At 52.0% G+C, this 230,686-nt stretch carries 213 protein-coding genes, 1 tRNA gene, 1 pseudogene, 2 riboswitches and 1 other annotated feature (2 of these 218 cut by a window edge); of the genes and pseudogenes, 89 read left to right on the forward strand and 126 right to left on the reverse strand.

Annotated features, from left to right (window positions below):
- The 20 genes from pduB to WB371_RS05925 form a co-directional block, all read left to right on the forward strand.
- Nucleotides 1-543, forward strand: the 3' portion of a protein-coding gene (gene pduB / locus WB371_RS05830; protein ID WP_336219158.1) for a propanediol utilization microcompartment protein PduB. Its footprint begins 270 nt before the window's first position; only the last 543 of its 813 coding nucleotides appear in the window; its start codon lies beyond the left edge, outside the window; it ends in the stop codon at nt 541-543.
- An 18-nt stretch (nt 544-561) separates the two neighbouring features.
- The gene (pduC, locus tag WB371_RS05835; RefSeq protein WP_336219159.1) at nt 562-2,226 is read left to right on the forward strand and encodes a propanediol dehydratase large subunit PduC; all 1,665 of its coding nucleotides are present in this window, start codon (nt 562-564) and stop codon (nt 2,224-2,226) included.
- A 10-nt stretch (nt 2,227-2,236) separates the two neighbouring features.
- Entirely contained in the window at nt 2,237-2,905 is a 669-nt protein-coding gene (gene pduD, locus WB371_RS05840) for a propanediol dehydratase medium subunit PduD (RefSeq protein WP_336219160.1), read from the forward strand.
- Nucleotides 2,906-2,918: 13 nt separating this feature from the next.
- Nucleotides 2,919-3,440, forward strand: a complete 522-nt coding sequence (gene pduE / locus WB371_RS05845) for a propanediol dehydratase small subunit PduE (protein ID WP_336219161.1) — start codon at nt 2,919-2,921, stop codon at nt 3,438-3,440.
- Between the two features lie 134 nt (nt 3,441-3,574).
- The gene (locus WB371_RS05850) at nt 3,575-5,407 is read left to right on the forward strand and encodes a diol dehydratase reactivase subunit alpha (protein ID WP_336219162.1); all 1,833 of its coding nucleotides are present in this window, start codon (nt 3,575-3,577) and stop codon (nt 5,405-5,407) included.
- Nucleotides 5,397-5,747, forward strand: coding sequence for a glycerol dehydratase reactivase beta/small subunit family protein (locus tag WB371_RS05855; protein ID WP_336219163.1), 351 nt, complete (start codon nt 5,397-5,399; stop codon nt 5,745-5,747). Before WB371_RS05850 ends, WB371_RS05855 begins: the two co-directional genes overlap by 11 nt.
- Before the next feature lie 19 nt (nt 5,748-5,766).
- Nucleotides 5,767-6,042 carry a propanediol utilization microcompartment protein PduJ gene (pduJ, locus tag WB371_RS05860; RefSeq protein ID WP_004853788.1) on the forward strand — a complete coding sequence of 92 codons (276 nt, stop codon included), beginning with the start codon at nt 5,767-5,769 and terminating at the stop codon, nt 6,040-6,042.
- A gap of 23 nt (nt 6,043-6,065) precedes the next feature.
- Nucleotides 6,066-6,527, forward strand: coding sequence for a BMC domain-containing protein (locus WB371_RS05865; protein WP_336219164.1), 462 nt, complete (start codon nt 6,066-6,068; stop codon nt 6,525-6,527).
- Between the two features lie 5 nt (nt 6,528-6,532).
- Complete coding sequence (locus WB371_RS05870; RefSeq protein ID WP_336219165.1) at nt 6,533-7,165, forward strand: phosphate propanoyltransferase; 633 nt, start codon at nt 6,533-6,535, stop codon at nt 7,163-7,165.
- A complete protein-coding gene (gene pduM / locus WB371_RS05875; protein ID WP_336219166.1) occupies nt 7,162-7,653 on the forward strand; it encodes a microcompartment protein PduM in 492 nt (163 codons plus the stop codon). Before WB371_RS05870 ends, pduM begins: the two co-directional genes overlap by 4 nt.
- 3 nt (nt 7,654-7,656) lie before the next feature.
- Nucleotides 7,657-7,932 (forward strand): propanediol utilization microcompartment protein PduN, encoded by a 276-nt coding sequence (gene pduN / locus WB371_RS05880; protein WP_336219167.1) that lies wholly within the window; start codon nt 7,657-7,659, stop codon nt 7,930-7,932.
- A gap of 9 nt (nt 7,933-7,941) precedes the next feature.
- The gene (gene pduO / locus WB371_RS05885; protein ID WP_336219168.1) at nt 7,942-8,949 is read left to right on the forward strand and encodes a two-domain cob(I)yrinic acid a,c-diamide adenosyltransferase PduO; all 1,008 of its coding nucleotides are present in this window, start codon (nt 7,942-7,944) and stop codon (nt 8,947-8,949) included.
- Nucleotides 8,946-10,331 (forward strand): CoA-acylating propionaldehyde dehydrogenase PduP, encoded by a 1,386-nt coding sequence (gene pduP / locus WB371_RS05890; RefSeq protein ID WP_336219169.1) that lies wholly within the window; start codon nt 8,946-8,948, stop codon nt 10,329-10,331. The genes pduO and pduP overlap by 4 nt, the downstream gene beginning before the upstream one ends.
- Nucleotides 10,332-10,341: 10 nt before the next feature.
- The gene (locus WB371_RS05895) at nt 10,342-11,454 is read left to right on the forward strand and encodes a 1-propanol dehydrogenase PduQ (RefSeq protein WP_336219170.1); all 1,113 of its coding nucleotides are present in this window, start codon (nt 10,342-10,344) and stop codon (nt 11,452-11,454) included.
- Complete coding sequence (locus WB371_RS05900; RefSeq protein WP_336219171.1) at nt 11,451-12,806, forward strand: 4Fe-4S dicluster domain-containing protein; 1,356 nt, start codon at nt 11,451-11,453, stop codon at nt 12,804-12,806. The genes WB371_RS05895 and WB371_RS05900 overlap by 4 nt, the downstream gene beginning before the upstream one ends.
- A gap of 2 nt (nt 12,807-12,808) precedes the next feature.
- Nucleotides 12,809-13,363: a propanediol utilization microcompartment protein PduT gene (gene pduT, locus WB371_RS05905; protein WP_336219172.1), complete on the forward strand. Its 555-nt coding sequence runs from the start codon at nt 12,809-12,811 to the stop codon at nt 13,361-13,363.
- A complete protein-coding gene (gene pduU / locus WB371_RS05910) occupies nt 13,363-13,713 on the forward strand; it encodes a propanediol utilization microcompartment protein PduU (RefSeq protein WP_336219492.1) in 351 nt (116 codons plus the stop codon). Before pduT ends, pduU begins: the two co-directional genes overlap by 1 nt.
- A gap of 4 nt (nt 13,714-13,717) precedes the next feature.
- On the forward strand, nt 13,718-14,170 hold the full coding sequence (gene pduV, locus WB371_RS05915; RefSeq protein WP_336219173.1) for a propanediol utilization protein PduV: 453 nt from the start codon (nt 13,718-13,720) through the stop codon (nt 14,168-14,170).
- Complete coding sequence (locus tag WB371_RS05920; protein ID WP_336219174.1) at nt 14,155-15,369, forward strand: acetate/propionate family kinase; 1,215 nt, start codon at nt 14,155-14,157, stop codon at nt 15,367-15,369. The genes pduV and WB371_RS05920 overlap by 16 nt, the downstream gene beginning before the upstream one ends.
- Nucleotides 15,370-15,460: 91 nt before the next feature.
- Nucleotides 15,461-16,327 (forward strand): L-threonine kinase, encoded by an 867-nt coding sequence (locus WB371_RS05925; protein ID WP_336219175.1) that lies wholly within the window; start codon nt 15,461-15,463, stop codon nt 16,325-16,327.
- 33 nt (nt 16,328-16,360) lie between these two features.
- Here WB371_RS05925 and WB371_RS05930 read toward each other — a convergent pair whose 3' ends face one another.
- From WB371_RS05930 to dacD, 4 genes are all read right to left on the reverse strand, one after another.
- Entirely contained in the window at nt 16,361-16,696 is a 336-nt protein-coding gene (locus WB371_RS05930; protein WP_024130204.1) for a DUF496 family protein, read from the reverse strand.
- Between the two features lie 160 nt (nt 16,697-16,856).
- On the reverse strand, nt 16,857-17,915 hold the full coding sequence (locus tag WB371_RS05935) for an FUSC family protein (protein WP_336219176.1): 1,059 nt from the start codon (nt 17,913-17,915) through the stop codon (nt 16,857-16,859).
- Between the two features lie 124 nt (nt 17,916-18,039).
- Entirely contained in the window at nt 18,040-18,513 is a 474-nt protein-coding gene (sbmC, locus tag WB371_RS05940; RefSeq protein ID WP_336219177.1) for a DNA gyrase inhibitor SbmC, read from the reverse strand.
- 122 nt (nt 18,514-18,635) lie between these two features.
- The gene (gene dacD / locus WB371_RS05945) at nt 18,636-19,808 is read right to left on the reverse strand and encodes a serine-type D-Ala-D-Ala carboxypeptidase DacD (RefSeq protein WP_336219178.1); all 1,173 of its coding nucleotides are present in this window, start codon (nt 19,806-19,808) and stop codon (nt 18,636-18,638) included.
- A gap of 240 nt (nt 19,809-20,048) precedes the next feature.
- Between dacD and sbcB the strand changes: the two genes are divergently transcribed.
- Nucleotides 20,049-21,473 (forward strand): exodeoxyribonuclease I, encoded by a 1,425-nt coding sequence (gene sbcB, locus WB371_RS05950; RefSeq protein WP_336219179.1) that lies wholly within the window; start codon nt 20,049-20,051, stop codon nt 21,471-21,473.
- A gap of 175 nt (nt 21,474-21,648) precedes the next feature.
- Here the strand turns inward: sbcB and WB371_RS05955 are convergent, their stop codons facing one another.
- The 4 genes from WB371_RS05955 to WB371_RS05970 form a co-directional block, all read right to left on the reverse strand.
- On the reverse strand, nt 21,649-23,010 hold the full coding sequence (locus tag WB371_RS05955; RefSeq protein ID WP_336219180.1) for an APC family permease: 1,362 nt from the start codon (nt 23,008-23,010) through the stop codon (nt 21,649-21,651).
- Nucleotides 23,000-23,062 (reverse strand): membrane protein YoeI, encoded by a 63-nt coding sequence (gene yoeI, locus WB371_RS05960; protein WP_099433339.1) that lies wholly within the window; start codon nt 23,060-23,062, stop codon nt 23,000-23,002. The genes WB371_RS05955 and yoeI overlap by 11 nt, the downstream gene beginning before the upstream one ends.
- A gap of 215 nt (nt 23,063-23,277) precedes the next feature.
- On the reverse strand, nt 23,278-24,207 hold the full coding sequence (locus tag WB371_RS05965) for a LysR substrate-binding domain-containing protein (protein ID WP_336219181.1): 930 nt from the start codon (nt 24,205-24,207) through the stop codon (nt 23,278-23,280).
- Nucleotides 24,208-24,252: 45 nt separating this feature from the next.
- A complete protein-coding gene (locus WB371_RS05970) occupies nt 24,253-25,077 on the reverse strand; it encodes an SDR family oxidoreductase (protein WP_336219182.1) in 825 nt (274 codons plus the stop codon).
- A 162-nt stretch (nt 25,078-25,239) separates the two neighbouring features.
- Between WB371_RS05970 and hisL the strand changes: the two genes are divergently transcribed.
- The 9 genes from hisL to hisIE all read left to right on the forward strand — a co-directional run bounded on the left by hisL (nt 25,240) and on the right by hisIE (nt 32,566).
- Complete coding sequence (gene hisL, locus WB371_RS05975) at nt 25,240-25,290, forward strand: his operon leader peptide (protein WP_001364200.1); 51 nt, start codon at nt 25,240-25,242, stop codon at nt 25,288-25,290.
- Nucleotides 25,266-25,388 (forward strand) — a sequence feature (His leader region). (Overlaps the previous gene by 25 nt.)
- 46 nt (nt 25,389-25,434) lie before the next feature.
- Complete coding sequence (gene hisG, locus WB371_RS05980) at nt 25,435-26,334, forward strand: ATP phosphoribosyltransferase (protein ID WP_336219183.1); 900 nt, start codon at nt 25,435-25,437, stop codon at nt 26,332-26,334.
- A 97-nt stretch (nt 26,335-26,431) separates the two neighbouring features.
- Nucleotides 26,432-27,736, forward strand: a complete 1,305-nt coding sequence (gene hisD / locus WB371_RS05985) for a histidinol dehydrogenase (protein ID WP_336219184.1) — start codon at nt 26,432-26,434, stop codon at nt 27,734-27,736.
- Nucleotides 27,733-28,812 (forward strand): histidinol-phosphate transaminase, encoded by a 1,080-nt coding sequence (gene hisC, locus WB371_RS05990; protein WP_336219185.1) that lies wholly within the window; start codon nt 27,733-27,735, stop codon nt 28,810-28,812. Before hisD ends, hisC begins: the two co-directional genes overlap by 4 nt.
- A complete protein-coding gene (hisB, locus tag WB371_RS05995; RefSeq protein WP_336219186.1) occupies nt 28,809-29,876 on the forward strand; it encodes a bifunctional histidinol-phosphatase/imidazoleglycerol-phosphate dehydratase HisB in 1,068 nt (355 codons plus the stop codon). Before hisC ends, hisB begins: the two co-directional genes overlap by 4 nt.
- Nucleotides 29,876-30,466, forward strand: coding sequence for an imidazole glycerol phosphate synthase subunit HisH (gene hisH, locus WB371_RS06000; RefSeq protein WP_336219187.1), 591 nt, complete (start codon nt 29,876-29,878; stop codon nt 30,464-30,466). The genes hisB and hisH overlap by 1 nt, the downstream gene beginning before the upstream one ends.
- Nucleotides 30,466-31,203 carry a 1-(5-phosphoribosyl)-5-[(5-phosphoribosylamino)methylideneamino]imidazole-4-carboxamide isomerase gene (gene hisA, locus WB371_RS06005; RefSeq protein ID WP_336219188.1) on the forward strand — a complete coding sequence of 246 codons (738 nt, stop codon included), beginning with the start codon at nt 30,466-30,468 and terminating at the stop codon, nt 31,201-31,203. The genes hisH and hisA overlap by 1 nt, the downstream gene beginning before the upstream one ends.
- Entirely contained in the window at nt 31,185-31,961 is a 777-nt protein-coding gene (gene hisF / locus WB371_RS06010; RefSeq protein ID WP_336219189.1) for an imidazole glycerol phosphate synthase subunit HisF, read from the forward strand. The genes hisA and hisF overlap by 19 nt, the downstream gene beginning before the upstream one ends.
- Nucleotides 31,955-32,566 carry a bifunctional phosphoribosyl-AMP cyclohydrolase/phosphoribosyl-ATP diphosphatase HisIE gene (hisIE, locus tag WB371_RS06015; RefSeq protein ID WP_336219190.1) on the forward strand — a complete coding sequence of 204 codons (612 nt, stop codon included), beginning with the start codon at nt 31,955-31,957 and terminating at the stop codon, nt 32,564-32,566. The genes hisF and hisIE overlap by 7 nt, the downstream gene beginning before the upstream one ends.
- Nucleotides 32,567-32,628: 62 nt before the next feature.
- Here the strand turns inward: hisIE and wzzB are convergent, their stop codons facing one another.
- From wzzB to WB371_RS06200, 37 genes are all read right to left on the reverse strand, one after another.
- Nucleotides 32,629-33,612: an LPS O-antigen chain length determinant protein WzzB gene (wzzB, locus tag WB371_RS06020; protein ID WP_336219191.1), complete on the reverse strand. Its 984-nt coding sequence runs from the start codon at nt 33,610-33,612 to the stop codon at nt 32,629-32,631.
- 144 nt (nt 33,613-33,756) lie between these two features.
- Entirely contained in the window at nt 33,757-34,923 is a 1,167-nt protein-coding gene (gene ugd, locus WB371_RS06025; RefSeq protein ID WP_336219192.1) for a UDP-glucose 6-dehydrogenase, read from the reverse strand.
- A gap of 236 nt (nt 34,924-35,159) precedes the next feature.
- A complete protein-coding gene (gene gndA, locus WB371_RS06030; protein ID WP_336219193.1) occupies nt 35,160-36,566 on the reverse strand; it encodes an NADP-dependent phosphogluconate dehydrogenase in 1,407 nt (468 codons plus the stop codon).
- Nucleotides 36,567-36,729: 163 nt separating this feature from the next.
- The gene (locus WB371_RS06035; RefSeq protein ID WP_336219194.1) at nt 36,730-37,227 is read right to left on the reverse strand and encodes a WbuC family cupin fold metalloprotein; all 498 of its coding nucleotides are present in this window, start codon (nt 37,225-37,227) and stop codon (nt 36,730-36,732) included.
- An 18-nt stretch (nt 37,228-37,245) separates the two neighbouring features.
- Nucleotides 37,246-38,439, reverse strand: coding sequence for a glycosyltransferase family 4 protein (locus WB371_RS06040; protein WP_336219195.1), 1,194 nt, complete (start codon nt 38,437-38,439; stop codon nt 37,246-37,248).
- Nucleotides 38,439-39,593, reverse strand: coding sequence for a non-hydrolyzing UDP-N-acetylglucosamine 2-epimerase (gene wecB / locus WB371_RS06045; protein ID WP_336219196.1), 1,155 nt, complete (start codon nt 39,591-39,593; stop codon nt 38,439-38,441). Before wecB ends, WB371_RS06040 begins: the two co-directional genes overlap by 1 nt.
- The gene (locus tag WB371_RS06050; RefSeq protein ID WP_336219197.1) at nt 39,571-40,440 is read right to left on the reverse strand and encodes an SDR family oxidoreductase; all 870 of its coding nucleotides are present in this window, start codon (nt 40,438-40,440) and stop codon (nt 39,571-39,573) included. Before WB371_RS06050 ends, wecB begins: the two co-directional genes overlap by 23 nt.
- Nucleotides 40,433-41,464: a polysaccharide biosynthesis protein gene (locus tag WB371_RS06055; RefSeq protein WP_336219198.1), complete on the reverse strand. Its 1,032-nt coding sequence runs from the start codon at nt 41,462-41,464 to the stop codon at nt 40,433-40,435. The genes WB371_RS06050 and WB371_RS06055 overlap by 8 nt, the downstream gene beginning before the upstream one ends.
- A 10-nt stretch (nt 41,465-41,474) precedes the next feature.
- Entirely contained in the window at nt 41,475-42,548 is a 1,074-nt protein-coding gene (locus WB371_RS06060) for a glycosyltransferase (RefSeq protein ID WP_336219199.1), read from the reverse strand.
- 24 nt (nt 42,549-42,572) lie between these two features.
- Nucleotides 42,573-43,763, reverse strand: coding sequence for an EpsG family protein (locus tag WB371_RS06065; protein WP_336219200.1), 1,191 nt, complete (start codon nt 43,761-43,763; stop codon nt 42,573-42,575).
- Complete coding sequence (locus tag WB371_RS06070) at nt 43,751-44,632, reverse strand: glycosyltransferase family 2 protein (RefSeq protein WP_336219201.1); 882 nt, start codon at nt 44,630-44,632, stop codon at nt 43,751-43,753. Before WB371_RS06070 ends, WB371_RS06065 begins: the two co-directional genes overlap by 13 nt.
- 3 nt (nt 44,633-44,635) lie before the next feature.
- The gene (locus WB371_RS06075; RefSeq protein WP_336219202.1) at nt 44,636-45,871 is read right to left on the reverse strand and encodes a flippase; all 1,236 of its coding nucleotides are present in this window, start codon (nt 45,869-45,871) and stop codon (nt 44,636-44,638) included.
- Nucleotides 45,872-45,886: 15 nt separating this feature from the next.
- Entirely contained in the window at nt 45,887-46,438 is a 552-nt protein-coding gene (rfbC, locus tag WB371_RS06080) for a dTDP-4-dehydrorhamnose 3,5-epimerase (protein ID WP_336219203.1), read from the reverse strand.
- Between the two features lie 4 nt (nt 46,439-46,442).
- Nucleotides 46,443-47,321: a glucose-1-phosphate thymidylyltransferase RfbA gene (gene rfbA / locus WB371_RS06085; RefSeq protein ID WP_336219204.1), complete on the reverse strand. Its 879-nt coding sequence runs from the start codon at nt 47,319-47,321 to the stop codon at nt 46,443-46,445.
- Between the two features lie 51 nt (nt 47,322-47,372).
- Nucleotides 47,373-48,272 (reverse strand): dTDP-4-dehydrorhamnose reductase, encoded by a 900-nt coding sequence (rfbD, locus tag WB371_RS06090; RefSeq protein WP_336219205.1) that lies wholly within the window; start codon nt 48,270-48,272, stop codon nt 47,373-47,375.
- On the reverse strand, nt 48,272-49,357 hold the full coding sequence (rfbB, locus tag WB371_RS06095) for a dTDP-glucose 4,6-dehydratase (RefSeq protein ID WP_336219206.1): 1,086 nt from the start codon (nt 49,355-49,357) through the stop codon (nt 48,272-48,274). Before rfbB ends, rfbD begins: the two co-directional genes overlap by 1 nt.
- Before the next feature lie 376 nt (nt 49,358-49,733).
- Nucleotides 49,734-50,627, reverse strand: a complete 894-nt coding sequence (gene galF / locus WB371_RS06100; protein WP_336219207.1) for a UTP--glucose-1-phosphate uridylyltransferase GalF — start codon at nt 50,625-50,627, stop codon at nt 49,734-49,736.
- Nucleotides 50,628-50,803: 176 nt separating this feature from the next.
- Nucleotides 50,804-52,207, reverse strand: coding sequence for a colanic acid biosynthesis protein WcaM (gene wcaM / locus WB371_RS06105; RefSeq protein ID WP_336219208.1), 1,404 nt, complete (start codon nt 52,205-52,207; stop codon nt 50,804-50,806).
- An 11-nt stretch (nt 52,208-52,218) separates the two neighbouring features.
- Nucleotides 52,219-53,439: a colanic acid biosynthesis glycosyltransferase WcaL gene (gene wcaL / locus WB371_RS06110; RefSeq protein WP_336219209.1), complete on the reverse strand. Its 1,221-nt coding sequence runs from the start codon at nt 53,437-53,439 to the stop codon at nt 52,219-52,221.
- Nucleotides 53,436-54,716, reverse strand: coding sequence for a colanic acid biosynthesis pyruvyl transferase WcaK (gene wcaK, locus WB371_RS06115; RefSeq protein WP_336219211.1), 1,281 nt, complete (start codon nt 54,714-54,716; stop codon nt 53,436-53,438). Before wcaK ends, wcaL begins: the two co-directional genes overlap by 4 nt.
- Before the next feature lie 382 nt (nt 54,717-55,098).
- Nucleotides 55,099-56,577, reverse strand: coding sequence for a colanic acid undecaprenyl disphosphate flippase WzxC (gene wzxC / locus WB371_RS06120; protein ID WP_336219212.1), 1,479 nt, complete (start codon nt 56,575-56,577; stop codon nt 55,099-55,101).
- A gap of 9 nt (nt 56,578-56,586) precedes the next feature.
- The gene (wcaJ, locus tag WB371_RS06125) at nt 56,587-57,981 is read right to left on the reverse strand and encodes an undecaprenyl-phosphate glucose phosphotransferase (protein ID WP_336219213.1); all 1,395 of its coding nucleotides are present in this window, start codon (nt 57,979-57,981) and stop codon (nt 56,587-56,589) included.
- A 53-nt stretch (nt 57,982-58,034) separates the two neighbouring features.
- The gene (cpsG, locus tag WB371_RS06130; protein WP_336219214.1) at nt 58,035-59,405 is read right to left on the reverse strand and encodes a colanic acid biosynthesis phosphomannomutase CpsG; all 1,371 of its coding nucleotides are present in this window, start codon (nt 59,403-59,405) and stop codon (nt 58,035-58,037) included.
- A gap of 152 nt (nt 59,406-59,557) precedes the next feature.
- The gene (cpsB, locus tag WB371_RS06135; RefSeq protein WP_336219215.1) at nt 59,558-60,994 is read right to left on the reverse strand and encodes a mannose-1-phosphate guanyltransferase; all 1,437 of its coding nucleotides are present in this window, start codon (nt 60,992-60,994) and stop codon (nt 59,558-59,560) included.
- 3 nt (nt 60,995-60,997) lie between these two features.
- Nucleotides 60,998-62,221: a colanic acid biosynthesis fucosyltransferase WcaI gene (gene wcaI / locus WB371_RS06140; RefSeq protein ID WP_336219216.1), complete on the reverse strand. Its 1,224-nt coding sequence runs from the start codon at nt 62,219-62,221 to the stop codon at nt 60,998-61,000.
- Nucleotides 62,218-62,697, reverse strand: a complete 480-nt coding sequence (locus tag WB371_RS06145) for a GDP-mannose mannosyl hydrolase (RefSeq protein ID WP_336219217.1) — start codon at nt 62,695-62,697, stop codon at nt 62,218-62,220. Before WB371_RS06145 ends, wcaI begins: the two co-directional genes overlap by 4 nt.
- 2 nt (nt 62,698-62,699) lie before the next feature.
- A complete protein-coding gene (gene fcl, locus WB371_RS06150) occupies nt 62,700-63,665 on the reverse strand; it encodes a GDP-L-fucose synthase (protein WP_336219218.1) in 966 nt (321 codons plus the stop codon).
- Nucleotides 63,666-63,667: 2 nt separating this feature from the next.
- Entirely contained in the window at nt 63,668-64,789 is a 1,122-nt protein-coding gene (gene gmd / locus WB371_RS06155; protein ID WP_336219219.1) for a GDP-mannose 4,6-dehydratase, read from the reverse strand.
- Nucleotides 64,790-64,800: 11 nt separating this feature from the next.
- Nucleotides 64,801-65,367, reverse strand: coding sequence for a colanic acid biosynthesis acetyltransferase WcaF (gene wcaF, locus WB371_RS06160; RefSeq protein ID WP_336219220.1), 567 nt, complete (start codon nt 65,365-65,367; stop codon nt 64,801-64,803).
- Nucleotides 65,368-65,383: 16 nt separating this feature from the next.
- On the reverse strand, nt 65,384-66,130 hold the full coding sequence (gene wcaE, locus WB371_RS06165) for a colanic acid biosynthesis glycosyltransferase WcaE (RefSeq protein ID WP_336219221.1): 747 nt from the start codon (nt 66,128-66,130) through the stop codon (nt 65,384-65,386).
- Nucleotides 66,131-66,143: 13 nt separating this feature from the next.
- Nucleotides 66,144-67,364 (reverse strand): colanic acid polymerase WcaD, encoded by a 1,221-nt coding sequence (gene wcaD, locus WB371_RS06170; protein WP_336219222.1) that lies wholly within the window; start codon nt 67,362-67,364, stop codon nt 66,144-66,146.
- Nucleotides 67,339-68,556 (reverse strand): colanic acid biosynthesis glycosyltransferase WcaC, encoded by a 1,218-nt coding sequence (gene wcaC / locus WB371_RS06175; protein ID WP_336219223.1) that lies wholly within the window; start codon nt 68,554-68,556, stop codon nt 67,339-67,341. Before wcaC ends, wcaD begins: the two co-directional genes overlap by 26 nt.
- On the reverse strand, nt 68,553-69,041 hold the full coding sequence (wcaB, locus tag WB371_RS06180; RefSeq protein ID WP_336219224.1) for a colanic acid biosynthesis acetyltransferase WcaB: 489 nt from the start codon (nt 69,039-69,041) through the stop codon (nt 68,553-68,555). The genes wcaC and wcaB overlap by 4 nt, the downstream gene beginning before the upstream one ends.
- Nucleotides 69,042-69,043: 2 nt before the next feature.
- Nucleotides 69,044-69,886: a colanic acid biosynthesis glycosyltransferase WcaA gene (wcaA, locus tag WB371_RS06185; RefSeq protein WP_336219225.1), complete on the reverse strand. Its 843-nt coding sequence runs from the start codon at nt 69,884-69,886 to the stop codon at nt 69,044-69,046.
- A 134-nt stretch (nt 69,887-70,020) separates the two neighbouring features.
- On the reverse strand, nt 70,021-72,183 hold the full coding sequence (gene wzc / locus WB371_RS06190; protein WP_336219226.1) for a tyrosine-protein kinase Wzc: 2,163 nt from the start codon (nt 72,181-72,183) through the stop codon (nt 70,021-70,023).
- Nucleotides 72,183-72,629 (reverse strand): low molecular weight protein-tyrosine-phosphatase Wzb, encoded by a 447-nt coding sequence (gene wzb / locus WB371_RS06195; RefSeq protein WP_336219227.1) that lies wholly within the window; start codon nt 72,627-72,629, stop codon nt 72,183-72,185. The genes wzc and wzb overlap by 1 nt, the downstream gene beginning before the upstream one ends.
- 5 nt (nt 72,630-72,634) lie before the next feature.
- Nucleotides 72,635-73,771: a polysaccharide export protein gene (locus tag WB371_RS06200; RefSeq protein WP_336219228.1), complete on the reverse strand. Its 1,137-nt coding sequence runs from the start codon at nt 73,769-73,771 to the stop codon at nt 72,635-72,637.
- A gap of 674 nt (nt 73,772-74,445) precedes the next feature.
- On the opposite strand from WB371_RS06200, the gene WB371_RS06205 reads away from it, so the two are divergent.
- Nucleotides 74,446-76,029, forward strand: coding sequence for a TerC family protein (locus WB371_RS06205; RefSeq protein ID WP_336219229.1), 1,584 nt, complete (start codon nt 74,446-74,448; stop codon nt 76,027-76,029).
- Between the two features lie 56 nt (nt 76,030-76,085).
- On the opposite strand, the gene asmA is transcribed toward WB371_RS06205, so the two are convergent.
- From asmA to udk, 3 genes are all read right to left on the reverse strand, one after another.
- Entirely contained in the window at nt 76,086-77,939 is a 1,854-nt protein-coding gene (gene asmA, locus WB371_RS06210; RefSeq protein ID WP_336219230.1) for an outer membrane assembly protein AsmA, read from the reverse strand.
- Between the two features lie 20 nt (nt 77,940-77,959).
- Nucleotides 77,960-78,541, reverse strand: a complete 582-nt coding sequence (dcd, locus tag WB371_RS06215; protein WP_336219231.1) for a dCTP deaminase — start codon at nt 78,539-78,541, stop codon at nt 77,960-77,962.
- Between the two features lie 91 nt (nt 78,542-78,632).
- On the reverse strand, nt 78,633-79,274 hold the full coding sequence (udk, locus tag WB371_RS06220) for a uridine kinase (protein ID WP_336219232.1): 642 nt from the start codon (nt 79,272-79,274) through the stop codon (nt 78,633-78,635).
- Nucleotides 79,275-79,601: 327 nt separating this feature from the next.
- On the opposite strand from udk, the gene WB371_RS06225 reads away from it, so the two are divergent.
- Nucleotides 79,602-82,931 (forward strand): diguanylate cyclase, encoded by a 3,330-nt coding sequence (locus WB371_RS06225; RefSeq protein WP_336219233.1) that lies wholly within the window; start codon nt 79,602-79,604, stop codon nt 82,929-82,931.
- Here WB371_RS06225 and alkA read toward each other — a convergent pair.
- Nucleotides 82,896-83,768 carry a DNA-3-methyladenine glycosylase 2 gene (alkA, locus tag WB371_RS06230; RefSeq protein ID WP_336219234.1) on the reverse strand — a complete coding sequence of 291 codons (873 nt, stop codon included), beginning with the start codon at nt 83,766-83,768 and terminating at the stop codon, nt 82,896-82,898. The genes WB371_RS06225 and alkA overlap by 36 nt on opposite strands.
- 136 nt (nt 83,769-83,904) lie before the next feature.
- Between alkA and yegD the strand changes: the two genes are divergently transcribed.
- The gene (gene yegD, locus WB371_RS06235) at nt 83,905-85,257 is read left to right on the forward strand and encodes a molecular chaperone (RefSeq protein ID WP_336219235.1); all 1,353 of its coding nucleotides are present in this window, start codon (nt 83,905-83,907) and stop codon (nt 85,255-85,257) included.
- 98 nt (nt 85,258-85,355) lie between these two features.
- On the opposite strand, the gene WB371_RS06240 is transcribed toward yegD, so the two are convergent.
- Complete coding sequence (locus WB371_RS06240) at nt 85,356-85,415, reverse strand: type I toxin-antitoxin system Ibs family toxin (protein WP_108418456.1); 60 nt, start codon at nt 85,413-85,415, stop codon at nt 85,356-85,358.
- Nucleotides 85,416-85,693: 278 nt separating this feature from the next.
- Here WB371_RS06240 and WB371_RS06245 point away from each other — a divergent pair, with 278 nt between their 5' ends.
- The 8 genes from WB371_RS06245 (at nt 85,694) to yegS (ending at nt 99,386) form a co-directional block, all read left to right on the forward strand.
- Nucleotides 85,694-86,941 carry an MdtA/MuxA family multidrug efflux RND transporter periplasmic adaptor subunit gene (locus WB371_RS06245; protein WP_336219236.1) on the forward strand — a complete coding sequence of 416 codons (1,248 nt, stop codon included), beginning with the start codon at nt 85,694-85,696 and terminating at the stop codon, nt 86,939-86,941.
- On the forward strand, nt 86,941-90,063 hold the full coding sequence (locus tag WB371_RS06250) for an MdtB/MuxB family multidrug efflux RND transporter permease subunit (protein WP_336219237.1): 3,123 nt from the start codon (nt 86,941-86,943) through the stop codon (nt 90,061-90,063). Before WB371_RS06245 ends, WB371_RS06250 begins: the two co-directional genes overlap by 1 nt.
- Nucleotides 90,064-93,144, forward strand: a complete 3,081-nt coding sequence (gene mdtC / locus WB371_RS06255; protein WP_336219238.1) for a multidrug efflux RND transporter permease subunit MdtC — start codon at nt 90,064-90,066, stop codon at nt 93,142-93,144.
- A complete protein-coding gene (locus WB371_RS06260) occupies nt 93,141-94,553 on the forward strand; it encodes an MFS transporter (protein ID WP_336219239.1) in 1,413 nt (470 codons plus the stop codon). Before mdtC ends, WB371_RS06260 begins: the two co-directional genes overlap by 4 nt.
- Nucleotides 94,553-95,956 (forward strand): two-component system sensor histidine kinase BaeS, encoded by a 1,404-nt coding sequence (baeS, locus tag WB371_RS06265; protein ID WP_336219240.1) that lies wholly within the window; start codon nt 94,553-94,555, stop codon nt 95,954-95,956. Before WB371_RS06260 ends, baeS begins: the two co-directional genes overlap by 1 nt.
- Nucleotides 95,953-96,675: a two-component system response regulator BaeR gene (gene baeR, locus WB371_RS06270; RefSeq protein WP_336219241.1), complete on the forward strand. Its 723-nt coding sequence runs from the start codon at nt 95,953-95,955 to the stop codon at nt 96,673-96,675. The genes baeS and baeR overlap by 4 nt, the downstream gene beginning before the upstream one ends.
- Nucleotides 96,676-96,841: 166 nt before the next feature.
- Nucleotides 96,842-98,203 (forward strand): tRNA 5-hydroxyuridine modification protein YegQ, encoded by a 1,362-nt coding sequence (yegQ, locus tag WB371_RS06275; protein WP_336219242.1) that lies wholly within the window; start codon nt 96,842-96,844, stop codon nt 98,201-98,203.
- Nucleotides 98,204-98,486: 283 nt separating this feature from the next.
- The gene (yegS, locus tag WB371_RS06280) at nt 98,487-99,386 is read left to right on the forward strand and encodes a lipid kinase YegS (protein ID WP_336219243.1); all 900 of its coding nucleotides are present in this window, start codon (nt 98,487-98,489) and stop codon (nt 99,384-99,386) included.
- Here the strand turns inward: yegS and fbaB are convergent.
- Nucleotides 99,383-100,435, reverse strand: coding sequence for a class I fructose-bisphosphate aldolase (gene fbaB, locus WB371_RS06285; RefSeq protein WP_336219244.1), 1,053 nt, complete (start codon nt 100,433-100,435; stop codon nt 99,383-99,385). The genes yegS and fbaB overlap by 4 nt on opposite strands.
- Before the next feature lie 268 nt (nt 100,436-100,703).
- Here fbaB and WB371_RS06290 point away from each other — a divergent pair, with 268 nt between their 5' ends.
- Genes WB371_RS06290 through WB371_RS06300 form a run of 3 tightly spaced genes read left to right on the forward strand, consistent with a single transcriptional unit; the run spans nt 100,704 to nt 103,938 of the window.
- Entirely contained in the window at nt 100,704-101,975 is a 1,272-nt protein-coding gene (locus WB371_RS06290; RefSeq protein ID WP_336219245.1) for a nucleoside permease, read from the forward strand.
- Nucleotides 101,972-102,976, forward strand: coding sequence for an ADP-ribosylglycohydrolase family protein (locus WB371_RS06295; RefSeq protein WP_336219246.1), 1,005 nt, complete (start codon nt 101,972-101,974; stop codon nt 102,974-102,976). Before WB371_RS06290 ends, WB371_RS06295 begins: the two co-directional genes overlap by 4 nt.
- The gene (locus tag WB371_RS06300; RefSeq protein ID WP_336219247.1) at nt 102,973-103,938 is read left to right on the forward strand and encodes a PfkB family carbohydrate kinase; all 966 of its coding nucleotides are present in this window, start codon (nt 102,973-102,975) and stop codon (nt 103,936-103,938) included. The genes WB371_RS06295 and WB371_RS06300 overlap by 4 nt, the downstream gene beginning before the upstream one ends.
- On the opposite strand, the gene WB371_RS06305 is transcribed toward WB371_RS06300, so the two are convergent.
- From WB371_RS06305 to thiM, 3 genes are read right to left on the reverse strand one after another with little or no spacing between them, the layout of a single operon-like run.
- Entirely contained in the window at nt 103,912-104,658 is a 747-nt protein-coding gene (locus WB371_RS06305) for a GntR family transcriptional regulator (protein ID WP_336219248.1), read from the reverse strand. The genes WB371_RS06300 and WB371_RS06305 overlap by 27 nt on opposite strands.
- A gap of 41 nt (nt 104,659-104,699) precedes the next feature.
- Complete coding sequence (gene thiD, locus WB371_RS06310) at nt 104,700-105,500, reverse strand: bifunctional hydroxymethylpyrimidine kinase/phosphomethylpyrimidine kinase (RefSeq protein WP_336219249.1); 801 nt, start codon at nt 105,498-105,500, stop codon at nt 104,700-104,702.
- Entirely contained in the window at nt 105,497-106,285 is a 789-nt protein-coding gene (thiM, locus tag WB371_RS06315) for a hydroxyethylthiazole kinase (RefSeq protein ID WP_336219250.1), read from the reverse strand. The genes thiD and thiM overlap by 4 nt, the downstream gene beginning before the upstream one ends.
- Nucleotides 106,286-106,316: 31 nt before the next feature.
- A riboswitch (TPP riboswitch) is annotated at nt 106,317-106,413 on the reverse strand.
- Nucleotides 106,414-106,805: 392 nt separating this feature from the next.
- Between thiM and WB371_RS06320 the strand changes: the two genes are divergently transcribed.
- Nucleotides 106,806-107,477 (forward strand): EAL domain-containing protein, encoded by a 672-nt coding sequence (locus WB371_RS06320; protein WP_058841485.1) that lies wholly within the window; start codon nt 106,806-106,808, stop codon nt 107,475-107,477.
- Between the two features lie 23 nt (nt 107,478-107,500).
- On the opposite strand, the gene WB371_RS06325 is transcribed toward WB371_RS06320, so the two are convergent.
- From WB371_RS06325 to WB371_RS06340, 4 genes are all read right to left on the reverse strand, one after another.
- Nucleotides 107,501-107,701 carry a hypothetical protein gene (locus WB371_RS06325; RefSeq protein ID WP_058841486.1) on the reverse strand — a complete coding sequence of 67 codons (201 nt, stop codon included), beginning with the start codon at nt 107,699-107,701 and terminating at the stop codon, nt 107,501-107,503.
- A gap of 81 nt (nt 107,702-107,782) precedes the next feature.
- Nucleotides 107,783-108,817 carry a major capsid protein gene (locus tag WB371_RS06330; RefSeq protein WP_058841487.1) on the reverse strand — a complete coding sequence of 345 codons (1,035 nt, stop codon included), beginning with the start codon at nt 108,815-108,817 and terminating at the stop codon, nt 107,783-107,785.
- A gap of 18 nt (nt 108,818-108,835) precedes the next feature.
- A complete protein-coding gene (locus WB371_RS06335; protein WP_058841488.1) occupies nt 108,836-109,177 on the reverse strand; it encodes a hypothetical protein in 342 nt (113 codons plus the stop codon).
- 590 nt (nt 109,178-109,767) lie between these two features.
- Nucleotides 109,768-110,769: a hypothetical protein gene (locus WB371_RS06340; protein WP_336219251.1), complete on the reverse strand. Its 1,002-nt coding sequence runs from the start codon at nt 110,767-110,769 to the stop codon at nt 109,768-109,770.
- Between the two features lie 101 nt (nt 110,770-110,870).
- On the opposite strand from WB371_RS06340, the gene WB371_RS06345 reads away from it, so the two are divergent.
- A complete protein-coding gene (locus WB371_RS06345) occupies nt 110,871-112,130 on the forward strand; it encodes a hypothetical protein (protein WP_336219252.1) in 1,260 nt (419 codons plus the stop codon).
- Between the two features lie 252 nt (nt 112,131-112,382).
- Here WB371_RS06345 and WB371_RS06350 read toward each other — a convergent pair whose 3' ends face one another.
- The 4 genes from WB371_RS06350 to WB371_RS06365 form a co-directional block, all read right to left on the reverse strand.
- On the reverse strand, nt 112,383-112,856 hold the full coding sequence (locus WB371_RS06350) for a hypothetical protein (protein ID WP_233423239.1): 474 nt from the start codon (nt 112,854-112,856) through the stop codon (nt 112,383-112,385).
- 14 nt (nt 112,857-112,870) lie between these two features.
- Nucleotides 112,871-113,980 (reverse strand): DUF6945 domain-containing protein, encoded by a 1,110-nt coding sequence (locus WB371_RS06355; protein WP_179154126.1) that lies wholly within the window; start codon nt 113,978-113,980, stop codon nt 112,871-112,873.
- Entirely contained in the window at nt 113,958-114,158 is a 201-nt protein-coding gene (locus tag WB371_RS06360; RefSeq protein ID WP_058841493.1) for a hypothetical protein, read from the reverse strand. The genes WB371_RS06355 and WB371_RS06360 overlap by 23 nt, the downstream gene beginning before the upstream one ends.
- An 87-nt stretch (nt 114,159-114,245) precedes the next feature.
- Nucleotides 114,246-114,692, reverse strand: a complete 447-nt coding sequence (locus tag WB371_RS06365; RefSeq protein ID WP_058841494.1) for a hypothetical protein — start codon at nt 114,690-114,692, stop codon at nt 114,246-114,248.
- Nucleotides 114,693-117,335: 2,643 nt separating this feature from the next.
- On the opposite strand from WB371_RS06365, the gene WB371_RS06370 reads away from it, so the two are divergent.
- Nucleotides 117,336-117,602, forward strand: a complete 267-nt coding sequence (locus WB371_RS06370) for a hypothetical protein (RefSeq protein WP_061354404.1) — start codon at nt 117,336-117,338, stop codon at nt 117,600-117,602.
- 46 nt (nt 117,603-117,648) lie between these two features.
- Nucleotides 117,649-118,644, forward strand: coding sequence for a DUF4062 domain-containing protein (locus WB371_RS06375; RefSeq protein WP_058841495.1), 996 nt, complete (start codon nt 117,649-117,651; stop codon nt 118,642-118,644).
- A 126-nt stretch (nt 118,645-118,770) separates the two neighbouring features.
- Here the strand turns inward: WB371_RS06375 and WB371_RS06380 are convergent.
- The 10 genes and pseudogenes from WB371_RS06380 to WB371_RS06425 form a co-directional block, all read right to left on the reverse strand.
- A pseudogene (locus WB371_RS06380) lies at nt 118,771-120,124 on the reverse strand (integrase).
- Nucleotides 120,125-120,187: 63 nt separating this feature from the next.
- A riboswitch (TPP riboswitch) is annotated at nt 120,188-120,287 on the reverse strand.
- Nucleotides 120,288-120,599: 312 nt separating this feature from the next.
- The gene (locus tag WB371_RS06385) at nt 120,600-121,382 is read right to left on the reverse strand and encodes a PapG chaperone-binding domain-containing protein (RefSeq protein ID WP_336219253.1); all 783 of its coding nucleotides are present in this window, start codon (nt 121,380-121,382) and stop codon (nt 120,600-120,602) included.
- Between the two features lie 15 nt (nt 121,383-121,397).
- A complete protein-coding gene (locus WB371_RS06390) occupies nt 121,398-121,925 on the reverse strand; it encodes a fimbrial protein (protein ID WP_336219254.1) in 528 nt (175 codons plus the stop codon).
- Between the two features lie 10 nt (nt 121,926-121,935).
- Entirely contained in the window at nt 121,936-122,418 is a 483-nt protein-coding gene (locus WB371_RS06395; RefSeq protein ID WP_336219255.1) for a fimbrial protein, read from the reverse strand.
- Nucleotides 122,415-122,906, reverse strand: coding sequence for a fimbrial protein (locus WB371_RS06400; protein WP_336219256.1), 492 nt, complete (start codon nt 122,904-122,906; stop codon nt 122,415-122,417). The genes WB371_RS06395 and WB371_RS06400 overlap by 4 nt, the downstream gene beginning before the upstream one ends.
- 8 nt (nt 122,907-122,914) lie before the next feature.
- Nucleotides 122,915-123,487, reverse strand: coding sequence for a fimbrial protein (locus WB371_RS06405; protein ID WP_336219493.1), 573 nt, complete (start codon nt 123,485-123,487; stop codon nt 122,915-122,917).
- A gap of 32 nt (nt 123,488-123,519) precedes the next feature.
- Nucleotides 123,520-124,275 (reverse strand): fimbria/pilus periplasmic chaperone, encoded by a 756-nt coding sequence (locus WB371_RS06410; protein ID WP_336219494.1) that lies wholly within the window; start codon nt 124,273-124,275, stop codon nt 123,520-123,522.
- 41 nt (nt 124,276-124,316) lie between these two features.
- On the reverse strand, nt 124,317-126,785 hold the full coding sequence (locus WB371_RS06415; RefSeq protein ID WP_336219257.1) for an outer membrane usher protein: 2,469 nt from the start codon (nt 126,783-126,785) through the stop codon (nt 124,317-124,319).
- A 99-nt stretch (nt 126,786-126,884) separates the two neighbouring features.
- Nucleotides 126,885-127,445 (reverse strand): fimbrial protein, encoded by a 561-nt coding sequence (locus WB371_RS06420; protein ID WP_336219258.1) that lies wholly within the window; start codon nt 127,443-127,445, stop codon nt 126,885-126,887.
- 64 nt (nt 127,446-127,509) lie between these two features.
- Nucleotides 127,510-128,046 (reverse strand): fimbrial protein, encoded by a 537-nt coding sequence (locus WB371_RS06425; RefSeq protein WP_336219259.1) that lies wholly within the window; start codon nt 128,044-128,046, stop codon nt 127,510-127,512.
- An 834-nt stretch (nt 128,047-128,880) separates the two neighbouring features.
- Here WB371_RS06425 and WB371_RS06430 point away from each other — a divergent pair.
- On the forward strand, nt 128,881-129,462 hold the full coding sequence (locus WB371_RS06430) for a helix-turn-helix domain-containing protein (protein WP_336219260.1): 582 nt from the start codon (nt 128,881-128,883) through the stop codon (nt 129,460-129,462).
- Nucleotides 129,463-129,772: 310 nt separating this feature from the next.
- Nucleotides 129,773-130,102 carry a Ni(II)/Co(II) efflux transporter accessory subunit RcnB gene (gene rcnB, locus WB371_RS06435; protein WP_336219261.1) on the forward strand — a complete coding sequence of 110 codons (330 nt, stop codon included), beginning with the start codon at nt 129,773-129,775 and terminating at the stop codon, nt 130,100-130,102.
- A gap of 106 nt (nt 130,103-130,208) precedes the next feature.
- Here the strand turns inward: rcnB and apbC are convergent, their stop codons facing one another.
- Entirely contained in the window at nt 130,209-131,318 is a 1,110-nt protein-coding gene (apbC, locus tag WB371_RS06440) for an iron-sulfur cluster carrier protein ApbC (RefSeq protein WP_336219262.1), read from the reverse strand.
- 165 nt (nt 131,319-131,483) lie between these two features.
- On the opposite strand from apbC, the gene metG reads away from it, so the two are divergent.
- Complete coding sequence (metG, locus tag WB371_RS06445; RefSeq protein WP_336219263.1) at nt 131,484-133,517, forward strand: methionine--tRNA ligase; 2,034 nt, start codon at nt 131,484-131,486, stop codon at nt 133,515-133,517.
- 31 nt (nt 133,518-133,548) lie between these two features.
- Here metG and WB371_RS06450 read toward each other — a convergent pair whose 3' ends face one another.
- Genes WB371_RS06450 through WB371_RS06460 form a run of 3 tightly spaced genes read right to left on the reverse strand, consistent with a single transcriptional unit; the run spans nt 133,549 to nt 136,467 of the window.
- Entirely contained in the window at nt 133,549-134,019 is a 471-nt protein-coding gene (locus WB371_RS06450; protein WP_336219264.1) for a DUF1456 family protein, read from the reverse strand.
- 46 nt (nt 134,020-134,065) lie between these two features.
- The gene (gene btsR, locus WB371_RS06455) at nt 134,066-134,785 is read right to left on the reverse strand and encodes a two-component system response regulator BtsR (protein WP_336219265.1); all 720 of its coding nucleotides are present in this window, start codon (nt 134,783-134,785) and stop codon (nt 134,066-134,068) included.
- Nucleotides 134,782-136,467, reverse strand: a complete 1,686-nt coding sequence (locus tag WB371_RS06460) for a sensor histidine kinase (RefSeq protein ID WP_336219266.1) — start codon at nt 136,465-136,467, stop codon at nt 134,782-134,784. The genes btsR and WB371_RS06460 overlap by 4 nt, the downstream gene beginning before the upstream one ends.
- 222 nt (nt 136,468-136,689) lie before the next feature.
- Between WB371_RS06460 and mlrA the strand changes: the two genes are divergently transcribed.
- Both mlrA and WB371_RS06470 read left to right on the forward strand, forming a co-directional pair.
- Nucleotides 136,690-137,421: an HTH-type transcriptional regulator MlrA gene (mlrA, locus tag WB371_RS06465; RefSeq protein ID WP_336219495.1), complete on the forward strand. Its 732-nt coding sequence runs from the start codon at nt 136,690-136,692 to the stop codon at nt 137,419-137,421.
- 59 nt (nt 137,422-137,480) lie between these two features.
- Nucleotides 137,481-137,588, forward strand: a complete 108-nt coding sequence (locus tag WB371_RS06470; protein WP_151219811.1) for a protein YohO — start codon at nt 137,481-137,483, stop codon at nt 137,586-137,588.
- Here the strand turns inward: WB371_RS06470 and WB371_RS06475 are convergent.
- From WB371_RS06475 to bglX, 5 genes are all read right to left on the reverse strand, one after another.
- Nucleotides 137,569-138,300: an ABC transporter permease gene (locus WB371_RS06475; RefSeq protein WP_336219267.1), complete on the reverse strand. Its 732-nt coding sequence runs from the start codon at nt 138,298-138,300 to the stop codon at nt 137,569-137,571. The genes WB371_RS06470 and WB371_RS06475 overlap by 20 nt on opposite strands.
- Nucleotides 138,284-139,231 carry an ABC transporter ATP-binding protein gene (locus tag WB371_RS06480; RefSeq protein ID WP_336219268.1) on the reverse strand — a complete coding sequence of 316 codons (948 nt, stop codon included), beginning with the start codon at nt 139,229-139,231 and terminating at the stop codon, nt 138,284-138,286. Before WB371_RS06480 ends, WB371_RS06475 begins: the two co-directional genes overlap by 17 nt.
- Nucleotides 139,224-140,339 (reverse strand): ABC transporter permease, encoded by a 1,116-nt coding sequence (locus tag WB371_RS06485; protein ID WP_336219496.1) that lies wholly within the window; start codon nt 140,337-140,339, stop codon nt 139,224-139,226. The genes WB371_RS06480 and WB371_RS06485 overlap by 8 nt, the downstream gene beginning before the upstream one ends.
- 66 nt (nt 140,340-140,405) lie before the next feature.
- A complete protein-coding gene (locus WB371_RS06490) occupies nt 140,406-141,323 on the reverse strand; it encodes an ABC transporter substrate-binding protein (RefSeq protein WP_336219269.1) in 918 nt (305 codons plus the stop codon).
- A gap of 796 nt (nt 141,324-142,119) precedes the next feature.
- Nucleotides 142,120-144,417, reverse strand: coding sequence for a beta-glucosidase BglX (gene bglX, locus WB371_RS06495; protein WP_336219270.1), 2,298 nt, complete (start codon nt 144,415-144,417; stop codon nt 142,120-142,122).
- A gap of 216 nt (nt 144,418-144,633) precedes the next feature.
- Here bglX and dld point away from each other — a divergent pair, with 216 nt between their 5' ends.
- Complete coding sequence (gene dld, locus WB371_RS06500) at nt 144,634-146,364, forward strand: D-lactate dehydrogenase (RefSeq protein ID WP_336219271.1); 1,731 nt, start codon at nt 144,634-144,636, stop codon at nt 146,362-146,364.
- A 101-nt stretch (nt 146,365-146,465) separates the two neighbouring features.
- Nucleotides 146,466-147,020: an N-acetyltransferase family protein gene (locus WB371_RS06505; RefSeq protein ID WP_336219272.1), complete on the forward strand. Its 555-nt coding sequence runs from the start codon at nt 146,466-146,468 to the stop codon at nt 147,018-147,020.
- A gap of 154 nt (nt 147,021-147,174) precedes the next feature.
- On the opposite strand, the gene pbpG is transcribed toward WB371_RS06505, so the two are convergent.
- Nucleotides 147,175-148,101, reverse strand: coding sequence for a D-alanyl-D-alanine endopeptidase (pbpG, locus tag WB371_RS06510; RefSeq protein WP_336219273.1), 927 nt, complete (start codon nt 148,099-148,101; stop codon nt 147,175-147,177).
- Between the two features lie 164 nt (nt 148,102-148,265).
- Nucleotides 148,266-148,853, reverse strand: coding sequence for a Yip1 family protein (locus tag WB371_RS06515; RefSeq protein ID WP_336219274.1), 588 nt, complete (start codon nt 148,851-148,853; stop codon nt 148,266-148,268).
- Nucleotides 148,854-149,016: 163 nt separating this feature from the next.
- On the opposite strand from WB371_RS06515, the gene WB371_RS06520 reads away from it, so the two are divergent.
- The gene (locus tag WB371_RS06520; protein ID WP_336219275.1) at nt 149,017-149,595 is read left to right on the forward strand and encodes a DedA family protein; all 579 of its coding nucleotides are present in this window, start codon (nt 149,017-149,019) and stop codon (nt 149,593-149,595) included.
- Here the strand turns inward: WB371_RS06520 and mdtQ are convergent.
- The 7 genes from mdtQ to WB371_RS06555 form a co-directional block, all read right to left on the reverse strand.
- Nucleotides 149,583-151,022, reverse strand: coding sequence for a multidrug resistance outer membrane protein MdtQ (mdtQ, locus tag WB371_RS06525; protein ID WP_336219276.1), 1,440 nt, complete (start codon nt 151,020-151,022; stop codon nt 149,583-149,585). The genes WB371_RS06520 and mdtQ overlap by 13 nt on opposite strands.
- A gap of 228 nt (nt 151,023-151,250) precedes the next feature.
- Entirely contained in the window at nt 151,251-152,189 is a 939-nt protein-coding gene (gene dusC / locus WB371_RS06530; protein WP_336219277.1) for a tRNA dihydrouridine(16) synthase DusC, read from the reverse strand.
- A 61-nt stretch (nt 152,190-152,250) separates the two neighbouring features.
- A complete protein-coding gene (locus WB371_RS06535) occupies nt 152,251-153,444 on the reverse strand; it encodes a 3-hydroxybenzoate 6-monooxygenase (protein ID WP_336219278.1) in 1,194 nt (397 codons plus the stop codon).
- A 14-nt stretch (nt 153,445-153,458) separates the two neighbouring features.
- Nucleotides 153,459-154,103, reverse strand: a complete 645-nt coding sequence (gene maiA / locus WB371_RS06540; protein ID WP_336219279.1) for a maleylacetoacetate isomerase — start codon at nt 154,101-154,103, stop codon at nt 153,459-153,461.
- 8 nt (nt 154,104-154,111) lie between these two features.
- Nucleotides 154,112-154,813 (reverse strand): fumarylacetoacetate hydrolase family protein, encoded by a 702-nt coding sequence (locus WB371_RS06545; protein ID WP_336219280.1) that lies wholly within the window; start codon nt 154,811-154,813, stop codon nt 154,112-154,114.
- A 14-nt stretch (nt 154,814-154,827) separates the two neighbouring features.
- Entirely contained in the window at nt 154,828-155,865 is a 1,038-nt protein-coding gene (gene gtdA / locus WB371_RS06550) for a gentisate 1,2-dioxygenase (protein WP_336219281.1), read from the reverse strand.
- An 11-nt stretch (nt 155,866-155,876) separates the two neighbouring features.
- Complete coding sequence (locus WB371_RS06555; protein WP_336219282.1) at nt 155,877-157,235, reverse strand: aromatic acid/H+ symport family MFS transporter; 1,359 nt, start codon at nt 157,233-157,235, stop codon at nt 155,877-155,879.
- A gap of 125 nt (nt 157,236-157,360) precedes the next feature.
- On the opposite strand from WB371_RS06555, the gene WB371_RS06560 reads away from it, so the two are divergent.
- The 6 genes from WB371_RS06560 to WB371_RS06585 all read left to right on the forward strand — a co-directional run bounded on the left by WB371_RS06560 (nt 157,361) and on the right by WB371_RS06585 (nt 161,682).
- On the forward strand, nt 157,361-158,269 hold the full coding sequence (locus tag WB371_RS06560) for a LysR substrate-binding domain-containing protein (RefSeq protein ID WP_336219283.1): 909 nt from the start codon (nt 157,361-157,363) through the stop codon (nt 158,267-158,269).
- 131 nt (nt 158,270-158,400) lie between these two features.
- Nucleotides 158,401-158,799, forward strand: a complete 399-nt coding sequence (locus WB371_RS06565; RefSeq protein WP_336219284.1) for a CidA/LrgA family protein — start codon at nt 158,401-158,403, stop codon at nt 158,797-158,799.
- On the forward strand, nt 158,796-159,491 hold the full coding sequence (locus WB371_RS06570) for a CidB/LrgB family autolysis modulator (protein WP_336219285.1): 696 nt from the start codon (nt 158,796-158,798) through the stop codon (nt 159,489-159,491). Before WB371_RS06565 ends, WB371_RS06570 begins: the two co-directional genes overlap by 4 nt.
- Before the next feature lie 129 nt (nt 159,492-159,620).
- Nucleotides 159,621-160,505 carry a cytidine deaminase gene (cdd, locus tag WB371_RS06575; RefSeq protein ID WP_336219286.1) on the forward strand — a complete coding sequence of 295 codons (885 nt, stop codon included), beginning with the start codon at nt 159,621-159,623 and terminating at the stop codon, nt 160,503-160,505.
- 215 nt (nt 160,506-160,720) lie between these two features.
- The gene (gene sanA / locus WB371_RS06580; RefSeq protein WP_336219287.1) at nt 160,721-161,440 is read left to right on the forward strand and encodes an outer membrane permeability protein SanA; all 720 of its coding nucleotides are present in this window, start codon (nt 160,721-160,723) and stop codon (nt 161,438-161,440) included.
- Nucleotides 161,441-161,442: 2 nt separating this feature from the next.
- Complete coding sequence (locus WB371_RS06585) at nt 161,443-161,682, forward strand: DUF2542 family protein (protein ID WP_336219288.1); 240 nt, start codon at nt 161,443-161,445, stop codon at nt 161,680-161,682.
- A 47-nt stretch (nt 161,683-161,729) separates the two neighbouring features.
- Here WB371_RS06585 and mglC read toward each other — a convergent pair whose 3' ends face one another.
- The 6 genes from mglC to folE form a co-directional block, all read right to left on the reverse strand.
- Complete coding sequence (gene mglC / locus WB371_RS06590) at nt 161,730-162,740, reverse strand: galactose/methyl galactoside ABC transporter permease MglC (protein WP_336219289.1); 1,011 nt, start codon at nt 162,738-162,740, stop codon at nt 161,730-161,732.
- Nucleotides 162,741-162,755: 15 nt separating this feature from the next.
- Nucleotides 162,756-164,276 carry a galactose/methyl galactoside ABC transporter ATP-binding protein MglA gene (gene mglA, locus WB371_RS06595; RefSeq protein ID WP_336219290.1) on the reverse strand — a complete coding sequence of 507 codons (1,521 nt, stop codon included), beginning with the start codon at nt 164,274-164,276 and terminating at the stop codon, nt 162,756-162,758.
- Between the two features lie 67 nt (nt 164,277-164,343).
- Nucleotides 164,344-165,342: a galactose/glucose ABC transporter substrate-binding protein MglB gene (mglB, locus tag WB371_RS06600; RefSeq protein ID WP_336219291.1), complete on the reverse strand. Its 999-nt coding sequence runs from the start codon at nt 165,340-165,342 to the stop codon at nt 164,344-164,346.
- Nucleotides 165,343-165,635: 293 nt separating this feature from the next.
- On the reverse strand, nt 165,636-166,661 hold the full coding sequence (gene galS / locus WB371_RS06605) for an HTH-type transcriptional regulator GalS (RefSeq protein ID WP_336219292.1): 1,026 nt from the start codon (nt 166,659-166,661) through the stop codon (nt 165,636-165,638).
- Between the two features lie 142 nt (nt 166,662-166,803).
- Nucleotides 166,804-167,961, reverse strand: coding sequence for a DUF418 domain-containing protein YeiB (gene yeiB, locus WB371_RS06610; protein WP_336219293.1), 1,158 nt, complete (start codon nt 167,959-167,961; stop codon nt 166,804-166,806).
- A 14-nt stretch (nt 167,962-167,975) separates the two neighbouring features.
- Complete coding sequence (gene folE / locus WB371_RS06615; RefSeq protein WP_336219294.1) at nt 167,976-168,644, reverse strand: GTP cyclohydrolase I FolE; 669 nt, start codon at nt 168,642-168,644, stop codon at nt 167,976-167,978.
- 308 nt (nt 168,645-168,952) lie between these two features.
- On the opposite strand from folE, the gene fghA reads away from it, so the two are divergent.
- Together fghA and WB371_RS06625 are read left to right on the forward strand one after the other, a co-directional pair.
- Nucleotides 168,953-169,789, forward strand: coding sequence for an S-formylglutathione hydrolase (gene fghA, locus WB371_RS06620; RefSeq protein WP_336219295.1), 837 nt, complete (start codon nt 168,953-168,955; stop codon nt 169,787-169,789).
- A gap of 283 nt (nt 169,790-170,072) precedes the next feature.
- Nucleotides 170,073-172,058 (forward strand): ligand-gated channel protein, encoded by a 1,986-nt coding sequence (locus tag WB371_RS06625; RefSeq protein WP_336219296.1) that lies wholly within the window; start codon nt 170,073-170,075, stop codon nt 172,056-172,058.
- 62 nt (nt 172,059-172,120) lie between these two features.
- Here WB371_RS06625 and lysP read toward each other — a convergent pair whose 3' ends face one another.
- Together lysP and yieE are read right to left on the reverse strand one after the other, a co-directional pair.
- Nucleotides 172,121-173,596, reverse strand: a complete 1,476-nt coding sequence (lysP, locus tag WB371_RS06630) for a lysine-specific permease (protein ID WP_336219297.1) — start codon at nt 173,594-173,596, stop codon at nt 172,121-172,123.
- Nucleotides 173,597-173,780: 184 nt separating this feature from the next.
- Nucleotides 173,781-174,644, reverse strand: coding sequence for a DNA-binding transcriptional regulator YeiE (gene yieE / locus WB371_RS06635; RefSeq protein WP_336219298.1), 864 nt, complete (start codon nt 174,642-174,644; stop codon nt 173,781-173,783).
- Between the two features lie 99 nt (nt 174,645-174,743).
- On the opposite strand from yieE, the gene WB371_RS06640 reads away from it, so the two are divergent.
- The 3 genes from WB371_RS06640 to WB371_RS06650 all read left to right on the forward strand — a co-directional run bounded on the left by WB371_RS06640 (nt 174,744) and on the right by WB371_RS06650 (nt 177,856).
- Nucleotides 174,744-175,793 carry a YeiH family protein gene (locus WB371_RS06640; RefSeq protein WP_336219299.1) on the forward strand — a complete coding sequence of 350 codons (1,050 nt, stop codon included), beginning with the start codon at nt 174,744-174,746 and terminating at the stop codon, nt 175,791-175,793.
- 108 nt (nt 175,794-175,901) lie between these two features.
- Nucleotides 175,902-176,759, forward strand: a complete 858-nt coding sequence (nfo, locus tag WB371_RS06645) for a deoxyribonuclease IV (protein WP_336219300.1) — start codon at nt 175,902-175,904, stop codon at nt 176,757-176,759.
- Nucleotides 176,760-176,761: 2 nt separating this feature from the next.
- A complete protein-coding gene (locus tag WB371_RS06650; RefSeq protein ID WP_336219301.1) occupies nt 176,762-177,856 on the forward strand; it encodes a sugar kinase in 1,095 nt (364 codons plus the stop codon).
- A 62-nt stretch (nt 177,857-177,918) separates the two neighbouring features.
- Here the strand turns inward: WB371_RS06650 and WB371_RS06655 are convergent, their stop codons facing one another.
- The 6 genes from WB371_RS06655 to fruB form a co-directional block, all read right to left on the reverse strand.
- Entirely contained in the window at nt 177,919-179,169 is a 1,251-nt protein-coding gene (locus WB371_RS06655; RefSeq protein ID WP_336219302.1) for a NupC/NupG family nucleoside CNT transporter, read from the reverse strand.
- An 85-nt stretch (nt 179,170-179,254) separates the two neighbouring features.
- The gene (locus WB371_RS06660) at nt 179,255-180,190 is read right to left on the reverse strand and encodes a pseudouridine-5'-phosphate glycosidase (RefSeq protein ID WP_336219303.1); all 936 of its coding nucleotides are present in this window, start codon (nt 180,188-180,190) and stop codon (nt 179,255-179,257) included.
- The gene (locus WB371_RS06665) at nt 180,178-181,119 is read right to left on the reverse strand and encodes a pseudouridine kinase (protein ID WP_336219304.1); all 942 of its coding nucleotides are present in this window, start codon (nt 181,117-181,119) and stop codon (nt 180,178-180,180) included. The genes WB371_RS06660 and WB371_RS06665 overlap by 13 nt, the downstream gene beginning before the upstream one ends.
- A gap of 284 nt (nt 181,120-181,403) precedes the next feature.
- Complete coding sequence (gene fruA, locus WB371_RS06670) at nt 181,404-183,095, reverse strand: PTS fructose transporter subunit IIBC (RefSeq protein WP_336219305.1); 1,692 nt, start codon at nt 183,093-183,095, stop codon at nt 181,404-181,406.
- A 16-nt stretch (nt 183,096-183,111) separates the two neighbouring features.
- Nucleotides 183,112-184,050, reverse strand: coding sequence for a 1-phosphofructokinase (fruK, locus tag WB371_RS06675; RefSeq protein ID WP_336219306.1), 939 nt, complete (start codon nt 184,048-184,050; stop codon nt 183,112-183,114).
- Complete coding sequence (fruB, locus tag WB371_RS06680) at nt 184,050-185,180, reverse strand: fused PTS fructose transporter subunit IIA/HPr protein (protein ID WP_336219307.1); 1,131 nt, start codon at nt 185,178-185,180, stop codon at nt 184,050-184,052. Before fruB ends, fruK begins: the two co-directional genes overlap by 1 nt.
- Nucleotides 185,181-185,549: 369 nt before the next feature.
- On the opposite strand from fruB, the gene setB reads away from it, so the two are divergent.
- Nucleotides 185,550-186,731, forward strand: coding sequence for a sugar efflux transporter SetB (setB, locus tag WB371_RS06685; protein ID WP_336219308.1), 1,182 nt, complete (start codon nt 185,550-185,552; stop codon nt 186,729-186,731).
- Here the strand turns inward: setB and WB371_RS06690 are convergent.
- Nucleotides 186,728-186,982: a YkgJ family cysteine cluster protein gene (locus tag WB371_RS06690; RefSeq protein WP_336219309.1), complete on the reverse strand. Its 255-nt coding sequence runs from the start codon at nt 186,980-186,982 to the stop codon at nt 186,728-186,730. The genes setB and WB371_RS06690 overlap by 4 nt on opposite strands.
- 151 nt (nt 186,983-187,133) lie before the next feature.
- Here WB371_RS06690 and yeiP point away from each other — a divergent pair, with 151 nt between their 5' ends.
- Nucleotides 187,134-187,706 (forward strand): elongation factor P-like protein YeiP, encoded by a 573-nt coding sequence (gene yeiP / locus WB371_RS06695; RefSeq protein ID WP_336219310.1) that lies wholly within the window; start codon nt 187,134-187,136, stop codon nt 187,704-187,706.
- A 646-nt stretch (nt 187,707-188,352) separates the two neighbouring features.
- Here the strand turns inward: yeiP and uxuA are convergent.
- A complete protein-coding gene (gene uxuA, locus WB371_RS06700) occupies nt 188,353-189,543 on the reverse strand; it encodes a mannonate dehydratase (RefSeq protein WP_336219311.1) in 1,191 nt (396 codons plus the stop codon).
- 204 nt (nt 189,544-189,747) lie between these two features.
- Here uxuA and WB371_RS06705 point away from each other — a divergent pair, with 204 nt between their 5' ends.
- The 9 genes from WB371_RS06705 (at nt 189,748) to yejF (ending at nt 201,419) form a co-directional block, all read left to right on the forward strand.
- Complete coding sequence (locus tag WB371_RS06705) at nt 189,748-191,214, forward strand: fructuronate reductase (protein ID WP_336219313.1); 1,467 nt, start codon at nt 189,748-189,750, stop codon at nt 191,212-191,214.
- A gap of 116 nt (nt 191,215-191,330) precedes the next feature.
- The gene (locus tag WB371_RS06710; RefSeq protein WP_336219314.1) at nt 191,331-192,317 is read left to right on the forward strand and encodes a GTP-binding protein; all 987 of its coding nucleotides are present in this window, start codon (nt 191,331-191,333) and stop codon (nt 192,315-192,317) included.
- A gap of 32 nt (nt 192,318-192,349) precedes the next feature.
- Complete coding sequence (locus WB371_RS06715; RefSeq protein WP_336219315.1) at nt 192,350-193,069, forward strand: phosphatase PAP2 family protein; 720 nt, start codon at nt 192,350-192,352, stop codon at nt 193,067-193,069.
- A gap of 411 nt (nt 193,070-193,480) precedes the next feature.
- On the forward strand, nt 193,481-194,047 hold the full coding sequence (gene mepS / locus WB371_RS06720; protein ID WP_336219316.1) for a bifunctional murein DD-endopeptidase/murein LD-carboxypeptidase: 567 nt from the start codon (nt 193,481-193,483) through the stop codon (nt 194,045-194,047).
- 187 nt (nt 194,048-194,234) lie between these two features.
- The gene (locus WB371_RS06725) at nt 194,235-195,791 is read left to right on the forward strand and encodes a cyclic di-GMP phosphodiesterase (RefSeq protein ID WP_336219317.1); all 1,557 of its coding nucleotides are present in this window, start codon (nt 194,235-194,237) and stop codon (nt 195,789-195,791) included.
- A gap of 102 nt (nt 195,792-195,893) precedes the next feature.
- Nucleotides 195,894-197,708, forward strand: coding sequence for an extracellular solute-binding protein (locus tag WB371_RS06730; RefSeq protein WP_336219318.1), 1,815 nt, complete (start codon nt 195,894-195,896; stop codon nt 197,706-197,708).
- A complete protein-coding gene (locus tag WB371_RS06735) occupies nt 197,709-198,803 on the forward strand; it encodes a microcin C ABC transporter permease YejB (protein ID WP_336219319.1) in 1,095 nt (364 codons plus the stop codon).
- Nucleotides 198,803-199,828, forward strand: a complete 1,026-nt coding sequence (locus tag WB371_RS06740) for an ABC transporter permease (protein ID WP_336219320.1) — start codon at nt 198,803-198,805, stop codon at nt 199,826-199,828. The genes WB371_RS06735 and WB371_RS06740 overlap by 1 nt, the downstream gene beginning before the upstream one ends.
- Nucleotide 199,829: 1 nt before the next feature.
- On the forward strand, nt 199,830-201,419 hold the full coding sequence (yejF, locus tag WB371_RS06745; RefSeq protein WP_336219321.1) for a microcin C ABC transporter ATP-binding protein YejF: 1,590 nt from the start codon (nt 199,830-199,832) through the stop codon (nt 201,417-201,419).
- A 3-nt stretch (nt 201,420-201,422) separates the two neighbouring features.
- On the opposite strand, the gene WB371_RS06750 is transcribed toward yejF, so the two are convergent.
- The 3 genes from WB371_RS06750 to rsuA all read right to left on the reverse strand — a co-directional run bounded on the left by WB371_RS06750 (nt 201,423) and on the right by rsuA (nt 204,018).
- The gene (locus tag WB371_RS06750; RefSeq protein ID WP_336219322.1) at nt 201,423-201,767 is read right to left on the reverse strand and encodes a YejG family protein; all 345 of its coding nucleotides are present in this window, start codon (nt 201,765-201,767) and stop codon (nt 201,423-201,425) included.
- Nucleotides 201,768-202,101: 334 nt separating this feature from the next.
- On the reverse strand, nt 202,102-203,295 hold the full coding sequence (locus WB371_RS06755; RefSeq protein ID WP_420704030.1) for a Bcr/CflA family multidrug efflux MFS transporter: 1,194 nt from the start codon (nt 203,293-203,295) through the stop codon (nt 202,102-202,104).
- A gap of 15 nt (nt 203,296-203,310) precedes the next feature.
- Nucleotides 203,311-204,018: a 16S rRNA pseudouridine(516) synthase RsuA gene (gene rsuA / locus WB371_RS06760; RefSeq protein WP_336219323.1), complete on the reverse strand. Its 708-nt coding sequence runs from the start codon at nt 204,016-204,018 to the stop codon at nt 203,311-203,313.
- Nucleotides 204,019-204,169: 151 nt separating this feature from the next.
- Here rsuA and WB371_RS06765 point away from each other — a divergent pair, with 151 nt between their 5' ends.
- Both WB371_RS06765 and rplY read left to right on the forward strand, forming a co-directional pair.
- The gene (locus WB371_RS06765; RefSeq protein ID WP_336219324.1) at nt 204,170-205,930 is read left to right on the forward strand and encodes a DEAD/DEAH box helicase; all 1,761 of its coding nucleotides are present in this window, start codon (nt 204,170-204,172) and stop codon (nt 205,928-205,930) included.
- Between the two features lie 124 nt (nt 205,931-206,054).
- The gene (gene rplY / locus WB371_RS06770; RefSeq protein WP_336219325.1) at nt 206,055-206,339 is read left to right on the forward strand and encodes a 50S ribosomal protein L25; all 285 of its coding nucleotides are present in this window, start codon (nt 206,055-206,057) and stop codon (nt 206,337-206,339) included.
- 154 nt (nt 206,340-206,493) lie between these two features.
- On the opposite strand, the gene yejK is transcribed toward rplY, so the two are convergent.
- Nucleotides 206,494-207,501 (reverse strand): nucleoid-associated protein YejK, encoded by a 1,008-nt coding sequence (gene yejK, locus WB371_RS06775; RefSeq protein ID WP_336219326.1) that lies wholly within the window; start codon nt 207,499-207,501, stop codon nt 206,494-206,496.
- A gap of 180 nt (nt 207,502-207,681) precedes the next feature.
- On the opposite strand from yejK, the gene WB371_RS06780 reads away from it, so the two are divergent.
- The 3 genes from WB371_RS06780 (at nt 207,682) to WB371_RS06790 (ending at nt 209,851) form a co-directional block, all read left to right on the forward strand.
- Nucleotides 207,682-207,909 carry a YejL family protein gene (locus WB371_RS06780; RefSeq protein ID WP_042317936.1) on the forward strand — a complete coding sequence of 76 codons (228 nt, stop codon included), beginning with the start codon at nt 207,682-207,684 and terminating at the stop codon, nt 207,907-207,909.
- A 31-nt stretch (nt 207,910-207,940) separates the two neighbouring features.
- Nucleotides 207,941-209,701: an LPS biosynthesis-modulating metalloenzyme YejM gene (yejM, locus tag WB371_RS06785; protein WP_336219327.1), complete on the forward strand. Its 1,761-nt coding sequence runs from the start codon at nt 207,941-207,943 to the stop codon at nt 209,699-209,701.
- Nucleotides 209,702-209,774: 73 nt separating this feature from the next.
- Nucleotides 209,775-209,851, forward strand: a tRNA-Pro gene (locus tag WB371_RS06790).
- Nucleotides 209,852-210,242: 391 nt separating this feature from the next.
- Here the strand turns inward: WB371_RS06790 and WB371_RS06795 are convergent.
- The 4 genes from WB371_RS06795 to WB371_RS06810 form a co-directional block, all read right to left on the reverse strand.
- Nucleotides 210,243-210,824 carry a hypothetical protein gene (locus WB371_RS06795; protein ID WP_336219328.1) on the reverse strand — a complete coding sequence of 194 codons (582 nt, stop codon included), beginning with the start codon at nt 210,822-210,824 and terminating at the stop codon, nt 210,243-210,245.
- Nucleotides 210,825-211,255: 431 nt separating this feature from the next.
- On the reverse strand, nt 211,256-211,642 hold the full coding sequence (locus tag WB371_RS06800) for a hypothetical protein (RefSeq protein WP_336219329.1): 387 nt from the start codon (nt 211,640-211,642) through the stop codon (nt 211,256-211,258).
- Nucleotides 211,643-211,673: 31 nt separating this feature from the next.
- Nucleotides 211,674-212,462: a YadA-like family protein gene (locus WB371_RS06805; protein WP_336219330.1), complete on the reverse strand. Its 789-nt coding sequence runs from the start codon at nt 212,460-212,462 to the stop codon at nt 211,674-211,676.
- Nucleotides 212,463-212,793: 331 nt separating this feature from the next.
- Entirely contained in the window at nt 212,794-213,057 is a 264-nt protein-coding gene (locus tag WB371_RS06810) for a hypothetical protein (protein ID WP_336219331.1), read from the reverse strand.
- Between the two features lie 973 nt (nt 213,058-214,030).
- Between WB371_RS06810 and WB371_RS06815 the strand changes: the two genes are divergently transcribed.
- A complete protein-coding gene (locus WB371_RS06815) occupies nt 214,031-214,207 on the forward strand; it encodes a plasmid partition protein ParG (RefSeq protein WP_336219332.1) in 177 nt (58 codons plus the stop codon).
- Between the two features lie 44 nt (nt 214,208-214,251).
- On the opposite strand, the gene WB371_RS06820 is transcribed toward WB371_RS06815, so the two are convergent.
- Together WB371_RS06820 and WB371_RS06825 are read right to left on the reverse strand one after the other, a co-directional pair.
- Complete coding sequence (locus WB371_RS06820) at nt 214,252-215,217, reverse strand: site-specific integrase (RefSeq protein WP_336219333.1); 966 nt, start codon at nt 215,215-215,217, stop codon at nt 214,252-214,254.
- Between the two features lie 301 nt (nt 215,218-215,518).
- Nucleotides 215,519-217,867, reverse strand: a complete 2,349-nt coding sequence (locus WB371_RS06825; RefSeq protein ID WP_336219334.1) for an Ig-like domain-containing protein — start codon at nt 217,865-217,867, stop codon at nt 215,519-215,521.
- A gap of 858 nt (nt 217,868-218,725) precedes the next feature.
- On the opposite strand from WB371_RS06825, the gene WB371_RS06830 reads away from it, so the two are divergent.
- The 5 genes from WB371_RS06830 to narP all read left to right on the forward strand — a co-directional run bounded on the left by WB371_RS06830 (nt 218,726) and on the right by narP (nt 223,366).
- The gene (locus tag WB371_RS06830; protein ID WP_336219335.1) at nt 218,726-219,070 is read left to right on the forward strand and encodes a hypothetical protein; all 345 of its coding nucleotides are present in this window, start codon (nt 218,726-218,728) and stop codon (nt 219,068-219,070) included.
- A 520-nt stretch (nt 219,071-219,590) separates the two neighbouring features.
- On the forward strand, nt 219,591-219,953 hold the full coding sequence (locus WB371_RS06835) for a GtrA family protein (RefSeq protein WP_336219336.1): 363 nt from the start codon (nt 219,591-219,593) through the stop codon (nt 219,951-219,953).
- Entirely contained in the window at nt 219,950-220,897 is a 948-nt protein-coding gene (locus WB371_RS06840; RefSeq protein WP_336219337.1) for a glycosyltransferase family 2 protein, read from the forward strand. Before WB371_RS06835 ends, WB371_RS06840 begins: the two co-directional genes overlap by 4 nt.
- On the forward strand, nt 220,897-222,441 hold the full coding sequence (locus WB371_RS06845; protein WP_336219338.1) for a DUF6056 family protein: 1,545 nt from the start codon (nt 220,897-220,899) through the stop codon (nt 222,439-222,441). The genes WB371_RS06840 and WB371_RS06845 overlap by 1 nt, the downstream gene beginning before the upstream one ends.
- A 277-nt stretch (nt 222,442-222,718) precedes the next feature.
- Nucleotides 222,719-223,366, forward strand: coding sequence for a nitrate/nitrite response regulator protein NarP (gene narP / locus WB371_RS06850; RefSeq protein ID WP_336219339.1), 648 nt, complete (start codon nt 222,719-222,721; stop codon nt 223,364-223,366).
- A 54-nt stretch (nt 223,367-223,420) separates the two neighbouring features.
- On the opposite strand, the gene WB371_RS06855 is transcribed toward narP, so the two are convergent.
- The 10 genes from WB371_RS06855 to napB form a co-directional block, all read right to left on the reverse strand.
- Nucleotides 223,421-224,473, reverse strand: coding sequence for a cytochrome c-type biogenesis protein CcmH (locus WB371_RS06855; protein ID WP_336219340.1), 1,053 nt, complete (start codon nt 224,471-224,473; stop codon nt 223,421-223,423).
- Nucleotides 224,470-225,027 carry a thiol:disulfide interchange protein DsbE gene (gene dsbE, locus WB371_RS06860; RefSeq protein WP_336219341.1) on the reverse strand — a complete coding sequence of 186 codons (558 nt, stop codon included), beginning with the start codon at nt 225,025-225,027 and terminating at the stop codon, nt 224,470-224,472. Before dsbE ends, WB371_RS06855 begins: the two co-directional genes overlap by 4 nt.
- Entirely contained in the window at nt 225,024-226,967 is a 1,944-nt protein-coding gene (locus tag WB371_RS06865; RefSeq protein WP_336219342.1) for a heme lyase CcmF/NrfE family subunit, read from the reverse strand. The genes dsbE and WB371_RS06865 overlap by 4 nt, the downstream gene beginning before the upstream one ends.
- Nucleotides 226,964-227,443, reverse strand: a complete 480-nt coding sequence (gene ccmE / locus WB371_RS06870; RefSeq protein WP_336219343.1) for a cytochrome c maturation protein CcmE — start codon at nt 227,441-227,443, stop codon at nt 226,964-226,966. The genes WB371_RS06865 and ccmE overlap by 4 nt, the downstream gene beginning before the upstream one ends.
- On the reverse strand, nt 227,440-227,652 hold the full coding sequence (gene ccmD / locus WB371_RS06875) for a heme exporter protein CcmD (protein ID WP_336219344.1): 213 nt from the start codon (nt 227,650-227,652) through the stop codon (nt 227,440-227,442). Before ccmD ends, ccmE begins: the two co-directional genes overlap by 4 nt.
- Nucleotides 227,649-228,386, reverse strand: a complete 738-nt coding sequence (locus WB371_RS06880) for a heme ABC transporter permease (RefSeq protein WP_336219345.1) — start codon at nt 228,384-228,386, stop codon at nt 227,649-227,651. Before WB371_RS06880 ends, ccmD begins: the two co-directional genes overlap by 4 nt.
- 287 nt (nt 228,387-228,673) lie before the next feature.
- Nucleotides 228,674-229,333: a heme exporter protein CcmB gene (gene ccmB, locus WB371_RS06885; protein ID WP_336219346.1), complete on the reverse strand. Its 660-nt coding sequence runs from the start codon at nt 229,331-229,333 to the stop codon at nt 228,674-228,676.
- Nucleotides 229,330-229,950 carry a cytochrome c biogenesis heme-transporting ATPase CcmA gene (ccmA, locus tag WB371_RS06890; protein ID WP_336219347.1) on the reverse strand — a complete coding sequence of 207 codons (621 nt, stop codon included), beginning with the start codon at nt 229,948-229,950 and terminating at the stop codon, nt 229,330-229,332. The genes ccmB and ccmA overlap by 4 nt, the downstream gene beginning before the upstream one ends.
- Before the next feature lie 23 nt (nt 229,951-229,973).
- Nucleotides 229,974-230,576 (reverse strand): cytochrome c-type protein NapC, encoded by a 603-nt coding sequence (napC, locus tag WB371_RS06895; protein ID WP_336219348.1) that lies wholly within the window; start codon nt 230,574-230,576, stop codon nt 229,974-229,976.
- A 9-nt stretch (nt 230,577-230,585) separates the two neighbouring features.
- Nucleotides 230,586-230,686, reverse strand: partial view of a nitrate reductase cytochrome c-type subunit gene (gene napB / locus WB371_RS06900; RefSeq protein ID WP_336219349.1) — the 3' portion only. 349 nt of this gene lie beyond the right edge of the window; only the last 101 of its 450 coding nucleotides appear in the window; its start codon lies off the right edge, out of view — the gene reads right to left on this strand; the stop codon is at nt 230,586-230,588.

The raw sequence follows: 230,686 nt of genomic DNA on the forward strand, positions 1-230,686 counted from the left end.
GGTCCGCACATCATGGCGGCTGACGAAGCGGTCAAAGCGACCAATACCGAAGTGGTGAGCATTGAATTACCCCGTGACACCAAAGGCGGCGCGGGCCACGGTTCACTGATCATTTTAGGCGGCAACGACGTTTCCGACGTCAAGCGCGGGATCGAAGTCGCGCTCAAAGAACTCGACCGCACCTTTGGCGATGTGTATGGCAACGAAGCCGGACACATTGAGTTGCAATACACCGCGCGCGCCAGCTACGCGCTGGAAAAAGCCTTCGGCGCGCCAGTTGGCCGTGCCTGTGGCGTGATCGTCGGCGCGCCCGCTTCCGTCGGCGTTCTGATGGCAGATACCGCGCTGAAATCCGCCAATGTGGACGTGGTGGCTTACAGCTCTCCGGCCCACGGCACCAGCTTCAGTAACGAAGCCATTCTGGTGATCTCCGGTGATTCCGGCGCTGTCCGTCAGGCGGTTATCTCCGCACGTGAAATCGGTAAAACCGTTCTTGCGACCCTCGGTGCAGAACCGAAAAACGATCGCCCGTCCTATATCTGAACTCCGTGAGGCTCTTTCATGAGATCGAAAAGATTTGAAGCACTGGCGAAACGACCTGTTAACCAGGACGGTTTCGTTAAGGAGTGGATCGAAGAAGGCTTCATTGCAATGGAAAGCCCGAACGATCCTAAGCCGTCGATTAAAATCGTTAACGGCGCAGTGACCGAACTGGATGGCAAAAATGTCAGCCAGTTTGACCTGATTGACCACTTTATCGCCCGCTACGGCATCAACCTGGCGCGTGCAGAAGAAGTGATGGCGATGGACTCCGTGAAACTCGCCAACATGCTGTGCGATCCCAACGTGAAGCGCCGCGACATTGTGCCGCTCACCACCGCGATGACACCGGCAAAAATCGTCGAAGTGGTTTCACACATGAACGTGGTTGAGATGATGATGGCGATGCAAAAAATGCGCGCACGTCGTACTCCCTCCCAACAGGCGCACGTCACTAACGTCAAAGATAACCCGGTGCAGATTGCGGCTGACGCTGCGGAAGGCGCATGGCGCGGATTTGATGAGCAAGAGACAACGGTTGCCGTGGCGCGCTATGCGCCGTTCAACGCCATTGCCCTGCTCGTGGGTTCTCAGGTAGGCCGTCCGGGCGTACTCACCCAGTGTTCGCTGGAAGAAGCTACCGAACTGAAACTCGGTATGCTGGGGCACACCTGCTACGCCGAAACCATCTCTGTTTATGGTACCGAGCCAGTCTTCACGGATGGTGATGACACGCCGTGGTCAAAAGGCTTCCTCGCCTCTTCTTACGCCTCGCGCGGACTGAAAATGCGCTTCACCTCGGGTTCAGGCTCTGAAGTGCAGATGGGTTATGCCGAAGGCAAATCCATGCTCTATCTGGAAGCACGCTGCATTTACATCACCAAAGCGGCAGGTGTACAGGGACTGCAAAACGGTTCTGTAAGCTGCATCGGCGTCCCGTCCGCCGTGCCGTCGGGCATTCGCGCAGTCCTGGCGGAAAACCTGATTTGCTCATCACTGGATCTGGAATGCGCTTCCAGTAATGACCAGACCTTCACCCACTCCGATATGCGTCGTACCGCGCGTCTGCTGATGCAGTTCCTGCCGGGTACCGACTTTATCTCTTCCGGTTATTCCGCCGTGCCGAACTACGACAACATGTTCGCGGGCTCCAACGAAGATGCGGAAGACTTCGATGACTACAACGTTATCCAGCGCGACCTGAAAGTCGATGGCGGTCTGCGTCCGGTGCGTGAAGAAGATGTCATCGCCATTCGTAACAAAGCCGCACGCGCGCTGCAGGCCGTTTTCGCCGGGATGGGCTTGCCGCCAATCACCGATGAGGAAGTTGAAGCGGCCACCTATGCGCACGGTTCAAAAGATATGCCTGAACGTAACATCGTTGAGGACATCAAGTTCGCACAGGAGGTCATCAACAAGAACCGGAACGGTCTGGAAGTTGTGAAAGCGCTGGCGCAGGGCGGCTTTACCGATGTCGCACAGGACATGCTTAACATCCAGAAAGCCAAGTTAACCGGGGACTATCTGCATACCTCCGCCATTATCGTCGGCGACGGACAAGTACTCTCTGCGGTCAATGACGTCAACGATTATGCCGGTCCGGCAACAGGTTATCGCCTGCAAGGCGAACGCTGGGAAGAAATTAAGAACATCCCTGGCGCACTTGATCCCAACGAGCTTGGCTAAGGGGTGAACAATGGAAATTAATGAAAAACTGCTGCGCCAGATTATTGAAGATGTTCTGTCTGAAATGCAGGGCAGCGATAAGCCCGTCTCCTTTCGTGCGCCGGGAAGCGCCACGCCCTCCCCTGCACCAGCGGGTGACAGTTTCCTGACGGAAATTGGCGAAGCGAAACAAGGCACACAGCAGGATGAAGTCATCATTGCCGTCGGGCCGGCATTCGGCCTTTCTCAGACCACCAACATCGTCGGTTTACCGCATAAGAGCATTCTGCGTGAACTGATTGCTGGCATCGAAGAAGAAGGCATCAAAGCGCGCGTGATTCGCTGCTTTAAATCCTCCGATGTGGCCTTCGTTGCCGTTGAAGGCAACCGTCTGAGCGGCTCTGGCATCTCGATCGGCATCCAGTCAAAAGGCACCACGGTTATCCACCAGCAAGGGTTACCGCCGCTCTCTAACCTGGAGCTATTCCCACAGGCACCGTTACTGACGCTGGCCACCTATCGCCAGATTGGTAAAAACGCTGCGCGCTACGCCAAGCGTGAATCACCGCAGCCGGTTCCGACGCTGAACGATCAGATGGCACGGCCGAAATATCAGGCTAAATCCGCCATTTTGCACATTAAAGAGACGAAGTATGTCGTGACGGGTAAACACCCGCAGGAACTGCGCGTGGCGCTTTGATAAGGATCCCTTTATGAATACCGATGCAATTGAATCGATGGTTCGGGACGTGTTGAGCCGCATGAACAGCCTGCAGGGCGACACGCCTGCTCCGGCGGCAAGTGCAAACAGCTCAATGCATTCCGCCAAAGTGACCGACTACCCGCTGGCGAATAAACATCCTGAGTGGGTTAAAACGGCCACCAATAAAACGCTGGATGAGCTCACCCTCGAAAACGTCCTGAGCAATAAAGTCACCGCGCAGGATATGCGTATCACACCGGAGACGTTACGCATTCAGGCCGCTATTGCCAGGGATGCCGGCCGTGACCGCCTGGCGATGAACTTTGAGCGAGCGGCAGAACTGACCGCGGTTCCGGATGATCGCATCCTGGAGATCTACAACGCCCTGCGTCCTTACCGTTCGACGAAAGAAGAACTGATGGCTATCGCGGACGATCTCGAAAACCGCTATCAGGCCAAAATCTGCGCCGCATTTGTTCGCGAAGCAGCAGTGTTGTACGTCGAACGTAAGAAACTGAAAGGCGACGACTAAGGAGCTGCTATGCGATATATATCCGCAAAATCATTCATGCTGCATCAAGGCAGCAAGGGGGCGAATTCCCGGGAGCTTACTCAAGTAAGTGACCGGGATGAGCGCGTGAAGCTAACGCAGAGGCAGCTTGAAGGATGAAGTGGATAGCTGGCATTGACATCGGCAACTCATCCACCGAAGTTGCACTGGCGACGCTGGATGGTACGGGCACGCTGAACATTATTGGCAGCGCGCTGGCGGAAACCACCGGGATAAAAGGCACATTACGTAATGTGTTTGGCATCCAGGAGGCACTGACGCTGGCGGCCAGTAATGCCGGCATCAATGTCAGCGATATCTCACTTATCCGCATCAACGAAGCCACGCCAGTTATTGGCGACGTGGCGATGGAAACCATTACGGAGACCATCATCACGGAATCGACCATGATCGGTCATAACCCGAAAACACCGGGGGGAGTCGGTCTTGGCGTAGGTATCACTATCACGCCGGAAGAGTTGTTAACCCGACCGGCAGATAGCCCCTTCATCCTCGTGGTGTCATCGGCGTTCGATTTCGCCGATGTCGCCACCATGATTAATGCCTCTGTCCGCGCTGGTTATCATTTAACCGGGGTGATCCTGCAACAGGACGACGGTGTACTGGTCAGTAACCGGCTGGAAAAACCGCTGCCCATCGTGGACGAAGTACTCCACATCGACCGAATTCCGTTGGGCATGTTAGCCGCTATCGAAGTGGCCGTACCAGGCAAAGTGATTGAAACCCTCTCTAACCCGTATGGCATTGCCACCGTTTTCAACCTTAATGCCGATGAGACAAAAAATATTGTCCCGATGGCGCGTGCGCTGATTGGCAACCGTTCAGCGGTGGTGGTGAAAACCCCGTCGGGGGACGTGAAAGCTCGGGCTATTCCTGCCGGCAATATTGAGTTGCAGTCACAGGGGCGCACGTTACGTGTTGATGTCGCCGCAGGGGCTGACGCCATTATGAAAGCGGTTGGCGAATGCCCGAAACTGGACAACGTCACCGGTGAAGCGGGTACCAATATCGGCGGCATGCTGGAGCACGTTCGCCAGACGATGGCCGAACTGACTAACAAACCGAGTAACGAAATTTTTATCCAGGATCTGCTGGCCGTCGACACTTCCGTTCCCGTCAGCGTGACCGGCGGGCTGGCCGGTGAGTTTTCACTGGAACAGGCTGTCGGTATTGCGTCGATGGTGAAATCAGACCGTCTGCAGATGGCGATGATCGCCAGCGAAATCAAAGAAAAACTGAACGTCGACGTGCAGGTGGGTGGCGCGGAAGCCGAAGCCGCCATTCTGGGGGCGCTCACCACGCCGGGAACCACACGACCGCTGGCGATTCTGGATTTAGGGGCCGGCTCTACCGACGCATCCATCATTAACCCTAAAGGGGAGATCATTGCCACCCACCTTGCGGGCGCCGGCGACATGGTCACGATGATTATTGCCCGAGAACTGGGGCTGGAAGACCGCTACCTGGCCGAAGAGATCAAAAAGTATCCATTAGCCAAAGTAGAAAGTTTGTTCCACCTGCGCCACGAAGACGGCAGCGTGCAGTTCTTCCCTTCCCCATTGCCTCCTGCGGTTTTTGCCCGCGTCTGCGTGGTGAAACCGGATGAACTGGTGCCGCTGCCTGGCGATCTGGCGCTGGAAAAAGTCCGCGCGATTCGCCGTAGCGCCAAAGAGCGGGTATTTGTCACCAACGCCCTGCGCGCGCTGCGTCAGGTTAGCCCGACGGGGAATATCCGCGATATTCCGTTCGTCGTACTGGTGGGCGGTTCTTCACTGGACTTTGAAGTACCACAACTGGTCACGGATGCGCTGGCCCATTATCGGCTGGTTGCCGGCCGCGGAAATATTCGCGGCAGCGAAGGCCCGCGCAATGCGGTGGCGACCGGGTTGATCCTCTCCTGGCATAAGGAGTTTTCCCGTGGACAGTGATATGAACGCACCCGCCATTGTCATTTCAACCCTTGGCGACTGCCTCTCTGTCTGGCGCGAGGTGCTGCTGGGCATTGAGGAGGAAGGTATCCCGTTTGTGATTCAGCGCCACGAACCGGGAGACATTATTCAGTGTGCATGGCAGGCGGCACGACAATCTCCGCTGCTCGTTGGCATCGCCTGCGACACAGAAACACTGGTCGTACACTACAAAAATTTACCCACATCAGCGCCGCTTTTTACGCTGACGTATCACCAAAACAGCCTTGACCGGCGAAGTACTGGAAACAACGCGGCAAGGTTAGTCAAAGGGATCCCCTTCCGGGATCTGAACAGTTGAGCAACAGGAGAATCGCAGTATGAATAACGCACTGGGACTGGTTGAAACAAAAGGGTTGGTCGGCGCGATTGAAGCCGCAGATGCCATGGTGAAATCCGCCAACGTGCAGCTTGTCGGTTACGAAAAAATCGGCTCCGGCCTGGTGACCGTCATGGTTCGTGGTGACGTCGGCGCGGTAAAAGCCGCCGTTGATGCGGGTAGCGCTGCTGCAAGTGCGGTGGGCGAGGTGAAATCTTGCCACGTTATCCCGCGTCCGCATAGCGACGTTGAGGCCATTTTACCGAAATCTGCCTGAGTATTTTCGAAAAGGAGCACAGCGTGAAGCAATCACTGGGATTACTCGAAGTTAGTGGTCTGGCATTAGCCATCAGTTGCGCGGATGCCATGGCGAAAGCGGCTTCCATCACGCTGGTTGGCCTTGAAAAAACCAACGGTTCAGGCTGGACGGTGATCAAAATTACCGGTGATGTGGCGTCTGTACAGTCCGCCATCATCACCGGCGCACATTTCGCCGAACAGCAGACGGGACTGGTCGCATACAAAGTGATTGCCAGACCTGGCGAGGGCATTCTTTCCCGTGCGACGGTTGCCGCACCTGCGCCCATGCCAGCCCCTGTCGAAGAGACTGAGCCAGAAACTGAAGTCGTTGTAGAAGAGTCAGTCACGGAAACACCCTCTGATGACGGGATCATTAGCTGCAATTTATGCCTGGATCCGGCCTGTAAGCGTCAGAAAGGTGAAGCCCGCTCACTCTGTCTGCATTCAGGTAAACGAGGTTAAGCGTAATGGATAAACACCTTCTGGAGACGACGGTCAGCAAAGTACTCGATGAGATGCGCGAACGCCCTATTCCTCTGGGGGTTTCCAACCGTCATATTCATCTTAGCGCTGAGGATTATGCCCGTCTTTTTCCAGGACATCCGATTACCGAGAAAAAAGGACTCCTCCAGCCAGGACAATATGCGGCGGAGCAGACCGTCACGTTGGTGGGACCAAAAGGCCAACTGAAAAATGTCCGTCTGTTGGGCCCTCTTCGCGGGGCCAGCCAGGTGGAAATTTCACGGACAGATGCCCGCACGCTGGGTATTGCTGCACCGTTACGGATGTCCGGGAATCTCAAAGGAACCCCGGGTATACGCCTTGTGAGCCCCTTTGCCGAAGTGGAGCTTACAGCAGGTGTGATTGTCGCCCAACGCCACATTCACATGTCGCCGCTGGATGCGCTGATTCTGCGCGTTGCGCATGGCGACAGCGTTTGTGTCGCCATTGAGGGGACGGAACGGCGACTCATCTTCGACAACGTTGCCGTGCGCGTGTCGCCGGATATGCGTCTGGAAATGCATATCGATACTGACGAAGCCAATGCTGCCGGGGCCGATAGCCCAGACGCCTTTGTCAAACTGGTGATGCCGCGATGAACAACGAACAGTTGCAGCGAATCGTCGAGGAGGTCGTCTCCCGCCTGCAGCGGCGCGCGCAGAGCGCGGTCACGCTGAGTATCGAGCAACTGCGGGAAATGTCTTCCCGTACGCTGTTTTGTCAATATTCCTCTCTGCGTATTTTGCAGGTTGATCTGCCTCTGCTGGAGCAGATTGCTGAGCACGATTCGTCAGATGCCACCGCCGTCATGATCCATGAAGCGCTGGCATCGGGTATTCGGGTTGAGCTTTCACTGCAACATCGCTTCCTGCCCGCCTTGCCGGTGAAAAGGCTGGCCCGGCTGCCGCTGGATTTCAGTGATGAAAAGGGACAGCGCGTGATGTTGCACCCAACCCGATTGTTAAGTTATGCCGATGTCGCCCGGTTACCCAATGGGCTGCTGGTGCTGCAACGCAAATGTGTTGTCACCGCGCTGGCTCGCGATACCGCGGGTTCGCGCAACATCCAATTAATTAAGCAGGAGTGAACCATGCATCTGGCACGTGTTACAGGCGCGGTGGTATCCACGCAAAAATCGCCCTCGTTGGTCGGAAAAAAACTTCTGCTGGTTCGCCGGGTCAGTGCTGACGGGGAACTGCCGTCCAGTCCCACCGTGGGTGATGAAGTCGCCGTTGATTCCGTCGGTGCGGGCGTGGGCGAACTGGTGCTTCTGAGCAGTGGCTCCAGCGCCAGACATGTTTTTTCCGGGCCGAATGAGGCCATCGACCTGGCCGTTGTCGGCATTGTCGACACGCTTTCTCGTTAAGGGGGCCTTATGGCGATTTACACCCGTACGGGCGACGCAGGCACCACAGCGCTTTTTACCGGTCAGCGAGTCAGTAAAACGCATCCACGCGTTGAAGCCTACGGCACGCTGGATGAGCTGAATGCCGCCCTGAGTCTGTGCGTTTGCGCCACCCGCAACGCGCAACATCGCGCCCTGCTGGAAGCAATTCAACTGCAAATTTTCTGGTTCAGCGCTGAGCTGGCCAGTGAGACTGAACAGCCTTCCCCCGACCAGCGTTATATCAGTTCCGAAGAAATTGCCGCGCTGGAAGCGGCTATCGACACCGCGATGGGACGCGTCGCGCCGTTGCGCAGTTTCATTCTGCCCGGTCGCTGTGAGGCTGCAAGCCGTCTGCATTTTGCCCGCACGCTGGCTCGCCGGGCGGAACGGCGTCTGGTCGAACTGGCTGGCGATGTCGCCGTCAGGCATGTGCTGATGCGTTACATCAACCGCCTGTCGGACTGCTTGTATGCGCTGGCTCGCGCGGAAGACCATGACGCCCATCAGGACACCATTATCCGGGAAGTCACGAAGCGCTATCTGGCTGCCAGTCACGCCCCCGTCAAAAAGGACTCTGTGATGTCGCTCTCGTTTGCGGATCTCCATCAGTTAACCCGCGCCGCCATTGAACGCGCGCAGACTCTAAACGTCCCGGTGGTCGTCAGCATTGTCGATGCCAACGGCACAGAAACCGTCACCTGGCGCATGCCGGACGCCCTGCTGGTCAGCAGCGAACTGGCACCGAAAAAAGCCTGGACCGCCGTCGCCATGAAAACAGCGACCCATGAACTTGCGTCGGCCGTTCAACCGGGCGCGCCGCTGTACGGATTAGAAAGTCATATGCAGGGGAAAGTGGTCACCTTTGGCGGTGGCTACGCGCTATGGCGTGACGGATTGCTTATTGGGGGTCTTGGTATCAGCGGTGGAAGCGTTGAACAGGACATGGACATTGCACAGGCTGCCATTGCGGCAATAAACGTGAGAACACATCAATGAATACTTCTGAACTGGAAACCCTCATCCGTAACATTTTGACTGAACAACTGGCTCCGGCAAAAACAGAAATTAAAGGAAACGGCATCTTTCAGTCGGTGGGAGAAGCGATTGATGCCGCGCACCAGGCTTTCTTGCGTTATCAGCAGTCACCGCTTAAAACACGCAGCGCCATTATTAGCGCGATTCGTGAAGAGCTGACGCCGCAACTGGCGACGCTGGCGGCAGAAAGCGCGGCGGAAACGGGAATGGGTAACAAAGAGGACAAATTCCTCAAAAACAAAGCGGCGCTGGACAACACCCCAGGTATCGAAGACCTGACCACCACCGCGCTCACCGGCGACGGCGGTATGGTGCTGTTTGAGTACTCACCGTTTGGCGTCATCGGTTCGGTCGCCCCCAGCACCAACCCGACAGAGACCATTATTAACAACAGCATCAGCATGCTGGCGGCAGGTAACAGCGTCTATTTTAGCCCGCATCCTGGCGCCAAAGCGGTGTCACTGAAACTCATCGCCATGATTGAAGATATCGCGTTTCGCAGTTGCGGCATTCGGAATCTGGTTGTGACGGTGGCTGAACCGACTTTTGAAGCCACTCAGCAAATGATGGCGCATCCGAAAATTGCCGTACTGGCGATAACCGGCGGCCCCGGCATTGTCGCGATGGGGATGAAAAGCGGGAAAAAAGTGATTGGCGCAGGCGCAGGGAATCCTCCCTGCATCGTTGATGAGACGGCGGATCTCGTGAAGGCCGCAGAAGATATTATCAACGGCGCGTCGTTCGACTATAACCTGCCCTGTATCGCGGAAAAAAGTCTGATCGTGGTGGAGTCCGTCGCCGAATCGCTGATTCAGCAGATGCAAAGTTTTGGCGCGTTGTTGCTGGGTAGCCAGGAGATAGAAAAATTACGCGCCGCGTGTCTGCCTGACAGGGTCGCCAACAAAAAGTTGGTGGGTAAAAGCCCTTCCGCCCTGCTTGAAGCGGCGGGCATTCCGGTCCCTACTAAAACGCCACGCCTGCTGATTGGCGTGGTGAGCGCGGATGACAGTTGGGTCACCTCCGAGCAGTTAATGCCGATGCTTCCCATCGTGAAGGTCAAGGATTTCGACGCGGCCCTGTCGCTGGCGTTGAAAGTGGAAGAAGGCTTGCATCATACCGCCATCATGCACTCACAGAATGTGTCACGCCTGAACCTTGCGGCGCGCACGCTGCAAACCTCTATTTTCGTTAAAAACGGGCCATCCTATGCCGGAATTGGCGTCGGCGGCGAAGGATTTACCACCTTCACCATCGCCACGCCGACCGGTGAAGGCACCACCTCGGCGCGCACGTTTGCCCGTTCTCGCCGCTGCGTGCTGACTAACGGTTTCTCTATCCGCTAATGAGGTTGTGATGAAGACATTTTCACTGCAAACCCGACTGTACAGCGGCCCCGGAAGCCTGAAAGTACTCGGCCGTTTTACGAACAAGCACATCTGGATTATCTGCGATGGCTTTCTCGCGCGTTCGCCGCTGATTGAAACATTGCGCGCGGCAATCCCCGCCGACAACCGCATCAGCGTGTTCAGTGAAATCACGCCGGATCCCACTATCGGCACCGTCGTACAGGGGATTGCACAAATGCAGGCCCTGCGTCCCGACGTGGTCATTGGGTTTGGCGGCGGTTCCGCGCTGGACGCGGCGAAAGCAATAGTCTGGTTCAGCCGCCAGTTTGATATCGAAATTGAAACCTGTGTTGCCATCCCGACCACCAGTGGTACGGGGTCTGAAGTGACCAGCGCCTGCGTGATAGGCGATCCGGTCAAAGGTATTAAATACCCGCTGTTCGATAATGCGCTGTATCCCGATATGGCCATCCTTGATCCGATGCTGGTCGTGAGCGTTCCACCTGCCATTACCGCCAACACAGGAATGGATGTGCTCACTCATGCGCTGGAGGCCTGTGTGTCTACCCATGCCAGTGATTTTACCGATGCACTGGCCGAAAAAGCGGCGCAACTCGTCTTCCGGTATCTTCCTGTCGCAGTACGGAAAGGCGATTGCCTCGCCACGCGGGGCAAAATGCACAACGCCTCCACGCTGGCAGGCATGGCCTTCAGCCAGGCGGGGCTTGGACTCAACCACGCTATCGCCCATCAGCTAGGCGGTCAGTTCCACTTACCGCATGGTCTGGCAAACGCGCTCCTGTTGGCGCCAGTGATCCGCTTTAATGCTCACGACCCACGGGCCGCAAAACGTTATGCCCGTTTTGCGAAAGCCTGTCATCTGTGCGCAGACAGCGCCAATGAGATAACCAGCGTCAATGCGCTGATTCAGCATATTGAACAACTGAAGAAAGCCTGTGATATCCCCACGCTTGCCGACGCCCTTAAAGACGGCAAAGCGCTCTGGTCACAGCGTATTCCGGCGATGGTTGATGCCGCGCTGGCGGATGTGACGCTGAAAACCAATCCCAGAGCGGCGGATGCGAATGCCATTCAGGAACTGCTTGAGGATCTGTTATGAATACCGCCCTGCATGAGGACGTATCGTTACTGGACGCGCAAACAATCGTGGAACGCGTCCGCGCGGCAGGTATCGTCGGCGCTGGCGGCGCTGGCTTTCCGACCTGGGTCAAACTCCAGGCGCAGGTGGAGATTTTCCTGGTCAATGCCGCGGAATGCGAACCGATGCTTAAAGTGGATCAGCAACTCATGGCACAGCAGGCAGCGCGTCTGCTTCGTGGTGTGCAGTATGCGATGAAGGCCACCGGTGCGCGCGAAGGCATTATCGCCCTGAAAGAAAAGTATCAACCGGCTATTGCCGCATTAACCCCGCTACTGCCTGCAACAATCCGGCTGCACATTCTGCCCGACGTCTATCCGGCAGGCGATGAAGTGCTGACCATCTGGATGGCGACGGGTCGCCGCGTACCGCCAGCCGCACTACCGGTCAGCGTAGGGGTGGTGGTTAACAACGTACAGACCGTATTGAACATCGCCCGTGCGGTCGAACAACAGTATCCCGTGACGCGCCGTACGCTCACCATCAACGGCGCTGTAGCTCAGCCGCAAACCGTGACCGTTCCCATTGGACTGTCATTACGCGAAGTGCTTGCGCTGGCAGGCGGCGCAACGCTGGACGATCCGGGATTTATTAACGGTGGGCCGATGATGGGCAGCCTGCTGACCTCGCTGGACGCCCCCGTCACCAAAACAACGGGGGGTCTGCTGGTACTCCCCAAAACACACCCGCTAATTCAGCGTCGGATGCAGGATGAGCGCACCGTGCTGTCAGTGGCGAGGACCGTTTGCGAGCAGTGCCGCCTGTGTACCGATCTCTGCCCACGGCATCTCATCGGACACGAGCTTTCTCCGCACCTGCTGGTGCGCGCAGTCAATTTCCATCAGGCCGCCACGCCGCAGTTACTGCTTAGCGCCCTGACCTGTTCAGAATGTAACGTCTGCGAAAGCGTGGCCTGTCCGGTAGGGATTTCGCCGATGCGCATTAACCGCCTGCTCAAACGTGAGTTGCGCGCACAGAACCAGCGCTATGAAGGCCCGCTTAACCCGGCCGATGAGATGGCGAAATATCGTCTGGTACCGGTTAAACGGCTGATAGCCAAACTGGGATTAACCCCGTGGTATCAGGAAGCGCCTCTCGTCACAGTCGAACCCGACGTTGCAAAAACGACGCTGCTGCTTCGTCAGCATATTGGCGCCAGCGCAGTGCCTTGCGTGCAAAAAGGCGAACGCGTTGCGCGCGGCCAATGCGTTGCCGATATCCCACAAGGTGCGCTCGGTGCCCCCGTTCACGCCAGTATTGACGGCATTGTCTGTGACATCACAGAGCAGGCCATTACCGTTGTAAGAGGTTAACCATGTCTCAGGCCATAGGTATTTTAGAACTCACCAGCATCGCCAAAGGGATGGAAACGGGTGATGCCATGCTGAAAAGCGCCAATGTGGAACTGCTGGTCAGCAAGACCCTTTGTCCGGGGAAATTTATGCTGATGCTGGGCGGCGATGTGGGTGCGGTACAGCAAGCCATCGAAACAGGCACGTCTCTTGCCGGAGAAATGCTGGTGGACAGCCTGGTGCTGCCCAACATTCATGCCAGCGTACTTCCGGCCATTAGCGGTCTGAACAGCGTGGATAAGCGTCAGGCAGTCGGCATTGTTGAAACCTGGAGCGTCGCCGCCTGCATCAGTGCGGCAGACCGCGCAGTTAAAGCCTCTAACGTCACGCTGGTACGCGTTCATATGGCGTTTGGCATTGGCGGCAAATGCTACATGGTGGTCGCCGGTGAGGTCTCCGACGTCAACAATGCAGTGACGGTCGCCAGTGAAAGCGCTGGAGAGAAAGGGCTGTTGGTCTGGCGTTCGGTGATTCCCCGTCCGCACGAGGCCATGTGGCGTCAGATGGTGGAGGGATGATGGAAAGAGAACCCACCACGGATCGCATGATCCAGGAGTATGTACCGGGCAAACAGGTGACGCTGGCGCATCTGATTGCCAATCCTGGCAAGGATTTGTTCAAAAAACTGGGGTTGCAGGACAGCGTTTCAGCGATTGGTATTCTCACGATTACCCCAAGCGAAGCGTCGATTATTGCCTGTGATATTGCCACCAAATCCGGCGCAGTCGAAATCGGTTTTCTCGACCGCTTTACCGGCGCGGTGGTGATAACCGGCGATGTGTCAGCAGTGGAATACGCGCTGAAACAGGTTACGCGCACGCTGGGTGAAATGATGCGTTTCACGGCGTGCCCGATCACGCGGACATAATGCAATGAAACGCATGATGTTGATTGGTCCCAGTCAGTGTGGCAAGACATCGCTGACGCAGAGTCTGCGCGGTGAAGCACTCCAGTATCAAAAAACCCAGGCGATTGTCTGGTCCGCCGGGACAATCGACACCCCCGGCGAATATCTGGAAAACCGCTGTTTGTACAGCGCTCTGCTGACAAGCGCCTGTGAAGCAGACGTTATTGCCCTGGTACTCAATGGCGATGCGCAGTGGTCGCCCTTTTCTCCAGGCTTCACCGCGCCGATGAACCGGCCCGCCATCGGCATACTCACTAAGGCGGATTTAGCCGCCCCGCAGCAAATAGCACGCGTCACACAATGGCTGGAACAGGCTGGCGCGCAACGTATTTTTGTTACCAGCGCGGTAAACCACTCCGGGCTTGATGAACTGTTTGCCTTTTTGAATCACAAGGAATCCTCATGTCTCACAAAATAATGGCGATTAACGCTGGGAGCTCATCGCTTAAATTTCAGTTGTTGGATATGCCGCAGGGCGACCTGTTGTGCCAGGGGCTCATTGAACGAATTGGCATGGCGAATGCGCAAGTCACGCTAAAAGCGCAAGATCAAAAATGGCAATTAACCACCCCGGTTTCCGATCATCGCGAGGCCGTGACGATTCTTCTCGAAATGTTGATGAGTCATCGCATTATCAACAAGATAGAAGATATCGACGGGGTCGGGCATCGGGTTGCGCATGGCGGAGAATCGTTTAAAGATTCGGTTCGCGTCACGGATGCATCACTGGCGGAAATTGAACGACTTGCCGAACTGGCTCCTTTACACAATCCGGTTAATTTGCTCGGTATCAACGTCTTTCGCCAGTTGCTGCCAGATACACCCGCGGTGGCCGTGTTCGATACCGCCTTTCATCAGACGCTGGACGAGCCAGCCTATATCTACCCGCTTCCGTGGCGCTATTACGAAGAATATGGCATCCGCCGCTACGGTTTCCACGGAACCAGCCATAAGTATGTCAGCGCGACCTTAGCCGAAAAGCTTGGCGTGCCGCTCAGCGCGCTGCGGGTCATCTGTTGCCACCTGGGCAACGGCAGCAGTGTTTGTGCCATTAAAGGCGGTCAGTCGGTGAATACCTCTATGGGCTTTACGCCACAATCCGGTGTGATGATGGGTACCCGCAGCGGGGATATCGACCCGTCCATTTTACCGTGGGTAGCGCAGCGGGAAGGCAGGACGCCACAACAGCTCAATCAATTGCTGAATAATGAATCCGGGCTGCTTGGGGTATCAGGCGTTTCGCATGATTATCGCGACGTCGAGCAGGCCGCTGATGCGGGCAATCCCCGCGCTGCGCTTGCCTTAAGGCTGTTTGCTGAACGTATTCGCGCCACTATTGGTAGTTACATTATGCAAATGGGTGGACTTGATGCGCTGGTCTTTACCGGCGGGATTGGGGAGAACGCCGCGCGTGCCCGAGCGGCGATTTGCCAGAATCTGCATTTTCTCGGACTGAGTATTGATGATGAGAAAAACCAGCGAAATGCAACCTTCATTCAGACTGAAAACGCGATGGTCAAAGTGGCGGTGATCAACACCAACGAAGAGTTGATGATTGCTCAGGATGTGATGCGGATTGCCCTCGCAGAAACGGAAACATTCGCGGTTTCAGCTTAAGTTCGCGCTGTGCAAATTGCGGCAAATCATGGTAATAGCGTAATCACCGTGACACTATTCGCCGAGGATTTCAGACCAGACAGGTGATAACGTGGCTGTTGCACAGTGCCCCGCATCATGCGGAGAACTTATTCAGGGCTGGATTATGGGCAGCGAGAAACTGGTCTCCTGCCCTGTTGACTGGTACAGCACCGTCGAAGTCAGCGACGGTTCCCCTTTACCCGACGAGCGCCCTCTTTCTCGCGCCATGGTTAATCGCCTGCTTGAGCACTGGAACTATCCCGCCAGTCTGAGTCAGGGTATCCGCCTGGAAGTCCACTCAACGATTCCTGTCGCTAAAGGAATGGCCAGTAGCACCGCGGATATCGCTGCAACGGCCGTCGCCACCGCACGCCATCTCGGTCATCATCTTGATGAAACCACCCTTGCGCAGCTTTGTGTCTCGCTCGAACCAACGGACAGTACCGTTTTTCACAAGCTGACTCTGTTCGATCACAATGACGCGTCCACGCAAATCCCCTGCGACTCACCACCAGAACTGGATCTCCTCGTGCTGGAAAGTCCGCAAACCTTACGCACCGCGGACTATCACCGCATTCCACGACTGGCGGGGTTACAGGCAGGCGCGCCCGCGCTGAAACGGGCATGGGAAAAAGTACAGGAAGCGTGCGCAGAGCGGAATCCGTGGCGGATGGGAGAAGCAGCAACGCTGAGCGCTATCGCCAGCCAGATGCTGTTACCCAAACCGGATTTCGATGCGCTATTGTCTCTGGCAGAAGAGTGCGAGTTATACGGTGTGAACGTGGCACACAGCGGTAGCGTCGTCGGGCTGATGCTCGACAGGCAGAAACACGATGTGGAAAAGGTTACGTGGTTACTGGCAAAACAAAGACTCACTGAACACTGGCCGGAGAGACACCTACTGCGGATGGTCAGCGGCGGCGTGAAATGTCAGTGAGGATCGCATTCTGATCCTCACTGCGCAGAGACGTCATTCGGCTTTCGCGTCGCCGTTTTTCATCTCGCCCATCGCTTTCAGCTTTTTAGAGATGTCGCGACGTTCTTTGGAAATTTCAGCATTTTTGATGATGTAGTCATCAACGCGATCTTCATAGTCGCTTTTCATGCTGGCGATAATGCCCTGAATAGCTTCAACGCTCATACCAGGCTTGATGTAGTCGCTCAGGTTGTCCAGCAGCAGAACACGTTTCTGGTTGTCACGGATCTTTTTCTCAACGTCCTGGATTTCACGCTGCAGTTTGTTTTTACGACGGAACAGACGAACAAATTCCAGCACGTCCTGGAAAGATGGCTTGTTAGTTTCCATTTTTACACCCCTGATAATGTGAGATTCGGATTCGTTTAAACGTTAGGGCTAACATTACTTTTAGCAGCCACAAATGACAATGGCTTCATTCTTGCCTTCATCATACCCCGATTCCTTGCTGAATCGAAGCAGCAGCAACCGTATTCCCCTTGTCTGCTTGTTATTTGCGCAGTGCGCGGCAGATCAGATGGGACAAAAGCTCCAGTTGACGGGCGGTTTCGAGACTCAGCCACACGTAACCATGAATCGGTGTTTCGGTAACATTACTCTTTTCATGTTGACGAATCAGCGCGCGCAGCTCGTTGACGCTCTCATTGAGTTTTTCGGTGTTGGCAAGGATCGGCTGTGGATTCCCCTCAAACAGCGCATGCGCAATGGTCAACAGCGCCTGCTGCGTTATCTGTTGGTTTTCTCGTAAAGTGTGGGCGTTAAGCATAACAAAATGGCTGGCGCGTGTGGCCCACAGCGCGTTAATTTGCAGCTCAAGCATACAGACCAGATTACGGTTAACGGTTTGAATGGCTTCGAAAACCGATTTCTGGATATGGCTTTCTTTGCTGGCTGGCGGGATAAGCCCCCGCATTTTCACCACGTCACCCAGCAGTTGTTGCAGATGCTTATCCAGACGAGGACGTTCCAGTAAATTGGGCGACAGCGCGGCCTGGTAGACACGATTGTATGCCGTTACGCAGTGCGCTAACTGGATACGCCAGTGTATAAAGGCCCGTTGCGCCCAGATGCCGGTAAACAGCATGGCGAGAAGCGACCCCAGAATGACATCGCCACCGCGCCAGAGCGCCGTTTCCATATCGCCTGGGGGCGCCCCCACCACAACGGCGAGGGTAATGCCGATCAACAGCGCCTGATACGGCCTTTTGCCCAGCGCAAGCCAGCCGCATAAGAACATTGCCGCCGCACACCAGAGCAACATCAATGGCAGGGAGAACAGCTCCAGGCGCAGCGCGACCAGCCCCAGCACCGAGCCGAGAATAGTGCCGCCAATACGCTCCCACGCGCGGGGCACGACGTTACCCCAGAACGAGATCGGTCCCATAATCACCACCAGCGTGATCAAGGGCCACGTGCCTTCCGGAATATGAAACAGTCGAACGAACAAAAAGGTCAGGATAAACGCCAGGGCAATGCGAATACCATGCACAATGCGGTAATGGCGATAAAGGCGAATCTCAAAGGGGCTCAGCGACTTGTCGGCACGCACTCAGGCACTCCGTCAGACAAAGAGAAAAAAGGATTGTACCTGCTTTTGACGGAAAAGATCACCGCAACGAACAGAACATCACGCTAAGCGTAGTCGCTCCGCGCCTGTCCGCCGCGTTTTAGGCTTATTTGGCAGTCGGTTGTACTGCGATATACATTTCGATATCCCAGTAACCGTCTTTGCAACCATCATTCAGATAGACTTCAAAGCAGGGTTTGCTCGCCATTTCATACGCACTGTCCTGCAGCAGACTATTGAAAAACTGATACCACGGTGTCGCAAAGTCGTCATTATCGACCCGCGCGACTGCGGTTGCATACAGGCCGCCCTCTATTTCACTGAGCGTCACGCCTTCGCTGTTATCCGGAATAACAAAATCGGCAGGTACAGAAACAACCGTGCTGCAACGCAGTTTCTCGGCAGGCACTTCATCCGGGTTGTCGAAGTAAACGGCGATCCACTCCAGAGGGACCACCTGCTTGTCGTTTACCCACATCATCAACTGTTCAAATCCTTGCTTTACCGTCTTCTCCCACGGCCCCACCAGATGGAAACCTGCAACGGTGCGCTTATCAGCCTGTCTGATCTCGTAGTTCATGTTGCCTCCATAGTTACACTGTATTTATATACAGCATAACTAAGCCAGATTAACAGTCTCAAGAAATTTGTGATTATTATGTGAGCAGAGCCGAACTCCTGCCACTCTCCTGCCAGAAATCATCAGACTTTGTGGTGGAAATAATCGCTTAATCGGGAGAACACGCCCCCTTTGCCGACCGCTTCCAGTGTGACCAGCGGCCAATGAGCGACCACTTTATCACGGTCGTAGAGCTCGATTTCTCCTACCTGCTGATGCGCGGCGAGCGGTGCTTCAAGCGCCTTTTTATTCAGGATGTATTTCGCTTTGATATTCGGGATTTCCGCTTTCGGTATTGCCATCCAGAAATCCTGCTCTGTGCCTAAAGCGATATTCTCTTTGTCACCGTACCAGATGCGCTCTGTGCCCACCTGCTTGCCACGTCTGAGGATCTGCACCGTATCGAAATTCTGTTGTCCCCAGTGCAACAGTTTACGCGCCTGTTCCTCACGCCCTTTCGGGCTGGACGCCCCCATCACCACCGCAATCAGACGGCGCTGACCATCCACCGCCGACGCAATCAGGTTAAAGCCCGCGCCGGACGTGTGCCCGGTTTTCAGACCATCGACGTTCATGGTTTTATCCCATAGCAGCCCGTTGCGGTTTTGCTGGGTGATGCCGTTCCAGGTAAGGCTTTTCTCGCTGTACATATGGTAAAACGCAGGTTCACCGTGAATGATGGCCCGGGAAAGCACGGCGAGATCGTAAGCAGAACTGTGTTGACCGGGCGCATCCAGGCCATGAACCGTCTCAAAATGGGTATCCCACAAGTTGAGCGTCTTAACAGCGTTGTTCATCATGGCGACAAACTGCGGTTGCCCACCGGCAATGTAGTCTGCCAGCGCCACGCAGGCATCGTTGCCGGAATCGACAATCAGCCCACGGCTTAAATCACGCACCGATACCCGGTCGCCTTCTTTAAGAAACATTAATGAGGAGCCGACGAAAACCGGATTGTTTTTCGCCCACGCATCGCGCCCCACTGTCACGATGTCATCCGGCGTGATGCGATGGCTGTCGATGGCGCGATCGACCACATATCCGGTCATCAGTTTGGTCAGGCTGGCGGGATCACGCTGCTGGTGCTCATTACCGGCGGTAAGAACTTGTCCCGTAGTGTAATCCATCAGTACCCAGGAACCGGCTTCAATATCCGGCGGGGGCGGCGCAAAATCAGCCGTACTGGTAGCACGAGCAGAAGAGAGATTCATCAGGAGTAAAGAAGTGGCAATAAACAGACGGCATTTCAACAGCATGTCCTCAGGCGTTCCCAAATAGCCGTTCTTTTTACGGAAAATTTGCAAAACAAACAGGGATTAATTGCAAGAAAATGTGACTTAAAGCACATTTTTAACCATCTGGTTGAACGCTCGCCTCTCAGGACACGCCTGTTTCTTCATCTCTTCCCGGCAGGTTGGGCTGAATACCGCGCCGAACTTTGATACTCTGTTGCGTTCAGACAGCGCGTAAACAGATGTCACGGAACCCACTTATTTATGAATGACGGCAAGCATCAACCCACCTTTCTCTTTCACGATTACGAAACCTTCGGCACGCATCCCGCCCTCGACAGGCCTGCGCAGTTTGCCGCCATTCGTACGGACAGCGAATTCAACATCATTGGCGATCCCGAGGTCTTCTACTGCAAGCCTGCGGACGACTATTTGCCCCAGCCTGGCGCCGTGATGGTCACCGGGATCACGCCGCAGGAAGCGCGAGAAAAAGGCGAGAACGAAGCCGCATTTGCCGCGCGGATCCACGCCCTGTTTACCGTTCCGAAAACCTGCATTATTGGCTACAACAACGTGCGCTTCGATGACGAAGTGACGCGCAACGTTCTGTACCGTAACTTCTACGACCCCTACGCCTGGAGCTGGCAGCATGACAATTCCCGCTGGGATCTGCTGGATGTTATGCGTGCCTGTTACGCCCTGCGACCAGAAGGCATTAACTGGCCGGAAAATGACGACGGTTTGCCAAGCTTTCGCCTGGAACATCTGACAAAAGCGAACGGTATTGAACACAGTAACGCGCATGACGCTATGGCTGATGTGTACGCCACCATTGCGATGGCGCAACGGGTGAAATCACACCAGCCGCGCCTGTTTGATTATCTCTATACCCACCGGAGCAAACACAAGCTCGCCGCGCTGATTGACGTGCCGCAAATGAAACCGCTGGTCCATGTTTCCGGTATGTTTGGCGCCTGGCGCGGCAACACCAGTTGGGTCGCGCCGCTGGCATGGCATCCGGATAACCGTAATGCCGTGATCATGGTGGATCTGGCGGGCGACATTTCCCCGTTACTTGAGCTGGACAGCGACACCCTGCGTGAGCGCCTGTACACCGCCAAAGCAGATTTGGGCGATAACGCCGCCGTGCCGCTGAAGCTGGTGCATATCAACAAATGCCCGGTACTCGCGCAGGCGAATACGCTGCGTCCGGAAGATGCGGACCGCCTGGGTATCAACCGCCAGCGCTGCCTCGATAATCTGAAGGTTCTGCGCGACAATCCCCAGGTGCGTGACAAGGTCGTCGCCATTTTTGCCGAGGCGGAACCGTTCACCCCGTCTGATAACGTCGATGCGCAACTCTATAACGGTTTTTTCAGCGACGCTGATCGTGCGGCAATGAAGATTGTGCTGGAAACCGACCCGCAAAATCTGCCGGCGCTGGATATCACGTTTGTCGATCCGCGTATTGAAAAGCTACTGTTTAACTATCGGGCGCGTAACTTCCCCGGCACGCTGGACGAAGCGGAGCAACAGCGCTGGCTGGAGCATCGCCGTCAGGTCTTTACGCCCGATTATTTACAGCGTTACGCCGATGAAATACAGGGGCTGTACCAGGAGTATGCGGATGATAAAGAGAAGCAGGGCTTGCTGAAAGCACTCTGGCAGTACGCGCAAGAGATTGTCTGAAATTCGCCTTCCACCCCGGATTTTGCCTCGATCAGTGAGAACGGAAAACCTGCTTAGCAACGAATGGTTATGAATGTTGGCTGAAATAAATCGCAGGCATAAAAAAAGCCGAAGTGGTTAACTCCGGCTTTCTGCCCATTAGCGCTTCGCTTACCGGGCCTGCAGACGTTATGAATTACTGCGCAATATCTTCATACTGCGGTACCGGGTTGCGGAAGCTTTTGGTTACGCAAGCCAGATATACCAGACCGATACCGGCCCAGATCAGACCCAGAACCATAGAGCTCTCTTCCAGGTTGATCCACAGTGCGCCAACAGTCAGCGCGCCGCAGGTCGGCAGAATCAGGTAGTTGAAGTGGTCTTTCAGCGTCTTGTTACGTTTTTCGCGGATCCAGAACTGTGAAATCACAGACAGGTTCACGAAGGTAAACGCCACCAGCGCACCGAAGTTGATCAGCGCCGTCGCCGTCACCAGGTCAAAGTTGATCGCCAGTAGCGCGATCGCACCGACCAGCAGCACGTTCCATGCCGGGGTACGCCACTTCGGATGAATGTAACCGAAGAAACGGGTCGGGAACACGCCATCACGTCCCATGACGTACATCAGACGTGAAACGCCCGCATGCGCCGCCATACCGGATGCCAGTACGGTCACGCTGGAGAAAATCAGCACGCCCCACTGGAAGGTTTTACCCGCCACGTACAGCATGATTTCTGGCTGAGACGCATCCGGATCCTTAAAGCGAGAGATATCCGGGAAGTACAATTGCAGGAAGTAGGATGCGCCGATAAACACCAGCCCGCCAATCAGCGCGGTCAGGAAGATGGCTTTAGGGATCACGCGCTCTGCGTCTTTAGTCTCTTCAGACAGAGAAGAGATACCGTCAAAGCCGAGGAATGAGAAGCACAGAATCGTTGCACCAGTAATCATCGGCACGACATGCGCGCCTTCAGACCAGAACGGACGCGTGCTGGTCAGCGTACCTGCGCCTTCACCGTGCGAGACACCGTAGATGATCAGGCCGACAATCACCGCCACAATACCCATCTGCAAAATCACAATCAGGGTGTTGAAGTTCGCCACGGTCTTGATGCTACGCAGGTTAGAGATGGTCATAAAGGCCACCAGCGCGACAACAAAGATCCACGACGGCACCGACGGCACCAGCGCTTCAAAGTAAATTTTAGCCAGCAGGATGTTGATCATCGGCATGAACAGGTAGTCAAGCAGAGATGACCAACCCACCATAAAGCCAACGGTCGGGCTAATGGATTTCTGGGCGTAGGTATACGCAGAGCCAGCAGACGGGAAACGGCGAACCAGTTTACCGTAGCTCAACGCAGTAAAAAGAATCGCGATCAGCGCAAAGGCATACGCCGTTGCAACATGACCGTCAGTGAGGCCCGAAACGATACCGAATGTATCGAACAGCGTCATCGGCTGCATATAGGCAAGACCCATCATTACAACCGGAATCAGCGTAAGGGTTTTACGCAATTCCACGCGAGAGGTTTTTGGAGTAACGTTATGCGACATGGTCATTCCCCTTTACGGCGAATGCCGTCGCGTAAGCAAAAAATTGCCCCATTTTCTGGATTCCTCAGCGACAACAACTGTCGGTTTTTAGTAAATATCTATCCGGTACGGAGCCCGGCCTCTTTGTTTGAATGATTGGTTTGATGCAAAAAAATAACCGACGCGTATGAAAACGTCGGTTAATCTCATTTTTTGCAAGCGGCGCATTGTGCCCTAAATTGAGGCAAAATGACAAGAGAATGAGAGCCTTGTCATGAAATTTTTTTCTTAACGGGTTGATTTGTCTGCATCGCCTTTTGTATAGACTCCCGCAATAGCACTATTTGCTAAAATCGCTTCCCGCCACCAGGCGCTGGCAAGGCCTGCGGTCTGTTCATTCCAGCCAATCCATACCGGTTCGAAGAGAATGTGCTCCACGACTTTTTTCTCAACCAGCGCACCAATTTCCAGAAATCGTTGCGCCAGATAACGTGGCAAATAGCCGCAGCCCAGCCCACTGATTTGCAGCTCAAGTTTGGTCTTAAAATCGAAAACGGTAATGGCTTCCTGGTCGTCAAGTAACTGTGTCGCCGTGAAGGAAGATTGCGGGGAGCTGTCGCCGACCACAATCGCACGGCAGCGCTTAATGGTGCTTCGGCTCAGCGGTTCCGCCTCCTGCGCGAGAGGATGATGCGGCGCAACCGCAAAAACCTGCTCCAGCTCGCCCAGACGCGCAAAGCCATAGTCGCTGGATGCCGGCGGTTCATGCATCGCCCCCACAATGATATCCGCCCGCCCCTGAGTCAGCGCCTCCCACGATCCGCCTAACACGCCGTTGATGAATTTCAGGCGCGTCACGTTGTGGTGCTGATAAAAGGATTCAATAAGCGGTGCGAGCAGGGAAAAAGGAAAAGTATCGTCCACACCGATGACCAGTTCATTCTCCCAGCCCTCGTGTAGTTTTATCGCCTGCTTCTCCAGTTCCCGCACGGTGTGAAGCACTTCACGCCCTTTTTCCAGCAGCATTTGACCGGTACGTGTGAACCGCGCGCGATGGCCGCTGCGATCCAGAATCTGGATATTGAGGTCGCTTTCAAGTCGATGAACGGTATAACTGAGGGCCGACGGCGTCTTATACAGTTTGGCCGACGCCGCCGCGAAACTGCCCTCTTTTTCCAGGGCATCGAGAATGATGAGCACATCCAGCAGTGGTTTCATACACACCTCCTTGAGGTGTATGGCGGCTAACTGCTGGCTTATGCATTATTCCAGTGGCATCACCAGCGGATCGGGGTACTGGTACTCAAACCCAAGCTCATTGCAGATCCGGCTGCCATCGATAATTTTACCATTACCGTTGCCTGCACAATCCAGGAACTGTGGCGGCGCCATCCCCAACAGACGCGCCATCTGCGGATAGAACACATTACGTGCAGGATGCGAAGGCGCACATATATTATAGATGTGTCCCCCCTTCGGTGCCTGTAACAACAGGGTAATGGCGGCAATTACATCTTCCAGATGAACCAGATTGACGCCATGCTCGCCATTTGGCGCGGTTTTCCCGGCAAAGAAACGCCCCGGATGACGCCCCGGTCCCACAAGTCCCGCCAGACGCAGAATATCAACTGACGTTCCTGGCAGGTTGTGCAGCCAGTCTTCCAGCTCTTTTAATGCTCGTCCACTGGCGGTCACCGGATGACGCTCGGTCCCCTCTTTCACCGTTCCCTGAATATCGCCATAAACAGAGGTCGAACTGGTAAAAATAATGCGCGGAATACGATAAGCCAGCGCGCTGTCCACCAGTTCCTGCATCGCCTGTAAATAGAACGCTTCACCAGGGCCACTACGACGAGCCGGTAACGTGATCACCAGCGCATCAACATCCATTAGCGCATCAAGGTCATCCGTTTCGCAGACCAGTTCAGGCTCAAGACGCAGAGGATACCCTTCTATTCCACTCATTCTGGCCGCTTCCACGCCGTCTTCGGTGGTTTTGCTCCCCTTCACCTGCCAGCCTCTGGCAGTAAGCGACATGGCCAGAGGCATACCTAACCATCCTAAACCGACAATTGCGACCTTTTTCATCCGTTCTCTCCTGACTCTGGCACTATTGGTATAAGGCTACGCCCGCGATCAATGACTGACAATTCATACTATAAATATGAATTAAAAAAAGCGCTTGCTTTATGCCGTTAAAGTGGTTTAGGTTAAAAGGCATCAAATGAATAAGCATTCATCGAGAATTTTATGACACGCGTTCAATTTAAACACCACCATCATCACCATCATCCTGACTAGTCTTTCAGGCGATGTGTGCTGGGAGACATTCAGATCTTCCAGTGGTGCATGAACGCATGAGAAAGCCCCCGGAAGATTTCTTCCGGGGGCTTTTTTTTGGTGCGCGATTCAGACCGGTTCAGACAGGATAAAGAGGAAAAGAGAATGTTAGATAACACCCGTTTACGCATAGCTATTCAGAAATCAGGCCGTTTAAGCGATGACTCACGCGAATTGCTGGCCCGCTGTGGGATAAAAATTAACTTACACACCCAACGTCTCATCGCGATGGCGGAAAATATGCCGATTGATATTCTGCGCGTGCGTGACGACGATATTCCGGGCCTGGTGATGGATGGCGTCGTTGATCTGGGTATCATCGGGGAAAACGTGCTGGAAGAGGAACTGCTGAACCGTCGCGCCCAGGGTGAAGATCCGCGCTACTTTACGCTGCGTCGCCTCGACTTTGGCGGTTGTCGCCTTTCTCTCGCCACGCCGGTAGACGAAGCCTGGGATGGCCCTTCCGCCCTCGACGGTAAACGTATCGCCACCTCTTATCCACACCTGTTAAAGCGTTATCTCGACCAGAAAGGCGTCTCTTTTAAATCCTGTCTGTTGAACGGTTCTGTTGAAGTCGCCCCTCGCGCCGGGCTGGCGGATGCGATCTGCGATCTGGTGTCCACCGGTGCGACGCTGGAAGCCAACGGCCTGCGTGAAGTGGAAGTGATTTATCGTTCTAAAGCCTGTCTGATCCAGAGAGATGGCGAGATGGCCGACGCGAAACAGCAGCTTATCGACAAACTGCTGACCCGTATTCAGGGGGTTATCCAGGCACGCGAATCGAAATACATCATGATGCACGCGCCGAGCGAACGTCTGGAAGAGGTGATTGCCCTGCTTCCGGGGGCCGAACGCCCGACCATTCTGCCGCTGGCTGGCGATCAACAGCGCGTGGCGATGCACATGGTGAGTAGCGAAACGCTGTTCTGGGAAACAATGGAAAAACTGAAAGCGCTCGGTGCCAGCTCGATTCTGGTCCTGCCGATTGAGAAGATGATGGAATAATTGCATGCGACGGCGTCCGGTGGCGCATTCGCTTACCGGTCCTGCGGGTCAGTAGGCCGGATAAGCAAGGCGTCATCCGGCATAAAAGGAAAGTGACATGAGCTTTAACACAATCATTAACTGGAATACCTGTTCCCCCAAACAGCAGAGTGAACTGCTGATGCGCCCGGCAATTTCGGCTTCTGACAGCATCAGCCGCACCGTGAGCGAGATTCTGGATAACGTGAAAGCGCGCGGTGACGCAGCTCTGCGCGAATACAGCGCAAAGTTTGATAAAACCGAGGTTGCTGCGCTGAAGGTCAGCGCAGAAGAAATCGCTGCCGCTGGCGCTCGGTTGAGTGACGATCTCAAACGCGCCATGGCCGTCGCGGTGCAAAACATCGAAACCTTCCACACTGCGCAACAATTACCGACCGTTGATGTGGAAACCCAGCCAGGCGTGCGCTGCCAGCAGGTTACGCGCCCTGTCGCCTCCGTCGGTCTGTACATTCCCGGCGGCTCCGCCCCGCTCTTTTCCACCGTTCTGATGCTCGCTACCCCCGCACGCATCGCAGGCTGCAAAAAGGTGGTGCTGTGTTCTCCACCGCCGATCGCCGATGAAATTCTCTATGCGGCGCAGCTGTGCGGTGTGCAGGAGGTCTTCAATGTGGGCGGTGCGCAGGCCATCGCCGCCCTGGCGTTTGGCAGTGAGTCGGTACCAAAAGTCGACAAAATTTTTGGTCCTGGCAACGCGTTTGTCACCGAAGCGAAACGTCAGGTCAGCCAGCGTCTCGATGGCGCAGCCATTGACATGCCTGCCGGTCCTTCCGAAGTGCTGGTGATTGCTGACAGCGGCGCAACGCCGGAATTTGTCGCCTCTGACCTGCTTTCACAGGCAGAGCACGGCCCGGATTCGCAGGTTATCCTGTTGACCCCGGATGCCGATATCGCGCGCCGCGTTGCCGACGCCGTGGAACGCCAGTTGGCTGAACTTCCACGCGCGGAAACGGCACGTCAGGCGCTCAGCGCCAGCCGGCTGATTGTGACAAAAGACTTGTCGCAGTGTATCGCCATTTCGAATCAGTATGGCCCCGAACACCTCATCATTCAGTCGCGTAACGCACGCGATCTGGTGGATGCAATCACCAGCGCCGGTTCGGTATTCCTTGGCGACTGGTCGCCGGAATCGGCGGGGGATTACGCCTCCGGCACCAATCACGTGCTGCCAACCTATGGGTACACCGCCACCTGTTCCAGCCTCGGACTGGCGGATTTCCAGAAGCGCATGACGGTTCAGGAACTGTCGAAAGAAGGTTTTTCCGCCCTGGCGTCAACCATTGAAACACTGGCGGCGGCAGAACGCCTGACCGCGCACAAAAATGCCGTTACCCTGCGTGTTAACGCCCTGAAGGAGCAAGCATGAGCACAGACAACACACTCAGCGTCACCGACTTAGCCCGAGAAAACGTCCGCACTCTGACGCCGTATCAGTCAGCTCGTCGTTTAGGCGGTAATGGCGACGTCTGGTTAAATGCCAATGAATTCCCGACCGCGGTGGAATTTCAACTGACGCAGCAAACGCTCAACCGCTACCCGGAGTGCCAGCCGAAAGCGGTGATTGAAAACTATGCCCAATACGCGGGAGTCAAACCGGAACAGGTACTGGTCAGCCGTGGCGCGGATGAAGGCATTGAACTGCTTGTTCGTGCCTTCTGCGAACCAGGGAAAGACGCGGTGCTCTACTGCCCGCCAACCTATGGCATGTACAGCGTCAGCGCCGAAACGATTGGCGTCGAATGCCGCACTGTACCGACACGAGCCGACTGGCAACTGGATTTGCAGGGTATCTCTGACAATCTGGAAGGCGTGAAAGTGGTCTACATCTGTAGTCCCAATAACCCAACCGGGCAACTGATTAATGCGCGGGATCTGCGCACGCTGCTGGAACTGACCCGTGGCAAAGCCATTGTCGTCGCCGATGAAGCCTATATTGAGTTCTGCCCCCAGGCAACGCTGGCAGGTTGGCTTCCCGAGTATCCTCACCTCGTCGTTCTGCGTACGCTCTCTAAAGCCTTTGCGCTGGCTGGACTGCGCTGTGGCTTTACGCTGGCGAATGAAGAGGTCATTAACCTGTTACTGAAGGTTATCGCGCCTTACCCGCTTTCCACTCCCGTGGCAGATATCGCTGCACAGGCGCTTAGTCCGCAGGGGATTACTGCCATGCGTGATCGCGTCGCGCAGATTCTGCTTGAACGTCAGTATCTGGTGAAGGCACTTAACGAGACAGCCTGTGTGGAACAGGTATTTGACTCCGAAACTAACTACATACTGGCACGCTTCACGGCATCGAGTAGCGTATTTAAATCGCTGTGGGATCAGGGCATTATCTTACGTGATCAAAACAAACAACCTTCTTTAAGCGGCTGTCTGCGTATTACTGTTGGTACCCGTGAAGAAAGCCAGCGCGTCATTGACGCATTACGTGCGGAGCAAGTATGAGCCAGAAGTATCTCTTTATCGATCGAGATGGAACCCTGATTTCCGAGCCGCCTGCCGATTACCAGGTGGATCGTTTTGACAAACTCGCCTTTGAAGCCGACGTTATACCGGTGCTGCTGAAGTTACAGAAAGCGGGCTTTAAGCTGGTGATGATCACCAACCAGGACGGGCTGGGAACGCAAAGTTTCCCACAGGCCGATTTCGACGGGCCGCACAATCTGATGATGCAGATCTTTACCTCCCAGGGCGTGCTGTTTGACGAGGTGCTGATCTGCCCGCATCTGCCAGCGGATGAGTGCGATTGCCGTAAGCCGAAAATCAAACTGGTTGAGCGCTACCTTGCCGAACAGGCGATGGACAGGAGCAATAGCTACGTCATTGGCGATCGTGCCACTGATATCCAGTTGGCGGAGAACATGGGCATTACGGGACTACGATATCACCCTGAAACGCTGAACTGGACGGCAATTGGCGACCTGCTAACCAAACGCGACCGCTACGCGCACGTTGAGCGCATGACCAAAGAGACGCAGATTGACGTTAAAGTCTGGCTGGACCGTGAAGGGAGCAGCAAAATCAACACTGGCGTCGGCTTCTTCGATCACATGCTTGACCAGATTGCGACGCATGGCGGGTTCCGCATGGAAATCACCGTCAAGGGCGATCTCTATATCGACGACCATCACACCGTTGAGGATACAGGTCTGGCGCTGGGTGAAGCATTAAAACTGGCGCTCGGTGATAAGCGCGGCATTAACCGGTTTGGTTTCGTGCTGCCGATGGATGAATGCCTGGCGCGCTGCGCGCTGGATATCTCCGGACGTCCACACCTTGAGTACCGCGCCGAGTTTACCTATCAGCGCGTGGGCGATCTGAGTACGGAGATGATCGAACACTTCTTCCGCTCGCTCTCGTACACCATGGGCGTGACATTACATCTGAAAACCAAAGGCAAAAACGATCATCACCGCGTGGAGAGCTTGTTTAAGGCGTTTGGCCGTACCCTGCGCCAGGCCATCCGCGTTGAGGGCGATACCCTTCCCTCCTCGAAAGGAGTGCTGTAATGAACGTGGTGATTCTCGACACCGGCTGCGCCAACCTGAACTCGGTGAAATCTGCCGTCGCACGCCATGGTTATTCTCCTGTCGTCAGTCGCGACCCGGATGTGGTGTTGATGGCTGACAAGCTTTTCCTGCCGGGCGTTGGCACCGCGCAGGCGGCGATGGATCAGTTACGCGAGCGTGAACTGATTGAGCTTATCAAAGCCTGCACTCAGCCCGTCCTCGGGATTTGCCTGGGAATGCAGATCCTGGGACGTCGCAGCGAAGAGACGCGCGGCGTCGAGCTGCTGGGCATTATCGACGAGGATGTGCCGAAGATGATCGATGTCGGCCTGCCGTTACCGCACATGGGCTGGAACCGGGTTTATCCGCAGGCGGGAAATCGTCTGTTTCAGGGCATCGAGGATGGGGCTTATTTCTATTTTGTACACAGCTATGCCATGCCGGTGAATCCGTGGACCATCGCCCAATGCCACTATGGCGAACCGTTCACCGCTGCCGTGCAAAAAGATAACTTCTTTGGCGTGCAGTTCCACCCGGAGCGTTCAGGTGCCGCGGGAGCCCAATTGCTGAAAAACTTTCTGGAGATGTAATGATCATTCCGGCTTTAGATTTAATTGATGGCACCGTCGTCCGCCTCCATCAGGGCGATTATGCTCAACAGCGCGATTACGGTACCGATCCGCTACCGCGCTTGCAGGATTACGCGACGCAGGGCGCGGAGGTGTTACACCTGGTTGACTTAACGGGCGCGAAAGATCCGGCAAAACGTCAGATCCCGCTGATTAAAAATCTGGTGGCAGGCGTGAACGTTCCGGTTCAGGTCGGCGGCGGGGTGCGAACAGAAGACGACGTCGCAGCCCTGCTGACCGCGGGCGTCGCCCGCGTTGTGGTCGGTTCCACGGCGGTAAAATCGCCTGACGTGGTGAAAGGCTGGTTCAGGCGTTTTGGTCCCGACGCGCTGGTGCTGGCGCTGGATGTGCGCATTGATGAGCAGGGAAACAAGCTGGTTGCCGTCAGCGGCTGGCAGGAGAACTCCGGCGTTTCGCTGGAAGCACTGGTTGAGACCTATCTGCCGGTGGGCCTGAAGCATGTTCTTTGTACCGATATCTCTCGCGACGGCACACTGGCAGGGTCAAACGTCTCGTTGTATGAAGAGATCTGCGCAATGTATCCGCAGGTCGCCTTTCAGTCCTCTGGCGGCATTGGCGATATTGATGACGTTGCCGCGCTGCGCGGAACCGGCGTGCGCGGCGTGATCGTAGGACGCGCGCTGCTGGAAGGTAAATTCACCGTTAAGGAGGCCATCCAATGCTGGCAAAACGTATAATCCCTTGCCTTGATGTTCGCGATGGTCAGGTCGTCAAAGGCGTACAGTTCCGCAATCATGAAATCATCGGTGACATTGTCCCGCTGGCTAAACGCTACGCCGATGAAGGCGCTGATGAGCTGGTGTTTTATGATATCACCGCCTCCAGCGACGGCCGGGTTGTGGATAAAAGCTGGGTCTCGCGCGTCGCCGAAGTGATCGATATTCCTTTCTGCGTGGCTGGCGGAATAAAGTCACTTGAGGAGGCGGCTCAAATTCTCTCCTTTGGGGCTGACAAAATCTCCATCAACTCGCCAGCGCTGGCGGATCCGACGCTGATTACCCGTCTTGCGGAGCGTTTTGGTGTGCAGTGCATCGTGGTAGGCATTGATACCTGGTATGACGCTGAAAGCGGTAAATACCATGTGAACCAGTATACCGGCGATGAAAACCGTACGCGTGTCACTACCTGGGAAACACTCGACTGGGTGCAGGAAGTGCAAAAGCGCGGCGCCGGTGAAATTGTTCTTAATATGATGAATCAGGACGGCGTGCGTAACGGTTACGACCTGGTGCAATTGAAAAAGGTCCGCGAGGTTTGCCACGTACCGCTGATTGCCTCCGGCGGCGCGGGAACCATGGAACACTTTCTGGAAGCGTTCCGTGATGCCGATGTCGACGGAGCGCTGGCGGCCTCCGTCTTCCACAAACAGATAATCAATATTGGTGAATTAAAAGCGTACCTGGCAACACAGGGCGTGGAGATCAGGTTATGTTAACAGAGCAACAACGCAGTGAACTGGACTGGGAAAAAACCGACGGACTGATGCCTGCCGTCGTACAGCACGCGGTGTCTGGTGAAGTGTTGATGCTGGGGTATATGAACCCGGACGCGCTGGAGAAAACTCTTGAAACGGGCAAAGTCACTTTTTTCTCGCGTACCAAACAGCGTTTATGGACCAAAGGCGAAACCTCCGGAAACTTTCTTAACCTCGTCAGTATAGCGCCCGACTGTGATAACGATACCCTGCTGGTGCTGGTTCACCCAATCGGGCCGACTTGTCATAAGGGCACCAGCAGTTGCTTTGGAAATACCAGTCACCAATGGTTGTTTCTGTATCAACTGGAGCAACTGCTCGCTGAGCGAAAAACGGCTGACCCGGCAAGTTCCTATACCGCAAAACTGTACGCCAGCGGCACCAAGCGTATCGCGCAAAAAGTGGGTGAAGAAGGTGTCGAAACGGCGCTGGCAGCGACGGTACGTGACCGCTTCGAATTAACTAACGAAGCGTCGGACCTGATGTATCACCTGCTGGTGCTGCTGCAGGATCAGGATCTCGACTTAACAACCGTGATTGAGAACCTGCGCAAGCGCCATCAATGATTTTCAGACGTAAAAAAAACCGGGCGAATTTTCATGCCCGGTTTCTTAATCAGCCTGTTGGCTTAGTTTGCTTTTGGTTTATAGCTACGCAACGCGTTACGTCCCAGAACCACACCCGCGCCAATCATCGCGCCAAGCAAGGCGGCAAGCACCAGCGTAATGGCCTTTTTCGGGCTGTCACGATGGATTGGCAAAGTCGGCTTCATGACGTAACGATAGGCATGAATACTATCCGGATCGATTTTCAGTGCTTTGACCGCTAACAGATTCTGACGTGTCTGATAGTAATAATCAGAGAAGGTTAACGGACGCGTCGCTTCGTTCTCAATCATTGAAGAAAGTGCGTCACTCCCTAACATAAACATCGTGTCCTGGGAAACCTGATCGGCTTGTTGAACCTGAGGCAGCTTGATATTAGCCTGTCTGGCAACGGATAACGCCTGGCTGATTTGCGCAATACGCAGAGATTTCTGCTCTTTCGCTACCTTTTCCTGCGCTATCAATGATTGTTCTAAATCAGATGTTCGCGACGTGATGCTCATTGCCAGGTCAGCATTGATTTCTTTAGCCACCAACTCATCAATTTGCTGGATATATTTTGCCAGTGTTTTCCGGGCATCTTCCGCCGTTGGAGCCTGATAAGTGACCTTCAAGGGTAGCGGCTGACCTTTGACGGATGAATCGATAGTCAATTTTTCTGGTTTAGCCTGGTTGTCAAGCGTCTCACTCAGTGCAGAAAACGCAGAATTGAAACGGCCTATAAAACTTGTCTGTGCATCACTAATTTTTTGGGCATCTGCGCCATAGAGAACGCCCATTGCATTAGTATATTCCGCTAATTGCCCTGCGTCGGGTTGAGTGATTATCGCCGTTGAGGTCCATTTCTCTTTCGCCACGGTCAGATAGCCCACAGCAAACAGAATCGCGATAATAACACACACAATGAGGGTTATTTTTCCACGCCAAAGCTGAACCAATAAATCAATTAAATCAATCTGTTCCGGCTCATTGTTGCGACCAGAAAGGATGTTATTTTCCACTGTCATCAATATCCTGAATATGAATAGGCTTAAGCTCGAAACAGTGTATCTGGAAACTTAATTTTTTCCATAGGAAAATTGACAGGATGGCAAAAATTAGTGACGCTTTTTTAAGCGGTTAACAGGGAGTCCGTTCCCCAAGGTTGGCACTTAATCACTCCCGAAGAGATCGCGAGTATAAACCTTATCAGTGACGTCTTTCAGATCCGGGGCCATACGATTTGAGATAATGACATCAGAAAGTGCTTTAAAGTGAGTTAATTCACGTTCCACACGGGAATTGAAAAATGTTTCTTCCTGCATAACCGGTTCGTAAATCACTACTTCAACACCTTTAGCTTTTATACGTTTCATGATGCCCTGAATTGAAGAGGCACGGAAATTATCTGATCCACTTTTCATTATTAAGCGATATATACCAACCACTTTAGGCTTACGCGCAAGAATGGCATCAGCGATAAAATCTTTACGGGTACGATTAGCATCCACAATCGCCGAAATAATATTATTCGGAACAGACTGATAATTTGCCAGAAGCTGTTTGGTATCTTTAGGCAAACAGTAACCGCCATAACCAAAAGACGGATTGTTATAATGATTGCCAATTCGCGGATCCAGACAGACACCTTCAATGATTTGCCGCGTATTCAGTCCCAGCGTTTCAGCGTAGCTGTCCAGTTCGTTAAAATAAGCGACCCGCATTGCCAGATAGGTATTCGCAAAAAGTTTAATCGCCTCGGCTTCAGTGGAATCGGTAAACAGTGTCGGAATATCTTGCTTGATAGCCCCTTCCTGAAGCAGTGCTGCAAAACGCTCTGCCCGCGCTGAACGTTCGCCGATGACGATCCGGGAAGGATGAAGGTTATCATACAGCGCCTTCCCTTCGCGTAAAAATTCTGGAGAGAAAATGATGTTTTGCGTATTGAATTTTTTCCCCATTGCCGCAGTGAAACCAACGGGCACAGTAGATTTAATAATCATCACCGCATTCGGATTAATATTGAGTACGTCCTGAATAACAGACTCTACGCTGGAAGTGTTAAAATAATTCGTTTTCGGATCGTAATCAGTCGGCGTCGCAATAATGACATAATCGGCATTTGTATATGCTTCAATCTTATCCAGCGTTGCCTTAAAGTTAATTTCCTCTGAACTTAAAAACTGCTGGATTTCCTTATCAACAATCGGAGATATCCGATCATTTAACATTGCAACGCGAGCGGGAATGATGTCTAACGCAACCACCTCATGATGCTGCGCGATTAACAAACCATTAGACAAGCCCACATACCCGGTACCGGAAACGGTAATTTTCATTTCATGCTCTCAGAATTAACTTAACCAGACATCATGATGTATTTGCACCCTGACACGTTATAAACGTTTTAGCGTCAGAGCGAGCAGAGTGTCAACGAAGCCAATTACAATTAGGATTATCTTTATCATCCTAAATGCAGAATATTAAGTTAATATTAAGCAATGAAAAATATGCAATAAGAATCAGGATAAAAAAAAGCCCGGTATAAACCGGGCAATAGAGAATTACAAAGCGGTTATTCCAGCCATTCGGTATGGAAAACACCTTCTTTGTCAGTACGTTTGTAGGTATGGGCGCCAAAGTAGTCGCGCTGCGCCTGGATCAGGTTGGCCGGTAACACTGCGGCACGGTAGCTGTCATAGTAGGCAACAGCAGCAGAGAACGTAGGAACCGGGATACCGTTCTGAACAGCATAGGCAACCACATCACGCAGTGCCTGCTGGTATTCATCAGCGATGTTCTTGAAGTACGGATCCAGCAACAGGTTTGCAATTCCTGCATTCTTCGCGTAAGCGTCAGTAATCTTTTGCAGGAACTGGGCGCGGATGATACAGCCGGCACGGAAAATCTTCGCGATTTCACCGTAGTTCAGATCCCAGTTGTACTCATCAGACGCAGCGCGCAACTGCGAAAAGCCCTGAGCATAGGAAACAATTTTACCGAGGTACAGCGCACGACGCACCTTCTCGATAAATTCAACTTTGTCACCTGCAGGCTGCGCTTTCGGCCCCGTGAGCACTTTAGATGCAGCAACACGCTGATCTTTCAGAGAGGAGATGTAACGTGCAAATACCGACTCGGTGATTAAAGACAGTGGCTCTCCGAGATCCAAAGAACTCTGGCTGGTCCACTTCCCTGTACCTTTGTTAGCCGCTTCGTCCAGGATGACATCGACAAGGTATTTACCTTCTTCATCTTTTTTCGTGAAGATGTCTTTGGTGATGTCGATCAGGTAGCTGCTAAGCTCACCGTTGTTCCACTCCGTAAAGGTGCTTGCCAGCTCTTCATTAGAGAGGTTCAAACCACCTTTCAGTAGAGAATAAGCTTCAGCTATCAATTGCATATCGCCATATTCAATGCCGTTATGAACCATCTTCACATAGTGACCTGCGCCATCGGCACCAATATAGGTGACGCATGGTTCGCCATCTTCCGCCACAGCTGCAATTTTCGTCAGGATCGGCGCTACCAGTTCATACGCTTCTTTCTGTCCGCCAGGCATGATAGAAGGCCCTTTCAGCGCCCCCTCTTCACCACCAGAGACGCCAGTACCGATGAAGTTAAAGCCTTCAGCAGAGAGCTCACGGTTACGACGGATCGTGTCCTGGAAGAACGTATTACCACCATCAACGATGATATCGCCCTTATCCAGAAAAGGTTTCAGGGAATCAATGGCCGCATCGGTCCCTGCCCCTGCTTTCACCATTAACAGGATACGACGAGGCGTTTCGAGAGATTCAACGAATTCTTTCACCGTGTAGTAAGGCACCAGTTTCTTGCCTGGATTTTCGGCAATTACTTCTTCGGTCTTTTCACGGGAGCGGTTGAACACGGAGACGGTATAACCACGGCTCTCGATGTTGAGCGCCAGGTTGCGCCCCATCACTGCCATACCGACGACGCCGATCTGTTGCTTGGACATTACATACTCCTGTCAGGTGTGGTCACCACGCGACGTATGCGCGGCTTGAATGTATTGAAGATGTTAACTCAGGATTTGGAAGTAAGATAGCCTAATCTTAGTTTGAATAAAAACCTAAGAATAAAATGAAAAATATTAAGCAATAATATGAAACCCAAGAGAATTAAGTACAAAAATTTTTCCCAATCACCAGATTTGACATCATTTTCATAATAGATTGTCGAGCTATCATCGAAACATCTTCAGAACTTGACCATTTTGGAACTGACTTAGCAAAATGCTCATCAAAAGGTCCCTCCTTCACTTCCATAATAACAGCCGAAGCAGAACGGCATATCAAGGTATGATAGGTTAATGGTGGAATGAGTGCTAAGAAATTATCTTGTCTTTCACCGAGAGCAATAATATCGACTATGTATCCAGCATCATCAAATATGAGTAAGTCAACATCACCTCTTATTATTTGAAATTGCTCCCATTGATTTGGCAGCTCATGACAATGAGGCGGGATATATGTCCCCTCTGCTAAAGCAATAATAACTCGCTGCACAATATCGTGATGGCTTTCATGAAGAACAGAATGAACTCTCAATCGAGGTGAATTTATTGCTTCCTGTACAAGCGTGTCAATTTGTTCATGAGTAAAAATAGATACATTCATTATAACCACCTCAACATTCTAACCAAAAAGTTTTTCAAGTATTTTAACAGCAGCTACCTCAACGGAAAATTTATCCTGTAAAAGCGCAAATGCATTCTCACCATAATTTTTACGTAACTGAGAATCTTCCACTAATTTTTTTGCGGATGCAATTAACGCTTCGTCGTCACCATTCACATGAACTATTCCTGCGCTGGCATCGTTAATAACTAACATAAGATCATTGTTTTCATTAACACTACCCAAGATTGGTATTTTATTTGCCATATATCCCAGCAATTTTCCAGGAAAATTATGAACTGAATGTTTTTTTGCTAAACTAAATAAACCAACATCAACAACCTTCAAAACTGATTTAAACTCATCTTGGCTAATTGAGGGAAGGTAAGTACAATTTGTCAAAGCATTTTGCTCAATAAAACTTTGGACAAGAGAAACTTCATCCCCTTGACCAATAAACAAAAAGTGAGCTTCTGGATGACAAGACATAGCTTTGGCAAGTCGGAGCAAATTGTGCATATCTTGAGCATGCCCGATATTGCCACCATAAAAAAAAATGACTTTACATTCTAGTGCTAATTGTTTTCTCAGCGAACTGGCACAAATATCTTTTGTGCCTTTGAAATCAGCCCAATTATATAAAGTCTGAATGAAATAATTGTCGCCATAATTATGCTTAAATATTTCCTTGTTTTTGTCAGACATTAAACCTATGCAATCAGCTGCGTTATAGTTTAATTTTTCGAAATAGCGAAAATATTTTTCAATTACTCCATTTTTTCTTATAATATTTTGATCAACAAGCCATTGAGGGAAAGAGTCTCGAAGAATTAAATATGATTTACAATTCCAATATGTTTTTAACTTTCGAACGAATGGGCCAAAGAATATTGATGGTGAATAGTAGATTATTCCGTCAATTTTCTCTTGGCAAAGTCTCTTCCTTAATATTCGCCAAGCATTAAATGATAGACAACTTTCGTTAATAGCTCTTCTAAATTTAGCTACATCTTTCAAGGTTCCATTAGGGAATTTGTAAACAGTAATGCCGTCCAATTCGATAATCTCGAGTTCCTTACTCATATCTGTTGGACAAATCACAATTGGACTATGACCGAGCTGTAACAATTCACAAGCCAACTCATGCATCATTTTGGCACTTACGCGTGTACTATCAGGCAAATAGTCATCACATATTAACGCAATACGCATTAAAATTTCTTCCAAACCTTTTGATTAACATAATTAGTATAACTCATAATAATTCTTAATACTTTGACTGAAACATTGTCTATCTGATAATCAGATACCATATGTAAATCGCGCTCGTTTTCACCGCGTTTCTGATTCTGTAAAATTTCAATACCCTGAATAATTCGATTTGTATCCAGGCCTACAAACATGACAGCAGCCTCTTCAAACCCTTCAGGACGCTCGTGCACTTCACGTAGGTTTAAGGCAGGAAAATTAAGAATAGATGATTCTTCAGTTATAGTTCCACTATCAGAAAGAACTACTCTAGCATTTTGCTGCAAATGGACATAATCAATAAAACCAAATGGCTTTAAGAAATTAATATTTCTGCTTACAGGAATATTAAGCTGATCAATTCTATTTCTTGTCCTTGGATGAGTTGAAACAACAACCGGGATGCCATATTTATCAGACAAAATATTTAACGTCTTGATAAGGGATACTAATTTCTGTGGAGAGTCAACATTTTCCTCACGATGAGTACTTACAAGAAAATAATTCTCCGCTTCCAAATTAAGCGTATTTAAAATATTCGATTCAGAAATTTTATCCTTGTAAAAATTTAAAACCTCAAACATTGGGCTACCGGTTTTAATGATTTGATCAGCTGGTAATCCCTCCCGAAGAAGATATTCCCTTGCAATTTCACTATAAGTTAAATTGATATCAGAGATATGATCGACAATCTTTCGATTGATCTCTTCGGGAACCCTGAAATCGTAACACCTGTTGCCAGCCTCCATATGAAAGATAGGGATTTTTCGACGCTTGGCAGCAATAGAGACGAGAGCACTATTTGTATCCCCAAGAATTAAAAGTGCCTCTGGTTGTAATTTCTCTAAAATTTTATCAATTTCAATGATTACATTACCTATAGTTTCTGCTGCATTTCTCCCTGCTGCATTCAAAAAATAATCAGGTTTACGAATTTCTAGTTCATTAAAAAAAACTTCATTTAATTCGTAATCATAATTTTGACCAGTATGAATCAGACAATGCTCAGTGAAATCATCAAGAATTGCAATAACACGGGATAGACGAATGATTTCAGGTCTAGTACCAACAACTGTCATAACCTTCAATTTTGATCTAGAAATATCTTTTGTATTCATCGTACATTTTCTCGATTAAGTTTTCCCATGGGAGTGGATTAAAATTTGTAAAATTACGAAGAGCTCTTGAATCGAGACTACGATCTATTTTAAGCTCTCCAGACGGTTGAATCTCTAATTTTTTTTCATAAATTTTATTAACAATACCGAGCAATTCATATTTGCTTATAGGATCTACGCTTAGATGGTATAGCCCAGATAAGTCGTTAGGAAAAATATAATGCTCCAATACTTCTGCAACATAGCAGGTAGGTAATCCAGAAAAAATGGCATTTGTATAGCCAGTTACAGTGTCCTGCTGTGACAGAAACCAATTAATCAAGCTATGATGAGTATTGAGTTCATGACCAATAATTGATGTCCGTAATGTTAGATGCCCATCATAACTGACTTCGCCTAAATGCTTAGATCTTCCATACAAGTCTATAGCATCCGGTTCATCATCCTCAGCATAATTTCCTCTATCTCCTTTATAAACACAATCAGTAGAGAAATGGATAAGTTTGGCATTGTTATAAGAACAAATTTCTGCCAATCTATGAGGAAGTAACGAATTTATTTCAATTGAGGCAATGTTATTTTTAGCAGCATCTAGTTGCTTGATAATTCCAACACAATTTAAAACTATTCCAGGCTGTTTTTCTTTAATTAGAGATTGCAATTGGAATATATTTTTTACATCTATACCGCTAATGATTTTGGCATTATGCTTCGCTTGCAGAAATCCAGCTATCGCGACATCTCTTGTCGTTCCTAAAACTTCAAATGAATTCCTCGATGAAAAGTATCGTAGCAAACTGCTGCCTAACATACCATTCGCGCCAAGAATCAGAATCTTATTACACATCAGGATCAGCCCTCTCACCTGACTCAATTTTATTAATGTAATCCAATTGGCGTAGGAGTGCAATCATCTCTTCAACACTCAAACGATGAGTATTATGCGAATTGTAATCATCAATTGCTTTGATTTCCCTGGTTCCCTCTTCAAAAAATTTCTCATAGTTAAGATCACGATTATCACATGGGATCCGATAGTAATTGCCTTGATCTTCAGCTACGAGCATCTCCTCACGGCTGCATAAGACCTCAAATAATTTCTCTCCATGTCTAGTTCCAATGACATTGATTGGATGATCCTTTGCTTTAGTCACTTCAAGTATCGCAGCGGTAAGTGTATCAATAGTAGCAGCAGGAGCTTTTTGTACAAAAATATCACCATTCGTACCGTGCTCAAATGCATGTAAGACTAAATCAACGGCATCATCCAAAGTCATCATGAAGCGAGTCATCTCTGGATCAGTTATTGTGATAGGCCGATTCTCAAGGATTTGATTGATAAATAATGGAATTACTGAGCCACGTGATGCCATTACATTACCATAACGAGTAGCACAAATAGTTATGTCTTTAGGCAAATTGCGCGACTTAGCTACGATTACCTTCTCCATCATAGCCTTGGATGTACCCATCGCATTAATAGGGTATACAGCTTTATCAGTACTTAAGCAAACAATGCGGCTAACTTTGTTGGTGATCGCTGCCTCTAATACATTGTCTGTACCGATAACGTTGGTCTTAACCGCTTCCATCGGATAGAACTCACATGATGGTACTTGCTTTAATGCCGCTGCGTGATAAATATAATCAACGCCACGAGTCGCAGCTAAAACACTGTTATAATCTCTTACATCACCAATGTAGAATTTCAATTTATCACTTGCGTATTTTTTGCGCATATCATCTTGTTTCTTTTCATCACGACTAAAAATACGGATTTCACCAATGTCTGACTCAAGAAATCGACGCAATACTGCGTTACCGAATGAACCTGTTCCACCAGTAATTAATAAAGTTTTATTTTTAAACATTTATACCCCCTCAAAAAAAATTTTCTAACACGTTCCAGCCATCTGATGAAATGTCAGTTAATGGTGGATATTTTTCTGGTACTTCGCCCTTACGGTATTTTATAATAAATTCAGCCCATATATTTTCATCTTCATGGCTAAAGAAAAAGGCTCCTTCATAATCTTGTAGTGCTTCATGAGCATAGGGAAGATCACTAACGAGTATTAACTTACCCAAGTATGCAGCTTCAATTAGAGGCAAACCAACTGTCTCTAATCGACTTGGAAATAGGATAAAATCAACAGAGCTATACAACTCGTATAATTTTTGTTGCGATAATACACCATGAAAAACAAAATTATCGATAAGTCCTTGACTTGATATATATCTAATTAAATCCACATCCATTTCAGGCTTAAACGTAAAATGCACTCGTATTTCTTTTAAATGTTCTGGAGCTATTTTTTTTAAAATATCTATAAAAAACCTATGATTTTTATAATAAAAAGGTGTTGCTGGATATAAAATATTTGTTAAATTTTTATCAGCGCTATTTTCAATTCTCTCAACATAATCTAGCCTAAATTTTGGTTTTACAACCTGTATTTGATGTGGAGATATATTTTTTTTCTTAATTACAGCTTGGCGCATCCATTCAGTTTGGACCAACCAAGTATCCACTTTGGATGAGAAAAGGAAAATAAAATGAGAATAGAATATTTTATAAAGCCAAATTTTTATCCCAATTTTCGTAAACGGTGTATCAATATCTGAAAAAGGTATTGATTGCTGAATATAGACAAGTTGTTTTCCATCAACATTAACACTTGTATTTTGCAATGATACTACAGAACTATATTCAATATTTAACGCTTTAATTGCTTGTCTTAATCCAAAAACATCCCAATAAATCCTTTGCAGCCAATTTTTAGATGGGATTTCAATCCTAACAACATTTTTAGGGATTTTTAGCTCAACATTTCCTGGAGTGAATATATAAAAAGTAATATCTATTTGAGTGGATGCAAACGCAAGAAACTGTTTAAGAATGCTTAAACCCCCACTACTTGCCAGAGCAGTTGCTGAAACAATAACATTCTTCATAATTATCCTATATGCCAATCTAAACTAGAGTGAGCAGAGAAAACCTGCATCGAGACTGTATAATACATCACATTTTTTCTTTGCTTCTAACCTAAGTTGACTATCAGTAAGATCATCAATTCTTTGTACAATAGTTTTCTGAGTTACTAAATTATATCTGCTAATATCATACATAAATGGACGCAAGGTTTGAATTGCCATAAATAAAAATATCAGATATTTTATAAAAATATTTTTAGTGGGAATATAAGGAAATATAATTGAGCGTCCCAAATTAACATAAATACAGAAAACGATAAATGGGAAAAAATACCATCCAACTCTAGTCATTACGGGCATAACTTTCCCTATAAGAATGGCAAAAGTAATAAATAATACTACACCAAATGAAGTAACAGCATTCATATAGTAATATTTATCATTTGTATGATAGTTTAGAGAATATATTAATCTCCTTGAGAAAACGATTACATATATGAGTACTAAATCAAATAATGCGCCTATGCCAATAGAAAGTTGAGGTTTATACTGTTCAGTATTTAAATAAAAATAGAGTTTTAATGCTACGGGGGAGTTTGATGGCATGCACGAGATGAGAAAACTTATCAGCTGTTCCGGTATAAGAATAAAACAACAAGCAAAAATTAACACTAGCGTCTCTAATTTTTTACTCAGCCTACAATTTAGCATTGGTATTAACATGACAACAAAAATAAATGCAGAGGTATGAAATAAACTTGCAGCTAATACAAACAAGATAAATCTCATTTTTCGCTGCCGATATACTTCAATTATTGCTGATAAAATAAATGTTAGTGCCAGGGCTTGTCTAATCGCTTCGAAATATAAGACCCATATAAACATAGCCATGAAAAAAGAAAACACCAAGGCTGGTTTATCGAATTTACAGCAAAAATAGTAGAGTCGAATTAAAACAAGCCCTGATAATATTATACTAAATAGATAATACCCCGCAAAACCTAATGCGTAAACTAAAAATGTATAACCGGGTTCAAAATAAACGCTATCAGGTTGACAAACATCATTCCATATACAATCATAATTGCTAAAATAACCTAACCAATCATTGCCACTGGGATAAGCCAAGATAAGATAAGCAATTGACAAAACCAATGCAATAACACCACATTGTCTGGTATTTGTAAGGAAAATAAGAACATAACCTAATAGAAGAAAGAAAATTATATAGAGCATTTAATGTAATACCATATAAATATTAGAGTATAAATTTTCTTACTACCATGTTTGACGTAAGGGACTAAGTTTTGAAATAAGAATATTTTTTTATCAAAGCCAATTGAAAAACGTTCATCTAAAGCTTGCTGCATGATGAGAGTTTTAATTACAGCAACTTTGATTTTTTCCAGATATTTTTTGATATTACTCATTTTCCCAAGAATTGTATTTTTGCGTCCACCAACCACATTTGAAGAATGCTGTCTATAACTTACCGATTTGTAATCAAAATATCTTAACTGCCCACTAACATGCGCGACTATGCTTAACCAATGATCATGCATTGTAATATTTTTGGGGAAAGGCATTGCTAATTGGAGCAATCTTCTATTTATTAATGTTGAGCAACCATAAATACTGGATTTCCACCGCAATCTATCAAAGTCTAGGTTTTCTTGAGGCAGAATATTATTAGCCTCATAGTAACTACTATTTAGAGTTTTATTTTTTTCGTCTATGAGTTTAAGATCTGTAAATAACATTAATGGTACATCGCTTTCAATTGATAAAAATTCAGAGAGCATAACATCCAGTCTTTCAGGTGGCCATATATCATCCTGATCACAAAAAAAAATATGGTCTGCTTCTACAAATTCTAAGGCTTTAGCAAAATTTTCTATGACCCCCCCCTGTCGCTCACAATTTACTAATACTATCCTTTTATCCAATGATGACATTTCATTTATTATTCCTACAGTATTATCGGAGGATGAATCATCACTGATAAGCAATCGCCAGTTCTTATATGTTTGATTTTGTATGGAGATAATTTGCTCTCGTATAAAAGAAGCACCATTGTATGATGCCATAACTATATCAACAAACATATTTTACCTTTTTGAAAAAAAATACAACAAGATTAAATCACATAAAGTACGAAGAGACCACGCGACAGATGTACCAATTAAACCAAAATGCTCAGTTAGTACAAAGAGAATTATTAAATAAGGAATCACTTCAAACGCATGAATAAATGCTGTAATTTTTGACCTACCCTTTGCTTGAATAATTGCAAATGGTATCTGTGCTAATGAGTTAAAATAAAATCCAAGTAGCAAAATGCATAATATAGTCGAGCTATTGCCTGCATATTGAGGCCCCAGCCAAGTAGATAGAATGAATGATGAGAATATGCACCCTAAAATAACTATTGGCAGACATACTAATGAAATAATAAAATAACTCTTTGTTTCAAGTTGATACTGTTCTTTTTTTGTTTGAATATTACTTAATTTAGGAAACAGTGCTCGCGATAAAGCCGTTGGGATATTCAAAAGTCTAGCAACGCCCTCAGCTGGTGCAGTATAGAAAGCTATCTTATTTGCGCCCAATAGGCTTGAAATAACAAATCGGTCAAAGTAGACCATAATTGGACTAATTATATTACTAATAGTCATCCAACCTCCAAAGCTAACCAATCGAATTAGAGTTAACTTGTGAATTTTGAAAGTCACATCAAAAAGCAAATGTCTTATGGAAACAGCTACCATGATGAATGTAATTATTCTACCCAGCATCAAGCCTACTACAGCATAAATTAGTGAATGCTCATAGCTTGTTAATATTGCTGGAAGGAAAGCTAATATAGAACTACTAATAACTCTCTGTATATTAATACTACCGAAATTTTCCATCCCTTCTAAATATGCCAACCAAATTTGACCAACTAAATAAATTGGAATTATTACTGAAAGAATTCTAAATGATACAACAGTATCATTATAATGCACATTTGAAACTTTAAGTAGTACTGCTAATTGACTGGCAAAACTGTATAGCATAAGACTTGCAAACATTCCTAGCATAAGCACAATAACTGTTGCTGTACCTATTACTTTCTTCTGTTCAGCGTCTTCCCCCCTTAAAATTGATATTTCACGAATAACAGCCCTGGTTATTCCTCCATCAAAAATGCTAGCATAGCCTACAATTGCAAAAGTAAGGGTAAATAGCCCAAACAATTCTGGCCCTAATGCTCTGGCTAACACTCCCAAACATGGAATCGCGATTATGGTGGGTATCGCAAATCCAGCTAAATTATATATACTATGCTTGATAAGACTCATTTTTATATCATCATTTTAAAAGGAAATGTTATTTTCTAACAAATCACCGTTGAGATCTTTTTCCGAAATGATTGGTGATAATTTATCAATTACTGGCCAAGTGATATTTAAAACTGGATCATTCCAAAGTAATGCTTGTTCAAATGATGGTTTATAAAAATTAGTACATTTATAAACAAATTCTGTGTTATCCTGTAGCACATAGAACCCATGTGCAAATCCTTCAGGAATCCATAGCTGGCGTTTATTTTCGGCTGAAAGGTTAACACCTACCCATTTCCCAAAGGTCGGGGATGATTTGCGAATATCAACTGCCACATCAAATACTTCACCTACGACACATCTCACTAGTTTTCCTTGAGCAAACGGGGCTAGCTGATAGTGAAGACCGCGTAAAACGCCTTTTTTTGACTTTGAATGATTGTCCTGGACAAATTCAACCTTCCGACCTACAGCTTCTTCAAATACTTTTTGGTTAAAACTCTCAAAGAAAAAGCCGCGATCATCGCCAAAAACTTTTGGTTCGAAAATGAGTACATCAGGGATTTCTGTTTTGATTACATTCATTTTATTAATAGCCCTTAATCATCTTCAGGAGATACTGCCCATAGGCATTTTTTGATAACGGTGCCGCAAGTTTTTTGACCTGCTCAGCATCAATAAACCCCTTGCGAAAGGCTATCTCTTCAGGACAAGAAACCTTCAGCCCCTGGCGCTCTTCGATAGTCGCAATAAAGTTACTCGCTTCAATCAGGCTTTGATGTGTGCCGGTATCCAGCCATGCATAGCCTCGTCCCATCATAGCGACAGAAAGCCTTCCTTGTTCCATATAAATACGGTTGATATCAGTTATTTCCAGTTCCCCACGCGCGGAAGGCTTTAGATTTTTAGCCATTTCAACCACGCTATTGTCATAGAAATAAAGCCCGGTTACCGCATAATTACTTTTAGGCTCAAGAGGCTTCTCTTCTAAAGATATCGCTGTGCCATCTTTGTCAAACTCAACAACGCCATAACGTTCCGGATCATTAACGTGATATGCAAAAACAGTTGCGCCACTTTCTTTATTTACCGCGGTATCCATCAGTTTTGGCAAATCATGACCGTAGAAAATATTGTCGCCCAATACTAAGGCACAATCATCTTTACCAATGAACTCTTCACCAATGATAAAAGCTTGCGCCAGACCATCCGGACTCGGCTGTACTTTATATTGAAGATTCAGTCCCCATTGACTTCCATCTCCGAGCAATTGTTCAAACCGTGGTGTATCCTGTGGGGTGCTGATAATGAGGATATCCCGAATTCCCGCCAGCATCAGCGTTGACAGCGGATAATAAATCATCGGCTTATCGTAAATTGGCAATAACTGTTTGCTGACTGCCATAGTCACCGGATACAGACGAGTACCTGAACCACCGGCCAGAATAATCCCTTTACGCGTTTTCATGTCAATTTCTCTTAAATACAAAATGCCCGCAAGCGGGCATTTAAATTAGAATCAGATAGTCGTTGATGTAAAAAGCTCAGCCAACATACGTTTGACACCTGCTTCCCAGGTTGGCAATACTAATCCAAATTCATTTTGAAATTTATCCGTATTCAACCGGGAATTATTCGGACGTCGGGCTGGCGTAGGATAAGCGCTGGTTGGCACAGCATTAACATGCGTGACGGCCAATTCGACACCGGCTTTACGTGCTTCTTCAAAGACCAGGGAAGCGTATTCATGCCAGGTTGTCGTTCCACTCGCAACCAGATGATAAAGACCTGCAACCTCAGGCTTATTCATTGCAACACGAATAGCATGTGCCGTGCAGTCTGCCAGCAATTCTGCGCCAGTTGGCGCGCCAAACTGATCGTTGATAACGGACAGCGTTTGGCGTTCTTTTGCAAGGCGCAGCATTGTTTTCGCGAAATTATTCCCTTTACCTGCATAGACCCAACTGGTACGGAAAATAAGATGCTTGCCGCAATTTTCCTGCAGCGCCTTTTCGCCCGCGAGTTTGGTTTCACCATAAACATTCAGCGGGGCCGTCTCGTCAGTTTCTCGCCATGCCGTTTCTCCCGTGCCAGGGAAAACGTAATCTGTCGAATAATGTATCACCCATGCGCCAATTTCATCGGCAGCTTTGGCGATCGCTTCAACGCTGGTTGCATTAAGTAATTGCGCAAATTCAACTTCAGATTCTGCTTTATCAACGGCCGTATGGGCTGCGGCGTTGACAATCACATCCGGGCGAATACGACGGACGGTTTCAGCCACACCTTGCGGATTACTGAAATCACCGCAGTAATCGGTCGAATGAACATCCAGCGCAATAAGATTTCCAAGGGGAGCGAGCGAACGCTGTAGTTCCCATCCCACCTGTCCTGTTTTACCAAACAGCAGAATATTCATTACAGTCGTTCCCCGTAATTCTTTTCGATCCAGCTTTGATAGGCACCGCTTTTGATATTTTCAACCCACCGGGTATTTGCCAGATACCATTGAACGGTTTTACGAATCCCGCTTTCAAAAGTCTCTTGCGGTTTCCATCCTAACTCACGACTAATTTTTTCTGCATCAATGGCGTAGCGACGATCATGACCCGGCCGGTCAGCAACATACGTAATCTGATCGCGATAAGTCCCCTCTTTAGGTGCAATCTCATCAAGCAGATCGCAAATCGTATGCACCACGTCCAGGTTCTGCTTCTCGTTATGGCCGCCAATGTTGTACGTTTCACCCGGTTTCCCTTGAGTAACAACGGTGTAGAGTGCACGCGCATGATCTTCTACATACAACCAGTCACGGATTTGGTCACCCTTGCCGTAAACAGGCAAAGCTCGCCCCTCCAGCGCATTAAGTATCACTAACGGAATCAGTTTTTCAGGGAAGTGATAAGGACCGTAATTGTTTGAGCAGTTGGTTACGATGGTTGGTAAACCATAGGTGCGCAGCCATGCGCGAACCAGATGATCGCTGGATGCTTTAGAGGCTGAATAGGGGCTGCTCGGCGCATATGCGGTTTGTTCTGTGAATAGTGGGAGGGGACTCCCCTGCCCGACTTCATCCGGATGAGGGAGATCGCCATAAACTTCGTCAGTCGAAATATGATGAAAACGGAACTTTGCTTTTTTCACATCGTCCAGGATGGACCAATACTGGCGTGCGGCCTCCAGAAGGACATAAGTCCCCACAATGTTCGTTTCAATAAAGGCAGCGGGGCCGGAAATGGAACGATCCACATGGCTCTCAGCCGCGAGATGCATCACGGCATCCGGTTGATGTTCATTGAAGATTCGCACCATGGCTTCTGAGTCACATATATCTGCATGCTCAAAAGAATAGCGTTCGTTATTAGCGATATCAGTTAGTGATTCGAGGTTACCCGCATACGTTAATTTATCAACGTTGACGACACTGTCCTGCGTATTATTTATAATATGACGAACAACAGCAGATCCTATAAAACCCGCCCCACCAGTAACAAGTATTTTCACTTTTATTAATCCAGATATTGATAATATCAGCACTAAAATGCAGATTTATGCTTCAATGAAACGGAATTTAGGGCACGCTACCGCCCCTGGCTTAACAGCTACCAGAGCACTACGTACTTCCATAGGCATGTTGAACTCTGCACACCGCGCAAAGCCCCGAAACTCAAACACTAATTGTCTTACCAATTGAAGTCAGAAACAAGAAGAAATCTAATAAAATGCAGATCTCCCCTGAATATACAACCCTCTGAAATTTAATAGGTTTCTGCAAAAATAAAAAAACGGCAGCAACATTCTCAGAGTATTGACATAACCACTTTGAATGTTTACTACCGTTGTCTATTTTATGGTCGTTAAGACCATAGGTTTTTAAAGCTTACTCGCTAAGCAACTTCTCAATGCCTTTGCGGAATTTTGGCCCTTCTTTCAGATTACGCAGACCATACTTCACAAACGCCTGCATATAACCCAACTTTTTCCCGCAATCGTAGCTTTCGCCCGTCATCAGCATCGCATCAACTGACTGTTTTTTCGCCAACGCTGCAATAGCATCCGTTAGCTGGATACGGCCCCAGGCACCCGGCTCCGTCCTTTCCAGTTCAGCCCAGATATCCGCTGAAAGGACGTAACGCCCTACCGCCATGAGATCGGAATCCAGTGTTTGTGGTTGATCCGGCTTCTCAATGAATTCAATGATGCGGCTGACTTTACCTTCGTTATCCAGCGGCTCTTTTGTCTGAATAACAGAGTATTCAGAAAGATCGCCCGGCATACGTTTTGCCAGCACCTGGCTGCGTCCGGTTTCTTCGAAGCGCGCGACCATTGCCGCGAGGTTATAGCGCAGCGGGTCAGCACTCGCGGAATCGATAATGATATCCGGTAAAACAACCACAAACGGGTTATCGCCGATTGCCGGGCGTGCGCAAAGAATGGAATGGCCTAACCCAAGCGGTTGTGCCTGGCGCACGTTCATGATCGTTACACCCGGAGGGCAAATAGACTGCACTTCTGCCAGCAGTTGACGCTTTACACGCTGCTCCAGAAGAGACTCTAATTCATAAGAGGTGTCGAAATGGTTCTCAACGGCGTTTTTAGACGCGTGAGTCACCAGCAGAATTTCTTTGATCCCTGCAGCCACAATTTCGTCAACGATGTATTGAATCATGGGTTTGTCGACGATCGGCAGCATCTCTTTGGGAATTGCCTTAGTGGCTGGCAACATGTGCATCCCAAGGCCCGCTACCGGAATAACTGCTTTCAAATTACTCATTATTTCATCCACCTGTAAATGGTTGCTGAATTATAGTCTTTTGACTCGTTTTAGCCAGCATGAATTAGTCAGAGGAAATCATCGCTGCTTTGATACCGATGCTACGCCAGTCGATACGCAATTGCAGTAGCCATAATCTTAAGTATGGATCGATTTCGCCAGGAATGGTCGCAAATCTACCCCCGCCCCTCCGGCAAGCGGAAGTTAATTGCATCAATATTGACCACCTGGTGATTTATGCGGTCAATGTCCACCGAGCTTTGCCCTTTTTCGTTGACGACATGAACGTTCGCCAACGACAGCAGCGTATCGTCTTTCGCCATAAATTTACCACGCACATCCTTACGCAGATCAAAGTGCATTTTCAGCGCAGGGCCGGTGGATGACTTCTGCATCACATTGATATTGCGTAAAAAAAGATGCTGCGGTTGGTTGTGTAGCTCAAGCGTCGCCCGCTTCATCTCAATGTTGGTCAAGGCAACAAATGAGGTCGCATTGCCGGAAGAAATTTGAATGCCGCGCAATTTATATTCAAGCTGAGTGTTATCGAGTGAAATATTATTCAGTTTAAAATTTTGTGGGATCGACAGATATTTCCCTTTCACCACACCATACCCAATCAGCATTCCGGCGCTGTTGACCATACTGATATTATCAATAATGAAATTATCACAGCCATAAATTGCTATCGTCGCATTGTCGATTCCCGCCTTTTTGCTGAAATCCGGAGTGATATTTTTTGCCTTCACATTACGAATGACGAAATGTTTGCCATTCTCCACATGTACCAGTTGCCGGCAGTCTGAGCCGGTAATATTGGCGACAACAAAGTTTTTTACCGTTTGCTGCTCGGGATAGCTGTTGTCATAAGTACTCCCGGCAAGACCAATTCCAATTCCCCAGTTGATCTTGCCGTTCGTGCAATTGATACGTTCAATAACGTGATCCGAAATCAGGATATTGCGATCGTTAATCGCCACATTCCACTCGATGGCATCGCCCTGTAAATCGCTGAAATGACAATGCGTGATCCGCGCGCCATCGACCTGATTGTGGAACCCCTGTCGCAATATCGCATAGTTGGCCTGACTCACCGTCAGCCGGTCGATGGTCAGGTTGCACATCACCCGTGGCTGTTTCCCACCAATATAGATTTGCGTCACCGGCCCGAAACCACTCATAGCAAGACCTTTGATCGTGCAGTCAGAACCACGGACGTCAAGGGTAATGTTATGCAGACTACCGCCTCCATCGCCTGTCACCTGGCATCCTTCCTGAAGCACAAACCGGCCTCGCCCATTGCCGCTCAGACGCCCCTTTACCTGCAGCGTTCTGCCATCAGGAATAAAAATTCCGGTATTGATGTTTTCGCATACCAGTCCCGCCGGAACGATGACGGTTTGCGCCTCGTTAAACGCCTGTCGGAACGAGGCAATCCAGTCCTTCGGGTTGTAGTCCTGAATGTTAACGGTTTTGCCCGATGTCACCGCACGGGCAAAAGGAGAATGCAACACGGGAAGCGCGGCAAGCGCGGAGCCTGCCGCCAGAAAGGTACGTCGGGAGAGCGTCTTCTTGGCCATACAACCTCGGTTTACATCGTCTGGAGCAGGCTGGCCAACTGACGATTGATCACCTGCTGATTAAAATCATGTTCAACTTTTTCACGCGCGCGATGAACGACAGGGGCCAGCGTTTCAGCGTCAAACTGGCTGAATGAGGCAAGTTGCTGCGCCAGCGCGCGGGCATCGTTTTCCGGGACCAGCCAGCCTGATTTCCCGGCATCCACCAGTTCGGGAATACCGCTGTGAACGGTAGAAACCACCGGGATCCCCACGGCCATTGCCTCCATCAACGCCACCGGAATCCCTTCCATATCGCCATCCGCGCCAGTGACTGATGGCAGCAGAAAGACATCCGCTTCATCCAGCATCACTTTCACTTCGTGGCTGGGCTTAAACCCTGGCATCTCAATCACTTCATCGAGCTGATACTGTTCGATAAGTGTGCGTAATCGCCGTTCCCAGGGACCGATGCCCAGAATGCGATAACGAAACGCCACGCCCTGTTCTTTTAACTGGCGACAGGCCTCGATCGCTACATGCAGCCCTTTTTTCTCGGTGAGCCGCGCGACGGAGATTATCTCCAGCGGCGTCCCAGGCGCTTTGACCGGGCGGTGCGTGAAGCGCGTCATATCGACGCCCATTCGTGAAACCGCTATTTTCTCGGGCGGGCAGCCCATGTTTTTCAGGCGTCTCGCCCAAAGATCGCTGACGGGCAGCATCAAATCACCACGGCGGAACAGTTGTTGATATTCCGGCGTGTAATGATTCAAAACCCCCCGGCTGGAGATATCGATACCGTGGAAAATGGTAGCGATCTTGCCCTGAATTATCCCCAGTTCACGTAATTTCGCCGCCGTCACGCCCGCCGGACCAAAATGGGCGATAAACACGTCGGCGCACAGCGGTTGACGCACCTGGGCACAAATTGAAGAAAGGATCAGGTTGCGGGATTCCTCGCCATAGCGAGAAACATTGAGTGATTTCCAGGTTGCGGCGCGTACCAGGCCTGGCAGCGTTTTAAACGCCCGGTGGCGCAGTTTTGCCAGACGCCCCTGCGGTTCAACCTGCAACCAGCGCGTTTTGCCTGCCAGACCGTATTTCTCCCAGGCGGCATGGGTATTTTGCGTATCGCCTTTCTGCAGAGCGACGATCTCAACGTCGAACCCCATATCAATAAACGCGGTAATCTGATTAAGAACGAAGGTCTCCGATGAGAGCGGAAATTTCAGTAAAAAGAAGCTGACCTTCATTTCCCCTCCCCAATACGCGTTAACACGGATTCCACCATGCGCAGCCCCTGTTCACGTTCGCGGCGCACGGCCGATGCCAGACGGTCGTTGATCTGCGGTAGCTGCCCTAACGTATCCGCCACCATCGCCTCCAGGCTGCCATCCAGCAGGTGGCGAATATCAATCGCCATCTCCGGCATCCCCAGTTGTTGCATGATGCCCGCCGACTTGTGTTCATAGTTGATGGCAATGGCAGGCGTGGCAAAGTTCATGGAGATTATCGCCGAATGCAGACGTGTCCCCACCGTCAGTTCGCATGCACCGAGGATTTTGCCCATTTCCAGATCGTTCAGCTCGTCCATCACCACGTGATAGCGCACCGGATCGCTGATATGCTGACGCAGATTCAGCGCCACCATACGGTCGTCTTTGTTGTAACTGTCGATCCCGGTGCAGGTTGAGAGCGCGATCACCTGATAGCCCTCATCGAGAATACGATTCACCACACCGGCGAAAGCTTTCTCATAGGCCTCTTGCGTCGTCCCCAACCGCGTATCAAACGGCGCCAGTTCACGTAGGGTAATGGCGACCGTTTTCTGCTGCGCCGCGATATCCAGCCAGTGTCGAACCGCATACCCTGGCTCAAAGTCAGCATCGTGATGATCCACCAGCCAGGCGGTATCTACGCCGTGCTCCACTTTTGCCGTGGTGATTTCACTGCGTTTCATCAAATCGAGACTGACCGATTCACGCAGAATCAGCGCGTCACAGTGACCAAAGACATAGTTTGCCAGTTGGTTAAACTGCGGATCCTGGAAGGGACCGACGCTGTGACCAATCATGTACAGCGGTTTTTTCGCCATAAAAGTACACAGTGCATGTTCAAACTGCGGAACGCCGTACAGATCGACAAAGAACGAGCCGCCAACCTGGATAACGGCGTCATATCCTGAAAGCAGTCGGACAAAATCGGTGAACCCTTGAGCAATCGCGATATTGCGCAGCTTGCCGGTATCGGTGACGCGGGAAAGCAGCACCTGGTGCTGGTAGCGACGACGGAGGACTTTTTTCACCCGACCTACCACGCCTGCCGCGCTGTTATGCTGTTTCATCTGTAAAAAGAGCGGATCGCCCATCACCGGACGATTCAAAAGCCAGGAGGAGCTCACCGGGTAGCGGCTCATGACATCCACCTGCGCATCCGGTTCAAGGCGGTTAATGGCATCCAGCAGACCGCGTAAAATCGCGCTATCACCGCGGTTGCCGCAGGTATGGTTGCCCAGAATCAGTAATTTCATTTCATCCTCTTAAAATCGTTGCCGGATGGCGGCTGCCGCCTTATCCGGCCTACGGCTCAGTGTGATTTGTAGGTCTGATAAGCGAAGCGTCATCAGGCATGGTTTGCCGGATGGCGGCTACCGCCTTATCCGGCCTACGGCTCAGTGTGATTTGCAGGCCTGATAAGCGAAGCGTCATCAGGCATGGTTTGCCGGATGGCGGCTGCCGCCTTATCCGGCCTACAGCTCAGCGTGATTTGTAGGCCTGATAAGCAAAGCGTCATCAGGCATGGTTTGCCGGATGGCGGCTGCCGCCTTATCCGGCCTACAGCTCAGCGTTATTTGCAGGCCTGATAAGCGAAGCGTCATCAGGCATGGTTTGCCGGATAATTAACTGCAAGATTCAGCCTGCACGAAGCAGGGTTTTCATTTTTTCGCTGCGACAGAACTGGCGTTTCATCTCCACCACCAGCGGGTGGCGCGAAAATACGATCATCACCGCAAATGCCAGCGCGCCCGCGATAATCTGCGTTGCCAACAGCGCCCCCAGAGAGAGATGCTCCTGTAACGCAATACCCAGGCCGTAGCTCACGGCCAGCGTAGGAAGCGAGAGATAAAACGGCAGCCACAGACTCAGAACGTACTGACGGTAGCTGGACCCCAGCACCGGTTTGATCATGACGAAGTAGCTCAGAATGGTGTTGATGATTTGCACCAGCAGAAAGCCCAGCGTCACGCCAATCGCGCCCGCCAGATGTCCACCAACGATAATCGCCGGGATAAACAGGAATGTTTTAAAGACGTTGAATTTAAAGCTGATATCCACGCGCGCTTTTGCCATCAACAGCGAGCCAATCGGGTTACCGATCGCGCGCAACAGCCCCACCACGCACAGCAGTTGCAGCACAGGAATGATGCTGTTCCACTTCTCGCCAAACACCAGCGGCACAAAATTATTGCAAACCACCATCAGGCCGAGCAGCGCCGGAAAGTTGATAATTCCCACCACGGAGAGCAGCTTGTAAAAGTTCACGCGCAGCTTTTCCGTGTCGTCCTGAATTTTGGCAAACGCCGGAAACAGCACGCGGGTGATAATCGGGTTGAGCTTCATCGGCGGCACCACCGCCACGTTGTATGCAAGGTTATAGCCCCCTGCGACACCAGCCCCGAGAATACGCGCCAGTACCAGCGTGGAGAGGTTGGTGTTGACGTAATTGATGATACTGTCCGCCGTCAGCCACGCGCCAAAGCGCAGATTCGACGCAACCGACGCCAGCGAAAAGTGCAGGCCAGGATGATAAATTTTGCGGCCAAAGTAGCCAAACAGCAGCGTACGGACCGCGCTATTCACCAGGTAACCGAGAATGGCGGTCATGGCCAGCGGCCAGAAATGGGCGCTCACCACGGTAAAGGTAAAGCCCGCCAGCACCGAGCTGGTTTCAATCATCCCAATCTTGTTGAACTCCAGCTCTTTTTGCATCAGCGCGCGGAACTGCTGGCCGTGAGGGATCACCACAAACGCCAGCGACAGCGCTTTAATCAGCGGGGCCAGATCCGGGTTATGCAGTACATTGCCTATCACATCACTCAGCAGGAAGACCACCACGCAGACGATCATTCCCAGCCCGACGTTCAGCCAGTAGAGCGTGGTCAGCTCAAGATGGCTTATCTCCTTGCGCTGAATAATGGAGTTGGCAATACCGAAGTCAGACAGCGTGTCCGCCAGCGCAATGATCACCAGCGACACGGTCAGCAGGCCAAACTGCTGGTTATCAATAATCCGCGCCAGCACCGTCATCTGGATCAGCCCCAGACCGATGATAATCACCGTGGCGATGGCCGACCACTTGGCGCCGCTGATAGTTTTTTCACGTAAACTCATGAGAGTTCCTCAGTACGCCGCTTTGTTGACAAAGCCCTTAAACACCGTCAGAAAGACGATCTTGATGTCGAACCACAGGCTCCACTCCCGGATGTACTCCAGATCGAACTCCACCCGCTTTTCCATCTTCTCCAGCGTGTCGGTCTCACCGCGCCAGCCGTTAATTTGCGCCCAGCCGGTAATGCCCGGCTTCACCTTATGACGCAGCATGTAGCCTTCGATTAACTGGCGATACTGTTCGTTATGGGCCACGGCGTGCGGGCGTGGTCCGACGATGGACATCCCACCAGTCAGGACATTGATAAACTGCGGCAGTTCATCCAGCGAAGTGCGGCGCAGGAAGCTCCCGACTTTGGTGACGCGCGGATCGTTCTGCGTCGCCTGGGTGACCACCTTGTCGTTTTCCATCACCTTCATGGAACGAAACTTCCAGACTTTGATCGGCTTGCCGTCCATTCCGTAACGGGTCTGGCGAAAGATAACCGGCCCCGGCGAAGTGAGCTTGACCGCCAGCGCGATGCAGCACAGCACTGGCGAAATCAACAGCAGGATCAGAGAGGCGAGCACAATATCTTCAGCCCGTTTGAGCAGACGATTAATTCCCGACAGCGGCGTGTCATACAGCGGCACCACCGGTACGCCGCTCACCTCTTCGATGCGGGAATGGAGAATGTTAAAGGTAAAGACATCGGGAATGAGGAGCACCGAGCAGGTGGTATCGGCCAGTTCACGGACCAGCTTTTTCACCCGCTCGCCATCAGACATCGGCATGGCGATATAGACGTTATGAATGCGCGACGCTTTGGCATCGTCAATCAACTGTTCGAAATTCCCGGCCCAGTCTGAGGTCACGCCCCCTGGTTTCGGATCGTGATAAACACCGACCACGTCAAAGCCCAGCCACGGCTCATTGCGGAAGCTGTCGAGCAACGCCTGTCCGGCGGGCAGATCGCCGGCCACCGCGACACGCCGCGTGTTATAGCCACGATGACGCAGCCACCCTGCTCCATAGCGGATAAACGAACGGCAAAAGACCAGTCCGACGCTGGTCAGCAGATACCACATAATCCAGGTCATCAGGCGATTATCGAAATCCTGATTAAACGCCACCAGACCGGCGCTGAAAATGAGACTCAGCGTCCAGTTTTGTAACAACAGCGTCAGCTCAGTAGAAATTTTGACGCCGCGCCAGGAGCGATAAAAATCGGTTATGCCGCCCAGCATCTGAAAAACGACCAGCGTGATCAGCGCCACCAACAGGTGCATGTACAGGAAAGGCAATCCGCTGACTTTGCAGACCACCCACAGCCCGCCAAACATGATGGTGATATCTGAAAAGCGTTGCACCATTGAGATTAACGATGCATTGGTTTTGGCCCGTTCGCGCTTTTTTAGATTTGTCATCGTTGTTCCTGTGATTAGCCCCTTACCCACGAGCGGGTAAGGGAAGTCTGACCTTACTGATTCAGCAGTGTCAGCAGAGTGCGCGTTCGCGCTTCCATCAGTGGAATGTCACCGCGTGACTCGACGTTCAGGCGCACGACCGGCTCGGTATTGGATGAGCGCAGATTGAAGCGCCAGTCGCCAAACGACATGCTGATGCCGTCCGTTCTGTCCACCGCCAGCGCGTCGCGGGCGAAATGCTGCTCCACGCGTGAAATCGCCGCTGCCGGTTCGTCCAGCAGACTGTTGATTTCGCCACTCGCCGGAAACGCTGCCATCCGGTCGCGCACCAGTTCCCCCAGCGACTGCTCTTTCAGACACACCAGCTCCGCCACCAGCAGCCACGGGATCATTCCGCTGTCGCAGTACGCAAAATCACGGAAATAATGGTGCGCGCTCATCTCACCGCCGTAGATAGCGTCTTCGGCACGCATACGCTCTTTAATGAACGCATGACCGGTTTTCGACATGACCGGCGTGCCGCCCGCCGCGGTCACCACATCCACGGTGTTCCACGAAAGACGCGGGTCGTGGATGATTTTCGCCCCCGGGTGTTTTTCGAGAAAAGCTTCCGCCAGCAGGCCAACAATGTAGTAGCCCTCGATAAACTGGCCTGTCTCGTCAAACAGGAAGCAGCGGTCAAAATCGCCGTCAAAGGCGATCCCCATATCCGCGCCGTGTTCGATCACTGCATTACGGGTATCGGCGCGACACTCCGGCAACAGTGGATTGGGAATACCGTTCGGGAAGTTACCGTCCGGGGTATTGTGGATTTTGATGAATTCCACCGGCACGCCCAGCGCCTGGAATCGCGCTTCGACGGCATCCACCACCGGGCCCGCAGCGCCATTGCCGGAGTTAATCACCAGCTTCAGGGGCGTGAGGTTTTTGACGTTGATGTAACTGAACAGATGGTCGATGTAGGCATCACGCAGGGAAATCTGTTGGTAGTTGCCGCGTTTCGCCGCATTCACCGGCGGAAAATCGTTGGCTTCCGCCAGACGCTGAACGTCACGCAGACCGGTATCACCGCTGATCGGGCGCGCGCCTTCACGCACCAGCTTCATGCCGTTGTAGTCCATCGGGTTGTGGCTGGCAGTGACTTCGATTCCGCCGTCTACCCCCAGGTGGAAGGTGGCGAAATAGATCTCTTCGGTGCCCGACAGCCCGATATCCAGCACGTCAACGCCCGCATCCTGCAACCCTTTTGCCAGCGCCAGTTTCAGCGCCTCGCTGGTCAGACGTACGTCGCCGCCCAGGACAATAGTTTTCGGCTTCAGAAACTCGCCATACGCGCGGCCAATCCGCCACGCAATCTCTTCGTTCAGCTCTTCGCCCAGCCTGCCGCGAATGTCGTAGGCTTTAAAACAGGTTAATTTCGTCATGTTTTTACCCTTCTTCAGGCAACAGTAAGCCCTCTCCGGACTGGAGATATTTTTTGTAAAGTAAATAACCATTAGCGCGATCCGTAGGCCGGATAAGCAACGCGCCATCCGGCATTCTTCGCCTGATGGCGACGCTGCGCGCCTTATCAGGCCTACACCCGGCCGTAGCGATCCGCAAACCGCACAACGTCATCCTCTTCGAGGTAAGAACCCGAGCGCACTTCAATCAGATCGAGGGGAATTTTTCCCGGGTTTTCCAGACAGTGGGTCGCCCCCAGCGGAATGTAGACAGACTCGTTTTCACCGAGCAGTTTGATATCACCGTTAATGGTGACTTTGGCCGTACCGGCCACCACCACCCAGTGTTCGGCGCGGTGGTGGTGCATCTGCACCGACAGCCCTTCTCCCGGCTTCACGGTGATGCGTTTGACCTGATAGCGATCGCCAGCGTCAATGGAGTCATATTTCCCCCACGGGCGGTACACTTCGCGGTGAATATGGTGCTCATGGCGGCCATCGGCTTTGATTTGTTCAACCACTTTTTTCACGTCCTGCACCGCGTTACGGTCAGCAATCAGCACCGCATCTTTGGTCTGCACCACCACCAGATCTTTCACCCCGACGGTGGTCACCAGACCCGATTCCGCATAGACGTAGCTGTTCTCGGTTTTATGGCTGATGACGTCGCCATGATGCACGTTTCCCTCGGCGGTATGGGCGCTGATCTCCCACAGCGACGACCAGGAGCCGACATCGCTCCAGCCTGCGTCCATTGGCATGACGACAGCGTCTGCGGTGCGTTCCATCACCGCGTAATCCACGGATTCTTCCGGACAGGCGAGGAATGCGACTTCATCCACGCGAATGAAATCCAGGTCCGGATCGACCACACTCATCGCCTTTTCACAGGCTTCAAGGATATCGGGACGGTATTTTTTAAGCTCTTCGAGATAACGTCCCGCCCGGAACAGGAACATCCCGCTGTTCCAGTAATAATCCCCACTGGCCACATACGCCTGCGCCGTTTCCAGATTCGGTTTTTCGACGAACTGCGCGACATCAAAGGCCACGGCGTCGTTGTCGCCGGGCGTCACATCACCGCGACGAATGTAGCCATAGCCGGTTTCCGGCAGATCCGGAACGATGCCAAACGTCACCAGCTTTCCGGCTTCGGCGTAAGGCATAGCGTTGCGAACCGCGTCGCGGAAAGCCTCTTCGTTGGCGATCACATGATCGGCTGCCAGCACCAGCATCAGCGGATCGCACTGTGGACTGTGACGTTTCGCCGCCAGCGCAGCCAGGGCAATTGCCGGCGCGGTATTACGTCCCGCCGGTTCGAGAATGATGTTCTCCGTCAGTTTATTCAGTTGACGAAGCTGCTCGGCGACAATGAAGCGGTGTTGCTCATTACAAATCACCACCGGACTTTCACACTCCACGCCGTTCAGACGACAAATGGTCGTTTGCAGCATGGTGAGATCGCCTTTCAGACACAGAAACTGCTTAGGATAAAGTACGCGGGAAAGCGGCCATAAGCGGCTACCGGAGCCACCCGCCATCACAACCGGATACAACGTGGTTTGACTCATGATTTATCCCCGTATATCTGCAATAAATTGACTCAGCACGTTCTCTTTATCGAGCGTGCGTTCGGCATATTCACGTGCCACCGTGTTCACTTTTGGCATGACAAGCGCCTGTTCAATGCCACAGACCAGCGCCGGGACCGATTCCGGCTCCACGCAAACCGCGATCCCCGGATAGCTGTCGCACAACTGGCCTAATTCAGTTTCGGCTTCTGCCGTAATCACCGCGTTACCACCCACGGCCAGAATATTGGTCAGCTTGGATGGCAGGACCGCATCCGCCGCGCCGCGCTTTTGCACCACCAAATGGCAGTCGCCCATTTTCAGTAGCGCAGGCAAGGCGTCGTAAGACTGAAGTGGGAAAAATCTCACGTTGGTCAGGCCGCGTTCGCTTGCCATCTTCTCCAGCCGGGCTTTGCCACCGCCTTGTCCGACGATGGCGAAAATCAGCGGCTGCGCCTGCAGTTGTTCCGCTGCGACAATCACATTTTCCAGCCCCTGCTTCTCACCAATATTGCCGGAGTAAAGAATGATTTTTTTGTCGTCCGGCAGGCCAAGCTGTTGGCGTAATGCGGTGACATCGTCATCGTTAACCTGCTGAAAACGCGCCACTTCCGACCAGTTCGGGAAGAAGATCACCTTCTCTGCCGGAACGCCTTTCTCCTGCGCTTTGTTCATCATTGAGCGCGAGATGGTGGAGACATAATCCACGTTATGCAGACCGCTGCGTTCAAAGGCGCTGGCAAGCTTCGCGACCTTACCGCCTTTACTTTTGCCCGCCATTCCGAGCCCCAGCATGGCGTCAACTTCATAATCCTGGATGTGCAGCAACGTGCGGGCACCGGAGAGTTTTGCCAGCATTCGCATCCCCGGCGTGCAAAACAGCGTTGGCACCACGCCAATAATGCGATCCGGCTTCCAGCGACGCTGCGCCATCAGCGGGAAAAAGCTGCTCAGGGCAAAGCTGCCCAGATGCAGTAAGCGCTTCAGGGTGGATGGCTGCTTCGGCACATACAGCGGGCAGCGCCAGACGGTGGCGTTCCCCTCTTCCCGACGGTAGCGCCAGGCGGAGTAACGCTCGCCCACTTTCCACTGCGGGTAGTACGGCGGCGCGGTGATAACCCGCACGTCATGTCCCTGGCGCGCCATCCACTCCACCATTTCGCCAGTGTATTTGCCGATACCAGTAAGCTCTGGCGAGTAGTTGATGCCATAAACGAGGATCTTCATAGCCCCGGCACCTTAGCCTGCTGTTGTGGCAAAAAATACGCGCGCGTGTTGTCGTGAACGTTGTCGCTCGCCAGCAGCGCCGCAGGCGTCAGCCAGCGATACGCATCGTGCTGCGCGTCAGGCAATTGCAGTTCGCTTTCCTGCACGCGCAGGCGAAAACCAAGCACGATGTAGTGGGTAGAGAAATCCTCACCGGAAAAGTTGTCGTCATAGAAGTGCTGCCAGACACCATAAAATTCCCCGGCAGAGAGCGGTAAACGGATACCCAGTTCGGCCTGGGTCAGGCGTTCGAAGGCCGCATGCAGCGCCTCATCTTTTTGCACCCGACCGCCAGGCACAAACCAGTAGCCCTGCGCCGGGCGGTTTAGCCGTTTACCGAGCAGAAATTCCTCCTGCGCGTTTTCCACCAACAAATCAATGGAAATCAGCGGCGTCGAGCGAACGACGGTGGCGAAATCTTCCTGACGTAAAAACATGCTTACCCCCGGAACCGATGCTGATTCTCAAGGAACCACTGGTAAGTGCTGGCAAGGCCCGCCTCCAGGGTTATCTCGTGATACCAGCCCAACTGGTGCAAACGCGTCACATCCAGCAGCTTGCGCGGCGCTCCATCCGGCTTTGTGGCATCGAACACCACGCGACCTTTGTAGCCCACCACCTGGGCGAGGGTTTGTGCCAGTTCGCGAATGGTGCAATCCACGCCCGTTCCGACGTTAATATGTGACAGCATAGGCTGGGTGTTTTCCCGCCAGACTTCACTGTCCATTTCCATTACATGAATGCTGGCCGCCGCCATGTCGTCGACGTGCAGGAATTCACGCATCGGCGTTCCACTGCCCCACACCACCACATCCGGCGCATTCTGCACGGTGGCTTCGTGAAAACGTCGCAGCAGCGCAGGGATCACGTGCGAGTTGCTGGGGTGAAAGTTATCGTGCGGTCCGTACAGGTTGGTCGGCATCACGGAGCGGTAGTCGCGACCATACTGGCGGTTATAGGACTCGCACAGTTTGATGCCGGCAATTTTGGCAATGGCGTACGGTTCGTTGGTCGGCTCAAGCGACCCCTGTAACAGTTCGCTTTCCGCCATCGGCTGTTTCGCCAGCTTCGGATAAATGCAGGAGGAGCCGAGGAACAGCAGCTTATTCACGTCGTGCAGATGCGCGGCGTGAATGATATTGCTCTCCATCATCATGTTTTCAAAGATGAAGTCTGCCGGGTACGTATTGTTGGCGATAATGCCGCCCACCTTCGCCGCCGCCAGATAAACCTGGTCGATGCGTTCCGTGGCAAAGAAATCCCGTACCGCTTTACTGTCCAGCAGGTTCAGCTCATCGCGGGTGCGCACGACCAGTTCCACATCACCGCGCTGTTCGAGCTGGCGGAGGATCGCGGAACCCACCATTCCGCGATGACCGGCAATAAAAATTCGTTGTTTGCTCATTCTCAGGACTCCAGCGCGATGGCGACCTCGTAGCCATGAGATTTCAGCAAGGAGTGTTTCTTCGCCGCTTCCAGATCTTTTGCCACCATCTCACAGACCATCTCCTGCAACGTAATTTCTGGTTTCCAGCCCAGCTTCTCATGCGCTTTGCTCGGGTCACCCAGCAGGGTTTCCACTTCCGCCGGACGGAAATAACGCGGGTCAACGGCGACAATAACGTCACCCGGTTTCACGCCCGGCGCATCATGACCGGTCACAGAAACCACAATGCCTTTCTCTTCCACACCTTCACCTTCAAAGCGCAGTTTGATCCCTAGTTGCGCGGCGGCCATTTCAACAAACTGGCGCACGGAGTACTGCACACCGGTGGCGATAACGAAATCTTCCGGCTGTTCCTGTTGCAGCATCATCCACTGCATTTTGACGTAATCTTTTGCATGGCCCCAGTCACGCAAAGAGTCCATGTTGCCGAGATACAGGCAGGATTCCAGGCCCTGTGCGATGTTGGCGATCGCGCGGGTGATTTTACGGGTGACGAAGGTTTCGCCTCGGCGCGGGGACTCGTGGTTGAACAGAATGCCGTTACAGGCATAGATGCCATAGGATTCGCGATAGTTGACGGTTATCCAGTACGCGTACAGCTTAGCGACAGCATATGGCGAGCGCGGGTAAAACGGCGTGGTCTCTTTCTGCGGGATTTCCTGCACCAGACCGTACAGTTCAGAGGTCGATGCCTGATAGAAGCGGGTTTTCTTCTCCAGCCCGAGGAAGCGAATCGCTTCCAGCAGGCGCAGTGTCCCCATGGCATCGACATCGGCGGTGTATTCCGGCGATTCGAAGGAAACGGCGACGTGGCTCATCGCGCCCAGGTTGTAGACCTCATCCGGCTGCACTTCCTGCAAAATACGGGTCAGGTTGGAGGAATCCGTCAGATCACCATAATGCAGATGGAATTTCGGGTTGCTTGCGTGCGGATCCTGATAGATGTGATCGACACGCTCGGTGTTAAATGATGATGCACGACGCTTGATACCATGAACTTCATACCCTTTTTCCAGCAGAAGTTCCGCCAGGTAAGAACCGTCTTGCCCGGTTACACCGGTGATGAGCGCGACTTTTGACATTGTATTACCTCTTAATTGATCCCATGAGGGTGTAACGTTGTAACGCGTTCACGCGTTGCCACTGCGGGATTGCCCCGGCAAATCGCGTTTGCCGGTAGCGACTTAAAAACACTGCTACGCGCACCGACCACGGTGCCATCGCCTATCGTGACGCCTGGCGCCACAAACACATCCGTTGCCAGCCAGCATTTCTCGCCAATCACAATCGGGCTGGCGTTAATATCGAAATGGGGACTGGTATGATCGTGACTACCGGTACACAAATAACTCTTTTGTGAAACCACCGCATGGGCGCCAATCGTAATATCGCCCAGCGTATATAAATTGACGTCATCGCCGACCCACGCATAATCCCCAATGGTTAATTTCCAGGGATAAGTAATTTTGACGGAAGGACGAATGACTACGTTTTTTCCTATTTTTGCGCCGAACAGACGGAGCAAAAAAGCGCGCCAGCGATATAACACCTGTGGCGACCAGGCAAATAATGTGGCCTGCACCGCCCACCACAATTGCACTTTAATTGCATTGCCGCCCCGGAACCCTTTCGGCACAGAGAAACCACTGAGATCCTGCATAATGAACTCTTATATTTCAGGCTTTGTTATATAAGGCTTTCGTTTTACCGGTTGTACGCAACCGTAATCGCTTCGATAATTCAGCTAAAAAACCTGGCATACGTAATATCTGACGCTGCACTTTTTTGGCGTCTTCGCATAATTCCAGATTATTCGTCGTTGACACGCCGCCCATGGAAAATTCAGAGACCAGACCGTCGAGTTTTTTGAAGTTATAACCTTCTTTATATAATCTGGCGGCCAGCGCATAATCGGATGAAACTTTATATTGCAGGTCATAGCGCCAGACTTTCAGACCCGCTACCGGGAAAAATATCGCCTGATGGCTGGCGGGCAGGCTGTGATAAATATACCAACCCGGCTTCGCGCGACGTTTTGTTTTATGACCATCGCCAAAATCAAGCAACGCATCGCCGGTAATCATAACGTCATCTTTTTGTGTCTGGAGTTGACGCACAAAGTGGGCTACATCCGGGTGGAACGTATCGCCGGAATTCAGAAACAGCGCGAACTTACCCTGGGCCAGAGCAATACCTTTATTCATCGCATCATAGATACCGTTATCCGGCTCGCTGATAAAGCGTAAGTTGTAGTTGCCACAAAGGTTTTCCAGAAATTCCCGCGTCCCGTCATGAGAGCCGCCATCCACGACGATCCATTCAAACTGGATATCGCTGGCTTTTGCCAGATGCACCAGCGACGCATGGGTTTTGACGATGCCGTCCAGGTTGCGAAACGCGACGGTAATAATACTGAGCAGCATAGGATTAACCTCATCATACTTTTGTAATATTCAGCGCCTTGCGCAAAATAAACGGACAAACGATTAAAAAGGCATATTCCGGGCTAAATATCGAACCGGTAAAAAACAATGATACCGGTGTAAAAAGATAGAGCTGCACCCGGAAATTCCGATTATCGCCAAACGCATTGAGCGTCATTTTTAAAACTTTCCCCATGTACCACAGTGTCATTAACACAGCGAACCAGGAAAAATAAATAATCAGCAGATACAAACCATTGTCTATTGTTTTCCCGACATCTGCACCGTTAAAGATTCCGAATGATGCAACATATTCATAAAGTGAGCCGAATCTGACTACGCCATCAATATGGGTCAAAGAATAACCGACCATCACTAACGGACCGACAATGCGATAATAAGAAGACGACCCTTCCGTCCCCAAATCTCCCAGACGCGTAGAAATATACGGAAAGGCAAATATCACCCCCACTAAAAACACGGCTAATGAGATTATCGCCAGAGGCAGTTTTTTCTTTATCGCATCCTTATTCAGATACTGAAAAGCCCATTCCAGCAGGTAAAACAAGATAAATGTCATTACCCCTGAAAACGATCCTGATAATATTATTCCTGCCAGAATCATAGCATCGGTTTTAGGCGTTTTGATACCAAACTGTTTGATACTGAGCCAAATTGAGATTAACGCCAGAGCAAAAAATGCCGGTTCAAAATAGAGCGCGGTGGTTCGCTTTCCGCCAAACTTAATAAAGTTCAGAACATAGCTGTTACTGTAAATAAGATACTTCGAAATTGCTTCCATCAGGCTACTGCCGCCGGTCAGGATAATTTGCGCCATTTCCACCGCCGCCAGCATGACGACCAGCGCGACCACCAGATAGAAAAAACGCAGAATTTTACGGTAGTTATGCGGCGAAATGGTTTTAAAGCGAATGCTCCAGACCATACCAATGATGATCACGATATAGACAAACAGCATCGTCGATGTGACGTACTTGCTGGCATCCAGCGACTGGCCGAACAGCCAGTTAAATGCCGTTAATCCCGCCCCAATTCCTAAGGCAATCATCAGTTTTTTAATGCTGATGCGCTCGACATACAGCAACAGCAGCACCGGCAGAAAAGTGACAATGGTAATGGGGAAGCTTTCGCCCAGTTGGGCAATTTTAACGTTGACCAGCAGATAAATAAGCGGCAGCAGCAGATAGCTACAGATTCTGATAGAACGAGACATATTCCTCCAGCATCTGTTGACCACTGTATGCCGCACGGCTGCGGGCGTGAAATTCGCTGAGCGACGTGCCAAAAACGGCCTGTGCGATCCCGGCTTTGCGCATTTGCACCAGTTGCAGCACCTCGTGCGCCGCGAATGTTTTTCCGCCTGACTTGCGCAGCACTTCCTGCGCCGCCTCGCTGTGGGTGGCAATGACGGGCACGCCGATCGACAACGCTTCGCATAAGATCAGCGGGTAGTTGTCGACGCGGGAACTGAACACCAGCGCGTCCATCTCATTGAGCGCGCTCATCAGCCTGGCTTTGTCGGTTTCGAAGCCGTGATTCACTACATTGGCCCCGTTAAACGGCGAAAACTTGCCGAAGGTATGCAACTCAATCCTGTCGCCCAGCGCCATCATGTCGTGAACCAGATGCTGGTTGGTTTTCCCGTCGTAACGCAGATCGTGCGCAACAATCGCTATTTTCGGTTTACCCTGGGTTTCACTGACAGGCGACAACGCCGAGAGAATCGCTTCGGTCGCCATGTCGATACCGTTATTAATAATGTGACAGCGTCCTGGCCCGTAAAGGCTGTTGAACGCATCGGCGACATGTTGACTTGGCGAGATAAACTGGCAGCCCAGCGCCAGCATCTGGCGAAATAACTGCCGCTTACCGCTCACCAGTTGATGCGCACGGTCGATTTTGACTGGCGGGTAATTCTCCAGCGTCGGGCATTTCTGGCAGCCGGATTTCCACCCCTCGCAGCCATCGGTAAACGCACAGCGCCCGGTGACGCTCCAGTGATCGTGCAGCGTCCATACCAGCGTCACATCCGGTTTGTGATTTTTCACTTTTTCACAAAACGCCACCACATCAGCCAGATTGAGCCAATAGCTGTGCAGGACATGAAAGTGCAGCACCAGCGGGCCAGGCGTGCGCGTAACCGTCCGGTACAGATTATTCAGGTTGCCAAACAGGTCGCGGTTAAACAGGCGGAACAGCGCGATGTTCGCCACCGACATCAGGCGCGGTGTCTGTTTGTAAACGTGCGGATACTGGCTATGGCTGACGCTTTTCTTTCCTCCCTTGCCGTAGCCGTAAATGAATTGCGAAGAGAGCCCTTTTTGCAGTGCGCGCTGATGCAGATCCAATGCCACTCCAGCCGCGCCGCCTTCCGCCAGTCGCACATTAAATTGCAGAATGTTCATTTGATTACCTTAACCCGGGCCTTCTCGCCCACCACCAGCGCGTTGTCCGGAACGCTGTCCAGAACCACGCTCCCCGCGCCAATGGTGACGTTATTTCCGATGGTGATATCACCGAGAACCACCACGTTGCAGCCCAGCGCTACGCCATTGCCAATGACCGGGCAGGCCAGACTGTCCGTTCCGCGATTCCCTAGCGTGACGCCGTGACGAATGGTGAAATCGTCACCCGCCACTACGTTTTTGTTAATCACCACGGCATAACCGTGATGAATGGTGAAGCGTCGGCCAATGGTCGCCGCCGCCTGAATTTCATAACCAAACAGGCATTCCGTGATAACGCGATACAGCACCAGCACCGGCGCGGCCCAGAGATTATTGAGCACGTTTTTTTTACGCCATACCGAGCAAAAATGGGCCACCCGATAGGCCAGCACCATGCAGCAGGGACGCAGGCTCCAGCTATTCGCGCGAATATCTTCCAGCATCCTTAACGTCCCCGCAGCCCGTCCGCCAGACGTTTGCCGTTGCGTAACGAAAAGAGCGTCAGCAAAGTGCGCCAGGTCATGCGTTTATTGCGGATCTGGTAGAGCGTGAACAACTGATACTTCTTGCTCGCGCGATCGAATTTGTCCTTGTGTTTGCGGTAGAAGTGGAAGTAACCGGAGAATTTTTTCGGTGACGAGGTGATCTGCATTTCGCCATGATTGATGTGCAGGATTTGTGTAGCCTCTTCCACCTTCCACGGTTCACCGTACTCCACCACCATCCGCAGGAAGATGTCGTAATCCTGTGCGGCTTTCAGTTCGGTATCGAACAGGCACTCTTTGAAACGCCAGGCCCAGGTAAACACCTGATTACCAATGATGTTGCGTTTATAGAACAGACGGCGCGAGTAAGGCGATTTGGGATACAGCGGCAGACTGGCAGGCTGTGAATACACTTCCCCTTCGCAGACATAGTCATTGGCGTACAAAAACGCATGGGTGAACAGTTGATGCTTATGGGCCAGAAACACGCTCAGGCGGTTTGGCGTCCACTCATCGTCATCATCAATCCCGGTGATGTACTGCCCTTTCGCCTGCACAATCGCCTGGTTACGCACCGCACAAGCGCCAGCGTTGATTGCATTGTGCGTGTAGCGCACGCGTGGATCGTTCAGCCCCTCCACAAACTGCTGTAGCTGCTCATAAGAGGAGGAACAATCATCGACGATGATCATCTCCCAGTGAGGGTAATCCTGGCGCAGCACCGATTTAATCGCCCGAATGGCGAGCTGCTGCCGGTTCCAGGTTGGCATATAAATGGAAATCAATGGTTTGTCTGTTTTCATCTTCATTTCCCAGGAAGTCTTGCCAGTGGCCCAACGTGTAGGCCGGATAAGGCGTTTACGCCGTCATCCGGCAGCTATGCCTGATGACGCTTTGCTTATCAGGCCTACTCAATGAGCAGGCCACTCACGGTTTATTATTTTGTGTCTGACTTATATTCGTACTCGTAGTACCCGTAATCCTGGTAACCGGTCGCACGACGGAAGATGGAGTTGAGGATCACCCCTTTCACATGAATGCCGTTTTGCTCAAAGCGGCCAAGGCTGGTTTCCACCTCTTTCAGGGTGTTGACAGCATAGCGAGCAACCATCAGCGTGGTTCCCGCATGACGCCCGACAATCGCGGCATCGGTCACCGCCAGAATCGGCGGCGTATCGATCAGTACCAGATCGTAGTGGCTGCTCGCCCAACGCATCAGTTCGCCAAAACGCTCGCTCATTAACAGTTCAGAGGGATTCGGCGGCACCTGACCGCGCGGGACGAGATCAAAGTTTGCAATCGACGTCGGTTTCGCGCAGGTTTCGATGTCCCCTTTGCCGCTCAGAATCTCAGAAAGGCCGTTGACGTTATTGGTGCCGAGGAGTTCATGGGTGTAGCCTTTGCGCATATCACAGTCGATCAGCAGTACACGTTTGTTAGTCTGGCTGATGACCGCCGCCAGGTTGGCGCAGACAAACGTTTTACCGATCGACGGGCTGACCCCGGTAAGCATCAGTACGTTGTTTTGCGCCTGCATCATGGCGAAGTGGAGACTAGTACGCAGGCTGCGCACCGCTTCAATCGCCAGATCGGTCGGGTTCCCCACCGCCAGCAGTTGGCTCTGCTTGTAACGTTTAACGCCTTTAATGGTCTTGACGCTATCCCGCGACTTCTGCCATTCCGACAACGGAATGCTGGCGTAGACGCTGATGCCATTCTCTTCCAGTACCTGCGGGCTTTCGATCCCACGGTTGAGCAGTGAACGCAGCAGCACGCCAACGATGGAGACCATCAGGCCGAGAATGATGCTGCCGAGAATAATCAGCGCTTTTTTCGGCTTCAGCACGCCGGGCTGGGCAATAGCCGGGTCGACGATACGGACGTCACCCACGGTGCTGGCCTCGGTGATCTTCAGCTCCTGCTGTTTGTTCAACAACTGCATGTAAACCTGCTGGCCGGATTCAACGTCACGCGTCAGGCGCACGATCTCCTGCTGCGTTTTCGGCATTGCCGTCACGCGTCCGTTCAGTTTGGCCTTTTCATCTTCCAGCGCCTGACGCTTTTCCAGCAGCGTGCGGTACGCCGGGTGCGCTTTGGTGAAGAGTTTCGAGATTTCCGCTTCTTTAAAGGTCAACTCATTAAGCTGCGCGTCGATGTTTACCATTGAGTCCAGCACCGCTTTGGCTTCCAGCGGCAGATCAACGGAGTCTTTATCCTGGCGAAACGCGTTCAGTTTGTTCTCCGCCACGTCCAGGCGGTTTCGCACCTCTGGCAGTTGCTTTGCGAGGAAGGCCAGGCTTTTCGCCGCCTCTTCCGATTTACGCTCAACGTTCTGCTCCAGATAGTTGCGGGTGATGCTGTTGAGAATGTCACGGATTTGATCGCGGTCTTCACCGGTAAAGCTCAGGCTCAGTACGCCGGTATCTTTCCCGTTTTCCGTCACCGTCAGGTTGTTCTGCAGGTTGTTGATCATCCCCAGCGTGGAGAATTTGGTGACGGTAAATTCGGTCTCCGGACGTGCGTGAATCGCGCTAACCACCATGGTGATCCCGTCTTTATTCAGCGTCTGCCCCACCTGCCCACGCGCGCTAAAACCGCCGTCGCTGTTCAGTTCATAGCGTTTATCGCTCAGTACCTTTAGCGTGAAGGTTTGTTCGTTCATGCCCTTTGGCAACGTAAAGGTGGTGACTTTCACCGATTCGTTCTGACGGCCCATCAGCCGCTCCCAGCCGGCACCGAACAGCGGAAAGGTGTTTTTGCTGACCGAGATATCCAGGTCGAGATCGTCCACCGTTTTGCCTAACACCAGACGGGACTGAATCAACTGAATTTCCGCTTCTGAGGCGGGCGGTTTGTTGGATAACGCGGAGCCGATATCCTGCACCAGCGAGTTGCCGGAGTTTTGCTCAATCTGCACCAGCGCATCGGCACTGTAGATGGGGGTCGCGAAGAACGTATAAATCACCGCGCAAAGTGCAAAGACTGCGGTAATGCCCAGCACCCACCAGCGTGCCTCAATAACGGTTCCCACCAGACGGCCGATATCGATTTCATCGTTGCCGGTTACCGGAGCGGCAGACTGTTTTACTTTTTCTGTCATTATTTTACCTGCTCTGCGTTCAATGCCTGCGCCCACTGGCGAGCAGACCGTTCAAGTAATGCGTACACCGCTTCAAACGCCTCGCGACTTTTACGATACGGATCGGGAATTTCGCGCTCATTGTCCCAGTGACCGAACAGCATGACTTTGCCGCGCATCTCCGGGGCCAGTTCGTGCAGCGAGGCAATGTGCCTTTTTTCCATCGCCAGAATCAGGTCATAGCCACGACACAGGCGTCCGGTAACCTGACGCGCGCTGTGCCCTTCCAGAGAGAGCTGATGGTCCGCCGCGACGCTCATCGCCGCCACATCAGCGCCTTTTCCGACCAGCGCCCCCAGACCTGCGGATTCCACGGTCAGTTGCGGGTGATACTGTCTGAGCAGACGCTCAGCCGTTGGGGAACGGCAAATGTTCCCCACGCAAACCACTAATATTTTGTTAAACATGACGGTTACCAGTTATGAATGTCGCTGGCCGTATCCGTCATGTAACGGACACCGCTGATGGTCGGCAGCAACTGATTGATCAGACGGTTCCAGCGCGCAACCGGTGCGGTGGTGACATACACCACGTCATACGGTTGCAGGCGGAATTCCGTCGCCATGACCAGCGAGGTCGCATCGGACATATCGAGCTGATAAATGTTGGCAATTTTGCCCCCCGGACCTTTGCCTTTCAGCGGACGGATAACAAAGATGCCGCTGGCGTTGGAGGTGGTCAGGTCGATACCTTCGGCGTTGCCAAGCGCTTCGGTCAGCGTCATGCCGCTGAAGTCCATCTTGAGGGTGCTCTGTTTTTTCACTTCACCCATCACAAAGACTTTCAGATCGTCATTACGCGGCACATAGAGAATGTCGCCCGGATAGAGCAGACGGTTCTGGCTCAGATCGCCATTTTGCATCAGCGCCTGTAGGGAAATGCGTTGTTCTTTGCCGTTGTGAGTCAACACGACGTTGCGCCAGTCCGCCATTTCCGTCAGGCCGCCCGCGGCGTTAATCGCATCGAGAACGGTCAGCGGAACGTTGGTGATCGCCTGCTGGCCCGATTTATTCACCTGCCCGGAGATATAGGCTTTTTGCGATCGGAAAGCGGCGATATTAACGTCCACCTGCGGGTCAGCGATGTACTTCGCTAAGCGCCCGGTAATATCACTGCGGATTTCTGCCAGCGTTTTGCCAACCACGCTGACCTTGCCAATGTAGGGGTAGAACATGGTGCCGTCCGGCTGCACCCAGTTGCCGGTATCGCTGGAGCTACGGTATTGCCCCGCAGGGGTGGTGAGTTCAGGGTGATCCCAGACGGTGACGTTGAGCACATCGCCGGGTCCCACACGGTATTGGTAGCTGGCGAGTTCCTGATCCAGCGACATATTCGGCTGGGCGACGTTCGGACGGGGACGTAATTGCTCAACCAGTCGTGGTGTAAGGGGATACACATTCACCATCCGGTCAAGATCAAAATCGGCGTCCTGCTGTTTAATCACGTCTTTACCCATCGTCGACATATTGCTGCCCGGAAGTACTGTGCAACCGCTTATCAGGGTCACTGACACCAATAATGGCATCAATTTCATTTTGGATTTCATCATTGATTATTTATCACTTTGGCAGAGTAATTATCCTGTGCAATTTAAATAGCAACTTCACCGTACACATTTACATTGCAGCTAATTGAAAAGAAATTTAACTGGCATCAGTCCTAAAAAATTTGAATTCATCCGTAAGCTATTGACAGAATATTGCAAACTCATCCTCAGGCGTCAGGCACGCTACCGCCCCTGGCTTTTTAGCTACCAATACACTGATTAGATTAGATTTTATAAACTTCCCCTTTCTCTTATTAACATAAAAGAGAAACAGGCAAAGTATTATGAGTGTCGGTCATTAATGAATTCAGATACCACGCGATAATATTTTCTCGCCTATCATTAACGCTGGAAGAATTGTTACAGCTAACGTAATAGCAGGCAAGGTAACATACCTGCTATTCGCTGTTTTTAAGATTAATATTAAGCGAAATAAACACCTGATTTTCGGAATTGCTTGATGTTGACAATATCTATTTATTTGTCCCACCCTGCGATATTTCTTAAATATATTCCGCAGAATGAAATCATTCCCTGTAGTAACTTTATGGTCATTATCAGTGCAATTACCCGGGATTAATACGTGATAAATCTCTTCTCGCCATTGCAATTTACGCCAGCTTTATCCATGATCGAATTGTGACAATTGTCATATAACGAAAGGTATTACGTTTACTATGGAATGGATTGCCGATCCGTCAATCTGGGCCGGACTCATCACGCTGGTGGTGATCGAACTGGTCCTCGGCATTGATAACCTGGTCTTTATTGCCATCCTCGCCGAAAAACTCCCCCCTGCGCAACGCGACCGCGCACGCGTAACCGGGCTGATTCTGGCAATGTTGATGCGTCTGCTGCTGCTGGCGTCTATCTCGTGGCTGGTCACCCTGACGAAGCCGCTGTTTAGCGTGCAGAGCCTGAGCTTCAGCGCCCGCGATTTGATTATGCTGTTTGGTGGTTTCTTCTTACTCTTCAAAGCCACCATGGAGCTAAACGAACGGCTCGAAGGGAAAGACAGCGACAACCCCACTCAGCGTAAAGGTGCCAAATTCTGGGGCGTGGTGGCGCAGATTGTGGTACTGGACGCCATATTCTCGCTCGACTCGGTGATCACCGCTGTCGGTATGGTTGACCACCTGGCGGTGATGATGGCGGCGGTAATTATTGCCATCAGTCTGATGCTGCTGGCGAGCAAATCGCTCACCCGCTTTGTGAACAGCCACCCGACGATTGTGATCCTCTGCCTCAGCTTCCTGTTAATGATCGGGTTCAGTCTGGTGGCGGAAGGGTTTGGCTTCCATATCCCGAAAGGGTATCTGTATGCCGCGATTGGCTTCTCGGTGATGATCGAGGCGCTGAACCAGTTGGCTATCTTCAATCGTCGCCGCTTCCTGTCGGCTAACCACACGCTGCGTCAGCGCACAACTGAAGCGGTAATGCGCCTGTTGAGCGGGCAAAAAGAGGACGCGGAGCTGGATGCGGAGACGGCCTCTATGTTGGTTGACCACGACGACAGCCAGATCTTCAACCCGCAAGAGCGTCGAATGATTGAGCGCGTGCTCAACCTCAACCAGCGCACCGTCAGCAGTATTATGACCTCGCGCCATGATATTGAGCATATCGATCTCACCGCGCCGGAAGAGGAGATCCGCGCGCTGCTGGAGAAAAACCAGCATACGCGTCTGGTCGTGACCGGTGGGCACGATGAAGAAGATCTGCTGGGCGTCGTTCACGTCATTGATTTGCTACAGCAGTCGCTGCGCGGAGAACCGCTTGACCTGCGCGTGTTGATTCGCCAGCCGCTGGTGTTCCCGGAGACGCTGCCGCTGCTGCCGGCGCTGGAGCAGTTCCGCAACGCGAGAACGCACTTTGCCTTTGTGGTCGATGAGTTTGGCTCTGTCGAAGGGATTGTGACACTCAGTGATGTCACCGAAACCATCGCCGGTAATTTGCCCAATGAGGCGGAGGAGATCGACGCCCGTCATGATATTCAGAAAAATGCGGACGGCTCCTGGACGGCAAACGGTCATATGCCGCTGGAGGATCTGGTGCAGTATGTCCCGCTGCCGCTTGATGAAAAACGGGAGTATCACACCATTGCTGGTCTGCTGATGGAATATCTACAACGTATCCCGAAACAGGGTGAGGAAGTTCAGGTGGGGGATTTCCTGCTGAAAACATTGCAGGTAGAAAGCCATCGCGTACAAAAAGTGCAAATTATCCCTTTGCATAACGACGACGAGATGGATTACGAAGTATAAAGAAAGAATGCCGGATAAGACGCTATCGCGTCTTATCCGGCAGGTATATCACCGTCTCAAAGTTTATCGAGCAACTTCTTCACGTCCTTGCCATCGCGAGAGTCTTTATTTCTTTCAGCCCAGTCGTTCAGGCGACGTTTTGCTTCATCCTGGACATGCTTACGCAGCAACTGATCGACCTGCAGGTTGTAATTCAGCGCCTGCCAGTTGCCATAGACCCGAAGCGGAACCGGCGTATTTTTCAGGAAATCAATTAACTTGCTTTCGCCCTTCCAGCCGTCCAGCACTCGTACGTTAAACTGGGTATCACAGGTCTGCCCCACCAGATCAAGCGTTCCTTTTCCGCTCAGTGCCAGCACCGGGGACTGCCCTTCCATGTTATCAAGCGTCAGCTTACCCTGATCCAGCGTCAGGTCGGTGACGAACCTGTCCAGACGCGTGGCGTTGTCGAAACTTTGCATCGCCTGGACATCGCCGCCGCTGCGTTCAACAGCCTGCTGAACCATCTGCTGGAAGTTCAAGCCGTCCATACGCGTATTACGCATGTCGACATGCGCCTGGCCCTGCCAGCTATGGCGAAAGGCTTTGGCGTCAATATCCGCACCGGAAAAATCGCCTGTCAGGGTCATTTTCCCGGTCAACGCAATGGGATAGTTGAAGGCCTTCAGGATCGTACCGATTTCGACATCATCCAGACGCGGCTGGAACGCCACGTTTGGGGTCTTCCCACTGGCATCCAGCGTACCCGGCAGCGATATTGCGCCGCCGTCGAGCTTCCCTTGTAATTGGGCAATCTCCAGTACACCGGACTGATTTGTCATGCGGGCCGTCACATCAGAAAAATTCATTCCACGCCAGGCCACATTATTCGCTTTCAGAGCGATGTCCGCGCTAAAGGCTTTCAGCCCCTGATAGGCGGGTTCATCAACACGGGTAGAAATAACCGGACGCGCCAACGGTAGCTGACTCGCACTTTGCTCCTGTGAACCGGCCGTGGTGCTTGCACTTTCAGGCGGCGGTAACAGCGTGTCCAGATTCAGCGGGGCGAATTGTAAATTGATTAACCATGCCGGTTTTTCGCTCAGCGTAACCTGCACGTTGCCGTTCAAAGAACTGTCATTCGCAGTGAGGCTAAGCTGGCTAAAGGTGAGCGTTTTTTTCTCTTCCTGCCACTGCGCCTGGAGTTGCCCCTGCCCCTGAATCCCCTGTTTTGGCAGATCCGCGCCCTGTAACTGCCAGCTTAGCTGCGAAATGTTGGCGGTTAAATTATGCGGGTAGTCGGAAGCGTCAACCGTTCCGTTGAACGCCAGGGCGAGATCGCGCTGATCGCGGTTAACCCGTCCGGAGAATTCGAAAGAGCCACGATGCTGCGCATCCTGTTCCATTTGCAGACGAATATCCCGCACGGTGACCTGTTCGTCGCCCTCATGCTGAAATACCAGAAGGCTGTCCGCTACGCGAAGACTGGCGATGTCGAACGACCAGCCGCGATCTTCTGCCACATCCGGCAAGGTATTATCTTTCGGCGCGACCGGCGCGTTTTGACTGCGGACGGCTTCGGTTTGCGGCGTCAGTTGGATAACCGCCCCTTTGAGCATCACCTGTTTGACGCTGAGTTGATGACTCAGCAATGGCCACAATGCAACATCGAGGCGCATGTTATCCGCACGAACCAGCGGCTCACTGGCCCCTTCCGCAGTTAACACCATCCGTCCGGAGAGAATGCTGAGCTGTGGCCAGACGTGCCAGCGCAGCGGACCATCCAATTGCAGTTGATAGCCGCTCCGCGCGGCCACCTGCTGCACCATATACGCGCGGAAATCGTTCGGATTGACTAACAATACTAACGCGGAGAAACCGGCCACCAGCACGACCAGCAAAATCATCAGCGTCGTCAGAAATCGTCTCATGCTACCTCGATGGATTAGACTCAGTCTTTATCAATCCGGCTGGCAACAGCGCCCTGTTGATCGCGATACTTCGCGTCTTCACGACGGTTGTAGGGGCGAAGCGCAGGCCCCGAAAGCGGCTCGAAGCTCAACGCGCCAATCAGCATCCCGGGACGCAGGGCCAGCGGTAATTTACCGGAATTATAGAACTCCAGGACGATACAGCCAGACCAGCCCGGATCGATACGGTGCGCGGTCACGTGAACCATCAGCCCAAGGCGCGCCAGCGAAGAGCGCCCATCCAGCCAGCCTACCAGATCCGCAGGCAGCGTGACCGACTCATAAGTCACCGCCAGCGCCAGTTCGCCCGGATGAAGGTAAAAAGCATCCCCTTCTTCCAGCACAATCTCGTCGCTCATCACGCGGTCAAGGGCGGCGCTGACTTCATCTTTCGGACCACTTAAATCGATAAACGCAGCGGTATGGCCACTAAAGGTACGAAATTTATTGCCCAGGCGCACATCCACCGTCGCACCATTGATGCGCTCAACGGGCGGACGCGGGTTGATCGACAAACGGCCTTCATCAAGCCAGGCTTCAATATCTCGGTCACACAGACGCATGGCACTTTCTCCTTTCGCGCATCGGGCACTTAACGCACTGTGCATTAAGGGCAAACCAGGTTATCACTGAACGGTACACAATTCGCAAGGCTTATTCAAAGAACTGACTGATTTTCGCCTTCAGAATATCGATAGCGATGCGGTTCTTGCCGCCGCGCGGCACGATAATATCCGCATACTGTTTGGACGGTTCAATAAATTGCAGAAACATAGGACGTACCGTTTTCTGATACTGCGCCATCACAGAATCCATCGAACGACCACGTTCGTTCACATCGCGTTTTATACGGCGCATCAGACAGATATCCAGCGGGGTATCAACAAAAATAGAGAAGTTCATCTCTTCCCGCAAACGGGCGTCAGTCAGCAATAAAATCCCTTCAAGAATAATGACTTTCTTCGGCTCAACGCGGACCGTCTCTTTCATGCGGGTGTGTTCAACGTAGCTGTAGACCGGAAGCTCAATTGAAGAACCCCGTTTGAGGGCTTGCAGGTGCTGAAAAAGCAGGCTGTGATCCATCGCATTCGGATGGTCATAGTTGGTTTTGACACGCTCTTCCATCGACAGATGGCTTTGATCTTTGTAATAGCTGTCTTCCGGAATAACGCCGATATGCTCGTCACCAACTTGTTCACGCAATTCGCGATAAAGGGTACTGGCAATAAGACTCTTGCCTGAAGCCGATGCGCCAGCAATACCGATAATGACGCACTGATGAGACTGCTCAGTCATAAATTTAGCGACCTGATTAACCTGGATGTGAAGGAAGGACGACGCCGGAGCGTCAAACGCGGCAATTATAGGGATTTCAGGCCCGCGATACCAGTCAAGATAGCAGTAAGCGACGTTGGCTCTCGTTTATGCCCTGTCGCAAATTTATTTGTTCAGATTTAGAGCAGATAACTAAATAAACCCAATTTTGCCGAAATTAATCGCCTCGTCATCTCAAATAATGAGCAATCAGGATATAAATTGTAAATTGTTTGTACTAGCATAAACAAAGACCAACACAGATTCGTCCGGCCTTCCGTGACGTTCCGGCCACTCGGATACAGGGTAATGAGTAAACCAACCCAACATGTTTTAGTTACCTTGCCCCATCCTCTGCTGCGTTTCGTCAGTTTGGGACTGGCGGCTTTTGTTTTTACTCTCTTCTCACTGGAATTATCGCAGTTTGGTAGCCAGTTAGCGCCGCTCTGGTTTCCCACCTCTATTATGATGGTGGCTTTTTATCGCCACGCGGGTCGGATGTGGCCAGGCATTGCCCTCGCCTGCTCGTTGGGGAGCGTCGGCGCATCGCTGGTCCTGTTTCCCCCCAGCACCCTGAATTTTACCTACACGGCTATCAATATTATTGAAGCCGCGGTCGGTGCGATGTTGTTGCGTAAATTGTTGCCCTGGTATAACCCCTTACAGAATCTCAATGACTGGATTCGCCTGGCTTTCGGCAGCGCGGTGATCCCGCCCCTGTTAGGCGGAATTCTGGTCTGGTTACTGGCACCGAATGAAACCCCCTTGAAAGCATTTCTCATCTGGGTGCTGTCAGAATCCATTGGCGCACTGGCGCTGGTCCCGCTAGGCTTGCTGTTTAAGCCGCACTATCTGCTGCGCCACCGCAATCCACGGCTGCTTCTTGAAACGCTGCTGACGCTGGTTGTGACGCTCGTGCTCAGTTGGCTGGTGATGAAATACGTGCCGTGGCCATTCACCTTTATCATCGTCTTATTGATGTGGAGCGCAGTGCGTTTACCGCGCATGGAAGCCTTTCTCATCTTCCTCGCCACTGTCATGATGGTGTCACTGATGATGGCGTCCGATCCGTCACTTCTGGTCACCCCCAAAGCACACGTCATGAACAACCTGCCGTGGCTGCCCTTTTTGCTGATTTTGCTGCCGGCAAACGTCATGACGATGGTGATGTACGCGTTTCGGGCCGAGCGTAAACATATTACCGAAAGCGAGGAGCGTTTTCGTAACGCGATGGAATACTCGGCGATCGGCATGGCGCTGGTCGGCACTGAAGGGCAATGGCTGCAAACCAACAAAGCCCTGTGTCAGTTTCTGGGCTATCAACAGGATGAATTCCGTTCGCTGACTTTTCAGCAACTCACCTGGCCTGAGGATCTGAATAAAGATTTAGAACAGCTCACAATGCTGGTGAATGGCGATATTAATAGCTATTCCATGGAGAAACGCTATTACACGCGCAGTGGAGAAGTGGTCTGGGCGCTGCTGGCCGTTTCTCTGGTACGCCACCCAGATGGTACGCCGCTGTACTTTATTGCCCAGATTGAAGATATCAACGATCTTAAGCATACCGAATGGGTCAATAAGCGCCTGATGGAGCGGATCACGCTGGCGAACGAAGCCGGTGGGATTGGGATCTGGGAGTGGGAACTGCAACCTGACATCATCAGTTGGGACAAACGCATGTTCGAACTCTATGAAATCCCTGCCCACGTCAAACCGACCTGGTCGGTCTGGTATGAGCGCTTACTCCCGGAAGATCGCGACTATGCAGAGAAGGTGATTCGTGATGCGTTAGCTGCCCGCCTTCCTTTTAAGCTTGAGTTTCGTATTGCCGTTAAAGACGGTGTACGCCATATCCGCTCACTGGCAAACCGGGTATTAAATAAAGAGGGCGAGGTTGAACGTCTGCTCGGCATTAATATTGACATGACCGAAGTGAAACAGCTAAACGAAGCGCTGTTTCAGGAAAAAGAGCGTCTGCACATTACGCTGGACTCCATCGGCGAAGCCGTGGTCTGTATTAATGTTGACATGAAGGTCACCTTTATGAACCCGGTGGCGGAGAAAATGAGCGGCTGGCAGCAGGAAAGCGCGATAGGCGTACCGCTGTTGACGGTGCTGCGCATCACTTTTGGTGATAACGGACCGGTGATGGAGAACATCTATAGCGCGGATATGTCCCGTTCCGCCATCGAACAGGATGTGGTTCTCCACTGTCGTAACGGCGGTAGCTACGATATTCATTACAGCATCACTCCGCTCAGTACGCTGGATGGCGGAAATATCGGATCGGTGCTGGTCATTCAGGATGTCACCGAGTCGCGTAAAATGCTACGTCAGTTAAGCTACAGCGCCACGCATGACGCCCTCACTCATCTGACGAATCGCGCAAGTTTTGAAAGCAAACTCAAGCAGTTGCTGCAAACGGTGCGAAATTCGCATCAGTGCCACGCGCTGGTCTTTATCGATCTCGATCGCTTCAAAGCGGTAAATGACAGCGCGGGTCATGCGGCGGGAGATGCGCTACTGCGTGAACTGGCACAACTGATGCTCAGAATGCTGCGTTCCAGTGATGTACTGGCGCGACTGGGCGGCGATGAATTTGGCCTGCTACTCCCGGATTGTAATGTTGAAAGCGCGCGCTTTATTGCCTCGCGGATAATCAACGCAATCAATGATTACCACTTTATGTGGGAAGGTCGCCTGCATCGCATTGGTGCCAGCGCGGGGCTCACACTGATTGACGAAAACAACTGTCAGGCGATTGAGGTGATGTCACAGGCGGATATTGCCTGCTATGCCTCTAAAAATAGCGGGCGCGGCCAGGTCACGGTGTATGAACCACAGCAGGAAATCGCCCATAATGAACGCGCCATGATGTCAGTGGATGAGCAGTGGCGCATGATTAAGGACAACCACCTGTTAATGCTCGCCCGCGGCGTGGCGTCACCACGTATTCCTGAAGCACGTAATTTCTGGCTTATTTCGCTGCGACTGTGGACCAGCGAAGGTGAAGTCATGGAAGAACAGGCATTTCGGGCGAGCCTCGCTGACCCGGCGCTCAACCAGGCGCTGGACAGACGGCTGTTCCATGAATTTTTCCATCATGCCGCCTCCGCGGTAGCCCGCAAAGGACTTAGTATCGCCCTGCCTCTTTCAGCGGCCGGGTTAACCAGTTCCACGCTTATCGGCGAACTTCTGAATCAACTGGAGCAAAGTGCATTGTCCGAACGTCTGCTGCACCTGATTGTGCCGGCTGACGCGCTGTTAATCAGCCCACAGGAGAGCGTCGCGGCGATTCGTCAGTTACGCGAAGCAGGATGCCAAATCATCGTGAGCCAGATTGGCCGCGACCTGCAGATTTTCAACACAATGACCAAAGGTATGGCGGACTACCTGCTGCTGGATAGCGACCTGAGCGCCATTATTCACGGCAATATGATGGATGAGATGCTGGTATCAATTATTCAGGGACACGCCCAACGTCTGGGTATCAAGACCATCGCCGGGCCAGTACAAACGCCAATTGTGATGGATACGCTGTCAGGCATTGGTGTCGATCAGATCTATGGCGACATCATTGCGGAGGCGCAGCCGCTGGATTTACTCCTTAACACCAGTTATTTCGCCATCAACTGACGGCTGCCATCCTTCGGTATACCAGATGTGCAGCAATGCGTAGGAGCGCCAGGGTTTCCAGCGCTCCGCGTAGCGACGGATCTGCGCAGGCGTCATTCCCGGAAAGCGCTGCTTGATAAGATAATCGTCAGGTAAAAACACGTCCTTCGCCTGCCAGCCACGCAGGGCAAAGTAGTTGGCCGTCCAGCGTCCGATCCCCGGAAATCCCTGTAATGTTTTCACTCCCTGCTCAATGTCTTCCGGCGCCTGTGTGATAAAGGTTCCGTCCAGCGCGGCCCTGGCCAGATGGATGAGCGCCCCGGCGCGCATCAGCGGCATACCCAATGCTTTCAGTTCAAGCGGATCGGCTGACACGAGCTGTTCAGGCGTCGGGAAACAGACATACTCCGGCGCGTCAGGCAACGCATCGCCATATCGTTGGGCGACTTTCGACGTGAGCTTCGCCGCCATTGAGACACTCACCAACTGGCCCAGAATGGCGCGAACCCCTTGTTCAAACGCATCCACCGACCCCGGCAGCCGCAATCCCGGACGCGCCGCCCCCAGCGTTCCCAGCGCCTGGGTAATCTGTTGCGGTTTGCAGCGCAAATCAAACAGCCGCTCAATTTTTTCAAGACAGATATCCGCAACCGGTAATAGCCCTTCACTCATTGTCACCTGAAGCGTGTCGTGATCCCTGTCCGGAACGACAGAGACAATCCCCCGGTTTTGCCCGATAGCCAGGCTTCGCGTATAGCGTAATGCCTCTACGGTTTCAACACCGCTCGCCGCACGCGCGGCGAGAAAACCGAGTATCCATGACCAGTCATACGGCGGCTGCCAGTTCAGGGTAAACATCACGCTCTCCTTTTTCTGCGAACCTTCAGCATAAACGTTATTCAGAGGTTATGCTTTGCTTTCATATTCCAGTTGTCGCAGAGGCGACATTTCGCTACAGTCACGCCCCTTCTTCACTGGCATGGGGATTTTTAAGGTGTTTATTGGTTTTGATTACGGTACGGCCAACTGCTCTGTTGCCGTTATGCGCGATGGCACGCCGCATCTGCTGAAAATGGAAAATGACAGCACGCTGCTGCCTTCTATGCTTTGTGCGCCAACACGCGAGTCCGTGAGCGAATGGCTCTACCGCCATCATCATGTTCCCACGCCGGACGATGAAACACAGGCGCTGTTGCGCCGGGCAATGCGCTTCAACCGCGACGAGGACATCGATGTTCACGCCACCAGCGTACAGTTTGGTCTGTCATCGCTTGGCCATTACATTGACGACCCGGAAGAGGTTTACTTCGTCAAATCGCCGAAGTCTTTCCTGGGGGCCAGTGGGCTCAAGCCGCAGCAGGTGGCGCTGTTCGAAGATTTGGTCTGCGCAATGATGCTGCATATCCGCCAGCAAGCGCAAAACCAGTTGCCGGAAAACATCACCCAGGCGGTGATTGGACGCCCCATCAACTTTCAGGGATTAGGTGGCGATGAGGCTAACCGTCAGGCACAAGGGATTCTCGAACGCGCAGCAAAACGAGCCGGTTTCCAGGATGTGATTTTCCAGTATGAGCCGGTGGCGGCAGGGCTGGATTTCGAAGCGACATTACAAGAAGAGAAACGCGTGCTGGTGGTCGACATTGGCGGCGGAACAACCGACTGTTCATTACTGCTGATGGGGCCGCAGTGGCATCATCGCGCCGACCGTGAATCCAGCCTGCTGGGCCACAGCGGCTGTCGCGTTGGCGGGAACGATCTGGACATCGCGCTGGCGTTTAAACACCTGATGCCGCTGCTGGGGATGGGGGGCGAAACCGAAAAAGGGATCGCGCTGCCGGTACTGCCATGGTGGAACGCGGTAGCTATCAACGATGTCCCGGCGCAAAGTGATTTCTACAGCAGCGCCACGGGTCGTCTGCTGAACGACCTGGTACACGATGCCCGCGAACCGGAACAGGTGGCGCTGCTGCTGAAAGTCTGGCGTCAACGTCTCGGTTATCGACTGGTCCGCAGCGCCGAAGAGAGCAAAATTGCACTATCATCGCAGCCTGAGATTAACGCGACGCTCCCGTTTATCCGTGACGATCTGGCCACCATTGTGAGTCAGCAGGCGCTGGAGGGGGCGCTGGACCAGCCGCTTTCCCGGATACTGGAACAGGTACAACTGGCGCTGGATAACGCTCAGGAAAAGCCGGAGGTCATCTACCTGACCGGCGGCAGCGCACGCTCGCCGCTGATCAAAAAAGCGCTGGCCGCCAAACTGCCGGGAATTCCCATTGCCGGTGGCGATGACTTCGGTTCCGTCACCGCGGGTCTTGCCCGCTGGGCTGAGGTGGTATTCCGCTAAACGCCTCGCAAGCTGAACGCGGATGGATTGACATTCCTGTTTGTGTGGCTTAACGTCAGGAGTGAGGGTAAGGGAGGGTTTCCCCTCCCCCTGGTGTCTTAGTAAGCCGGTAAGCTAATGACTAAGAGTATCACCAGTATGATGACTAACTTCATCATAACCCTTTCCTTATTTTGGCCCCTTCCTCGGGAGGGGCTTTCCCGTTCCAGCGTCCCGCTGAAATCCGTGGCTTACCTCCTTTTTGCCGTGCCCCCACTCTGGCACACAATTTCTCACCCGTCGTTTTTGGCAAGAGTTAATGCGTAACGCCTCGCAATCCACACCGCCAATCGGATGAATCCTGACAGTGTTTCATAATTCCTCCATTTTTCTCCCGTGATGGCTGACTAAACTAGTATCATTCCGCGAAACGTTTCAGGATGAGAAACTTATAACGATGAAAGGCAGTAACCAATCCCGCTGGATGATAGCTATCGTGGTGATCATTGCGGCCATCGCCGCATTCTGGTTCTGGCAGAACCGTAGCGAACCGCAGGGCGCTGCGCCCGGCGCAACCGGACAAGCGAAGCCCGCTGCGGGCACCGGCCGTCGCGGTATGCGCTCAGGTCCACTGGCCCCGGTTCAGGCGGCGACAGCGACGGAACAGGCGGTACCCCGCTATCTCACCGGTCTGGGCACTATTACCGCAGCCAACACCGTCACGGTACGCAGCCGCGTGGATGGGCAACTTTTGGCGCTGCACTTTCAGGAAGGTCAACAGGTTAAAGCTGGCGATCTGCTGGCAGAGATCGACCCCAGCCAGTTTAAGGTGGCGCTGGCCCAGGCACAGGGACAACTCGCTAAAGACAAAGCGACACTGGCCAATGCCCGTCGTGATTTGGCGCGCTATCAGCAACTGGTCAAAACGAACTTAGTCTCGCGCCAGGAGCTGGATGCCCAGCAGGCGCTGGTGAGCGAAGCCGAAGGCACCCTCAAAGCTGATGAGGCAAGCGTAGCCAGCGCGCAACTGCAGCTCGACTGGACCCAAATTACCGCCCCCGTTGATGGGCGCGTCGGGTTGAAACAGGTGGATGTCGGCAACCAGATTTCCAGCGGCGATACCACCGGTATTGTGGTCCTCACCCAGACACATCCTATCGACCTGGTTTTCACCTTGCCGGAAAGCGATATCGCCACGGTAGTGCAGGCACAAAAAAGCGGGCAACCGTTGGTGGTTGAAGCCTGGGACCGCACCAATTCGAAGAAACTCAGCGCCGGTGTACTCCTCAGTCTGGACAACCAGATTGATGTCACCACCGGGACAATCAAGGTCAAAGCCCGCTTTAATAATCAGGATGATGCGCTGTTCCCGAACCAGTTTGTGAATGCCCGAATGCTGGTCGACACCGAGCACAACGCGGTGGTCATTCCGGCCGCGGCTCTGCAAATGGGCAACGAAGGCCACTTTGTCTGGGTGCTGAATGATGAGAACAAAGTCAGTAAGCACCTGGTTAAAACGGGGATTCAGGACAGTCAGAAAGTGGTGATCAGCGCCGGGATCTCCGCAGGCGATCGCGTTGTTACTGATGGTATTGACCGACTGACGGAAGGAGCGAAAGTAGACGTTGTGCAGGCACAAACCGCTCCCACAACCGACGCGAAAGCGACCAGCCGTGAATATGGTCAGAAAGGAGCGCGCCCCTGATGCAGGTGTTACCTCCTGGCAGCACGGGCGGTCCATCACGCCTGTTTATTTTGCGCCCCGTCGCCACTACGCTGTTGATGGTGGCGATTTTACTCGCCGGGATCATCGGTTATCGTTTCCTGCCCGTCTCCGCGTTGCCGGAAGTGGACTACCCGACGATTCAGGTCGTGACGCTTTATCCGGGCGCCAGCCCGGATGTGATGACCTCTGCCGTTACCGCACCGCTGGAGCGTCAGTTTGGTCAGATGTCTGGCCTCAAGCAGATGTCGTCACAAAGTTCCGGCGGCGCCTCGGTCGTCACCCTCCAGTTCCAGCTTACCCTGCCACTGGATGTCGCCGAACAGGAAGTGCAGGCCGCTATTAACGCCGCCACAAATCTGCTGCCAAACGATTTACCGAACCCGCCGGTGTACAGCAAAGTTAATCCCGCCGATCCGCCCATCATGACGCTGGCGGTGACCTCTACCGCCATGCCGATGACGCAGGTGGAAGATATGGTGGAAACCCGCGTGGCGCAGAAAATCTCGCAGGTTTCCGGTGTCGGTCTGGTCACCTTGTCTGGTGGTCAGCGCCCGGCAGTACGGGTAAAACTGAACGCGCAGGCCATCGCCGCGCTGGGGCTGACCAGCGAAACTGTCCGTAGCGCAATAACCGGGGCGAACGTTAACTCCGCCAAAGGCAGTCTCGATGGCCCCAGCCGGGCGGTCACGCTCTCGGCGAACGATCAGATGCAATCGGCTGATGAATATCGCCAGCTCATTATCGCCTACCAGAACGGTGCCCCGGTGCGTCTGGGGGATGTCGCTACCGTCGAACAAGGGGCGGAAAATAGCTGGCTTGGCGCATGGGCAAATAAAGAGCAAGCCATTGTGATGAACGTCCAGCGCCAGCCGGGTGCGAACATCATTGCCACCGCCGACCGCATTCATCAGATGCTGCCGCAGCTCAAAGAGAGTCTGCCGAAATCGGTAAACGTCACGGTGCTTTCCGATCGCACCACCAATATTCGCGCCTCGGTGAGCGATACGCAGTTCGAACTGATGCTGGCTATCGGGCTGGTGGTGATGATTATCTATCTGTTCCTGCGCAATATCCCCGCCACGATCATTCCGGGCGTCGCCGTTCCTCTGTCGCTGGTGGGCACTTTCGCCGTAATGGTCTTTCTCGATTTCTCGATCAATAACCTGACGCTGATGGCGCTGACCATCGCCACCGGCTTTGTGGTGGACGACGCGATAGTGGTGATTGAGAACATTTCTCGTTACATCGAGAAAGGCGAAAAACCGCTGGCGGCGGCGCTAAAAGGGGCCGGAGAGATCGGTTTTACCATTATCTCACTGACCTTCTCGTTGATTGCGGTTCTCATCCCGCTGCTGTTCATGGGCGATATTGTGGGGCGCCTGTTCCGTGAATTTGCCGTGACGCTGGCGGTGGCGATCCTCATTTCCGCCGTGGTGTCATTGACCCTGACGCCGATGATGTGCGCGAGAATGCTGAGCCAGGAATCACTGCGTAAACAAAATCGCTTCTCCCAGGCCTGCGAGAAGATGTTCGACCGAGTGATTGCCGGTTATGGTCGCTGGCTGGCGAAAGTGCTGAACCATCCGTGGCTGACGCTGAGCGTGGCGCTGGGCACTCTGTTGCTCAGTATCATGCTGTGGGTATTTATTCCAAAAGGCTTCTTCCCGACCCAGGATAACGGCATCATCCAGGGCACGCTGCAGGCGCCGCAGTCCAGCTCCTTCGCCAGCATGGCACAGCGTCAGCGCCAGGTCGCCGATGTGATTTTGCAGGATCCGGCGGTCGAGAGTCTGACGTCATTCATTGGCGTCGATGGCACCAACCCGTCGCTGAACAGCGCGCGTCTGCAAATCAACCTGAAGCCTCTCGACGACCGTGACGATCGGGTACAAAAGGTGATACCCCGTTTACAGAATGCGGTAGCGAGAGTGCCAGGGGTTAACCTCTATCTTCAGCCGACGCAGGATCTGACGATTGATACCCAGGTGAGCCGCACGCAGTATCAGTTCACGTTGCAAGCCACCTCGCTGGATGCGCTCAGCACCTGGGTGCCGCAACTGATGGAAAAATTACAGCAACTGCCACAGCTCTCTGACGTCAGCAGCGACTGGCAGGACAAAGATCTGGTGGCCTACGTGAAGGTCGATCGTGACAGCGCCAGCCGTCTGGGCATCAGTATGGCGGATGTCGATAACGCGCTGTATAACGCCTTCGGGCAGCGACTCATTTCCACCATCTATACCCAGGCAAACCAGTATCGCGTGGTGTTAGAACACAATACTGAAAACACGCCCGGACTGGCGGCGCTGGACGCCATCCGGCTGACCAGCAGTGAGGGCGGAATTGTGCCGCTTAGCGCAATCGCCAGCGTGGAACAGAGGTTTGCGCCGCTCTCCATCAATCACCTGGATCAGTTCCCGGTCACCACCATTTCGTTCAACGTTGCGGACGGTTATTCGCTGGGTGACGCGGTAGAGTCGATTCTGGATACGGAAAAAGCGTTAAATCTGCCGGTTGATATCACCACGCAATTCCAGGGCAGTACCCTCGCCTTCCAGGCGGCGCTGGGCAACACCATCTGGCTGATTGTCGCTGCGGTGGTGGCGATGTACATCGTACTCGGCGTGCTGTATGAAAGCTTTATTCATCCCATCACGATTCTTTCCACGCTGCCTACCGCCGGTGTGGGCGCATTGCTGGCGTTGATGATTGCCGGAAGCGAACTGGATGTCATCGCTATCATCGGCATTATTTTGCTAATCGGTATCGTGAAGAAAAACGCCATCATGATGATCGACTTTGCCCTTGCCGCTGAGCGTGAACACGGTATGCCGCCACGCGAAGCGATATTCCAGGCCTGTCTGCTGCGTTTTCGCCCGATCCTGATGACCACGCTGGCGGCGCTGTTAGGCGCACTGCCGCTGATGCTCAGCACCGGCGTGGGCGCGGAACTGCGACGTCCGCTGGGGATCGGCATGGTCGGCGGTCTGCTGGTCAGCCAGGTGTTAACGCTGTTCACCACGCCGGTCATCTACCTGTTGTTTGATCGCCTGTCGCTGTACATGAAAAAACGCTTTTCTCAGCGGGAAGAGGAGGCGTAAATGAAGTTCTTCGCCCTCTTCATTTACCGCCCGGTGGCGACGATTTTAATCTCGCTCGCCATTACGCTGTGCGGCGTGCTGGGCTTTCGGCTGCTGCCTGTCGCCCCACTGCCGCAGGTCGATTTTCCGGTAATTATGGTCAGCGCGTCGTTACCGGGCGCGTCACCGGAAACGATGGCCTCCTCGGTAGCGACGCCGCTGGAACGTTCGCTGGGACGCATCGCCGGGGTCAGTGAAATGACCTCAAGCAGTTCCCTTGGCAGCACACGTATCATCCTGCAATTTAACTTTGACCGCGATATCAACGGCGCAGCGCGAGATGTGCAGGCGGCGATAAATGCGGCGCAAAGCCTGCTGCCGAGTGGGATGCCAAGCCGCCCCACGTACCGTAAGGCCAATCCGTCCGATGCGCCGATCATGATTTTGACGCTGACCTCGGAGACTTACTCACAGGGGGAATTGTATGATTTCGCCTCCACGCAACTGGCACAGATCATCGCGCAAATTGATGGTGTGGGCGATGTGGACGTCGGCGGCAGCTCACTTCCCGCCGTGCGGGTGGGGCTGAATCCGCAGGCGCTGTTTCATCAGGGCGTCTCGCTGGACGATGTCCGTACCGCCATCAGCAATGCTAACGTGCGCAGACCACAAGGCGCACTGGAAGATATAACCCACCGCTGGCAGATTCAGACCAACGACGAGCTGAAAACGGCGGCTGACTATCAACCGCTTATTATTCACTACAATAATGGCGCAGCCGTGCGTCTGGGCGATGTCGCCACGGTGACAGACTCGGTACAGGATGTGCGCAACGCCGGGATGACCAACGCGAAACCGGCGATTTTGCTGATGATTCGCAAGCTCCCGGAAGCCAACATTATCCAGACCGTCGACAGTATTCGGGCCAAACTGCCGGAGTTGCAGTCCACCATTCCGGCATCAATCGATCTGCAAATTGCCCAGGATCGTTCGCCGACGATTCGCGCTTCGCTGGAGGAAGTCGAGCAAACGCTGGTGATCTCCGTCGCGCTGGTTATTCTGGTGGTCTTTTTATTCCTGCGTTCCGGGCGCGCCACGCTGATCCCCGCCGTGGCGGTTCCCGTCTCCCTGATCGGGACGTTTGCCGCCATGTACCTGTGCGGCTTCAGCCTCAACAATCTGTCGTTGATGGCGCTGACCATCGCCACCGGGTTTGTGGTCGATGACGCCATCGTGGTGCTGGAAAATATCTCTCGTCACCTGGAAGCGGGAATAAAGCCCTTACAGGCTGCGCTACAAGGAACACGTGAAGTGGGCTTCACGGTACTGTCAATGAGTCTTTCGCTGGTGGCCGTATTCCTGCCGCTGCTGCTGATGGGCGGACTACCGGGTCGGTTATTGCGTGAATTTGCCGTAACGCTGTCGGTGGCTATTGGTATCTCGCTGCTGGTATCGCTGACGCTGACGCCGATGATGTGCGGCTGGATGCTGAAATCCAGCCAGCCGCGGGAACAAAAGCGCCTGCGCGGATTTGGTCGTCTGCTGATGGCGCTGCAACAGGGATACGGTAAATCGCTGAAATGGGTGCTCAACCATACGCGTCTGGTCGGCGTAGTGTTGCTTGGCACCATTGCGCTTAACGTCTGGCTCTATATTTCCATCCCGAAAACTTTCTTCCCCGAACAGGACACCGGTGTGCTGATGGGCGGCATTCAGGCCGATCAGAGCATTTCATTCCAGGCGATGCGCGGCAAGCTTCAGGACTTTATGAAGATCATTCGCGACGATCCGGCAGTGGATAATGTCACCGGGTTTACCGGCGGTTCGCGGGTTAACAGCGGTATGATGTTCATTACGCTAAAACCCCGGGCCGAACGTCAAGAGAGCGCACAACGCATCATCGACCGCCTGCGGGTGAAACTGGCAAAAGAACCGGGGGCCAATCTGTTCCTGATGGCGGTACAGGATATTCGCGTCGGCGGCCGTCAGTCCAACGCCAACTATCAGTACACGCTCTTGTCGGACGATCTGGCAGCACTTCGCGAATGGGAACCGAAGATACGTAAAGCCCTGGCTGCCCTACCGCAACTGGCAGACGTGAACTCCGATCAGCAGGATAACGGCGCAGAGATGAATCTGGTTTACGATCGTGAAACCATGTCGCGGCTTGGCATTGACGTTCAGGCCGCCAACAGCCTGTTGAACAACGCTTTTGGTCAGCGGCAGATTTCCACCATTTATCAGCCCATGAACCAGTACAAAGTGGTGATGGAAGTCGATCCGCGCTACACCCAGGACATCAGCGCGCTGGAGAAAATGTTTGTCATTAATCGCGATGGCAAAGCGATACCGCTCTCCGCAATCGCCAAATGGCAGCCAGCCAATGCGCCGCTGTCGGTGAATCATCAGGGATTGTCGGCTGCCTCGACGGTGTCCTTTAACCTGCCAACCGGCTCCTCGCTGTCAGAAGCCAGCGAAGCGATTGACCGGGCGATGACGCAACTTGGCGTGCCGTCCACTGTGCGCGGCAGCTTCGCGGGGACGGCACAGGTTTTCCAGGAGACGATGAACGCTCAGGTGATCCTGATTATCGCCGCCATCGCCACGGTCTATATCGTGCTCGGAATACTGTATGAAAGTTATGTTCATCCGCTGACTATCCTTTCCACCCTTCCCTCAGCGGGGGTCGGTGCGCTTCTGGCACTGGAAATTTTCGATGCCCCATTTAGCCTAATCGCCCTGATAGGGATCATGCTACTTATTGGCATCGTTAAGAAAAACGCCATCATGATGGTCGATTTCGCCCTGGATGCGCAAAGGCATGGCGACCTTACGCCGGAGCAAGCCATTTTTCAGGCCTGCCTGCTGCGCTTTCGCCCCATTATGATGACCACGCTGGCGGCGCTGTTTGGCGCGCTACCCCTGGTGCTTTCAGGAGGCGATGGCTCCGAATTACGCCAGCCGCTGGGTGTCACCATTGTGGGCGGTCTGGTGATGAGCCAGTTGTTAACGCTCTACACCACGCCGGTGGTGTATCTCTTTTTTGACCGTTTGCGCCTGCGTTTTTCGCGCAAACACCGTAAACCGATAACTGAGTCATGACAGAACTCCCTGGCAGCACTCGCTGGCAATTATGGATAGTGGCATTCGGCTTTTTTATGCAGTCGCTGGATACCACTATCGTCAATACCGCGCTTCCCTCGATGGCGAAAAGTCTCGGGGAAAGTCCGCTGCATATGCACATGGTCATTGTCTCTTATGTGCTGACCGTGGCGGTAATGCTGCCCGCCAGCGGTTGGCTGGCAGACCGTGTCGGCGTGCGTAATGTCTTCTTCACCGCCATTGTGTTGTTTACCCTGGGCTCACTGTTTTGCGCGTGGTCCGGCTCGTTGAACGAACTGGTGATGGCTCGCGTCCTGCAAGGCGTTGGAGGCGCAATGATGGTGCCCGTTGGCAGGCTGACGGTGATGAAAATCGTTCCACGCGAGCAATACATGGCGGCAATGACGTTTGTCACGCTGCCGGGGCAGGTTGGCCCTTTGCTTGGCCCGGCGCTGGGCGGGATCCTGGTGGAATATGCCTCATGGCACTGGATTTTCCTGATCAATCTGCCGGTCGGTATTGTCGGGGCGATTGCCACCCTGATGCTAATGCCAAACTACACCCTGCAAACCCGGCGCTTTGATCTTTCGGGGTTTCTGCTCCTGGCCGCGGGCATGGCAGTACTGACTATTGCGCTGGATGGCAGTAAAGGGATGGGGATTTCGCCGCTGACGCTGGGTGGACTGGCGGTCGTCGGCGTCGCCGCCATTCTGTTGTACCTGAAGCACGCGCGCAATAACCCACGGGCCCTCTTTAGCCTCAGGCTGTTTGATACGCGAACCTTCTCGCTGGGGCTGTTCGGCAGCTTCGCCGGACGCATCGGCAGCGGCATGTTGCCCTTTATGACGCCCGTCTTTTTACAGATTGGCCTTGGCTTCTCGCCGTTTCACGCCGGGTTGATGATGATTCCGATGGTGCTTGGCAGCATGGGGATGAAGCGGATTGTCGTGCAGGTCGTCAACCGCTTTGGCTACCGGCGGGTGCTGGTTGCCACCACGCTTGGGCTGTCGCTGGTGACGCTATTGTTTATGTTCACCGCTCTGGCGGGCGGATATTACGTCCTGCCGCTGATCCTGTTTGTGCAGGGAATGGTGAACTCAACCCGCTTTTCCTCAATGAACACGCTGACCCTGAAAGATCTCCCGGACGATCTCGCCAGCAGCGGCAACAGTTTACTGTCGATGATTATGCAACTCTCAATGAGTATCGGCGTCACGCTGGCCGGGCTATTGCTGGGGATGTTTGGTCAGCAATTTATCACCACGGATAGCGGAGCATCGCACACCATCTTTATGTACACCTGGCTGTGCATGGCCTTTGTCATCGCGCTGCCGGCGATTATCTTTGCCCGAGTCCCTGACGATACGCATAAAAATGTCGTCATTGGCCGGCGCAAAAGGAGAACCTGATGAAGCTGTGGCGACCCGGTATTACCGGCAAACTGTTTCTGGCGATTTTCGCCACCTGTATCGTGCTCCTGGTCACAATGCACTGGGCTGTGCGGGTGAGCTTCGAGCGCGGCTTCATTGATTACATCAAACAGGGCAACGAACAGCGGCTAACGCTGCTCGGCGACGCGTTAGGCGAGCAATATGAACTGCACGGCAACTGGCGCTTTCTGCGCAACAATGACCGCTTCGTGTTTCAGCTCCTCCGTTCGTTTGAACACGATAAAGGTGATGACAAGCCCGGCCCTGGTATGCCGCCGCACGGTTGGAGGACCCAGTTTTGGGTCGTCGATCAGAATGCCACTGTGCTGGTTGGCCCACGCGCGCCCGTTCCTCATGACGGTACGCGTCGCCCAATCATGGTGAACGGTGTGGAAGTCGGCGCGGTGATCGCCTCACCGGTTGAACGTCTGACGCGTAACACCGACATTAATTTCGACAAACAGCAGCGGCGCACAAGCTGGCTCATCGTTGCGCTCTCTACCCTGCTGGCCGCGCTGGCGACTTTTCCTCTGGCGCGTGGACTGCTGGCCCCGGTCAAACGGCTGGTGGAAGGCACCCATAAGCTGGCGGCGGGCGATTTTACCACCCGTGTGACCGCCACCAGCGCGGATGAACTGGGCAAACTGGCACAGGACTTTAACCAGCTCGCCAGTACGCTCGAAAAGAACCAGCAGATGCGCCGGGATTTTATGGCCGATATATCGCATGAGTTGCGCACACCGCTGGCGGTATTGCGCGGTGAACTGGAGGCAATTCAGGATGGCGTGCGTAAATTCACGCCGGAGTCGGTGGCCTCACTCCAGGCAGAAGTTGGCACGCTCACTAAGCTGGTGGACGATTTGCATCAGCTTTCGATGTCTGACGAAGGCGCGCTGGCCTATCAAAAAACCGCCGTGGATTTGATCCCCCTGCTGGAAGTCGCAGGCGGCGCATTTCGTGAACGTTTCGCCAGCCGCGGCCTGTCGATACAGTTCACGCTGCCCGACAGCGTCTGCGTGTTTGGTGACCGCGATCGCCTGATACAGTTATTCAACAACCTGCTGGAAAACAGTCTGCGTTACACCGACAGTGGCGGGAGTTTGCATATCAGCGCCGAACAGCGTGATAAGCGCGTTTTTCTCACCTTTGCCGACTCCGCGCCGGGGGTCAATGACGACCAGCTACAGAAACTGTTCGAACGATTCTACCGCACCGAAGGTTCGCGCAACCGCGCCAGCGGAGGCTCCGGCCTGGGACTGGCGATTTGCGTGAAGATTGTCGAGGCGCATAATGGACGCATCCGCGCGGCCCATTCGCCTTTTGGTGGGGTTAGCATTACAGTAGAGTTACCGCTGGAACGCGATTTACAGAGAGAAGTATGACTGAGTTACCCATTGATGAAAACACGCCACGCATTCTGATCGTGGAGGATGAACCTAAGCTGGGACAGTTACTTATCGACTATCTGCGCGCCGCAAGCTATGCCCCGTCGCTCATCAGCCATGGCGATCAGGTTCTGCCGTATGTGCGCCAGACGCCGCCGGATTTAATCCTGCTGGATCTGATGCTGCCAGGCACTGACGGCCTGACGCTGTGCCGCGAAATTCGTCGATTCTCTGAAGTGCCCATTGTGATGGTCACCGCCAAAATTGAGGAAATCGATCGTCTGCTGGGGCTGGAAATTGGCGCGGATGATTACATCTGCAAGCCTTACAGCCCGCGTGAAGTAGTCGCCCGCGTGAAGACTATTCTGCGCCGCTGTAAGCCGCTGCGTGAACTCCAGCAGCAAGACGCCCAAAGCCCGTTGGTTGTCGATGAAAGCCGTTTCCAGGCCTCCTGGCACGGTAAAGTACTCGACCTGACACCCGCCGAATTTCGTCTGCTGAAAACGCTGTCGCACGAACCCGGGAAAGTCTTCTCCCGCGAACAACTGCTCAACCATCTCTATGATGATTACCGCGTGGTCACCGACCGCACCATCGATAGCCATATCAAGAACCTGCGCCGCAAGCTGGAAGCGCTTGACGAAGAACAGTCGTTTATCCGGGCGGTGTATGGTGTCGGGTATCGCTGGGAAGCAGATGCCTGCCGGATTGCCTGACGCTCTGGCATATCATATTGCCCGATAACGCCCCTTCATCGGGCCCGGCGTTTCCCTTTACCTCCCTGCCCCTCAGCGCTACAATGCCCGCCCTTAACGTGAGGACTCTCCTCTGCCCGCTTCATCAGGTGAAGCGGATCTGACCTGTCATCAGAACGAGAACATTATGTTTAAACCGGAACTCCTTTCCCCGGCGGGAACGCTGAAAAACATGCGTTACGCTTTCGCCTATGGCGCTGACGCCGTTTATGCGGGCCAGCCGCGTTACTCGCTGCGCGTGCGCAATAACGAATTCAATCACGAGAATCTGCAGCTTGGCATCAATGAAGCCCATGCGCTGGGTAAAAAATTCTACGTGGTCGTAAACATCGCGCCGCATAACGCGAAACTGAAAACCTTTATCCGCGATTTGAAGCCGGTAGTGGAAATGGGTCCGGATGCCCTGATCATGTCTGACCCGGGGCTTATCATGCTGGTGCGCGAGCACTTCCCGGAGATGGCGATTCACCTCTCTGTCCAGGCTAATGCCGTCAACTGGGCCACTGTTAAATTCTGGCATTCGATGGGGCTGACCCGCGTGATTCTGTCTCGCGAGCTGTCGCTGGAAGAGATTGAAGAGATCCGCAATCAGGTGCCAGACATGGAGATTGAGATCTTCGTTCATGGCGCGCTGTGCATGGCCTATTCCGGTCGCTGTCTGCTTTCCGGTTACATCAACAAGCGCGACCCGAACCAGGGCACCTGCACCAACGCCTGCCGTTGGGAGTACAACGTCCAGGAAGGCAAAGAAGACGTGGTCGGTAACATTGTCCACAAATATGAGCCGATTCCGGTGCAAAACGTTGAACCCACGCTGGGGATCGGCGCGCCAACCGATAAGGTGTTCATGATTGAAGAAGCCCAGCGCCCAGGCGAGTACATGACCGCGTTTGAAGACGAACACGGCACCTACATCATGAACTCGAAGGATCTGCGCGCCATCGCCCATGTCGAACGCCTGACGCAAATGGGTGTGCATTCGCTGAAAATTGAAGGCCGTACCAAATCCTTCTACTACTGCGCGCGCACTGCACAGGTTTATCGTAAAGCGATTGATGACGCCGCGGCAGGCAAACCGTTTGACCCGCAATTACTGGAAACGCTGGAAGGGCTGGCGCACCGTGGCTACACCGAAGGTTTCCTGCGTCGTCACACACATGACGATTATCAAAATTACGAATACGGTTACTCGGTTTCTGAACGTCAGCAGTTCGTGGGCGAATTTACCGGTGAACGTAAAGGCGAACTGGCAGCGGTGGCGGTGAAGAACAAATTCTCCGTAGGCGACAGCCTGGAGCTGATGACCCCGCAGGGCAACATCAACTTTACGCTGGCACAGATGGAAAACGCGAAAGGCGAGACAATGCCGGTTGCGCCTGGCGACGGTTATACTGTATGGATCCCTGTTCCGCAGGATCTGACGCTGGATTATGCACTGTTAATGCGCAATTTTTCCGGTGAATCCACGCGTAATCCACACGCTAAATAGTTAATGAGGGTTATTTTTTCGCGCACGGAAGATTCTTAGAAACCGATCACATACCGCTTCGTTCATTAAGGGTATTATCCGACCTGCTGAAAAACATAACCCATAAATGCTAGCTGTACCAGGAACCACCTCCTTAGCCTGCGTAATCTCCCTTACGCAGGCTTATTTTTTTGCGGCCTAAATAGTATATTGTGTGCGTATTTTAAGCCTGTTCTGACCTCTCCTTTTCTTTTCTGCTATACACTTTCCTCAGATCTCCTAAAAACTAAAAGGCAAAAAAGGAATGGCAAATTATCCCGCCAGCTTGTTGATTCTGAACGGTAAAAGTGCTGACAACCCCACGCTGCGGGAAGCCATTGGGCTGCTTCGCGATGAAGGTGTGGAGATTCACGTCCGCGTCACCTGGGAAAAAGGCGATGCACTGCGCTATGTGGAAGAAGCCCGGCGTCTTGGCGTCGAGACGGTGATCGCCGGTGGTGGCGACGGTACGATTAATGAAGTCTCAACCGCGTTGATTCAGTGCGCGGGCAATGACATTCCGGCATTGGGCATTCTGCCGCTTGGCACCGCCAATGATTTTGCCACCAGCGTGGGGATCCCCGAGGCGCTGGATAAAGCACTGAAGCTGGCAATAGTCGGTAATGCTATCGAAATTGATATGGCCCAGGTTAACGATAAGACCTGCTTTATCAACATGGCGACCGGCGGATTTGGTACGCGCATCACCACTGAAACGCCAGAGAAGCTGAAAGCCGCACTGGGCGGCGTGTCGTACATTATTCACGGCCTGATGCGCATGGACACACTTAAGCCGGACCGCTGCGAAATCCGCGGCGAGAACTTTCATTGGCAGGGCGATGCCCTGGTGATTGGCATTGGCAATGGACGTCAGGCGGGCGGCGGTCAACAGTTGTGTCCGGAGGCGTTAATCAATGATGGTTTACTGCAACTGCGAATTTTTACCGGGGAAGAGATCCTGCCCGCGCTGTTTTCAACGCTGAAGCCGCGGGAAGAGAATCCCAATATTATCGACGGGGCATCCGCCTGGTTTGATATTCAGGCGCCTCATGACATTACCTTCAATCTGGACGGAGAACCATTAAGCGGACAGACATTTCATATCGAAATCCTGCCCGCGGCGTTACGTTGCCGGCTACCGCCGGACTGTCCACTACTGCGTTAAGCGATTGTCACTTTGCTGTCGAGATAGACATCCTGGACGGCATTGATCAATTTCACGCCGTCAGCCATCGATTTCTTGAAGGCTTTCCGCCCCAGAATCAGGCCCATCCCGCCCGCACGTTTGTTGATAACCGCCGTGCGCACTGCGTCGCTCAGGTCGGTCTCGCCGCCTGCCGCGCCGCCAGAGTTAATCAGTCCCGCGCGTCCCATGTAGCAGTTTGCCAGTTGGTAACGCACCAGATCGATGGGGTTATCCGTGGTCAATTTACTGTAGACCCGATCGTCGGTGTAGCCGAAGTTCACCGCTTTATATCCGCCGTTATTTTCCGCCATTTTTTGTTTGACGATATCGGCACCGATGGTTGCCGCCAGATGGTTCGCCTGACCAGTTAAATCCGCGGAAACATGATAATCAACGCCCTCTTTTTTAAACGCGGAATTACGCAGATAGGCCCACAGCACGGTGACCATGCCCAGTTCATGCGCACGCTCAAACGCAGCGGAAATCTCTTCAATCTGCCGACGCGACTCTTCAGAACCAAAATAGATGGTCGCGCCCACCGCCACCGCCCCCAGATTGAATGCCTGTTCGACGCTGGCGTACAGGGTCTGGTCATAGGTGTTCGGGTAGCTGAGGGTTTCGTTGTGGTTGAGTTTCACCAGGAATGGGATACGGTGTGCGTAACGGCGCGATACAGAAGCCAGTACGCCATATGTCGACGCCACGCAGTTGCATCCGGCTTCAATCGCCAGTTCAACAATGTTTTTCGGGTCGAAATAGAGCGGGTTGGCGGCGAACGATGCGCCCGCGGAGTGTTCCACGCCCTGATCTACCGGTAAAATAGACAGATAGCCCGTTCCACTCAGACGGCCGGTGTTATACAGCGTCTGCATATTACGCAGCACTGCGGGCGGACGGTTATTGTCCATCATCACCCGGTCAACATAGTCATGTCCCGGCAGATAAAGGTGGTCAGAGGGTATGGTCATACAACGATGCTGTAAAAGGCTGTCGGCGTCTTTGCCAAGCAACTGCGCAATATCAGTCATAGCTATGCTCCCGTAAGTTCCGAGAATTCGGAAGATGAATTGTCCTGACCCGCGTTTCGCGAGCAGCTCTAAGTTTGGTACTGTCCGCCCCTTTTTTCCATCTTTAGCGCATTTTTCAGCGGTATCTGCTGGCACGATTCACTGACAAGAAAGTGTTAAGGCGGTCAAGGTTTCATCACAAAGGTATTTCAAAGGTATTATTAAATGGTACTGTCATGACATACCTTAACTGTCATAACATGCCTTAATTGTCATGAAGGATTTAAAGATGAAAACTACAGTGAAACTGTCGTTCATGATGTTCGTCGAGTGGTTTATCTGGGGCGCCTGGTTTGTTCCACTCTGGCTGTGGCTGAGTAAAGGCGGGTTTACCGCCGGTGAAATTGGCTGGTCTTACGCCTGTACCGCGATTGCCGCAATTCTCTCGCCGATCCTCGTGGGCTCCCTGACCGACCGCTTTTTCTCCGCGCAAAAAGTGCTGGCTGTGCTGATGTTTGTCGGAGCGGTACTGATGTATTTTGCCGCCCAACAGACCACGTTTGCCGGCTTCTTCCCTTTGCTGCTCGCTTACTCTCTGACCTACATGCCGACCATCGCGCTGACCAACAGCATCGCGTTTGCTAACGTGCCGGACGTCGAGCGCGACTTCCCGCGCATCCGTGTGATGGGAACCATCGGTTGGATCGCCTCCGGCCTCACTTGCGGATTTCTGCCGCAGATGTTGGGCTACAGCGATATCTCGCCAACCAATATTCCACTTCTGATTACGGCAGGTAGCTCCGCTCTGCTGGGCGTGTTTGCCTTCTTCCTGCCGGATACCCCGCCGAAAAGCACCGGTAAGATGGATTTCAAAGTCATGCTGGGGCTGGACGCACTGATCCTGTTACGTGATAAAAACTTCCTGGTGTTTTTCTTCTGCTCGTTCCTGTTCGCGATGCCGCTGGCGTTCTACTACATCTTTGCCAATGGTTATCTGACCGAAGTCGGGATGAAAAATGCGACCGGCTGGATGACCCTCGGTCAGTTCTCAGAAATCTTCTTTATGCTGGCGCTGCCCTTCTTTACAAAACGTTTTGGTATTAAGAAGGTATTGTTGCTTGGTCTTATCACAGCCGCCATTCGCTACGGATTCTTTGTCTACGGCAGCGCAGAAGAATATTTCACTTATGCCCTGCTGTTCCTCGGCATTTTGCTGCACGGCGTGAGCTACGACTTCTATTACGTGACCGCATATATCTATGTCGATAAAAAAGCGCCGGTACATATGCGTACCGCCGCACAAGGGTTGATCACGCTCTGCTGTCAGGGATTCGGCAGTCTGCTGGGCTACCGTCTCGGCGGCGTAATGATGGAAAAAATGTTTGCCTATCAGGAGCCAGTACACGGACAGACCTTTAACTGGGCAGGCATGTGGACATTCGGCGCGGTAATGATTGCCGTGATTGCCGTACTGTTTATGATTTTCTTTCGCGAATCGGACAAAGAGATTACCGCTATTGAGGTTCGCGAGTCTGCGCTGACACAAGGGGAAGTAAAATGAAAGCAGAACGTATTCTCGGTGCTCTCTATGGGCAGGCGTTAGGGGATGCGATGGGCATGCCATCAGAACTGTGGCCAAGAGCCCGCGTTAAAGCGCATTTTGGCTGGATTGACCGCTTTCTGCCGGGCCCAGAAGAAAACAATGCGGCGTGCTATTTCGGTCGTGCAGAATTTACCGACGACACCTCAATGGCGCTCTGCCTGGCGGATGCGCTGCTGGAGCGTGACGGTGAAATCGACCCGGATCTGATTGGGCGTAATATTCTTGACTGGGCGTTGCGCTTTGACGCCTTCAATAAAAACGTTCTCGGGCCGACCTCAAAAATTGCCCTGAACGCGATTCGTGACGGCAAACCGGTGGCGGAACTGGAGAACAACGGCGTCACGAACGGCGCCGCCATGCGCGTATCGCCGTTAGGCTGTTTGCTTCCCCCTCGCGACCTTGACGCGTTTATCGACGACGTGGCGCTGGCCTCCAGTCCGACACATAAGTCGGATCTGGCTATCGCCGGCGCGGTGGTGGTGGCATGGGCGATTTCACGGGCAATCGAGGGGGATGCGTGGGCGGATATTGTCGACTCCCTCCCCGCAATCGCCTTACATGCTCAACAAAAACGAATTACCACGTTCAGCGCATCCCTCTCTGCACGCCTGGAGATGGCGTTGAAAATTGTGCGCAATGCTGACGGCGCAGAATCGGCCAGTGAGCAGTTGTATCAGGTGGTTGGTGCGGGAACCAGTACGATTGAGTCGGTGGCATGCGCCATCGCGATGGTTGAACTGGCGCAAACGGATCCTAATCGTTGCGCCATCCTGTGCGCCAATCTTGGCGGCGACACCGACACCATTGGCGCCATGGCGACGGCAATTTGCGGTGCGTTGCAGGGTGTCGGCGCTATCCATCCGGCGTTAAAACAGGAACTGGATTCCGTTAACCAGCTCGATTTCACCCGCTACGCCACCGCACTTGCAGCACTGCGTCAACGCCGGGAGGTTTCATGAATGCTTCACGCTTACCCGAACTGCTCGCGGGTTTAACCACCCGCCGGCCGGTCACGGTCGTCGGCGCGGCAGTGATTGATGTTATTGCCGATGCCTACGCCCTGCCCTGGCGCGGCTGCGATATTGAGCTGAAACAGCAAGGGGTTAATGTGGGCGGCTGCGCGCTAAATATCGCCGTGACGCTTAAACGGCTGGGTATTGAGGCGGGCAACGCTCTGCCTTTGGGCCAGGGCGTGTGGGCGGAGATCATCCGCAACCGCATGGGGAAAGAAGGGTTACATAGCCTCATTGAAACCACGCAAGGCGATAACGGTTGGTGCCTGGCGCTGGTTGAACCGGACGGCGAACGCACGTTTATGTCCTTCAGCGGCGTTGAAAATCAGTGGAACGCCGACTGGCTGGCTCAGTTAACAATCCCTCCTCAAAGCCTGGTTTATCTTTCAGGTTATCAACTCGCCTCGCCTTGCGGCGAACTGTTGGTTAAGTGGCTGGAAGGGCTGGATTCGGTGATGTTATTCATTGATTTTGGACCTCGCATTGGTGATATTTCCGATGCGCTGATGGCACGTATTATGGCCTGCCATCCGCTGGTCTCTCTCAACCGTCAGGAAGCCGACATTGCGGCTGAACGGTATGGACTGAGTGAGGATGTGCAAAGCTTCGGCGCACAATGGTTGCAACGATTCGCCGCCCCGGTTGTGGTTCGCCACGATAAAGAGGGAGCATGGTATTTTAGCAAGCAATCCGCTGGTTGTGTGCCAGCCTTCCCGGCGGCGGTTGTCGATACCATTGGCGCTGGCGACAGCCATGCGGGAGGCGTGCTGGCCGGACTGGCGTCGGGCTGGTCGCTGGCGGACGCCGTGCTGCTCGGTAACGCAGTGGCATCCTGGGTTGTCGGACATCGTGGCGGGGATTGCGCACCGTTTCGCGAGGAGCTACTCCTCGCACACAAAGACGTATAAATCGCTTCGGCAATAGCTGATGCTGTACTCAATGGGCCGCTGCTGCTGGTCAAGCGCCACCTGCTTGATCACCAGCACGGGCACTTTATTGTCCATCTGAATATGCGACTGGAACTCTGCATCCGGCATCGTGGCGCTCACTCGCGAGCGGGTGCGCTGTGGATGAATCTGCTGACTGCGGAAATAGTCGTATAACGAAATACCAATCTCATCGGCATCATGAATGAGATGTGACGGTACCCAGGACTCTTCAATGGAAACGGCATCCTCATCGACATAACGGATGCGCTTAAGCAGAAACACATCGCTCCCGGCCGCAATCGCCAGTTGCTGAGCGACATCCTCCGGACACGGGACAATGCGTTTATTCACCCAGAGGGTATCCGGTTTTTTCCCGCGCAGAACCACCTGTTGAGAAAACCCACGCGCCTCTTTCAGCGAATATTCAAAGATGTTGTTGATCTGCGTGCCGTAGCCACGCGCACGCGTCACCACACCCTCTTCTTCCAGCGTCTGCATCGCTTTACGCACCGTAATACGTGAAACGCCAGTCAACTGACTGAGATCCCGCTCACCCGGTAAAATATTGCCATGCTCAAGTACTCCGCTACGCACGGCATTTTTCACCGTCTCGGCAAACTTGATATAGAGCGGCGTATTATCCGCCGCTGAAATACGTTCGTTCAGTTGCGCGATAAGCTGAGTATGCGCTTGTTCCATGAGTCTTTTTCCTGACAGCCAGTCTGCTGCCAGTATATACGCTACCAGTACGCGTGGAAATGATGAACAGGACCGATGCCGTGTCCAACTTCCAGCGTATCAGCCTGCGCCAGCGCCGCCGACAGCCAGGTTTTCGCCTCCAGGACCGTATCGGCCCAGTCTTTATGTCGTGGGCGCAACGCCGCAAGCGCTGCGGAGAGCGTGCAACCAGTACCGTGGGTGTTTTTAGTCATCACACGAGGCGCTGTAAAACGTTGTTCCCCCTCGGGTGTGAAGAGCCAGTCAGGGCTCTGCGCATCGTCCAGATGGCCGCCTTTCATCAATACCGCCCCACATCCCATCGCCAGCAACGCCCGCCCCTGCTCCAGCATCTCTTTCTCGTTACGCGCGTGCGGACAATCCAGCAATGCCGCAGCTTCAGGCAGGTTTGGCGTGATCAGGGAAACCTGTGGCAACAGACGATGACGCAGTGTCTCAACGGCGGAAGCCGAGAGCAATGGGTCGCCGCTTTTTGCCAGCATCACCGTGTCCAGCACCACATTTTGCACCTGATGTCGCCGCAGTCTTTCTGCCACCGCTTCAACGATATCGGTTTCCGCCAGCATGCCAATTTTCGTGGTATCAATGCGCACATCGCTGAACACAGAATCAAGCTGTGCGGCGACAAAATCGGGTTCAATGCGATATACCGACTGTACCCCACGCGTGTTTTGCGCGACCAGCGCGGTAATCACCGAACACCCATAAGCGCCAAGCGCCGAGAATGTTTTCAGGTCGGCCTGAATGCCAGCCCCGCCGCTGGGATCGGTCCCCGCAATGGTCAGCGCATTAATCCGTTTCATACCGCCTCCTCCGTTTTCAGGTTGTAGAGTGCGTCGAGAAATGCCGGGATAAAGCTGCCGGGCCCGTGGCAGATTCGCGTTGCGCGCTCCCCTGCTTGTTTCATCCACGTACAAGCGGATGCCGCATTTTCCAGCCTGTTGCCCGGCAATGCCGTACTGGCTGCCACCACAGCGGAAAGCGCACAGCCGGTGCCCACAACATTCGTCATCAGTGGGTCGCCTCCGGTCACACACAGGGTACGTTCACCATCAGTGATGTAATCCACCTCTCCAGTCACCACGATAATCGCCCCCGTCTGACGGGCAAGTTGTCGCGCCGCGGGTATCGCTGTTGCGGCGGCATCGGTGGTATCCACACCCCGTCCTGTACCGTTTTCACCGGCCAATGCCAGAATCTCAGAGGCGTTACCCCGGATCGCGGCGGGCTTTAAGGTCAGCAGCTCCTGGCAGAAACGACGGCGAAAATCGAGCGCTCCGACAGCGACAGGATCCAGTGTCCAGGGGGTGCTTGCGCCGTTTGCCTGTTCAACCGCAGCCCGCATTGCTTTTGCGCGTGATTGGGTCAACGTACCGACATTGATTAATAAAGCGTTAGCAAGGGAAGCAAACTGACGAGCTTCATCGGGTTCAATCACCATCGCCGGAGATGCCCCCAGCGCAAGAAGTGTATTGGCGGTAAATCCCTGAACGACGTCATTAGTCATACAGTGCGTTAACGGAGAGAGGGTTCGAAAATGTTTTAAGGCATGAGCCGCATCTTCGCGGCTGTGCAGGTCAGGCTGCATGGTTACGCTCCTGCCCGCGTGAAGAAGGGACACGGACAGTGTCTGACTTCCCTACGCTGGCATTATCCAGATCAGGTGGTACGGGTATTTCTCAGCCTTCACAAAGAAGGGCACCCCGAGTCAAATAAAAAAATCAAAAGCTTGCGATTAACGTCCCGTTAATCCCTGTTCTGGATCATGCCAGCGGGAAGCCTAAGACACAACCCTAAAAAATGCTCTGTGTCCCAGCTTGTGTCTCAAGTTGTGTCCCACATCCAAACGACAAAAAGGCCGGATTGCTCCAGCCTCGTTTTGTTGTGATCTTTCGTTGTTGTTCTCGAATTCATTGATATGAATGTGAGGAAGAAAACCGTTCAGCCTCACTAAACTAAGGAATAATCTTAAAAATAAATTATAAAGATAAATCAAAAAGTTATATCAATCGTTTTTATCGATCATATTCTGTTTATTGATCGTTATTATTGATCAATTATTTTTAAAGGTGCATTATCAGCCAGTTATCACTCAACTGGAACGTAACATGCACTCCGAATTCATTGCTGAACCAATAATGAACCTTGAAGGTAAGCTGTTAGGAGTCGAACTTCTTACGCGGTTTATCTCTGACTCCAAACGCCCCCTTCACCCAGCGTTTGTCATTTCAGGATGGGATTTCGATCAGAAGCGCCTTTTTCTCTACAAACAGTTTGGGGTCATAGCCAGTAAGCAGGACTGGTTCGAGCATAACGGTTTGTTCTGCTCTCTCAACATTGATTACGATATGGCGACACTTTTAAGACATGACGGTTTGTTACAGCTAACTGTCAGTTCCATGCCGTTTATCAAACTTGAAATTTCTGAAGAATTTCCTGGTCTTGAGCAAGGGCTTAAAAGCCCGATTCTGAAATCACTATGTCAGGGTGTTAACTCACTGTGGCTGGATGACCTGGGAGCCGGAAATGCAAATGTTGCCAGCCTGCTTGAGGGTTACTTCGAAGTGGCGAAGATTGACCGTCATTTCTTCAATGAGCAAATTGATAAACCCACATTTCCCTTGTTGATAAAAAACATAAAGCGGTACTGCGAGAAGATAGTGGTGGAAGGCGTAGAGAGCAGACAGTATCTCGACCTTCTACAGGAGGTTGGTATTTGGGGAGTTCAAGGATACCTTTTCAAATCAGTCCCGTTTCACAAGGTTAAAAAATTGCTATAAAAAAGCCGGGATTAACCCGGCTCTCATGTTTTATTCTTTCTCAACTTCAACAGCGCTTCACTGATAGCCTTCTCAAGCCCGTTATTTTCAACGTCCATCATGAACGAGGAGCGTGGAACCTTCAGGAACCGACACACGGCGCTAACATTCAGAAAGTCTAAAACGCGCTCGTCTGCAACAGTCAGCAATGGGAAACCGTTATTCGTCTGAAATTGAATTTTCATAGTAATCACCTCTTCTTTGCCTCGCCTTTTCAGGCCATTCTTCACGGTGGGGCCAAATAGTCAGCCCCAAAATCCGCTGTCTTACGCTGCGTCGTTCGTCAGTCGTGTAGTGAAATCCGGACGGTACACAACAGGCAAGATAGAGCTTTCCGCGAATAGCTCAACGTTCTTAAACTTGTCTTGTACGCTCCAGATACGGAAATCAACCGGATCAGCAAATGCCAGATCCAGATTGCGGCTGGTAGCCGTTGCCACATAACCGAAGGGCAGAGCAATATCCGAAGACAGCGGTTTGCTAAAGCGTGGAACCAGGAAGGATTCATCCGGACCAATGCCGTAAAGTGCCTGATCCGTGACCTCCACCACTCGAACATTTTCAATGATGAATGTTGAGAATGCCGGAAGCACTTCTTTATTAAACAGAACATCACGATCAAGCACACCGAACTGAACATTTTGGCGCACGTCTGGGTGATACTTAATGCCGCGATAAACATTACTACCTGCAAACAGGATAAAGCCGTCAAGCTGACCAGCAAGGCCCCCCATGCGCACTTTAGCAGCGGTTACAGCATCATCGAGGCTGCGAAGTGGGTCACCAGAGCTAACGCTGGTTTTGATCGTTCCGGTTGCCTGTTGGTATCCAAATTCATCTTCCCAGGAAATGATCGGCTGCTGGGTGTAGGTCGCTTCGACGGTATTTCGGAATAGTGCGTCAGCGAAAATTTTCTCTTTAGTACGCATGTACTTATCGTGCATTGCGACAGCAGAAGAAGTGACCGCATCCATAACAGACATTTGCAGGTCTGAATTTGGTTTCCTGTATGGTTGCACGTCTGCCGCCGTAATGCGGTCTTGATAGGCGTATAACGGGGCCTCGATCAGGTGATTGCTGGCGCTACGCTTAGGAATGCTGGACCACTCTGAGCCGTAACGATTAACAGAGCTTGCCACCTTCTGGGCGACTTCATCAATGATATCAAGGCTGACCTTTGGACTAGCCGAAGTCTGTCGATCATTGAAAACGTTAAGCGTGGTCAGCAAAGTGTTCTTTGCATCCATGTTAACAAAGGTATTGGTGTAATCCGCGTAGCTGAAATTGGTTGATAGTCCCATGTTGTCTTCTCCTTGTTATTATTCTGCGTCCGGTGCGCTTGTACGGATAGCGCCCGTTTTGGTTAGTGCGGCAATAGCATTAGCCCCAGCGGTAGCACCCATAACAGCGGTGATGGTGTCTTGTTTGATGTAAATCCCGCGATCAGCAATGATGATATGAGCAGCATCTTCTGCCCTGTGGTGGCTCAGGACCAGCAGGCAGTCATCACCAGAGACATAAGCAGCCCCAGCGCTGGTAATGCAACTACCCGGCTGGACTTCTACAGCTAGATCGACAGTAATAGTCTTGCGGTCAAAATTCGGATCGGCTGCATACGCGATCACGTCATTGTAAGAACGTTCAGTTGTTCCCATTTTCATATAATTAACTCCCGTTAAATTTCACATAGCTATGTAAACAAAAGGCCAGCGCCTGCTTGAGCCGTAAACGGCGACAGGGCCAGCCTTTCGAATTGTTCCGATGAAAAAAAGTGACCGGACGGAGAGTCGTCCGGTGTGAATTTCACTGGTAGGAATGAGGAGGCGGCAACGCTCCAAAGAATGGGTAAGGAGCCCCAAAAACGTTGCCACCTGATGCCGTTAGTGTCCGGCTGACAACCTGTCGAGGAGGACAGGAATTTTGGCAAATCCACCTTGGGTGGAAATCTTTTCTGGAGTACACCCAGCGGCTATGGCGTAGCCTTTCTGTGAGAGTGCAGGTCATTGGATGTACTTTAGAAAAGAGGCTCTGAACGGTGTCACAGAGCCTGCTTTATATTTCGTAAGGAGAAGGAATGACAATGGCTGTTGTACGCACATACAATTTAAATTATCACCCTATGCAATTATTTTACCACGAAACAATATCTTTCACAACAAATACTTGGCATATTTGACGGAAATATATTGACTTCCTGTGAAATTTGTTATTGAGATAATGAGACCCCATCATGAGGGCATTTTATGATGTTTTATTGAGCAACGCCCAGAATGAGGTTGTTCTGCGCCTGTTCGTAGTCCCTCAGTTTTGTATCAATCAAACCGTTAATAGCGCCGTCATTCACGTTAATATCAAGCGGTGAGAGTTTAATCTCAGCTTCGCCAGTGACCGCAACAGGAATCGGCTGTCGCTGCGTCATGCTGTCAATTGTCGGAACCGTGAACGTTGGTTGCTGGGGTTGTATTGAGTTGAAACCAGGAACATTCAACGCTAGCGCTGGATCGTTATACGCCGTGCCTGAGCCAATATTGCTCGGTGCTGAACTATCCAGCCACGGATAAATCTGCTTAAGGGTCTGACCGATGCTACGTGGATCAAATCCTGTCTTTTCCTTAATCCAATCGGCAGCACCGTTTGCGGAATCATCCACAACGGTGTTGTAGACTGCATCCGGAAGTGTTGCACCCTCGTTAACACGTTGGCCCACCCGTCCGGCAAATAACAACATATCAGCAGTCGCCTGGCCTACAGCCTTCCCCAAACTATCCATAATAGGAACGAGGCCAGCCATACCTTTGCTAAAGCTGGAAGTGTTCTTGCCAACCTCTCCCAGCCCATCAGCAAAACCTGAGCTAAAAATATCACTCAACGAATCGTTGATCCTGGAATATTCAACAGAGAGAGCACCCAAACGGTTTAACTGTTCCTGTTGTGCGTCTGACAGGGCGTAACCATTACGGGCGAGGTCATCCATGCGTTTCTGAACAGCGTCACCACCGTCTACAAAGGCGGGTAAAACCTTGCTCGCATCGTTGATACTTTCTGCAAACGCAGCCGTTTCCTTACTAGAAAATTTGAACTGACGGGACAACTGAGCCAGGTAAACCATTGCGGTGTTAAAATCGAGCTTGTCTAGCTCCTTAATAACGCGCTTCGCCGTCGCTGCATTGGATTTGCCAGCGATGGCATTGATAAGGTCTCTAAATCGTTGGGGGCTGATAGTCGTCCGGTGGTAAGTCATACCGCTGACCATATCGATCCTGAAATGCTGGCGAAGGCTAAAGCAGCGGCTGCTGCTCTCGCAAAATCTGATCCTGATCGTTACGGCAATATCATCAAGCAGCAGGGGGGGCAATGAGTAGTGGAGCAACCAACAAGATAGTGACGAGCACCGTCAATATCGTAAGCTGGGAAATTTCCCGCTCTAGTTACGAAGCAGCGAAGAAGAAAATTCTGTCACTTCAGCAATTAACTACCAAACCCGCTAAAGCGCTGGAGCAAGCTCAGAAGCGAACCGCCCAGAGTGAGGGTAAATCGGCTCTTGAAGCAGCCCGTGCTCAAACACAGCGCCTTAAAATGGCTCAAAAGCTTTCGCTAGAGCAACAACGCCAGGCCCAAGCCCAGGCAAAGATCGCAAAACAGGAAGAGGCTCACGCCCGGAAAATGCAGGCTCTTAACGCCAGAGGGCAGGCTCAACAATTGGCAGATAGTGAACAGATCCGGAGACAAAACGCCCGTTTAGCCAATATATCCGCAAAAGTGCAGGCCGCAGCCAGATCACGAGCGATGACCTACAACCCTAACATGGGCGGTCAACATTACGATCCTGGTCTTGTTTCCCGTCAGACTGACGCAATGAACCGTGGTCACGGCGCTGTTGCTGCTGACATCGCAGCCACCAAAAAGGCGATGGCCCTGGAAGAGAAGCGCCAGCGTGAGAAAGAGGCGGCTTTTAAACGACAAATCACCGCTCACGATACACTCCGCAGGGCAAGCTTGACGATCAGCCATATCGAAGCTGCATCCCTGGCTGACAAAATGAAAGCGGTGCAGGCCATTAAAGAGGCCACTAAGGGGTACGCCGAGCAGCGTTATACCATCGCAGAAATGCGCCATGAACTTGCTAAAGCGACTCTGGAAACCAGACGCCAGGCGCGTATTAACCGCCAGATTGTTAAAGATAAAGCGAAAGCCGAGCGAGCAGGGCGCATCAATGCTCAACGTCTGACCCGTGAACGTAGCGAACGTGGTTATGGTGGCCTCGCTGCTACTGGTGTAATTGCAGGGGGTTCCCTGATTGGCTCAATGGGGGTTGCTCGTGTTGGTCAGACCCTACAGGGGAGCGTTGAGCGCAACCAACAGATGAAAACTCTACAGTCTCAAGGTATTTCACGCCTTGAATATGAAGCGGTGCGTGATGTTGTTGCAAATAAGACTGGCTTTAACATTTCCCCAGATAAAATGCTGGATTTCCAGGCTGACTTTAGAGATAAGGTGGGCCAGTTGACCGCCAATGGGATTTGGAAGACCGACAAGAGCGGCAAAGCGACGTTGTCCGGTGCTGGTGAACTAGGCGATCCGTTTAACCTTGGTGGACGTATCCACCGGGGATGATTTGAGGTATTCAGGATGCTTTTCTAAGTGCTGGGCGGTGACGCTCTTTAGATTATCCCGCGCCTTTTCCAATGCATACTGTTCTGCTGACATGCCATGCATAGCGGCAAAAATCCGATCTCGGATGCTTAGTGTCATTTTATGGTATCTCCAGAGTAGGATTAGCCCGCCGATCAGGACGTGACGAAGCGCCAGCCAGACCACGGGCAGGTAAAAGATGTAATTAAGGGTCAAGATTCCCCGTCAGGGATGTTAGTAGTGCAGGCGTGGTGAACGTCGCTGTGGGTTCTTCTGTTTTCTGGCGACTGTTTCACGATAGGCCACAAACAACGGATCAGTATGATCCGGCATTCGAGATGCCATTTCTTTCTCAGTGATTCCTTCACGCTTAAGAAGCGTTACCACGGTGAATAGAGGCAGTTGAAGGTCAGCACAGATTTTTGCCAGCATTGCGCCGGATTCGTAGTACATTCGGGCCATTCGCTTAGTGGCATACTGACTGGTATTGCTTATCTTGCGACAGCGAGGATTCCACGAGTTATCGTAAAGGCCTTTTACCAGGTCATACGGCAAGCGTAGGAGCAGCGCCGTTTTGCCTGGAGAATAACCGTGCACGAGCATTTTTTTAGCAGTCTCGATCAGCGAAGAATCACGAGAGCGGGATTTGTAAAAGCGGGACAAATCTGGGTTTTCAGCCTTTAGGCCGTTGCATTCAACATTGTTCAATTCTTCTCCGTATATCAAAATGGTATCGTTTCATTGGAAAAATCATGCACAGATTCAGATTTCGGCAGTAAGTGCACAGGGATGTATTCAGGCAGAGCCGCCTCAATCCAAACGGGGATACTGTGCTGGATCTCCTCTTCGGATTTTCCTTCCCGATGTGCCTTGTAAGCTCGTGCCATAGCATAAGCGAACCCATATTTTTTTAGAGTTCCATCATCATTACGCTTGGGAGCATCATCACCGCTCAGGGCATCGATAAATTCTCCAGTGATCACGCCGTTTTCATCAAAGATCGTTACCTTGCTCAGTTCTTCAAAGTAGTGCTGGTCGATCAAAGCTACGATCCTGTCAACATCGGCTTCACCGTGTGAAGCACCATACTCCATAAATCCGAAATCTCCGGGACCATTTTCACGCCAGCACTTCAAGGAGTCGAGGTCAGCTATCTGGGGGGATTCTTGTTTTTTGACTTTTGGGAATTGGATAACATTTCCACCATTCACCGTATCATCACAGGAAATAGCATCGCCGCTATCACCAGCAGGCTGTGAAACGCCAGATTGCTGTTCAGGATCATTCGTGGCAGGTGCAGGGGCCACAGTAACGGATTGTGCGCCATTCTCGCTCTCCTCGATTATTGGCTGTGCTATTTTTTTCGTCTTCTTGGTTTTCAGACCACTGACCCGAACATGATCGTAAGACGGCTGACCATTCGACAATTCCTGATAGATGAATTCCAGGTTGTGATCGATATCGGTAAGCTGTTTAACGAAGTACTCGCAGGCATGACCTGACTTCTTCGCCTTTGGCGCTTCCCAGTCAATAAGGCCCAGCGCCTTGAGATCCTTCTTCACCTTCTTGAAGGTCGATTTAGAAACGTCACACTTGATAGCAAGGTTTTCATCTGAATCGTAATAGTGACCAGTTGACTTGCCAGCCGCGATGTTTTTTGGATTAGTCAAACCACGGAACTGATCTTCCAGATGGGCATAAATTATTCTGTGGTCGTTCGTTACCCTGATCACTTCTCCTGTACTTTTTACAGCAATTGTACGAGCGTCCAAGCGCTTAGGAATAATGCGTGATGGTTCTTTGATAACGTTAGATTTTACTGCTTCTGTCATTTTGATCTCCGTTAGGTTTCGCCTTGCTGGCTAATGCTGGTTTGATGTCTGGTGTGTTGTCGAAAATGTGCGCGGCAGTCTCCAAGATTTCATTACAGAGCCGTGCCAGTGGCTTATCCTGCCTGTTAGCTTCAGCCAGTAGAGCTTGATAAATGTGCTGCTGGAATTTGATGTTCATCCAATTGTCCTCCTCGTTCTGGGTACAAAAGAAACCTCGCCAGTGGTCGCCCAGAAGGCGAACCGGCTCAGGTTTTGTTCAGTGTTGTTAAGCTGCGGTTGCTGTCGGGAACTCGCCAATCAGTGGGAAACCGTAGGATTCCAGTTCTTCAGCACCAGTTGTTGCCACAAGCAACATAATGATTTGTTCGTGGGTCAGATCAAGATTGAGCTTGCTCAGGTAAAGTTGGCGGTGACCTTCTAGAATTGGGCGAAGAATTTCGGTCAATTCCATTCCTGCGGCACGTTGATTGCTCAGAGGCTTCAGCACCGACTTCACTGCCCGTGCATGTTTCGCCTTTTTCCGTTCCTGCTTCAGGATATGAAGACAGACGGCGATCTGTGGGAATCGAGCATGTACAGCATCCGCGCCACCATTTCTACTAATGAAGGCCCACAAGGCTGATTTGGTGTATTTGCCGTTCAGGATGAGAGCAGCGATCTGCTCGCCTGTCATAGTGGTCAGGTCGAGACGTTGGGATTTCGGTTTATTCATTGGGTTCTCCGTTTCTGTTGAAAGAATTATTCGCGGAGGTCTTTTTGTACCCGTTTTGTATTGCCGTGAGATTGACAAGGGATGTCGTGATAACGGCAGGATTATTCGAGGATTCGTAGGAAAATCATTACCCTACCTATTCATTATATCAGTTTTCACTTGAAATAGAAAGCTTTATTTTAGCAAATTTTATAATGCCTCATCATCACATTATCAACTACCGAAATCTTTGTCAATAGGGCTAAATCGCTCTGTAACGCATTCTGCGGGGACTTGCCTTTATAGCAGTACCATCGTATTACCAACACCATTTAAACGCCGTAGAGAGGCGCTGAGGAAGTCAGTTAGCCAACCCACGCCGCCCCGGAGTAGATCGGGTAAACAAGTTTGCCCCTGTCGCCAATCGGCTCCATTCACATTGGACTACCGCGCGTGTTTCACGCTTGCTTTTCCACACAGTGAGAGCGGTAGCTCTCTGGCTAGGCCGTTACACGGTGAACCAGAGGTTCATCACTTCGTGACCGGATAGCGTACCCTTTGGATAACCCGACACACAGAACAGCAACCGGAGGTTGTTGTGATGGGCTATGGAGGGTTAGAAGGTCACGAGATGACGGGTCTGTTCACGTCATCGAAGATGAGCTTCTTACCACACAGATTCTGAAGAGGCGTAGCCATTGCAGAGCAGAGCGATAAAAGTTCTCACTCTTTAACACCAACAATTGAACGCATGTTCAACCTGACCTTGACCTGGGTTTTACTGATCTTATTGGTTTTACTGATCTTATTGTGAGGTTTAGTGAGGTTTAGTTATGTTCTTATTGGTGGTTGTCTAGCGACCTTATAAATCCATTTATATGGTTGTGTGACGACCTTATAAAGTGGTTATGAGGTTGTGTGACGACCTTAAAAACCGTGCTGGTATCACCGGGTGAGAAATTTCTAAGTCATCCACGCGACCAACTTCTAGTTTGATACGTCCGCGTCATGCTCCAATGGCACAATCAACGGCAACACCTGAGGCGGTCCAGACACCTGATCCGCTCCGAGAATTGATCATCTCCCTCCCCCGCTTTCATCTGAAAGTACCGACCATTCTCCGCGCTGGCTGAAGATTGGCAACCCTATACTGGTTTTCTGTGAAAATTTGGTGGATGATCTTTACCATTGGCTATCCTGCGAACAAAATAGATTAAACGCACCTCAAATAGCCTATAATCCGTAGTTAATCATGCTAAAGTGGTCGCTTGGCGTACAAATCACAAGTCTGTACCTATGAGCGTTATGGTGTGGTGCATGCAACGAAGCCAGTAATGGCGTGGCCTCGGCAGATCTGTCACTCGTGGTGTGGCTAAACACAATCACCGATCCGCCCTTCCATACCGAAAAAATTAATTTTCTTCGCAAAATCAACGAAAAATCATCCATTTCTGGGCGTGTCAGAGCTTCTCAGCGGGGCGCTGTGCTATGGGTGGGTCAGTTCACGATTGTGTGGAGATAACGCCGCTACGGGCTTCTGGTGGAGCATACGGGACTATTGGTGGGACGGCTTGCGCTGGTGCGGGAAAAGGTACGTATCCGTGACCTGCAAGGGCGGGAGAATTTCGCCAGGTGACGATAGTCCTTCACCCCGTTGTGGTAACGTCGCTGTAGTGGCTTTGTGTCTGCTGGTAAACAGAAAAATGTGCTTTTATGGCGTTTGACACACTGGCAGCCTCAAAGGCCTAAAACCTGAAATTGTGTGGTGACCAGACAAACTCATCCAAAATCCTTGAACAAGAGAACTCACCTCGAATCCTCTCTAATGCTTTCCTTCTGTTGATGAAATCGCTGTTGTGTACCCCGCTTCGCATCAACGCTCCGAAAAGCAATACCTGACTATTCCAGTCAAGTACTTATAAGATACAATATGTTAAATGGCTGTACAATTAGTGAACAGAGGCACTTCAAAACATCAAGTTATCTCCCTTGCGTCAGCCCAAAGCAGCATTGTGTAACTGCACTGCTTGTTGCAGTGAGGCGAGTCGCTGAAAGCATCACGTAGCGATACTTGGCGAAGAAAAGCGCTTTTCACCGAGGGTCTGGGCTGACGGTCTAGCAGATCACCAACTGTTACGAGTGCATTCTTACTTCCATCGTTACGCACACATATATGTTATCTATATGTTGCACGTAATTATCAAAACCACTGGCAACATTCATTATTCTTATAAAGATTGCGCGACATCATGTTGCGCAATTCTGACCTCCCGTTGAAGAAATCAGCACTCGATCAGATTTTGAATTTTTTTTCTTAATTATTGACATCTCTTCCAGGCCTTATGCTGTGTAGGGTTTTGCATTTTTACCCTTTCACAACCTCAATTTAACGTCAAAATCAACCCTTGTGCAGAAAAGAATCATCACTAGAATATCGACTATGTGGGGCCGCTATTGATTGACCACCCCCACATGTAGTGCCGCGCCTGAATTTTAGGCTCAAAAAAACCGGATTCATTTGCATGAACCCGGCTTACAAAGCATGACCAATACGAGTCGCCAAACTCGTATGAATCTTAGCCTTGCCTTCATTTTTGACGGCTTGATTGTGCCAGGCAAAGAGGATCATGTAAACCTTAAAATGACGCTCATAAGGAGCAATGCATGACTATTTGTAAACAATCACACCGTTACAACACTCTTTTCATTAGCTTACCTCACGATCAAGGTGGTGAAGGTCGCCATAAATGTTGTGGCTGCGCTTACGATCAGGGTTACCGCGCTGGCTTGGCTCGCACAGGTCAGGTTTGGGTAGACTTAGCCGCCTTACCTGATAGCCAGGCGGGAACCGTTCGCCACAAAAGTCCTCAAGCAGCGTTTGCTGATGGTTATCGTGATGGTGTGCGTGAATCCTACCGTCACGCTGGTTAATGTTGAATGAAGGGGCTCATGCCCCTTCCTCTTTCAAGGGATAAAAATGGATAAACGTTACCAGGTTTTCGTAAGTTCAACTTTTACGGATTTAGAAGAAGAACGAAAACACGTCATACAAACTCTGATGGAAATGGATTGCATTCCAGCAGGCATGGAGTTGTTCCCAGCAATCGATGAAGGCCAATGGGAGTTCATAAAAAAAGTAATTGATGACTGTGATTATTATCTGCTGATCATTGGTGGTCGTTATGGCTCTGTTGCGGAAGATGGTTTAAGTTACACCGAAAAGGAATTCGATTACGCAGTTTCAAAAGGTTTACGCGTCGTTGTTTTAGTACATGAGAATCCGGAAAATCTACCTTTAGCCAAATCTGAAAAAGATTCTGAACTCAGAGAGAAGCTAGTTGCATTCATAGAGAAGGCCTCAACCAATCGTCTCAGGAAAACATGGGCAACAGCAAAAGACCTACCAGGGTTAGTAGCCCTTAGTATGAGCAAGACAATGAAAACGTATCCAGCAGTCGGTTGGATTAGGGCAAACCAAACTTCTAAAGAATCCGATTTAAGAGCACTTATAGAGTTACAAAAAGAAAATGAACAACTTAGGTTTGATCTTGATCAACTCAAAGCACATAGCCCTAAAACTGAAGAGTTGAACCTCGCTGATTTTGAGAGTGTTTTCGAGTTTAAATGCCAATCTACTTATTTCCAGAATAGCCGTGAAAGGTTATCAATATGGGATGCAAGGATGTCCTGGAAAGACATTTTTGCTCTTATCTCGCCCTATCTTACACAACATCTCAATGAATCAATTGTGTCGCGAACTTTAGGCGATGCAGCCAAAGAAAAAGAAAATCAAAGCGGAAGCTCACCTAAGGTCATATCTCAAGATTTAAAAACTATCTCTATACAATTACAAGCATACGGGCTAATCAACGTTGAAAATCTGAGGACCACAACAGGAAAATATGACTTATTTTGGACTTTGACCACAAGCGGTAAAGATTTAATGATTAAAATCCGAACAATAAAAAAATAAACTCAAGTAGCATCAGAGTAAGTAGTCTTTGTTTCGCCCCCTACGATGGGGGCGATTTTTATACTCCTTCCATGGATACTGCTATTATCTGTTACGCAAATATACCAACCGAGTTAGTGAAATCAATTACCAATCCAAGCCATCAACCACATAGCATACCGTGGATAGCGGGAATGTATGCAGATTAGCGCCTAGTGATTCCAGAGCCGCTCTTCTCATGACCAACCACCTGTTGCAAATGCGCCAAGTTGCCAACCCAACCAGCCAAGCAGGTTGAGATCATTGTGTGTCTGAAACTGTGCACCAGGCGGCGTTGTCCGTAATCATCAAGGTAAGGGATTCCAAGTTGATCGCGAACGTCAGCAAGCACTTTGCCGATCTTCGGCATGTTCTTACCCGACACAGGTGAGAAAATCTTCTCTTTCCATTGACGGTTTACAAACTCAAGAAAACCCCACTCGATTAGTTTGGGATGGATCGCCACCTGCCTTGTAGCGTTCTCGGTTTTACCCTGCCCTCCTTCCGCTATCAGGAGATAGTGCCGCTGGCTATCTTCATCAAATTTGATCTGTGATTTTTCCAGCTTGGCGATCTCCCCTCTTCTGGCCCCCGTATATGCCAACAGCAAGGTGATCCACTTCTGCCAACCGTCAGGCTGCTTGAGCGCCCATCCCACGAACTTTCTCATTTCTGCTGCACTATATGCGCCAAACCTTGCTTTCGATGGTGCAGCAACTACACCATCAGTCGGTGATTTCTCCAGAATATCTTTATTGTCAGTCAGGAAGGTTTTAAACAGCGATTTGTAAATCTTCAAATGCTTGTGGATAGACTCAGCGCCAACCAAATCTTCTGGCGGAACATCATCACACTCGATCAGTTGCTGAACCGTCATTGACCGATAAGGCTGCACAACACGCTTTGGCAAGTTTTCAACAACTTCCATCACCTGCTTGATGTCCTGCTTGGTTATCGTCGTTACGTCTGTTGATGCACCGAGGACAATGAACATGACTTCCATAAAGCGCTCATTAGCCTGTGAAATTGCCTTCGTCCAGTTCTGAGCCTTCTCCTTTTTATACATATTCCAAGCGCCAGCCAGTGTTAACACATCCTTTGACTGTGCTTCTGTTTGTTCTTCCTCATCTTCTGAAAGCGCAACAACCTCGCGGTATTCCTGAACAACTATCGGCTGAAGATTGCGCCGTTCTTCACTGAGAAATTGTTGTGCCAGCCATTGTTCATTCTGCTGCTTCAGGCTATTGCCATACTCGGAAAGACGCTTACCGAAGTGATCCGGTTGGATGGTTCCACGTTGAACCAGAGGGATTACAGGAGAAGCAAAAGACATGAGCAACTGCGCCTGGGTGTGGCTGTCAGTCTCCAGCGACTTGCGAAAATATTTATTACCGGGCAGGCGGAAACGAACGTAATAAATCCCGTTGCGTGTGATGGTGTGACGTATGGTTCTGTGGCCCATTCTGAAAGCCTCATTGAGTAATGAACTATCAAAACAGGACGTTAAAGCTAGAAATTTCTTTTTATTTTCAATGAATAACCGCCAGACTACGCTGGCATTATCCAGATCAGGTGGTACGGGTATTTCTCAGCCCATCAGCGATGGGGCACCCCGAGTCATTTCATCTATAAAACAATCAGTTACACATTAAAAATGTGTAGATATTTAGTGTAACCGGGGCTTAGTCCCAGGAGCAAGAATTTTCGATTTATCACAGTGGTTATCTCACCGGAAATAGGCAAATCACGTATTCAGTCCCCTCAAAGTCTTCACCCGCACGAATAATTAGTCAGTTGATCTCTAGATATTACTATTTACAATAATGCCAGTTGATCAGCTGCATAACGTGAATTCTCAAAATCATTTATTTGTGCGAATAAAATATGAAGATTGTTATAATAATAAAGGGGGAGAGTTCTCTTCCCCAATAACATGATTAATAAGGCATCATAACTAACACACTGGAACCTGTGTGGAACCCTTCTTTTGTAATGCCTGTTAATAAATCTTTGACCTGTATCTGCGAATCACCTTGCGGTAATTCTATTTTACTATTGAGTGGCTGTTCATTTACTGTAATCTCTGATTTGCCGTCATCAAGATAAATATAGCTCTCATTGGAAATAAGATTAAATGTAACTGCTGTGGCATCAGTACATTGAACTCCGACAGATTTAGAAGCGACGTTACCATCAGCTTGTTTTAAAGTGATTGTACCGTGGTCAAGAACGATTTCAGGAGTCGTTATTTTACACCACTCCTCCGCAGGAGGAATCACCATGCAACCTCCTGGAGTCATTACCGTATCCCAACTTGCAAAGTTATAAGCGGCAGCAATGTATCCAACACACTCCTGGAAATCATTACTCCCGGTATGCGTTATGGAGGTGATACCTTTAGCTCCACGGTCATATGCAGAAACTCCTAATTCTGATGCTGTTTTTTTACCATCACCATAATCGTTATTAAGACCGGCCACATAATGTACAGTTTCTTGCCCGTTCTCGTCTTTATGTCTATGTCCTAATTCTACAATCCACTGGTCTGGTATAACCTTATCTCCATAAGGGCCAATATCCATTACCTTTTGGGTAATATAATACATGGCTCCGCCAACATATTTTTCGGTTTTTATAGATGTTATAACTGGATAGTCACTGGCTATCACAAACGAGGAAGCTAATAACAAGGTAAAAAATGCTATAAGATACTTTTTCATGTTGCACCAGATACTTTATTGATAATTTAAAACGAATGTACTTATTGCAGAAAAATCTCCGGCAACAATTTCATTTTTAGATATCGCTATTGAACTAGCTTGTACATAGGCATTAAACTTCAATGCATTGCTTCCGTGGTCCAGATAATACACGTCCCCTGGTTTATTTAACGCTATCGGTGTCCCTTTGGAGTCCTCAAGCCCAATTGCTACTCCTTTTGCACTACTTGCTGGATCCAGTGCAAGCATGTCTACTAATTCATCGTCCGCACTCCCCTCAAAGGTTACGCTTACAGTTTTCATTACATCTGGATCACAATCCTCCAGATGAATTGTAAATGGCTGACTCTTAGTTCGCTGGTACTGGTAAAGGTATTTCACTATCACCGAACCGAAATCAACATGAATATCAGTGTCAATATCAGGTAGCGTGCATGGCTCGGACACTAGTGCTCCGGAAAAATGAACATTGTCCTCTGCCTTCGCAAAATTCAATGCCATAAACCCAGCCAAAACGATGGGGAAAATTGTATAAAATTTCACATCAATCTCCTCAGAAATAATCTGCTCGCAGCGTCATGGTGGCTTCAAAAGCACCTTCATTAAGCGTTACCGAAGGATCCTGAACAGGTACAGCTTCAATTTTCGGTGGTGAGGTCGGGTTAGTGAGAGGTATACGTTCTGCAAAAGTTACTGCCACACCATCCACCAGGATATGGATCCCTAGTCCGGTTTTGTTGGTCATCACTGCAGCAGTATCAAAAGCAGCAGGTGCTGCCGTGTCAACCACAATAGCCAGGTTGTTGACGCTGTATCCTGCATCGCAGTCCACGCTGTAATTGACAGGCTGCTTATAGTTATTGCCATCTATCTTGTTGACACCAAGATTGGTGCCGAAAAACACGTCAATGATTTGTCCGTTGTTGATGGTACATGGGGGAGCCACAAGGGTCCCATGAAATGACATGTTATCGGCAGCCTGTGCGGTCACCGGCAACACTGTTGCCAGTGCTAAGGTTCTGATTAACTGTTTCACTGGTAATCCACCGTCATGGTTGCGCCCGCAGTGAAGCCACCTGTCGGGAGGCGCGCGCCAGGCTGCGCCACGAGTAGCGCTTTCAGCGCAGGTTTAGTGGTAGAACTGGCAAGCGCAAGATTGGTGTTTATTGGATAATCAACCCCATCCGCCTTCATTTTTATCCCCAATTCCGGGATGCTGGTTTTCAATGATTTGTCGTCAAAAGTTGCTCCTGTTCCGCTGATACGCATGACCAGAGTTTTACTTTGATCCGCACTCGTGCAATCCAGCGTGTAGTTCACCTCTTTTTCCACGGAGCCCTTTGCCACATCTGTAGTAATGACGCTGTCACCAAAATCCACATCAATATTCTGGTCATTGTTTATTACACAGGGAGCTGCGTTGACGGTTACATTGACTGTAATTATCGCCGTATTCTGTTCAGCGACAGCCGACTGGCATACCGCCAGAGCCAGAATTATGCCCGGCCACACCAATTTGCTCATGACCTCTCCTACTGATAAATCATGCTGAAATTAACCAGCGCGTGATATGGCCCGGCCACAAATGGAGCAGCCGTGCGTTCTGGCTGCAGGGTGAAGGTCACCTGGTTCTGCCCAGGATTCAAAAGAATACTGTCACTATTGCGCGAGAACATTACCGTTTTCCCGGTGCTGTCACGCAGGCGCAGGCCGATACCGGAGGCGCCCGTGACCTTTATCAGCGCCGGATTGTTATCATCCTGTACCGCCACAAAGCGCGCCTTGTACGGTGGCTGCAGTGAGCTGACGGTGGTGGTCATCGGCGTGATGTTAGTGCTCCAGTTCGCCAGCTCCGGACAGTCATGCAGATAGATATTCACTTTCACCGGCGCTGCGGCTTTACCTACCAGATTCACTTCCGCACGACTGGTACTGCCGAGGTCTACATCCTGCCAGGCCGAGTCCATGCTCATCCGACAAGTATTTTCCTGCAGGTCACCGTGCACAAACAGTGTCCCCGTGTCCACCAGAGGTTTTTCGTCTTCAGCACTGACTGTGCCAGCTACTGCCAGCAACAAGCCTGTGAGCAGAGTGGTTTTCATCATTCCTTTCATGGTGTTCTTCCCTCAGGCGGAGATTATTTGTCTTTCAGCAGACTGGCCGTACATCTGGCGCCACTGCAGGAAAACTGAATTTGCGGACGTCCGCCATAGTCGTTCACGTAGGTCAGTACCGGTGCGTTGCCCAGCGCACTGGCAGAGACCTCAATGGTGCCCTCTCCTTTTGGTGCCACCATTATCGGCCGGAAGCCGACTGGATTGCCGTTTGCTGACGAGCGCCCTTCAACAAGGGTCAGGTAATACGGGGTGGGGTTGTTCACTACATATTTATCGCCGTTACGGGTCAGTGTCACCTTCTCCACCCAGTCACCTTTCGCAGCCTGGGTCTTGTCCAGGGCAATCGCTGCAGGTCGGTAGAAAAGTTTGATGCGGGTCTGCAGGGCGATTTGTAGAGTGTTTGGCTTGTTGCTGCGCGGCGGAATTTCACGCAGGTTGAAATAGAACAGAGACTCACGGTCCTGCGGCAGCGCACTCAGCGCCGGGCTGGTCTGCACCTTCACCTGGCTTTTCGTGCCAGCCTCCAAACGCTGCACAGGCGGCAGCACGGTCAGAGGTGAGGAGATCTTGTTACCCTGTGCATCCTCAATCCAGCCCTGGGCAAGGTACGGCAGATTCTTGTTCTCGTTGCTGATGCTGAGGCTGACCGATTTCTCGCCGCCGTTTACAATCACGCGGGTGCGGTCCAGCGCGATGGCTGCGCTGGCCTGCTGTGCAATCACGAGACCACTCAGGGCAATAGCCAGAACGGAAAGGGTGTTTTTGCGATTTAACATTTTCATCTTATTCACTCAGTTAATAATTTCTATGTCGTCACTCACTGGCATGGCAGTAACAGATTTCCGTTCTGATTCAGTCCTGTTAATTTCTCCGGTACGGTGACGATGCACTGCACCCTTCCGTCCCAGCTTACATCCAGTTTTGCTCCCGGCTTCAGGCCGGAGAGGAACGTCTGGCCTTCGTCGTTAACGATACCGGTTTCCTGTTTCTCAGCGTTCTGTACGCTGGCACCAAACGGCGGGAAGCTGCCATCTGCCAGGCGAATAATGCCCATCGCTTTCTCCCCGGAGATGACGTTAAACTTCCGGTAACCGATCGCGCCCTCTGTCAACGTGGCCTGGGCCACCGAGGCAGTAGCTTCGGCGTTATCCGGCAGGTTATTAATGTCGATGCTCAGGTTGTTTTTGTAGTAATCGCTGACTTCAGTGATCACTGCCTTGCCAAAATGGTTAGTACGAGTGCTGTCGCTGTACCCCTGTACCGGAATGTCTGCCGCGTCGCCGGTATCCACCATCACGCGGGTCCCGCCCAGGTTGTTTGCACGGTGCAGAGCCGCGCCATGGGCGGTTGCCGTCATCCCGCCTCGCACGGAAAGCCCGACTGAGGAGTACTGGTTATTCTGGTAATCGACGTTGGCGGTAATGTCGGCCATATCCGCCGAATGGTCGTAATACCCGCTGAGGGTACCGCCGTCGTCGCTGCCACCTGCCGCAATACGGTAGTTATCGCCATTTTTCAGATGGTCGTAATACGACAGGTTATGGGAATTAGTGTCCCCGTTCACCGAACCGTTATAGCTGAGCGAACCGGATTCTCCCCACGGCACGGAAAGCGACAAATACATACCATCGTCATTCTTACCATCAAACTTGTTGCGGTATGCGGTCAGCGAACCGTTAATGTTTTTCCATTTCCCGATGTCGAAATAACGCGAGAGCGACAGGTTGTAACGATCTTCTGCCGGATTGTTCCAGTAAGTCTGATGCGAATAGTTCAGGTATAAGGAAAGCCCCAGCGATTTGAACTGCTGGCTGAAAGTCGCCGTGTACATCTCCCGGCTCTGCATAAAGTCATCCTGGCTCGTCGTGTAGTTCAGGTAGTCGTTAAAACTCATGTAGCCTTTTTCAGAGAAACGATACCCCGCGAAAGTCACCTGACTGCCGGTGTCATCAAAGCGTTTTGAATAGCTGACTCGGTATGACTGGCCATGACGATCCTGATCTTCCAGCTTCGCGTCTGAGCGGGTCACGTCGAATGCCAGTGCGCCCAGTACCATCAGATCGCGGCCAATACCGGCCGCCATAGACAGATAATGCTTGCTGCTTACTGCACCGCCGTACAGTGACCAGCCGTTGCTGATCCCCCAGGAGAATTCACCCGAACCAAAGGCATCGCCTTCGGTGCTGTGATCGTAGCTGGTTGGTTTACCGGCAAACACCTTGTAGCGCACGCTGCCCGGACGGGTCAGGTAAGGGATGCTGGCGGTGCTGACCTTAAATTCCTGTACTGAACCGTCCTGCTCCTGCACCCGCACATCCAGCATACCGGAGACCGTATTATTCAGATTCTGTATGGCAAACGGCCCGGCAGCCACTTGGGTTTCATAAATCACCCGTCCCTGCTGGGATATGGTTACTTTGGCATTGGTTTTCGCCACGCCAGTCACCTCAGGCGCATAGCCGCGCAGGTTCGGTGGCAGCATATTGTCATCGGAAACCACGCTGGCGCCAGTGAAGCGAAAGCTGTCAAACAAATCCGAATTGAGAAAGTCCTCACCTAGCGTCAGCTTTGCTTTCAGAGCGGTTAGTGCGCGGTAGAGATATACCCGGCTCCAGGTCCATTGTTTCTGACCGGAATCGTCATCTTCACCGGTCTGATTGTCATAGTTGGTTTGCCAGTCCGCGCGGGCACGCCAGGCGCCCAGATTGGCGCCGAAGGTGCCGTTACCGGAGAGGCTATTATCATCGCTTCCGTGCTGGTTCTTGCGGGCCTGGGCATTGAGGTTATAGTCTGCCAGCAGGCCGGGTATGCCCTCGTCCCACATGCTGCTCGGCACCCAACTGTCATCGGTGTATTCCACATATGCTTGCGGTACGCTGATGTTCAGCGTTTCGGCACTCAGATCCGGATTCACTTCTACGCCCTTGAGAGCAGTGATGTCCACGCACTCATTGTTATGCCAGAGGGTGAACGCCTTAGCACTGTCCTCTTTGAAACCGAGCTTTTTCACTATTTCCGGTGTAAAACAAGCTTTCGAATCCTTGCCGTCGTTCCCATAGGAATAAACAGATATCGGCTGTTCTTCCAGCTCGTTCTGGTTAATCTTAATTTTAAAGGTGTACTCACCCGGCATAATATAGCCACGCCTGGAGAAGTGGCTTAAATCGATATTCGCTTTATCCTTAATATCGAGCACATCCGTATTAAATTGGATATCATCCGCGGCATGCACACTTCCGTGACAATAAATAAACACACAGACGGCCAGTACTGACAGTTTAGCCATCCTTGTACAACAATCATTTTTTAATTTTGCGTAATCCATATCGCCACACCAGTCACCAGACAGTCACATCACAAGAAAAAACAGTGTCCGAACCTGAGCTCAGAAATATTCAATTCTGTACCGAATAATGGCGCTATAATCCCCCACAACTAAACTGCGCATCGTATTCCTGAGCCGGAACTGGTAGTTCAACCGATTATCGGCCACTGACGTCTGTCGCCAGGGTACGGATTTCCCGGGATGAATTATTTCTCCATGGCTGTCCTGTAGCTGTAATGCCACACCGCCGGCATTGCCGCTGACCCGAAAAAAACCTTCATCATCATCCCCGTCAAAAATAATATTCAGATATTGCCAGCCAGCAGATTCATCGGGAGAATCCAGCGAACAGTTTGTTAACTGAATAGAAAAATCCTGAGGTTCACCTGTACCGGCTCTTTTAATATGTCCGCGAGTTTCCTTGGGCATGGTAATCTCCTGGTAACTGTCTCCGGTATCAATATCACAGGCGCTGGAAAGAATTGAGCCATTAATATTAACGCGTCCCGATAAGGCCGGATCAAACTCAGAAGAGGGATTAATGTTCGCCGATGTTCCCTGTGCAGCGAAAGCCGTTACGGTAATTAAATACGTCAGTACGGCGTAGATTAATTTACTCATAGTTTCCGGTTCTGATATTTAAAACGCCTGCGAGGGGCAGGCGTTTCCAGCACAATCGCTGGGCTTACTGGTATGCGAGGGTAAAATCAGCGATCGCAGTGAAATCACCCGGGGTGATAGTGGCAGTAGCGCCATCACCCTTCAGATAAGCAGAGAAGAGCAGAGTGTTGTCACCGTCCTGCAGCATGTGAGGATCAGTTGCTTCACCCAGCTTGATCTGCTTACCGTCACCGTTGGTCAGGATAATGCTGGCACCTTTGGCATCACCAGTAATCCCCAGAGAACCTGCGGTTGCACCTTCCGCACCGGTAAAGGTGGTGGTGACCGTTTGTGAGGTGGCATCAGTACAGTTTTCCAGCTTGATCACGAAATCACGAGGCACTGAAGTACCGTCCTTAGTGCCACCATTTTCTAGTGCCGCATTAGAAATTGCACCGAGTTTAACGGTCTGATCCTGCGTGTCCGGGGTGATTGAGCATGGCGCATCGATAATAGAACCAATGAACGTCACTGTTCCGTGGCCCTGATCGGTCGCATTTGCATTCGCCATTACAGCACCACTGATCATTGCAGCGATAAAAGCAATCTGTTTCGTATTCATATAAAAATCTCTTTATTAAACATCCGTTTTACGGACACCAAGGTTTACGGATACCCAGGCCATCCGTTTTATTGATACCATAGTAATCCGTTTAATTGATACCATAGTAATCCATTTTATTTATATTATATTTCTTGTATCGGGCTTCTCTTACAAATAACGCACCAGCCCTGTAAAAATTAAGGTTCATGAATTATCATCACGCCTTAATTCGCCGAAAACTATATGTCCCGATAATTACCCTTACAAATCTAAATTGATCCAAATTTAGACTAGCAATACCCGCCACATTTATGTAATCATCTCCGGGTATTTATTAAAAAATCTAAACATGGATCGAATAGTATTAAGGACTGATGGTTAATGATGCTACACTTATTTATTCTGATGGATAAAGAGGGAATAACATGAAGAGTTCATCACATAAAAATATACAACTAGCAACAAATAGCAACAATCCGGTTATATTTACCTGCTTTGAGGAATTTCGTGAATGGTACCTGAAACTTTATGACTTCAGTATGTTTTCCGAAAAAGACATCAGAGATGTACTTCAGGAGGAAAAGCCAGACCATTATCCCTGTTCGCCATTAATCATTGATGCTTATTATAGTATTTTTATTTAAATACAGATAATATTGCTATCCACGTAGTTTAAAAGACATCACATGAAATGTTACCATCTGGATAAACGGTATTTTATTCATAAAAATTGATGAAAACTTGACCTATCTACCGCGCTTATTTTTCAGTAAAAATAATATTAATTTTAAATCTATGGCAACTATTAATATCAGATCAACACGAACCAATCCGGATCATCTGCTCGAGTTGATGGAAAAGCTTGCTCCGTTTTTGCAGTATCAGCGTGTTGAAGTAAATACCCGTTATATCATCACGGCGCAGCAGCAATCTCGTTGCTATTTTATCCGCTCCGGGGCGGTCTCCATGTACCGCCAGCCGGATGATATTCTGATTGATCTGTTTGATGCCCCCACCCTGCGTGGCGCGATCGCCCTTCCATCGGAGACCCTTTCAACATACGTCATCAAAACCATCCTCCCGTCCGAGATAGCGATGATTGAGCGGGAGAAATTGTTTGTCCTGCTCACAGAACACAACCTGTGGGAGCTGTTTGCCCACCATCAGTTGGCTATCGGCAGTATGGTGACTGAGAAGATGTTTAAACTCATTTCCCCAACGACCTATAATATTGTTCGCCATCAGCTCTACGAGCTGATCAACCTCCCAGCGGACATTCGCGAAACCATTCTGACGGAAACCTATATCCGCAGTAAAACCCTCCTCTCCCGCAGCGGGATTATGCGTATCCTCTCGGATTTAAAGGATGGGGGATATATCGTTATAGTGAAAGGCATTCTGAAAGAGATTCATCACCTACCCGAGAGTTATTAATCCTCTACCTCCTCCACATCTTCCCTGAAACGAAATCGGGGAAGCCTGACATAAGAGCCCGGAGCCTCTTAAAGACAGTATCGTGTCGTTTTAACCAGTACCGGTAACTGAAAAGTGTATTTCCAGAGCGGAACAAAGGCTGACCGGGTCGTGACCCAGGCCCAAATTAAGGGCAATGTCGGGAAAAAAGCATTTACATTTTTTACCAAATCATCAGGAATCTAACAATCCAGCGCTTGTCAGTTATGATAAGGGCCGGGAAAGATACACGACTGATTTTGAGCGTCCAAACAGTGGAGAGCGAAGAAGTATGAAGAATAAAATGGTGATGGGTGCGCTGCTGCTCGCATCCAGCGCGGTCTGGGCCGCACCTGCTACGACAACCGTCGCTACAAAGGGGATTGATCAGTATGAACTCAGCGGATTTATCGCTGATTTTACCCATTTCAAGCCCGGTGATACTGTGCCGGAGATGTACCGTACTGACGAGTACAGCATCAAGCAGTGGCAGTTACGCAATTTGCCCGCACCGGATGCCGGAACGCACTGGACCTACATGGGCGGCGCATATGTGTTGATCAATGATACGGACGGTAAAATTATCAAAGCTTACGACGGCGAGATTTTCTATCACCGCTAAAATGCCCCTCACTACTTGAGGCTGCATAACATCTGTTTGACTGACACTCTCACCACAGGAACCTGATGTTCCTGTGGTGAAATAAGAGAGATAAGCGGATGACGCGTCAGACGGCGCGAAAAGCAATCTCACCGGGAATGACTTCCCCCTGCCAGTAAAGCTGCGCAGCAACCCGATCGGCCAGGTCACGATACATGGCCGTGAAATCACTTTCCGGACGGCTGATAACGGTTGGCGTTCCGCGATCGAGATCTTCACGCAAACTGATATGCAGCGGCATCTGCCCCAGCAACTGCGTATGATACTGCTCCGCCAGTTTTTGCGCGCCGCCGGTGCCAAAGATTGGCTCATGATGACCGCAGTGGCTGCAAATATGCATGCTCATGTTTTCGACGATACCCAGAACAGGCACTTCCACTTTTTCAAACATGACGATGCCTTTTTTGGCGTCAATCAGCGCGATATCCTGCGGCGTTGTGACCACAACAGCACCGGTGACCGGAATGTTTTGCGCCAGCGTCAGCTGGATATCCCCTGTTCCAGGCGGCATATCCAGCACGAGGTAATCCAGCTCCGGCCACAGCGTTTCCTGCAACATCTGCATCAGCGCTTTGCTCGCCATCGGGCCACGCCACACCATCGCATTATCATCGGTAACCAGATAGCCAATCGAGTTAGTTGCCAGACCGTGAGACATGATTGGCGCCATGTGGGTGCCATCCGGCGAGGTTGGACGCTGGTTTTCTGCGCCCAGCATGGTCGGGATCGAGGGCCCATAAATGTCGGCATCCAGAATCCCGACTTTCGCGCCTTCCGCAGCGAGCGCCAGCGCCAGGTTTACCGCCGTCGACGATTTACCCACGCCGCCTTTACCAGAACTCACCGCGATAATGTTCTTCACACCGTTCACGCCCGGCTGGTTTTTCACGCGTTTCAGCGTGGCAATAGTGTGCGAGAGTTTCCAGTCAATCGCCTTCGCCCCGGTAATACGCAACAGGTCGGCGCTACATTGCTCTTTTAACATCTCAAACGCGCTGTTCCAGACGAACGGCATCACCAGCTCAACGTGCAGCGTGTCGTCCATCCAGGCGACATGGTGCAACGCCTTCAGCGTCGTCAGATTATGCTTCAGTGTGGGGTGCTGAAAATTCGCCAGCGTCCCGGCGACCATCGCGCGCAGGGTCTCTGGTGATTTGGCCTGGGATTGTGCGTTCATCCCGACTCCTTTTTGTTGTTCTGAAAAGGTCAATTGTAGCGGGGTAGTTTACTCCAGCAGTCACAATTAATCATTTATGGTTTAATGCCCTTAATCCTTGGCGTAGTTATTCCCTTTCAGGTAACATCAAAACCCCCTTTCAACAGAGAAGAAGTAACATCCACTATGACTCAAGTCGCGAAGAAAATTCTGGTAACGTGCGCGCTGCCGTACGCCAACGGCTCAATCCACCTCGGCCATATGCTGGAGCACATCCAGGCTGATGTCTGGGTCCGTTACCAGCGAATGCGCGGCCACGAGGTCAACTTCATCTGCGCCGATGACGCTCACGGCACGCCAATCATGCTGAAAGCGCAGCAGCTTGGCATTACCCCGGAGCAGATGATTGGTGAAATGAGTCAGGAGCATCAGACCGATTTCGCCGGGTTCAACATCAGCTATGACAACTACCACTCCACGCACAGCGATGAGAACCGGGAGCTGTCTGAGCTCATTTATACGCGCCTGAAAGAGAACGGTTTTATTAAAAACCGCACCATCTCTCAGTTGTACGATCCGGAAAAAGGCATGTTCCTGCCGGACCGTTTTGTGAAAGGCACCTGCCCGAAATGCAAATCGCCGGACCAGTACGGTGATAACTGCGAAGTGTGCGGCGCGACCTACAGCCCCACGGAACTGATTGAACCGAAATCCGTGGTGTCTGGCGCGACGCCGGTGATGCGCGACTCTGAACACTTTTTCTTTGATCTGCCCTCTTTCAGCGAAATGTTACAGGCATGGACCCGCAGCGGCGCGCTGCAAGAGCAGGTCGCAAACAAAATGCAGGAATGGTTTGAATCCGGCCTGCAGCAGTGGGATATCTCCCGCGATGCGCCCTATTTCGGCTTCGAAATTCCGCATGCGCCGGGTAAATATTTCTACGTCTGGCTGGATGCGCCTATCGGCTACATGGGTTCTTTCAAAAACCTGTGTGATAAACGCGGCGATACCACCAGCTTCGATGAATACTGGAAGAAAGATTCAACTGCCGAGCTGTATCACTTCATCGGCAAAGATATCGTTTACTTCCATAGCCTGTTCTGGCCCGCCATGCTGGAAGGCAGCAACTTCCGTAAGCCGAGCAACCTGTTCGTCCACGGTTACGTCACGGTCAACGGTGCGAAGATGTCGAAATCACGCGGCACCTTTATCAAAGCCAGCACCTGGCTGAACCATTTCGATGCCGACAGCCTGCGCTATTACTACACCGCGAAGCTCTCTTCCCGTATCGATGATATCGATTTGAATCTGGAAGATTTCGTGCAGCGCGTAAATGCCGATATCGTCAACAAAGTTGTTAACCTCGCCTCCCGTAACGCGGGCTTTATCACTAAGCGTTTCGATGGCGTACTGGCGTCTGAACTGGCCGATCCGGCGTTGTACAAATCCTTCACCGACGCGGCAGCCGTGATTGGCGAAGCGTGGGAAAGCCGTGAATTCGGTAAAGCGATTCGCGAGATCATGGCGCTGGCGGATGTGGCTAACCGCTACGTTGACGAACAGGCGCCGTGGGTGGTCGCCAAACAAGAAGGTCGCGATGCAGATTTGCAGGCAATCTGCTCGATGGGCATCAACCTGTTCCGCGTGCTGATGACATACCTGAAGCCAGTACTGCCGACGCTGAGTGAACGCGTTGAAGCGTTCCTCAATGCTGAACTGAGCTGGGATGCTATTGCACAACCATTGCTTAGCCACAAGGTCAACACCTTTAAAGCGCTGTATAACCGTATCGACATGAAGCAGGTTGAAGCCCTGGTTGAAGCCTCGAAAGAAGAGGTGAAAGCGATGGCTGCACCGGTTACCGGCCCGCTGGCTGACTTCCCGATTCAGGAAACCATTAGCTTTGATGATTTCGCCAAAGTCGATCTGCGTGTCGCGCTGATTGAAAACGCCGAGTTCGTTGAGGGCTCAGACAAACTGCTGCGCCTGACGCTGGATCTGGGCGGCGAGAAACGCAACGTCTTCTCCGGTATTCGTTCAGCCTATCCGGATCCGCAGGTCCTGATTGGTCGCCATATGGTCATGGTCGCCAACCTGGCACCGCGTAAAATGCGCTTCGGTATATCGGAAGGAATGGTGATGGCCGCAGGTCCTGGCGGAAAAGATATCTTCCTGTTAAGCCCCGACGAAGGCGCAAAACCGGGACATCAGGTGAAATAAGCGAAAAGCCGGAGAATCTCTCCGGCTTTTTTTATGCTTTCGCGTTGTGAAGACGGTGAGTCAGGCCGCGCAGGAAATAGCGCAAAAACTGGTCGCCGCACTCGCGGTAGTTTTTATGATCCGGCGCGCGCATCATGGCAGTGATTTCCGGCATTGAGACGCGTACGTTCTGCTGAGTCATGATCGCCTGAATATCATCGGTTTTCAGTGAAAAGGCAATGCGCAGTTTTTTCAGCACCGTGTTGTTATTCACGCGTCGTTCAATCGCCAGCTCCGGCGCAGAGTCATCTTTGCCACGCTTTTCGTAGATCAGTCCATTCAGAAAACCGGAAAGGATAATATCCGGACAGCGGACAAATCCTTCCTCATCTTCTTTCGTCATCCAGGTGTCGAAACCCGCAGACGTGGATTCCATATCGGCAAGCGCAAGAATGCGCACCATATCGTTATTATTGGCTTTCAGGGTGTAGCGCAGGCTACGAAGAATATCATTACTAAGCATAGAGCCTTCAACAGTCGGTGATGCAATGGCGCGCAGTGTACCAGTTTTACAGGCCAATGGCCTCTTTCAAACTTTTCAGATAACGGCGGCTGACAGGAACGGTTAATCCATTGCGCAAAATCAACTCGGCCTGACCGTTATCTTCCAGACGAATTTCCTGTAAATGCGCCATGTTGACCAGATACTGCCGGTGACAACGCAGCAGCGGCGTTCGGCTTTCCAGCGTGCGCAGCGTCAGTTCCGTAAAGCCCTCTTTCCCTTCGCTGCTGGTCACATATACGCCGCTCATACGGCTACTGACGAAGGCGACATCATCCATTTGCAGAAGATAAATCCGGCTGTGCCCGCTACAGGGAATAAACTTCAGCGCCTGCTGATTTTCTGCCAGTAGCGACACGTCCTGCTTGCTGCGTTCCTGGCGCAAACGGCTCAGGGTTTTCTCCAGCCTTCCCTCTTCAATGGGCTTGAGCAGGTAATCAAAAGCATGCTCTTCAAAAGCCTTAATCGCATACTCATCAAAGGCGGTCAGAAACACAATATACGGGCGATGTTCCGGATCGAGCATGCCGACCATTTCCAGCCCGCTGATCCGCGGCATCTGGATATCCAGAAACAGCACATCCGGACGCAGCTTATGCACCGCGCCAATCGCTTCAACGGCGTTGGCACATTCGCCCACAATGTCGATATCACTTTGTTCCTGTAACAGGATCCGCAGATTTTCCCGCGCTAACGGCTCATCATCCACAATCAGCACTTTAATCATGCGTTCTCCTCCAGGGGAAGTCGTAGGGTTATTCGGGTAAAGCAATCCGGTTCACAGGCCACGCTAATGCCGTAATCATCGCCAAATCGTTCGCGCAGACGCTTATCCACCAGATTCATCCCCAGACCGCTGGCCTGGGTGCTGGGTTGATACAACCCGGCATTATCCTCAATATCCAGCATCAGATGCTGCCCCTCCTGACGGGCGGTGATGGTCACTTCACCGGTTCCCAGCAACTGCGACGTCCCGTGCTTAATGGCGTTTTCAACTATCGGTTGCAGGGTGAAGGCTGGCAATTGCTGATGCGACAGATCATCCGGCACGTTTAAATTCACCTGCAAACGCGACTGGAATCGCGCTTTTTCAATTTGCAGATAGGCGTTGACGTGCTCGATTTCGTCGGCAAGCGTCACAATCTCAGACGGGCGCTTTAAGTTCTTACGAAAGAAGGTAGAGAGATACTGTACTAACTGGCCGGCCTGTTCACTGTCTCGCCGGACAACGGCTTTGATGGTATTGAGCGCGTTAAACAGAAAATGGGGATTAACCTGCGCGTGCAGCAGCTTAATTTCCGACTGGGTCAGCATCGCTTTCTGGCGTTCATATTGCCCGGCCAGAATCTGTGCCGAAAGCAGTTGCGCAATCCCCTCGCCCAGCGTGCGGTTGATGGAGCTGAACAGGCGATTTTTCGCTTCATACAGTTTAATGGTGCCCATCACCCGCTGGTTTTCACCGCGTAACGGGATAACCAACGTCGAGCCCAGTTTGCATTGCGGATGCAGCGAGCAGCGGTACGGCACTTCGTTACCGTCGGCATACACCACTTCACCGGTCTCTATAGCCCTTAACGTGTAGCTGGAGGAAATGGGTCTGCCCGGCAGATGGTGATCGTCACCAATACCGGTAAAGGCCAACAGTTTCTCACGATCGGTAATCGCTACCGCGCCGATATCCAGTTCCTGATACAGCACCTGCGCCACTTTCATGCTGTTCACTTCGTTGAATCCCTGGCGCAGAATACCTTCCGTTGACGCCGCCACTTTCAGCGCGGTGGCAGAGAACGCCGAGGTGTATTTTTCAAACATGGCGCGCTTGTCGAGCAAAATGCGCATAAACAGCGCCGCCCCGACGGTGTTGGTCACTATCATGGGCGCGGCGATATTACTGACCAGCCGGTACGCATCATCAAACGGGCGGGCGATCAGCAAAATGATCAGCATCTGGACCACTTCCGCGACAAAGGTAATTGCCCCCGCCGTCAGCGGACTGAAGACTTTATCGGTGCGTCCCCGTCGCGTCAGCACGCTGTGAACCAGTCCGCCCAGCAGTCCCTCAACAATGGTAGAAATCATACAACTGAGCGCGGTCATCCCGCCCATTGAATAGCGATGCAACCCGCCGGTCAGCCCGACCAGCCCACCGACGACCGGCCCGCCGAGAAGCCCGCCCATCACCGCGCCCATCGCGCGGGTGTTAGCGATAGAGTCATCAATATGCAGGCCAAAATAGGTGCCGAGGATACAGAAAATAGAGAAGGTGACGTAGCACAGCAATTTATGCGGTAAGCGGACGGTCACCTGCATCAGCGGGATGAATAAACGCGTTTTACTCATCAGCCATGCGATAACCAGGAACACGCACATCTGCTGAAGCAGCAGCAACACCAGATTAAAATCGTACATACCCGCAAACCACACTTCGATTAAAACCGCGTAACATACATCGGCAGCGTTGATCTTTCTTTGAACTGTTGCAAAAAAAGATGAATTCGTGAGAACGATCACTCAAAAGAGCTCGTGTGGCTACACTACCACCCTTCTGTTGATTAAAAAACAGACAAAACTACCTGGTTCGAAAAAGAGCGTCTAAAGTTAGACTGGGACCTCGCGAGCAAGGGTGAAATGATGGCGCTTTACACCATAGGTGAAGTGGCTTTGCTTTGTGATATTAACCCCGTCACGCTCCGGGCGTGGCAGCGGCGTTATGGATTACTGAAACCGCAACGTACTGACGGCGGTCACCGCCTGTTTAATGATTCAGATATCGACAGGATCCGGGAAATCAAGCGCTGGATCGACAACGGCGTGCAGGTCAGCAAAGTTAAAGTGTTATTGAGCAATGAAAACGTCGATCTGCACAACGGCTGGCGTGAGCAACAGGAAATCCTGCTGCATTATCTGCAAAATAATAACCTGCACAGTCTCAGAGTCTGGATCAAAGAGCGGGGACAAGATTTTCCCGCGCAAACGCTGACCACCCATCTTTTTATTCCATTGCGTCGGCGCTTACAGTGCCAGCAACCGACATTGCAGGCACTGTTGGGCGTTCTTGATGGCATCCTGATTAACTACATCGCTATTTGCCTTGCCTCCGCCAGAAAGAAACAGGGTAAAGATGCGCTGGTAGTGGGCTGGAATATTCACGACACCACGCGTTTATGGCTCGAAGGCTGGGTTGCCACACAACAGGGGTGGCGTGTTGACGTGCTGGCTCATTCGTTAAACCAGTTTCGACCAGAGCTGTTCGAGGGTCGCACTCTGTTGGTATGGTGTGGAGAGAACAGGACACCTGCCCAGCAGCAGCAACTGGATGCCTGGCGCGCAGCGGGACACGATATTTACTCCCTTGGCATTTAATGATTCATTAACAGTCGCGCTTCTCTGTATAATCTCCTGGTTAACATAAGGAGAACATCATGAATGCAGCGAAAATCGGGGTTATCACCCTCTTTCTCTTAATGGCCATCGGCGGCATTGGCGGCGTTATGCTTGCGGGCTACACCTTTATTTTGCGTGCCGGCTAAGATGCTGCACTAAACGCTCAAACAGCCGGTCGACAATGATCGCCGCCAGCGCAACCAGAAGCGCCCCCTGGATGATATAAGCGGTATTGAATCCGCTCAGGCCAATTATAATCGGCGTACCGAGGGTGCTGGCTCCCACCGTGGACGCAATCGTCGCGGTGCCAATATTGATAATCACCGACGTCCGAACCCCTGCCAGAATCACCGGCGCCGCCAGCGGCAGCTCAACCTTACGCAACTGCTGCCCCCGACTCATCCCCATTCCGCGCGCAATGCTGCGCACACTTTCCGGAATAGACCCCAGCCCTGCCAGCGTTGCCTGCAATATTGGCAACACGCCATACAGAATCAGCGCGATAATCGCCGGCTGTTGACCAAATCCCATCACCGGAACCGCAATCGCCAGTACCGCGACCGGCGGGAAAGTTTGTCCCACCGCCGCAATGGTCTCCACCAGCGGGCGAAACTCGGTTCCCCAGGGACGTGTCACCACAATCCCTGCCCCCACGCCAATCATTACCGCAAACAGGCTCGACACCGCGACCAGCCATAAATGGGCCAGCGCCAGCGCGAGAAAACTCTCCTGCTGATAAACCGGACGGGGCAATTCAGGAAACAAACTGGCAAACAGGGCCTGGCTGTGAGGGAGCCCCAGCAGCAGCAACAGAAAAAAGAGTATCAGCCAGAGCAGCGGATCACGCAGTCGTTTCATGAGCCTGCGCCTTTGAAAGCAGATCGCGAAAGTGTAGCGTGCCGCAGGCGATACCCTGTTGATTCACCACGGGTAACACTTCACAACCCCGAGCGACAAACACCGAAAGCGCGTCGCGCAGCGACATCTCTTCAGCAAGCGCTTCTCCGGGAACTCGTTCGTCCCGTCGCACATAATCCGCCACGCTACGCAGCGACAATAACCGCACGCCAAGCTCGCTGCGACCAAAAAACTGTTGCACAAAATCGTTGGCTGGCGACGTCAGCATCGCCAGCGGCGTTCCCTGCTGGATAACCTCACCGCCGTCCATCAATACCAGATGTTCCGCAAGGCGCAGCGCCTCATCAATATCGTGAGTTACCAGCACAATCGTTCGTCCGAGCAAGCGGTGAATGCGCGCCATCTCCTGCTGTAACGCCCCGCGAGTCACCGGATCCAGCGCGCCAAAAGGTTCATCCATCAACAATACCTGCGGATCGGCAGCCAGCGCGCGTGCGACGCCGACACGCTGTTGCTGTCCGCCAGAGAGCTGATGCGGATAGCGCTCGCGTAATCCCGCCTCCAGGCCGAGCAGCGACATCAGTTCATCCACCCGCTCATCGATTTTTTTGTGCGGCCATTTCAGCAGTTGCGGCACGGTGGCAATGTTCTGCGCCACCGTCCAGTGTGGGAACAAACCAATCGACTGTATGGCATAGCCCATCCGCCGACGCAGTTCCAGCACCGGCAGATTGCGAATCTCCTCCCCGGCAAAACGGATCCTGCCGCTGTCATGCTCCACCAGCCGGTTAATCATTTTAAGCGTGGTGGATTTTCCCGACCCGGAGGTGCCAATCAGTACGGAAAAGCTGCCTTCCCTGATGTGCAGATTGAGATCGCGAACCGCTTTCTGATCTCCAAAAGTTTTACTGACGTGGCTAAATTCAATCATGCCGGGATACCTTTAGCAGAGCGATGCCTAAATCAAACAGCGCATCAATGAGTACCGCCATCGCAATAACCGGGATGACGCCCAACAGCACCAGATCCACGGCGCTGCTGAGCAGCCCCTGAAACACCAATGCGCCAAAGCCTCCGGCGCCAATCAGCGCGGCAATGACCGCCATCCCAACGGTTTGTACCATGACCACACGCAGGCTACGTAAAAAGACCGGCAGCGCCAGTGGCAACTGAACGTGAAGAAAACGCTGCACCATACTCATCCCCATTCCCCGCGCGCTTTCAAGCACCTCGCGGGGAACCTGGTTCAGCCCGGCGACAACACCGCGTACCAGCGGCAGGAGCGCATACAGCACCAGTGCGATCAGCGCAGGCGCCAGACCAGTTCCCGCCACGCCCACCGTGGCAAGCCAGGGGAAAGCGTTCACCAGTCCGGCAAGCGGCGCAATCAGCAGACCGAACAGCGCAACGGAAGGAACGGTTTGAATCACATTGAGGACGGTAAATACCGGTCCCTGGCGTGAGGCAGAGAAATGACACCAGAGTCCGAGGGGAATACCGATGACCATCGCAGGCAGAACAGTGCCCAGCAACAGCGTCAGATGCTGGGCCAGCGCATCATTAAAAACATCCTGACGATTAGCATACTCTTTGAGTAAAGAGAGGTCGTCAAACGCCCCGGTCAACAAAAATATGACCGGCACAATCGCAATCTGCGCATGTAAAACCCACCGCCAGAGCGGTTGCGCCGTGATACGCCGGATAGCATCGCTACAGGCCAGCAATCCCAGCGCTAATCCCAGCCAGAGGCCACTTCCCACGCTGGTTCGCGCCAGTGGCGTCCCCATGTCTGCCAGATGCGACGCCGCCTTCCCCACGCTCCACAGCAGGAGGATAACCAGTAACTGTGCCACCAATAACGTTAGCGCTGCCCCCTTTTTTCCTGGCACAAAACAGAGTGTCAGCAAGGCGCAGCCCGCGCCGATAATAAGGGATAGTGAACCGGGCCAGATAGCCCAGAGATGACGCCCTTCGCCGGAGACCAGGCGATTGGGCGCATAATTGACAAACGGTAGCGCTACGGCAATGAGTGCAAGCATGACCAGCAGCAACAGAACGCGATTAACACTGACTTTTGACACAACACCTGACCTTTTTCAGTCCCTTTACTTCACCCATCCCTTTTGCTTCAGATAGTCAGCAGCCACTTTTTTGGCATCTAACCCTTCAACCGCGATGCTGGCATTCAGTTTTTGCAGCGTTTTCTCATCCAGACTGGCGAAAACGGGTTGCAGCCATTCCGCCATCTGCGGGTATTCTTTCAGCACGGCTTCGCGCACCACAGGGGCTGGCGCATAAATAGGCTGAACGCCTTTCGGATCGCTTAATGTTTGCAGACCAAGCGCCGCTACCGGGCCATCTGTACCGTAGGCCATGGCCGCGTTTACGCCGGATGTTTGCTGGGCGGCAGCTTTAATGGTAACGGCGGTATCGCCTCCCGCCAGTGACAACAACTGATCCTGGCCCAGTTTAAAATCGTAGGCTTTCTCGAATGCGGGCAGCGCATCGGCGCGCTCGATAAATTCAGCGGAGGCCGCCAGTTTAAAGGTGCCGCCCTCTTTCAGATAGCGTCCCAGATCGGCCAGTGAAGCAAGTTTATTTTTTTCGGCGACATCGCTGCGTACTGCGATAGTCCAGGTATTATTGGCAGGAGCGGGGGTTAACCAGACCAGCTTGTTCTGCTCTGCATCCCGTTTTTTGACTTTCTCAAAGCCCGCTTGTGCATTTTTCCATGCCGGATCGTTTTCATCTTTGAAAAAGAACGCACCGTTGCCGGTATATTCAGGGTAGATATCCAGTTCGCCCGATGTGATCGCTCCGCGCACTACTGGCGTGGTGCCTAACTGGACTTTATTGACTGTTTTAACGCCGTGACTTTCCAGCACCTGCAAAATAATATTGCCAAGCAGTGCGCCTTCGGTATCAATTTTCGACCCGACCTTCACCGGAGACGCCGCCTGCAAGGGTAAGATCACTGCCGCTAACAGCGCCAGCAAACCGGCCTGGACCTTTGAGATTGTCATGATGCTATCCTCATCTTTTTGTCGCCTTTTTCAGCGACTTGAGGAAAAAGCATAGTCGAAAAGTGTACCGTTAACCTGACATTTCGGTTTTTTCGGACTGTCGTAGTATTACCAGCAGCAAATATTTATCTTAAAAGCTGGCATTAGTTATATTTTTATCTCATCACATTTTCCGTTCACGCTATGCCCATAGCTCCTCTGAAACCTCATTACCTGTGAACGTGTTAAGGAGGCTCGTCGCCGCCTCCTTAACAATCCAGGCTCCCGGCGGAAAAATTGTCGCTTCGCGATGCCCTCCGCTTATTCCTTCAGGCTATCGGGTCGGGCGCGACTCAGCATCCCTGCTTCGCGCGCCCTGAACCCGCATCCCTGCGGGTTCTCCCTGCCTTACGGAAACACGTCGGCAATTTTCAGCCGGACCAATCCACACCCGACCATCACTGCGGTTTGCCTTTTTAACAGCGAAAAGAATTTGTTTGTAGAGCAGAGAATCGAAGCGATGTTTTTGGTCCGGCATGAAAATCGATGAGGCGTTGACGGCTGACAGGGGCCGCCCGCAGGGACGCGGGCGGAGGGGACGGCCTGCATGGACGCAGGCTCGGCCCCGCCCCGACAGGCAGGCGGCATAAGGCGAATGGACCACGAAGTGGCGATTTTCCCGGCCGGGAGCCAGGGTTGCAAGGGAGGCGGCGGCGAGCCTCCCTTGCCCGTTCACGGAAATCGGACTGTCAGGGAAGCCATGTTGCCAGGGTGAACGGAAAAACTCACCACCGCGGCATACTCCCCTTAACGCCAATTACAACAATTCAAACGTGCCCTGTTTTACACGGGCTGAGTCCACGCCGATAAAGACGTTGAACTTGCCGGGTTCAGCGTCAAACTTCATCTGCTGATTCCAGAACTTCAGCGCCTCGACGTCAATCGGGAAGCTGACTGTCTGGGTTTCACCCGCTTTCAGATTCACTTTCTTAAAGCCTTTCAGCTCTTTCACCGGACGGCTCATGGAGGCAGTGACGTCCTGCACGTACATCTGGATCACCGTCTCACCGTCACGTTTACCGGTATTGGTCACCTGCACGCTTGCCGTTACGTTGCCGTCACGCGTCATCGTTGGCGCAGAGAGTGTGACATCAGAGACGTTAAACGTGGTGTAGCTCAGGCCATAACCAAATGGATAAAGCGGGCCATTGGCTTCGTCAAAGTAGCGCGACGTGTATTTATTCGGCTTATCGGCGTTATACGGACGACCAGTATTGAGATGGCTGTAATAGGTTGGGATCTGCCCGACGGAGCGCGGGAAGGACATCGGCAGTTTGCCCGACGGGTTATAGTCGCCAAACAGCACATCGGCAATCGCGTTACCACCTTCCGTCCCGGCAAACCAGGTTTCAAGAATCGCATCGGCCTGTTGATCTTCTTTCACCAGCGCCAGCGGACGCCCGTTCATCAGGACCAGCACCAGGGGTTTGCCGGTCGCTTTCAGCGCGGCGATCAGATCGCGCTGGCTCTGTGGCAGCGTGATATCCGTACGGCTGGACGCTTCATGCGCCATCCCCTGGGCTTCCCCCACGACGGCCACCACAACATCTGACTGCTTCGCGGCGCTAACGGCTTCATCGATCATCTCTTTCGCCGAACGCGGATCCATCTTCACCGCCTCTTCGTACTGATTGAGGAAGGTGACAATGTCTTTATCATTGGTGACGTTCGCCCCTTTGGCGTATACCACCTTGCCGTTGCTGCCGAGCGTATTTTTAATCCCGGTCAGAACGGTCACGGACTGGTCAGCCACGCCCGCCGCAGACCAACTGCCCATCACGTCACGCTTGCTGTCAGCCAGCGGGCCAACCACTGCAATCGTACCCGATTTTTTCAGCGGCAGCGTTTCGAGACGGTTTTTCAGCAATACCAGGCTTTCACGCGCCACTTCACGGGCTTCTTTACGATGCAGACGGCTTTCGGCGTTGGTATCCACCGGGTCAGTCTCTTTCGCGCCCAGGTGGCTGTACGGATCGTTAAATAATCCCATGTCGTATTTAACGTTGAGCACGTGGCGCGCGGCGTCATCCAGCTCCGCCATCGTCACCTTGCCGGATTTAACCAGTCCAGGCAGATATTTGCTGTAATACTCATCGCTCATGCTCATGTTGATGCCGGACTTGAGCGCCACGCGAACAGCATCTTCCGGATCGGACGCCGTGCCATGCTTAATCAACTCTTTGATGGCGCCGTGGTCAGAGACGGTAATGCCTTTAAAGCCCCACTTGTCGCGCAAAATGTCCTTCAACAGCCATGAATCAGAAGTTGCTGGCGTACCGTTTAGCGAGTTCAGCGCCACCATCACCGCGCCGCTGCCTGCATCGAGACCCGCTTTGTAGGGCGGCATGTAATCATTAAACAGGCGCTGCGGGCTCATATCGACGGTGTTGTACTCTTTGCCGCCTTCCACCGCGCCATAGGCAGCGAAGTGTTTGACGCTGGTCATCACGGAATAGCGATCCGCCGGGCTTTTACCCTGCATCGCTTCCACCATGGTTTTCCCCATAATGGAGGTCAGATAAGTATCTTCGCCAAAGCCTTCCGAGGCGCGTCCCCAGCGCGGATCGCGTGAGACATCAACCATCGGCGCCCAGGTCATGTTCAGACCATCATCGGCGGCTTCATATGCCGATACGCGTCCGACAGTTTTTACCGCGTCGAGGTTGAAAGAGGACGCCAGCCCGAGGCTAATCGGGAAGACGGTGCGCTGGCCGTGCAGCACATCGTAGGCAAAAAAGAGAGGGATTTTCAGGCGGCTGAGTTCCATCACCTGATCCTGCATTTTACGGATGTCCTGACGCGTGACGGTATTAAAGATGGCGCCGACCTGCCCGTCTTTGATCATCTCGCGGATCGCTTCTTTCGGGTTATCCGGACCGACGCTGATTAAGCGCAACTGACCAATTTTTTCATCGACGGTCATTTTCTTGAGCAACTCAGTAACAAATGCATCCCGCGCTTCCGGCGTTAGCGGATGGTTACCGAACAACTCCTCCGCCAGCGCGGGTTGCAATGCCAGACTGACGGCGATACCTACAGAACATAGCCATTTCATGTGAATTCTCTCTTTCTTATTAGCCCCATGAGGCAGCGAAAATATAGCAAAAACCGCATTTTGTCATAAGCCTAAACGGCAGTGTCAAAGAAAGCTAAGGTTATTCTCTTAAATTTCAACGCCGCTCATTCAAAGACAGTGTGAATGAGAAAGCGTATTGTCATACAAAGCGCTATGCTTGAAGCTGATATTTTGTCCCACCACAAGGAGTGGAAAATGTCTTCCATTACAACGACTGACAATAAAACCTTTCTGAATGAGCTCGCCCGTCTGGTGGGACATTCACACCTGCTGACTGAACCTGCTAAAACCGCCCGCTATCGCAAGGGCTTCCGTTCCGGTCAGGGCGACGCCCTGGCGGTAGTTTTTCCCGGATCGTTGCTGGAACTCTGGCGCGTCCTGAATGCCTGTGTGAGCGCCGATAAAATTATTCTGATGCAGGCCGCGAACACCGGTCTGACAGAAGGCTCAACGCCGAACGGCAATGATTACGACCGCGAAATTGTGATTATCAGCACGCTGCGACTCGATAAATTACACGTGCTGGGTAAAGGTGAGCAGGTACTGGCTTATCCCGGCACCACCCTGTACTCACTGGAAAAAGCGCTCAAACCGCTGGGGCGCGAACCGCACTCGGTGATCGGTTCCTCGTGCATTGGCGCGTCGGTGATTGGCGGCATCTGCAATAACTCCGGAGGATCGCTGGTACAACGCGGCCCGGCGTATACCGAAATGTCCCTGTTCGCCCGCATTGATGAAAACGGAAAATTGCAACTGGTTAACCATCTGGGAATCGACCTGGGGCTCACGCCAGAACAGATCCTGAGTCAGCTTGATGATGAACGCATCAAAGAAGAAAATGTGCGTTACGACGGGCGTCATGCGCACGATCATGATTACGTCACCCGCGTCAGAGACATTGATGCCGATACGCCTGCCCGCTATAACGCCGACCCGGACCGCCTGTTTGAAGCCTCGGGTTGCGCCGGGAAACTGGCCGTTTTTGCAGTGCGTCTTGATACCTTCGAAGCAGAAAAAAACCAGCAGGTTTTCTATATTGGCACCAATCAGCCCGAAATATTGACGGAGATCCGTCGCCATATTCTGGCAAAGTTCGACAATCTGCCGGTGGCAGGTGAATACATGCACCGGGACATTTACGACATTGCGGAACAGTACGGGAAAGACACCTTCCTGATGATCGACAAACTCGGCACCGACAAAATGCCGTTCTTCTTTACCCTGAAAGGCCGTACCGATGCGATGCTGGAAAAAGTGAAACTCTTCCGCCCGCATTTCACCGACCGCGCAATGCAAAAATTTGGACATCTCTTCCCGAGCCATCTGCCGCCGCGCATGAAAAGCTGGCGTGATAAGTATGAACATCACCTGCTACTGAAAATGGCGGGCGATGGCGTGGCCGAAGCGCAAAGCTGGCTGACGGCGTTCTTCAAAAATGCGGAAGGCGATTTTTTCGCTTGTACGCCTGAAGAAGGCAGCAAAGCCTTCCTGCACCGTTTTGCAGCGGCTGGAGCCGCCATTCGCTATCAGGCGGTTCATGCGGATGACGTCGAGGATATTCTGGCGCTGGATATCGCCCTGCGCCGCAATGATACTGAATGGTTCGAGCACCTGCCGCCGGAGATTGACAGCAAGTTAGTGCATAAACTCTATTACGGTCATTTTATGTGCTATGTCTTCCATCAGGATTACATTGTGAAAAAAGGGGTCGATGCCCATGCGTTAAAAGAACAGATGCTGGAACTGTTACAGCAACGTGGCGCACAGTATCCGGCAGAGCACAACGTCGGACACTTGTATCAAGCACCAGAAACGCTGACCCGTTTTTATCGCGAAAATGACCCAACCAACAGTATGAATCCCGGTATTGGCAAAACCAGTAAGCAGAAATTCTGGAAAGCGCCCGCTTCAGAAGAAAGTCAGTAATGCGCGTAACGGGGTTCACTGGATCTGCGTGAAATATCGTGCAAAAGTAATGACATGTGCCGGAGTTATCCCTCCGGCTTTTACACTCAGAGGTGAGAACCATGTCTGCTGCCGATACGCTTGCTGAAAACGATATTGTGGTGCGCGACGCGCTACCCGACGACGTAGACGCCATCTCTTCGCTCTATGCCTGGCACGTGTTGAATGGTCGCGCCTCTTTTGAAGAAACACCGCCAACGGTCGATGAAATGCGCAGACGTATGCGCGCAGTCGCAGAATATGGTCTGCCGTGGCTGGTAGCGCTCTACCGTGGCGTTGTCGTCGGTTATTGTTACGCCACGCAATATCGCCCTCGCCCGGCCTATCGTTTTACTCTGGAAGAGTCCATTTATGTCGATGCCAGCATGACCGGGCGCGGCATTGGCAACCTGTTGATGCACACATTAATCACCCGCTGTGAAGAGGGGCCGTGGCGTCAAATGGTGGCCGTGATTGGCGACGGACATAACAATCCTGGTTCATTGCGGCTGCATAAGAAGCATGGCTTCGAGATTGCCGGACAGTTGCGCAGCGTCGGTTACAAGAAAGGAAACTGGCGGGATACCTTAATCATGCAGCGCCCGCTCAATGAAGGCGACTGGACGCTGCCGGAATAAAGTTTTGTTATCAATGCCCCAGGCCTGATAAGCGCAGCGTCATCAGGCTGTTTTTCTGTGCCGGATGGCGGCATAAATGCCTTATCCGGCCTACGGGTGAGATGTTTTTCTGTGCCGGATGACGGCATAAATGCCTTATCCGGCCTACACGGAATCAATCGTTCTGCGCGGTCTGTTGTGACATCTGCTCGGCTTTTTGCTTTTTATAGCTCAACGCCGCCGCCGGAACCGGCATCACCTTCCCGGTTTCAATCCAGGTACGTAAACGGCTGGCGTCCGCAAAATGGGTATATTTGCCAAACGCGTCCATCACCACCAGCGCCACCGGTTTATTGTTTATTACCGTTCGCATCACCAGGCAGTGCCCCGCGGCGTTGGTGAAGCCGGTTTTAGTGAGCTGAATATTCCAGTTGTCACGATAGACCAGATGGTTGGTATTGCGAAACGGCAGCGTATACGCCGGGTTCGCAAAGGTCGCCATATCTTCCCGCGTGGTGCTCAGTTGCCCAATCAGCGGATACTGCTTACTGGCAATCAGCAATTTGGTGAGATCCCGGGCGGTCGATACGTTATGAATCGACAGCCCTGTGGGTTCGACAAAACGCGTTTGAGTCATTCCCAGCGCTTTTGCCTTTGCATTCATCGCCTTGATAAACGCGTTATAACCGCCAGGATAGTGGTGCGCCAGACTTGCCGCCGCCCGGTTCTCCGAGGACATCAGCGCCAGCAGCAGCATATTCTTCCGGCTGATCTCGCTGTTCAGCCGCACACGAGAGTAGATCCCTTTCATCTCTGGCGTCTGGCTTATATCCACTTTCAGTTTTTCATCCAGCGGCAGCCGTGCATCCAGCACCACCATCGCGGTCATTAATTTGGTTATCGACGCAATCGGACGCACAAGATCCGGATGGTTCGAATAGATCACTTTGTTGGTGTTCAGATCCACGATCATCGCACTACCGGACGCAATCTCAGGTTGAGATGCCGCGACAGTCGCCGCCGTTTTGGTTGCGGCTTGCGGCGCAAACGGCACTGCCAGCATCAGCGCCAGGCTCAGTATGGAAACTCGGAATTTCAGCATGATGAGATTTCAGAAAATGATTCACGCGTGATGTCACGCACCGCCAAAGTCAGCGTGACTCTGGCTAGCCGAAGAATCATAGCGAGCTAATGACATTGCCGCCAGAAGAGAATCGTCAGGAAATGCTGCATTGCTGGCTTTTACACCAACAATGCAGCAGGTATTCAAAACAAACGGTATCCGTATCCCCAGAGGATGACCGTGAGCGCGAGCAACACCTCCAGCACCAGCACACCGATAGCGAGCGTTGAGCTGGAGAAACTTAAGCCCTCTTCCTTATTGATATTCAGGAAGGTCGGAATCCCCAGATAGAGCAGATAACCGGTGTAAAACAGCGCGACCGTACCGACCAATGCGCACAGCCATACCAGTGGATACAACGCCACCAGACCGCTCAAAAACAGCGGCGTCGCCACATAACCGGCGAACACCATACAGTGCGTCAACGAAGGACGCTGCGGATAGTTCCGCGCCATCCACCAGATGACGCGCCCCATTATCGCCACGCCAGCCAGCATGACGGCATAGAACAAAATGGCTAACGCGAAGCCCGTAAACAGCGAGAGCTTCAGTACATTACCGTCGCCAAAATTCCAGCCGATTTGCGTGGTGCCAATGAAGGCGCAAATAACCGGAATGGCCGCCATCAAAAGCACATGGTGGGTATAGTGATGCGAAACCGTTTCGTTTTCGCTCTTAATTACCTGCATTTCACGATCGGGATGGGAAAACAGCCCCCAGACATGGTTCATACCGCCCCCTTGTTGTCATCTCCGGACCTTAACAGTTCAAGTATAATCCAGCTTTTGATTATTTTACGTACAGACAAAGAAATGTGGCGGCGCGCATTCGGCCTTTTTCAGCATCAAAAATAGATAGGGTGTATGCTTATGTTCGTGGAGGTCATTACGACGTATGGATATAAACACTCTTATTGCGCATTACGGTTACGCTGCGCTGGTCATCGGTAGTATGGCTGAAGGCGAAACCGTCACCCTGCTGGGAGGCGTTGCGGCTCATCAGGGGTTGCTCAAATTCCTTCTGGTCGTGATTTCCGTAGCCCTGGGCGGCATGATTGGCGATCAATTATTGTATCTGTTAGGTCGTCAGTTTGGCGGAAAGATCCTGCGCCGTTTCTCCCGGCACCAGGATAAAATTCAGCGGGCGCAAAAGATGATCCAACGACGCCCCTACCTGTTCGTGATCGGCACCCGCTTTATGTACGGTTTTCGTGTGATTGGCCCTTTGTTGATTGGCGCCAGCCACCTTTCGCCAAAGATTTTTTTACCGCTGAATATCCTGGGTGCGCTGATCTGGGCGCTGATCTTCACCACCCTGGGCTATGTGGGTGGGGAAGTCATTGCGCCGTGGCTACATAATCTCGATCAGCATCTCAAACACTGGATCTGGCTGATTCTGGCGGTTGTGCTGGTGATCGGCGCTCGCTGGTGGCTAAAGCGCCGCAGTCAGGCGAAGAAACATCACGAATGGTGATAACCCCCGCCCAGCGCGCCGGTAAGCTGGATAGACGCATCCAGCCACTGCCCTTGTAAGATTAAGCCATTAACCTGCTCACGCAGGGCCGGAATTTTTGCCTGACTGACGCGCGATCCCGCAATGATTCCGGCGTTAAAACGCGCCTGCGCCAGCTCAACCACTCGCTCTGCATCATGCTCGATCTGCTGCTGGTGCTGATTTTTCTGCATCAGCGTTTCCACCTGACTGGCGGTGCGCGCCACGTCATTTACCGCATCGACCACCGCTTTGTTATAGGTGGCGATCGACAGGTTGGTCTGCGCCTGAGTCAGCTCCAGATTGGCATTCAGTCTGCCGCTGTCAAAAATCGGTAACGTCAGCCCGGCGGTCACCCCCATCTGCTGCGCTGAATTACGGAACAGATCGCTCAGATGCAACGCATCCTGTTGTAAAAACGCCATCAGGTTAATGTCGGGATAGAATGCCGCTTTTGCCGCGTCAACGCTGCTCATCGACGACTCAATCATCCAATGCGCCGCCTGCAAATCCGCTCTGCGCGCCAGCAGCGAATAGCCTAACTGCGCTGGCAACTGACTTTCCACTTTCGGCAGACTGACCTCATGCAGCTTTAGCGATGTTGACTGGGTGTTGGTCAACGCGCTCAGACGCGCCTCAATGACTTTCATGTTTCCGGCGACATCATTCAGTTGTTGCCGTGTTTTGCTGTCATCAATATCAGTTTCTACACCATTGACCGAATCGATAATACCGTTTTGATACAACTGCCGATTGGTATTGATAATCGCCTGTTGTTCCTGTTCGATTTGGTTCAACAATGTGCTGAGCGCCGATTGCGTTTGCCACTCCCAGTAGAGCCGCGCCACGCTACTGGCTAATAGCTGACGGGTCTGCTCGCGCTCGGCTTCTTGTGCTTTAACAATACCGATTCGGGCCGTCACTTCCGCACGATTTTTGCCCCACAAATCGAGATCCCACCCGGCACTTAAACCGAAGGTGCCGTTGGTGTACCACGGCCCGGTGCTACCCATTGCCGGATCGGTAATGGCAAACGGTCCCATTACCCCTTCGGCAGACATTTTCTGGCGTTCAATATCCGCCGAAAAGTCCATTTGCAGTCCATCCTGCGCTTCAACGGCTTTGGCCTGCGCTTCGGCCAGGCGAATTCGCTGCTCGGCCATTTGCATATCCGGGGCATTCGCCAGCGCGTTCTTCACCAGTTCGTTCAGTTGTGCGTCATGATAATCCTGCCACCACTGACTGTCCGGCCATCCATTCTTTAGTGCCGAGGGTAATGCAGAATCCACATGCGAAACCGGAAGCTGTTGGTCCAACGTCGGCTGCGTATCGTGCATAAACGCACATCCCGACAATAAAAGTGCCAGCGGTAAAAACGCGTTCAGCGCGTTAAAAGGGTAACGATTCATGAAAATGATCTAAGCAGTTAAGGTGCGCGGAGATTATCCGTTGTTGCGATCGTTTTTTTAGTTACGCGTGGCAAAACATTATTTGCAATAAAAAGTAATATTCAGAAAAATATTTAAAATACAAATAGTTTGGATATTTTTATTTCAAATAATTATCTGTATTGCCCTTTCACAATGTTTTCTGATACGGATGCCGGAACGCTTTTGCTTACCCGGCCTGGCGCAGAATTATATTTTAATCGACTGGATCGCCCGGGCAATATCCGCAGAATTATTCAGTGCGCGGATCGTCTGAAAGAGATCGGTCGCTTCGACATATTCTTTACGTAAATAACCGAGCCACTGCTTAATACGCGCCACGTGATACAGCCCGGTATCACCCTGTTTTTCCAGACGGGTATATTTCTGCAGCAGCGTCACCACCTGCGGCCAGGGCATTCGCGGCGCGTTGTATTTCACCACCCGACTGAGGTTGGGAATGTTTAATGCGCCGCGACCGATCATAACCGCATCACATCCACTGGTAGCCATGCAATCCTGCGCGCTTTGCCAGTCCCAGATTTCGCCGTTAGCAATCACCGGAATAGCCAGACGCTCGCGGATTTCGCCGATTGCCTGCCAGTTGATATATTCCGCCTTATAGCCCTGCTCTTTGGTACGCCCATGAACGACCAGTTCACTTGCGCCCGCCTGCTGGACAGCATCGGCGATTTCAAACTTTTTGTCGCCGCTGTCCCAGCCCAGACGCACTTTCACCGTCACCGGCAGATGCGATGGCACCGCTTCACGCATCGCTTTCGCGCCCTGATAGATGAGTTCAGGATCTTTCAGGAGCGTCGCGCCACCGCCGCTGCCATTGACCATTTTCGACGGACAGCCGCAGTTGAGATCGACCCCGTAAGAACCGAGTTCAACCGCGCGCGCCGCATTTTCGGCCAGCCATTGCGGGTACTGCCCCAAAAGCTGAACGCGCACCAGGGTGCCGGAAGGGGTTCGACTGCCGTTGTGCAGTTCGGGGCAGAGACGGTGAAACACTTTTACCGGCAGCAGTTGATCCACCACGCGCACAAATTCGGTGATGCAGAGATCGTAGTCATTCACTTCCGTCAGAAGTTCGCGCACCAGTGAATCCAGTACGCCTTCCATCGGCGCCAGTAAAACACGCATATCGTTACCCGCAAAAAAAGAGGCGCTATGGTAGCGCCTCTGTGTCACGGATTAAAGCGTCTCAGCGTGGTAGCAGACAGTTATCTTCTTTCCAGCCATACAGCCATTCCATGCCGCGGTAAAACTCCGCCTGCGATTTGCCTTTCCACAGCAGGTTACGTACCTGACGCTCCACGCCTGCGGCATGGTAAACGCGCCCCATTTCACGGGTTGACCAGACGATTCGCGCCGTGCGCGGAATACGCACCGACTCATACAGCGCGAACGCTTTTGCCGCATCGCCATCGCACTGCGCCACCGCTTTACCCAGCGTCACGGCATCTTCCAGCGCCATGCAGGCACCCTGCGCCATATACTGCGCTACCGGATGCGCCGCGTCGCCCACCAGCGTAATGCGTTCAGTTCCCCACTTTTCTACCGGCTCACGATCCGCTGTTGACCAGCGCCGCCAGGAGGTTGGTTTATCCAGCATCTGACGCGGACGCGGGTGGATCCCGGCGAAATAGGACAGAACCTCTTCCTTGCTGCCATCTTTAACGCCCCATTCCTCCTGCTGGCGGCTGTGGAAGGTGACAACCAGGTTGTACTGTTTGCCGCCGCGCAGCGGGTAGTGAACAAGGTGGCAGTGCGGCCCGGCCCAGAGCACCGGCGCGTTGATGCGCAGGTCTTCCGGCATGTCATCACAGTCAATGACGGCACGGTAAACAACATGCCCGGTAACGCGCGGCGAATCCCCCAGCAGACTCTGTCGTACAACCGACTTCACACCGTCGCAGCCCACCAGAATATCGGCAGTCCAGCTATTGCCTTGTTCATCAAACACCGTCACATCGTCTGCGGTCTGGCGGATATCCACCACGTTTGTTGACGTGCGATACTCCACGTCCGGATGAGTCAGTACCGCTTCCCAAACCGAAGCGTGAATATCGACCCGGTGGATGACCGCATAAGGGCCGCCGAAGTGATCGCGAAATGCCTGCCCGGTCTCTATATGCACCACCTCTTCGGCATTTACGGCATCCATCATGGTGATGTGATCGGTAAACACTGCGCGCTGGCGCGCCACGTCCCCCACACCGAGACTGTCCAGCGCGGAGAACGCGTTAGGCCCGAGCTGTATGCCCGCGCCGATTTCACCAATTTCGTGTGCTTTCTCCAGCAGCATCACTTTGATGCCCTGGCGTGCCAGCGAAAGTGCGGTGGCCGCCCCGCCAATTCCGCCGCCGACGATAATTGCGCTCGTCACTTTAGCCATTGTCATTCTCCTTCTCAGGCCGAGATTTTATCTTGTTGATTTTCCGGGGCCGCGGCGATAAAAGCCGGAAGCTGTGTGCAGGCGTCATAAACCGCTTTACAACGCGGATAACCACTCAAATCACACCCCATACGTAACGCATTCGCCCATTGCGGAACCAGACAGCAGTCAGCCAGTGTCGGTGTATCCCCGACACAATAACGTTGCGACTGGCTCTGACGCAGCAGTTGTTCGACGGCGCTGAACCCTTGCTGGATCCAGTGTGCATACCAGCGTTTTTTATCTTCTTCGCTGACCTTCAGTTCTTCGCTCAGATAGCGCAACACCCGGAGATTGTTGACCGGATGAATATCGCAGGCGATGGCATAGACAATTTCCAGCACCTGCGAACGCGCCGGATCGTTTAGCGGAAGGAGGCGCGATTGTGGAAAATGGCGGTCCAGCCAGTCGATAATCGCCAGCGACTGCCCCAACGCGTCACCGTCATCCGTCACCAGCGTGGGCACAAGGCCCACCGGATTCATCCGCCGGTAAGCCAGTTCATGTTGCTGTCCAATGCGAATGTTGACGCCCACCGTCTGGTAGTCGATGCCTTTTAACGCCAGCGCGATGCGAACACGGTACGACGCCGAGCTATTAAAAAAACTGTACAGCTTCATGCTTCACCTCAGACAATCTTCACAGTGACAGGCGTTAAGCCGTCCACGCCGCCGGTAATCACATCCCCTTTCACTACCGCCCCGACGCCTTCCGGCGTGCCGGTGAAGATCAGGTCGCCAGGTTGCAGCTCGAAGAATCCGGACAGATAGCTGATGGTTTCATTAACCGACCAGATTAAATGACGAATGTCGCTGCGCTGATGATCCTCGCCGTTCACCTGTAACCAGATGGGCGCGCGGGTGATATCTGCGATCTCACTGGCTTTATGCAACGGTGCGATGGGCGCCGACAGGTCAAACGCTTTACCGATCTCCCACGGACGCCCCATTTGACGCATCTCCATCTGGCGGTCGCGACGCGTCATGTCCAGACCGGTCGCGTAACCCCAGACGTATTCATGGGCTTTTTCGAGCGGAATATCGCTGCCTTTTTTGCCGATGGCGACCACCAGTTCGATTTCATAGTGATAGTTATCGGTTTGCGTCGGGTATGGCAGCGCTAAGGTTTCACCCGCGGCGACCGGTACGATCGCATCGGCAGGTTTACAGAAAAAGAACGGCGGCTCGCGATCCGGATCAAATCCCATTTCGCGGGCATGGGCGGCATAGTTGCGCCCCACGCAGTAAACGCGGCGGACCGGGAACTGCGCATCGCTACCGACAACCGGTACAGTGACTGGCGCTTGTGGTTCAAATACATACTGAGTCATTTTTCTCTCCCAAATTAATAGCGAGCTTCGCGGAACAACCCGAGGGCTTCCTGTACCGGCCGGTCTGAAAAACTGAATAAAACGGTTTCATCGGTGGTTTTGAACGACACACCGTGCCATGTCGGCACCACAAAAATATCTTTGGCTGAAAACTGGAACGTCTCGTTGCCGACGGTGACTTCCCCTGCGCCTTCCACCACATGGTAAATCGTGCTGTCAGTGGTACGCGCCACCCGCGAGACAAAGCCTTTTGGCAGCAGTTGCAGGAACGTCCCCATCGACGGCATCGGATAGCCACCGGTTACCGGGTTGACATAGCGCATCTTGTAGCCATCCCACTCATCGGCATCGCCCAGGCGCATCAGGTCATGCAGGGCTTCACGGCTGCGGTCATAGCGATAGTTGAAAATGGGCGATGAATTTCCTTTCTGGTGACGCAACGGCAGCATGTTGGCGGCGTAGCGCGGCAGGTAATCGCCCTCTTTACGCGAAACCGGCTGCTGATCTTCCGGATAATCTTCGGCAAAACCGCATCCGAGCAAGTTAACGAGCGGCAGATCCAGACCGTCCAGCCAGACAACCGGCTCGTCACCGGGGTTGCCGTGGTCGTGCCATTGCCACTGCGGGGTCAGAATAAAGTCACCGGTGTGCATCTGCGTCCGCTCGCCGTCAACGGCGGTGAATGCCCCTTTACCTTCCACAATGAAACGTAAGGCCGACTGGTTATGACGATGGCTGGGGGCCACTTCGCCCGGCATGATCAATTGCAACCCTGCGTAGAGTGTCGAGGTGATGGAAGACTGCCCGCGTAACATCGGGTTTTCCAGTACCAGCACCCGGCGAATGGCTTCTTTCGCACCAATCAGCTTGCCGCTTTCCAGCAGCAGCGGGCGAATTTCCTGGTAATTCCAGTAGGCCGGAGCGCAGGTCGGATTGGGCGTCTTCGGCACCAGATGATGCAGCGATTCCCACAGCGGGGTCAGGTTCTGCCCCGAAATATGCTGGTAAAACTGCTGGCGGTTGTTTTTAACATCCTGATTATGTTCAGACACAGGGATTCTCCTTATTCGTTCACAACACTTGCGCGAGGCAAGCTATCCGGGACAGAGGCTGACTGGCGAACCACAATTGTCAGTGCGGCTAACATCACCGCGCTGATAGCCGCCGGAACAGCGATAATGAAAAACAGGGTGTCGAAAGAGAAATTCATCGCCATCATCACGCCACCAGAGAGTGAGCCGACAATCGCGCCGCAGCGCCCCACGGCGTTGGACCAGCTCACGCCCGTCGCACGGCTCTGGGTGGGATAGAGTGTTGCGGTCAGGGCATTTAGCCCCACCTGTGAGCCACTGATCCCGACACCGGTTCCGAAGATAGCCAGCGCCATCAGCCAGAGTCCGTTTTCACTCAGGCCAATCATGACGATGCATACCGCGCCCAGGGCATAGCTCACCGCCAGCACCCGGAACGGATTGTGTTTATCCATCAGCACCCCCAACGCCAGCGCGCCAAGCGTACCGCCAATCTGAAACGCCGCCGTCACCCAGGAGGCCTGCTGCAAATCAATGCCACGGTGGTTCAACAGCGTCGGCATCCAGCTCGACAGCAGATAGATAATTAACAGACTCATGAAGAAGACCACCCATAGCATCAGGGTTATGGGCAACTGACGCCCGACGAAAAGCTGACGAATGCTCCCTTTTGCGATCGCGGCTGCTTCATTGAGGTAAAAGTGGGTATTGTCGTAACGTTCCCCCGTGATGGCGCTCACCGTTCTGGCGATGGTTGCCTGCGGTAGCTGGCGGCGAACCTGCCAGCGGGGAGATTCCGGCAGGACAGCAAGCAGGACAAAGAACAGCATCAGCGGTAATACGCCGCCGAGCACCAGGATGCCATGCCAGCCAATGACCGGGACCAGTTGCGCGCTGACAATACCGCCCATTGCGGAGCCGAGGGTAAAGCCGCAAAACATCAGCGTAACCAGCGCACCGCGACGGCGGGCAGGCAAATATTCGGAGGTCATGGTGATGGTGTTCGGCATCGCCCCGCCCAGGCCAAGTCCGGTGAGGAAACGCAGAATGACCAGCGTCTGCAGATCCGGCGAGAAGGCAGAGAGCAGACTCAACGCGCCAAACAGCGCCACGCAAAGTTCAATCACCCGTTTGCGACCAAAGCGGTCCGACAACGGGCCGCACAGTAACGCCCCAGCCGTCAGCCCTAACAACCCCGCGCCAAACAGCGGCGCCAAATCGCCGGCCGTTAACTGCCAGTGGGTGCGAATATCGGGTGCAATAAAGCCAATGGCTGCAGTATCAAAACCATCAAGCATGACCACCAGAAAGCAGCAGATGATCACCCGCCACTGAGTTTTGCTGACGGAAGCAGCATCAATCAGGGCTTGTAGTTCACGTCGTTGAGTCATAGTGAATGCCTCGGTGCAGGTAGGGAAGAGATTGTTTTGTTTTTGATATGTTACGAGTTTGTAGATTGGGCGATAAAATGTACAATGGCATTTCATGCAGAGACATAACCTGGAGGTTATCGCTGATGGCAAACTGGGCGCAAAAACTGAAGCTTCACCATCTGCAAATGCTGGTCGCGCTGGGCGAACAAGGGAATCTCACGCACGTTGCGCGAATGATGAATATCACCCAGCCGGCGCTGTCAAAATGGCTGTCACAGCTTGAAGATGAGATGGGGATCACCCTTTTTGAGCGTCACAGTAAAGGGCTGCGTCCCTCGGAAGGCGGCAAATTGCTGTTGCAACACGCTCAGCGTTTAATCAATGACATGGAACGTTCGCAGTATGAAATGGCACGCTTTAAAGAAGGCGGCCTGGTGGGGAGTCTGAAGATTGGCTGCTCGCCGGTGGCGACAGACTGCGTCTCACAGGCGATTTTGAATCTGCTCGTTGAGATGCCGACGCTGCATCTGAACATTGAAGAGAAAGTTATGACGCCGCTACTGCACGATCTGCTTGCCGGTTCGGTTGATGTGGTCGTGGGTCGTGTCGGCGGACGAGCGCTACAACTGCCGCTCAATTATGAGGTGCTGTACACTGAACCGGTCTGCTTTGTCGCGCGCCCGCACCATCCGTTAGCGGAATACGCCACCCTCACCTGGGCCGATCTCGCCCACTGGCGCTGGATTGTCTGGCCAACAGGAACCCCTATCCGCCTGAGCATTGATAATGCACTGGTTGACAATGGGGTTATGCTGCCGGAGAACATCATAGAATCGGCATCCATGAACGTCAGTACTAATCTGCTGCAAAGCAGCGATATGATCTCTATTCTTTCTTTACGCCTTGCGCAGCGCTATGCCAGTCAGGGGCAACTGGTGATCCTGAATCTGCCGAAAATCGAACAAAAAGGCAGTGTGGGCGTGTTCTGGCGCAATAACGAAACACCGTCCACTGCGCTTAGCCGTTTTCTGCAGTTGCTGGCACAAGTTTAGCCCGACGGATTGGGCACATTGCACAGTGTTCCCGTTATCTATCTTTTGTATGCTAAGAATTCATGATGTGATCGATAGCACGTTTTAGAGTTTAATTGTATGATGAATCTGTCGCTTCAAGGAATTAAAACATGAGCAAGACACTGAATATCATCTGGCAATATTTACGCGCTTTCGTGCTGATTTATGCCTGTCTGTATGCAGGTATTTTTATTGCGTCCCTGCTGCCTGTCGCCATTTCTGGCAGCATTATCGGCATGCTCATCCTGTTTGTACTGCTGGCGCTGCAGATCATTCCCGCCAAATGGGTCAACCCCGGTTGCTACGTGTTGATTCGCTATATGGCGCTGTTGTTTGTACCGATTGGCGTCGGCGTGATGCAGTATTTCGATTTACTGCGCGCGCAGTTTGGTCCGGTGGTTGTGTCATGTGCAATCAGTACGCTGGTGGTTTTTCTGGTAGTGAGCTGGAGTTCGCACCTGGTCCACGGTGAACGCAAAGTGGTTGGTCAGAAAGGGTCTGAAGAATGATGTCGTCTATCTGGTGGTCTTTACCGCTGACGCTGGCGGTTTTTTTCGGCGCACGCAAACTGGCTGCACGTTTTAAGTTTCCTTTGCTCAATCCACTGCTGGTCGCCATGGTGGTAATTATCCCTTTCCTGCTGCTGACCGGTATCTCCTACGACAGTTATTTTAAAGGCAGCGAGATACTGAACGACCTGTTACAACCGGCTGTGGTAGCGCTGGCTTACCCACTATATGAACAGTTGCACCAGATTCGCGCACGCTGGAAGTCAATCATTACCATCTGTTTTGTCGGTAGCCTCGTGGCGATGGTCACAGGCACCTCGGTAGCGCTTTTAATGGGGGCGACACCCGAAATCGCAGCATCAGTACTGCCAAAATCGGTCACCACGCCGATTGCGATGGCCGTTGGCGGCAGCATTGGCGGCATTCCGGCAGTGAGTGCCGTATGCGTGATTTTCGTCGGTATTCTCGGCGCGGTCTTCGGTCATACGTTGCTGAACGCCATGCATATTCACACCAAAGCGGCACGAGGCCTGGCAATGGGTACGGCGTCTCACGCCCTGGGCACCGCCCGCTGTGCGGAGCTGGACTATCAGGAAGGCGCGTTCAGTTCCCTGGCGCTGGTGATTTGCGGGATTATTACGTCGCTTATCGCCCCGTTCCTGTTTCCGGTTATCCTCGCCGTGGTGGGCTAAAATTTGCGATGCGTCGCGCATTTTTCATTTAAGTTACATTAGTTGCATACATAATGAGATTAAGATCACACATGTAGCCGTAACAGGCTCGTACACTACGATCCCAATACATTGTTATGAGGCAACGCCATGCATCCACGTTTTCACACTGCGTTTAGCCAGCTTGCGGAAAATTTGCAATCAGCCCTGGCACCGCTTATGGCGGACACGCATTTCCCTGCCTCGCTGACGGCTGAGCAGGTCTCAACGCTTAAAAACGTTACGGGACTGGACGAAGACGCGCTGGCATTCGCACTGCTCCCCCTGGCGGCGGCCTGCGCCTGTACTCCGTTGTCTCACTTTAACGTCGGCGCAATTGCCCGCGGCGTGAGCGGAACATGGTATTTCGGCGCAAATATGGAGTTTATTGGCGCGACCATGCAGCAAACCGTTCACGCTGAACAAAGCGCCATCAGCCATGCCTGGCTACGCGGGGAAAAAAGCCTTGCGGCGATCACCGTCAACTACACGCCCTGTGGTCACTGCCGCCAGTTCATGAACGAACTGAACAGTGGGCTGGATTTGCGTATCCATCTGCCGGGTCGCGAACCGCACACGCTGCGCGACTATTTGCCTGATGCGTTTGGGCCGAAAGATCTCGACATTAAAACGCTTCTGATGGATGAAGAGCATCACGGTTTTGCTCCTCAGGGCGATGCGCTGGCGCAAGCCGCAATTGCTGCCGCGAACCGCAGCCATATGCCGTACAGCCAGGCGCCAAGCGGTGTGGCGCTGGAATGCAAAGACGGTCGCATTTTTAGCGGAAGCTATGGCGAAAATGCCGCATTTAACCCGACGCTGCCGCCATTACAGGGCGCGCTTATTCTGTTGAATCTGAACGGCTACGGTTATGACGATATTCAGCGAGCGGTCCTGGCGGAAAAAGCCGATGCGCCGCTGATCCAGTGGGATGCAACTGCCGCCACGCTGAAAGCGCTGGGCTGTAATAACATCGATCGTGTGCTTTTGAGTTAATCACCTGTTGGCGTCAGTTCATAGGCCGGGTATGGTGTTTTCGCTATCATCCGGCCCAATTGCCTGATGGCGCTATGTTTATCAGGCTAACGTTCACGTCACTGGTTGTTACCGCGTATTGCTGAAAATCCCCCCAATCAGTCTGCTGTTTCTTGCGCTTCAACAGCGGGTACAGTAGCCTGATTGAAATATCATCCAGTTACCGAGTTTTCTTCATGCTAAAGCGCGTCTTATACAGCCTGTTAGTCCTGATCGGCTTGCTGCTGTTGATCGTGCTGGGCCTTGATCGCTGGATGAGCTGGAAAACCGCCCCCTATATTTACGATGAACTTCAGGACCTGCCCTATCGCCAGGTCGGCGTGGTGCTCGGTACGGCCAAATATTATCGTACTGGGGTGATTAATCAGTATTATCGCTACCGTATTCAGGGCGCGCTTAACGCGTATAACAGCGGGAAGGTCAATTACCTGCTGCTCAGTGGCGATAACGCCATGCAAAGCTATAACGAACCGATGACGATGCGTAAGGATCTGATTGCGGCGGGCGTCGACCCGGCCGACATCGTTCTGGATTACGCCGGATTCCGCACCCTGGATTCGATTGTCCGCACCCGTAAAGTCTTTGATACCAATGACTTCATCATCATTACCCAGCGTTTCCATTGCGAGCGCGCACTGTTTATTGCCCTGCATATGGGTATTCAGGCGCAGTGCTACGCCGTACCTTCGCCAAAGGATATGCTGACCGTGCGGGTACGTGAGTTTGGCGCTCGCTTTGGCGCACTGGCCGATCTCTATCTGTTTAAACGTGAACCGCGATTCCTTGGTCCGCTCGTTCCCATCCCGGCCCAACATCAGGTGCCTGATGATGCGCAGGGCTATCCGGCCGTGACCCCGGAACAGTTACTTGAACTGCAAAAGAAACAAGGAAAATAACCATGGAAGACAAAACGCTTTTTATTGTGATTGGCGTGCTGATGATCGTCGCCTGGACCTTACGGGAAGGGATTAGAGGACTGCGTTCCGGCGCGGTAGAGAAAACGGTTAAAGGCTCGCAAACCCCACGCGTAATTCAGCGCTCCGCTGAACCCACAACTTACTGGAGCTATATCGGCGTTTACTTTGGTCTTTCTGTTGGGGCGCTGCTGGTGGGGATCTGGTTGGTCTTTATCAAATAAAAAAACCGGCGCAGCCTGTCTGCACCGGTTTTTTCTGCACTGACGGATTACTTCTTACGCGCGTATTTCAGGGAATCCAGCGCCACCGCGAAGATAATAATGCCGCCCTTGATGATGTACTGCCAGTATGGGTTTACGCCGATATAGGTCAGACCGTAGTTGATGACGGTAAAGATAATCACACCGGTCACCACGCCGAACACCGTCCCTACCCCGCCGCTGAACGACACGCCGCCAACCACACAGGCCGCAATCGCATCCAGTTCATACATAAAGCCAAGGTTGTTGGTCGCAGAACCGATACGTCCCGCTTCCAGCAAACCACCAAACGCGTAGAACACACCGGACAGCGCATAGATCATCAGCAGGTTCAGCGCGACGTTAACACCCGACACCTTCGCCGCTTCCGGGTTGCCGCCGATGGCGAAAATGTTTTTACCAAAGCGGGTTTTATTCCACAGCACCCAGACAAAGGCCACCGCAATCAGCGCATAGAAGGTGATATATGATAGCCGGAAACTGCCCAGCGCAATAAAGCCTTGCGCGAAGGTGGAGAAGCCGCTGTCAAAGCCTGAAATCGGCGATGCCCCCACGAAGTCGTAATACAGAGAGTTGATCCCGTAGACGATAATCATCGTGCCGAGCGTTGTGATAAACGGCGTCACATTCAGATAAGCGATGATAATACCGTTGAGCAGCCCGATAATCGCGCCAATCACACAGACAATCAGGATCACCAGCGCAATCGGCATGGTTGCCATCTCCGGGAACACTTTATTAGCATTCTCCATCGATTGCAGGAGTGTTGCGGCAATAACCGCCGCCAGCCCGACCTGACGTCCTGCTGACAGGTCAGTACCTTGTGTCACAATCAATCCCGCCACGCCCAGCGCGATAATAATACGGACGGAGGACTGGGTAAGAATATTACTTAAGTTAAGCAGACTTAAGAACGTGGGATCCTGGAAAATAATAATGGCCAGCAAGACTAAAAGAACGACGTAAATACCGCCCTCTTTCAGATAAGTAAGAAAACTTTTCTTATTTAACGCACTCATGAGGAGCCCCTGATCTTAAAGGTGCAAAGACGCAAGACGCAAAATTTCGTTTTGCGTTGTCGTTTTCGTATCAACAATTCCAGCAACGAGTCCGTTACTCATGACCAGAATACGATCTGTTATCCCTAACAATTCTGGCATTTCGGAGGAGATGATAATGATCCCTTTTCCTTTTTTCGCCAGTTCCGCTATTAACTGATAAATTTCAAACTTCGCACCGACATCGATCCCACGTGTGGGTTCGTCGAGCATTAAAATTTCCGGTTGCGTCAGCAGCCAGCGGCCAATAACCACCTTCTGCTGATTCCCCCCCGAAAGCGAACCAATTTGCGTCTTATGACCTGGCGTTTTTACCCGCATAGAATCAATGACCCATTGGGTATCGCTTTTCATTCGGGAGTTATCTAACAGACCGACTTTATTTTTATAATTCTGAATATTAGAAATTAATGAGTTAAAACCAATATCCAGATAAGCATAAATCCCCGTGGAACGACGTTCTTCAGTGACTAATGCAAAACCGTGGTTAATGGCTTCATTCGCATTATGGTTATTAATTTTTTTGCCGTGTAGCGTAATGGTGCCCGATGATTTCTCGCGGATACCAAACAGCGTTTCAACGATGTCAGTGCGTTTAGCGCCCACCAGCCCAGCGATGCCGAGAATTTCACCTTTATGTAAATCAAAGGAGACATCGCGAATAGACGGCTGGCGCAACGAAGTCAGGTTACGCACTTCCAGAATCACTTCACCCGGCTTATTAACCTTATCCGGGAAGCGCTGATTCAGCGAACGACCGACCATCATGGCGATGATCTTGTCCATGTCCAGCCCTTCCAGCGGCTGCGTTGCAATCCACTGGCCGTCACGCAGCACGGTAATCTCATCACACAACTGGAAAATTTCTTCCATTTTATGCGAAATATAAACAATACCGCAGCCGCGCTCTTTTAATTTACGAATAATAGTAAACAGATGGTTCACCTCTTTCTCTGTTAAAGAAGAGGTAGGTTCATCCATAATGACAATTTTCGCGTTATAGGAAAACGCTTTGGCAATTTCGATCATCTGCATTTGAGACACAGATAATGTCCCGACGCGCGCTCGCGGATCGATATCAATATCCAGTTCATCAAATATCGCTTTGGTATCGCGGTACATTTTCTCCTGATCGACAAACATGCCTTTAGTGGGATAACGCCCCAGCCACATGTTGTCCATAACAGAACGTTGTAATACCAGGTTTAACTCCTGGTGTACCATGGAAATACCATTCTCCAGCGCTTCTTTGGCTGAATGAAAATCGATTTCTTTACCCTGAAATAATATGCTGCCAGAATCTTTTTGGTAGATCCCAAAAAGACACTTTAATAGTGTCGACTTCCCTGCGCCATTCTCTCCCATTAAGGCATGAATAGAATGCGGACGGACGTTTAAATTAACATTATCAAGTGCCTTCACACCGGGAAAAGACTTGTTAATGCCGCGCATTTCCAACAGGAATTCGCCTGACGGCTGAGTAGTTGTGCTGACCATAATTATACCTTGTTGGCCTCGCAGAGTGCGTGATGAAGGGGCGCGATAATTATCGCGCCCGACAAACTTACTTCTTGGTGAACTCGGCCAGGTTATCTTTATCAACGCCTACGTAAGGAACACGGACGATTTTGTTGTCGATTTTCCAGTTTGTGCCGTCAGCCGCACCTTTACCATCGGCAAGGTTTTTCGCCAGATCGAACGTCGCTTTAGCCTGGTTGTTCGCATCGTTCAGCACCGTACCCGCCAGCGCGCCAGATTTCACCAGCGCCAGCGCTTCTGGCAGCGCATCGACACCAAATACCGGTACGCTGGTTTTGTTGTGTGCTTTCAGCGCTTCAACTGCGCCCATCGCCATCGCGTCATTGTTGGCGATAACCACTTCAATTTTGTTTGCATTTGGACCAGAGAGCCAGGCGTCCATTTTGTCTTTCGCCATGGCGGTATCCCACATTGCGGTATCCAGTTGCAGCTGTTCGGTTTTAATGCCTTTGTCGTTCAGCTCTTTGATAACGTAAGTGGTACGCGCTTCAGCATCCGGATGACCCGGCTCGCCTTTCAGCAGCACGAACTGAATTTTACCGTCTTTGTTCAGATCCCAACCCTGATTGGCCGCCCAGTGTTTGGCAATCAAATCGCCCTGGATAATGCCGGATTCTTTGGAGTCGGTTCCAACGTAATAAGCCTTGTCATAGCTGTCGAGGGCTTTACGGGAAGGTTCTTTATTGAAGAAGACCACTGGCACATTCTGACCGCGCGCTTTCTCGATAACGGTTCCCGCAGCCGCCGGATCAACCAGGTTGATTGCCAGCGCTTTCACGCCTTTTGCCAGCAGTACGTCAATCTGATCGTTTTGTTTGGACTGGTCGTTCTGGGAGTCGTTCATCAGCAACTGAACATCGGGTGCCGCTTTCGCGTCTGCTTCGATAGCTTTACGCACTACGGACATAAAGTTATCGTCATATTTGTAGATTGTCACACCGATGCGAGTATCAGCAGCGTGCGCAGCCGCGCCGAATAACATGCTTGCCATTACGGCAGAAAGGGTCAACACCTTCTTATTCATGGTAACTCCGGTTTTATTATGCAGGGTAGTGCGTAAGATAAATGCCCGGCGAACAGAACGTTAACGAAGTGTTATGTGAACGCCGAGGCTCATTTTCAAAAAATCTCTCTTCCTTGCCCGGTAACGCTCCAAAAACAGGTATAAATTTCGCTTAAGACGCCTTTTGGTCGATAAAAGTGATTACTCACAGTTACATCGTAGTTACAGTGCGACAAGCGGTGCCATCATAGCCATCACAATGTTAAGATACTGTGAATTTACTCACAGATTGAAAGCGGTTACATCTCGTGACATTACGAGTTAGTGATCGCCGCCGCATTCTGTCGAATCGCCACGGAATGTCGTCTGACAAGCGTCGGCATAAAACAGTGCGTTGCCGTTAAATCCAGCGTTCCGGCTGCTCCCTGCAAGGCAAGCTCCGTCGCCAGTTTTGCCATTGAAGCAATGGGATAGCGCACCGTAGTTAACTGAGGGTCGGTGTAACGGGCAATGGGAATGTCATCAAAACCGATGATGGAAAGATGTAATGGAATGGAAATACCGTTGTCCTTTAACGCAGTGAGCGCTCCGGCAGCCATGTTGTCGTTATAGGCGAAGACAGCGGTGAGTTGCAGATTGCGCCCCAGCAGTTCGACCATCGCCGCCTCCCCGCCTTGCATGTCAGGCGACCCGGTTCCCACCCAGCTATCAGATGAGATAATCCCCTGCTCTTTAAGCGCGCTGCTCCACCCTTCCCGGCGCATCTCGTCATCTTCAATTCGGTGACTGGACGCCAGATAGCCGATACGCTGATGCCCATTGTTCAACAGCATCCGCGTGGCCATTTTCGCGCCGCTGATATTATCCAGGCAGACGCAGCGATGGGCATAACCAGGCACAATACGGTTGATCAGCACCATGCCCGGGACCTGATCCATAAAATCCGAGAGTTCCCGATCGCTCAACGCTTTTGAGTGAACAATTAACGCGTTACACCGCTGGCGGATCAGAACCTCGATGGCATGCCGTTCCTTTTCTGCTTCATGATAACTGTTGCCAATCAGAACGTACTTTTGATGCTGCTGGGCGACCAGATCCACCGCTTTCACCAGCGCGCCAAAAAATGCATCAGACACGTCCATCACCACCACGCCGATGGTCTCACTAATCTGCGTCGCCAGCGCCTGGGCATTGGCATTCGGTCGATACCCCAGCAGCGTCACCGCTTTCATTACCGCTTCACGCGTATCGGGACTGACCAGCGCACTGTTGTTTAATACGCGGGAAACCGTCGCCACAGATACGCCTGCCTGACGCGCCACATCACGAATGGTGATCATATTGACTACCCTGTTTGAAATTGCAGTCGCTTACTGCATAGCTGGCGGCTATTTTGTCAGCGGAGGGAAAAGGACTACGTGAGTACGGTCACAGGGATGAAAGCGCTTACATCCATTTTGTTAATGATTGTGATCCAGATCGTTATCTGGATGTATGGGATAATGATATCCCTGATGCCCGCAGGGTTAACTGTCGCCAGAGCCACTCCACCGGGCCCTGGGGGAGAAATCGCAGCCATATCACTGAGAAAAGAAGGTTTGCCAGCCAGACCGGAACAACAAACAGCAGCAGTTCCAGACGGTCAAATTGCATAAATAAGCCGAATCGATAAAACAACGTGGTGCAAATCAGGGTTTGCAGCAGGTAATTGCTCAGCGCCATTCGCCCGACACAGGCAATCGCTATCATGATTTTTGAACGGCTAAGTTGCGGCCAGTAACCAAACATCAGCGCGGTATAGCCAAGCGTCTGGAAAGGCGCGCTCAGCTCGCGCGGCGCCTGTAACAGGAACGCGCACCAGCGATAGTTCCAGTCAAGTTGCCACTGCGCGACCACCGCAGGAAAATTGATCAGCAGGCCAACGGCAACCAGTAAAAAACCGCTGCGCCGGTAATGCGCAAGGCTGAACTGCCCCTTTAGCCAGCCGCTGCGCATGAGTGCGGCACCGAGCAACATCATGCCCGCCAGTTGCCAGCCATACTGCGCCCCCAGCGCCAGTAGGCTATTCGATAAGGCGTCCACGCGATTACCAATCGCTTCAATACCGCCGTTTATCTTCCAGTATTTTTCATAGAGTAACGCCGACGCATCTGGCGTCCAGGCACGGTTGGTTTCGCCACTGGAGATTGCTCCGAGCAGTAGCAGCACGCCGAGTCCGACCAGATAGAGCAGCACACCGGTATTAAACAGGCTTTTTACCGACGGCGCATCGCGCACCAGCCGCCAACAGATAAGCCCCACCAGCCCATAGGCCAGCAAAATATCGCCATCCCAGAACAGCAACGCATGAATAAAACCGAGTAACACCAGCAATGTCAGCCGGGACTGGATCCAGCGCTTGCCTCGCGGCAACAGCATTTGCAGCCCGGCGCCGAACAGGAGGGCAAAAAGGGTGAGAAATTTGACCTGCGCAAAGAGATCAAGAACCGCCCATGTCCAGGCGTCCTGAAGTGTAATGTTGCCGTACCAGGCAGGGTTGAGATAAGCCGCCTTTGGCAGACCAAAGGCGCTGATATTCAGAAGCAGGATGCCGAGGATGGCGACGCCACGAACAAAATCCAGCGTGACATTACGCTCCATAAGCCCTGCCTTAATCAGTTATGATGACGTACCGCGCGCAAGAATTCCTGACGCGTATTCTGGCTCGATTTAAACAATCCGCCGAGAGAGGTCGTGGTGGTGGCACTGGTAGCATCGCGGATGCCGCGCGCTTTCACACAGTAGTGTACCGCATCAATCGACACCGCAACGTTGTTCGTTCCCAGCAGCGTTTGCAGCGCTGTCAGAATTTGCTGGGTTAAGCGCTCCTGCACCTGCGGGCGTTGAGCAAAAAACTGCACGATGCGGTTAATTTTTGATAAGCCAATCACCGAGTCTTTCGGGATATACGCGACGGTCGCCTTACCGTCTATCGTGACAAAATGGTGTTCACAGGTGCTGGTCAGCGTGATGTCACGTACCGTCACCATCTCATCGACCTTCATTTTGTTTTCAATGACGGTGATTTTAGGGAAATTGGCGTAATCCAGCCCCGAGAAAATCTCATCCACATACATCTTAGCGATACGATGCGGCGTTTCCATCAGGCTGTCATCGCTCAGATCGAGATTCAGCAATTGCATAATCTCGGTCATATGGCCTGAGATAAGACGTTTGCGCGTTTCGTTATCCATCTCATGCATGGGCGGGCGCAGCGGCGTTTCCAGGCCTCGCGCAACCAGCGCTTCATGAACCAGGGCAGCTTCTTTACTGAGTGATGACATCTATTCTTCTCCTGCAGGTGTGCCGCCTCTGCCCTGCGTGGGGCAAAGTTTGTAGGCTGTAGACAGCCCGATTATTGTGCGTGAGGCCGCGCACATAATCCAGTATTCACAACGATAATTGTTGAAATTGCTGTTGCCTTTCAAACCGCGTACTGGACAAAGCAGCGGGAAATGTTAAATCGGGGTTGTGCAGATGATGAAGCAAGTTTGCTGAATTCGGAAGTGAAAGTTACTCACAGTGCCATGAATTATCTGTATTATGGGGAGTTTGCGAACACATTCAGGTTCAACACAACAAGGAGCCACGCATGGAAATGCTCGAAGAGCACCGCTGTTTTGAAGGCTGGCAACAACGCTGGCGGCACGACTCCACCACGCTGAACTGCGCAATGACGTTCAGCATTTTTCTCCCCCCGCCTCGTGATAATACCCCACCGCCTGTGCTGTACTGGCTGTCCGGATTAACCTGTAATGACGAAAATTTCACCACCAAAGCAGGCGCACAACGTATCGCCGCCAGGTTGGGAATGGTATTAGTCATGCCGGATACCAGTCCGCGCGGTGAACAAATCGCCAACGATGAGGGTTATGACCTGGGTCAGGGGGCCGGTTTTTATCTCAACGCAACGCAACAACCATGGGCAGCCCACTACCGGATGTATGACTATGTGCGCGATGAATTGCCGGCCCTGATTCAGACGCAATTCAACGTCAGCGACCGTTGTGCGATCAGTGGGCACTCAATGGGCGGTCACGGCGCGTTGATCATGGCGCTAAAAAACCCAGGTAAATACACCAGCGTTTCTGCCTTCGCGCCTATTGTTAATCCGTGTCGTGTACCGTGGGGCGAAAAAGCGTTTAGCGCCTACCTGGGCGACGATAAATCCACCTGGGCCGAATGGGACAGTTGCACATTGATGTATGCCAGTAAGCCGGAAGACGCCATTCCAACGCTGATCGACCAGGGCGACAGCGATCAGTTTCTGGCCGATCAGTTACAGCCCGCCGTTCTGGCTGAAGCCGCACGCCATACCGCATGGCCGATGACGCTGCGTATTCAGCCTGGTTACGATCACAGCTATTTCTTCATTGCCTCTTTTATTGAGGATCATCTGCGTTTTCATGCAGAACATCTTATGAAATAGCATCCGGAGGGCACCACGCCCTCCTTTTTTGTTCCTGATTTTCCATCATCTCTTCCTCTTCCCTCCGGATTTACGTTTCTCTATCTTATTGAATCAGAATGATTTCCCTGCAAAAACCAACAAATACAAATGATTTCAATTATCATTTGTATTTACAAATATTCATTGTTTTGTACAATTCTCCCCGCTTCTTTACCGCAAAGAGTTCTTATAAGACAAACACATACAGTTGTCATGGCCTTTCACATGACACGCGGTTTTTCTCATTTAATGGAATGACAAAATGACTATACCTCACGTTAAGGCTATTGCCGTCGCAGTCAGCGCGGCGTGCCTCCCATCACTCAGCCATGCTGCCGATCAGGATACCGTCGTGGTTACCGCGACGGGATTTGAGCAGAAAATTCAGAACGCCCCGGCTTCAATTTCCGTTATCTCAAAACAGCAAATTGAAGATAAAGCCTACCGCGATGTCACCGACGCACTGAAAGATGTGCCTGGCGTGGTGGTCACCGGTGGGGGCAGCAGCAGTGACATCAGTATTCGCGGGATGGCCTCACAGTACACATTATTCCTGGTGAACGGCAAACGTATCAGCACCCGTGGTACGCGCCCGAACAGCGATAACGCCGGTATCGAACAAGGCTGGCTGCCACCGCTGGAATCAATCGAGCGTATTGAGGTCATCCGCGGGCCAATGTCATCGCTTTACGGTTCCGATGCAATGGGCGGCGTGATTAACGTGATCACCAAAAAGGTCTCGAACACCAAAGGCTGGAACGGTTCCCTGCACGGCGATGCAACATTCCAGGAAAACAGCGATTCCGGCGATCTGTTCCAGACCAACGCTTATGCCTCTGGCCCGCTAATCGACGGTCTGTTAGGCGCGAAAGTGACCGGATTACTGTCGCGTCGTGCGGAGGACCAAATAGTCAACGGGTATAATGAACAGCGCCTGCGTAACGGCGGTCTGACCCTTAACTTTACTCCGGACGACAAAAACGACATCGATTTTGATATCGCCCGTGAATTGCAGGATCGCGACAGTACGCCAGGCAAATCAATGGCGGCAGAAAGCTGCCGAAACGGAACCTGTAAACCCAACACGAAAAGTGAAAGCCGCTACGAACACACAACGTATTCATTGACGCACAGCGGCTATTACGATGATTTCAACAGCACCAGCTATATTCAGCAGGAAGAGACCAACAATCCGGGTCGTGAGATGAAGTCGTACAACACGATCTTTAATAACCAGAACCAGATTTTCCTCGGCGCTCATACCCTGACGCTGGGCGGTCAGTATCGTTATGAAAAACTGCGCGATAACGGCAACCAACTGGAAGCGGCTGATGGTCTGAATAAACTGACCCGCTGGAGCTGGGCGCTGTTTGCAGAAGATGAATGGGCGATGACCGACAGTTTCACCCTGACGGGCGGCATTCGTATGGATAAAGACGAAAACTACGGTGACAACTGGACGCCACGCGGTTACGGCGTCTGGCATCTGAGCGACCAATGGACCTTAAAAGGTGGGGTTTCCGCAGGTTACCGCGCGCCGGATCTGCGTCAATCTTCCGCGAGCTGGGGCCAGGTCACCGGAGGGGGGCGTCTGAACGGGATTATCGTCGGCAATCCGGATCTGAAACCGGAAAAGAGTCTGAGCGAAGAGCTGGGACTGCTGTGGGATAACGGTGAAAATCTCAACGCCGGCATCACCCTGTTTAACACGGATTTCAAAGATAAAATCACCGAAGTTCGTCGTTGCAACAGCAGCGCCGACCCGGCCTGTACGATTGGCAGTACCAGCTATGACTTTGTCAGCGATCGTGTGAACGTGGATAAAGCCAACATGCGCGGTGTGGAGTCAACATTCGGCTGGAAGGTAACACGCGATCTTAACTGGACAGCAAACTACACTTATACCGAATCTGAACAGAAGAGCGGTCAGTTCTCAGGTAAGCCCCTGAACAAAATGCCAAAACATATGTTCAATACTACGCTGGACTGGCAGGCGACTGAGGTCGTCGGCGTCTGGAGTCGCCTGAATTTTCGCGGAAAAACGTCCGAATATCTGAGCCGCACCTCGATGTCCCAGGGGACGCCGTCCTATACGCAGGTTGATGTGGGTGTTCGCTACAACGCCAATAAGAACTTGCTGGTGACGGCGGGTGTGTACAACGCGCTGGATAAGCAGATTGATTACGACACCTATGACACCATTCTGGATGGTCGTCGCTATACGGTAGGTCTGACGTACAACTTCTGAATGCCGCCCAGCAAAAAGCCCCGTGAAATCGGGGCTTTTGTATTAGTGCTTATCTGAAGCGCTTAACGCGGTTTCTTCACACGTTCCGGAAAGTGCATTTCACTGTAGCGAACAAAGTGCGTTCCTTTCGTCAGCTTGTAGCCGAACCAGATAATCAGGAACAGCGGAATGCCGATATAGGTTGCCGCCACGCCGCCCCAGTCAATGGAATCTTTAAGGAACGCTTCATAGTTTTGTCCCAGCGTGATAATCAGGCACAGGACAAAGGCGAAGATCGGCCCCAGCGGGAAGAAACCTGAACGGTATGGCAGATCTTTCACATCATGCCCCTGCAGCACATAGCCGCGACGGAAACGATAGTGACTGATCGCGATGCCCAGCCAGGCGATAAAACCGGTCATCCCGGAGGTGTTCAACAGCCACAGGTATACGGTCTGGTTGCCGAACATAGACGTCAGGAAGCACAGACCGGCAATGACCGTGGTGGCATACAGTGCATTACGCGGAACGCCGCCACGAGAAAGCTTCGCGAAAACACGCGGCGCTTTGCCGTCGCAGGCCAGGGTGTAAAGCATACGGGTTGACGCGTACATGCCGGAGTTACCCGCAGACAGGACCGCCGTCAGGATCACCGCATTCATCACCGCAGCCGCAGAGAGCAGTCCCGCATGCTGGAAGACCAGCGTAAACGGACTGACGCTGATATCTTTAACATCGTTACGCAGCAGGCTTGGATCGGTGTATGGAATGATCAGGCTGATAATCAGGATCGCGAAGACATAGAACAACAGGATTCGCCAGAACACCTGACGCACCGCACGCGGAATGTTCTTTTCCGGATCTTCAGATTCACCGGCAGCAATACCAATCAGCTCCGTTCCCTGGAAGGAGAAGCCGACAATCATCGCCACACCTATCATTGCCGCAAAGCCACCGGCAAACGGCGCATCGCCCGTCGTCCAGTTGCTCCAGCCCACCGGCTGGGCGCCTTTGAAAATGCCCACGATCATCATTACGCCGACAATGATAAAGATAATCACCGTCGCCACTTTGATAAGCGAAAACCAATATTCCGCTTCGCCGAAGCCTCTGACCGAAATGTAGTTCAGCAGGAAGATTACGCCCAGGAACAGCGCGCTCCAGATCCAGCCCGGCGTATCGGGGAACCACCAGCTCATCACCAGTTGTGCCGCCACAAGGTCAACGGCGATGGTCACCGCCCAGTTGTACCAGTAGTTCCAGCCCAGCGCGAAGCCAAAGCCCTCTTCTACATAGTTCTGACCGTAAGTTGCAAATGAACCGGACACCGGCATATATGCCGCCAGCTCACCCAGACTGGTCATCAGGAAGTACACCATCAGGCCAATCAGAATATAAGAAAACAGCGCCCCGCCTGGACCTGCTGCGGAAATGGTTGCACCCGATGCAACGAAAAGACCTGTTCCGATAGAACCGCCAATGGCAATCATCGTCAGGTGACGCGCCTTCAGTTCGCGGCGTAGCGCGGGCGCTTCTGTGGTTTTAGTTTCGGAAACCATGTGAAAATGCTATCCATCCAAAAAATGAGGCGCGATTGTAGCAGACGAAACGCTCTCCTTCCGGCACAAATGCGCAGTTATAAGAGACCTTCATGACTGGCCGCGGATTATAAGTAATAGCAGAGAATAGTGAATCCGCTGTTTGCAAAGCTTATACACTTAGCGCCATCCGTTCCGGAACCGGTTATTCACAGTAGCTAAGGAAACGCTGCAACGCGCTGGAAAGGTGTTTCTGCCGGTGATGAACGCGCCAGAGTGTGCGCACCAGTCGGGGAAGCGGCACGGCAACTTCACACAGGGTCCCGGCCTGCAGTTGCTCATCAATGACCCGCCGCGACAGGCAGCTAATGCCAAGCCCATGACGCACCGCGTGTTTAATGGCCTCTGAGTTTCCCAGTTCCATCGCCATTTCAAATTTAGGCAAGTGTGACAGCAGCAGATAATCGACAATTTCCCGCGTACCGGAACCACGCTCGCGCAGGATCCACGGCGCGCAGGCAAGCTGTTCAAGTGTTACCGGCCCCTGCGCCAGTGGCGATGACGGCGCGGCGAACACCACCAGCTCATCGTCCAGCCACGGCTCTGAGATAATCTCTGTGCTGTGGCAGGGTCCTTCGATCAAACCAATATCTACCCGAAAATCGAGCACCGCCGTAACGACATCCTGACTGTTACCGACGCTCAGTTCCAGCGGGAGATCGGGAAAGTCATGCCGATAGCGGGCGATCACTCCAGGCAGGATATAGTTGCCGATGGTACTACTGGCATACACGCGAATAGCCCCGTTGTCCTCACGAAACAGTTGCTCAATCTCCACCGCCTGTTCCAGCAGCGCCAGCGCCCGCGGATAGAGTAAACGCCCATGTTCGTTCACCACTAGCCGTTTACCCACGCGATCAAATAACTGCACGCCAAGCTGACCTTCCAGATCGGTCAGCGCCGCACTGACCGCAGACTGCGATAAGGCCAGCATCACGGACGCTTGCGTCGTTGAGCCGCTTTTCAAAACTTCGGTGAACACTTCGAGTTGCCGCAGGGTGATGTGCATGGTCGCTTACCACTTATAAAGATTAATTATAAATATATAATCAATTTTATTTTTAAACCAGTTCGCCGTACTCTTCTGCCCAGAAAAGAGGAGAAGGCAATGACAGAACTCACCTTAACGAATCATCGTCGTACCGTGTGGCATTTTATTCCAGGGCTCGCCCTGAGTGCAGTAATTACAGGCGTTGCCTTATGGGGTGGTTCCATTCCCGCCGTGGCGGGGGCCGGGTTCAGCGCCCTGACCTTAGCCATTTTAGTGGGGATGGTGATAGGCAACACCGTCTATCCGCACATCTGGAAAAGCTGTGATGGCGGCGTACTGTTTGCCAAACAACATCTGTTACGACTGGGGATTATCCTTTACGGTTTTCGCCTGACGTTCGCGCAAATTGCCGATGTCGGCGTCAGTGGTATTGTGATCGACATCCTGACCCTGTCGAGCACCTTTATGTTGGCCTGCTTTCTGGGGCAAAAAGTCTTTGGGCTGGACAGACAGACCAGTTGGCTGATTGGTGCCGGTAGCAGTATTTGCGGCGCGGCAGCCGTACTGGCAACCGAGCCGGTCGTCAAAGCGGAGGCCAGCAAAGTGACGGTCGCCGTGGCAACGGTAGTGATCTTCGGTACGATGGCTATCTTCCTGTACCCGGCGATGTACCCACTGCTGGCGCACTGGTTTAGTCCGGAAACCTACGGCATCTTTATTGGTTCAACCATGCATGAAGTCGCCCAGGTGGTTGCCGCAGGGCACGCGATTAACCCGGATGCAGAAAACGCGGCGGTCATTGCAAAAATGCTGCGCGTGATGATGCTGGCGCCGTTCCTTATCTTTATGGCGGCGCGCGTGAAACAGCTTTCACCAGCCAACGGTGGTGAAAAAAGCAAAATCACTATTCCGTGGTTTGCGATTCTGTTCATCGTGGTCGCCATTTTCAACTCGTTCCACCTGTTACCGCAGGCCGTCGTCAACATGCTGATCACGCTGGATACGGTACTGCTGGCGATGGCGATGGCGGCATTAGGGCTGACCACCCATGTCAGCGCGCTGAAAAAAGCCGGGGCAAAACCGCTGCTGATGGCGCTGGCGCTGTTCATCTGGCTGATTGTCGGTGGCGGTGTGATTAACCTGGTGGTTCAGCACGTTATTGCATAATTCGCTACATCCCGACCCTGTTAACCCGCTATGATTGACAAGTTTCAATTTTCAAATACGCAGAATCAGCCTGAAAGATAACGCGTATTGGGTTAACAGGAGTCTTTAATGAAATACATCGGAGCACACGTCAGCGCGGCTGGCGGACTGGCAAATGCCGTCATTCGCGCTGCTGAAATCGACGCAACCGCATTTGCGCTTTTCACCAAAAATCAGCGTCAATGGCGCGCCGCCCCCCTCACCTCGCAAATCATCGATGACTTTAAAGCCGCCTGTGAGAAATATCACTTTACGTCAGCGCAAATCCTGCCGCACGACAGCTATCTGATTAATCTTGGCCATCCGGTCAGCGACGCGCTGGAAAAATCCCGCGACGCGTTTCTGGATGAAATGCAGCGCTGCGAGCAGCTCGGCTTAACACTGCTTAACTTCCATCCGGGTAGCCACCTGATGCAAATTTCAGAAGACGAGTGCCTGGCGAAGATCGCCGAATCCATCAATATCACGCTTAGCCAGACTAAAGGCGTCACTGCGGTTATCGAAAATACCGCCGGACAGGGCAGCAATCTCGGGTTCAAATTCGAACACCTGGCCGCCATCATTGACGGCGTTGAAGACAAATCCCGCGTTGGCGTCTGCATCGACACCTGTCACGCTTTCGCCGCTGGTTACGATCTCCGTTCTGCGGCTGAGTGCGAAAAAACCTTCGCTGAATTCGAGCGCATCGTAGGCTTTCAGTATCTACGCGGTATGCATCTTAATGATGCCAAAAGCGCCTTCGGTAGCCGGGTCGACCGCCATCACAGCCTCGGTGAAGGCAACATCGGTCATGACGCATTTCGCTGGATCATGCAGGACTCGCGTTTCGACGGCATTCCACTGGTACTGGAAACCATTAATCCCGACATCTGGGCAGAAGAGATTGCCTGGCTGAAAGCGCAGCAGACTGAACAGGCGGTTGCGTAATCATGAACGACAGGGAAAAACAGATACTCAAAATCCTGCGCCGCAATCCCCTGATTCAGCAAAACGAAATTGCCGATATTTTGCAGATCAGCCGCTCACGCGTTGCCGCGCACATCATGGATCTGATGCGCAAAGGAGCAATTAAAGGCAAAGGTTACATCCTGACCGAACAGGCCTATTGCGTGGTTGTAGGGGCGATTAACATGGATATTCGCGGTATGGCGGACATCCACTATCCACAGGCGGCATCCAACCCAGGGAGCATCCACTGCTCCGCGGGCGGCGTCGGGCGCAATATCGCCCATAACCTCGCGCTGTTGGGTCGCGATGTGCATCTGATTTCCGCTGTCGGCAGTGATTTTTACGGTGAAACCCTGCTGGAACAAACGCGCCAGGCGGGAGTCAATATTTCCAGTTGTATTCGTCTGCACGGTCATAACACCTCGACCTATCTCTCTATTGCCAATCAACAGGAAGAGACGGTGCTGGCGATTAACGACACCCACATTTTGCAGCAGCTCACGCCGCAACTCCTGAACAGTTCACGCGATTTAATTCGCCACTCTGGTGTGGTGCTGGCGGACTGTAACCTGACGCCGGAAGCCCTGGAGTGGGTCTTTACGGTCGCCGATGAGATCCCGGTGTTTGTGGATACCGTTTCTGAGTTCAAGGCGACCAAAGTGAAAACCTGGTTTACCCGAATTCATACTCTGAAACTCACGCAAAAAGAGCTGGAAATACTCTGGGGTCAGCCCATCAACGGTGATGCCGATCGCGCCCGCGCGGTGAATGCCCTGCATCAACGGGGTATCAGGCAGATGTTTGTCTGTCTGGAAGATGAATCAGTCTTTTGCAGTCAAAGAGACGGCGAGCAGTTCTTACTCACGCCGCCTGCGTATACGGTTGTGGACAGCTTCGGCGCCGACGACGGCTTTATGGCCGGGTTGATTTACAGCTTTCTCGAAGGAAGCGAATTTCGCGAGAGCGCAAATTTCGCGATGGCCTGTGCCGCCCTGTCGCGCGCCAGCGTCAGTATTAACAACCCTACCCTTTCTGCCGATAACGCGCTCTATTTGCTCAATACCGCTCAGGTATGAACGCAATGTCGGATGGCGGCCCGGGATGCCCCCTTCAGGCCGCCATCCGGCAATATCATCCTCTACGCCAGACCGATAAAGAATCCGGCAATCGTCGCACTCATCAGGTTAGAGAGCGTGGCTGCCGCGAGCGCGCGCATCCCTAACTGAGCAATTTCCGGCGCCCGCTGTGGCGCAATGGCGGAAAATGCCCCCACCACCACGCCGATAGAACCAAAGTTGGCAAACCCGCATAGCGCAAAGGAGATGATGGCGATGGTTTTCACATCAAGGGTTCCGCCAGCCTGCAAATAGGGAGAGAAGTTCAGATAGGCGACAAATTCGTTAATCGCCAGTTTCTGGCCAATCAGGCTTCCGGCAAGGGTTGCATCGCTCCAGTCAACGCCCATAATCCACGCCAGCGGCGCTAAAACCCAACCAAAGATCCCTTCAAGCGTGGCGTGTCCAAAGCCAAACCAGCCGCCAACGCCGCCGAGAATACCGTTGATCAGCGCGATAATGGCGACAAACGCCATCACCACCGTCGCCACACCAGCGGCAATTTTCAGGCCGGTCATCGCGCCGCTGGCCGCCGCCTCGATAATGCTTTTTGGCGGCGTCTCGGTGAAGGAGAGATTTTCGAAGGTCACTTGTGACGCCTCCGTTGCCGGACTCAAAATACGGGCAAACAGGATCCCGCCGGGAATCGCCATCAGCGACGCCGCCAGCAGATAATCAATCGGCACGCCCATACCGGCATAACCAATCATCATCGAACCGGCAATTGAGGCCATGCCGCTACAAATGGCAGTAAACAGCTCATTGCGATTCAGGCGGTTAATAAACGGTTTCACGATCGCCGGGATCTCGTTCTGACCGAGGAAAATCGTCGTCACCGCGACAAAAGATTCAATTTTGCTGATGTTCAGCGCCTTCTGGAAAATCCCGCCCAGAATGCGAATCAGCAGTCCCATCACGCCGATGTAGTACAGCAGACTGATAAGTGCAGTCACAAAAATAATGGCCGGTAGCACGCGGAAGGCGAAGATAAATCCGGCACCATCAAACAACACATCCATTTTTGGCCCAACCAGAGAGCCAAAAATAAAGGCACTGCCCGCATCACTGTATGACATCACTTTATGCACGCCCAGCGCGGCCTGTTCGACCAGCCATTTTCCTGGCGGGAAGTAGAGCATAATCCCGCCGATCGCGATTTGCAGTACCAGAGCCGCGCCTACGGTGCGCAGGCTGATGCGCTTTTTATTCACCGACAGCAAGTATGCGATCACCAGCAATACCGCCATCCCCACAACACTTCTCATTATGTCCATAATGATTTCCCTTCATGCCAGGAAACCCGGCGCGAGGCCAGGTTTGGGTTGTTTCGGGCGACCGCACGCTGCCCGTTCGTTGTTATCAGGCAAGACGCTGGTATTCCTTTGCAATCTCGCAGGCCAGTACAGCGTTGTTGAACACCAGTTGAATGTTGGACTTCAGGCTGTCGCCTCCGGTTAATTCCGCAACGCGCGCCAGCAGGAACGGCGTGCTCTCTTTGCCTACAACGCCCTGCTCTTCAGCTTCCCTGACCGCCTGGTCAATCGCTGCATTAATTTTCTCTTCCGCCATGGCATAAGTTTCCGGAATGGGATTGGCGACAACCAGACCACCGTTCAGGCCGGTTTGCCATTTCACCGCCATCGCCCGGGCAATGTCTTTTGCGCTGTCAAGACGAATGCTGACGTCAAACGGGCTGGTACGACAGAAAAATGCCGGCAGCGATTTGGTCTGATAACCAATTAATGGCACACCGAATGTTTCTAAATATTCCGTGGTTAACCCTAAATCGAGAATAGATTTCGCACCGGCACACACTACCGTAACATTGGTATGCGCCAGTTCCTGGAGATCGGCGGAAATATCAAAAGTATGTTCCGCGCCACGGTGTACGCCACCAATTCCGCCCGTCGCAAATACGTGAATACCCGCAAGCGCGGCAATAATCATGGTTGAGGCGACGGTTGTCGCACCATTTTTTCCACCAGCAACCACAAATGGTAAATCACGACGACTGACTTTAGTGACGTTATGTCCTTCGCGGCCTAATAATTCAATTTCTTCTTTACTTAATCCCACTTTCATTACGCCGCCAATAATAGCGATCGTGGCAGGAACAGCACCGTGTTTACGGATAGTCTCTTCTACTTCGATGGCTGTTTGCGCATTTTGTGGAAATGGCATGCCGTGAGAAATAATAGTAGATTCAAGCGCAACAATCGGCTTTTTACTGTTAATGGCTTCCTGGACTTCTGGCGAAATATGTAATAATTCAGAGGAAATCGTTAATTCAGACATTCTGTTTTCTCCACTAGAGTTTTAACGTTCGCAACAGATAATTCAGGGTTGTTGGTATATTCACTGGCTAATGCCATTGACGAACAACCCTGCGCAAATCGGATAGAATCAATAAAAGGCATCCCTTCAACCCAACAGGCAGCGAGTCCCGCCATCATGGCGTCGCCGGCGCCGGTGACATTAACCACCTGCGTTTTTATCGGTAGCGACCAGCCACGGACACCGCGCATTTCACTGTAATAAACGCCGTCACCGCCCATGCTGAGTACCAGTCGGTTCAGCCCTCGCGCATGGAACCAGTCGGCGACTTTCTCGACATCATCACGTCCGGAGAGGGCGATACCGCTGAGCGTTTCCGCCTCCAGGCGATTCGGTTTCAGGGTGTGTATTTGTGCTAAACGCTCACGAATTTTGACGCATTTCCATGCCGACACCGGGTCAACAAACACCGGGACATCACAGGCGTTATCCAGCAACCACCCCAGCGCCTCTTCACTGATATTGCAGTCAGCCACAATAACGCTGGCACCGCGAATAAAATCAACATGCTGCGATAAAAATGCGGCTGAAATATGATCGGTAATACTCATGTCATTAATCGCTACCAGCATTTCACCGGTATTATCGAGCAGTGATAAATAACTTGATGTATTTTCACCGGCAACAATCAGGCAATTATCAACATGTACACCTGACTGCCTGGTTTGTGCCAGTAATGATTGTCCATAGAAATCATTACCTACTGCGGTCATTAGCCATGAATTCTTACCCAGCAACGCAAGATTATGAGCGATATTGCGCCCTACCCCACCTGGCGTAAATTTAATTTTTCCCGGATTTGAATCCGCATAATTTAAAGAAGCATGCGAATATCCTGCAACATCCATATTGGCGGAACCAATCGTGATTATGTAATCCTTTTCGCGCATAGCACATCCCCTGGTATGTAAATACCATGACAATGAGTTCGTTAAGTCTTTTCATCGCGCTCTTATTCATATTAGAGCACATGTTCACAATCAAACATATGTTTATAGTAAGCCTGTTTTTATAAAAGTAAACCAACTGGAAAGGACAAAAACCACCAGACATGAACAGAATCACAATTTTTTATAGATACAGTTTGTAAGGGAGGGAAAAGTTGGGAGGAAGAACACAAAATAGAGATAAAAAAAGGCAGAGAATCCTCTGCCTTTGTGTGAGACCGATCGTGTTATGCCGCTTTTGCGACCGTACTCTCTTCCGGACGCTTCAGGAAAGCGTAGGCCAGACCCGCGACCAGCGTACCGGCAATAATCGCCAGCAGGTAGCCCAGTACGGGGGTAATTGCACCCGGGATCAGCAGAACAAACAGACCGCCGTGCGGTGCCATCAGTTTCGCGCCAACCGCCATGGAGATCGCGCCGGTTAATGCGCCGCCAACAATACAGCACGGCAGAACACGCATCGGATCGCGGGCAGCGAAAGGAATGGCGCCTTCAGTGATGAAGCACAGACCCAGTACCAGAGCGGCTTTGCCCCCTTCCTGCTGCGCTTTGTCGAATTTACGGCGTGCAACCAGTGTTGCCAGACCCAGCGCCAGAGGAGGAACCATGCCCGCCGCCATAATCGCCGCCATTGGCGCATAGGTTTGCGTACTCAGCAGACCCACACCAAACGCATAGGCGGCTTTGTTCACCGGCCCACCCATGTCCGTACACATCATCCCACCGAGGATAGCGCCCAGCAGGACCGCATTCGCGGTACCCATGGTTTGCAGCCAGTGCGTTAACCCTTCCAGAATGCCTGCCACTGGTTTACCGATGAGATAGATCATCGCCAGACCTACCACGAGGCTGGAAATCAGCGGAATAATCAGGATAGGTTTCAGTGCTTCCATACTCTGCGGCAATTTCAGCTTCGTGCTGATAGCCTTCGCCACATAACCCGCAAGAAAACCGGCAATGATCCCGCCAATAAAGCCGGAACCGGTGCTCACGGCTAACATACCGCCGATAAGACCCGGAGTCAGACCCGGACGATCGGCAATTGAGAAAGCAATGTAACCCGCCAGAACCGGCACCATCAGGGCAAAAGCCGAACCGCCGCCAATCTGCATCAGCGCCGCCGCCAGAGTACCTTCTACCTTGAAGGCTTCGATACCAAAGGCAAAGGAAAGCGCAATACACAGACCACCTGCCACCACCATCGGCAGCATGTAGGAAACCCCCGTCAGCAGATGACGATAGGCTCCCGCGCTCTCTTTTTTACCTTCGCTGGTTGCCGTCTGCGCTTTGCTCGCGGGTTCATACACAACCGCTTCTGCAACAGCTTTATCCAGTTCCTGGGCGGTTTTCTTCAATGCCAGACCGGTGGAGGTACGATACATCGGCTTACCGGCAAATTTCGCCAGATCCACTTCAATGTCGGCCGCAACGATCACCAGGTCGGCCTGCGCCACTTCTTCCGGCGTGATAGCATTGCCTGCCCCCACAGAGCCACGGGTTTCAACCTTCACCCACCAGCCGCGTTTTTTCGCTTCGGTTTCAATGGCTTCAGCCGCCATAAAGGTATGTGCGACACCCGTCGGGCACGCGGTCACCGCTACCACGCGCTTCGGACCGCTGGTCGTGGAGACAGACGTCGCGACAGCCGGTGCGCTGTAAGGCTTCGCATGCCCTTTTGCTTCGCTGAGAAACAGTTCAGGGTGCGCAACCGCGCGGGCAATGTCGCCCAGCCAGACTTTTTTACCGTTCAACGCATTGTCATTAGGGATGGCATCGGCCAGGACGATGGCCAGTTCAGCGTCATTCGGATTATCGATAATTTCCAGGTTTGCTTTTTGTGCCGCCGCGCCGAGCAGGGTCTTCGCCATATAAGCGCGGGCCTGTCCGAGGTTAGCGTCAATTATCAGCAGCGTTTTCATTATGCCTCTCCTGCTGTCAGTTAAACGGTTGTAAGTCGACACGCGCCATCATTGCGGCCAACTGAGGACGATCGGTAATTCCCACATTACTCTGACTGACCGCCAGTGCAGCGACAGCCGTCGCCAGGCGTAGCGTATGCTCACTGGATTCACGCATCAGCAGGCCATAAATCAGGCCGCCGACCATTGAATCCCCGGCCCCCACGGTGCTGACCACATCAACCGAAGGCGGTTTTGCGATCCACTCACCCGACGCGTTCACCCACAGCGCGCCTTCTGCGCCCAGGGAGATCACCACATGAGCAATACCTTGTTCACGCAGTGCGTGCGCCGCTTCAATGACATCCTTCATTTCAGGCAGCTTGCGCCCCGCCCAAATCTCCAGCTCGCGACGATTTGGTTTCACCAACCACGGGGAGGCTTTGAGACCTGCGACTAACGCTTCACGGCTACTATCAAAGATAATGCACGGACACTGACTACGCAGGCGCGTCATCCAGTCGGTGAACGCTTCCGGGCTCACGCCGCTGGGCAAACTGCCGCTGACGCAAACCATATCGAACTGACCCAGCCAGCTCAGGGAATCAGTGACGAAGCGTTCCCAGTCAGCGGGGGTAACGTCGAAACCGGAAAAGTTAAAGTCTGTCACCTCACCGTCTTTTTCCGTCAGCTTGACGTTGATGCGGGTACGCCCCTGCACGACCTGAAAACGGTTAGCAATGCCCAGTTCGCTGAACAATTGCTGAAAACCGTCCTGGTTGTCTTTGCCCAGAAAACCGCCGACGGTAACGTCAATACCCAAGTCCTTGAGAACTTTAGCAACATTGATGCCTTTACCTGCCGCGTGCAGCCCGGTGGTTTTCACCAGATTGACTTCACCACGTTCAATTTCAGGACAGAATCCGACCAGGTCATACGCCGGATTCAACGTGATGGTTGCAACACGTCTGCTCATTATGCGCCCTCCCCGAGACCGGCAGCGATGGCGTCGCCAATCGCTTTCAGCGCCTGTTCAGCATCAGCGCCCTGAGCCGTAAAGCGCAGACGGTGTCCCTTTTTCACGCCCAATGCCACAACTTTCATCAGACTACGTCCATTTGCTGGTTTGCCAGTTCCATCAAGGTTTGCCACGGTAATTTCACTGTTAAATTGTTTAATCGTATTGACCAGCATGGTCCCCGGACGGGCATGCAGGCCGTGCTCATTGCGAACCACGAACTCAGCATTCAGCACATCGTCAGTCAGTGCGTCATCGCTGGTCAGCAGCGCCAGCACGGTGGCCGCATCAGCGTTCAGCAGGCGGTCAGCTTTATTGTCCAGCAACAAATCCCCCAGACGCTTCAGTACCGCAACAGGCTGATCGTCAGCCATCGCAGCGGTCACCAACAGCGCGGCTTTTTCACCCTGGACGTCAAATACATTTGCAGCACGGCTTACAGCGATGGCGCTACGCAGATTGCCCTGCGCGCTGTCACTCAGCCAGATCCCCTGCCCCAGATTCATTGGTTGCTCGTTAATCACATTCGCAACAAACGCCGCGTCCACTGCGCCCGCTTCTTTCAGACGCGCGGCGTTCAGCGCCTGCAGCGTCACCAGATCGGTGGCAGCAACATCCAGCGTCAGCGTTTCGTTGTCGAGCTTAAGCTGTTCACTTTGCTTTTCACCCATCAGCAACGCGCGCAACTCTTCAGCCGTGGTAGCTGATTTAAGCTGTTCAGCAACGGAATCGTCGCTGAGTACATGCGTTAGCTGACGCAGCAAACCAAGATGTTCATCGGAGCTGGCGGCAATCCCAATAGCAACATAGGCAACCTGACCGTCGCCCCAGGTAACACCCTGCGGGAACTGATAAACCTGAACGCCGGTTTTCAGCACCTGATCGCGCGTGTCGGTGGTACCGTGGGGAATGGCAATCCCGTTGCCGAGAAAAGTGGACGTTTGCTGTTCGCGCGCAAGCATGCCATCAACATAGCCCTCCGCGACGTTACCGGCCTGCACTAACACAGCGGCAACCTTGCGAATGGCCTCATTTTTATCTCCGGCCTGTTCGCCCGGGTGAATGTCCTGAACGGATAACTGAAACATGGTTCTCCTCTCCTGCTGAATTGAAACGATTCAGCTAACATGAGAAAAAATACGCTATACGGTTTCATCACAGGAAATCGAACAGCGCTGAAACGTTTCAAGAAGTCTTGCGCTTTCTGCTTCAGCATGCAAGAAAACTTCAATTTTTGATCGAGAAATTTTGAGGCAATGCACATTTTCATCTCTTACACTTCACTTTGCTGAAGTCGAAAAAAGGCATTGCTGTTAAATTTCAGCAGCGTCAGCAACAGTAAAGAATTAGGGTGAAATGCCATTTTGATTTTTCGTGTTGAATTTGATTCAGGCACCTGTTTATTTTTTAACAGGCGGCGTAAACTCCGCGTCTCTTCATATTACTGATACTGAAACATGCACAACACCCCCGCTGCCGCCTCGCCAAAAACGTTTGACCTGACGTCTACGGCTTTCCTTATTGTTGCCTTTCTTACCGGGATTGCCGGTGCGTTACAAACCCCTACGCTAAGCCTTTTTCTGACCGATGAAGTGCATGCGCGTCCGGCCATGGTCGGTTTCTTTTTTACCGGGAGCGCCGTGATAGGCATTCTGGTCAGTCAGTTTCTGGCGGGACGTTCAGACAAAAAAGGCGACCGCAAAACATTGATCGTCTTCTGTTGTGCATTGGGCATGCTGGCCTGTGTGTTATTCGCCTGGAATCGCAACTATTTTATTTTGCTGTTTATCGGCGTTTTCCTTAGCAGTTTTGGTTCGACCGCCAACCCGCAAATGTTTGCGCTGGCCCGAGAACATGCCGATCGCACGGGCCGTGAAGCCGTGATGTTCAGCTCTATTCTGCGTGCCCAGGTTTCCCTGGCCTGGGTGATTGGCCCGCCGCTGGCCTATGCGCTGGCGATGGGGTTTAGCTTTACAGTGATGTATCTGAGCGCCGCTGTGGCGTTTGTGGTGTGCGGCGCGATGGTGTGGTTATTTTTACCCTCAATGCGTAAAGACGTGCCGCTGGCGACGGGAGTACTGGAAGCCCCCCGCCGCAACAGACGGGATACCTTACTGCTGTTCGCCATTTGCACCTTAATGTGGGGCACCAATAGTCTCTACATCATTAACATGCCGCTGTTTATCATTAATGAATTGCATCTCCCGGAAAAGCTCGCGGGTGTAATGATGGGTACGGCAGCCGGGCTGGAAATCCCGACAATGCTGATTGCAGGTTACTTCGCAAAACGGCTGGGTAAACGGCTGCTGATGTCCATTGCAGTAGCGGCAGGCTTTTGTTTCTACGCAGGGATGCTGGTTGCGCACTCTCCAGTCGTGCTGCTGGGATTACAACTGCTGAATGCAATCTACATCGGCATTCTTGGTGGGATCGGCATGCTCTATTTTCAGGATTTGATGCCAGGACAGGCGGGTTCCGCAACAACGTTGTATACCAATACTATCCGCGTCGGCTGGATTATCGCTGGCTCGCTGGCAGGTATTGCTGCTGAAATCTGGAACTACCATGCGGTGTTCTGGTTCGCGCTGATCATGATTATCGCCACCATGGCCTGTCTGGCGCGCATCAAAGATGTTTAAGGTGCAGTCAGCGTTTCCAGGTCGATGAGCCAGGTCATCGCCTGTTGAGACGTTTCGCCGCACATTTCCGCGTTCGGCTGTAATCCCGAACACACTTTTGGGCGTAGCGGAGAGGTAAAAATTTTACAGCGGAGATGTTCGTCAAGCTGGATGCATGGCGTGTTGGCGGGCTTGCCTTGCGGCATACCGGGGATAGGACTGGAAATCGAAGGGGCTATGCAACACGCCCCGCAATCCGGACGGCATTCCATCTTAAACTCTCTCTGTTATGACCACCGGACAGGACGCGCACAGTAACACCTTTTTTGTACCCGTAAAAGTGTGAATTCCACTTGCCTGAATGACCCGGCGCGAGTAGTTTGACGCGATAATTTAGCTAATCTCTGATACAGGATCTTTTCGATGCCAAGAGCGAACGAAATCAAAAAAGGTATGGTACTGAATTACAACGGCAAGCTGCTGATTGTGAAAGATATTGATATTCAGTCTCCGACCGCCCGTGGCGCAGCAACATTGTACAAAATGCGTTTTTCTGATGTCCGTACCGGCCTGAAAGTGGAAGAACGTTTCAAAGGCGACGACATTGTCGACACCGTAACCCTGAGCCGCCGTGGCGTCGATTTCTCTTATATCGATGGCAACGAGTACGTGTTCATGGATAAAGAAGATTACACGCCTTATACCTTCACCAAAGACCAGATTGAAGAAGAGCTGCTGTTTATTCCTGAAGGCGGTATGCCGGATATGCAGGTATTGCTCTGGGACGGCCAGTTGCTGGCGCTGGAACTGCCGCAGACAGTGGATCTGGAAATCGTGGAAACGGCTCCCGGCATCAAAGGCGCATCAGCCAGTGCCCGTAACAAGCCCGCGACGCTGAGCACCGGCCTGGTGATTCTGGTTCCGGAGTACCTGAGTGCCGGTGAAAAAATCCGTATTCATATCGAAGAGCGCCGCTATATGGGCCGTGCGGATTAAGTTTCGCCTTGATGTAAAAAGAACAGTATTAGCTGTGATGCTGGTCAGTTAAGGTTTGCAGGTTGTTCCGTTCATCTTAAGACCTGTTGATTCTGTTACTTCACATTCTGTAAGCGGGATAAGGGGGCCACCACGGCTCCCTTATCAATCCCCGTGGCCCGCAGAGAAATCGGTGCTTCACACTACGCTCACCTCCCGACCGTCTGCCTGCCTGCGGCCGGTTCTGGTCGACATCCTGTCTCCGGTTCGCCGATTTCAGCGGGGGACTCACACCCGAGCCCGGTTCAGGCGATGAAGAAGCCGGAGGGAACGCAAGGTCCGGCTGAAAACCGCCGGGACGTTTGCGGCTGGGCGGGGCCGCCCGCCGGGAGCGGGCGGAGGGTACGCGGCACAGGGATGTGACGTCGTACCCGACCCGAAAGCCAGACGCAATAAGTCCAGGGGACCGCGAAGCGGCGGTTTTCCTTGCCGGGAGCCGGGATTGTAAAGGGCGTGGCGGCGAACGCCCTTTACACGTTCACCGCAGCGAAACTGACAGGAAGCAGAGGAGTTTTAGTGAACGGAACCATTTCACTGCTTTTTCAGAGGACGGATTTTGAAGCAACATAATGAATATATATTCGTTATGTTGCTTAACTAACCAGCCTTACAGCAAATCACGGAACTGGGTCATTTTCAGCGCCAGTTCAACACCGCGCACTTCCGCAAGACCTTTCAGACGACCAATCGCGGAGTAACCCGGATTGGTTTTTTTGTGCAGATCATCCAGCATCTGATGGCCGTGATCGGGACGCATCGGGATCGGACGCAAATCGCCCGCCTTTTTGCGACGCTGTTCTTCGGTCAGAATCGCCGTCACCACCGCTACCATGTTCACATCACCCTGTAAATGCGCCCCTTCATGGAAGGTTTTCGGGTTCTCTTCACGGCACGTTGAACGCAGATGAGTGAAGTGGATACGATCGCCAAACGTTTCGATCATCTTCACCAGGTCGTTATCCGCACGGACACCGTAAGAACCGGTACACATCGTGAAGCCGTTGTAGATGCTGTCGACGGTTTCTTTCAGCCACTGCATATCTTCTATAGTGGAGACGATGCGCGGTAGCCCCAGGATCGGACGCGGCGGATCGTCAGGATGTACAGCCAGGCGTACACCCACCTCTTCTGCAACAGGTACGATCGCTCGCAGGAATACCGCCATGTTGTTACGCAAATCGTCTTTGCTGATGCCGTCATATTCGGCAAGACGCGCCCGGAACTGATCGAGGGTATAACCCTCTTCCGCCCCTGGCAAACCGGCAATGATATTGCGGGTCAGCTTATCGATCTCCCCGGCACTCATCGCATTGAAATACGCCTGCGCCTGACGCTGTTCCTCTTCTGTATAATCCGCTTCGGCACCGGCACGTTTGAGGATATGCAACTCAAAAGCGGCAAAGGCTATCTGATCGAAACGCAGCGCTCTGGAACCATCTGGCATTTCATATTCAAGATCGGTGCGCGTCCAGTCGAGAATAGGCATGAAGTTGTAGCAGACCGTGTCGATACCGCAGGCCGCCAGATTGCGGATGCTTTGCTGATAATTGGCAATCCACGTCTGGTACTGACCGGAACGCGTTTTAATGTCTTCATGAACCGGAATACTTTCAACGACGGACCAGGTCAGCCCCTTTTCCGCCAGAATCGCCTGACGCTTTTTAATCTCTTCAACCGGCCACACCTCACCGTTGGGAATGTGGTGCAATGCCGTCACAACGCCCGTTGCGCCAGCCTGACGCACATCATCAAGTGATACCGGATCGTTCGGTCCGTACCAACGCCAGGTTTGTTCCATTGCTTCACCTCACAAGTTGTTATACCAAATTAGCGTACCTGAATGACGACTACCATACAGGCTTATCCGTATGGATCAATAAAGGCCGTATGATTGATTGATCCAGCTCACATTCCCCGGATAATTAAGGCTTACCAATTTAATTTGTTGTCATATAACTTTACACTGCCATTGTTAATTTATAGTTAATCAGGTGTGTAATTAATGAAGACAATTGCCTCAGCATCACTGCCGGATGGCGTACAAACGCCGCGCTATGACCGTCAACAGCTTAAAACACGTATTGTGCATTTTGGCTTTGGCGCCTTCCACCGGGCACATCAGGCTTTACTTACCGACCGGGTGCTGAATGCCAGAGGAGGTGACTGGGGTATCTGCGAAATCAGCCTGTTCAGCGGCGACACGCTGATGAGCCAGCTTCGCACGCAGGATCATCTCTATACCGTGCTGGAAAAAGGCGCCGACGGCAATCAGGCCATTATTGTGGGAGCCGTCAACGAATGCCTGAATGCAAAGCTCGACTCCCTCGCCGCGATCGTCGAGAAATTTTGCGAGCCGCAGGTGGCGATTGTTTCGCTGACCATTACCGAAAAAGGCTATTGCATCGATCCGGCTACCGGTGCGCTGGATATGACCAATCCCCGCATTCTTCACGATCTGCAAGCACCTGATGAGCCCCATTCTGCACCCGGTATTCTGGTCGAGGCGCTGGCGCGTCGCCAGGCGCGTGGGTTAGCGCCCTTCACGGTGCTCTCCTGCGATAACATTCCAGACAATGGTCGCGTGGTGAAAAACGCCGTGCTGGGAATGGCGGCAAAACGTTCCCCCGCGCTGGCTGACTGGATCCGTGAACACGTTAGTTTCCCCGCGACCATGGTTGATCGCATTGTTCCTGCGGCAACGCCAGAGTCGCTGGCTGAAATCACCCATGAAGTGGGGATCGCCGATCCCTGTGGCATTAGCTGTGAGCCTTTTATTCAGTGGGTTATTGAGGACAATTTTGTCGCCGGTCGCCCGGCGTGGGAAGCCGCTGGTGTGCAGATGGTGAGCGATGTCCGCCCCTGGGAAGAGATGAAATTACGAATGCTTAATGGCAGCCACTCATTTCTTGCGTATCTCGGTTATCTGTCAGGATTTCAATATATTAATGAGTGCATGCAGGACAGAACTTTTCGCGATGCCGCTTACCGGCTGATGATGAACGAACAGGCTCCCACGCTCAGTATTACCGGCGTGGATTTAGCCAGCTACGCAGACGGCCTGATTGCACGTTTTGCCAATCCGGCGCTAAAACATAAAACCTGGCAAATTGCGATGGACGGCAGTCAGAAACTGCCCCAGCGTATGCTGGCGGGCATTCGTCACCATCTGGCCCACGGTAGCGCATGGCCGCTGCTGGCGCTGGGCGTCGCCGGATGGATGCGTTACGTTAGCGGGACGGATGATGCTGGCAATGCCATTGACGTGCGCGATCCGCTGAGCGAAAAAATCCGCGCCGCAGTGGATACCAGCCGTACTGAAGAACGGGTCACCGCCCTGCTCTTATTACCGGAGATTTTCGGTGACGACCTGCCACGCAATCGCGTTTTTGTACAGGCGATTGAATCAGCCTGGCAGCGCATCGCGCAGCACGGTGCTTATCAGGCAGTACTGGATACCTTAAAAAATTAACAATTTCTGCCATTAAGACGAGCGACCCCCGCCTTCGCTCGTCTCGCCCTTCTCTTTTCCGCTTTTTTTCGCCAGGATTAATAGAAATCGTTACGGCACATCATTCTGGAGCAGGCGTGACCAAAACTAACCTCATTACCGGTTTTCTCGGCAGCGGTAAAACCACTTCTATTCTTCACCTGTTAGCGCACAAAAACCCGGAAGAAAAATGGGCTGTGTTAGTCAATGAGTTCGGCGAAGTCGGTATTGACGGCGCCCTGCTCGCGGACAGTGGAGCTTTGCTTAAAGAGATCCCCGGCGGCTGTATGTGCTGCGTCAATGGTTTGCCGATGCAGGTCGGACTGAACACGCTGCTGCGCCAGGGAAAACCAGACCGTCTGCTGATTGAACCGACGGGTCTGGGGCATCCGAAACAGATCCTCGATTTGCTCACCGCCCCCGTTTACGAGCCCTGGATCGACCTCCGCGCGACCCTGTGTATTCTTGACCCGCGCCTGTTGCTGGATGATAAAAGCCTTGGCAACGAAAACTTCCGCGACCAGCTCGCAGCGGCAGATGTCATCGTGGCGAATAAATCCGATCGCGCAACAACTGAAAGTGAAGGTGCCCTGCGCGCATGGTGGCAGCAGTCTGGCGGCAACCGCCAGTTAGTGCAGACCGAGCACGGACAGATTGACGCTCAGTTGCTGGACCTACCGCGCCTGAACCTCTCGGAATTGCCCGCCAGCGCCGCACATTCGCATAGCCATCCGGAGAAACGAGGGTTAGCAGCGCTGAGCCTGCCCGCGCAGCAGCGCTGGCGCCGAAGCCTCAACAGCGGTCAGGGACATCAGGCTTGCGGCTGGATTTTCGATGCCGATACCGTATTCGATACTATCGGACTGCTGGAATGGGCGCGTCTTGCCCCCGTCGGTCGGGTGAAAGGGGTGATGCGTATCCCGGAAGGCCTCGTGCGCATTAATCGCCAGGGCGAGGATCTGCACATTGAAACACAGAACGTCGCACCGCCCGATAGCCGTATTGAGCTAATTTCCAGTACCGATGCCGACTGGAATGCATTGCAGAGCGCATTGTTGAAGCTTCGTTTAGCTGAACCTGCGTAAGGTTGCCTGCGATTTATTGAACAGTGAAATATGTGAATATGAAAACCCGATTACCACTGATACTTTTGCTGAATGTTGCTGGCCTGGCATTATTCATGAGCTGGTACATTCCCGCTAATCATGGATTCTGGTTCCCCATCGACTCCGGTATTTTCCACTTCTTTAACCATAAACTGGTCGAAAGCCGGGCATTCCTGTGGCTGGTCGCCATTACCAATAACCGGGCGTTTGACGGCTGCTCTCTGCTGGCGATGGGCTGCCTGATGCTCAGTTTCTGGCTGAAGGAGACCCCGGCAGGTCGCCGCCGCATTGTGATTATCGGGCTGGTTATGCTGCTCACTGCGGTTATCCTGAATCAGGCAGGTCAGGCGCTGTTACCCGTCAAGCGTGCAAGCCCGACGCTGAGTTTCGATAATATTTATCGCGTCAGCGAACTGCTGCATATTTCAACAAAGGATGCATCTAAAGACAGTTTCCCAGGCGATCACGGAATGATGCTGCTTATTTTCGCTGCTTTTATGCTGCGTTATTTCGGGAAAACAGCAGGGCTCATCGGCCTTCTCATTGTTGTGGTCTTTGCGTTTCCACGCGTGATGATTGGAGCGCACTGGTTCACCGATATCGCAGTTGGATCATTAACGGTAGTATTGATTGGTCTGCCGTGGTGTCTGTTGACCCCATTAAGCGATCGTGCAGTCGCGCTTTTCGACAATTATCTCCCCGGCAAAAACAAACAAATTTTAAACAAATAACGTAAAGTTATTAACATCGACAGGGTTCATTTTCTCCCTGTCGATGGATAAAGATAAATCATTCATCTCACCATCATCTGACTGTAACAACATTTGCATTACGAATGAGTATGTTGGCTATTTTGCCCTCATTTTGTTCTTTAATTGACCAATCCCGTTTATTCACTTTCTGTATCACAATTTCTTATTAAAATTCAGATAATATAACTCGCCAAGCCAGCGACGATCGGGTAACCTCGAATCCGTTTTGCCTCGCTTGGTAATTATTCTCTTCGCGAAGAAAATTGTGCGTTCCGCCACAGTTTTACGCTTAAAGAATTGTCTCCTTGTGCGCAGGTAATTAGTCTCGTCACGTTTGGCATTTTTTATAACGATATTTATCGTTAAGGACTTCAAGGGAAAACAAACAAAATGGTCAAATCTCAACCGTTCTTGAGATATTTTTTACGCGGAATCCCCGCAATAGCAGTAGCGGTACTGCTTTCTGCATGTAGCACTACAAACACCGCAAAGAATATGCATTCTGAGACGCTTGGTGTGGGTCAAGAGACTTCTTCACTGCAAGCTTCTCAGGATGAATTTGAGAGCATGGTTCGTAACCTCGATGTGAAATCGCGAATTATGGATCAGTACGCTGACTGGAAAGGCGTACGTTATCGCCTCGGCGGCGACTCCAAAAAAGGTATTGATTGTTCCAGCTTTGTACAGCGTACATTCCGCGAACAATTTGGCTTAGAACTTCCGCGCTCCACGTCTGAGCAACAGGAAACCGGTAAATCTGTTTCACGTAGTAATCTGCGTACCGGCGACTTAGTCCTGTTCCGCGCGGGGTCGACGGGACGCCATGTGGGTATTTATATTGGCAACAACCAGTTTGTTCATGCCTCTACCAGCAGCGGTGTCATTATCTCCAGTATGAACGAACCTTACTGGAAAAAGCGCTACAACGAAGCGCGTCGGGTTCTGAGCCGCACGTAATCGTTGGGTTGCTATCCCTTGGCTATCCTGACGAGACAAATACAACGCACCGCTTCGGCGGTGCTTTTTTTTGAAAGGCCGTACGCCCTCTATGGAAAAGCATGACTCGCCGAATCAATCCAGGCTATAGTCTTGTAATTCAATCGATTTAATCAACATCAGCAACCTCAGGGCCAAACCAGGTATCATGTTCACACGCGCCTTATCTTCTGGTCGAAAAATCGTGCTTGCCTGCATCGTCACTGGGGTTATCATCGCCATTGTGATCAGTAGCTTACAATTCCTCATGACGTGGCATAAGCGCGAAGTCAAATACGATACGTTGATTTCCGATATTCAGCATTACCTCAACAGCTATTTCGCCGATCTCAAAAACACCACGGATCTTCTCCAGCCGCTGACCCTGAACACCTGTAAAGAAGTCGGCTCAGAATTAACGTCCCGCGCGGCATTCAGTCTTAACGTACGTGCGTTTTTACTTGTTAAAGATAAGAAAGCCTTTTGCTCTTCAGCAACGGGCAGCATGGACACGTTGCTGACTGAACTGGTGCCGGGGCTGGATATCAGTAAAGAGATCGATATGGCGATCATGCCCGGCACCCCGATGATGCCCAACAAACCCGCTATGGTGATTTGGTATCGCAATCCCCTTTTAGTCAACAGCGGCGTGTTTACTTCGCTGAACATCAACCTCACGCCGTATCTTCTCTATACCTCCCGGCAGGAAGATTTCGACGGGATCGCAATCATTGTCGGTAACACCGTTTTATCCACCTTTTCGGACCATCTGTTAAGACTCGATGAACTCACAGATAAACCAGAGCGTGAGGCTAAAATTACGGGTGTTCCGGTGACTATCAGGTTATACGCCACAAACTGGACCTGGTCCGATTTATGGTATGCCCTTCTCCTCGGCGGAATGGGGGGGATTATTGCGGGTTTGCTTTGCTACTACATCATGAGTATACGGTTGCGGCCGGGCAAAGAGATCCTTATCGGGATCAAGCGTGACCAGTTCTACGTGGTGTATCAGCCCGTTGTGGATACGCAGTCATTAAACGTCACCGGGCTGGAAGTGTTACTGCGCTGGAAACATCCAACCGTGGGCGAGATCCCGCCTGACGCATTTATCCATTATGCAGAAGCTCAGAACATGATTGTGCCATTGACGCAACATTTGTTTGAGCTGGTCGCGCGTGACGCCGCTACGCTGCAGAAGGTTCTCCCTGTCGGCGCCAAATACGGTATCAACATTGCCCCTGACCACCTGCACAGCAGCGGTTTTAAAGATGATATGCGCCAGTTGGCTGCCGCAATGCCGCCTAATCACTTTCAGATCGTATTAGAAATTACCGAGCGCGACATGCTTCAGCAGCATGAGGCCTCGCAATTGTTCGAATGGCTGCACGCGGCGGGTTTTGAGATTGCGATTGATGATTTTGGTACGGGCCACAGCGCCCTGATTTATCTGGAACGCTATACCCTGGATTACCTGAAAATCGACCGTGGTTTTATTAACGCCATTGGGACAGAAACGGTCACATCTCCGGTTCTGGATGCAGTACTGACACTGGCTAAGCGTCTCGATATGATGACAGTAGCTGAAGGGGTCGAAACACCGGAACAAGCGAAATGGTTGCATGATAAGGGCGTTCGCTTCCTTCAGGGGTACTGGATCAGCCGCCCACTGCCACTTGATGAGTTTGTCCGCTGGGTTTCAGAGCCGCACGGACTGAAGTGGTAAAGCGTGGGCACATAGATTCACAATATGCACTACCTGCCCTATTATTCAGGCATGAGAATGACCTGCACTGACAGGTCGGCCAAAAAAGGAATTCCATTGTCGATGAATGTTCGCATATTGCTGCTGTTTATCTCGCTGATGAGCTTTGGCGCACAGGCACAGTCCATCAAAGAGAGCTATGCCTTTGCTGTTTTGGGGGAACCCAAATATGCGTTCAATTTTGATCACTTCGATTATGCCAACCCTGCCGCCCCAAAAGGCGGTCAGATTACGCTTTCCGCCATTGGCACATTCGACAATTTCAACCGCTATGCCATGCGCGGTAACCCCGGCGCACGTACTGAGCAGCTTTACGACACGTTGTTTACGACGTCAGATGACGAACCCGGAAGCTATTACCCGCTGATTGCCGAGAGCGCCCGCTACGCCGAGGATTACTCATGGGTGGAAGTAACAATTAATCCCCGCGCCCGTTTCCATGATGGCACACCCATCCAGGCGAAAGATGTCGCCTTCACCTTCCAAAAATTTATGACTGAAGGCGTTCCTCAATTTCGTCTTGTCTATAAAGGTACGACGGTCAAAGCTATTGCTCCGCTGACTGTTCGTATGGAACTGGCGAAGCCCGGGAAAGAGAATATGCTCAGCCTGTTCTCTTTGCCTGTCATGCCCGAAGCATACTGGAAAGATCACAAGCTCAGCGATCCTCTGTCAAAACCGCCGCTAAGCAGCGGTCCGTACCGCATTAGCCAGTGGAAGATGGGACAATATATTGTCTACTCACGCGTCAAAGATTACTGGGCCGCCAGTCTGCCGGTGAATCGTGGGCGCTGGAACTTTGACACCATTCGCTACGACTATTATCTCGACGATAACGTGGCCTTCGAAGCCTTTAAGGCCGGAGCGTTTGATTTACGTCTGGAAAGCGATGCCAAAAACTGGGCGACACGCTATGTCGGCAAAAACTTTGATAACCAATACATCATCAAAGATGAGCAAAAAAATGAATCAGCACAGGATACACGCTGGCTGGCCTTCAACATTCAGCGTCCCGTGTTCAGCGACCGCCGGGTACGTGAAGCCATCACGCTGGCGTTTGACTTTGAGTGGATGAATAAGGCGCTGTTCTACAATGCCTGGAGCCGGGCTAATAGCTATTTTCAGAATACGGAATATGCCGCCAGAAATTACCCTGACGCGGCCGAACTGGTGCTACTCGCCCCCATGAAAAAGGATCTCCCGCCGGAAGTCTTTACGCAAATCTATCAGCCGCCCGTTTCCAAAGGGGACGGTTACGATCGTGATAACCTGCTCAACGCGGACAATCTGTTAAAAGAGGCTGGCTGGGAACTGAAAGGCCAGCAACGAATCAATACCACCACCGGGAAACCATTGCGTTTTGAATTACTGATTTCGGCAGGTAGCAACAGCCAGTGGGTTCTGCCATTCCAGCACAATCTCCAGCGTCTGGGGATTACGATGGATATTCGCCAGGTGGATAACTCACAAATCACTAACCGTATGCGCAGTCGCGACTATGACATGATGCCCAGGCTGTGGCGCGCAATGCCCTGGCCCAGCTCAGACCTGCAAATCTCATGGGCGTCCGAGTACATCGACTCCAGTTACAACGCCCCCGGCGTGAAAAGCCCGGTGATTGACAAGCTTATCAACCAAATCATTGCGGCGCAGGGAAACAAAGACAAGCTGATCCCCCTCGGACGCGCACTGGACAGAGTGCTGACATGGAATTACTACATGCTCCCGATGTGGTATATGGCGGAAGACCGGCTCGCCTGGTGGGATAAATTCTCTCGTCCAGCTATTCGTCCGATTTACACCATTGGCCTTGATAACTGGTGGTACGATGTGAACCGCGCAGCTAAGTTGCCTGCAGCCAGACGCCAGGGAGAATAAATGGGCGCATATCTGATTCGCCGTTTATTGTTGGTGATCCCGACGCTCTGGGCCATCATCACTATCAACTTTTTTATCGTGCAAATTGCCCCTGGCGGCCCGGTTGATCAGGCCATTGCGGCAATTGAATTCGGTCAGGCAGGCGCCCTGCCCGGTGCCGGAAGCGAAGGCATTCGCGCCAGCCATGCGCAAACCGGGGTGGGAAACATCAGCGACAGCAACTATCGGGGCGGTCGCGGCCTTGACCCGGAAGTCATTGCTGAAATTACGAAACGCTACGGGTTTGACAAGCCTCTGCACGAACGCTATTTCACAATGCTCTGGAATTACCTCCGCTTTGATTTCGGCGACAGTCTGTTTCGTAGTGCCTCGGTGCTGACGCTCATCAAAGACAGTCTGCCAGTGTCGATAACCCTGGGGCTGTGGAGTACGCTCATCATCTATCTGGTATCGATTCCGCTTGGGATCCGCAAAGCCGTTCACAACGGCAGCCGTTTCGACGTCTGGAGCAGTGCGTTCATTATTATCGGTTACGCTATTCCGGCGTTTTTATTCGCCATCTTGTTAATCGTCTTCTTTGCCGGCGGCAGCTATTACGATCTCTTCCCGCTACGCGGTCTGGTCTCTGCCAATTTTGATTCCCTCCCCTGGTATCAAAAAATTACCGATTACCTGTGGCACATCACATTGCCTGTGGTGGCGACGGTCATTGGCGGATTCGCCGCCCTGACCATGCTGACCAAAAACGCCTTTCTGGATGAAGTGCGCAAGCAGTACGTGGTGACGGCCCGTGCCAAAGGGGTGAGTGAAAAGAACATTCTATGGAAGCACGTTTTTCGCAACGCGATGCTGCTGGTCATCGCCGGTTTTCCTGCCACGTTCATCAGTATGTTTTTCACCGGCTCATTGCTGATTGAGGTCATGTTTTCCCTCAACGGACTGGGGCTTCTGGGTTATGAAGCGACGGTATCCCGCGATTATCCGGTGATGTTTGGCACGCTGTACATCTTCACCCTGATCGGCCTGCTACTGAATATCCTTAGCGATATCAGCTATACGCTGGTTGACCCGCGCATAGATTTTGAGGGACGCTAATGGCGCATTTAAGCCCTGTCAATCAGGCCCGTTGGGCACGTTTTCGCCATAACCGTCGTGGCTTCTGGTCACTGTGGATCTTTCTCGTTTTGTTTGGGTTGAGCCTGTGCTCGGAACTTATCGCCAACGACAAGCCGCTACTGGTGCGTTATGACAGCAGCTGGTATTTCCCACTGTTTAAAAACTACAGCGAGAGTGATTTTGGCGGCCCGCTGGCGACAAAGGCGGATTATCAGGATCCGTGGCTAAAGCAACAGCTGGAGAAGCGCGGTTGGGTTCTCTGGGCACCCGTGCGCTTTGGCGCGGACAGCATAAACTTTGCGACCGATAAACCGTTTCCATCGCCCCCTTCCGCGCAGAACTGGCTGGGCACTGATGCCAACGGCGGTGACGTACTGGCGAGGATCCTCTACGGCACGCGCATCTCCATCCTTTTTGGTTTGATGCTGACACTGTGTTCAAGCGTAATGGGCGTGCTGGCCGGGGCGTTACAGGGTTATTACGGTGGCAAAGTGGATTTATGGGGCCAGCGGTTTATCGAAGTCTGGTCGGGTATGCCGACGCTCTTTTTAATCATTCTGCTCTCCAGCGTGGTGCAACCTAACTTCTGGTGGCTGCTGGCAATTACGGTGCTGTTTGGCTGGATGAGTCTGGTCGGGGTGGTTCGCGCGGAATTTTTACGCACGCGCAACTTCGATTATATCCGGGCAGCTCAGGCGCTTGGCGTCAGCGACCGCAGCATTATCTTCCGCCACATGTTACCCAACGCGATGGTCGCCACCCTGACCTTCTTACCGTTTATTTTGTGCAGCTCGATCACCACCCTGACATCGCTGGATTTCCTCGGCTTCGGGCTGCCGTTGGGTTCACCGTCATTAGGTGAATTACTTCTGCAAGGGAAAAACAACCTGCAAGCACCGTGGCTGGGTATCACGGCATTTCTGTCTGTTGCCATTTTGCTCTCGCTGCTGATCTTTATCGGCGAGGCCGTCCGTGATGCTTTCGATCCCAACAAGGCGGTGTGAGATGACGCAACCTTTGCTCACGATTGATAAATTGACACTGGGCTTTCGTAAACAAGAGACGGTTCGCACCGTGGTCAGCAATATTTCACTGAGCGTGGAAGCTGGCGAAACGCTGGCGCTGGTCGGCGAATCAGGCTCTGGCAAGAGCGTCACGGCGCTCTCGATCCTGCGTCTGCTCCCCACGCCCCCCGCCGTTTATCTCGGTGGCGATATCCGTTTTCACGGTGAGTCATTACTCCACGCCAGCGAACAGACTCTGCGCGGCGTGCGCGGCAATAAGATCGCGATGATTTTTCAGGAGCCAATGGTTTCACTGAATCCGCTCCATAACCTCGAAAAGCAGCTCTATGAAGTGCTTTCTCTGCACCGGGGCATGCGCCGGGAAGCTGCGCGCGCGGAAATCCTAAGCTGCCTCGATCGCGTCGGCATTCGCCAGGCGGCTAAACGACTGGGCGATTATCCTCATCAGCTTTCCGGGGGGGAACGTCAGCGCGTGATGATTGCGATGGCCTTGCTAACGAGGCCCGAACTGCTTATCGCTGATGAACCGACCACCGCGCTGGATGTCTCGGTTCAGGCGCAAATCCTCACGTTGCTGCGTGAGCTTCAGCATGAGCTGAATATGGGGATGCTGTTTATCACCCATAACCTCAGTATTGTCAGAAAGATCGCCGACGGTGTCGCCGTTATGCAAAACGGGCGATGCGTTGAGCAAAACCGCGCAGTCGCCCTGTTACAGGCTCCAGCGCATCCCTACACGCAAAAGTTGCTCAATAGCGAGCCCGCAGGCGATCCGGTGCCCTTACCCGATCAACAATCCCCTCTCCTTCGGGTTGATGATTTACGTGTCTCTTTTCCCATTCGCAAAGGTATTCTCAAGCGCGTGGTGGCAAGCAATGACGTGCTGAAAGGCATCAGTTTCAGCCTGCAGGCAGGTGAAACGCTGGGGCTGGTAGGAGAATCGGGATCAGGAAAAAGCACCACCGGTCTGGCGCTTCTGCGGCTGATTACCTCTCAGGGGAGTATTGAGTTCGACGGTCAGCAGTTGCAGTTTCTGACGCGCCGACAGCTTCTTCCTGTACGCCATCGCATTCAGGTAGTGTTCCAGGATCCGAACTCCTCACTAAACCCACGGCTCAACGTGCTGCAAATTATTGAAGAGGGGTTGCGCGTACATCAACCAGCATTGACGGCTGAACAACGCGAACAGCAGGTGATTGCCGTAATGGCAGAAGTAGGACTGGACGCAGCTTCACGTCATCGCTACTCTGCGGAATTTTCCGGCGGTCAGCGTCAGCGTATCGCGATTGCGAGAGCGCTGATTCTGAAACCGTCTCTGATCATTCTTGACGAACCGACTTCCTCTCTCGACAGAACCGTCCAGGCACAGATCCTAACGCTGCTGAAATCGCTGCAACAAAAACATCGCCTGGCCTATATCTTCATAAGCCACGATCTGCACGTTGTCCGCGCGTTATGCCATCAGATAATTGTGCTGAGACAGGGAGAGGTTGTCGAACAAGGACAATGTGAGCGCGTGTTTAGCGCACCGCAGCAGGCGTACACGCGTCAGCTTCTCGCGCTAAGCTGACGCTCAAAAGGGATTATTGTTAGAAAACGGTTCGGCAATGGCGACGCCAAAATTTTTCAGCCGACAGGTGGCAGCAAATTCGTCCTGTCGGTTAACAAACAGGCACGGTTCACCTTCACACTCCAGTACAGAGCACTGTACTTCGATGTCACTAAGCGCCTGACTGAGTTTATGCATCACCGGCCATGCGCTGTCGCCGTCCGGACTCAGCAATTTGAGCGCGACCAGACTGTTCTCGACGCTTTGGCCATTTTGCGGAATCGGTTCAACTTTCGAACCTGCAAAACCCGCAGACCACCGATAGTTCTGTGGTAAGCGATGAACGATTGAGAGCTGTAATGTTGTCACTTTCTTTCCCCGGAAGCACAATCACTTCACAATTTGTTTACATCCATATTAACACATCATTGACAATCCGTCCTTAAACGGATGTACAACACCGCGATCCCTCTCCTGCGTGACCCGTCAGGCCTTTGTTTAAAAGAGTAATATGATGCAGGATTAGCGTCGCGGGCTATATGTACCCGTTTCTGCGATCTAACTCAACCTTTTTAACTACAATGATGTGACTTTTTACATAAATTGATTTTACATAAAATAAACATATATCGGAGGAATGATGGATTTGTCGTTGATGTACATCAACAAAGGAAGCCTGGCAGCTTCCGTGTTGTGTCTTTGATCACCGTTTTTTAGGTCGGCTTGCGTAGAGATAGAACAGAATTGAACTGGTTGCACAGAACGCAATGGACCAAATCATCGGCCACGCTGAGTTAAAGGTCGCCAGCGAGAGGAGCGCCCCGACGATTGCGCCTATGCCAAAACGGAAGGTTCCCGCCAGCGATGAGGCCGTTCCCGCCATATGAGGGAACTCATCCAGGATCACTGCCATCGCATTGGAAGAGATCATCGACACGCAGCCGACAAACACCGCCACACCCAGCACCAGCGCCCAGAATCCCACACCAAACAGTGCGCTGAGTACCATCCATACTGCCATTGCCAGCTGGATCCACAGCCCTGTGCGGAACATGTTCAGCGCCCCGATACGCCGCACGAAACGACTGTTAAAGATGGTCATGATGAACAGGAAGACAATATTCAACGCAAAATAATAGCCAAAGTCCTGCGGTGAGACGTGGTTGATTTCGATATAAACGAAAGGACCAGCGCTCAGAAATGAGAACATCCCGGCAAAACTGAAGCCGCTCGCCAGCATATAGCTCAGCACTCGCTTATGGCGAAACAGCGAGGCAAAGTTACCTATCGTGGTACGTATATGGAACGGCTGTCGATGCTCTACGGCCAGCGTCTCCCTGATGAGTAGAGCAATCATCGCTGACGCCAGAATCGCGGCAACCGCCAGGATCCAGAAAATAGAGTGCCAGCTCAGCCACACCAGCACCCAGCCGCCAATAATCGGCGCCAGTAACGGGGCAATCGTTGTGACCAGCATGACAAACGACATCATCCGTGAAAATTCTTCTTTTGGATACATATCGCGCATCAGCGCATTGATAACCACGCTGGCCGCCGCGGCCGCCAGACCATGGAAGAAACGCATCACGATAAGTTGGTCGATGGTCTGCGCCAGCGCACAGGCCGCGGCGGCGGCGGCGAACACCAGCGTTCCGCCAAGGATCACCGGTTTGCGCCCGAGACTGTCCGCCATCGGTCCGTACAGCAATTGCCCCACGGCAAAGCCCAGAATATAGGTACTGAGCGTCATCTGCGCGCTACCAGCGGGTACGCCAAACTGATCGGCGATCACCGGCAGCGCCGGAAGATACATATCAATCGACAGCGGCATCAGCATGGCCAACAGGCCGAGAATAAACACGATGGCAAACGACGACTGCTGCCGGGTATTCGTCACAAAAAACTCCTGAATTTAGCGGAAAGGTATGCCGACGCTGGCAATCTCTTCTTCGGTCAGAGGACGGTATTCCCCCGGTTCAAGGTCAGCATCAAGGGTGATTGCGCCGATCCGTTCACGATGCAGTTCAACAACGTGGTTGCCCACCGCGGCAAACATCCTTTTTACCTGGTGGTAGCGACCTTCGCTGATGGTCAGACGCACCTGGGTGGGCGTAATCACCTCAAGAACGGCGGGTTTGGTGAGATCTTTCTCATTATGCAACTGGATACCTTTTGCAAACTGCGCGGCGGTATCGTCAGCGACGGGCGACTCCAGCGTGACCAGATAGGTTTTTTCACAATGATGGCGCGGAGAAGTGATGCGGTGCGACCACTGCCCGTCGTCGGTCATTAACACCAGACCGGTGGTATCGATATCCAGACGGCCTGCGGCATGTAATTTATGGGCAACCGGCTCATCAAGAAAATAAAGTACCGTCGGGTGATCCGGATCATCCGTCGAGCACACATACCCTTGCGGTTTATTGAGCATGAAGTAGCGTGGACCGGTTTGTTGAACCAGCGTATTGCCGTCATATTCTACATCGTGTTCTGGCAGTAGCTTAAACGCAGCATTTCGGATGATTTCGCCATCCACGGTAACACGGCTACCGCGGATCTCACGCCCGGCAATAGCACGGCTGACGCCGAGTTGCTGAGCGATAAATTTATCAAGTCGCATGAGTGTGATTTTGCCTGTAAAAATACGGAGATCGGGCGCTCTGCCCGAAAAGGGAAGCCGTTATCCGCCCAGTATAGCGGGCTAACAACATCCCTCAAGGGAAAACGATTCGTGGCATACTATACCTGAGTTCGTTACGCATTGTGAGACCATGATTTTTACACTTCGCCCTTATCAACAAGAAGCCGTGGACGCCACGCTCAGCCATTTTCGCCGCCACCGCACGCCTGCTGTGATTGTTCTGCCAACAGGTGCGGGCAAAAGCCTGGTGATTGCGGAACTGGCACGTGTAGCCAGAGGTCGCGTCCTGGTACTGGCGCATGTGAAAGAGCTGGTTGAACAAAACCATGCCAAATACTGTGCGCTGGGGCTTGATGCCGACATTTTTGCCGCCGGACTTAAGCGTAAAGAGAGTCACGGTAAAGTGGTGTTCGGTAGCGTCCAGTCGGTGGCCCGCAACCTGGATGCCTTTCAGGGCGAGTTTTCACTGCTGATTGTCGATGAATGCCATCGTATTGGCGACGATGAAAACAGTCAGTATCAGCAAATACTCACCCACCTGAGCCAGGTTAATCCGCACATCCGTCTGCTGGGGCTCACCGCCACGCCGTTTCGCTTAGGCAGAGGCTGGATTTACCACTTTCATTATCACGGTATGGTTCGCGGCGATGATAAGGCACTGTTTCGCGACTGTATTTATGAGCTGCCGCTGCGTTATATGATTAAGCACGGCTACCTTACCCCGCCAGAGCGCCTGGACATGCCGGTTGTGCAGTACGATTTCAGCCGTTTGCAGGCACAAAGCAACGGGTTGTTCAGCGAAAGCGATCTGAACCGGGAGCTGAAAAAGCAGCAACGTATCACGCCACATATCATTAGCCAGATTGTCGAATTCGCGCAAAGTCGGAAAGGGGTGATGATTTTTGCCGCCACCGTTGAACACGCCAAAGAGATTACCGGGCTATTACCTAAAGAGGATTCCGCGCTGATCACCGGTGACACACCCGGTGCCGAGCGCGATGAACTGATTAGCGCATTTAAGGCCCGGCGTTTTCGTTATCTGGTAAACGTCTCAGTATTGACCACCGGTTTTGACGCTCCGCATGTTGATCTCATTGCCATCCTGCGCCCTACGGAATCAGTGAGCCTTTACCAACAAATTGTCGGTCGCGGTCTGCGCCTCGCGCCGGGAAAAACGGACTGCCTGATTCTTGACTACGCCGGTAATCCACACGACCTCTACACCCCGGAAGTTGGCAGTCCAAAAGGCAAAAGCGACAACGTTCCTGTGCAGGTTTTCTGCCCTGCCTGCGGTTTCGCCAATACGTTTTGGGGTAAAACGACCACAGACGGTACGCTGATAGAACATTTTGGACGTCGCTGCCAGGGCTGGTTCGAAGATGATGAGGGGCACCGCGAACAGTGCGATTTCCGCTTTCGCTTTAAAAATTGCCCGCAATGCAATGCTGAAAACGATATTGCCGCCCGCCGCTGTCGGCAATGCGACACGATCCTTGTCGATCCCGACGACATGCTGAAAGCCGCGCTGAAGTTGAAAGACGCGCTGGTGCTGCGCTGTAGCGGTATGGCGATGCAGCACGGTCAGGACGAGAAAGGCGAGTGGCTAAAAATCACCTACTACGACGAGGACGGCGCTGACGTCAGCGAACGCTTTCGTTTGCACACCCCGGCCCAGCGCACGGCGTTTGAGCAACTGTTTATTCGCCCTCATACCCGTACGCCGGGCGTACCGCTACGCTGGATAACGGCGGCGGATATCCTCGCGCAACAACCGTTATTACGCCATCCCGACTTTGTAGTGGCACGAATGAAAGGTCAGTACTGGCAGGTGCGTGAAAAAGTGTTCGACTACGAGGGGCGTTTTCGTCGGGCACATGAATTGCGCGGTTAATCGTACTTTTGATTGATGTGGCAGGCGTTTGAGTATAGAATCTCGCCCGCTTTTGCATACGCAAAGCAGATCATCTACCTGTTGCTGGGTCGCCTGTAGCAGGAATTATTAAAGAGAGATTTAAATGTTTACTATCAACGCTGAAGTACGTAAAGAGCAGGGTAAGGGTGCGAGCCGCCGCCTGCGTGCCGCTAACAAGTTCCCGGCAATCATCTACGGTGGCAAAGAAGCCCCGATTGCTATTGAACTGGATCACGATCTGGTTATGAACATGCAAGCTAAAGAAGGTTTCTATAGCGAAGTTCTGACCATCGTTGTTGACGGTAAAGAAGTTAAAGTTAAAGCTCAGGCTGTACAGCGTCACGCGTTCAAGCCGAAGCTGACTCACATCGACTTCGTTCGCGCGTAATCGCCAACAGGTTGAAGAAAACCCCGCCCCGGCGGGGTTTTTTTATGCCGTTTTTTGGCTGAGGCCATTAACGATACGTAGGCCGGATAAGACGTTTAGCCGCCATCCGGCAATGCATGATTACCGGATGGCGCTACGCTTATCAGCGTCTGGGTTAGCTCCCGCCCGACGTGCGACGCTGAAGCTGATCGCGCAGGTTCGGCGGCGTTCCTTTGATGGTCAGCGTATCGGTTGCCGGATCCCAGAAAATGCGCTCGCCCAACAGCATCGCGTCGAAGTTAATGGTGAGTCCGCCGCCGCTTCCGGCATATTTGGTCAGTTGACGCAGCGTACTGCGATCTGCCGGGAAGCTCTCTTCCAGCGCATAACCTTTGTCTGCGGTAAATTCGCTGAAGCTCACTTCACTTACACCAGAAAGCTCTTTGGACAGCGACTCAAGCTCAATCTCTTCTCCGGCCTGCAGTTGTTCATTGCAGTAGCTGTAAACCTGCTGACGCACATTCTGGCGTTCAGCCTTATCAAGCTGCGCCTCTGCCGTGAAATCATCGACAGCCTGAAGCAGTCCACGGTTCTGCGCTTTAGCGTTGAGACCTTCGCTGGCGCCCAGAAAATCCATAAAGAAGTCAGCGACTTTGCGCCCCACCCGCCCTTTCAGGAAGGTCAGATAGCGCGTAGATTCCGGGTTCGTTTCCCACTCGGTCAAATCAATGCGCGCGACGATATCCGCATGGTTAATATCGAGATAGTGCGTCGGGTTGATATCCAGATTTTCATTGACGCGCATGCTGCTTAAATTGTTCAGCACCGCCACCAGCAGATACTCAACCGCCAGGTAGCGATAATGGCAAAACAGCACAATGCCGCCATCTGCGAAGGGGTATTTTGCTAACTCGTCGCGTAAACGTCCGGTTGCCGCACGGCTAAAGGCAAGAAAATCGTCTTCACCCTGGCGCTGTAAGCGTAGCGCTTGCGCCAGCTCACTCTCTTCGTTGAACAGGCCATACGCTTTATTTTTCGCACTGTAGACACGATGCAATTCAGCCATCATCTCCACAACGGTGTTTGTCGGTTCCAGCAATGAATCGCGCAGGACCAGCTCAAGGTTTTGTTCTTCGCGCTTGATAAGCTGGTGCAGGGCAATCTGGTTGATATCCAGACTCATGATAAACTCTCCTTAAAGACCGGGCGGTATTCAACCACCACCTGCGAGCCGACGCAACAGAAGATCCAGCATCGTTTGGCAGGCGTTGCGTAACGCGAATTATTTGCGGATAAAAAAGCGGAAAAAAAACTGCTGCTACGGTAATATGTTGCCCTTTCATGAATAAACTGATTTCGATTTATGCCACAAATCTCCCGCTATAGTGACGAACACGTTGAACAACTGCTCACCGAGATGCTCAACGTACTGGAAAAACATAAGGCACCCACTGACCTTTCCCTGATGGTGCTGGGAAACATGGTCACTAACCTTATCAATACCAGCATTGCCCCGGCTCAGCGCCAGGCGATTGCGAACTCTTTTGCCCGCGCATTGCAGTCTTCAGTTAACGACGACAAAGCGCACTAAAAGCCGACTTCGGGGAAACGAACGACACGTTATGGTAACTCATCGTCAGCGCTACCGTGAAAAAGTCTCTCAGATGGTTAGCTGGGGGCATTGGTTTGCACTGTTCAACATTCTGCTGGCCATCGTGCTCGGCAGCCGTTACCTGTTTGTCGCTGACTGGCCGACAACGCTGGCCGGTCGCGTTTACTCTTATGTAAGTATCGTTGGTCACTTTAGTTTTGTGGTGTTCGCCACCTATCTGCTGATTCTCTTCCCGCTGACATTCATCGTCATGTCCCAGAGGTTGATGCGATTCTTGTCAGCTATTCTGGCGACCGCCGGGATGACGCTTTTGCTGATCGACAGCGAAGTATTCACGCGTTTCCATCTGCATTTAAACCCCATTGTCTGGGAACTGGTTATCAACCCTGACCAGAACGAAATGGCGCGCGACTGGCAGTTGATGTTTATCAGCGTGCCGGTGATTCTGCTTATCGAGATGCTGTTTGCCACCTGGAGCTGGCAAAAGCTGCGTAGCCTGACGCGCCGTCGCCATTTCGCCAAGCCGCTGGCGGCTTTCTTCTTTGTTTCGTTTATCGCCTCGCATTTGGTCTATATCTGGGCAGATGCCAATTTCTATCGCCCAATTACCATGCAGCGCGCTAACCTGCCGCTTTCCTATCCGATGACAGCGCGCCGTTTTCTTGAAAAACACGGTCTGTTGGATGCGCAGGAGTATCAGCGTCGCCTGGTTGAACAGGGGAGTCCGGAAGCGGTCTCGGTGCAGTATCCGCTTAGTGACCTCCGCTATCGTGATATGGGCACCGGGCAAAACGTCCTGCTTATCACCATCGATGGCCTTAACTATTCGCGCTATGAAGAGCAGATGCCTGCCCTCGCTGGGTTCGCTGAGCAGAACATTGCTTTCACGCGCCACATGAGTTCGGGTAACACCACTGATAACGGCATTTTTGGCTTGTTCTATGGCGTATCACCAAGCTATATGGACGGCATTTTGTCCAGCAGAACACCGGCTGCGCTTATTTCGGCGCTGAACCAGCAAGGCTATCAACTGGGGCTCTTCTCCTCCGATGGTTTCACCAGTCCGTTGTACCGTCAGGCGCTGCTGTCTGATTTCTCGATGCCAAGTGTGCAAACTCAGTCTGATGAGCAGACAGCCAGTCAGTGGATTAACTGGCTGGGCCGGTATGCGCAGGAAGACAACCGCTGGTTCTCATGGGTATCGTTTAATGGCACTAACGTTGGCAACAGCAACCAGAAAAACTTTATCCGCCGCTACGCCCGTGCAGCGGGTGATGTTGATACGCAGATAAACCGAGTTATCGGCGCACTGCGTGAATCCGGAAAACTGGATAATACGGTGGTCATTATCACCGCCGGGCGCGGTATACCGCTGAGCGACGAAGAGAGAAACTTCGCCTGGTCACGCGGACATTTGCAGGTTCCGCTCATTATTCATTGGCCTGGCACGCCTGCGCAGCGCATCAACAGTCTGACCGATCATACCGATGTGATGACTACCCTGATGCAGCGTCTGCTCCATGTGAGCACGCCTGCCAACGAATATTCTCAGGGGCAGGATCTGTTCAATGCCAATCGTCGCCACTACTGGGTAACCGCGGCGGACAACAATACACTGGCTATCACCACGCCTGAGATGACGCTGGTGCTGAACAATAATGGTAAATACCAGACTTACGATTTACGTGGTGAAAAGATAAAAGATCAGAAGCCACAACTGAGTCTGTTGTTGCAGGTATTGACCGATGAGAAACGTTTTATCGCTAACTGATTCATAATTAATCAGTTAGCCAGACGTCCCCTTGCATTCGGTGTGGAAAGCGGTAGTATTAGCTCCCACGAGTCGGCACGTAGCGCAGCCTGGTAGCGCACCGTCATGGGGTGTCGGGGGTCGGAGGTTCAAATCCTCTCGTGCCGACCAAATTAACGCTATAGATCAGGGGTTTAGCCGTGATGGTTGAACCCCTATTCTACTAGTGTTTTTGTGTATACACAATGCCCGCTCCCATGTTCCCTAGTAACGTTATCCCTCACGTTGATATTTCCCATAGTGTGATCTTCGTCACAAATATTTCTTAAGCCCTGACGCCACCATGACGTGCAAGGCAAAGCCTAAGACGCGAACAAGTTCGCTTTGCTACCAGGCTGCGCTACGTGCCGAAAGGTCAAAGGCATTCGCGCTAAAGCGCTCATATCGGCTCTATCGAGCCTCGACACTGTGAAAGGCAAAAAGAAAAAGGGACGGATCTTTTTTGATCACATCCCCTTAACTTTTATATGCACTATTTGTATATTTATACAGTGGTTTGCATTTACTCTTGATTGTTTGGCTTGTGCTTGCAGTTGTTATAGTGGTTGCGGTGCATGTTTCCACCTGAACCGATAAAACCACAATGAGGGCAAGGCTTAAATGTACGTGGCTTTAATGGGCGATCTTTAATCTCTTTGCAGTTGTCGAAATGCCAGCGCTTGAAAGCTCCACCATTACCCATAGTTTTACAATGAGGGCAAATTGATTGCTCTTTTTGCTTTCTATTCGGGTTCTGTTTGCAGTAGTCAAAATGCCATGTATACAAGCCAGTGCCGCCAGTTTTCCCACAATGAGGACAAGTTAGGGTAATGGCTTTTAGCTTCTGTCGGATGTTCTCCAGCATTACCGGATCGCTCATTTGTTCTTTAGCTCTTACCCGGCATTTCTCCTTAAATTCATCAGATCGTTTAATCCCTGTTAATGCCGCTGAAACCTTAGCATTACTTTCAGGAGTACGATTACAGGCTACGCAATTTCGATCACTAACATAGCGGAGTGTTTCGCCACATTTCCGGCAAGGTGTGCCGTTGTGGGTTTCTACAGGGGATCTTTTTTCTTTGTGTTTATTGTTCTTACAAATCATACAGGCGCATGATCTGGAATCTCTGAGGGTTCCCCCGCACCGCTTACAAGGTCTGCCGTGGTAAGTGTGATCCACCACCTCGGAGGGGTGGCTATGTTCGTTTTTAACTAACACCTCCGGGCCTCCTTGCGTTGATCCTTTAGGTTCTGTCGGAGGCTTTGCCTCCTTTCGAGGGTAGAATATAGAGCAATAAAAAAGCGGGGCCATTTGATCCGGCTCCCGCTTGAGTATCAGGCTATACATAAATGGTTATCTTATTATTTACAACCTGCTTAACTCCCGTAATTCCCTGAATGCTTTCCGGCTTATTTGGTAGAGATCCCGGAATCCATAACTGTTAGCCAACATTAAAGAGATCAGTAACCACTACCCCCCGGCACAAAACAAACTAAAGTAAACCGGGCCATATTCGATAAGGTAAAACCAATCTATTATTTAAGAACCGCCGTTACTACTTGATCGTGTGCGTAGCCTAAATGGATTCGATAAGCACCCTTGCCAAAGATCCCAGCGTCTACCGGATGAAAGCCGTAATTCTCTAAGGCGCTGTTAGCATCCTGAATGCTTGAGCCTAACAAAGAATCATTAATAAAGGCTTGAATTTCCCGGCGTTCTTTGACTGCTGGATCAGTAGCAAAACGGGCTTCATTCTGCGCCTTAGTCTTGTGTATGTCGCAAGTGCCGTTAGCCTCTGTAACCTGAGTACACCCGGAGCGGATAAGCTGATCGCGGTAATGGGCGTTAATGGCGTGGGCCTCTGGTACTACGAAAGGAGCCGCAAAAAGCGCTACGATTACTGCCAACGTGATTTTATTCATGCTATTACCTAATTAACGTTAAAAGGATTAATTACCACCCGATAGACACGCCAGCACCATAACCAAAGTTAGACGCGCTATCGCTAGAAACTGCTGCTTTTACCTGCACACGGGAAGCCAATCGAACCGAAGCCCCTACGCTTAAAGCGTTCTCACCATCATAACCACCAACCCCGGCCCCGATTGCTACGCGCTGATCTCCAGCTACACCCGGAATAGAAGCCATAGCCATAGCCGCACTTGTACCCGCTGAGGCTTGTTTCTTATTCTCGTTAACGGTCTTGCTCAAGTCTGAGAAACGTTTGTTAGTTTGCGTTTCAAAGTCTTTAAACTGCTGCCGGGTTTGTGTGTCTACGGTGGAGCGCGTGATCGTGGTTGTAACTCCGTCTAAACCGTTCTTACCGTCCAGACCATCACGCCCCGCACTACCTGCTACACCCTGCGCACCCGTTGCGCCTGTGTCACCTTTGGCCCCCTGCGCCCCGTCTATGCCGTTGCGCCCGTCTTTTCCGTCTATGCCGTCTTTACCATCTTTAGGCGCTGGCTGAGACTCCAGCACGGTTAAGCGGTTATCCTGTTGAATGTCGTGATCGTTGCTCTGCTGCTGCACCTGAGCTACATAATCGTTAGTTGTCTGCAATTCCCGCGCTGTGTCCTGCTGGTTAGCGGCTACCTGTGCTGCTAAAGCGTGATTTTCAACACGGTTATCTGTGATTTGAGAATCTACAGAATCGCCCCACGTTTGATCGTAGGTAGCTGGAGCGGCATTAGCCAAAGAAGCAAAAGAAATTACAAACAAAGCAATAATTGAACGTTTCATTTTAAGCACCATTAAATAAATTTATTAAAATCAATTAGATAAAAAACAAGCCGGGCTAAAGTATTTCCGAAAGGCTCATGATTATTTACCTTCTTTTACATAACTAAATAATCGCTTGCTGAATCATTTCAGCATTTGATTTAGATCAAACTTTTGTTTAGGAATATTCCTGGTTAGCTTAATTTTTGTCCTAACAAAAGGCTAGACACGCCCGTTAGGGCGCTAATTAATTAGTGCGCTGAAAAAAGATAGACCGTGTGAAGAATCACTAGCCACAAAGCGTAGCTTTTACCATGCCTACGGCATACGGCTAGACCTAACCCCTACGGGGTCACGGATAACAACTAACCAGACCGATTACTACAGCAATAAAAGCAACACTGAGAACAAATACATCACTCTGATTTTCTGATAACCATACCTGCCACGGGTGCGGGGGTTTAGCTTGTGTGCGCCCCTTTGCTTGTGTGCGGGGTGATGATTCGAGTAGCTGATCGCTACGTTCCGGCTTACTGTCTAAGGCGGTGTGATCCCCACCCTGACCAAAACCAAAGCACACGACAATAAAGAGAAACCAACCTAACACGGCAATCATGATAACCCCTATAAGCAAGACTCTAAGGAGGCGAAGCCTCCGACAAGAGATTTATCTCTAAAGAGTCAATGATCATTAACTCTATGCATTATCCAGTGTGCGGGGTCATAGAGTCAATGTTTTTAGAGTCAAATCTCTAAAAAAACATGGTAAGCCCTTGAGGGCTAAGAGACAAAGAGTTTTAGAGTTAAATTTTATCATCATAAATTAAGTGGTTGTCTTTAAATGATTGAAAAATAAAAATTTTCTGTGGGGGATCAATTATAAAGAAAAAAATAAAAATGGGTTTTTCTGTAATTTTATCCAGAAAAAAGGCTGATTTCTTGAGGGGGGCAGGGTATCAGGGGAGGGGGTAGACCGTTAGGTCTGGTCAATGGTCGTAGACCATAAGACGGCTTTCAGCCGTAGCCTTTGGCTTGGCGGGGTGTGACCTGCCCGTAATAGTCTGTCTTAGTCTGTGGTAATTGCTTACATATCAATAAATTACATCATCCGTACACACTTTGATAATGTGCATGGCTTCCCCTTTATTAGTTGCAATTGTTAATAATGATCAGGCTAAGTAATGCAAAGGCCCACACTTACTAACAGGCTAAGACAACCACTTATATAATATTTATATCTGTCTTTATCCAGATATAAACGATCACTTTGAGTCTGATAGCCTGTTCAGGCTTCCCGCGCCCTCTGGCGTTCCGCCAATTGGATAAGGAATTACTGATTGATAATAACCCGTGAGTAATATTAAGCCCTTCGGCCTTTGACCTTTTCTTTTTCCGTGTTTATCAATGGGCCTGTGAGGGTTAACACCTCTCCATGCTTAGGCATTGAGCCGTTAGGCTATGCCAGTGCTAGGCACTTTAAGGCGAGATCAACCCTATTAACGTGATTCAAATCAGTTATAACCACTTGTTTTTTAACTCTAAAGAGCCTAAACTATTTGTAGTTATAGCTATTTTTCGAGGTTGTAGGCATGAATAAAGAGAATGAAAAAGAAGTGATCAAGACCGTAAGGATTCAAGTTTACACAACTGAGGAAAAGCATAGAGCCTTTAAAATGGTGTGTGCTGGTGAAGGTAGGAAAATGACGGATGTAGTAGACGATCTGATCACGTCCTATCTGAAAGAGAAGGGAATCACTATAGAGTAGAACGAGGGAGAATAGCCCCTATCAAGGGGCCATTGTCTTTATATTTAATCAAGCAAGTGCGCTACGCTTTCTGCTTTGATGTGGGAATAACGAGAAAGCATAGTAATAGTTTTGTGACCACTCACCGCCATTAATTGCACCGTGCTTAATCCCTTTTCAGCGGCTCTTGTGATGGCTGAATGTCTGAGGCTATGGAAACATACGTTATAGACTTTTGCTAGCCGTGCTGCCCTTCTGAAAGCCTGTGTGACCGCATAAGGCGTAAGGGTGAATAGTTTTGCGTGTTTGTCTCTGCCGTCACAAAGATCACGTAGCATTTCACATGCTTTTGTAGTCAATGGAACGTTACGCCCTTCCCCGTTCTTGGTCATATCGTCACTAAGTCTAATAATGCGCTTATTCAGATCCACCATTGCAGGGGTGATAGCTAAGATCTCGTTTCTTCTCATTGCCGTTTCATAAGCCAGTTCAATGATCGGTTTACTCTTTTCACTGGCAAAGCTGAGAATCATTTGAAGTTGCAGAGGTTCTACGATTGCCTCCCGTGGTTTACCGGGTTCAGGCAGTTTTACGCCCTTCACTACATCAGTGCATTCAACCCCTTTTTCATCATTGGCCCATCTAAGCAAACGTGAAAGTAATTGCAACTCTAGGCGCACTGTAGAGCCGCTCACGGCCTTTAATCGCTCCTGCCTGTACGCTATCACATCCTCTTTTGTGAGGGCTTCTAAAGGCTTCTCCTTGAGCACACGAGCAATCACAATCAAGCGATGGTAAGTAGCGATATAGCCGCCTCTTTTCTTACCGTTCCTGATCATGATTTCAGCCATGTAAGGATCAGTTAGCTTTTCTACAGTGTGGGTAGTTGCAGGTTGAAGCCCCGCTAAATATTCGTTAGCTGCTTGCTCGCATTCAGCACGAGTTTCACGGGTTATCGTCTTTTGAGGGAATCCCTTCACGCGCACTTGCACATTGAATTTACCAGACGGTAATTGACGAATTGTAGCCATTATAAACACTCCTAGTAATGGCTAACCCCTTGAAATATAACTAGTTAAACCGTCATGGGGTGTCGGGGGTCGGAGGTTCAAATCCTCTCGTGCCGACCAAAATTCCCCTTAAGAACCAGCCTATTAAGGCTGGTTTTTTATTGACGTAAAATCAGGATGCGCCAGTCATATCGTCAGTTGCGGCTTGTTCGATGATGGAGTCCACCGAGTGTGTCGGCGAACACCACATTGGCGAATATATAAGATTATTACCTGATGGCACAGGAATGACACTTATATTGAGATCTGACCGTTTCAGACATTACTTAAGTTCATAAGAATAGGTGATGGCCCCCTGCAGGTTCAAAGGTATTTCGTTCATATCTCCCGCCTGCCCGCTCCCCCAGACAATAACAGTGTCATTATCCTTCAGGGCGCAGAAAGCCTGATAGGCACTATAAACGGCTACAACCCCGGTGAGTAGTGCCGCCGTATCGGCTGGAATACGCCCCCCGTAGGCTATATCTCCCCACGCAACGACTTCGCCATTACTGCGAAGAGCAGCATAAGCCCGTTCTGACTCGGTCAGGGCCACGATATCGGTAAGTGCGGCAACATCTGCCGGGACAGTACCGCCACCGCTGCTGTCTCCCCATGCTACCACCTGTCCATTGGCACGCAGGGCTGCACAGGAGACCCAGTTTGCACAGGAGCTGACGATGTCCGTCAGTGCCGAAATATCCGCAGGCACCGAGCCCCCTGATCCACCATCCCCCCAGGCTACAATCTGGCCGCCAGCGCGAAGTGCAGTATAGACATAGTCTCCGGCGGTAACATGAACGATATCATTCAATGCCGCGATTTGAGCAGGAACCAAACCGCCTTCATCGGCACTCCCCCAAGCAACCACCTGGCCCCCAGCCCGAAGTGCAGCAAAACTCCGCGTACCGGCTACAACGGACACAATATCGCCCAGTGCCGCAATATAGTCCGGGACCACGCCCCCACTTCCACTATTTCCCCAGGCAACGATCTGCCCATTGGCTCTCAGAGCTGCTGTAGCACCCTCGTTGCTGATTGTCTGAACAAGATCCGTTAATGACTGAATCTCGGGGGGGAGTGTCTCGCTTCCATTATTTCCCCACGCGACTACCTGACCAGTGCTCCGAAGCGCTGTAAAGTGATATTCTCCACCCTCAATGTACGTAATATCACTGAGACTTTCGATTTCCGGGGGAATAGTATTTCCATACATTGAGCCACCCCATTCAAAAATTTGTCCGCTATCGTTTAGCGCCAGCATTGCGTCAATACGGGTTGCCATCATCCTGAGATTATGATTTTGCAATGAAATTGGCGGTATCCCGCCTGTTCCCGCATAACCCCAGGAAGTAGCCAGCCCGCCATTTGTCATGGCCGCAAATGAAGACGCTGTCTGGTCATCTGCACCATTGCCGACAATATTACTGACGTTCAGCACGCGTGAAATTCCGCCATTCACGGGAGTTACAGTCAGCAACTTCTGTGGTGAAAAATCAGTGAAACGACTTCCCCTATGAGTTTTTACTTCACCATCATATCGCCAGTGACATTCAACAGGTTGCAGGGTTACGGTATCCAGCGCTACCAGACTGTCAGGAGTGGCACGATGATAAAAGTAGGACTGGCTTTTACGGGCACCCATCACCTTAATATGCCCGGAGCTACCAGCACTCACTGACACATCAACGGATTTACTGCTGCCGGTAATGGAGGCAGTGACCGTGGCCGTTCCCGGTGCGCCGCTATCCGTCAGGGTCGTTGTGGCAAGACCGTTCGTGTCCGTCACCGACGATGCCGGCGCCACTGCCCCGAGGCTGGTGCTCCAGGTGACGGTTACGCCACTGGCTGGCTGGCCGCTGCCGTTAAGCACCGTCGCCGTAATGACTGAGCTACTCACGCCATCGTCCACGATGCTGCCCGGGTTCGCCGTCACGCTGCTGATGGTGTCCGATGCCGGAACGCCGCCGTTCAGCGTCACCGCCCAACTGCCGTCCCCCTGCAGTTTCGGAGCGCTGAATGTCCACCCCGCCGGGAAGCCCCCGCCATTGATGAGCGTGACGATCCCGCCGGTGTACTCCAGTATCAGCGTACCGGTGCCGCTCCAGGTCACCGTGCCGTTCGCCGTGTTGTAATCCCCGTACCGACAACTGGCCACCACCGAGCTGCCCTCGGTTTTCGCCACAAAACCCAGCGCCCCCGGGCGACCCGGCAGGCTCAGGGTGGTAATGCTGCTGCTCCCCCCTCCCACCAGCGCCGTGGACGCCACGGCATTCGGGGCCGCCTGGGTCGCGTCCACATCCAGCCACACTACCGCGGCTTGTGCCGGGTCGAGGCCAAGATAGTTCAGCGGAAACTGGTCAGAGGAAGGATACAACAGAGTCAGATCAGCCTGACTAACGCTGATAACTGTCTCCACATGGCCCAGATAGTTCATGGAGGTGTCGGCAGTATTGACGGCGCTGAACACATACGCGTCCATAGCCGACAGGGCAACGGACAGGTAGTCCCAGGTAGCGGAGCTGCCAGCAAGTTCGCCAGTCACGCCATGGGCGATCTGCTGTGCGTTACCGGCATAATTTTTACCGGTATAAAAAATCAGGCTACTGCCTGCTGAAAGGGTGTCTGACATAGAATATTCCTTACAGAAAGAGAATTTCGTTAGCACTGTAATCTTCAAGATGACAACGATAAATTTAAGCCGGGTTGTTAATATCTACTTCTGTGATGGTTAACATTGAGAGACCGTTAACTCCGTTAGAACGTGAGTTTTTTATCCAGGTCCCATCATTATTTGAAATTTGCCGGACATCGCCGTGAAGCACAACATCACCATGATCGCCTTCATAGTTGACTCTCTCATAACATTTAGCCCAAACTGTCGGGGCACTTGTTACCATTGTCATCATTTTGTCACCTATATTTTGATTTAAAATTTATTAAATCGAAACATGCCGTAAATCATTCGATTCAATGAGTTGTCTGCATTCCTGAACGTTACGGGACAGCTATAAGCATCCCCGCGCCTGTTTACTTATATATCTACTGCAGGCTTTCTTCTGTGCTAAAAGAGGAAAAGGATTGTCCAGAAATAGCACTGAGACTGGACAAAATGGACCTGGTCAGGCTCCGTTTGGGAAACGGTAAATATTAGTCCTGACCCAATGGGAGAGAAACGTTAAGCGAGATATTTGGAAAGTGTTGACACTTTACTCCAAATAGAAAATATGAAGCAGACGACAAAAAGGTCAGTCCAGAATCGATGAATAATTAGGCAGTGAACATGACATTGAAATGGATAGGCTTCAAAATTCCGCTGGCAGCCAAATTCAGTGTGTCACTACACTTACCCTAAATCAGACATGAAGATTAATTATTAATTACACACTTTTTTCCTTCAAATGAGGCAATACTGCCTCCTTCTTCATGAGATAAATGCTCTGAGAGGTTAATTTGACCTTTCATTCAACTCTTAACTATGAGGTATATTATGAACGCGACTTTAAGTACTGACGTCACATTTGAACTGTACAAAACCCATTTTGATTATACTAACGACGCTCTCGTTCTTTCTTATGTATCTGTTCCTCCTGATGGGAGTAAAGAGAAATTTTTATGTCAGGTAACCAGTGATGCAAGTGTTTATTTCACGCTGAGAAAAACCGGTAGTTCTGAATCAATCAGTCTTAAACCTTTCTCTAACCTCGATACAGCCTGGGAAAGTCCGTTGATGGAACCAGGTCAACAGTATGAATTAAATGCATTTTGCACTGATAATGTTAGCAAATTCGTGACGGTTCATATTGAAAGCGTGTATGTGCATCTCGCAGGCTAAAAAAGAAACTCAGTGATGGACAAAGTCCTTCATTAATCAAAAAGAGTTCATATATAACATGGGCTCGGGGTTTACTGATTAACCACGAGCTCATATAGATAAAAACGTAGCCACTTTAACTCATCAGGAGCTGTATGAATAAAATGTTGTTCGCAGCCGGAAGAGACCGCTTAACGGATTATGGAAGTCACAGACGCGATCTCATAAACATAGCAATAGCGTCGCCACAATACCTGGCGGCATTCACATTTGAGTACTGATTCGGGCAATAGGATAACCTCGGTTCCAGCGTCAGCACCCAGGCAGGCCAAAAAAGTTGTCCAGATCGTCCTGCGTGCGCATAAGGACCGAGATGACCAGAAAAGTTGGGGCAGCCCAGTTATAGGGTAGGATCGTCTATCGGGCTGGGGTCACTCCCCAGAACGTTCCCTTTTGTTTCAAAAATAGGATTCGAATTCGATTCGGGATGAAACCAGAATAATGTTACACTTCCCGCTTTGCATAGCCGACCTAATTACTCATGTGGCATCACTTTATTAAATACACCTCTGTTGGTGTCATAAACACACTGATCCATTGGATAGTATTCGCTATCTGCATCTATGGTTTTCAGAGCCATCAGGCGCTGGCTAACTTCCTGGGCTTCAGCGTTGCCGTCAGTTTCTCTTTTTTTGCTAATGCGCGATTTACCTTTAAACAGACAACCACCACCCGCCGCTATTTGCTATATGTCGGTTTTATGGGATTACTCAGTCTTCTGACAGGCTGGGCCGCGGAGCAGTGTGGACTTCCCCCTCTGGTTACGCTGATTGCCTTCTCCGCCATTAGCCTCGTCTGCGGATTTGTCTATTCCCGGTTCATTGTATTCAAGGAGGCGCGATGAAAGTTTCACTTGTCGTTCCAGTCTTCAATGAAGAAGAAACCATCGGCATTTTTTATAAGACCGTACGCGAGTTCAATGCGCTGAAAGAGCATGACATCGAAATTGTGTTTATCAACGATGGCAGTACCGATGCTACAGAATCTATCATTGATGCCCTCTCCGTTGCCGACCCACTGGTTGTGGCGGTCTCGTTAACCCGGAATTTTGGCAAAGAACCCGCGCTGTTTGCCGGGCTCGATCATGCCACGGGTGATGCGGTCATTCCTATTGATGTCGATCTCCAGGATCCTATTGAGGTGATTCCTCACCTTATCCAGAAATGGCAGGAAGGTGCAGATATAGTGCTGGCTAAACGTTCAGACCGCGCTGTCGATGGCCGACTTAAGCGTAAAACTGCAGAATGGTTCTACAAATTGCACAATAAAATCAGTACGCCGCACATCGAAGAGAATGTCGGTGACTTTCGCCTGATGAGCCGAGAAATAGTGGATAACATCAAGCAGATGCCAGAACGAAATCTGTTTATGAAAGGCATTTTATCCTGGGTGGGCGGGAAGACCGAAATTGTTCACTATGCCCGTGCCACTCGCAGTGCGGGAAGCAGTAAATTTAACGGCTGGAAACTATGGAATCTCGCGCTGGAGGGAATTACCTCCTTTTCTACGTTTCCCCTGCGCATCTGGACCTATATCGGTCTGGCCGTGGCGCTTCTCTCTTTTACCTATGGCGCGGGAATGGTGATTAATACGCTTCTGTGGGGAAATCCGGTTCGCGGATACGCGTCTTTGATTGTGTCGATCCTGTTTCTGGGTGGTATCCAGCTTATTGGGATTGGCGTTCTTGGCGAGTATATCGGTCGAATCTATGTTGAAACAAAAAAACGCCCACGGTATATCCTCAAAAAAAAACGCACTGTGGAACATGATTCTGTAAAGGATAACTGATGTTTAAGTTTGTTGATAAGAGCATTGTTTTCGTCGCTTTTTTGGCGGTATTTGTTCTCGAGTGGTTCACCCCAATTCATTCAGATGATTACCGTTATGCCCTGATTGGCCTCTCATTTGACGCGCATCTTCATCATTACCTGACCTGGAGCGGGCGTGTTGTGGCTGACTATACCAGTGCGCTCTTATTGGCAACGGAGTCTCGCTTTGTTATCTCGACGCTGATCGGTCTTGCCGTTATTGCCTTCTGCTATTTCATTGCCAAAACGCCTACCGGCACACTGAAATGGAAAAAGCATGATTCATTGGTTTTCACCCTCGTCTTCCTGACCTTTTGGGTTGCAAACCCCAACATTGGACAAACCGTCTTCTGGGTGGTTGGTAGCGCAAACTATCTGTGGACGAACCTGTTCGTCGCGGCCTGGATCTGGAATCTCTACCGCATACAATTGCACAATGAACAACGCACGCAGGTGGGGATGTTGTTACTCGGAGTGTTGGCCGGGTGTTCTAATGAGAGCGTTGCCCCCTTTGTCGTGGGTCTGGCGCTGCTGGCTCTGGTTTACGATTTATGGCAGCAAAAACGCCTCTACGGCAACAAGGTCGCCTACTTCATCTCAACGCTGGTTGGCGCCAGTGTCCTTATCTTCTCACCCGGTAATTTTATTCGCGCCCAGGGCGCGCATGCCGTCTGGTATGAGAAATCGATCATCGAGCGACTCACTATCCACCTGAGTGACCGTTTCTTTAACCACCTTGCGCTGGTCTGGATCTCGTATGTGGTTCTGGCCCTGCTTGCAATACTTCTGTATATCGCTAAACGAAACGGTAACCAGCCGAACAGCAGAAATCTGCTGATGGTGGTTTTAATGCTGCTGGTTGGTCTGGGAACATCCTTCATTATGGTTGCCTCTCCGTCCTATCCTGACCGTGTGATGATGTCGACGTTTCTATTCTTTTTACTGGCGATCTCTTTTCTTCTGCGCGAGTTAGTGACGTTATCAACCACGCGTGTCATGTACGGTATTTATGCCATCACCGGCCTGATGGCGGCAGTATTTGTCTGGTCCTTTTCCCTGATGTATGCAGCCTATACACGCGTTTATCTGCAGGATCAGGTACGGGTAAATATTGTAAAGACCCAGCTTAGCCGCCATCACGATAATTTTACCGTACCGGATTTTCATTTCCTGAAAATGCAAAATAGCGGCGGTCATTTTGGCTTCTTCCATGACCCGCAAATTTATGGCCGTTACTTTGGGGCCGGTACAGTGGCGAAGAAAAAGGTGAATTTTGACTATTCCGTCCTGGTATCAGGTGAACAACAAAATGTCAGCAACGGGGCGGTGGCGCATTTTAACCCGCAGGGTGATTTGATGCTGGTTAGCAAAGTACCGTTGACAGGTACTGTTGAGGTCAAAACGGCGAATGACGAAAAACGCATTCCGCTTGACCGCTTTAAATCAGCCCAGATCAACGATGAATTCTGGTATCACAGTGCGATACCCGAAGAGAAAATCGTGGCAATCACGTTACTGCCCTAAGCATCCTGCCTCTGATTCCCTGTGAAGCTCTTGCCGGAGGGCGGCTGATGCCTTATCGGGCCTGGATAAGATCGTACTTTCCAGGCCCGATGATAAGCTTGCGCCATCGGGCGTTTCATCGTTTGTCAGCAGTCTCAAAGGCATCTCCTCCCGACAGGTTTTACTACTTACCCATAGTCAAATTGGGGTAATATTCCCTTTCTTATCGACGCGATGAATCTGGACGATTCATACGCTAATAACAATAATGAAACTAATAACGTCCCGGGAGATAACTATGCCTGAAACAACGCCTTTTCAGGTGCTGGTTGTAGACGACCACCCTCTTATGCGCCGCGGCATTCGTCAGTTGCTGGAACTGGATCCCACATTTCATGTGGTTGCCGAAGCGGGCGATGGCGCAACCGCGATTGACCTGGCGAACCGTCTCGATGTGGATTTGATCCTGCTCGATCTGAATATGAAAGGTCTGAGCGGGCTGGACACGTTGAATGCACTGCGGCGTGATGGCGTTACCGCACAGATTATCATTCTTACCGTTTCGGATTCCGCCAGCGATGTCTACGCCCTGATTGATGCCGGTGCAGACGGTTATTTACTGAAAGACAGTGACCCGGAAGTGCTGCTGGACGCGATTCGTACCGGTGCGAATGGCGGGAAGGTGTTCAGCGAACGCGTCAGTGAGTATCTGCGCGAACGTGAAATGTTTGGCGAGGAAGACGATCCGTTCAGCATGCTGACGGAACGGGAGCTGGACGTTCTGCACGAACTGGCACAGGGGCTTTCCAACAAGCAGATTGCCTCTGTGCTTAACATTTCCGAGCAAACGGTGAAGGTGCATATTCGCAATCTGCTACGCAAACTGAACGTGCGCTCGCGTGTTGCCGCTACCATTTTGTTCCTGCAAACCCGCGGGTTGCAGTAAATCAGCAACCACGTAGCCGGATAGCGACGCCACGCGCCTTATCCGGCCTGTTGTTTACTCAGCCTTCGGTGCTAACTGCTGCATGGCCTGGGCGATACTGCGCTCAATGATTGCGCGACGGGTATCGTTCGCCGGCAACATCTTCAACATCATCTCCCAGGCAGCCACCGCTTCGCCAAAACGTTCCTGCTCAAAGGCATTGAACGCGTACATACTCAACACGCGTATGTTGGCATGATCGCTACGAACCAGTTGCCGCAGCAGCTCCCCTCCGCGACGGTTATCATCAGGATCAGAGGAACGGGTCAGCGCTTCAGCATACCCCAGCGCCGCATCACTGTTTTTCGGGTCCAGTCGATAGGCATTGGCGTAGGCTTCAGTGGCGGTACTGGCGTTACCGAGCACCATTCCGATTCGTCCAAGCATGATCCAGCCTTCCACGTTGGTCGCATCATCCTGTAAGCGAGTCCGTAGCCCCAGCGCCAGGCGCATCATCTCCTCTTCATTCAGCGGCTGTGCTTTCGGGTCCAGCGCCCGCTCCAGCAAGGCCGGAGTCTGCGCTGTCGCCTGCTGCCAGATTTTCACCTGCTTGTAGGAACCGGTCTGGTAATAGCTGACCCCGCCAACAACCAGGGCAATCACAATCCCCGGAAGATACACTGCCATTCCGGCGCGTTTGCCACTGTGTACAGGGTTATCTTCAGGGAATGACTCCTGCTTAAGGCGCACGCGACGACGCGAGCGGGCAAAGATAATCCAGCCACCCGCGCCGATCGCCGCCACTGGCAGAACCCACAGCAGAATCGTCAGCGGCGTTAGCGGCGGATCGTAGGTGACGAAGTTGCCATAGCGCGCCACCATATAATCGACAATTTCCTTCTGGCTTTTCCCTTCCTGCATCAGTTCATAGACTTTCTGGCGCAGGTCGGTCGCAATCATTGAATTGGAATCCGCAATGCTGTTGTTCTGGCATTTCGGGCAGCGCAGTTGTTCAGTTAACTGACGAAACTGTTGCTCCTGGTCTTCATCCTTAAACTGCATGACGTCGATGGTCGCCAGTGCGTTAGCGGAAAGCAGGAGCATCAGCACACCCAGTAATATTCTCATTGGCCGGCCTCCTTGCTGTATTTTTTCCAAAGCGGTTTGATTTCACTCTCCCAGACGCGGGCGTTCAGATCCCCGGCATGGCGATAGCGAATAATGCCTTTACCGTCAATCAGGAACGTTTCCGGTGCGCCATATACGCCCAGATCCAGCCCCAGCATGCCATCACCGTCGAACAGGCTCAGTACGTAGGGATTGCCTAACTCTTTCAGCCAGACAATCGCTTTTTGGCGATCGTCTTTATAGTTCAGGCCTACCACGCGGATCCCCTGCCCTGATAGCTGATTCAGGTACTGATGTTCGGCCCGACAGGTTGGGCACCACGTCGCCCACACGTTGAGCAGAACCGGTTTCCCCTGAGTTAATACGTCAGCCTCGTAGTGTTTTCCGGGGTTTTCCAGTGACTCAAGACGGAAAGTGGGCACCGGTTTACCAATCAACGCCGACTCCAGATTGGTTGGCGTATCGCCTTCCGCATTACGCGCCAGTTGCCACAACAGCAACGCTGCAATCACCAGAAAAATCGCAAATGGAATCAAAAGTACGTTGCGCTTCATACCGCCTCCGGTGCCGTTTGTTGCGGTTGAACGCGCCTGCGATAACGCGGATCAAACAGGCAAAACAGTCCACCCAGCGCCATCAACATTCCCCCCGCCCAGATCCAGCGAATAAACGGTTTGTAGTACAGACGCACTGCCCACGCCCCGTTATCCAGCTCTTCGCCGAGTGCGGCGTACAGATCGCGGGTGATCCCGCCGTCAATCGCGGCTTCCGTCATCATCGAGCTGGTGCTGCTGTAGAACCGTTTTTCAGCATGCAGCGTTGCTTCTGCTTTGCCGTCACGGGTCACGCCAATGATCGCCACGCCGCCGCGATAGTTCGGCCCGGTAATATCTTTCACTTCACGAAACGTAAAGCGATACTCATGAATATCAACGCTGTCACCGGCCTTCATACGGACATCACGCTCAACGCTGTAATTCTGGCTAAAGGCGATGCCAACAATGGTCACCGCCAGGCCAACGTGCCCTGCCACCATTCCCCAGTAGCTGAGCGTCATTTTGCCGCCACGGGAAATACGTAGTGCAAGTTCAGCCATCGCCAGCACAAACACCCAACAGGCCATCGCCAGCCCGACCACCGTCATGGCGACAATCTTGTTCTCCAACAGCCAGGGCAGCAGCAGAGAAAGCGCAAAAGTCGTGACCAGCGCGATAAGCAGCAGCCGTTGCAGCTTGCGTGGACGATCGCGCCCCCATCGCACCAGCGGGCCAATGCCCAGCAGCAGGGCGAATGGCGCCATCAGCCAGGTGAACATGGTATTAAAAAACGGCTCGCCAATTGAGATACTGCCCAGCCCCAGTTGCTTATGCACCAGCGGCAGGAGCGTGCCGAGCAACACCACCAGCATGGCGGCAATCAGCAATACGTTATTCCCCAGCAGCAGCGATTCTCGCGACCAAAGAGCATTGTTCACCCGGGAGCGCACTTTATGCCCGCGCGTGGCAAACAGCAGGAGCGAACCGCCAATCACCAGCACCATAAAGGCCAGAATAAACATCCCACGGGATGGATCCGAGGCAAAGGCATGTACTGACACCAGCACGCCGGAACGCACCAGGAAGGTCCCTAACAGACAGAGTGAGAATGCACAGATCGACAGCAGCAGCGTCCACGCTTTGAAACTGGCGCGCTGTTCGGTCACCGCCAGCGAGTGCATAAGCGCCGTCCCCACCAGCCACGGCATAAACGAAGCGTTTTCGACCGGATCCCAGAACCACCAGCCGCCCCAGCCGAGTTCGTAATAGGCCCAGGCTGAACCCAGCACGATACCCAGTGTCAGAAAAACCCACGCCGCCAGGGTCCACGGGCGCGAGAAGCGCGCAAAGGTACTGTCCAGACGCCCGCTCATCAACGCAGCAATAGCAAAAGCAAAGGCCACAGAGAAACCGACATAGCCCATGTACAGCAACGGCGGATGGAAAATCAGTCCCGGATCCTGCAACAGGGGATTGAGATCGCGTCCCTCAATGGGGAAATCCGGCAGCGTGCGGGCAAAGGGGTTTGACGTAAACAGAATGAACAGCAGAAAGCCAACGCTGACCATTCCCATCACCGCTAATACACGGGCAACGATATCCAGCGGCATCCGCTGAGAGAACAGCGCAACGGCAAAGGTCCAGCCGCTCATCAGCAGCACCCACAGCAAGAGTGAACCCTCATGCGCGCCCCAGGTGGCGGCAACGCGATACCAGACCGGCAGTTGTGTGTTGGAGTTGCTGGCGACATACACTACGGTGAAATCATTCACCACAAAGGCGTTCACCAGTACCAAAAAAGCCCCCATGACGAGGATAAACAGCAGCCAGGCAAAAGGTCTGGCCGACGCCATCATCCGCGCGTCACCACGCCCCACGCCCCACAGCGGATAAACGGAAAGCAACAACGCAGCGCCCAGTGCCAGGCATAGCAGCGCATTGCCAATTTCAGGCATCATGATCTCTTATCCTTATAGACGCTTTCCGGACGGCGGTGGTTTTCCTGCATCGCTTTTTCCACTTCTGGCGGCGTATAGTTCTCGTCATGTTTGGCGAGCACCTCTTTGGCCTGAATGTGATTCTTCTCGCCAAGTTCCCCCTGGACGACCACACCCTGCCCTTCGCGGAACAGATCCGGCAGAATGCCTTCATAAGTCACATCCACCACACCCTCGGCGTCATAAATGCTGAAATTTACCTTCAGTGAGTTGGGGTCGCGCTTCACGCTACCGGGCATCACCATGCCGCCCACGCGCAAACGCTGACCGACCTCCGGCATTTGCTGCGTTTCACGCTTGCCATACAGAATCTCACCGGGCGTATAGAACAAATCGATGTTGGCACGCAGCGCGTACAGCACCAGCGTGATGGTCAGCGCTAACCCCGCCAGTATCCCGCAGGCAATCCATAAACGGTTTCTGCGTCGAATATTCATGCAGCCTCCTGTTGATTCTGCGCCGCGTGCAGTCTCTCTTCACGCGCGCGCTGGCGGGAGACATCACGCAAAATCGCGCCATGCTGCGTCACGGTATGGATGACCAGCACCGCCAGTGGGATAACACTCATCGCCACGGCCAGCCAGACGTAAAAGGCGTAACCGCCCATCGCAAAAAATTCACTCCAGGATGAAAATGCACTGGTCATTGGCGGCCTCTTTTTAAAATCAGTTCACTCACCCACGGGCGGCGTTTTTCCATCATCAGAATCAGGTTACGCATGCGCATCAGCGTCAGTGTGATAAACAGCAACAGGTAGCCGATAATCGCCAGACGCAGCGGCGTGCGCATCGCCGGGTCAATGCTCTGTTGCATACGCGTCGATCCCTGATGCAGCGTGTTCCACCACTCCACCGAGTAGTGAATAATCGGCAGATTCACCACGCCGATCAGTACCAGAATCCCGGCCGCGCGCCCTGCCATCTTGCGGTCATCAAAGGCATGCCACAGGGCGATAGCACCGACATAAAGGAACAGCAGCACCAGTTCAGAAGTGAGTCGGGCGTCCCATACCCACCAGGTGCCCCACATCGGTTTACCCCACGCAGAACCGGTGACCAACGCGATAAAGGTAAACACCGCGCCAATTGGGGCCATCGCCGCCAGCGCCAGGTTCGCCATCTTCATCTGCCAGACCAGGCCGATAAACGCCGCTACCGCCATGGAGGCGTAAATCCCCATTGACCAGATGGCCGCCGGTACATGCAGGTAGATAATGCGATAGCTTTCTCCCTGCTGGTAATCCGCGGGCGCAAATCCGAATCCCCAGATCCAGCCTGCAGCCAGCACCACTGCGCTGGCAATTGCCAGCCACGGGACAAACCAGCCGCAGATCTGATACAGCCGCGGTGGCATCGCCAGTTGATGAAGTGTTTTCCACATAATTCAGTCACCAGACTCAAACGAATAAAGATATCGTCATGCCGGATGGCGGCTCACGCCTTATCCGGCCTACATACTGCATACTCTGCTCCTGTAGGCCTGATAAGCGCAGCGCCATCAGGCAACAGGTGGATGGCGGCTATCCGGCCTACATACTGCATGCTCTGCTCCCGTAGGCCTGATAAGCGCAGCGCCATCAGGCAACAGGTGGATGGCGGCCATCCGGCCTACATACTGCATACTCTGCTCCCGTAGGCCTGATAAGCGCAGCGCCATCAGGCAACGCATTACTGCAAACTAATGCGTAACGCCGCCGCCGTCGCAAAAGGACTTAACGTCGCGCTGCCTGCGAGCAGCGCCCCCAAAATCGCCATGTATCCGTCAACAGGAAGATGCATCGAGGCCGCATCCATCGCAGCGGTCGCAAAAATCAACAACGGAATCGTTAAAGGCAGCACCAGCACGCTCAGCAGTACGCCGCCGCGTTTTAGCCCTACGGTTAACCCCACGCCCGGCGCACCGAGAAAACTCAACGTCGGCGTGCCCAGCAGTAAGGTCAGGGCCATAATTTTCCAGCCATAGATATCCATTCCCAGCAGCAGCGCCACCAGCGGAGACAGGATCAGCAACGGCAGACCGGTCACCATCCAGTGGGCCAGCACTTTCGCCAATACGACCATGGGTAACGGAATTGGCAACAGCATCAGTTGTTCGAGGCTGCCATCCTGCAGGTCGTCGCGAAACAGTCGCTCCAGCGCCAGCAGCGAAGCCAGCAGGGCAGCAACCCAGATAATGCCTGGCGCAATACGCGCCAGCAGCTGCGGTTCCGGCCCAATGCTTAGCGGGAACAGCGTGATCACAATCAGGAAGAACCACAGCGGGTTGGCGATTTCCGCGCTGTGGCGAAAAGCGACGCGCAGTTCGAGACGGAAAATTCGCCACATCATGGCTCTGCCCTCCCCTGGGTGAGCGTAATCCGGCGAATACGGTCGGTGGCGACGTTCATCGGCTGGTGCGTGGTGAGGATGACAATCCCCCCCTTTTCGGTATGCTGCGCCATTCGCTGCGTCAGGCGTTCAACACCGTTCACATCAATGGCGGTAAAGGGTTCGTCGAGGATCCAAAGCGTGGCGCGGGTCAGCCAGAGACGCGCTAAGGCGACGCGGCGCTGCTGCCCGGCTGAAAGTTGATTAACCGGAATATCTTCGTACCCGGCAAGGCCGGCTTGCGCCAGCGCTGCGAGACAGTTTTCTGTATCGCCATCCTGATGGAAAAAACGCAGGTTCTCCAACGCCGTCAGCCGGGTTTTTATCCCCGGCTGATGACCAATCCACAACAGATTTTGATGGTAGCTGTCCCGTACACGATGCAACGGTTGCGCTTGCCAGAACACCTCTCCGGCATCAGGGCGAGCGAGCCCTGTCAGCAACCGCAACAGGGTGGTTTTCCCTGCGCCGTTGCCCCCGGTGACTTGTATCCACTCCCCTGCGTTTACCTGGAACGACAAATCGCTAAATAAGATCCGTTCATCCCGCTCGCAGAGGAGCTTTCTGGCTTCAAGCATACTCCCCACTCGTTATCATCCCATCAGAAGCCCGGCTTGACGTCGCGCATATCAGGCAGTTTGTGCGCAATCCCTTTATGACAGTCAATACAGGTTTGCCCGTCTTTCACAGCCTGATCGTGCATTTTGGCGGCGACCGTTTTCTGGGCGGTTAAATCCATAAACTCAAAGTTGTGACAGTTGCGGCACTCCTGCGAGTTGTTATCTTTCATCCGTCGCCATTCGTTTTGCGCCATCGTCAGACGGTGCTCTTCGAATTTCTGCGGTGTATCGATAAGCCCCAATGCTTTGGCATACAGTTCTTTGCTGGCTTTGATCTTACGGATCATTTTCGGGCCAAACTCATGCGGTACGTGGCAATCAGGACAGGTGGCGCGCACGCCGCTGCGGTTGTTGTAGTGCACGGTTTCCATATACTCCTGGTACACCGTGTTGCGCATTTCGTGGCAGCTAATACAGAATTCTTCGGTGTTGGCCTTTTCCATTCCAGTGTTAAATCCACCCCAGAAAATAATCCCGCCAACGAACCCGATTAACAGCAGCGTTCCCAGCGCCAGGCGGCTGGGGCGACGCCACCATTGCCAGAGGCGCTTAATCCGACCTGGTTTACGGTTAGCATTTTCCATAATGACCTCTTATTTCCCGTAACCTTTCGAAGGGGTAAAGCTGTTCCCCACAATCGGCGCGGCATCGGCCTGCGGCACATGACACTGCAAACAGAAGTAACGACGCGGCG

It is taken from the genome of Citrobacter amalonaticus (assembly GCF_037053465.1).
Classification (GTDB): Bacteria; Pseudomonadota; Gammaproteobacteria; order Enterobacterales; family Enterobacteriaceae; genus Citrobacter_A; species Citrobacter_A amalonaticus_H.

Bases quoted from the DNA above. Each gene is read 5' to 3' on its own strand.
- pduD (WP_336219160.1), top strand. From the start codon at position 2,237: ATGGAAATTAATGAAAAACTGCTGCGCCAGATTATTGAAGATGTTCTG.
- WB371_RS06305 (WP_336219248.1), bottom strand. From the start codon at position 104,658: ATGGAACAAGCGCATACTCAGCTTATCGCGCAACTGAACGAACGTATT.
- WB371_RS06810 (WP_336219331.1), bottom strand. From the start codon at position 213,057: ATGATTGCCGTGTTAGGTTGGTTTCTCTTTATTGTCGTGTGCTTTGGT.
- WB371_RS06420 (WP_336219258.1), bottom strand. From the start codon at position 127,445: ATGAGTAAATTAATCTACGCCGTACTGACGTATTTAATTACCGTAACG.
- hisA (WP_336219188.1), top strand. From the start codon at position 30,466: ATGATCATTCCGGCTTTAGATTTAATTGATGGCACCGTCGTCCGCCTC.
- WB371_RS06795 (WP_336219328.1), bottom strand. From the start codon at position 210,824: ATGATTTGTAAGAACAATAAACACAAAGAAAAAAGATCCCCTGTAGAA.
- metG (WP_336219263.1), top strand. From the start codon at position 131,484: ATGACTCAAGTCGCGAAGAAAATTCTGGTAACGTGCGCGCTGCCGTAC.
- WB371_RS06035 (WP_336219194.1), bottom strand. From the start codon at position 37,227: ATGAATGTATCTATTTTTACTCATGAACAAATTGACACGCTTGTACAG.
- rfbA (WP_336219204.1), bottom strand. From the start codon at position 47,321: ATGAAAACGCGTAAAGGGATTATTCTGGCCGGTGGTTCAGGTACTCGT.
- gmd (WP_336219219.1), bottom strand. From the start codon at position 64,789: ATGTCAAAAGTCGCGCTCATCACCGGTGTAACCGGGCAAGACGGTTCT.
- WB371_RS06330 (WP_058841487.1), bottom strand. From the start codon at position 108,817: ATGGGACTATCAACCAATTTCAGCTACGCGGATTACACCAATACCTTT.
- wzxC (WP_336219212.1), bottom strand. From the start codon at position 56,577: ATGAGTTTACGTGAAAAAACTATCAGCGGCGCCAAGTGGTCGGCCATC.
- ugd (WP_336219192.1), bottom strand. From the start codon at position 34,923: ATGAAAATTACCGTTTCCGGTACCGGGTATGTGGGCTTGTCTAATGGT.
- WB371_RS06415 (WP_336219257.1), bottom strand. From the start codon at position 126,785: ATGGCTAAACTGTCAGTACTGGCCGTCTGTGTGTTTATTTATTGTCAC.
- WB371_RS06335 (WP_058841488.1), bottom strand. From the start codon at position 109,177: ATGAAAATGGGAACAACTGAACGTTCTTACAATGACGTGATCGCGTAT.
- WB371_RS06065 (WP_336219200.1), bottom strand. From the start codon at position 43,763: ATGCTCTATATAATTTTCTTTCTTCTATTAGGTTATGTTCTTATTTTC.
- gndA (WP_336219193.1), bottom strand. From the start codon at position 36,566: ATGTCCAAGCAACAGATCGGCGTCGTCGGTATGGCAGTGATGGGGCGC.
- pduO (WP_336219168.1), top strand. From the start codon at position 7,942: ATGGCGATTTACACCCGTACGGGCGACGCAGGCACCACAGCGCTTTTT.
- wcaA (WP_336219225.1), bottom strand. From the start codon at position 69,886: ATGAAAACAGACAAACCATTGATTTCCATTTATATGCCAACCTGGAAC.
- WB371_RS06815 (WP_336219332.1), top strand. From the start codon at position 214,031: ATGAATAAAGAGAATGAAAAAGAAGTGATCAAGACCGTAAGGATTCAA.
- WB371_RS06740 (WP_336219320.1), top strand. From the start codon at position 198,803: ATGGCGCATTTAAGCCCTGTCAATCAGGCCCGTTGGGCACGTTTTCGC.
- wzzB (WP_336219191.1), bottom strand. From the start codon at position 33,612: ATGACAGTGGAAAATAACATCCTTTCTGGTCGCAACAATGAGCCGGAA.
- wcaI (WP_336219216.1), bottom strand. From the start codon at position 62,221: ATGAAGATCCTCGTTTATGGCATCAACTACTCGCCAGAGCTTACTGGT.
- galF (WP_336219207.1), bottom strand. From the start codon at position 50,627: ATGAGTAATTTGAAAGCAGTTATTCCGGTAGCGGGCCTTGGGATGCAC.
- WB371_RS06345 (WP_336219252.1), top strand. From the start codon at position 110,871: ATGAGTAGTGGAGCAACCAACAAGATAGTGACGAGCACCGTCAATATC.
- WB371_RS06205 (WP_336219229.1), top strand. From the start codon at position 74,446: ATGGAATGGATTGCCGATCCGTCAATCTGGGCCGGACTCATCACGCTG.
- WB371_RS05870 (WP_336219165.1), top strand. From the start codon at position 6,533: ATGGATAAACACCTTCTGGAGACGACGGTCAGCAAAGTACTCGATGAG.
- cdd (WP_336219286.1), top strand. From the start codon at position 159,621: ATGCATCCACGTTTTCACACTGCGTTTAGCCAGCTTGCGGAAAATTTG.
- WB371_RS06325 (WP_058841486.1), bottom strand. From the start codon at position 107,701: ATGAAAATTCAATTTCAGACGAATAACGGTTTCCCATTGCTGACTGTT.
- WB371_RS06805 (WP_336219330.1), bottom strand. From the start codon at position 212,462: ATGAAACGTTCAATTATTGCTTTGTTTGTAATTTCTTTTGCTTCTTTG.
- WB371_RS06655 (WP_336219302.1), bottom strand. From the start codon at position 179,169: ATGGACATAATGAGAAGTGTTGTGGGGATGGCGGTATTGCTGGTGATC.
- WB371_RS06735 (WP_336219319.1), top strand. From the start codon at position 197,709: ATGGGCGCATATCTGATTCGCCGTTTATTGTTGGTGATCCCGACGCTC.
- sbmC (WP_336219177.1), bottom strand. From the start codon at position 18,513: ATGAACTACGAGATCAGACAGGCTGATAAGCGCACCGTTGCAGGTTTC.
- WB371_RS06690 (WP_336219309.1), bottom strand. From the start codon at position 186,982: ATGGAATGCCGTCCGGATTGCGGGGCGTGTTGCATAGCCCCTTCGATT.
- pduE (WP_336219161.1), top strand. From the start codon at position 2,919: ATGAATACCGATGCAATTGAATCGATGGTTCGGGACGTGTTGAGCCGC.
- pduN (WP_336219167.1), top strand. From the start codon at position 7,657: ATGCATCTGGCACGTGTTACAGGCGCGGTGGTATCCACGCAAAAATCG.
- thiD (WP_336219249.1), bottom strand. From the start codon at position 105,500: ATGAAACGGATTAATGCGCTGACCATTGCGGGGACCGATCCCAGCGGC.
- hisD (WP_336219184.1), top strand. From the start codon at position 26,432: ATGAGCTTTAACACAATCATTAACTGGAATACCTGTTCCCCCAAACAG.
- WB371_RS06250 (WP_336219237.1), top strand. From the start codon at position 86,941: ATGCAGGTGTTACCTCCTGGCAGCACGGGCGGTCCATCACGCCTGTTT.
- WB371_RS06200 (WP_336219228.1), bottom strand. From the start codon at position 73,771: ATGATGAAATCCAAAATGAAATTGATGCCATTATTGGTGTCAGTGACC.
- WB371_RS06865 (WP_336219342.1), bottom strand. From the start codon at position 226,967: ATGATGCCTGAAATTGGCAATGCGCTGCTATGCCTGGCACTGGGCGCT.
- WB371_RS06245 (WP_336219236.1), top strand. From the start codon at position 85,694: ATGAAAGGCAGTAACCAATCCCGCTGGATGATAGCTATCGTGGTGATC.
- WB371_RS06800 (WP_336219329.1), bottom strand. From the start codon at position 211,642: ATGAATAAAATCACGTTGGCAGTAATCGTAGCGCTTTTTGCGGCTCCT.
- rfbC (WP_336219203.1), bottom strand. From the start codon at position 46,438: ATGAATGTAATCAAAACAGAAATCCCTGATGTACTCATTTTCGAACCA.
- narP (WP_336219339.1), top strand. From the start codon at position 222,719: ATGCCTGAAACAACGCCTTTTCAGGTGCTGGTTGTAGACGACCACCCT.
- hisC (WP_336219185.1), top strand. From the start codon at position 27,733: ATGAGCACAGACAACACACTCAGCGTCACCGACTTAGCCCGAGAAAAC.
- WB371_RS05850 (WP_336219162.1), top strand. From the start codon at position 3,575: ATGAAGTGGATAGCTGGCATTGACATCGGCAACTCATCCACCGAAGTT.
- hisH (WP_336219187.1), top strand. From the start codon at position 29,876: ATGAACGTGGTGATTCTCGACACCGGCTGCGCCAACCTGAACTCGGTG.
- WB371_RS06060 (WP_336219199.1), bottom strand. From the start codon at position 42,548: ATGAAGAATGTTATTGTTTCAGCAACTGCTCTGGCAAGTAGTGGGGGT.
- sbcB (WP_336219179.1), top strand. From the start codon at position 20,049: ATGAATGACGGCAAGCATCAACCCACCTTTCTCTTTCACGATTACGAA.
- WB371_RS06320 (WP_058841485.1), top strand. From the start codon at position 106,806: ATGCACTCCGAATTCATTGCTGAACCAATAATGAACCTTGAAGGTAAG.
- WB371_RS06765 (WP_336219324.1), top strand. From the start codon at position 204,170: ATGATTTTTACACTTCGCCCTTATCAACAAGAAGCCGTGGACGCCACG.
- WB371_RS06545 (WP_336219280.1), bottom strand. From the start codon at position 154,813: ATGACTCAGTATGTATTTGAACCACAAGCGCCAGTCACTGTACCGGTT.
- alkA (WP_336219234.1), bottom strand. From the start codon at position 83,768: ATGTTTACCCTGAACTGGCAGCCGCCGTATGACTGGTCATGGATACTC.
- WB371_RS06840 (WP_336219337.1), top strand. From the start codon at position 219,950: ATGAAAGTTTCACTTGTCGTTCCAGTCTTCAATGAAGAAGAAACCATC.
- WB371_RS06515 (WP_336219274.1), bottom strand. From the start codon at position 148,853: ATGAACCATGTCTGGGGGCTGTTTTCCCATCCCGATCGTGAAATGCAG.
- WB371_RS06370 (WP_061354404.1), top strand. From the start codon at position 117,336: ATGACTATTTGTAAACAATCACACCGTTACAACACTCTTTTCATTAGC.
- rsuA (WP_336219323.1), bottom strand. From the start codon at position 204,018: ATGCGACTTGATAAATTTATCGCTCAGCAACTCGGCGTCAGCCGTGCT.
- WB371_RS06830 (WP_336219335.1), top strand. From the start codon at position 218,726: ATGAACGCGACTTTAAGTACTGACGTCACATTTGAACTGTACAAAACC.
- cpsG (WP_336219214.1), bottom strand. From the start codon at position 59,405: ATGACGAAATTAACCTGTTTTAAAGCCTACGACATTCGCGGCAGGCTG.
- WB371_RS06385 (WP_336219253.1), bottom strand. From the start codon at position 121,382: ATGAAAAAGTATCTTATAGCATTTTTTACCTTGTTATTAGCTTCCTCG.
- WB371_RS06660 (WP_336219303.1), bottom strand. From the start codon at position 180,190: ATGTCTGAATTAACGATTTCCTCTGAATTATTACATATTTCGCCAGAA.
- WB371_RS06425 (WP_336219259.1), bottom strand. From the start codon at position 128,046: ATGAATACGAAACAGATTGCTTTTATCGCTGCAATGATCAGTGGTGCT.
- WB371_RS06355 (WP_179154126.1), bottom strand. From the start codon at position 113,980: ATGACAGAAGCAGTAAAATCTAACGTTATCAAAGAACCATCACGCATT.
- wcaM (WP_336219208.1), bottom strand. From the start codon at position 52,207: ATGGCCAAGAAGACGCTCTCCCGACGTACCTTTCTGGCGGCAGGCTCC.
- rfbD (WP_336219205.1), bottom strand. From the start codon at position 48,272: ATGAATATTCTGCTGTTTGGTAAAACAGGACAGGTGGGATGGGAACTA.
- WB371_RS06825 (WP_336219334.1), bottom strand. From the start codon at position 217,867: ATGTCAGACACCCTTTCAGCAGGCAGTAGCCTGATTTTTTATACCGGT.
- setB (WP_336219308.1), top strand. From the start codon at position 185,550: ATGCACAACACCCCCGCTGCCGCCTCGCCAAAAACGTTTGACCTGACG.
- wcaB (WP_336219224.1), bottom strand. From the start codon at position 69,041: ATGCTGGAAGATATTCGCGCGAATAGCTGGAGCCTGCGTCCCTGCTGC.
- uxuA (WP_336219311.1), bottom strand. From the start codon at position 189,543: ATGGAACAAACCTGGCGTTGGTACGGACCGAACGATCCGGTATCACTT.
- rplY (WP_336219325.1), top strand. From the start codon at position 206,055: ATGTTTACTATCAACGCTGAAGTACGTAAAGAGCAGGGTAAGGGTGCG.
- mdtC (WP_336219238.1), top strand. From the start codon at position 90,064: ATGAAGTTCTTCGCCCTCTTCATTTACCGCCCGGTGGCGACGATTTTA.
- WB371_RS06625 (WP_336219296.1), top strand. From the start codon at position 170,073: ATGACTATACCTCACGTTAAGGCTATTGCCGTCGCAGTCAGCGCGGCG.
- bglX (WP_336219270.1), bottom strand. From the start codon at position 144,417: ATGAAATGGCTATGTTCTGTAGGTATCGCCGTCAGTCTGGCATTGCAA.
- fruB (WP_336219307.1), bottom strand. From the start codon at position 185,180: ATGTTTCAGTTATCCGTTCAGGACATTCACCCGGGCGAACAGGCCGGA.
- yejF (WP_336219321.1), top strand. From the start codon at position 199,830: ATGACGCAACCTTTGCTCACGATTGATAAATTGACACTGGGCTTTCGT.
- thiM (WP_336219250.1), bottom strand. From the start codon at position 106,285: ATGCAGCCTGACCTGCACAGCCGCGAAGATGCGGCTCATGCCTTAAAA.
- WB371_RS06040 (WP_336219195.1), bottom strand. From the start codon at position 38,439: ATGCGTATTGCGTTAATATGTGATGACTATTTGCCTGATAGTACACGC.
- maiA (WP_336219279.1), bottom strand. From the start codon at position 154,103: ATGAAGCTGTACAGTTTTTTTAATAGCTCGGCGTCGTACCGTGTTCGC.
- yeiP (WP_336219310.1), top strand. From the start codon at position 187,134: ATGCCAAGAGCGAACGAAATCAAAAAAGGTATGGTACTGAATTACAAC.
- WB371_RS06145 (WP_336219217.1), bottom strand. From the start codon at position 62,697: ATGTTTTTACGTCAGGAAGATTTCGCCACCGTCGTTCGCTCGACGCCG.
- ccmA (WP_336219347.1), bottom strand. From the start codon at position 229,950: ATGCTTGAAGCCAGAAAGCTCCTCTGCGAGCGGGATGAACGGATCTTA.
- WB371_RS06460 (WP_336219266.1), bottom strand. From the start codon at position 136,467: ATGTACGATTTTAATCTGGTGTTGCTGCTGCTTCAGCAGATGTGCGTG.
- WB371_RS06820 (WP_336219333.1), bottom strand. From the start codon at position 215,217: ATGGCTACAATTCGTCAATTACCGTCTGGTAAATTCAATGTGCAAGTG.
- wcaE (WP_336219221.1), bottom strand. From the start codon at position 66,130: ATGCTGCTCAGTATTATTACCGTCGCGTTTCGCAACCTGGACGGCATC.
- mglA (WP_336219290.1), bottom strand. From the start codon at position 164,276: ATGGTCAGCACAACTACTCAGCCGTCAGGCGAATTCCTGTTGGAAATG.
- rcnB (WP_336219261.1), top strand. From the start codon at position 129,773: ATGAAGAATAAAATGGTGATGGGTGCGCTGCTGCTCGCATCCAGCGCG.
- udk (WP_336219232.1), bottom strand. From the start codon at position 79,274: ATGACTGAGCAGTCTCATCAGTGCGTCATTATCGGTATTGCTGGCGCA.
- WB371_RS06520 (WP_336219275.1), top strand. From the start codon at position 149,017: ATGGATATAAACACTCTTATTGCGCATTACGGTTACGCTGCGCTGGTC.
- WB371_RS06490 (WP_336219269.1), bottom strand. From the start codon at position 141,323: ATGACAATCTCAAAGGTCCAGGCCGGTTTGCTGGCGCTGTTAGCGGCA.
- WB371_RS05965 (WP_336219181.1), bottom strand. From the start codon at position 24,207: ATGAAACCACTGCTGGATGTGCTCATCATTCTCGATGCCCTGGAAAAA.
- WB371_RS06845 (WP_336219338.1), top strand. From the start codon at position 220,897: ATGTTTAAGTTTGTTGATAAGAGCATTGTTTTCGTCGCTTTTTTGGCG.
- WB371_RS06570 (WP_336219285.1), top strand. From the start codon at position 158,796: ATGATGTCGTCTATCTGGTGGTCTTTACCGCTGACGCTGGCGGTTTTT.
- fghA (WP_336219295.1), top strand. From the start codon at position 168,953: ATGGAAATGCTCGAAGAGCACCGCTGTTTTGAAGGCTGGCAACAACGC.
- hisIE (WP_336219190.1), top strand. From the start codon at position 31,955: ATGTTAACAGAGCAACAACGCAGTGAACTGGACTGGGAAAAAACCGAC.
- WB371_RS06475 (WP_336219267.1), bottom strand. From the start codon at position 138,300: ATGAAACGACTGCGTGATCCGCTGCTCTGGCTGATACTCTTTTTTCTG.
- WB371_RS06375 (WP_058841495.1), top strand. From the start codon at position 117,649: ATGGATAAACGTTACCAGGTTTTCGTAAGTTCAACTTTTACGGATTTA.
- wcaJ (WP_336219213.1), bottom strand. From the start codon at position 57,981: ATGACAAATCTAAAAAAGCGCGAACGGGCCAAAACCAATGCATCGTTA.
- WB371_RS06365 (WP_058841494.1), bottom strand. From the start codon at position 114,692: ATGAATAAACCGAAATCCCAACGTCTCGACCTGACCACTATGACAGGC.
- wcaK (WP_336219211.1), bottom strand. From the start codon at position 54,716: ATGAAATTACTGATTCTGGGCAACCATACCTGCGGCAACCGCGGTGAT.
- pduP (WP_336219169.1), top strand. From the start codon at position 8,946: ATGAATACTTCTGAACTGGAAACCCTCATCCGTAACATTTTGACTGAA.
- WB371_RS06225 (WP_336219233.1), top strand. From the start codon at position 79,602: ATGAGTAAACCAACCCAACATGTTTTAGTTACCTTGCCCCATCCTCTG.
- WB371_RS06855 (WP_336219340.1), bottom strand. From the start codon at position 224,473: ATGAGAATATTACTGGGTGTGCTGATGCTCCTGCTTTCCGCTAACGCA.
- WB371_RS06430 (WP_336219260.1), top strand. From the start codon at position 128,881: ATGGAAAAGCTTGCTCCGTTTTTGCAGTATCAGCGTGTTGAAGTAAAT.
- asmA (WP_336219230.1), bottom strand. From the start codon at position 77,939: ATGAGACGATTTCTGACGACGCTGATGATTTTGCTGGTCGTGCTGGTG.
- WB371_RS06055 (WP_336219198.1), bottom strand. From the start codon at position 41,464: ATGTTTAAAAATAAAACTTTATTAATTACTGGTGGAACAGGTTCATTC.
- baeS (WP_336219240.1), top strand. From the start codon at position 94,553: ATGAAGCTGTGGCGACCCGGTATTACCGGCAAACTGTTTCTGGCGATT.
- baeR (WP_336219241.1), top strand. From the start codon at position 95,953: ATGACTGAGTTACCCATTGATGAAAACACGCCACGCATTCTGATCGTG.
- WB371_RS06835 (WP_336219336.1), top strand. From the start codon at position 219,591: ATGTGGCATCACTTTATTAAATACACCTCTGTTGGTGTCATAAACACA.
- yegS (WP_336219243.1), top strand. From the start codon at position 98,487: ATGGCAAATTATCCCGCCAGCTTGTTGATTCTGAACGGTAAAAGTGCT.
- WB371_RS06450 (WP_336219264.1), bottom strand. From the start codon at position 134,019: ATGCTTAGTAATGATATTCTTCGTAGCCTGCGCTACACCCTGAAAGCC.
- WB371_RS05970 (WP_336219182.1), bottom strand. From the start codon at position 25,077: ATGAAAAAGGTCGCAATTGTCGGTTTAGGATGGTTAGGTATGCCTCTG.
- WB371_RS06070 (WP_336219201.1), bottom strand. From the start codon at position 44,632: ATGTTTGTTGATATAGTTATGGCATCATACAATGGTGCTTCTTTTATA.
- wcaD (WP_336219222.1), bottom strand. From the start codon at position 67,364: ATGTCTCGTTCTATCAGAATCTGTAGCTATCTGCTGCTGCCGCTTATT.
- nfo (WP_336219300.1), top strand. From the start codon at position 175,902: ATGAAATACATCGGAGCACACGTCAGCGCGGCTGGCGGACTGGCAAAT.
- hisG (WP_336219183.1), top strand. From the start codon at position 25,435: ATGTTAGATAACACCCGTTTACGCATAGCTATTCAGAAATCAGGCCGT.
- apbC (WP_336219262.1), bottom strand. From the start codon at position 131,318: ATGAACGCACAATCCCAGGCCAAATCACCAGAGACCCTGCGCGCGATG.
- mglB (WP_336219291.1), bottom strand. From the start codon at position 165,342: ATGAATAAGAAGGTGTTGACCCTTTCTGCCGTAATGGCAAGCATGTTA.
- dusC (WP_336219277.1), bottom strand. From the start codon at position 152,189: ATGCGTGTTTTACTGGCGCCGATGGAAGGCGTACTGGATTCACTGGTG.
- folE (WP_336219294.1), bottom strand. From the start codon at position 168,644: ATGTCATCACTCAGTAAAGAAGCTGCCCTGGTTCATGAAGCGCTGGTT.
- WB371_RS06665 (WP_336219304.1), bottom strand. From the start codon at position 181,119: ATGCGCGAAAAGGATTACATAATCACGATTGGTTCCGCCAATATGGAT.
- WB371_RS05920 (WP_336219174.1), top strand. From the start codon at position 14,155: ATGTCTCACAAAATAATGGCGATTAACGCTGGGAGCTCATCGCTTAAA.
- wcaF (WP_336219220.1), bottom strand. From the start codon at position 65,367: ATGCAGGATCTCAGTGGTTTCTCTGTGCCGAAAGGGTTCCGGGGCGGC.
- WB371_RS06555 (WP_336219282.1), bottom strand. From the start codon at position 157,235: ATGACTCAACGACGTGAACTACAAGCCCTGATTGATGCTGCTTCCGTC.
- WB371_RS06730 (WP_336219318.1), top strand. From the start codon at position 195,894: ATGAATGTTCGCATATTGCTGCTGTTTATCTCGCTGATGAGCTTTGGC.
- yegQ (WP_336219242.1), top strand. From the start codon at position 96,842: ATGTTTAAACCGGAACTCCTTTCCCCGGCGGGAACGCTGAAAAACATG.
- fbaB (WP_336219244.1), bottom strand. From the start codon at position 100,435: ATGACTGATATTGCGCAGTTGCTTGGCAAAGACGCCGACAGCCTTTTA.
- wzc (WP_336219226.1), bottom strand. From the start codon at position 72,183: ATGACAGAAAAAGTAAAACAGTCTGCCGCTCCGGTAACCGGCAACGAT.
- fcl (WP_336219218.1), bottom strand. From the start codon at position 63,665: ATGAGCAAACAACGAATTTTTATTGCCGGTCATCGCGGAATGGTGGGT.
- lysP (WP_336219297.1), bottom strand. From the start codon at position 173,596: ATGGTTTCCGAAACTAAAACCACAGAAGCGCCCGCGCTACGCCGCGAA.
- pduT (WP_336219172.1), top strand. From the start codon at position 12,809: ATGTCTCAGGCCATAGGTATTTTAGAACTCACCAGCATCGCCAAAGGG.
- WB371_RS06565 (WP_336219284.1), top strand. From the start codon at position 158,401: ATGAGCAAGACACTGAATATCATCTGGCAATATTTACGCGCTTTCGTG.
- WB371_RS06360 (WP_058841493.1), bottom strand. From the start codon at position 114,158: ATGAACATCAAATTCCAGCAGCACATTTATCAAGCTCTACTGGCTGAA.
- WB371_RS06050 (WP_336219197.1), bottom strand. From the start codon at position 40,440: ATGTGTAATAAGATTCTGATTCTTGGCGCGAATGGTATGTTAGGCAGC.
- WB371_RS06400 (WP_336219256.1), bottom strand. From the start codon at position 122,906: ATGAGCAAATTGGTGTGGCCGGGCATAATTCTGGCTCTGGCGGTATGC.
- fruA (WP_336219305.1), bottom strand. From the start codon at position 183,095: ATGAAAACGCTGCTGATAATTGACGCTAACCTCGGACAGGCCCGCGCT.
- WB371_RS06295 (WP_336219246.1), top strand. From the start codon at position 101,972: ATGAAAGCAGAACGTATTCTCGGTGCTCTCTATGGGCAGGCGTTAGGG.
- WB371_RS05895 (WP_336219170.1), top strand. From the start codon at position 10,342: ATGAAGACATTTTCACTGCAAACCCGACTGTACAGCGGCCCCGGAAGC.
- WB371_RS06780 (WP_042317936.1), top strand. From the start codon at position 207,682: ATGCCACAAATCTCCCGCTATAGTGACGAACACGTTGAACAACTGCTC.
- WB371_RS06505 (WP_336219272.1), top strand. From the start codon at position 146,466: ATGTCTGCTGCCGATACGCTTGCTGAAAACGATATTGTGGTGCGCGAC.
- mepS (WP_336219316.1), top strand. From the start codon at position 193,481: ATGGTCAAATCTCAACCGTTCTTGAGATATTTTTTACGCGGAATCCCC.
- hisF (WP_336219189.1), top strand. From the start codon at position 31,185: ATGCTGGCAAAACGTATAATCCCTTGCCTTGATGTTCGCGATGGTCAG.
- dacD (WP_336219178.1), bottom strand. From the start codon at position 19,808: ATGCTGTTGAAATGCCGTCTGTTTATTGCCACTTCTTTACTCCTGATG.
- WB371_RS06290 (WP_336219245.1), top strand. From the start codon at position 100,704: ATGAAAACTACAGTGAAACTGTCGTTCATGATGTTCGTCGAGTGGTTT.
- cpsB (WP_336219215.1), bottom strand. From the start codon at position 60,994: ATGAGTCAAACCACGTTGTATCCGGTTGTGATGGCGGGTGGCTCCGGT.
- pduM (WP_336219166.1), top strand. From the start codon at position 7,162: ATGAACAACGAACAGTTGCAGCGAATCGTCGAGGAGGTCGTCTCCCGC.
- pduC (WP_336219159.1), top strand. From the start codon at position 562: ATGAGATCGAAAAGATTTGAAGCACTGGCGAAACGACCTGTTAACCAG.
- mglC (WP_336219289.1), bottom strand. From the start codon at position 162,740: ATGAGTGCGTTAAATAAGAAAAGTTTTCTTACTTATCTGAAAGAGGGC.
- pduJ (WP_004853788.1), top strand. From the start codon at position 5,767: ATGAATAACGCACTGGGACTGGTTGAAACAAAAGGGTTGGTCGGCGCG.
- yeiB (WP_336219293.1), bottom strand. From the start codon at position 167,961: ATGGAGCGTAATGTCACGCTGGATTTTGTTCGTGGCGTCGCCATCCTC.
- WB371_RS06880 (WP_336219345.1), bottom strand. From the start codon at position 228,386: ATGTGGAAAACACTTCATCAACTGGCGATGCCACCGCGGCTGTATCAG.
- WB371_RS06640 (WP_336219299.1), top strand. From the start codon at position 174,744: ATGACAGAACTCACCTTAACGAATCATCGTCGTACCGTGTGGCATTTT.
- fruK (WP_336219306.1), bottom strand. From the start codon at position 184,050: ATGAGCAGACGTGTTGCAACCATCACGTTGAATCCGGCGTATGACCTG.
- WB371_RS05930 (WP_024130204.1), bottom strand. From the start codon at position 16,696: ATGGAAACTAACAAGCCATCTTTCCAGGACGTGCTGGAATTTGTTCGT.
- ccmD (WP_336219344.1), bottom strand. From the start codon at position 227,652: ATGACCAGTGCATTTTCATCCTGGAGTGAATTTTTTGCGATGGGCGGT.
- WB371_RS06340 (WP_336219251.1), bottom strand. From the start codon at position 110,769: ATGGTCAGCGGTATGACTTACCACCGGACGACTATCAGCCCCCAACGA.
- galS (WP_336219292.1), bottom strand. From the start codon at position 166,661: ATGATCACCATTCGTGATGTGGCGCGTCAGGCAGGCGTATCTGTGGCG.
- WB371_RS06300 (WP_336219247.1), top strand. From the start codon at position 102,973: ATGAATGCTTCACGCTTACCCGAACTGCTCGCGGGTTTAACCACCCGC.
- ccmB (WP_336219346.1), bottom strand. From the start codon at position 229,333: ATGATGTGGCGAATTTTCCGTCTCGAACTGCGCGTCGCTTTTCGCCAC.
- wcaL (WP_336219209.1), bottom strand. From the start codon at position 53,439: ATGAAGGTCAGCTTCTTTTTACTGAAATTTCCGCTCTCATCGGAGACC.
- mlrA (WP_336219495.1), top strand. From the start codon at position 136,690: ATGGCGCTTTACACCATAGGTGAAGTGGCTTTGCTTTGTGATATTAAC.
- WB371_RS06585 (WP_336219288.1), top strand. From the start codon at position 161,443: ATGGAAGACAAAACGCTTTTTATTGTGATTGGCGTGCTGATGATCGTC.
- dcd (WP_336219231.1), bottom strand. From the start codon at position 78,541: ATGCGTCTGTGTGACCGAGATATTGAAGCCTGGCTTGATGAAGGCCGT.
- WB371_RS06485 (WP_336219496.1), bottom strand. From the start codon at position 140,339: ATGCTTGCACTCATTGCCGTAGCGCTACCGTTTGTCAATTATGCGCCC.
- yejM (WP_336219327.1), top strand. From the start codon at position 207,941: ATGGTAACTCATCGTCAGCGCTACCGTGAAAAAGTCTCTCAGATGGTT.
- WB371_RS05955 (WP_336219180.1), bottom strand. From the start codon at position 23,010: ATGTCGCATAACGTTACTCCAAAAACCTCTCGCGTGGAATTGCGTAAA.
- WB371_RS06650 (WP_336219301.1), top strand. From the start codon at position 176,762: ATGAACGACAGGGAAAAACAGATACTCAAAATCCTGCGCCGCAATCCC.
- btsR (WP_336219265.1), bottom strand. From the start codon at position 134,785: ATGATTAAAGTGCTGATTGTGGATGATGAGCCGTTAGCGCGGGAAAAT.
- pduV (WP_336219173.1), top strand. From the start codon at position 13,718: ATGAAACGCATGATGTTGATTGGTCCCAGTCAGTGTGGCAAGACATCG.
- hisB (WP_336219186.1), top strand. From the start codon at position 28,809: ATGAGCCAGAAGTATCTCTTTATCGATCGAGATGGAACCCTGATTTCC.
- wecB (WP_336219196.1), bottom strand. From the start codon at position 39,593: ATGAATACAAAAGATATTTCTAGATCAAAATTGAAGGTTATGACAGTT.
- WB371_RS06470 (WP_151219811.1), top strand. From the start codon at position 137,481: ATGAATGCAGCGAAAATCGGGGTTATCACCCTCTTTCTCTTAATGGCC.
- WB371_RS06075 (WP_336219202.1), bottom strand. From the start codon at position 45,871: ATGAGTCTTATCAAGCATAGTATATATAATTTAGCTGGATTTGCGATA.
- WB371_RS05900 (WP_336219171.1), top strand. From the start codon at position 11,451: ATGAATACCGCCCTGCATGAGGACGTATCGTTACTGGACGCGCAAACA.
- dsbE (WP_336219341.1), bottom strand. From the start codon at position 225,027: ATGAAGCGCAACGTACTTTTGATTCCATTTGCGATTTTTCTGGTGATT.
- WB371_RS06535 (WP_336219278.1), bottom strand. From the start codon at position 153,444: ATGGCTAAAGTGACGAGCGCAATTATCGTCGGCGGCGGAATTGGCGGG.
- ccmE (WP_336219343.1), bottom strand. From the start codon at position 227,443: ATGAATATTCGACGCAGAAACCGTTTATGGATTGCCTGCGGGATACTG.
- WB371_RS06560 (WP_336219283.1), top strand. From the start codon at position 157,361: ATGGCAAACTGGGCGCAAAAACTGAAGCTTCACCATCTGCAAATGCTG.
- WB371_RS06480 (WP_336219268.1), bottom strand. From the start codon at position 139,231: ATGATTGAATTTAGCCACGTCAGTAAAACTTTTGGAGATCAGAAAGCG.
- dld (WP_336219271.1), top strand. From the start codon at position 144,634: ATGTCTTCCATTACAACGACTGACAATAAAACCTTTCTGAATGAGCTC.
- mdtQ (WP_336219276.1), bottom strand. From the start codon at position 151,022: ATGAATCGTTACCCTTTTAACGCGCTGAACGCGTTTTTACCGCTGGCA.
- WB371_RS06705 (WP_336219313.1), top strand. From the start codon at position 189,748: ATGAAGACAATTGCCTCAGCATCACTGCCGGATGGCGTACAAACGCCG.
- WB371_RS06725 (WP_336219317.1), top strand. From the start codon at position 194,235: ATGTTCACACGCGCCTTATCTTCTGGTCGAAAAATCGTGCTTGCCTGC.
- sanA (WP_336219287.1), top strand. From the start codon at position 160,721: ATGCTAAAGCGCGTCTTATACAGCCTGTTAGTCCTGATCGGCTTGCTG.
- WB371_RS06410 (WP_336219494.1), bottom strand. From the start codon at position 124,275: ATGTTAAATCGCAAAAACACCCTTTCCGTTCTGGCTATTGCCCTGAGT.
- WB371_RS06405 (WP_336219493.1), bottom strand. From the start codon at position 123,487: ATGATGAAAACCACTCTGCTCACAGGCTTGTTGCTGGCAGTAGCTGGC.
- yieE (WP_336219298.1), bottom strand. From the start codon at position 174,644: ATGCACATCACCCTGCGGCAACTCGAAGTGTTCACCGAAGTTTTGAAA.
- WB371_RS06260 (WP_336219239.1), top strand. From the start codon at position 93,141: ATGACAGAACTCCCTGGCAGCACTCGCTGGCAATTATGGATAGTGGCA.
- yejK (WP_336219326.1), bottom strand. From the start codon at position 207,501: ATGAGTCTGGATATCAACCAGATTGCCCTGCACCAGCTTATCAAGCGC.
- napC (WP_336219348.1), bottom strand. From the start codon at position 230,576: ATGGAAAATGCTAACCGTAAACCAGGTCGGATTAAGCGCCTCTGGCAA.
- pduU (WP_336219492.1), top strand. From the start codon at position 13,363: ATGGAAAGAGAACCCACCACGGATCGCATGATCCAGGAGTATGTACCG.
- wzb (WP_336219227.1), bottom strand. From the start codon at position 72,629: ATGTTTAACAAAATATTAGTGGTTTGCGTGGGGAACATTTGCCGTTCC.
- wcaC (WP_336219223.1), bottom strand. From the start codon at position 68,556: ATGAACATTCTGCAATTTAATGTGCGACTGGCGGAAGGCGGCGCGGCT.
- pbpG (WP_336219273.1), bottom strand. From the start codon at position 148,101: ATGCTGAAATTCCGAGTTTCCATACTGAGCCTGGCGCTGATGCTGGCA.